The sequence below is a fragment of the Enterobacter sp. R4-368 genome, assembly GCF_000410515.1.
Taxonomy (GTDB): Bacteria; Pseudomonadota; Gammaproteobacteria; order Enterobacterales; family Enterobacteriaceae; genus Kosakonia.
The window spans coordinates 4,654,425-4,885,110 of sequence record NC_021500.1 but is presented as its reverse complement, the minus strand read 5'-3'; the positions used below and the strand labels follow the sequence as shown (position 1 = coordinate 4,885,110).

The 230,686-nt window shown below is 51.9% G+C and carries 211 protein-coding genes, 2 tRNA genes and 2 pseudogenes (2 of these 215 only partly in view); 96 read left to right on the top strand and 119 right to left on the bottom strand.

Annotated elements, in window-relative coordinates; translation table 11 throughout:
* The 3 genes in view from H650_RS22755 to H650_RS22745 are tightly spaced (at most 11 nt apart) and all read left to right on the top strand, a layout consistent with a single transcriptional unit that may run on beyond the window.
* Positions 1-90 carry the end of an amino acid ABC transporter permease gene (locus H650_RS22755; protein ID WP_020457350.1) on the top strand. Its footprint begins 555 nt before the window's first position, so 90 of the gene's 645 nt are visible here — the last part of the coding sequence; the start codon falls outside the window, past its left edge; it ends in the stop codon at positions 88-90.
* Entirely contained in the window at positions 87-824 is a 738-nt protein-coding gene (locus H650_RS22750) for an amino acid ABC transporter ATP-binding protein (protein ID WP_020457349.1), read from the top strand. Before H650_RS22755 ends, H650_RS22750 begins: the two co-directional genes overlap by 4 nt.
* Positions 825-835: 11 nt before the next feature.
* Positions 836-2,107, top strand: coding sequence for an alanine racemase (locus H650_RS22745; RefSeq protein WP_020457348.1), 1,272 nt, complete (start codon positions 836-838; stop codon positions 2,105-2,107).
* Between the two features lie 108 nt (positions 2,108-2,215).
* On the opposite strand, the gene H650_RS22740 is transcribed toward H650_RS22745, so the two are convergent.
* The gene (locus H650_RS22740; protein WP_238328364.1) at positions 2,216-3,142 is read right to left on the bottom strand and encodes an AraC family transcriptional regulator; all 927 of its coding nucleotides are present in this window, start codon (positions 3,140-3,142) and stop codon (positions 2,216-2,218) included.
* 373 nt (positions 3,143-3,515) lie between these two features.
* On the opposite strand from H650_RS22740, the gene H650_RS22735 reads away from it, so the two are divergent.
* Positions 3,516-4,262, top strand: coding sequence for an SDR family NAD(P)-dependent oxidoreductase (locus H650_RS22735; protein ID WP_020457346.1), 747 nt, complete (start codon positions 3,516-3,518; stop codon positions 4,260-4,262).
* Positions 4,263-4,275: 13 nt separating this feature from the next.
* Positions 4,276-4,989, top strand: coding sequence for an SDR family oxidoreductase (locus H650_RS22730; protein ID WP_020457345.1), 714 nt, complete (start codon positions 4,276-4,278; stop codon positions 4,987-4,989).
* 102 nt (positions 4,990-5,091) lie between these two features.
* Here the strand turns inward: H650_RS22730 and H650_RS22725 are convergent, their stop codons facing one another.
* Positions 5,092-5,493, bottom strand: a complete 402-nt coding sequence (locus tag H650_RS22725) for a winged helix-turn-helix transcriptional regulator (protein ID WP_020457344.1) — start codon at positions 5,491-5,493, stop codon at positions 5,092-5,094.
* A gap of 101 nt (positions 5,494-5,594) precedes the next feature.
* Here H650_RS22725 and H650_RS22720 point away from each other — a divergent pair, with 101 nt between their 5' ends.
* Positions 5,595-6,326 carry an SDR family NAD(P)-dependent oxidoreductase gene (locus H650_RS22720; protein ID WP_020457343.1) on the top strand — a complete coding sequence of 244 codons (732 nt, stop codon included), beginning with the start codon at positions 5,595-5,597 and terminating at the stop codon, positions 6,324-6,326.
* Here H650_RS22720 and H650_RS24975 read toward each other — a convergent pair.
* Entirely contained in the window at positions 6,323-6,541 is a 219-nt protein-coding gene (locus H650_RS24975) for a hypothetical protein (protein WP_071925275.1), read from the bottom strand. The two genes, H650_RS22720 and H650_RS24975, sit on opposite strands and share 4 nt — an antisense overlap.
* Before the next feature lie 592 nt (positions 6,542-7,133).
* The gene (locus tag H650_RS22715; protein WP_020457342.1) at positions 7,134-8,090 is read right to left on the bottom strand and encodes a D-2-hydroxyacid dehydrogenase family protein; all 957 of its coding nucleotides are present in this window, start codon (positions 8,088-8,090) and stop codon (positions 7,134-7,136) included.
* A gap of 1,076 nt (positions 8,091-9,166) precedes the next feature.
* Here H650_RS22715 and H650_RS22710 point away from each other — a divergent pair.
* From H650_RS22710 to H650_RS22680, 8 genes are all read left to right on the top strand, one after another.
* On the top strand, positions 9,167-9,598 hold the full coding sequence (locus H650_RS22710; RefSeq protein WP_020457341.1) for an SRPBCC family protein: 432 nt from the start codon (positions 9,167-9,169) through the stop codon (positions 9,596-9,598).
* Positions 9,599-9,714: 116 nt separating this feature from the next.
* Positions 9,715-10,098 (top strand): Rid family hydrolase, encoded by a 384-nt coding sequence (locus tag H650_RS22705; RefSeq protein ID WP_020457340.1) that lies wholly within the window; start codon positions 9,715-9,717, stop codon positions 10,096-10,098.
* Positions 10,099-10,131: 33 nt separating this feature from the next.
* Complete coding sequence (locus H650_RS22700; protein ID WP_044489612.1) at positions 10,132-10,695, top strand: GNAT family N-acetyltransferase; 564 nt, start codon at positions 10,132-10,134, stop codon at positions 10,693-10,695.
* 329 nt (positions 10,696-11,024) lie between these two features.
* Positions 11,025-11,252, top strand: a complete 228-nt coding sequence (locus H650_RS22695; protein ID WP_020457338.1) for a hypothetical protein — start codon at positions 11,025-11,027, stop codon at positions 11,250-11,252.
* Positions 11,253-11,526: 274 nt separating this feature from the next.
* Positions 11,527-12,060 (top strand): glyoxalase superfamily protein, encoded by a 534-nt coding sequence (locus H650_RS22690; protein ID WP_020457337.1) that lies wholly within the window; start codon positions 11,527-11,529, stop codon positions 12,058-12,060.
* A gap of 474 nt (positions 12,061-12,534) precedes the next feature.
* Positions 12,535-13,314, top strand: a complete 780-nt coding sequence (locus H650_RS22685; protein ID WP_052332816.1) for a BPL-N domain-containing protein — start codon at positions 12,535-12,537, stop codon at positions 13,312-13,314.
* 67 nt (positions 13,315-13,381) lie between these two features.
* Positions 13,382-13,528 (top strand): omptin family outer membrane protease, encoded by a 147-nt coding sequence (locus tag H650_RS26255; protein WP_502690914.1) that lies wholly within the window; start codon positions 13,382-13,384, stop codon positions 13,526-13,528.
* Between the two features lie 505 nt (positions 13,529-14,033).
* Positions 14,034-14,121 (top strand) — tRNA-Ser (locus H650_RS22680).
* A 316-nt stretch (positions 14,122-14,437) separates the two neighbouring features.
* On the opposite strand, the gene H650_RS22675 is transcribed toward H650_RS22680, so the two are convergent.
* Positions 14,438-15,337 carry a LysR family transcriptional regulator gene (locus tag H650_RS22675; RefSeq protein WP_020457335.1) on the bottom strand — a complete coding sequence of 300 codons (900 nt, stop codon included), beginning with the start codon at positions 15,335-15,337 and terminating at the stop codon, positions 14,438-14,440.
* A gap of 98 nt (positions 15,338-15,435) precedes the next feature.
* Between H650_RS22675 and H650_RS22670 the strand changes: the two genes are divergently transcribed.
* Both H650_RS22670 and oqxR read left to right on the top strand, forming a co-directional pair.
* Positions 15,436-16,158, top strand: a complete 723-nt coding sequence (locus H650_RS22670) for an SDR family oxidoreductase (RefSeq protein ID WP_020457334.1) — start codon at positions 15,436-15,438, stop codon at positions 16,156-16,158.
* Between the two features lie 696 nt (positions 16,159-16,854).
* Positions 16,855-17,334, top strand: a complete 480-nt coding sequence (oqxR, locus tag H650_RS22665; RefSeq protein ID WP_020457333.1) for an efflux pump transcriptional repressor OqxR — start codon at positions 16,855-16,857, stop codon at positions 17,332-17,334.
* A gap of 66 nt (positions 17,335-17,400) precedes the next feature.
* Here the strand turns inward: oqxR and oqxB are convergent, their stop codons facing one another.
* Together oqxB and oqxA are read right to left on the bottom strand one after the other, a co-directional pair.
* Positions 17,401-20,553 (bottom strand): multidrug efflux RND transporter permease subunit OqxB, encoded by a 3,153-nt coding sequence (gene oqxB, locus H650_RS22660; RefSeq protein ID WP_020457332.1) that lies wholly within the window; start codon positions 20,551-20,553, stop codon positions 17,401-17,403.
* 23 nt (positions 20,554-20,576) lie between these two features.
* Positions 20,577-21,752: a multidrug efflux RND transporter periplasmic adaptor subunit OqxA gene (oqxA, locus tag H650_RS22655; protein WP_020457331.1), complete on the bottom strand. Its 1,176-nt coding sequence runs from the start codon at positions 21,750-21,752 to the stop codon at positions 20,577-20,579.
* A gap of 334 nt (positions 21,753-22,086) precedes the next feature.
* On the opposite strand from oqxA, the gene H650_RS22650 reads away from it, so the two are divergent.
* Entirely contained in the window at positions 22,087-22,449 is a 363-nt protein-coding gene (locus H650_RS22650) for a helix-turn-helix domain-containing protein (RefSeq protein WP_044489829.1), read from the top strand.
* A 437-nt stretch (positions 22,450-22,886) separates the two neighbouring features.
* A pseudogene (locus tag H650_RS25510) lies at positions 22,887-23,006 on the top strand (lactate utilization protein C); the annotation flags it as partial.
* Between the two features lie 128 nt (positions 23,007-23,134).
* Here H650_RS25510 and H650_RS22645 read toward each other — a convergent pair.
* The 7 genes from H650_RS22645 to efeU all read right to left on the bottom strand — a co-directional run bounded on the left by H650_RS22645 (position 23,135) and on the right by efeU (position 31,258).
* Positions 23,135-24,460: a glycoside hydrolase family 28 protein gene (locus H650_RS22645; RefSeq protein WP_020457328.1), complete on the bottom strand. Its 1,326-nt coding sequence runs from the start codon at positions 24,458-24,460 to the stop codon at positions 23,135-23,137.
* A gap of 253 nt (positions 24,461-24,713) precedes the next feature.
* Positions 24,714-25,121 carry a hypothetical protein gene (locus H650_RS22640; RefSeq protein WP_238328363.1) on the bottom strand — a complete coding sequence of 136 codons (408 nt, stop codon included), beginning with the start codon at positions 25,119-25,121 and terminating at the stop codon, positions 24,714-24,716.
* Between the two features lie 276 nt (positions 25,122-25,397).
* Complete coding sequence (locus tag H650_RS22635) at positions 25,398-25,961, bottom strand: chorismate mutase (RefSeq protein ID WP_020457326.1); 564 nt, start codon at positions 25,959-25,961, stop codon at positions 25,398-25,400.
* A gap of 681 nt (positions 25,962-26,642) precedes the next feature.
* Positions 26,643-27,431 (bottom strand): phosphate starvation-inducible protein PhoH, encoded by a 789-nt coding sequence (phoH, locus tag H650_RS22630; RefSeq protein WP_017456289.1) that lies wholly within the window; start codon positions 27,429-27,431, stop codon positions 26,643-26,645.
* Between the two features lie 538 nt (positions 27,432-27,969).
* Positions 27,970-29,253, bottom strand: a complete 1,284-nt coding sequence (gene efeB, locus H650_RS22625) for an iron uptake transporter deferrochelatase/peroxidase subunit (protein WP_020457324.1) — start codon at positions 29,251-29,253, stop codon at positions 27,970-27,972.
* A gap of 4 nt (positions 29,254-29,257) precedes the next feature.
* A complete protein-coding gene (gene efeO, locus H650_RS22620) occupies positions 29,258-30,385 on the bottom strand; it encodes an iron uptake system protein EfeO (protein ID WP_020457323.1) in 1,128 nt (375 codons plus the stop codon).
* A gap of 39 nt (positions 30,386-30,424) precedes the next feature.
* Complete coding sequence (efeU, locus tag H650_RS22615; protein WP_020457322.1) at positions 30,425-31,258, bottom strand: iron uptake transporter permease EfeU; 834 nt, start codon at positions 31,256-31,258, stop codon at positions 30,425-30,427.
* Positions 31,259-31,539: 281 nt separating this feature from the next.
* Between efeU and H650_RS22610 the strand changes: the two genes are divergently transcribed.
* The gene (locus H650_RS22610; RefSeq protein ID WP_020457321.1) at positions 31,540-32,724 is read left to right on the top strand and encodes a NupC/NupG family nucleoside CNT transporter; all 1,185 of its coding nucleotides are present in this window, start codon (positions 31,540-31,542) and stop codon (positions 32,722-32,724) included.
* Positions 32,725-32,759: 35 nt separating this feature from the next.
* Here the strand turns inward: H650_RS22610 and H650_RS22605 are convergent, their stop codons facing one another.
* A complete protein-coding gene (locus tag H650_RS22605; protein WP_020457320.1) occupies positions 32,760-33,191 on the bottom strand; it encodes a DUF3574 domain-containing protein in 432 nt (143 codons plus the stop codon).
* A 99-nt stretch (positions 33,192-33,290) separates the two neighbouring features.
* Positions 33,291-34,799 (bottom strand): sodium/proline symporter PutP, encoded by a 1,509-nt coding sequence (gene putP / locus H650_RS22600; RefSeq protein ID WP_044489611.1) that lies wholly within the window; start codon positions 34,797-34,799, stop codon positions 33,291-33,293.
* Between the two features lie 417 nt (positions 34,800-35,216).
* On the opposite strand from putP, the gene putA reads away from it, so the two are divergent.
* A complete protein-coding gene (gene putA / locus H650_RS22595) occupies positions 35,217-39,173 on the top strand; it encodes a trifunctional transcriptional regulator/proline dehydrogenase/L-glutamate gamma-semialdehyde dehydrogenase (RefSeq protein WP_020457318.1) in 3,957 nt (1,318 codons plus the stop codon).
* A gap of 50 nt (positions 39,174-39,223) precedes the next feature.
* Here putA and H650_RS22590 read toward each other — a convergent pair whose 3' ends face one another.
* The 6 genes from H650_RS22590 to H650_RS22565 all read right to left on the bottom strand — a co-directional run bounded on the left by H650_RS22590 (position 39,224) and on the right by H650_RS22565 (position 46,004).
* Positions 39,224-39,826, bottom strand: a complete 603-nt coding sequence (locus tag H650_RS22590; RefSeq protein ID WP_020457317.1) for a KpsF/GutQ family sugar-phosphate isomerase — start codon at positions 39,824-39,826, stop codon at positions 39,224-39,226.
* Positions 39,823-41,460: an FGGY-family carbohydrate kinase gene (locus H650_RS22585; RefSeq protein ID WP_020457316.1), complete on the bottom strand. Its 1,638-nt coding sequence runs from the start codon at positions 41,458-41,460 to the stop codon at positions 39,823-39,825. The genes H650_RS22590 and H650_RS22585 overlap by 4 nt, the downstream gene beginning before the upstream one ends.
* 16 nt (positions 41,461-41,476) lie before the next feature.
* Positions 41,477-42,430: an ABC transporter permease gene (locus tag H650_RS22580; RefSeq protein ID WP_020457315.1), complete on the bottom strand. Its 954-nt coding sequence runs from the start codon at positions 42,428-42,430 to the stop codon at positions 41,477-41,479.
* A gap of 1 nt (position 42,431) precedes the next feature.
* Positions 42,432-43,421 carry an ABC transporter permease gene (locus H650_RS22575; protein WP_020457314.1) on the bottom strand — a complete coding sequence of 330 codons (990 nt, stop codon included), beginning with the start codon at positions 43,419-43,421 and terminating at the stop codon, positions 42,432-42,434.
* On the bottom strand, positions 43,414-44,913 hold the full coding sequence (locus tag H650_RS22570) for a sugar ABC transporter ATP-binding protein (RefSeq protein ID WP_020457313.1): 1,500 nt from the start codon (positions 44,911-44,913) through the stop codon (positions 43,414-43,416). The genes H650_RS22575 and H650_RS22570 overlap by 8 nt, the downstream gene beginning before the upstream one ends.
* A 107-nt stretch (positions 44,914-45,020) precedes the next feature.
* Complete coding sequence (locus H650_RS22565) at positions 45,021-46,004, bottom strand: autoinducer 2 ABC transporter substrate-binding protein (protein WP_017456273.1); 984 nt, start codon at positions 46,002-46,004, stop codon at positions 45,021-45,023.
* 422 nt (positions 46,005-46,426) lie between these two features.
* Between H650_RS22565 and H650_RS22560 the strand changes: the two genes are divergently transcribed.
* A complete protein-coding gene (locus H650_RS22560; protein ID WP_020457312.1) occupies positions 46,427-46,978 on the top strand; it encodes a nucleotidyltransferase family protein in 552 nt (183 codons plus the stop codon).
* 63 nt (positions 46,979-47,041) lie between these two features.
* Positions 47,042-47,437: a lysozyme inhibitor LprI family protein gene (locus H650_RS22555; protein WP_020457311.1), complete on the top strand. Its 396-nt coding sequence runs from the start codon at positions 47,042-47,044 to the stop codon at positions 47,435-47,437.
* Here the strand turns inward: H650_RS22555 and rutR are convergent.
* The 3 genes from rutR to H650_RS22540 all read right to left on the bottom strand — a co-directional run bounded on the left by rutR (position 47,434) and on the right by H650_RS22540 (position 49,324).
* Positions 47,434-48,072, bottom strand: a complete 639-nt coding sequence (rutR, locus tag H650_RS22550) for an HTH-type transcriptional regulator RutR (RefSeq protein WP_020457310.1) — start codon at positions 48,070-48,072, stop codon at positions 47,434-47,436. The genes H650_RS22555 and rutR overlap by 4 nt on opposite strands.
* Positions 48,073-48,095: 23 nt before the next feature.
* Positions 48,096-49,016: a DMT family transporter gene (locus H650_RS22545; RefSeq protein WP_020457309.1), complete on the bottom strand. Its 921-nt coding sequence runs from the start codon at positions 49,014-49,016 to the stop codon at positions 48,096-48,098.
* A 131-nt stretch (positions 49,017-49,147) separates the two neighbouring features.
* Positions 49,148-49,324 (bottom strand): con-10 family general stress protein, encoded by a 177-nt coding sequence (locus H650_RS22540; RefSeq protein ID WP_020457308.1) that lies wholly within the window; start codon positions 49,322-49,324, stop codon positions 49,148-49,150.
* A 393-nt stretch (positions 49,325-49,717) separates the two neighbouring features.
* On the opposite strand from H650_RS22540, the gene wrbA reads away from it, so the two are divergent.
* On the top strand, positions 49,718-50,314 hold the full coding sequence (gene wrbA, locus H650_RS22535; protein WP_020457307.1) for an NAD(P)H:quinone oxidoreductase: 597 nt from the start codon (positions 49,718-49,720) through the stop codon (positions 50,312-50,314).
* A gap of 20 nt (positions 50,315-50,334) precedes the next feature.
* Positions 50,335-50,562, top strand: a complete 228-nt coding sequence (locus H650_RS22530) for a YccJ family protein (RefSeq protein WP_017456265.1) — start codon at positions 50,335-50,337, stop codon at positions 50,560-50,562.
* Positions 50,563-50,604: 42 nt separating this feature from the next.
* On the opposite strand, the gene agp is transcribed toward H650_RS22530, so the two are convergent.
* Positions 50,605-51,843, bottom strand: coding sequence for a bifunctional glucose-1-phosphatase/inositol phosphatase (gene agp / locus H650_RS22525; protein ID WP_020457306.1), 1,239 nt, complete (start codon positions 51,841-51,843; stop codon positions 50,605-50,607).
* A 152-nt stretch (positions 51,844-51,995) separates the two neighbouring features.
* Between agp and H650_RS22520 the strand changes: the two genes are divergently transcribed.
* Both H650_RS22520 and H650_RS22515 read left to right on the top strand, forming a co-directional pair.
* Positions 51,996-52,442, top strand: coding sequence for a winged helix-turn-helix transcriptional regulator (locus H650_RS22520; protein WP_020457305.1), 447 nt, complete (start codon positions 51,996-51,998; stop codon positions 52,440-52,442).
* A gap of 133 nt (positions 52,443-52,575) precedes the next feature.
* On the top strand, positions 52,576-53,358 hold the full coding sequence (locus H650_RS22515; RefSeq protein ID WP_020457304.1) for an SDR family NAD(P)-dependent oxidoreductase: 783 nt from the start codon (positions 52,576-52,578) through the stop codon (positions 53,356-53,358).
* 56 nt (positions 53,359-53,414) lie between these two features.
* Here the strand turns inward: H650_RS22515 and H650_RS22510 are convergent, their stop codons facing one another.
* Positions 53,415-54,149 (bottom strand): YnfC family lipoprotein, encoded by a 735-nt coding sequence (locus tag H650_RS22510; RefSeq protein ID WP_238328362.1) that lies wholly within the window; start codon positions 54,147-54,149, stop codon positions 53,415-53,417.
* 251 nt (positions 54,150-54,400) lie between these two features.
* Positions 54,401-55,783, bottom strand: a complete 1,383-nt coding sequence (locus tag H650_RS22505; RefSeq protein ID WP_020457302.1) for a diguanylate cyclase — start codon at positions 55,781-55,783, stop codon at positions 54,401-54,403.
* A 390-nt stretch (positions 55,784-56,173) separates the two neighbouring features.
* On the opposite strand from H650_RS22505, the gene H650_RS22500 reads away from it, so the two are divergent.
* Positions 56,174-56,767 carry a helix-turn-helix transcriptional regulator gene (locus tag H650_RS22500; protein ID WP_238328361.1) on the top strand — a complete coding sequence of 198 codons (594 nt, stop codon included), beginning with the start codon at positions 56,174-56,176 and terminating at the stop codon, positions 56,765-56,767.
* A 64-nt stretch (positions 56,768-56,831) separates the two neighbouring features.
* On the opposite strand, the gene H650_RS22495 is transcribed toward H650_RS22500, so the two are convergent.
* The 16 genes from H650_RS22495 to H650_RS22420 form a co-directional block, all read right to left on the bottom strand.
* Positions 56,832-57,833 carry a YcdU family protein gene (locus tag H650_RS22495; RefSeq protein ID WP_020457300.1) on the bottom strand — a complete coding sequence of 334 codons (1,002 nt, stop codon included), beginning with the start codon at positions 57,831-57,833 and terminating at the stop codon, positions 56,832-56,834.
* A gap of 16 nt (positions 57,834-57,849) precedes the next feature.
* Positions 57,850-58,776: an ACP S-malonyltransferase gene (locus tag H650_RS22490; protein ID WP_020457299.1), complete on the bottom strand. Its 927-nt coding sequence runs from the start codon at positions 58,774-58,776 to the stop codon at positions 57,850-57,852.
* A gap of 11 nt (positions 58,777-58,787) precedes the next feature.
* Entirely contained in the window at positions 58,788-60,092 is a 1,305-nt protein-coding gene (locus H650_RS22485) for a hypothetical protein (protein ID WP_353609655.1), read from the bottom strand.
* An 80-nt stretch (positions 60,093-60,172) separates the two neighbouring features.
* A complete protein-coding gene (locus H650_RS22480) occupies positions 60,173-60,910 on the bottom strand; it encodes an outer membrane lipoprotein-sorting protein (protein ID WP_044489826.1) in 738 nt (245 codons plus the stop codon).
* 56 nt (positions 60,911-60,966) lie between these two features.
* Positions 60,967-62,271: an ABC transporter permease gene (locus tag H650_RS22475; RefSeq protein ID WP_020457296.1), complete on the bottom strand. Its 1,305-nt coding sequence runs from the start codon at positions 62,269-62,271 to the stop codon at positions 60,967-60,969.
* A gap of 6 nt (positions 62,272-62,277) precedes the next feature.
* Positions 62,278-62,934, bottom strand: a complete 657-nt coding sequence (locus H650_RS22470) for a hypothetical protein (protein WP_020457295.1) — start codon at positions 62,932-62,934, stop codon at positions 62,278-62,280.
* Complete coding sequence (locus H650_RS22465; RefSeq protein ID WP_044489609.1) at positions 62,918-63,625, bottom strand: ABC transporter ATP-binding protein; 708 nt, start codon at positions 63,623-63,625, stop codon at positions 62,918-62,920. The genes H650_RS22470 and H650_RS22465 overlap by 17 nt, the downstream gene beginning before the upstream one ends.
* 3 nt (positions 63,626-63,628) lie before the next feature.
* On the bottom strand, positions 63,629-64,618 hold the full coding sequence (locus H650_RS22460; protein WP_020457293.1) for a hypothetical protein: 990 nt from the start codon (positions 64,616-64,618) through the stop codon (positions 63,629-63,631).
* Positions 64,619-64,629: 11 nt separating this feature from the next.
* The gene (locus tag H650_RS22455) at positions 64,630-65,841 is read right to left on the bottom strand and encodes a beta-ketoacyl synthase N-terminal-like domain-containing protein (protein ID WP_020457292.1); all 1,212 of its coding nucleotides are present in this window, start codon (positions 65,839-65,841) and stop codon (positions 64,630-64,632) included.
* 4 nt (positions 65,842-65,845) lie between these two features.
* On the bottom strand, positions 65,846-68,404 hold the full coding sequence (locus H650_RS22450) for a beta-ketoacyl-[acyl-carrier-protein] synthase family protein (RefSeq protein ID WP_071925273.1): 2,559 nt from the start codon (positions 68,402-68,404) through the stop codon (positions 65,846-65,848).
* Between the two features lie 101 nt (positions 68,405-68,505).
* Positions 68,506-69,666 carry an aminomethyl transferase family protein gene (locus tag H650_RS22445; RefSeq protein WP_044489608.1) on the bottom strand — a complete coding sequence of 387 codons (1,161 nt, stop codon included), beginning with the start codon at positions 69,664-69,666 and terminating at the stop codon, positions 68,506-68,508.
* A 30-nt stretch (positions 69,667-69,696) separates the two neighbouring features.
* Positions 69,697-69,978: an acyl carrier protein gene (locus tag H650_RS22440; protein ID WP_020457289.1), complete on the bottom strand. Its 282-nt coding sequence runs from the start codon at positions 69,976-69,978 to the stop codon at positions 69,697-69,699.
* A gap of 3 nt (positions 69,979-69,981) precedes the next feature.
* Complete coding sequence (locus H650_RS22435) at positions 69,982-70,548, bottom strand: hotdog family protein (protein WP_020457288.1); 567 nt, start codon at positions 70,546-70,548, stop codon at positions 69,982-69,984.
* Positions 70,549-70,551: 3 nt separating this feature from the next.
* Positions 70,552-71,307: an SDR family oxidoreductase gene (locus H650_RS22430; protein ID WP_044489825.1), complete on the bottom strand. Its 756-nt coding sequence runs from the start codon at positions 71,305-71,307 to the stop codon at positions 70,552-70,554.
* Complete coding sequence (gene acpS, locus H650_RS22425; protein WP_044489824.1) at positions 71,300-71,692, bottom strand: holo-ACP synthase; 393 nt, start codon at positions 71,690-71,692, stop codon at positions 71,300-71,302. Before acpS ends, H650_RS22430 begins: the two co-directional genes overlap by 8 nt.
* Before the next feature lie 19 nt (positions 71,693-71,711).
* Complete coding sequence (locus H650_RS22420) at positions 71,712-73,355, bottom strand: ShlB/FhaC/HecB family hemolysin secretion/activation protein (RefSeq protein ID WP_020457285.1); 1,644 nt, start codon at positions 73,353-73,355, stop codon at positions 71,712-71,714.
* 662 nt (positions 73,356-74,017) lie between these two features.
* Here H650_RS22420 and H650_RS22415 point away from each other — a divergent pair.
* Together H650_RS22415 and H650_RS24965 are read left to right on the top strand one after the other, a co-directional pair.
* On the top strand, positions 74,018-74,875 hold the full coding sequence (locus tag H650_RS22415) for a winged helix-turn-helix domain-containing protein (RefSeq protein WP_020457284.1): 858 nt from the start codon (positions 74,018-74,020) through the stop codon (positions 74,873-74,875).
* A complete protein-coding gene (locus H650_RS24965) occupies positions 74,868-75,350 on the top strand; it encodes a YqeJ family protein (protein WP_020457283.1) in 483 nt (160 codons plus the stop codon). Before H650_RS22415 ends, H650_RS24965 begins: the two co-directional genes overlap by 8 nt.
* 218 nt (positions 75,351-75,568) lie before the next feature.
* Here the strand turns inward: H650_RS24965 and H650_RS22410 are convergent.
* Both H650_RS22410 and H650_RS22405 read right to left on the bottom strand, forming a co-directional pair.
* A tRNA-Ser gene (locus H650_RS22410) sits at positions 75,569-75,656 on the bottom strand.
* A gap of 134 nt (positions 75,657-75,790) precedes the next feature.
* Positions 75,791-77,419, bottom strand: coding sequence for an ABC transporter substrate-binding protein (locus H650_RS22405; protein WP_020457282.1), 1,629 nt, complete (start codon positions 77,417-77,419; stop codon positions 75,791-75,793).
* 272 nt (positions 77,420-77,691) lie between these two features.
* On the opposite strand from H650_RS22405, the gene yccA reads away from it, so the two are divergent.
* Entirely contained in the window at positions 77,692-78,351 is a 660-nt protein-coding gene (yccA, locus tag H650_RS22400; protein ID WP_020457281.1) for an FtsH protease modulator YccA, read from the top strand.
* A gap of 88 nt (positions 78,352-78,439) precedes the next feature.
* Positions 78,440-78,769 carry a sulfurtransferase TusE gene (gene tusE, locus H650_RS22395; RefSeq protein WP_020457280.1) on the top strand — a complete coding sequence of 110 codons (330 nt, stop codon included), beginning with the start codon at positions 78,440-78,442 and terminating at the stop codon, positions 78,767-78,769.
* Here tusE and yccX read toward each other — a convergent pair.
* Positions 78,766-79,047 carry an acylphosphatase gene (gene yccX, locus H650_RS22390; RefSeq protein WP_020457279.1) on the bottom strand — a complete coding sequence of 94 codons (282 nt, stop codon included), beginning with the start codon at positions 79,045-79,047 and terminating at the stop codon, positions 78,766-78,768. The genes tusE and yccX overlap by 4 nt on opposite strands.
* Positions 79,048-79,138: 91 nt before the next feature.
* Here yccX and rlmI point away from each other — a divergent pair, with 91 nt between their 5' ends.
* Both rlmI and hspQ read left to right on the top strand, forming a co-directional pair.
* Entirely contained in the window at positions 79,139-80,329 is a 1,191-nt protein-coding gene (gene rlmI / locus H650_RS22385) for a 23S rRNA (cytosine(1962)-C(5))-methyltransferase RlmI (protein ID WP_020457278.1), read from the top strand.
* A gap of 60 nt (positions 80,330-80,389) precedes the next feature.
* Positions 80,390-80,707 carry a heat shock protein HspQ gene (hspQ, locus tag H650_RS22380; RefSeq protein WP_017456235.1) on the top strand — a complete coding sequence of 106 codons (318 nt, stop codon included), beginning with the start codon at positions 80,390-80,392 and terminating at the stop codon, positions 80,705-80,707.
* Positions 80,708-80,735: 28 nt separating this feature from the next.
* On the opposite strand, the gene H650_RS22375 is transcribed toward hspQ, so the two are convergent.
* Complete coding sequence (locus H650_RS22375; RefSeq protein WP_020457277.1) at positions 80,736-81,149, bottom strand: CoA-binding protein; 414 nt, start codon at positions 81,147-81,149, stop codon at positions 80,736-80,738.
* A 137-nt stretch (positions 81,150-81,286) separates the two neighbouring features.
* Between H650_RS22375 and mgsA the strand changes: the two genes are divergently transcribed.
* A complete protein-coding gene (gene mgsA, locus H650_RS22370; protein ID WP_020457276.1) occupies positions 81,287-81,745 on the top strand; it encodes a methylglyoxal synthase in 459 nt (152 codons plus the stop codon).
* Between the two features lie 30 nt (positions 81,746-81,775).
* On the opposite strand, the gene helD is transcribed toward mgsA, so the two are convergent.
* Entirely contained in the window at positions 81,776-83,830 is a 2,055-nt protein-coding gene (helD, locus tag H650_RS22365) for a DNA helicase IV (protein WP_020457275.1), read from the bottom strand.
* Positions 83,831-83,952: 122 nt separating this feature from the next.
* On the opposite strand from helD, the gene H650_RS22360 reads away from it, so the two are divergent.
* Together H650_RS22360 and yccS are read left to right on the top strand one after the other, a co-directional pair.
* Complete coding sequence (locus H650_RS22360) at positions 83,953-84,399, top strand: YccF domain-containing protein (RefSeq protein ID WP_020457274.1); 447 nt, start codon at positions 83,953-83,955, stop codon at positions 84,397-84,399.
* Positions 84,400-84,416: 17 nt separating this feature from the next.
* Positions 84,417-86,546 carry a YccS family putative transporter gene (yccS, locus tag H650_RS22355; RefSeq protein ID WP_044489607.1) on the top strand — a complete coding sequence of 710 codons (2,130 nt, stop codon included), beginning with the start codon at positions 84,417-84,419 and terminating at the stop codon, positions 86,544-86,546.
* Here yccS and H650_RS22350 read toward each other — a convergent pair.
* Positions 86,540-87,160: a TfoX/Sxy family DNA transformation protein gene (locus H650_RS22350; protein WP_020457272.1), complete on the bottom strand. Its 621-nt coding sequence runs from the start codon at positions 87,158-87,160 to the stop codon at positions 86,540-86,542. The genes yccS and H650_RS22350 overlap by 7 nt on opposite strands.
* A 218-nt stretch (positions 87,161-87,378) precedes the next feature.
* Between H650_RS22350 and sulA the strand changes: the two genes are divergently transcribed.
* Both sulA and ompA read left to right on the top strand, forming a co-directional pair.
* Entirely contained in the window at positions 87,379-87,888 is a 510-nt protein-coding gene (gene sulA / locus H650_RS22345) for an SOS-induced cell division inhibitor SulA (RefSeq protein ID WP_020457271.1), read from the top strand.
* Positions 87,889-88,255: 367 nt separating this feature from the next.
* Entirely contained in the window at positions 88,256-89,305 is a 1,050-nt protein-coding gene (ompA, locus tag H650_RS22340) for a porin OmpA (protein WP_020457270.1), read from the top strand.
* A 76-nt stretch (positions 89,306-89,381) separates the two neighbouring features.
* Here the strand turns inward: ompA and matP are convergent, their stop codons facing one another.
* A complete protein-coding gene (matP, locus tag H650_RS22335) occupies positions 89,382-89,834 on the bottom strand; it encodes a macrodomain Ter protein MatP (RefSeq protein ID WP_020457269.1) in 453 nt (150 codons plus the stop codon).
* Between the two features lie 182 nt (positions 89,835-90,016).
* Here matP and H650_RS22330 point away from each other — a divergent pair, with 182 nt between their 5' ends.
* Both H650_RS22330 and fabA read left to right on the top strand, forming a co-directional pair.
* Positions 90,017-91,777, top strand: a complete 1,761-nt coding sequence (locus H650_RS22330) for an AAA family ATPase (RefSeq protein ID WP_020457268.1) — start codon at positions 90,017-90,019, stop codon at positions 91,775-91,777.
* A 69-nt stretch (positions 91,778-91,846) separates the two neighbouring features.
* Positions 91,847-92,365 carry a bifunctional 3-hydroxydecanoyl-ACP dehydratase/trans-2-decenoyl-ACP isomerase gene (gene fabA / locus H650_RS22325; RefSeq protein WP_017456223.1) on the top strand — a complete coding sequence of 173 codons (519 nt, stop codon included), beginning with the start codon at positions 91,847-91,849 and terminating at the stop codon, positions 92,363-92,365.
* A 70-nt stretch (positions 92,366-92,435) separates the two neighbouring features.
* Here fabA and rmf read toward each other — a convergent pair whose 3' ends face one another.
* The 6 genes from rmf to rlmKL form a co-directional block, all read right to left on the bottom strand.
* The gene (rmf, locus tag H650_RS22320; protein WP_017456222.1) at positions 92,436-92,603 is read right to left on the bottom strand and encodes a ribosome modulation factor; all 168 of its coding nucleotides are present in this window, start codon (positions 92,601-92,603) and stop codon (positions 92,436-92,438) included.
* Positions 92,604-92,856: 253 nt separating this feature from the next.
* Complete coding sequence (gene pqiC / locus H650_RS22315) at positions 92,857-93,429, bottom strand: membrane integrity-associated transporter subunit PqiC (protein ID WP_020457267.1); 573 nt, start codon at positions 93,427-93,429, stop codon at positions 92,857-92,859.
* Positions 93,426-95,066 (bottom strand): intermembrane transport protein PqiB, encoded by a 1,641-nt coding sequence (pqiB, locus tag H650_RS22310; RefSeq protein ID WP_020457266.1) that lies wholly within the window; start codon positions 95,064-95,066, stop codon positions 93,426-93,428. The genes pqiC and pqiB overlap by 4 nt, the downstream gene beginning before the upstream one ends.
* Positions 95,056-96,324 carry a membrane integrity-associated transporter subunit PqiA gene (gene pqiA / locus H650_RS22305; protein WP_044489606.1) on the bottom strand — a complete coding sequence of 423 codons (1,269 nt, stop codon included), beginning with the start codon at positions 96,322-96,324 and terminating at the stop codon, positions 95,056-95,058. Before pqiA ends, pqiB begins: the two co-directional genes overlap by 11 nt.
* An 11-nt stretch (positions 96,325-96,335) precedes the next feature.
* A complete protein-coding gene (locus H650_RS22300; protein ID WP_020457264.1) occupies positions 96,336-98,243 on the bottom strand; it encodes an ABC transporter ATP-binding protein in 1,908 nt (635 codons plus the stop codon).
* A gap of 12 nt (positions 98,244-98,255) precedes the next feature.
* On the bottom strand, positions 98,256-100,364 hold the full coding sequence (gene rlmKL, locus H650_RS22295) for a bifunctional 23S rRNA (guanine(2069)-N(7))-methyltransferase RlmK/23S rRNA (guanine(2445)-N(2))-methyltransferase RlmL (protein WP_020457263.1): 2,109 nt from the start codon (positions 100,362-100,364) through the stop codon (positions 98,256-98,258).
* Between the two features lie 99 nt (positions 100,365-100,463).
* Here rlmKL and H650_RS22290 point away from each other — a divergent pair, with 99 nt between their 5' ends.
* Entirely contained in the window at positions 100,464-101,573 is a 1,110-nt protein-coding gene (locus H650_RS22290; RefSeq protein WP_071925272.1) for a YcbX family protein, read from the top strand.
* Here H650_RS22290 and zapC read toward each other — a convergent pair.
* Positions 101,570-102,112 carry a cell division protein ZapC gene (zapC, locus tag H650_RS22285; RefSeq protein ID WP_020457261.1) on the bottom strand — a complete coding sequence of 181 codons (543 nt, stop codon included), beginning with the start codon at positions 102,110-102,112 and terminating at the stop codon, positions 101,570-101,572. The two genes, H650_RS22290 and zapC, sit on opposite strands and share 4 nt — an antisense overlap.
* A gap of 168 nt (positions 102,113-102,280) precedes the next feature.
* Positions 102,281-103,291 (bottom strand): quinone-dependent dihydroorotate dehydrogenase, encoded by a 1,011-nt coding sequence (gene pyrD, locus H650_RS22280; RefSeq protein ID WP_020457260.1) that lies wholly within the window; start codon positions 103,289-103,291, stop codon positions 102,281-102,283.
* Between the two features lie 247 nt (positions 103,292-103,538).
* Here pyrD and ssuE point away from each other — a divergent pair, with 247 nt between their 5' ends.
* The 5 genes from ssuE to ssuB are packed head-to-tail and all read left to right on the top strand — an operon-like array spanning position 103,539 to position 107,789.
* Positions 103,539-104,114 carry an NADPH-dependent FMN reductase gene (ssuE, locus tag H650_RS22275; protein ID WP_020457259.1) on the top strand — a complete coding sequence of 192 codons (576 nt, stop codon included), beginning with the start codon at positions 103,539-103,541 and terminating at the stop codon, positions 104,112-104,114.
* The gene (locus H650_RS22270) at positions 104,107-105,078 is read left to right on the top strand and encodes a sulfonate ABC transporter substrate-binding protein (RefSeq protein WP_020457258.1); all 972 of its coding nucleotides are present in this window, start codon (positions 104,107-104,109) and stop codon (positions 105,076-105,078) included. The genes ssuE and H650_RS22270 overlap by 8 nt, the downstream gene beginning before the upstream one ends.
* Entirely contained in the window at positions 105,075-106,220 is a 1,146-nt protein-coding gene (gene ssuD, locus H650_RS22265) for an FMNH2-dependent alkanesulfonate monooxygenase (RefSeq protein WP_020457257.1), read from the top strand. The genes H650_RS22270 and ssuD overlap by 4 nt, the downstream gene beginning before the upstream one ends.
* 7 nt (positions 106,221-106,227) lie before the next feature.
* A complete protein-coding gene (ssuC, locus tag H650_RS22260; protein WP_020457256.1) occupies positions 106,228-107,016 on the top strand; it encodes an aliphatic sulfonate ABC transporter permease SsuC in 789 nt (262 codons plus the stop codon).
* Positions 107,013-107,789 carry an aliphatic sulfonates ABC transporter ATP-binding protein gene (ssuB, locus tag H650_RS22255; protein ID WP_020457255.1) on the top strand — a complete coding sequence of 259 codons (777 nt, stop codon included), beginning with the start codon at positions 107,013-107,015 and terminating at the stop codon, positions 107,787-107,789. The genes ssuC and ssuB overlap by 4 nt, the downstream gene beginning before the upstream one ends.
* A 205-nt stretch (positions 107,790-107,994) precedes the next feature.
* On the opposite strand, the gene pepN is transcribed toward ssuB, so the two are convergent.
* Entirely contained in the window at positions 107,995-110,607 is a 2,613-nt protein-coding gene (pepN, locus tag H650_RS22250; protein ID WP_020457254.1) for an aminopeptidase N, read from the bottom strand.
* A 263-nt stretch (positions 110,608-110,870) separates the two neighbouring features.
* Here pepN and pncB point away from each other — a divergent pair, with 263 nt between their 5' ends.
* The 4 genes from pncB to H650_RS22230 all read left to right on the top strand — a co-directional run bounded on the left by pncB (position 110,871) and on the right by H650_RS22230 (position 116,747).
* Positions 110,871-112,073: a nicotinate phosphoribosyltransferase gene (gene pncB, locus H650_RS22245; RefSeq protein ID WP_020457253.1), complete on the top strand. Its 1,203-nt coding sequence runs from the start codon at positions 110,871-110,873 to the stop codon at positions 112,071-112,073.
* A gap of 159 nt (positions 112,074-112,232) precedes the next feature.
* Positions 112,233-113,633, top strand: a complete 1,401-nt coding sequence (gene asnS, locus H650_RS22240) for an asparagine--tRNA ligase (RefSeq protein WP_020457252.1) — start codon at positions 112,233-112,235, stop codon at positions 113,631-113,633.
* Between the two features lie 602 nt (positions 113,634-114,235).
* Positions 114,236-115,369: a porin OmpF gene (gene ompF, locus H650_RS22235; RefSeq protein WP_020457251.1), complete on the top strand. Its 1,134-nt coding sequence runs from the start codon at positions 114,236-114,238 to the stop codon at positions 115,367-115,369.
* Positions 115,370-115,556: 187 nt separating this feature from the next.
* Positions 115,557-116,747: an amino acid aminotransferase gene (locus H650_RS22230; RefSeq protein ID WP_020457250.1), complete on the top strand. Its 1,191-nt coding sequence runs from the start codon at positions 115,557-115,559 to the stop codon at positions 116,745-116,747.
* 45 nt (positions 116,748-116,792) lie between these two features.
* Here H650_RS22230 and H650_RS22225 read toward each other — a convergent pair whose 3' ends face one another.
* The 7 genes from H650_RS22225 to cmoM form a co-directional block, all read right to left on the bottom strand.
* Positions 116,793-117,440 carry an MBL fold metallo-hydrolase gene (locus H650_RS22225; RefSeq protein ID WP_020457249.1) on the bottom strand — a complete coding sequence of 216 codons (648 nt, stop codon included), beginning with the start codon at positions 117,438-117,440 and terminating at the stop codon, positions 116,793-116,795.
* A 26-nt stretch (positions 117,441-117,466) separates the two neighbouring features.
* Entirely contained in the window at positions 117,467-118,015 is a 549-nt protein-coding gene (gene mepK / locus H650_RS22220; RefSeq protein ID WP_020457248.1) for a peptidoglycan L,D-endopeptidase MepK, read from the bottom strand.
* Between the two features lie 188 nt (positions 118,016-118,203).
* Positions 118,204-120,006 (bottom strand): L,D-transpeptidase, encoded by a 1,803-nt coding sequence (ldtD, locus tag H650_RS22215; protein ID WP_044489605.1) that lies wholly within the window; start codon positions 120,004-120,006, stop codon positions 118,204-118,206.
* Between the two features lie 184 nt (positions 120,007-120,190).
* Positions 120,191-124,639: a chromosome partition protein MukB gene (gene mukB / locus H650_RS22210; protein WP_020457246.1), complete on the bottom strand. Its 4,449-nt coding sequence runs from the start codon at positions 124,637-124,639 to the stop codon at positions 120,191-120,193.
* Positions 124,639-125,343 (bottom strand): chromosome partition protein MukE, encoded by a 705-nt coding sequence (gene mukE, locus H650_RS22205; protein WP_017456199.1) that lies wholly within the window; start codon positions 125,341-125,343, stop codon positions 124,639-124,641. Before mukE ends, mukB begins: the two co-directional genes overlap by 1 nt.
* Positions 125,324-126,646 carry a chromosome partition protein MukF gene (gene mukF / locus H650_RS22200; protein WP_020457245.1) on the bottom strand — a complete coding sequence of 441 codons (1,323 nt, stop codon included), beginning with the start codon at positions 126,644-126,646 and terminating at the stop codon, positions 125,324-125,326. Before mukF ends, mukE begins: the two co-directional genes overlap by 20 nt.
* Positions 126,639-127,433: a tRNA uridine 5-oxyacetic acid(34) methyltransferase CmoM gene (gene cmoM, locus H650_RS22195; protein ID WP_020457244.1), complete on the bottom strand. Its 795-nt coding sequence runs from the start codon at positions 127,431-127,433 to the stop codon at positions 126,639-126,641. The genes mukF and cmoM overlap by 8 nt, the downstream gene beginning before the upstream one ends.
* Before the next feature lie 118 nt (positions 127,434-127,551).
* On the opposite strand from cmoM, the gene elyC reads away from it, so the two are divergent.
* Positions 127,552-128,328, top strand: a complete 777-nt coding sequence (elyC, locus tag H650_RS22190) for an envelope biogenesis factor ElyC (RefSeq protein WP_044489823.1) — start codon at positions 127,552-127,554, stop codon at positions 128,326-128,328.
* On the opposite strand, the gene H650_RS22185 is transcribed toward elyC, so the two are convergent.
* From H650_RS22185 to H650_RS22125, 13 genes are all read right to left on the bottom strand, one after another.
* A complete protein-coding gene (locus tag H650_RS22185; protein WP_020457242.1) occupies positions 128,308-129,201 on the bottom strand; it encodes a YcbJ family phosphotransferase in 894 nt (297 codons plus the stop codon). The genes elyC and H650_RS22185 overlap by 21 nt on opposite strands.
* A gap of 136 nt (positions 129,202-129,337) precedes the next feature.
* Positions 129,338-130,084, bottom strand: a complete 747-nt coding sequence (gene kdsB, locus H650_RS22180) for a 3-deoxy-manno-octulosonate cytidylyltransferase (RefSeq protein ID WP_017456194.1) — start codon at positions 130,082-130,084, stop codon at positions 129,338-129,340.
* Positions 130,081-130,263: a protein YcaR gene (ycaR, locus tag H650_RS22175; RefSeq protein ID WP_020457241.1), complete on the bottom strand. Its 183-nt coding sequence runs from the start codon at positions 130,261-130,263 to the stop codon at positions 130,081-130,083. Before ycaR ends, kdsB begins: the two co-directional genes overlap by 4 nt.
* Before the next feature lie 53 nt (positions 130,264-130,316).
* Positions 130,317-131,546, bottom strand: a complete 1,230-nt coding sequence (locus tag H650_RS22170; RefSeq protein WP_020457240.1) for a winged helix-turn-helix domain-containing protein — start codon at positions 131,544-131,546, stop codon at positions 130,317-130,319.
* Between the two features lie 45 nt (positions 131,547-131,591).
* Positions 131,592-132,569: a tetraacyldisaccharide 4'-kinase gene (gene lpxK / locus H650_RS22165; protein WP_020457239.1), complete on the bottom strand. Its 978-nt coding sequence runs from the start codon at positions 132,567-132,569 to the stop codon at positions 131,592-131,594.
* A complete protein-coding gene (msbA, locus tag H650_RS22160; RefSeq protein WP_020457238.1) occupies positions 132,566-134,314 on the bottom strand; it encodes a lipid A ABC transporter ATP-binding protein/permease MsbA in 1,749 nt (582 codons plus the stop codon). Before msbA ends, lpxK begins: the two co-directional genes overlap by 4 nt.
* 36 nt (positions 134,315-134,350) lie before the next feature.
* The gene (locus H650_RS22155; protein ID WP_044489604.1) at positions 134,351-136,615 is read right to left on the bottom strand and encodes a ComEC family protein; all 2,265 of its coding nucleotides are present in this window, start codon (positions 136,613-136,615) and stop codon (positions 134,351-134,353) included.
* Between the two features lie 216 nt (positions 136,616-136,831).
* Positions 136,832-137,116, bottom strand: a complete 285-nt coding sequence (ihfB, locus tag H650_RS22150; RefSeq protein WP_007374142.1) for an integration host factor subunit beta — start codon at positions 137,114-137,116, stop codon at positions 136,832-136,834.
* Between the two features lie 183 nt (positions 137,117-137,299).
* Entirely contained in the window at positions 137,300-138,973 is a 1,674-nt protein-coding gene (gene rpsA, locus H650_RS22145; RefSeq protein WP_017456188.1) for a 30S ribosomal protein S1, read from the bottom strand.
* Between the two features lie 113 nt (positions 138,974-139,086).
* Positions 139,087-139,770, bottom strand: coding sequence for a (d)CMP kinase (cmk, locus tag H650_RS22140; protein WP_017456187.1), 684 nt, complete (start codon positions 139,768-139,770; stop codon positions 139,087-139,089).
* A 165-nt stretch (positions 139,771-139,935) separates the two neighbouring features.
* Positions 139,936-141,219, bottom strand: coding sequence for a 3-phosphoshikimate 1-carboxyvinyltransferase (gene aroA / locus H650_RS22135; RefSeq protein ID WP_020457236.1), 1,284 nt, complete (start codon positions 141,217-141,219; stop codon positions 139,936-139,938).
* 71 nt (positions 141,220-141,290) lie between these two features.
* Positions 141,291-142,376 carry a 3-phosphoserine/phosphohydroxythreonine transaminase gene (serC, locus tag H650_RS22130; protein WP_020457235.1) on the bottom strand — a complete coding sequence of 362 codons (1,086 nt, stop codon included), beginning with the start codon at positions 142,374-142,376 and terminating at the stop codon, positions 141,291-141,293.
* A gap of 162 nt (positions 142,377-142,538) precedes the next feature.
* Positions 142,539-143,231 carry a DUF421 domain-containing protein gene (locus H650_RS22125; RefSeq protein WP_020457234.1) on the bottom strand — a complete coding sequence of 231 codons (693 nt, stop codon included), beginning with the start codon at positions 143,229-143,231 and terminating at the stop codon, positions 142,539-142,541.
* 136 nt (positions 143,232-143,367) lie between these two features.
* Between H650_RS22125 and ycaO the strand changes: the two genes are divergently transcribed.
* The 4 genes from ycaO to pflA all read left to right on the top strand — a co-directional run bounded on the left by ycaO (position 143,368) and on the right by pflA (position 149,660).
* Entirely contained in the window at positions 143,368-145,128 is a 1,761-nt protein-coding gene (gene ycaO, locus H650_RS22120; protein ID WP_044489822.1) for a 30S ribosomal protein S12 methylthiotransferase accessory factor YcaO, read from the top strand.
* A 405-nt stretch (positions 145,129-145,533) separates the two neighbouring features.
* The gene (gene focA / locus H650_RS25805; RefSeq protein WP_020457232.1) at positions 145,534-146,391 is read left to right on the top strand and encodes a formate transporter FocA; all 858 of its coding nucleotides are present in this window, start codon (positions 145,534-145,536) and stop codon (positions 146,389-146,391) included.
* A gap of 51 nt (positions 146,392-146,442) precedes the next feature.
* Positions 146,443-148,725: a formate C-acetyltransferase gene (pflB, locus tag H650_RS22110; protein WP_020457231.1), complete on the top strand. Its 2,283-nt coding sequence runs from the start codon at positions 146,443-146,445 to the stop codon at positions 148,723-148,725.
* A gap of 194 nt (positions 148,726-148,919) precedes the next feature.
* On the top strand, positions 148,920-149,660 hold the full coding sequence (gene pflA / locus H650_RS22105; protein ID WP_020457230.1) for a pyruvate formate lyase 1-activating protein: 741 nt from the start codon (positions 148,920-148,922) through the stop codon (positions 149,658-149,660).
* A gap of 65 nt (positions 149,661-149,725) precedes the next feature.
* Here the strand turns inward: pflA and H650_RS22100 are convergent, their stop codons facing one another.
* The 4 genes from H650_RS22100 to lolA form a co-directional block, all read right to left on the bottom strand.
* A complete protein-coding gene (locus H650_RS22100; RefSeq protein WP_020457229.1) occupies positions 149,726-150,874 on the bottom strand; it encodes an MFS transporter in 1,149 nt (382 codons plus the stop codon).
* Between the two features lie 453 nt (positions 150,875-151,327).
* Positions 151,328-152,620, bottom strand: a complete 1,293-nt coding sequence (serS, locus tag H650_RS22095; protein WP_017456177.1) for a serine--tRNA ligase — start codon at positions 152,618-152,620, stop codon at positions 151,328-151,330.
* A gap of 91 nt (positions 152,621-152,711) precedes the next feature.
* Positions 152,712-154,055 carry a replication-associated recombination protein RarA gene (rarA, locus tag H650_RS22090; protein WP_044489603.1) on the bottom strand — a complete coding sequence of 448 codons (1,344 nt, stop codon included), beginning with the start codon at positions 154,053-154,055 and terminating at the stop codon, positions 152,712-152,714.
* Between the two features lie 9 nt (positions 154,056-154,064).
* On the bottom strand, positions 154,065-154,676 hold the full coding sequence (lolA, locus tag H650_RS22085) for an outer membrane lipoprotein periplasmic chaperone LolA (protein ID WP_020457227.1): 612 nt from the start codon (positions 154,674-154,676) through the stop codon (positions 154,065-154,067).
* A 325-nt stretch (positions 154,677-155,001) separates the two neighbouring features.
* Here lolA and H650_RS22080 point away from each other — a divergent pair, with 325 nt between their 5' ends.
* On the top strand, positions 155,002-155,679 hold the full coding sequence (locus H650_RS22080; protein ID WP_020457226.1) for a hypothetical protein: 678 nt from the start codon (positions 155,002-155,004) through the stop codon (positions 155,677-155,679).
* 69 nt (positions 155,680-155,748) lie between these two features.
* On the opposite strand, the gene ftsK is transcribed toward H650_RS22080, so the two are convergent.
* Complete coding sequence (gene ftsK, locus H650_RS22075; RefSeq protein WP_020457225.1) at positions 155,749-159,786, bottom strand: DNA translocase FtsK; 4,038 nt, start codon at positions 159,784-159,786, stop codon at positions 155,749-155,751.
* Positions 159,787-159,906: 120 nt separating this feature from the next.
* Positions 159,907-160,401 carry a leucine-responsive transcriptional regulator Lrp gene (lrp, locus tag H650_RS22070; RefSeq protein ID WP_000228469.1) on the bottom strand — a complete coding sequence of 165 codons (495 nt, stop codon included), beginning with the start codon at positions 160,399-160,401 and terminating at the stop codon, positions 159,907-159,909.
* Positions 160,402-160,954: 553 nt separating this feature from the next.
* Between lrp and trxB the strand changes: the two genes are divergently transcribed.
* The 8 genes from trxB (at position 160,955) to H650_RS22030 (ending at position 169,396) form a co-directional block, all read left to right on the top strand.
* Complete coding sequence (gene trxB / locus H650_RS22065) at positions 160,955-161,920, top strand: thioredoxin-disulfide reductase (protein WP_020457224.1); 966 nt, start codon at positions 160,955-160,957, stop codon at positions 161,918-161,920.
* Between the two features lie 114 nt (positions 161,921-162,034).
* Complete coding sequence (gene cydD, locus H650_RS22060) at positions 162,035-163,801, top strand: heme ABC transporter permease/ATP-binding protein CydD (protein ID WP_020457223.1); 1,767 nt, start codon at positions 162,035-162,037, stop codon at positions 163,799-163,801.
* A complete protein-coding gene (gene cydC, locus H650_RS22055; protein ID WP_020457222.1) occupies positions 163,802-165,529 on the top strand; it encodes a heme ABC transporter ATP-binding protein/permease CydC in 1,728 nt (575 codons plus the stop codon).
* A gap of 106 nt (positions 165,530-165,635) precedes the next feature.
* Complete coding sequence (gene aat / locus H650_RS22050; RefSeq protein WP_020457221.1) at positions 165,636-166,337, top strand: leucyl/phenylalanyl-tRNA--protein transferase; 702 nt, start codon at positions 165,636-165,638, stop codon at positions 166,335-166,337.
* A 289-nt stretch (positions 166,338-166,626) separates the two neighbouring features.
* Positions 166,627-166,845 (top strand): translation initiation factor IF-1, encoded by a 219-nt coding sequence (infA, locus tag H650_RS22045; RefSeq protein ID WP_001040187.1) that lies wholly within the window; start codon positions 166,627-166,629, stop codon positions 166,843-166,845.
* 155 nt (positions 166,846-167,000) lie between these two features.
* On the top strand, positions 167,001-167,444 hold the full coding sequence (locus tag H650_RS22040; protein WP_020457220.1) for an Xre family toxin-antitoxin system antitoxin: 444 nt from the start codon (positions 167,001-167,003) through the stop codon (positions 167,442-167,444).
* Positions 167,441-167,905 (top strand): RES family NAD+ phosphorylase, encoded by a 465-nt coding sequence (locus H650_RS22035; protein WP_020457219.1) that lies wholly within the window; start codon positions 167,441-167,443, stop codon positions 167,903-167,905. The genes H650_RS22040 and H650_RS22035 overlap by 4 nt, the downstream gene beginning before the upstream one ends.
* Before the next feature lie 102 nt (positions 167,906-168,007).
* Positions 168,008-169,396, top strand: a complete 1,389-nt coding sequence (locus H650_RS22030; protein ID WP_044489821.1) for a diguanylate cyclase — start codon at positions 168,008-168,010, stop codon at positions 169,394-169,396.
* 67 nt (positions 169,397-169,463) lie between these two features.
* Here the strand turns inward: H650_RS22030 and clpA are convergent, their stop codons facing one another.
* Positions 169,464-171,752 (bottom strand): ATP-dependent Clp protease ATP-binding subunit ClpA, encoded by a 2,289-nt coding sequence (clpA, locus tag H650_RS22025; RefSeq protein ID WP_020457217.1) that lies wholly within the window; start codon positions 171,750-171,752, stop codon positions 169,464-169,466.
* Positions 171,753-171,782: 30 nt separating this feature from the next.
* Complete coding sequence (gene clpS / locus H650_RS22020) at positions 171,783-172,103, bottom strand: ATP-dependent Clp protease adapter ClpS (RefSeq protein ID WP_017456164.1); 321 nt, start codon at positions 172,101-172,103, stop codon at positions 171,783-171,785.
* 328 nt (positions 172,104-172,431) lie between these two features.
* On the opposite strand from clpS, the gene cspD reads away from it, so the two are divergent.
* On the top strand, positions 172,432-172,653 hold the full coding sequence (cspD, locus tag H650_RS22015; protein ID WP_007374119.1) for a cold shock-like protein CspD: 222 nt from the start codon (positions 172,432-172,434) through the stop codon (positions 172,651-172,653).
* A 64-nt stretch (positions 172,654-172,717) separates the two neighbouring features.
* Here the strand turns inward: cspD and macB are convergent, their stop codons facing one another.
* A complete protein-coding gene (gene macB / locus H650_RS22010) occupies positions 172,718-174,664 on the bottom strand; it encodes a macrolide ABC transporter ATP-binding protein/permease MacB (protein WP_020457216.1) in 1,947 nt (648 codons plus the stop codon).
* Positions 174,661-175,773, bottom strand: coding sequence for a macrolide transporter subunit MacA (macA, locus tag H650_RS22005; RefSeq protein ID WP_044489602.1), 1,113 nt, complete (start codon positions 175,771-175,773; stop codon positions 174,661-174,663). The genes macB and macA overlap by 4 nt, the downstream gene beginning before the upstream one ends.
* Before the next feature lie 90 nt (positions 175,774-175,863).
* On the opposite strand from macA, the pseudogene H650_RS22000 reads away from it, so the two are divergent.
* Positions 175,864-176,301: pseudogene (locus H650_RS22000) on the top strand (VirK/YbjX family protein); the annotation flags it as partial.
* Here H650_RS22000 and H650_RS21995 read toward each other — a convergent pair.
* Positions 176,298-177,956, bottom strand: a complete 1,659-nt coding sequence (locus tag H650_RS21995) for an ATP-dependent endonuclease (RefSeq protein ID WP_020457213.1) — start codon at positions 177,954-177,956, stop codon at positions 176,298-176,300. The pseudogene H650_RS22000 and the gene H650_RS21995 overlap by 4 nt on opposite strands.
* Positions 177,957-178,329: 373 nt before the next feature.
* Between H650_RS21995 and aqpZ the strand changes: the two genes are divergently transcribed.
* The 4 genes from aqpZ to hcr all read left to right on the top strand — a co-directional run bounded on the left by aqpZ (position 178,330) and on the right by hcr (position 182,830).
* Positions 178,330-179,025, top strand: a complete 696-nt coding sequence (gene aqpZ / locus H650_RS21990; protein ID WP_020457212.1) for an aquaporin Z — start codon at positions 178,330-178,332, stop codon at positions 179,023-179,025.
* A gap of 126 nt (positions 179,026-179,151) precedes the next feature.
* Complete coding sequence (locus tag H650_RS21985) at positions 179,152-180,051, top strand: LysO family transporter (protein WP_017456157.1); 900 nt, start codon at positions 179,152-179,154, stop codon at positions 180,049-180,051.
* A gap of 147 nt (positions 180,052-180,198) precedes the next feature.
* On the top strand, positions 180,199-181,851 hold the full coding sequence (hcp, locus tag H650_RS21980) for a hydroxylamine reductase (protein WP_020457211.1): 1,653 nt from the start codon (positions 180,199-180,201) through the stop codon (positions 181,849-181,851).
* Positions 181,852-181,861: 10 nt separating this feature from the next.
* The gene (gene hcr, locus H650_RS21975; protein ID WP_020457210.1) at positions 181,862-182,830 is read left to right on the top strand and encodes an NADH oxidoreductase; all 969 of its coding nucleotides are present in this window, start codon (positions 181,862-181,864) and stop codon (positions 182,828-182,830) included.
* A 52-nt stretch (positions 182,831-182,882) separates the two neighbouring features.
* Here hcr and H650_RS21970 read toward each other — a convergent pair whose 3' ends face one another.
* The gene (locus tag H650_RS21970; protein ID WP_020457209.1) at positions 182,883-183,311 is read right to left on the bottom strand and encodes a DoxX family protein; all 429 of its coding nucleotides are present in this window, start codon (positions 183,309-183,311) and stop codon (positions 182,883-182,885) included.
* Between the two features lie 153 nt (positions 183,312-183,464).
* On the opposite strand from H650_RS21970, the gene poxB reads away from it, so the two are divergent.
* The 4 genes from poxB to H650_RS21950 all read left to right on the top strand — a co-directional run bounded on the left by poxB (position 183,465) and on the right by H650_RS21950 (position 188,775).
* Positions 183,465-185,183 carry a ubiquinone-dependent pyruvate dehydrogenase gene (gene poxB, locus H650_RS21965; protein WP_020457208.1) on the top strand — a complete coding sequence of 573 codons (1,719 nt, stop codon included), beginning with the start codon at positions 183,465-183,467 and terminating at the stop codon, positions 185,181-185,183.
* A gap of 38 nt (positions 185,184-185,221) precedes the next feature.
* Entirely contained in the window at positions 185,222-186,220 is a 999-nt protein-coding gene (gene ltaE / locus H650_RS21960; RefSeq protein ID WP_020457207.1) for a low-specificity L-threonine aldolase, read from the top strand.
* Between the two features lie 10 nt (positions 186,221-186,230).
* On the top strand, positions 186,231-187,667 hold the full coding sequence (locus H650_RS21955) for an SDR family oxidoreductase (protein WP_020457206.1): 1,437 nt from the start codon (positions 186,231-186,233) through the stop codon (positions 187,665-187,667).
* A 94-nt stretch (positions 187,668-187,761) separates the two neighbouring features.
* Positions 187,762-188,775, top strand: coding sequence for a 3-beta-hydroxysteroid dehydrogenase (locus tag H650_RS21950; RefSeq protein ID WP_020457205.1), 1,014 nt, complete (start codon positions 187,762-187,764; stop codon positions 188,773-188,775).
* Positions 188,776-188,780: 5 nt separating this feature from the next.
* Here the strand turns inward: H650_RS21950 and H650_RS21945 are convergent, their stop codons facing one another.
* From H650_RS21945 to H650_RS21935, 3 genes are all read right to left on the bottom strand, one after another.
* Positions 188,781-189,314 (bottom strand): WG repeat-containing protein, encoded by a 534-nt coding sequence (locus H650_RS21945; RefSeq protein WP_233500360.1) that lies wholly within the window; start codon positions 189,312-189,314, stop codon positions 188,781-188,783.
* A 67-nt stretch (positions 189,315-189,381) separates the two neighbouring features.
* Positions 189,382-190,212 carry an N-acetylmuramoyl-L-alanine amidase gene (locus tag H650_RS21940; RefSeq protein ID WP_020457203.1) on the bottom strand — a complete coding sequence of 277 codons (831 nt, stop codon included), beginning with the start codon at positions 190,210-190,212 and terminating at the stop codon, positions 189,382-189,384.
* Entirely contained in the window at positions 190,209-190,532 is a 324-nt protein-coding gene (locus H650_RS21935; RefSeq protein WP_020457202.1) for a heavy metal-binding domain-containing protein, read from the bottom strand. Before H650_RS21935 ends, H650_RS21940 begins: the two co-directional genes overlap by 4 nt.
* 102 nt (positions 190,533-190,634) lie before the next feature.
* On the opposite strand from H650_RS21935, the gene H650_RS21930 reads away from it, so the two are divergent.
* From H650_RS21930 to artJ, 6 genes are all read left to right on the top strand, one after another.
* Positions 190,635-191,150 carry a lipoprotein gene (locus H650_RS21930; RefSeq protein ID WP_020457201.1) on the top strand — a complete coding sequence of 172 codons (516 nt, stop codon included), beginning with the start codon at positions 190,635-190,637 and terminating at the stop codon, positions 191,148-191,150.
* Positions 191,151-191,359: 209 nt separating this feature from the next.
* Positions 191,360-192,088 carry an arginine ABC transporter ATP-binding protein ArtP gene (artP, locus tag H650_RS21925; RefSeq protein ID WP_020457200.1) on the top strand — a complete coding sequence of 243 codons (729 nt, stop codon included), beginning with the start codon at positions 191,360-191,362 and terminating at the stop codon, positions 192,086-192,088.
* A 19-nt stretch (positions 192,089-192,107) separates the two neighbouring features.
* Positions 192,108-192,839: an arginine ABC transporter substrate-binding protein ArtI gene (artI, locus tag H650_RS21920; RefSeq protein ID WP_020457199.1), complete on the top strand. Its 732-nt coding sequence runs from the start codon at positions 192,108-192,110 to the stop codon at positions 192,837-192,839.
* A 6-nt stretch (positions 192,840-192,845) separates the two neighbouring features.
* A complete protein-coding gene (artQ, locus tag H650_RS21915) occupies positions 192,846-193,562 on the top strand; it encodes an arginine ABC transporter permease ArtQ (protein ID WP_020457198.1) in 717 nt (238 codons plus the stop codon).
* Positions 193,562-194,230 (top strand): arginine ABC transporter permease ArtM, encoded by a 669-nt coding sequence (artM, locus tag H650_RS21910; RefSeq protein ID WP_017456142.1) that lies wholly within the window; start codon positions 193,562-193,564, stop codon positions 194,228-194,230. Before artQ ends, artM begins: the two co-directional genes overlap by 1 nt.
* A gap of 170 nt (positions 194,231-194,400) precedes the next feature.
* Complete coding sequence (gene artJ / locus H650_RS21905; protein WP_020457197.1) at positions 194,401-195,132, top strand: arginine ABC transporter substrate-binding protein ArtJ; 732 nt, start codon at positions 194,401-194,403, stop codon at positions 195,130-195,132.
* 31 nt (positions 195,133-195,163) lie between these two features.
* On the opposite strand, the gene H650_RS21900 is transcribed toward artJ, so the two are convergent.
* The 10 genes from H650_RS21900 to nfsA form a co-directional block, all read right to left on the bottom strand.
* Complete coding sequence (locus H650_RS21900) at positions 195,164-197,488, bottom strand: FdhF/YdeP family oxidoreductase (protein WP_020457196.1); 2,325 nt, start codon at positions 197,486-197,488, stop codon at positions 195,164-195,166.
* Positions 197,489-197,611: 123 nt separating this feature from the next.
* Positions 197,612-198,739, bottom strand: a complete 1,128-nt coding sequence (gene rlmC / locus H650_RS21895; RefSeq protein ID WP_044489601.1) for a 23S rRNA (uracil(747)-C(5))-methyltransferase RlmC — start codon at positions 198,737-198,739, stop codon at positions 197,612-197,614.
* 41 nt (positions 198,740-198,780) lie between these two features.
* Positions 198,781-199,251: a YbjO family protein gene (locus tag H650_RS21890; RefSeq protein ID WP_020457194.1), complete on the bottom strand. Its 471-nt coding sequence runs from the start codon at positions 199,249-199,251 to the stop codon at positions 198,781-198,783.
* Positions 199,252-199,324: 73 nt separating this feature from the next.
* Positions 199,325-200,170 carry a putrescine ABC transporter permease PotI gene (gene potI, locus H650_RS21885; protein WP_020457193.1) on the bottom strand — a complete coding sequence of 282 codons (846 nt, stop codon included), beginning with the start codon at positions 200,168-200,170 and terminating at the stop codon, positions 199,325-199,327.
* A complete protein-coding gene (gene potH / locus H650_RS21880) occupies positions 200,167-201,120 on the bottom strand; it encodes a putrescine ABC transporter permease PotH (protein ID WP_020457192.1) in 954 nt (317 codons plus the stop codon). Before potH ends, potI begins: the two co-directional genes overlap by 4 nt.
* 9 nt (positions 201,121-201,129) lie before the next feature.
* The gene (potG, locus tag H650_RS21875; protein WP_020457191.1) at positions 201,130-202,263 is read right to left on the bottom strand and encodes a putrescine ABC transporter ATP-binding subunit PotG; all 1,134 of its coding nucleotides are present in this window, start codon (positions 202,261-202,263) and stop codon (positions 201,130-201,132) included.
* A 140-nt stretch (positions 202,264-202,403) separates the two neighbouring features.
* The gene (gene potF, locus H650_RS21870) at positions 202,404-203,516 is read right to left on the bottom strand and encodes a spermidine/putrescine ABC transporter substrate-binding protein PotF (RefSeq protein ID WP_020457190.1); all 1,113 of its coding nucleotides are present in this window, start codon (positions 203,514-203,516) and stop codon (positions 202,404-202,406) included.
* Between the two features lie 349 nt (positions 203,517-203,865).
* On the bottom strand, positions 203,866-204,345 hold the full coding sequence (locus H650_RS21865; protein WP_020457189.1) for a type III secretion system chaperone family protein: 480 nt from the start codon (positions 204,343-204,345) through the stop codon (positions 203,866-203,868).
* Between the two features lie 85 nt (positions 204,346-204,430).
* Positions 204,431-205,333 (bottom strand): 30S ribosomal protein S6--L-glutamate ligase, encoded by a 903-nt coding sequence (gene rimK / locus H650_RS21860; protein WP_020457188.1) that lies wholly within the window; start codon positions 205,331-205,333, stop codon positions 204,431-204,433.
* A 72-nt stretch (positions 205,334-205,405) separates the two neighbouring features.
* Entirely contained in the window at positions 205,406-206,128 is a 723-nt protein-coding gene (gene nfsA / locus H650_RS21855; protein WP_020457187.1) for an oxygen-insensitive NADPH nitroreductase, read from the bottom strand.
* Between the two features lie 174 nt (positions 206,129-206,302).
* On the opposite strand from nfsA, the gene H650_RS21850 reads away from it, so the two are divergent.
* Entirely contained in the window at positions 206,303-206,566 is a 264-nt protein-coding gene (locus H650_RS21850; RefSeq protein WP_017456131.1) for a GrxA family glutaredoxin, read from the top strand.
* 30 nt (positions 206,567-206,596) lie between these two features.
* Here the strand turns inward: H650_RS21850 and ybjM are convergent, their stop codons facing one another.
* Positions 206,597-206,962, bottom strand: a complete 366-nt coding sequence (gene ybjM / locus H650_RS21845) for an inner membrane protein YbjM (protein WP_044489600.1) — start codon at positions 206,960-206,962, stop codon at positions 206,597-206,599.
* 281 nt (positions 206,963-207,243) lie between these two features.
* On the opposite strand from ybjM, the gene H650_RS21840 reads away from it, so the two are divergent.
* Together H650_RS21840 and H650_RS21835 are read left to right on the top strand one after the other, a co-directional pair.
* Positions 207,244-208,929, top strand: a complete 1,686-nt coding sequence (locus H650_RS21840) for an aspartate:alanine antiporter (RefSeq protein WP_020457185.1) — start codon at positions 207,244-207,246, stop codon at positions 208,927-208,929.
* A 285-nt stretch (positions 208,930-209,214) separates the two neighbouring features.
* The gene (locus H650_RS21835) at positions 209,215-209,877 is read left to right on the top strand and encodes a hypothetical protein (RefSeq protein ID WP_020457184.1); all 663 of its coding nucleotides are present in this window, start codon (positions 209,215-209,217) and stop codon (positions 209,875-209,877) included.
* On the opposite strand, the gene H650_RS21830 is transcribed toward H650_RS21835, so the two are convergent.
* Entirely contained in the window at positions 209,874-210,437 is a 564-nt protein-coding gene (locus H650_RS21830) for a hypothetical protein (RefSeq protein WP_020457183.1), read from the bottom strand. The genes H650_RS21835 and H650_RS21830 overlap by 4 nt on opposite strands.
* A gap of 27 nt (positions 210,438-210,464) precedes the next feature.
* On the opposite strand from H650_RS21830, the gene H650_RS21825 reads away from it, so the two are divergent.
* Both H650_RS21825 and H650_RS21820 read left to right on the top strand, forming a co-directional pair.
* A complete protein-coding gene (locus tag H650_RS21825) occupies positions 210,465-210,683 on the top strand; it encodes a DUF7661 family protein (protein WP_020457182.1) in 219 nt (72 codons plus the stop codon).
* Between the two features lie 11 nt (positions 210,684-210,694).
* Entirely contained in the window at positions 210,695-211,441 is a 747-nt protein-coding gene (locus tag H650_RS21820; protein ID WP_020457181.1) for a 2-phosphosulfolactate phosphatase, read from the top strand.
* On the opposite strand, the gene H650_RS21815 is transcribed toward H650_RS21820, so the two are convergent.
* A complete protein-coding gene (locus H650_RS21815) occupies positions 211,412-211,954 on the bottom strand; it encodes a TetR/AcrR family transcriptional regulator (protein ID WP_020457180.1) in 543 nt (180 codons plus the stop codon). The two genes, H650_RS21820 and H650_RS21815, sit on opposite strands and share 30 nt — an antisense overlap.
* An 80-nt stretch (positions 211,955-212,034) precedes the next feature.
* Between H650_RS21815 and H650_RS21810 the strand changes: the two genes are divergently transcribed.
* A complete protein-coding gene (locus tag H650_RS21810) occupies positions 212,035-213,237 on the top strand; it encodes an MFS transporter (RefSeq protein ID WP_044489599.1) in 1,203 nt (400 codons plus the stop codon).
* A 31-nt stretch (positions 213,238-213,268) separates the two neighbouring features.
* On the opposite strand, the gene H650_RS21805 is transcribed toward H650_RS21810, so the two are convergent.
* Entirely contained in the window at positions 213,269-214,501 is a 1,233-nt protein-coding gene (locus H650_RS21805; RefSeq protein ID WP_020457178.1) for an MFS transporter, read from the bottom strand.
* A 274-nt stretch (positions 214,502-214,775) separates the two neighbouring features.
* On the opposite strand from H650_RS21805, the gene ybjG reads away from it, so the two are divergent.
* Positions 214,776-215,384, top strand: a complete 609-nt coding sequence (gene ybjG / locus H650_RS21800) for an undecaprenyl-diphosphate phosphatase (RefSeq protein ID WP_017456076.1) — start codon at positions 214,776-214,778, stop codon at positions 215,382-215,384.
* A gap of 65 nt (positions 215,385-215,449) precedes the next feature.
* The gene (deoR, locus tag H650_RS21795; RefSeq protein WP_020457177.1) at positions 215,450-216,208 is read left to right on the top strand and encodes a DNA-binding transcriptional repressor DeoR; all 759 of its coding nucleotides are present in this window, start codon (positions 215,450-215,452) and stop codon (positions 216,206-216,208) included.
* A 31-nt stretch (positions 216,209-216,239) separates the two neighbouring features.
* Here deoR and dacC read toward each other — a convergent pair whose 3' ends face one another.
* Positions 216,240-217,442: a serine-type D-Ala-D-Ala carboxypeptidase gene (gene dacC / locus H650_RS21790; RefSeq protein WP_020457176.1), complete on the bottom strand. Its 1,203-nt coding sequence runs from the start codon at positions 217,440-217,442 to the stop codon at positions 216,240-216,242.
* Positions 217,443-217,778: 336 nt separating this feature from the next.
* Here dacC and H650_RS21785 point away from each other — a divergent pair, with 336 nt between their 5' ends.
* Positions 217,779-218,408, top strand: coding sequence for a glutathione S-transferase family protein (locus H650_RS21785; RefSeq protein ID WP_020457175.1), 630 nt, complete (start codon positions 217,779-217,781; stop codon positions 218,406-218,408).
* 117 nt (positions 218,409-218,525) lie between these two features.
* On the opposite strand, the gene H650_RS21780 is transcribed toward H650_RS21785, so the two are convergent.
* From H650_RS21780 to H650_RS21770, 3 genes are all read right to left on the bottom strand, one after another.
* Positions 218,526-218,987, bottom strand: coding sequence for a hypothetical protein (locus H650_RS21780; RefSeq protein ID WP_233500361.1), 462 nt, complete (start codon positions 218,985-218,987; stop codon positions 218,526-218,528).
* A gap of 52 nt (positions 218,988-219,039) precedes the next feature.
* Entirely contained in the window at positions 219,040-219,393 is a 354-nt protein-coding gene (locus H650_RS21775; protein ID WP_020457173.1) for a hypothetical protein, read from the bottom strand.
* A gap of 215 nt (positions 219,394-219,608) precedes the next feature.
* Positions 219,609-220,499: a LysR substrate-binding domain-containing protein gene (locus tag H650_RS21770; protein WP_020457172.1), complete on the bottom strand. Its 891-nt coding sequence runs from the start codon at positions 220,497-220,499 to the stop codon at positions 219,609-219,611.
* A gap of 753 nt (positions 220,500-221,252) precedes the next feature.
* On the opposite strand from H650_RS21770, the gene H650_RS21765 reads away from it, so the two are divergent.
* The gene (locus tag H650_RS21765) at positions 221,253-222,158 is read left to right on the top strand and encodes a flagellin N-terminal helical domain-containing protein (RefSeq protein ID WP_020457171.1); all 906 of its coding nucleotides are present in this window, start codon (positions 221,253-221,255) and stop codon (positions 222,156-222,158) included.
* Positions 222,159-222,447: 289 nt separating this feature from the next.
* Here the strand turns inward: H650_RS21765 and H650_RS21760 are convergent, their stop codons facing one another.
* The 3 genes from H650_RS21760 to H650_RS21750 all read right to left on the bottom strand — a co-directional run bounded on the left by H650_RS21760 (position 222,448) and on the right by H650_RS21750 (position 224,974).
* Complete coding sequence (locus H650_RS21760; RefSeq protein ID WP_020457170.1) at positions 222,448-223,059, bottom strand: protein phosphatase CheZ; 612 nt, start codon at positions 223,057-223,059, stop codon at positions 222,448-222,450.
* 247 nt (positions 223,060-223,306) lie between these two features.
* Entirely contained in the window at positions 223,307-224,413 is a 1,107-nt protein-coding gene (locus tag H650_RS21755) for a PQQ-dependent sugar dehydrogenase (protein ID WP_020457169.1), read from the bottom strand.
* 177 nt (positions 224,414-224,590) lie between these two features.
* On the bottom strand, positions 224,591-224,974 hold the full coding sequence (locus H650_RS21750) for a biofilm formation regulator BssR (RefSeq protein ID WP_017456065.1): 384 nt from the start codon (positions 224,972-224,974) through the stop codon (positions 224,591-224,593).
* Positions 224,975-225,404: 430 nt separating this feature from the next.
* On the opposite strand from H650_RS21750, the gene H650_RS21745 reads away from it, so the two are divergent.
* From H650_RS21745 to H650_RS21735, 3 genes are read left to right on the top strand one after another with little or no spacing between them, the layout of a single operon-like run.
* Entirely contained in the window at positions 225,405-226,028 is a 624-nt protein-coding gene (locus H650_RS21745) for a glutathione S-transferase family protein (protein ID WP_044489818.1), read from the top strand.
* Positions 226,015-226,413 carry an SH3 domain-containing protein gene (locus tag H650_RS21740; protein ID WP_110093657.1) on the top strand — a complete coding sequence of 133 codons (399 nt, stop codon included), beginning with the start codon at positions 226,015-226,017 and terminating at the stop codon, positions 226,411-226,413. Before H650_RS21745 ends, H650_RS21740 begins: the two co-directional genes overlap by 14 nt.
* Positions 226,394-226,831: an NUDIX hydrolase gene (locus tag H650_RS21735; RefSeq protein ID WP_020457166.1), complete on the top strand. Its 438-nt coding sequence runs from the start codon at positions 226,394-226,396 to the stop codon at positions 226,829-226,831. Before H650_RS21740 ends, H650_RS21735 begins: the two co-directional genes overlap by 20 nt.
* Before the next feature lie 10 nt (positions 226,832-226,841).
* Here the strand turns inward: H650_RS21735 and H650_RS21730 are convergent, their stop codons facing one another.
* Positions 226,842-227,111: a hypothetical protein gene (locus H650_RS21730; protein ID WP_020457165.1), complete on the bottom strand. Its 270-nt coding sequence runs from the start codon at positions 227,109-227,111 to the stop codon at positions 226,842-226,844.
* A gap of 117 nt (positions 227,112-227,228) precedes the next feature.
* A complete protein-coding gene (locus H650_RS21725) occupies positions 227,229-227,702 on the bottom strand; it encodes a GNAT family N-acetyltransferase (RefSeq protein ID WP_020457164.1) in 474 nt (157 codons plus the stop codon).
* Positions 227,703-227,908: 206 nt separating this feature from the next.
* Between H650_RS21725 and H650_RS21720 the strand changes: the two genes are divergently transcribed.
* Complete coding sequence (locus tag H650_RS21720; RefSeq protein ID WP_020457163.1) at positions 227,909-228,166, top strand: hypothetical protein; 258 nt, start codon at positions 227,909-227,911, stop codon at positions 228,164-228,166.
* Between the two features lie 29 nt (positions 228,167-228,195).
* On the opposite strand, the gene H650_RS21715 is transcribed toward H650_RS21720, so the two are convergent.
* Positions 228,196-229,164 carry an alpha/beta hydrolase gene (locus H650_RS21715; protein ID WP_020457162.1) on the bottom strand — a complete coding sequence of 323 codons (969 nt, stop codon included), beginning with the start codon at positions 229,162-229,164 and terminating at the stop codon, positions 228,196-228,198.
* 202 nt (positions 229,165-229,366) lie between these two features.
* On the opposite strand from H650_RS21715, the gene H650_RS21710 reads away from it, so the two are divergent.
* Positions 229,367-230,401: a trypsin-like serine peptidase gene (locus tag H650_RS21710; RefSeq protein ID WP_110093656.1), complete on the top strand. Its 1,035-nt coding sequence runs from the start codon at positions 229,367-229,369 to the stop codon at positions 230,399-230,401.
* A 12-nt stretch (positions 230,402-230,413) separates the two neighbouring features.
* Positions 230,414-230,686, top strand: the 5' portion of a protein-coding gene (locus H650_RS21705) for a hypothetical protein (protein WP_020457160.1). It continues 588 nt past the right edge of the window; 273 of the gene's 861 nt are visible here — the first part of the coding sequence; its start codon is at positions 230,414-230,416; the stop codon falls past the right edge of the window.

The following is a 230,686-nucleotide window of genomic DNA, read 5'->3' as shown; positions in this document are numbered from 1 at the left end:
TACGGCCTGGTGGCCCTGCTCTACTTCGTTGTCTGCTTTCCGCTTTCCCGTTGGGTTCAACATCATCAAACCAGGAGCCAGTTATCATGAGCAAATCCGCCATTACGCTGAGCCGGATCACCAAATCCTTTGGCTCAACCCAGGTACTGAAAGAGATAAGCCTTGATGTGTCGCCCGGCGAAGTGCTGGTGCTGATTGGCGCATCCGGTTCCGGCAAAAGCACTGTATTACGCATCATGAGTGGGCTGGAAACCGCCGATGGCGGGGAAATCTGGGTGAATGAAGTACCGCTTCACGACCGCAAACGCAGCAGCGAAATCTGTGGCCACGTCGGCATGGTGTTTCAGCAGTTCAATCTGTTCCCCCATAAAACCGCGCTCGGTAACGTGACGCTGGCGTTGATTAAAGCGCAGAAACTGTCCGAGGCCGAAGCCAATAAACGCGGTATGGCGGCCCTGAGCCGTGTCGGGCTGGCCGAGCGCGCGCACCATTATCCGGCCCAGCTCTCCGGCGGTCAGCAGCAGCGCGTGGCGATTGCCCGCGCGCTGGCGGTGGAGCCGAAAATTATGTTTTTCGATGAAGCGACGTCCGCGCTCGATCCTGAACTGGTTGGCGAGGTGATGGAGGTGATGCGCAGCCTGGCGCGTGAAGGTATGACCATGGTGGTGGTCACCCACGAAATGGGTTTTGCGCGTAAAACCGCTGACCGCGTGGTGTTTATGGATCAGGGCGTGATCGCCGAGCAGGGGTCGCCGGAGCAGATCTTCGTCAATCCGCAGAATCCGCGCACCCAGCAGTTCTTATCGCGTGTGCTTGAGCACTAACAGGAGGCATGATGTCGATTCACTTTCCCTTGCAGGCGGACGGCGCGCTGGATGCGCTGCAACCTGCGCCGCGTTTTAAATCGGTCGCCGGATCCGGTAATCAGCCGCTGGCTAACGGTGTCCAGGTCTTTAACAGCCCGGATGTGTTTTCCCCACTGATGTTGATGAAGCAATCCGCGCTGGAGAATAACCTGCGTCAGCTGGCAGCGTTTTGTCGTGAGCAAGGCGTAATGCTGGCGGCACACGGCAAGACCTCAATGTCTGCGGCAGTCCTGCGCCGCGCCGTCACTGAAGGCGGTGCCTGGGGATTGAGCGCCGCCACCCCTGCGCAGGTTCGCGCGTTGCGCCAGTTCGGCATTCGTAACGTCTTCCTCGCCAATGAACTGGTCGACCCTGCCGGCATTCGCTGGATAGGCGAATGGCAAAAGCAGCATCCCGACCATAATTTCCTGTGCTACGTCGATTCGCTACAGGGTGTTCGTCTGCTGGAGCAACATCTCGGCGACAGCCGTATTGCGGTACTGCTGGAAATGTCGGTCAGCGGCGGGCGCACCGGCTGCCGTTCACCCGCTGAAGCACTGGAGATTGCCGCCGCGATTGCCGCCAGCCCTGCCCTGCAACTGGTGGGTGTTGCGGGTTATGAAGGCGCACTCGGTGCCGGACGTGATGCCGCAGGCGTGCAGCGCGTCAAAGATTACTGCCAGATGCTGATCGACACGGCGGCGCTGCTGGCTGAAAAACAGTTGTTTGCCAGCGAGCAGATTATCCTCAGTGCTGGTGGCGGCGCATGGTTCGACGTGGTGTCGGCGTGTTTTACGGCCGCGAATCTGCCACTGCCCATGACGCCGCTGATTCGCTCCGGCGCTTACATGGCGCACGACAGCGGGCTGTACGCGCGCATTGCGCCTTTTGCGCAGCCCGGAGCTACGCATCATTTCACCGCTGCGCTGGAGATCTGGGGACGGGTGTTGTCGCGCCCCGAGCCAGGCCTCGCGTTTGTTGATTTCGGACGCCGTGATGTGCCGTTCGATCAGGATCTGCCCAATCCGCTGTGGGTGCGCAATATCGATGGCAGCGCCCCGCGTGCTGCGTCTGGCATGCGTATTAGCGAGGTGAACGATCAACATGCCTATTTGTTGCTGCCGCAAGAGGATGCGTTAAAGCCCGGCGACTGGGTGGGTTGTGGTATTTCGCATCCCTGTACCGCCTTCGATAAATGGCGGTACTTGCCGCTGGTTGACGATGATTACTGCGTCACGGATTCACTGGAAACCGCATTCTGAGCCAAACATCGGGCGGTAACGGCGCGATAGGTCGTGCTGTTTTTACCTGTGCGATTGCACCGCGCTTATCCGTTCTTTAACTATCACGACATGCAGGCCGGGAAGCGATTATTCCGGCCAGTACGATTCGGCTTTCACTTTTAATAAATGGCGTAAACGCTGCGCTTCCTTTTGCGGTGGGCACCCAAAGAACCGGCTGAATTCTCTGCTAAATTGTGTCGGACTGAGGTAGCCAACCCTTAAAGAGGCTTCGCTGGCCGTGACATTGCGCTTCACCATTAAAAAACGCGCCTGGTGCAGCCTGATGGAAATCAGATACTGTTTGGGTGTTGTGCCGGTGAATGCCCTGAAATGGCGATGAAAAGAGGGAGAGCTCATGCCTGCTTCTTTAGCCAGCGTCTCCACGGCAACAGGCTCCATAAACCGGGTATGCATCGTACGGATGGCGGCAGCAATTTGTCTGAAATGCCCTTTACCGGAGAGGGCCGCTCTGATGGAGGCTCCCTGCGTATCGATCAGGACGCGATAATAAAGTTCTTTCAGAATACCCGGCCCCAGAATTCTGGCCTGCTCCTCATCAGAAAGCGCCAGCAGAAGGCGATACACCGTATCGGCCAGTTCTTCTCCCAGCGGGCTGGAAAACATGATTCCCGCCTGCTCATTTTCGCTTACCTCGCTTTCGCCCATTTCAATCAGTAATTCGGCAATCGTGGCGACATCAAGCGATACGGACATAGCCAGCAGCGGTTCTTGCTGGCTGGCAGTCGTCTGGCTGTTGAAAGGAAGAGGCGCTGAGACCACCAGATAATGTCCGGGATCGTAGGTAAATTCCCGCCCGCCCATCAAAGCGGTTTTCTTTCCCTGCAGCACAATGACAATGCACGGTTCGTAAAGGACGGGCGTGTGGGGCATCGACTCATTGACCCGCAACAGTTTTATCGCCGTCATACGGGTGCGCGAGTAGCCCTCATCAGGCGCAAGCGCCAGCAAAGCAGGGATCATTTTTCGCGTAAGGCTTGAGGTAAGTCCGGACACTGCCCCCTCCGAATATATAAAAAGATAATTTTTTGCGTCTGCATAAGGTTATCGAGCACAATTCTGACAGAAAAAGATAATCTTTGTACAGGAACCTTCATTGTTGCATCGCTCTGCTTTCCCCTATCCTTTTCGCAGCAAAAGAAAAGCACAGACGTTATGCATTTCCCTTATGAATCAACATGCTGCCTTATGACAGGCACTGGCGGGAAAACGTCTCACTGACACGCCCCGCTGCCGCCTGTCGCGCCTGGCGTAGTTTGAACAGATCCCCCGCTTTTCACACCGTCAGATCGGCAGCGCAATCAGGTCAATACCGGCGGCTGAAGACGATGACGTTCAGGCGAGGCAATGCAAAATTTGAGGAATAAAAATGGCAGATTTTTTGGGATTAACGAACAAAGTGGCAATTGTCACCGGTGCCGCAGGTGATATTGGCAGGTCCACCGTAAAACGTCTTGTTAGTCATGACGCGAAGGTGCTGGCTCTCGATATCGACCCGGCAGTTCAGGCCCTGGCACAGCGCAATCAGGTGGTGACGCAGATATGCGATGTCAGCCAGGAACAGGAAGTCATCAGCGCCCTCACTCTCGCGCAGTCGGAATTCGGCGGCGTGGACATTCTCATCAACAATGCGGGCAAGACACTGAATAAACTCGCTACCGAAACATCCGTTGAAGAGTGGGACAGCATTATGGCCATTAATGCCAGAGGGTATTTTCTCCTCAGCCGGGAAAGCCTGAAGGTAATGCAGCCCCGTCGGCAGGGAGCGATTGTCAATGTGGCCTCCGTAGTGAGCATGGTGGGCATGAAAGCCACGTCCGCTTATTCGGCCTCTAAAGGCGCCATCGTGCAACTGACGAAAGTGCTGGCGCTGGAAGCCGCTGAGTATGACATCCGGGTTAATGCCGTCGCCCCCGGCGTCGTCGAAACAAATATTCTGTCCGGCATAGTGGAAGACAGTCGGGCGACGCTTGCCAGCTACGGCCACGCGCATCCCCTTGGACGAGTGGCTCAGCCGGAAGAAATTGCGGAAGCCATTATCTGGCTTGCCTCACCGAAAGCGAGTTTCGTGACGGGAACGGTATTAATGGCAGACGGCGGTTATACGGCACAGTAACAAGGAGCCAGTGATGAAAAAGCAGAGCATTTTAATTATCGGAGCCGAGAAAGGACTGGGTCACGGGCTGACAGCAGCCTATCTGGAACGGAGCTGGGACGTTTTCGCCACACACTTACCGGATACGGATACCTCCGCCCTGCGCGCGCTGGCAGAGATCTACCCTGGCAATCTGATGACCGGCGAGGTGGATGTCACCAACAGCGCCCATATCGGGCCACTTCTCGACAGGCTACGCGAACGGCAGTTTGACGTTATTTTTATGGTGGCCGGAATTTTCGGCCCCTTGCATCAGTCCGTGTTGCAGGCATCTGACGCGGAATTCCAGCAAATTATGCTGACCAATGCGTTTGGCCCTGCCCGCCTGGCCCGGCACCTCCTGCCGGTGCTTAAGCCTGCGGGAAGCCTGGTTTTTATGTCGTCGCATCGGGGGAGTATCGCCAGCAATACCGAACCGGGGATCGGTCTTGAGCTTTACCGGGCCAGTAAAGCGGGGCTGAATATGCTGGCGCGTTGTATATATATGGATATCAGCCAGGGAGAACAGACGGTACTGTCGATTCATCCTGGCTGGGTGGCGACGGCGATGGGCACGCTGGATGGTACGGTGGATGCGGAGATCGATGTAAAAACCAGCGTCAATGGCATGATCAGTGTGATTGAGCAACACCGCAACGCCAGAAGCCACCTGTTCCTCGATTACGAGAACAACAGCTGGCCCTGGTAATAACCGACAAACCAGCCTGTATCTTTTCCAGGTTTACCCCGGCCCCGGGAATACACATCCGGAGTTAGCCTGTTGGCGTTATTCAGAGAGCCGGGGGCATTTTCAGGCCTCAACCCGCCTGTCGTATTTATTTTCCTCCGCATGCGTTCGATCGTATTCAGCCTGCGCCAGTGCAATGGCCGGACCAAACTCCTGCGCCCAGTTCGCCAGCGCAATAAAAGGCTGCTGCAGTGACTGCGCCAGCGGCGTAATGGTGTATTCCACACTCACCGGATGCGTGGAGAGAACGTGACGATCAATTAAACCGTTTCGCTCCAGCCGTTTCAGCGCATCGGCCAGCGCTTTGTGGGTAATTCCGTCCAGCCGTCGGCGAAGTTCATTGAACCGGCAAGGTTCCGTACACAGCACCGTCAGAATTAATATCGACCATTTATTGGTGATATGTTCTAACACCAGGCGGGTATTTCGTTGTTCTATCAGGCAATTATCGTGGTTTTCTGGCATGGCGGTATAGTCACTTATAGTTGGTATAGCGAAAGTGCGTAATTGATATTAAGTATAGAATTTATATCATCTGTTTTCGAGACCTCAACCGGAGAAATCAGATGGGTAAGATAGAGAAAAAAGTCGCTGTGGTGCTTGGTGGTGCAAAAGGGATTGGGCTGGCGATCAGCCAGCGTTTAGCCACCGAGGGGGCTGTTACCTGGTTCACTTCACGCCGGGCAGAAGAGCTTGAGACAGCCAAAAGCAAAATATCAGGGACCGCGATGCCGCTGCAGGCCGATGTCAGTCAGAAGAACGAACTGAGCCGTATCATGCAGACCATTGCAGAAAAATCAGGTCAGATAGATATCCTGATCATCAATGCCGGAATGTCGGAATACGCCCCGCTTGAAGAGGTAAGTGAAGAGCATTTTGACCAGACGTTTGGCCTGAATGTTCGCTCCCCCGTTTTTGCCCTGCAGGCAGCATTGCCTTTGTTGAAACCCGGCAGCAGTGTCGTTCTCATCGGTTCAATTGCTGATGTTCTCGGCACACATGGATACGGCGTTTACTCGGCCAGCAAAGCCGCACTGCGCTCTTTTGCCCGCACCTGGACACGCGAACTTGCCGCGCGCGGTATCCGCGTTAACGTTGTTGCACCCGGACCGATAGACACTGACATGATGGCCGCAACCTCTGATGAGGTGCGTAAAGGCTTAACCAGCGCAATACCACTTGGCAGAATGGGCCAGCCTGAAGAGGTAGCCAACGCTGCATTTTTCCTCGCCAGTGACGAGAGTTGCTATATAGCAGGTGCTGAGATTTGCGTTGATGGCGGCATGACGCAGGTTTAAGCCTTCATACGACGGCCATCCCAGGATGGCCGTTCAAAGTAACGGCAATACCAGATGATGTCGGTTATCCAGTCTGCAAATGCGCGCACCGCGCGGGAAAGAAAGCGTTGATGCGGGTACAGCACGTTGACCGGTACGGACAGCGCTCGTAATAGAGAACCACCCGACTCGCCAGGTTTATGGCATGTGCTGACCAGGCTGCTCCCGGCCAGCATCCCTGTAACTCTACTGGTCGCTTTTTGCGCAGTGAGGGTCAGTCTTTTCCTTGTGCAGAACGCAGGGCGAAGGGTTGATGCAGCGCCGGTAATGCAACGGACCTGACAGGCAGCCCTGAGCGAGGAGCGGAAGCTCGCACAATATAAAAGTGGCAAGATTGCTTAAGTCGTCAGAGCTGACAGCGAAGTGTTGACCATTTTGCAGGATGTCCGATGAATTCACCCAATGCGTCGAGAAATACCGTGCCGCTGTAAGCGGATGACGTAACGTACGTAGCGCATATATTTCTGCAAATACATATAGTTGCGTGAATATTCCCGGCAAGAGGAGTGCCAACGAGCCACTGTTAATGTCATCCCCAGCTATCCGCCAACAGAAACGCGATCCCCAGCCCTTCAATCGCCGCCTGACGAATTATTTCGAAATCATCACAACCGAACATGAGTAAGCTACTGTTTTCTCAGACCTAATGGCCAGTCATGCTCGACCAGCAACACAGATCCGCACCGTGCTGGACTGCCCCTACCCCGCCAGACGATCCTGCTCTGTAGTTGGGCTGACATGCGCTTATTATTTCCTTTATTTTTTAAGTCAGAGATTTATAACGTGTGTAGTATCACCTTCAAAGAAACGAACCACATTCTCAAAGGCTGCTTTGAAATATAATTCATACCCAGCTTTTTCTACATAACCCAGATGGGGTGTACACAGAACGTTCGGCATGTGTAAGAAAGGGTTATCGGTATCATAGACAGGTTCTTGCTCGTAGACATCCAGAGCCGCATATCCGGGACGACCTTGCCGCAAAGCCTCATAAAGCGCACCGTCTGAAACAAGCTCAGCACGACTTGTGTTCACAAATAAAGCATCCTCTTTCATTTTAGAAAGATCACTGAGGGTAATATTTCCTTGCGTTTGCGCCACCAGGCGTTGATGTACTGTGATGATGTCAGAAGTGGAAAAAAACTGCTCTCGGTTTTCCGGCACATGCAATCCAACGGCACGAGCTTCTTCTTGCGCGCGCTCACTCCCCCATATTTGAACCCGCATCCCGAATGCCTGAGCATAATTTGCAATCTTCTTGCCTATTTTCCCGTATCCCAGTATTCCAATAAGTTGATTATTTACCGCAGAACCCATTTCTGTCTGCCACAACCCTTTTTTCATGGCGTCCACTGACGAAATTAATTTTCTTCTGGAAGCCATAATTAACAACCATGTTAATTCAGCAGGTGCAACAGGCGAACCAATACCTTCAACTATGGCAACACCAGCCCGGGTACATGCATCAATATTGACATTTCTGGCTAACTTGCCAGTTTGACTGATCAGTTTCAGATTAGGCGTACGTCTTAAAAAAGCGTCGTCAATAACCGTTCGCTCTCTGATTAATATTAATGCCTGTGCAGTAGCAAGCTGGTTTTCAATATGGGGAGTTTTACTCAAATCCCCAACGGAAACACAGGAGTATTTATCATTGCTTTGCAGAAAGTTAAGCGAAGTCGTAGCTAATTGGTAATCATCTGGAATAAGAACTTGAATAGACATTCTTCACCCTGATTCTGGATTAGTATCACATTAATATTATTTCAAACAAGGATGATGCTATATCTTACTTATTTAGCTTTCCCTGCCACTAATAATGATCCATTTGCTGAACAATTTAAGTTTATCAGGAAGATGCCTCTTGTAAAGACCACGTTAAAGGAATGTTATTTTTTTATTTGTTTTACACCAGCATTTAAAATTACGAAACAATACATATCCAAAATAAAACTTTATATTTAGAGTGATTATTCCACTGTAAAGCCAGATGAGATGCGGTTCCTCTTAGACCTGAACCTCAAAACCATCAATGGGCGATCATTTTATTTCATTTAAAAGATATCAATATTTCGAACGCTACATCTTTCTGTTTGGATGGTTGAATCTAAAAATCAAAACAGCGAAAGCATCAGAGAGTAATAAACTCTCCAAGTGCACTGCAATCACACCACAACCGTAACGCAGCAGGTGTCGCTGCGTTTGTAAGAGGATATTGAACCTGTGAACCGCCGATAGTGCACGAGGCACTCCACCGGCGTCGTCACTTTTCGGACCAGGACATCTGAAACCATGGCAACGCAATTTTTTTAATCAAGGCTTGAACGACGGTATTTCATTGATGGGCAGAAGCCTTAAAACAAGCAATTGAGAAACAAAAGGTCATACAGGTCATGCTGTTACCCTGTATGTGGATTCATAGCCTTACACCGGGTTTTAAGGTCTGCAAAACTCACAGGTCGAATCTGAAACGACATCCCAGCCCAACCAATTCCATGTGTTGTCAGAAATTCCGTGAGGTTTAACTCCCGACGAAGGGGGGCGGTGAGCTGAAAGGCTACTCTGCGAGAAGCGGACCCTTTTATATTCTTTTAGCCATTCAAATTACCGTTTAAAGCGCCACCCGCGTCACATCCCAGCAGCCCTTTCACTGGTGTGCTGGCGAGTGATTATGTGTTGAGATGCCTGCCTGAACGAGACTGGCTCTCCCGGAACGAAAAATGAGGTTTGGCATTTTTGCCGTTACACCATTATAAGTACACATTCACTATGCCCATTTACTGTATCTGACGAGCAATTTTATGAATGAAAACAACGCCTGGAGCAAGCGCTATACACTCACTGTAAAAAGCCAGCCGAAAGCAATATGGCAGGCCTTTGTCGACACCGATAACTGGAAACGATGGAACCCTGGCGTAAAGTCAATCACTATCGAGGGGCCATTTCATACGGGAACATGGTTCACGATGGAGCTACCTGAAGGAGAGGTTGTCCGTAGTCAGCTTACTGATGTTTCTGAAGAAAAATATTTCATTGACGAGACCTGGGTGGATGAAACACGGGTCAACGTTGAACATCGTATTGAGGCATCCGGCCCCGATGAGAGTATCGTGACGTATGCAATCAGTACCCAGGGTCCCCAGGCTAAGACTTTCGGAGAGGGGATCAGCTCGGACTTCCCGGAAGTCATGGCGGGATTGGCTACATACCTGGCCGAAACAGGCTCAATGTAATGGCATCTGAATTCCTGTTTTGTCGGCGGGTGGATGATGATCCTGGCGGAATGGCCACAGGGCATAACGGTTTGGTACATGCTGGCATTTATTAAGTCATCAATTTGAGAAAAATTATGAAAAAATCGATAGTTCCTGAACAATTTCAGCATTATTTCGATGACTGGCACTTCTCCCCCGTCATCGACGCTGATGGCACAGTGTACCTTTCAGGTGTTACCGCCGCACGCAAGGACAAACCGATAAGTAAGCATCCTGAAGAACAATTCCATGATGCGTTTTATAAGCTTGGCGTTTATTTAAACGCCGCCGGTTTGGGCTATGAACATATACTTGAGATGACCACTTTTCATATTGATCTTAAAAAACATATTGACGTTTTTTCGAAAGTAAAAGATGAGTATATAAAGGCGCCATACCCGGCATGGTCCGCCATTGGCGTATCAGAATTCATTCCAGAAAATGCGCTTGTGGAAATGCGGATTGTGGCTAAAAGGTAACTTCCGCATATCAAATTTTATGAGGATTGCACCGTGAGTGCTAAATTAATTGAGTCTTTGATGTCGGATTTATATATCCTGGAACCCTTAGATAAATCTCATGCTAACGAAATGTATGCAGGATTATGTTCTGTTGACGATTATAAATTTATACCGGCCAACCCACCGGCAAGCATGGATGAGTTGACAACACGTTATGAGAGAATATCTCAGCGTTACTCGCCGGATAAGAGCCAAATATGGCTAAACTGGGTCATTATACATCGTCAGTCTGGTGCGTACCTTGGATATGTCCAGTCGACCATTATGATTGAAAAAAGCTGGGCATATATTGCTTATCATGTGTTTGGCAGGTATCAGAAACGCGGGGTGGCAAAACAGTGTGTGCGGATGGTAATAGATTTTTTATTTAAACATTATCATTTATCTCATGTCGACGCATTGATTGACTCTCGTAACCTGGCCTCAATTGGTTTAGTGGAATCTTTGAAACTAAAGAAAATTAATGAGCTGAAAGATGCGGACTTTTTCAAAGGTTCGACCAGCGATGAATTTCATTATAGAATTTTTAATAATGAATGGACGACAAAAGCGTGAGGTTATAACGATAAACGATGGGAAACACCAAAGATAATAGACCATCAGAAAGAAAAAATTTATAATTTATTGAAATATAGTTATTCGCAATGCCATTTCCCCTATCACACCATCGCCTGTAAACCCCGTTCAAATGAAAAACGTTTTTACCCCTGCTCATCAATCTATCGATATACTTGCGATATCCGTTGAACTCACGGCACGAAGCGGACGTTAGCACCTCTCACTCATGCTGCGATAACATTCATACAGTTGTTATAAAGAAAGTGCTCTGAGAGACAATACATGTAAGGATAATTAATTCAGCAAATCACGGAGTATGACCACCCATGACAATTGTATTCATCCCTTCTCTTGTGGCATTGCTTGAAGCACAGGAAAAAGAAACCGGACGCGAATTGAGCCGGTATGAGGTTGAGTCGATACGGGATAATGCTACCGCTATTAACTTACCAACGGACATTGCCCATGACATGCTTGCAAGCCGGGGCTATTCCGATCTCGATGCAGAAAATATCTGGGTAGAATGGTTAGCCTATAAAAATAGAGCATTGTGAATTGTATTGAAGGATTATGAGCAGAACGTCTCGAATACAGTCATCCATTCACCCTAACTACCTGAATTGGTAGTCCCCCTCTTCATGCGAACCTGAAAACTTGTGGCGTTTCGCGAGCCTGGGTATTCTCATTCAGGGCTCGTGCTGCCCGCCGCTCGCTTCCTGAAAGGAAAAGGTGAAAGCATGTAAGTTCTCAACCTCATTAATTTTAAAACTCTTGATGGTCGGGACGTGGTAATGCGAGCACCACCATTTCCTGACAGCAGGAGAAAATATGTTTTCCATCGAGCAAGCCAAACAAATGGCGGCAAAGTTAAAAGCCTCTCTTGAGTTGCGTGAACATAAGCTTTCTTATTCCACCGCGCTCGAAACGGTTGCACACCAGTTAGGCTTCAGAGACTGGAACACAGCGGCAGCAACGTTGCCCCCGCAGATCCCACAGTCTCAAATCCAATTCAGCAAACCCATCCCTATCCTGCGAATTTTTGATGTCCGCAAAGCACAGGAGTTCTATCTTGAATTTCTGTCATTCAGCGTTGAGTTTGAACACCGGTTCGAGCCTGGCTTACCGCTGTATATGGGCATTGCCCGAGAAGGGTTGCAATTACATCTTTCTGAACATCACGGTGACGCCAGCCCGGGCGCAACGATATTTATCCCTTTGAATAATATTGCGTTGCTCAGAAATGAACTCCACAGCAAACAATATGGATACGGCCGCCCGGAAATCGTGAAGCAAGACTGGGGAGACGTTATGGAAGTCCACGACCCGTTTGGCAACCGGCTGCGCTTCTGTCAACAAAGCTAGTTTGCCCTTCTTGAACAGGGGGATCGTCACCGGCGCTTTCCTCCTTATTAAGGCAGTCATGAATGGCACAAACCAGCCTGTCAATAACGCAACCTTGTCTGCCATGCGCGATAAACAACCACGCGGTTTTCAGGCATATCCCCGGCGCCTTCTCTACTACCCGCATTGCAATGTGTCGCCCGCTCTGCGAGCGGTTATAGAAACGTTGAGAATTAAACGGATAAAGTGGATGTATCCCATGGTGGCTAAACGATGTCCGTTTTTACTCCAGCCCTGCCGCAGGAAAGTGGTGAGCGAAAGGCTGACGTCTGGGGTAATGGCGAAAATGACACGACAGGATTAATCATGTTTCAGGCCTGGCAACGCGCTTTTAACGCCTTCTGGTTGCGTGTCAATCAGAGAGCACGCGCTAATTTGCCGTTTTTCCCTTCCCGTAAACAGCCCTATTGGCATTTAAAAACTCAGGAATGTTTAATGAAATCTGAAGCGCTCCTTTCCAGACGTCACCTGAACATTTTTATATTTACCGCTGCGCTGACTCTCTTCATGACAGGATATACACCTTCAGCTCACTCTGCAGACAGCAAACCTGTAAAGATCGCGGTTTACCGGGGGGAAGCGGGTTGCGAGGGCTGCTCGGAAATGGTTGTAAAATCGCTCCTTAATACCGACCTGAAACTCTCCATCAGCTATATGGGTGAGAACGAAAAGCTCACGTTGAACCGCCAGAACCTGAAGGGTTTTGATTTGTATATTCAGCCCGGTGGCGGACAGGACATCCCTGCGGCTTACGATGCGATAGGTGATGAGGGCGCTGACGCGATCCGGGATTTTGTCCGTTCCGGTAAGGGGTATCTTGGGATATGTATGGGCGCTTATCTTGCTGACAAAGACTGGATAGGGCTTATCAATGCCCCCCTTGATTCAGAAGCTGGCAGGCCGGGTGCAGAGGCTAATGACGAAAGAGACTACACGCTTTCCGTTAAATGGGGAGGCAAAGAGGAATCGTTTTACTATCAGGATGGCCCCTATCTGAGTAACAGCGCTGAAAGCCCCGGCTATACCCCCATCGCTTATTACCTGAATGGCGACGTTGCAATGGCGGCCTACACCTTTGGAAAAGGTAAGGTTGTGCTTACCGGCCCTCATCCAGAAGCTGATGAAAGCTGGATTGACGCAAGCAAACCCGGTTACATCCCTGCAGCAAGCAAAATGACACGCCTGCTGAAATATCTGGACCCGCAGAAAGATTGAACACCAACGGCGGCAATACGCGTATCCCTGCCCCCACCGCCCGGATATCGGGTATTCGTAATCTGGCCTGCCGTACCCTGGCATCGCAGTTCAGTATTATATTAATGACGTTGAAATTAACGCCCTGCTCAAATTCAGTGATTGGTTTCCAACAAAAACTATACCATTAACGCTGGTCTGCAATATCGTTTCTAAATCAGCGCTGCGTATATAGTCTTTACAGACACGAAGCCCCTGACGGGGCTTTTTTTATAGCCATATTCTCTGAAAAATATCCTGCAAAAGGATTTCAAGTAAGCAGCAGTCCCATTGATTCGCCTCTTAGATCAGATATAAACGCGACATCATGCCCTTGTCATACTCTGCATCCAGTCCCGCATGGATGCCGCAATAAAGGCGGCTTCCCCGGCCTCGAACATCCCTATTTCGCCGGATGCGTGATGAAATCGATCCTGTTCATCAAAAAACAGTGCGTCTTATGATCGTGAGAATTGAGTACGCATCCACAGGGCTTACTCACGAGTAATGCCTGGCGACATCAGTGCCTGCTCGCTTTGCTTTATGGGCCGGTAAGCTTGCGTATTTTGCGGTAAATCTTCGCATTGCTCACACCTTAAGCGAACAGTCATGAAAGCTTAAAATCTTGCTTGACCGTTTCAGTACAACTCCCTATAGTAGCGCCCCGTTGCCCCCAGTACTGGCTGGCAGCGATACAATGTGGTGAGGTGTCCGAGTGGCTGAAGGAGCACGCCTGGAAAGTGTGTATACGGCAACGTATCGGGGGTTCGAATCCCCCCCTCACCGCCATCATTCAAAGAAGAGCTCGCATGCAAATGCGGGCTTTTTTTTCGCATATCGCACTCCACCAGGGGGGTGAGAAGCCCCGACCGGGGGTCGACAACTGGCGCAGCCAGTTGGACAGACCATGAACGCAGTGAATGGGCTGCCCGCACAAAAACGCCGGGAGCGTTTTTGAACAACGCTTGCGTTGGCTCCAAAGGGCCGAGTAATAGTGAGCGCAGCGAATCAATCTCCCCCATAGCCATATTCTACGTGTCATAAGCAGACATAACCCATGACAAAAGGGGTCACTATCAGCGTGCGAGGCGTGACAACGCTGACGTTAAATATGCTGCTGCCGCCATTGCCTGACATGGTCTACCAGGGCGCGTAGTTTAGGTGCCATATTTCGGCGTTGCGGAAAGTAGAGATAGAAGCCAGGGAAATAAGGAAGATAATCGTCCAGCAATGAGACAAGCTGCCCGCTTTCAACAAACGGTCTGAACGTATCCTCTGTGGCAAACGTAATTCCGCCACCAGCAAGCGCGAGCCGCAGCATCAGGCGCAGATCATTAGTGGTGATCTGCGGTTCAATCGCCAGGCTGAAAGGTTCTCCCGCCTCCTCAAATGCCCAGCGGTAAGGGGCGACATCTTTGGCAGGACGCCAGCCGATACACCGGTGATGGATCAATTCACGCGGATGTGCAGGCGCGTTGTTCGTCGCGAGATACGCGGGCGAGGCAACCGCCATTTCACGTTGTTTTTCGGTAAGCGGGACGGCGATCATATCCTTTTCAATCACCTCTCCAAGCCTTACGCCAGCATCATAACCCGCAGCCACAATATCAAACTCCTCATCCGTCACGACAATATCGACCGTCACGGCAGGGTTGGCCGCCGCAAACGAGGCAATCAGCGGGCCGGAAAGAAATACTTCGGCTATCGAGGTCACGGCGATGCGAAGGCATCCGCGCGGCATATTCTCCGACGCGACCTCTTCGAACGCCGTTTCAATACTGGATAACGGCAATGACAGGGACTGACGCAGCCGTTCTCCCGCCTCCGTCAGTGTTACTGAGCGCGTCGTACGCATTACCAGCATTGTGCCGAACGCATCTTCAAGTCGTCTTATTCCCTGACTGATTGCCGATCGGGTGACGCCCAGGCGAGCCGCCGCCGCGCTGAAATTACGCTCTTCTGCCACCGCGATAAAAACCGGTACAAGGTTGAGATCAATTTTCATTGTTTAACGCTGCTAACCAGTGAGTCCAGAAACAGCAGGATACTGGAACCAATCGTTAAGTTCTATGATCGTGTCGAACTCAACTGAAGGAGCATGCTATGGATAAAGTGATAGTTATTACCGGCGCATCCAGCGGGATTGGCGAAGGGATGGCCAGAGAGCTGGGCAACGCAGGCGCGAAAGTGTTATTAGGGGCCCGCAGACGGGAGCGTATCGAAGCCATTGCCGCAGAAATACGCAGCGCGGGCGGTATCGCCGAAGCGCGTGAGCTTGATGTCACCAGCCGCCAGTCGATGGCCAGCTTCGTGCAGGCGGCGCTGGATAAATGGGGCCGCGTCGATGTTCTGATCAACAATGCGGGCGTCATGCCGCTCTCTCCGCTTGCCGCTGGCAAACAGGATGAATGGGAGCGAATTATTGACGTGAATATCAAAGGCGTGCTCTGGGGCATTGGCGCTGTGCTTCCCGTGATGCAAGCGCAGGGCTCCGGTCAGATAATCAATATTGGCTCTATTGGTGCCCTGTCGGTCGTGCCAACCGCCGCCGTCTATTGCGCCTCAAAATTCGCAGTACGCGCGATTTCGGATGGTTTACGCCAGGAAAGCCCAAATATTCGCGTGACCTGTGTCAATCCCGGCGTGGTGGAAAGTGAACTTGCCTCAACCATTACGCATCCGGAAACCAGAGCGGCGATGGATGTGTACCGTTCTGTGGCACTTAAACCAGCGGATATTGCCCGTGCCGTGCGGCAGGTCATTGAAGCCCCTGAGAGCGTGGATACAACAGAAATAACCATCAGACCGACCGCGTCAGCCAACTGATATTCCTGACTGATGACAGGCGTTAATGTCCGTTATCATTTCTGCGCATCGTCGGGGCCAGGGTCATGCAGCCATTGACGGCAGAGAACCACTTATCTCCCCTGTCGGGTTGCTGGCCCTGATAATAAAGCCGGTGTATTGCCCGGAGTCAGCAGAACATCCCGCAACATCTTCTGGAAAATATGCTCTACAGGTGACCTGCATACCTGTACTGGCAGCCCCTACCCGCCAGGCTACTGGTATCGCAATGGCTTTCTTTTGACGAACAGACGGCCCACTTCCCGCACATAACTGAACATCGTTTCCTCCAGAACGGCCCCCTTTGTGGCAGAAAAGACGTTATAAACATTAAGGTATAATCGTCTACCGGGAGGATGAGCACAGTAACGCCTGTGAAGTGTCTGGATAATGGGTCAGCATAGATCCGTCGTATGGTTGTGAGGCGCCATGGTGAGCCAGGCCATAATTAAATAGCCGCCAGTGCGCCACGGATCTGAACGATGAATCTGAGTTCAATAAACCGTGCGCGGATACATACGTTGCATCCATCCGGCGTACCGGAAACTCTTTTTTACAGGGTTCGTTAAGCGTTGATTGCTTCAAAAAAATTACCGCATTTGTTATATTGTTGCTCATTGCTTATTCACCTCTGCGGTGCCAAAAAGAACAAGATTCACCGCAACCCAGGATTATAAAATGTTAGATTACCGCTTCCCGACAGCTTTGCAGATGGTTCTCAGCGTAGCGATGGCGGAGCAAGTGGGTGAACGTTCGACGAGTGCGATTCTGGCCTACGGCCTGGAAGCGAATCCGAGCTTTATCCGCAAATTAATGGTGCCGCTCACGCGTGACGGCATTATCGTCTCAACGCTTGGCCGCAACGGGTCTATTCACCTTGGTCGCCCGGCGGAAGAGATCACCCTGCGCGATATCTACCTTTCCGTCATCGAAGATAAAAAATTGTGGGCGTCGCGTCCTGACGTACCGGCACGTTGCGTGGTCAGTGCTAACGCCTGCTGGTACTTCAAGTCTATCGCCGAAGAGGCGGAGCAGGCGTCATTACAGGTATTAGCGCGCCACACCGTGGCAAGCGCGCTGGAAGAGGTGAAAAAAGCCGATACCAGCGGATGGGATCCCGTGCCGGAACTTATTGCCCAGTATAAAAAAACCTCTTAATTATTTACTTATTGCGAAAAAAAACCGCCTTCACAATGAAGGCGGTTTTTTAGTATCAGCAACTACTTACGCAGGCAAAACGTCATTTACCGGTTTACCGCGCGTCACAAATTTACGCAGCGTAACGTAAAACACCGGTGTTAAAAACAGACCAAACAGCGTCACGCCCAGCATACCGGAGAACACCGTGATCCCGGTGACGCCGCGCACTTCTGCACCCGCGCCGTGACCGAGGATCAGCGGGATCGTGCCGGCAATAAAGGCGATGGAGGTCATAACAATCGGGCGTAAACGCAGGCGGCAAGCCTCCAGCGCCGCTTCCATGATCCCTTTCCCCTGAATTTCCAGCTCGCGGGCAAACTCCACGATAAGAATCGCGTTTTTACATGCCAGCCCCATCAGTACGACCAGACCAACCTGCACGAAGACGTTGTTATCGCCACCGGTCAGCCAGACGCCAAACAGTGCGGACAGCATGGTCATCGGGACGATAAGGATCACCGCCAGCGGCAGCGTCCAGCTTTCATACAGTGCGGCCAGCACAAGGAAAGCCAGCAGAACCGCGACCGGGAAGACGATCAGCGCCGTATTGCCCTGAGTGGCCTGCTGGTAGCTCAGATCCGTCCATTCAATATTCATCCCGTTCGGCAGGATCTGCTTAGACATCCCGTCCAGTTGCGTCATCGCCTGCGAGGAAGAGAGAACGCGAGGATCGGCATCACCAATGAGATCCGCCGCCGGATAACCATTGTAGCGAATCACCGGATCCGGCCCGTAGGTGGTACTGATATTCACCATACTGCCGATCGGCACCATTTCGCCCTGATTATTACGGGTGCGCAAATTCGCAATATCTTCCACACTATCGCGGAACGGCCCGTCGGCTTGCGCCATCACGCGCCAGGTACGGCCAAACTGGTTGAAATCGTTAACATAGGACGAGCCCAGATAGGTTTGCAGCGTACCGAACAGATCGGTTAACGACACGCCCTGCGCTTTCGCTTTATCACGATCAACCTGTACATCCAGCTGCGGAACGTTTGCCTGGTAGGTTGAGATGGGGAAATGCATCCCCGGCGTCTGCATAATCGCACCGGACATGGTGTTCACCGCACTTTGCAGCGCGCCATAGCCAAGACCGGCGCGATCCTGGATGTAGAGCGAATAACCAGAGCCCTGACCCAGCCCTAAAATCGGCGGCGGCAAAATGGAGAAACCAAAGCCCTGCTGGATCTGCGCGATTTTTGCGTTGATCTCAGCGTTAATTTCCGCCGCGGTATGTTTACGCTGGTCGAACGGCTTCAGGCCAAAAAAGACCGTCCCGGTATTCGGCGTATTGGTGAACTGCAACGCGTTAAGCCCAGGAAAAGCGACCGCATAATCCACGCCTTCGGTATTCATACCGATTTCGCTCATTTTGCGGATCACCGCATCGGTACGGGCCAGCGAAGAGCCTTCCGGCATCTTCACGCCGCCAATCAAATAGAGCTTATCCTGTGTCGGAATAAACCCGCCGGGTACGGCTTTAAACATGACGCCAGCGGCACAGAGCAGCAGCACATAAACGACAAACACCGCACCACGTCGACCAAGCGTTTTACCAACCAGCCCCTGATAACCGTTCGAGCTACGATGGAAAAAGCGGTTAAACGGACGGAAAAGCCAACCGAACAGACGATCAATGAGCCTCGTCGGGAAGTCTTTCGGTGCGCCATGCGGCTTCAACAGCAAGGCAGCCAGAGCCGGAGAGAGTGTCAGCGAGTTGATGGCGGAGATCACTGTAGAAATCGCGATCGTCACCGCAAACTGTTTATAGAACTGACCGGTTACGCCGGAGAGAAACGCCATCGGCACGAACACCGCGCACAGTACAAGCGCAATCGCGATAATCGGCCCGGACACTTCTCGCATCGCCTGATGCGCCGCCTGCAGGGGCGCAAGCCCCTCTTCGATATTTCGCTCGACGTTTTCCACCACTACGATGGCGTCATCCACAACGATACCGATAGCCAGTACCAGCCCGAACAAGCTCAGGGTGTTAAGCGAAAAGCCGAGCAGGTAAAGAATGCTGAACGTCCCCACGACCGAGACCGGCACCGCGATCAGCGGAATAATCGACGCGCGCCAGGTTTGCAGGAACAGGATCACCACCAGCACAACCAGCACCACCGCTTCCAGCAACGTTTGCACGACCGCGCGAATGGAATCGCGAACAAACACCGTCGGATCGTAAGGTGCCGCCCATTTCATATCTTCCGGGAAACGCGTGGCCAGTTCGTTCATTTTGGCGCGTACCGCGTTAGACAAATCGATAGCGTTCGCCCCCGGAGACTGGAAGATACCAATCCCGACCGCGTCTTTATTATTAAGCTGAGAACGCAGCGCATAGCTGCCGGAACCCATTTCAATACGCGCCACGTCGCGCAGGCGTACTACCGAACCGTCTTGCGCCGTTTTCAGAACAATATTGCCAAACTCGTCTTCCGTGTGCAGACGCCCCTGGGCGTTAATGGAGATCAGGAAATCGCTCTCTTTCGGCAACGGCTCCGCGCCAAGTTGCCCGGCGGAAACCTGTACGTTTTGCTCCTGCATCGCCGTCACCACATCAGAGGCCGTTAACCCGCGAGCCGCCACTTTATTGGGATCCAGCCAGATGCGCATCGCGTATTCGCCCGAACCGAAAATCTGAATCTGGCCGACGCCGGGCAGACGCGCCAGTTCATCCTTCACTTTTAGCGTGGCGTAGTTACGCATATACAGTGAATCGTATTTACCGTTGGGCGAAAACAGATGCACCACCAGTGTCAGCGTCGGCGATTGTTTCTGGGTGGTGATGCCCAAACGCCGCACATCTTCCGGCAGACGCGCCTCCGCCTGTGATACGCGGTTTTGCACCTGAACCTGCGCCTGATCGGGATCCGTACCCGGACGGAAAGTGACGGTGGTCACCAGTACGCCGTCGGAGCCTGCGACAGATTTCATGTACATCATGTTTTCAACGCCATTGATCGCTTCTTCCAGCGGCGTCGCCACCGTCTCGGCAATCACTTTCGGGTTGGCCCCTGGATACTCCGCGCGCACCTGCACACTTGGCGGAACAACGTCAGGGTATTCGCTAACCGGCAACAGCGGGATGGCGATCAATCCGGTGACAAAAATCAGGATCGACAGCACCGCGGCGAAAATCGGCCTGTCGATAAAAAAGCGGGAAAAGTCCATGTGTCGGATTCTCAGGTAAGGGATCAGTTGAGGGCGGCGCTGGCGTTCATGGCAACGGTTTTCGCGTTAACCGGCATCCCCGGCATAAACACTTTTTGTAAACCATCGACGATGACTTTATCGCCAGGGTTCAGCCCCTTCTGCACGATGCGTAAACCGGCGGCCAGACGCCCCGGCGTGATATCGCGACGCTGCGCTTTCCCGTCTTTATCAACGATATAAACATATTTGCGATCCTGATCGGTCAGCACCGCTTTGTCGTCGATAAGCGTGGCTTTGAATTCAGCGCTGCCCGGCAGACGTACGCGGGCAAAGAGCCCCGGTGTGAACTGACGCTGCGCGTTATCCAACAGCGCGCGCATACGGATCGTGCCGGTACTCGGCGTTAACTGATTATCCAGAAAATCCACTTTGCCCTGATGCGGGTAGCCATCCTCCCCGACAAGGCCAATTTCCACCGGTAGCGCCAGGTGATTACTGGACGCCCCCTGCCCGCTGCGGGCGAGGTTTTGATAGTGGAGGTACGTCGACTCATCCACGTCAAAGTAGACGTAAACGCTCTTCTGTGAGACCAGCGTGGTGAGTACGCTGGCGCTGTCACCCGCCGTGACCAGATTTCCGCTGGTGATCAACGCCCGGCTGGCGCGACCATCGATAGGCGCGGTCACTTTGGTGAAATCCAGGTTCAGTTGCGCGGCATCAACTGCCGCCTGCGCGGCGCGAATGTCGGCCTGCGCCTGAATGGCGGCCGAACGGCGCTGCTCCCACTCCTCACGGGAAACCAGATGGGTATTAATTAATTTATCGGTACGGTTAGCCTCACTTTGCGCCAGGCTGGCCTGCGTTTTGGCTCTCGCCAGCGTCGCCTGCGCCTGTTCCAGCGCGGCGCGATAGGTTCTGTCATCAATGGTGAACAGCACCTGACCCTTTTTCACTTCCTGGCCGTCGGTGTAATTCACTTTATCAATGTAGCCGGAGACGCGGGGGCGGAGCTGAACACTCTCCACCGCTTCAATCCGGCCGTTGAAACTATCCCACTGGCTAATCGATTTCACTACCACGTCAGCGGCGCTGACGGCGGGAGCTTGTGGCACGGCATTTTGCGCGACACCGTTATCACATCCGACAAGCAGTACAGAGAGAAACATCGCTCCCAGTGCATTCAGATGATACTTAACCCAAGGTTTCTGCAGGCTCATTATTTTTATTCCGCTAATTGTAGCCGCCGGGCAAGACGCAGCGGGAGACGCTACGCCACTTCCTTTGTCCGGGCTGGCTTCAGGCCATTTGTGCCGTTCATCGCCACAAAACTGTAACAGTTGCCAATACACTATCGCGGGGATTGTAGGGAGGCGCTAAATTTAGTGCAAGAATAATTGATACACTTTATGTGCTGTTTGAAACAGGGGTAAAAGTCGCGTTTCCGGCAAGGATTTAAATGCAACAATAAAACTTGCAATTAATCTAAAAACGGGCCACCTTTAAATGCAACAGACAAAGATGCTTTTTAATAAGCGGCGTGAGGGCAACAAGATGAACACTGGCGCATTTATTCACGATTTACTCGACTGGATCGACAACAACCTGGAAAGCCGTCTGGACATTGAGACCGTCTCCAGGCGGGCAGGCTATTCGAAATGGCACCTCCAGCGGCTCTTCAAAGAGCATACGGGTTATCGTCTCGCCGAGTATATCCGCGCGCAAAAGCTGCAAAAATCGGTCGAGCGCTTAACCCACAGCGACGAGCCGATTGTGAACGTGGCGATCGCGCTAGGCTTTGACTCCCAGCAATCCTTTAACCGCAGCTTCAAGCGTCAATATGGGCAGGCCCCCGGTGCATGGCGTCGCAGTGTCGGGTGCCCGCAGGCACAGCAATCACGCCAGCAATCCACATAGCGCGTTGTGGTTTTCGCAAAGGCTTCAGGATGTAATCGTCGGCCTGATAGCAACAGGCCATCAATATGTGGGGGCTGGTTGCCGCGGGCGGTTTGACGTTTCCTTAAAATAGCCGTCCAGAAAAAAACCGGCACGGCATCATTCTGGTATGAAGAAGCGTGACGTGAGCTATTTACAAACCGCATCATCCTTTTTCGATCACATACCAAGCGGCCATGCTTGTTATTCCGTAAAAATCTCACCTCCACCCTCTTCTTCTGAGAATGTAATCTCCCTGACCAAAGTACATGCCGTAATTATTCGAATAATTTACGCACCCACCGATACATAAGTTTCGTTTCGTTGATATTTATCCCCGGGTCAAACGCACTAGCTGATCAGGGATGATGTCGCTAATCTGCCACCCTTCTGCCTGTTAAGCGCTGGCGAGTGAGCTGATGCCTGCCTGTATCAACCTGACAGGCGAGTCCCGTTCAACAGCGGATATTGAACTGTTAAACGTCGTTGGCGTACATGCTCAGCTAAACGCGGCGTATCTGTTCATCGAAGATGGCTGAGAGCAAACGGTTTAAAACAACCCTCCTTTGCCGGAGGGCTGTTCCCGTCATCGCTGGCTGCGTCAAACGATGTTGCGTAATAAACAATCAGCGTCATCAGCACCGGCAGAGTTCCATCGCATACCTTTTTAGTCTTCTGGCGCATTCGTCACCGGGAAAGGGATCCAGTTTTTTGCGCAATCCGTCGAGGCAGCCGATCGTGGTAACGATGCTTTTCCCGGCGGCACCGGTGAGACGCCATCGGGGCCAATGCGGATCTGCGCCGATTCAATTATCCAGCGGGCAGGGTTGCTGAAAGAGACGTCGTTCAGGGCAAATTGCAGAGGATGAGCGGCGTCATAACCGCGTAATATCAACTGGCCGCTTTCACCGGAAATATGATTCAGGGAGATATCGCGATAGACAGGAATGTTGTTACCGCTTGCGTGGGCATCATATCGGGTATCAAAGTCGAGCGGCCGGCGATTCCCGCGCATACAAACATTTTCGTAGCGCACATCGCTGACAATGCCGCCCCGGCTGATATCACTTTTGATACGAAGCCCGGAAGTTGTGCCATCAAGCGTCAAATCACGCACCCGAATGTCACTGACACCGCCGACGGTCTCGCTACCAATCGACATCCCATGTCCCCAGTAAAAATGGTTATCCACCAGAATCACATGCCGCGTGGCGCCACCCGCGCCCGCTTTAATCGCCACGTTATCGTCACCGGTTCTGATGAAGCTGTGGGCGATGAGGATATTCTGCGACGAAATGGGATCAATGCCGTCGGTGTTACGGGCATCCGCCGGGGTATCAATACGCACGCCCCAGAACGTCGCATCGCGGACGTTTTTCAGGGTGACATGGAATCCTGGCGAATTTCGCAGTGTGATGCCGTGAAAAATAATATGGGAGGCATCATCTATTTCAATCAGGCGAGGTACATTCTGTGCCCCGCCTTCCGTCTGCGCGCGGCGAGCCAGTTGCCACCATGATTCATCCTGTCCTTTTATCGGCTTACCGCCCTGCCCGTCAATAATCCCTTCGCCGACAATGCCTCCACCGTCAGTGCGGCTAAAAAGGATAAAGGGTCGGCAGCCATTCCCTTTATGATCGACAGTTCCACAATGGCCATTTTTGTCGTATACACGTGGGTCACTATTTGCTACCAACATTGCCCCTTGCGAGATCCAGAGTGTGACGCCAGATTTCATGTTCAGCGGTCCGCTGGAAAAACGCCCCGCCAGAAGCTGTAAAACCTCACCCCGGGGGCAGTTATCAATCGCCGACTGAAGTCGTCGGGTATCGTCTGCCGATGAAGACGTCAGCTTTGCGCAGACAGGCACAGGCAGCACAGGTTCTGGCGCATCAGCACTCTCCAGGGCCGATAGCGCCGCGCTGAAGCCGGATACCGGGAAAAAAATCAGACTGGCAATTATTCCTTTCACATTACGGCGCAGAAAAAACATAATTATCCCGACATTAGAATTGTTGAAGTATTGTAGTAGTGCTGTGATGAAAACACCGGGCGAATTCGTTTTCAGTTGAAGTGACGTTTAAGTTCGGCAGCCAAAAAGTGTTAGGATGTTTCTTCTTTTTATTTTTGCGATTACCATTCAGCATTAATTCATAGTCCTCAAAGCGTGAGGGATTTTGCAAACCGCATTGGCTTTTCATATTGCTTTCCTCTTAATCTCATGGAAAACAGATATCGCTTTATGCTTACTCATTACCATCCAGCTTTGTAAAAATACGCCCGGATGTTGCCTCAAGGATGTTCACCACACGCTTCAGTGCTTCGAAATCGGAATAAAACTGTTGGCCTAACGGCGTATTTCTCGCAATCTCAATGCAATAATTCAGGGCGTTTAGCGCATGGTGTGCATGGTAAAGGCAAAGCGTGGCATTGCTGTCCAGACGGGCTTTGGATAACATGCGGACATCCTGTTCAATACCGGCTCTGATACCATCCAGTTTTAAGTACAATAAGCGCAACGCGTCGGGTTCATCAGGTTCCAGTAACAACACATTTATCAGCCCAATGGATTCTTTAAAATTTTTAACGATTGCGTTAATAAAATCACACCCGTCATATGCCATGTTCACTCCGTAAAAAGCCATTAATGCCATTAGTGTCACTTGATATAATTAATGTTGTTATCCAGAGGCATAAAAAAGTAAACGGCATTGCCATTAACTAAAAATCACAGTCGGGAACACAAACGGTGACGCGCTAATTTTCATTAGCAGAGTTTATCTTTATAAAATTAAACCTGAATACAATAACATTATTTAATCAATGCTCGCAGCATAACCGCATTAATAATGTGAGTATCGTTGATATTGCTTTTTACCGGCACAGAGCAACGGGTTCGGTGCGTATTTCTACTATCGTGACGTTGCCTGTCAGACTATCCCTTTATCGGGCGTCTGCTGAGCACGCTGAATAAAGCGCATGGTGTCGAGTAAATTATCCTTCTCAGCGTCAGTAAGATTGGGAGACACCGTTTTCTCCGCCAGTAAAGCCCGGTCAGTATAAGAGAGCGTTCCTGCCCGAAGCCGCTGACTTATGGTCAGTAGCAGAAGCTTGTCCAGTTCATTAATACGCCGTCTGATCCCATCAAGATCCAGGAGGGTAACAAAGGATTCTGGTCGGGGTAACCAGTCTGCCAGATAGCGATACTGTATCGCTTTTCCCGCGTTCATCAGCGCACTGATGAACGGCTCCACGGACTGCGGCTCCAGACCAGCCTCGCGCGCGGTGCTGAGCGCCTGCGATATTACTTTTTGTTCCCGGGCTACATCCTCCACCGGCAAATGGTACTTCACCTTGTAGGCTGCAACTTCTCTCATTAACGCCATACGTTCGGTTAAGAGTGATGAAAGGGCACTGAGACAAATGGGCGCAGATGCTCCTGCAAAAAAGCTACCGGACATACAGAGTGTCGATACGAAAATTTTCATCATCATCCCTCAAAGAAAGGTGCCACCCCTAATTTACCTGTGCAAATATAACCAGTAGTTACTATTTCGTTTCTGGATGTAAGAACTTTGTTATAAGCAGCGTCAACTTTCCGAGCAACGCGTGTCGTTCCAGCGCTTACGGATACAATCTTCCCCTCGAACACCCATTTGCATGGTTCTCCGTAGTTAAAAAATGGTTGCGGGATAGACAGCAAGCCAGCACCACGGCAAAGCGCTAACAGGCACCGTTCACTTTTCATTAATTCAGTTACGTTATTATTTCATCAAAGCGGCTTTGCGTAAGAAAATGTAACGCGCTGATATCAATATGGATTCATCGACAGAACGCAAATCTTGTACGGATCTGCGATTTCAATAATGGGGAAAAGTACCACTCAGGTTCGTTTGAACTGCACGTTGCCCATGGCAAATGCGTAATCCCTTACAGGGAAGCAGGCTAACACACTCAGCGAGGTTCTCATCTGCAGGCACGGTTATTGATACGTAATTATTTACAAGTCATAGCCTTGCCCTCGCCCTTAAGCGAAGCGCTTGTCTGGAAAAGCGGGCTTTTTTGTCTGTCGTACAGGGAATGGAAATCCGGGAACGGGGGAGAGAACGGCCTGTTTGCATCCCGCAAAAAATAAAACCCGGTTTCCCGGGTTTTATCGCTAACTATCAACGCCGTCAGTCGTACGCTTTCAGCGTGCGCTGGCAGAGCGCGGAGCGTACGCAGTCGTCTTTATTAAAGCGTACAACGCCAATCATCTCGTCTTCCTCAAAACGTGCCAGCGCGTCGCTCAAGCCCGATTTCACACCGGATGGCAGGTCACACTGGGTAATATCACCGTTGACAATAACGGTCACGTTCTCCCCGAGGCGCGTTAAAAACATTTTCATTTGCGCAGCCGTGACATTCTGAGCCTCGTCGAGAATGACCACCGCATTTTCAAAGGTACGTCCGCGCATATAGGCGAACGGCGCGATTTCCACCTTACCGATCTCTGGTCGCAGGCAGTATTGCATAAAGGACGCCCCCAGGCGTTTCAACAGCACGTCGTAAACGGGCCGGAAATAGGGAGCGAACTTCTCCGAAATATCACCGGGTAAGAAGCCGAGATCTTCGTCGGCCTGCAGAACCGGTCGGGTTACAATAATCCTGTCCACGTCCTTATGGATCAGGGCTTCCGCCGCTTTCGCCGCGCTGATCCACGTTTTCCCGCAGCCGGCTTCACCGGTTGCAAAGATCAGTTGTTTACTCTCGATAGCATTCAGGTAGTGCGCCTGAGCTTCATTGCGCGCTGCAATTGGGGAAGTATCACGGCTGTCCCGCGCCATGCCAATTGCTTCTACGCCACTCATCTGCACAAGCGAGGTGACCGACTCTTCTTCACGTTGTTTATGGCTGCGTGAATCACGTCTCAGCACGCGTTTCGCTTCACGACGAGCTTTGATCACTGCTTTTTGTCTTCCCATGGATAGCACCTTGAGTTGTTGGTTTACATCACACACGTCGCTATCGACGCGATTATGCGCACAAACGTCTGAGGGTTGGCTTCCTTGTAAGCCATGACTTGCCTTTGAAAATGACGTGCCAACGTGACGAACAGCATCGCCTGTCACATCGTCAACATCAGGAATGAAAAAGAAGGAGGAAAATTCAGGGGTGAAGAAGTCGCTGCCGGAGGTCGCACCGCCGTGCCGGGTTTTGCGTGGTCTTTTTGTCTGTCCGCTACTGGACTTTACCATCCGCGATCTCCAGAAAAACTTCATCACCGCAGGGGATAACGCTCTCACTAATTACATCAAAGCTTAGCATCATTGCAACATTATTTTTACCTAACTATAACGTGCATGACCTCTGCGTCGTTGAACAGAGTCTCGGTTATGAATATTACAGAAAGATAACAGATACTTTCTCATACGAAAAAATGATATCTGGATGGCAGAAAAAGTATGTCAGGATGCAACAGATGACAGATTATCCTGCCCGGTGGCGGGCAGGATAGGATCTTCACGCTTCGAGCAGAGATTGCGCCAGATAGCGATTTGCCGCTTGTACGCCGGGCAACACAAAGAAGTAACCGCCGCCAATCGGACGAATGTACTCTTCCAGCGCCTCGCCGTTCAGACGTTTTTGCACCGTCAGAAAGCCTTTTTCCAGATCATGTTGATAACAAACGAACAACAGCCCCATATCCAGCTGGCCAGAGTTGGTCACGCCGAGCGAGTAACTATAACCACGCCGCATCATCAGGCTGGATTGGGTCTCTTTCGTTCGCGGGTTCGCCAGGCGAATATGGCTGTCGAGAGCAATGACATCACCGTCTGGATCGCTGGCATAATCCGGGACATCATGTTCATTCTTCATGCCCAGCGGCGCACCAGAATGCTTATCGCGCCCGAAAATGGTCTGCTGCTCTTTCAACGGGGTACGATCCCAGAACTCCACGTGGAACTGGATAATACGCACTGCCTGGTAACTGCCGCCCACAGCCCACGCCGGTTCGCCCTGCTCTTCCGTCACCCACACCACCTCGTTCATCAACGCATTATCGCGGCTGTCCGGATTGGCGGTGCCATCTTTAAAGCCCAGCAGGTTAACCGGCGTCTCTTTGCCTTTGCTGCGCGCCGCATGGTCAGAGATAAACCCTTCCCTTTTCCAGCGCACGCTGAGTAAATCCGGCGTGTGTTTGATGATGTCACGCAGTGCGTGAATCACCGTGTCCTGTGTGTTGGCGCAAATCTGGATCAGCAAATCGCCGTGACACAGCGCCGCGTCGAGCGAATCGTTAGGGAAACGCGTCATCTTTTGCAGCTTTTTCGGCATCTGCTCGCGCAAACCAAAACGGTTGTCGAACAGCGATTCGCCCACGGAAACCGTCATCGTCAGGTTATCCGGCGCGATATAAGCGCCGAGAATACCGGAGTCCATTGGCGGTAAGCGTGGGTTCGTTGTCTCCGGAGCCGGACCGCCGGAGGTCAGAAACGTGATGCGCTGCGTCAATAAGCGGAACAGCCGTTCGAGATCGGCTTTATCAGCAGCCAGCACATCAAACGCCACCAGCATCATTGACGCCTGTTGCGGCGTCAAAATACCGGCCTGATGCACGCCCAGGAAAGGCTGCTTCTCCATCCGCGCATCCGGCGAAAGCGTCCCCGGTGCACTCTTCGGTGTTACCGCATGCGCCACCGGGCATCCGCCAGCCAGCGCAAGCGCGCCGCCCAGCGCGCCCATACTTTTTAATAAACGACGCCGGGAAGGTTCGCTGACGTCGTTGTTATCCTCTTGCTTCATGGTATTAGTCCAGCCCCAGCACGCCGCGCAGCTGCGCCAGATCTTCCGCCAGTGTTGTGATCGGCCCTTTCAGCGCATTGCGGTCGGCGTCGGTCAGCTTATCGTAAGTCTCATACCCATCTTTAGTGCGGTATTTCGCAAGGATGGTATCCACTTTCTTGAAGTTGGCATCGACTTTCGCCAGCAGTTCGGCGTTATCTTTCTGCAATTGCGGACGCAGCAAATCAACGATTTTCTGAGCGCCATCGACGTTAGCCTGGAAGTCCCACAAGTCCGTGTGGCTGTAGCGATCTTCTTCACCACTGATTTTGCTGGCGGCCACTTCCTCAATCAGGCCAGCGGCACCGCCAACCACTTTAGAAGGAGGGAACGCCAGCTCATTAATGCGCGTTTGCAAATCAACCACATCGGAGTAGAGCTGATCGGCATATTTGTCCATCTCTTTGGTGCTGTTGTCGCCAAACAGGGCTTTTTCCAGACGGTGGAAACCGGTGAATTTCGGATCGGCGGCTTTATGCTCGTAATCATCTTCACGGGCATCAATGCTGCCATCGAGATCGGAGAAAAGCTCAGCAATCGGTTCAATACGCTCGTAGTGCTGGCGCGTCGGCGCGTACAGCGCTTTCGCTTTTTCAATATCGCCCGCTTTCACCGCCTCGGTGAACGCTTTGGTGCCGGAAACCAGCTGCGCCGTTTCAGCAACCACATACGCTTTATACGCGGTAATGGCTCCGCTCAGGCTCAGCAGCGCGTCACCTTTTGCCGCATCGGCTGTTGCCGCGCCTTTCACCACCAGCTTACCTTTCGGGTTGGTTAACAGACCGCAGGTCATCTCATACTCGCCCGGCTGCAGGTTGGCGGTTAGCTTCTGGCTAAAACCTGGCGCGATATTTTCACGCTCTTCAACCACCATTACGCCTTTGAGGATCTCCCACTCGAGCGCTTTCTGGCTGTGGTTGAGAATAATAAACTGCGTTTTACCCGCGTTCACCGTCAGGTTCATCGGCTCACACTGCTTGTCCGTAACCGTGACTTTCACCTGCGGAATATCCGCGGCATGCACCGCAAAAGCACTGGAGATGAATGCCGCCATCCCGGCCTGTAATGCACTACGACGAAAATGAATTGCCATGCCCTTTCCCTTAATTAGTATGTTGTAACTATAAAGCGATTACGGTGCCGCCCGTGAAGGCTGCGTACCCGCGCGAGGCGGTAAAACAAACATCACCAGCGCCGGGATCAGATAGATAAAGTAGACCACCACTTCGCTGACGCTTGGCGTTTCCTGGTAACCAAAAATCCCTTCCAGCAGCGTGCCGGTGAGGGAATGCGTGGTGAGCACATTACTGAAATCGAAGGCCACATCCTGGAAGTGGTTCCATAATCCCGCTTCGTGAAAAGCGCGGATCGCCCCGGCGGCAAGCCCGGCCGCGACAAAGAGAATAAACAGGCTGGTCCATTTGAAAAACGCGCCAAGATTCAGACGCACGCCGCCCCAGTAAAGCAAGAAACCGAGCACCACCGCCGTAGCCAGCCCCAGCACCGCGCCCAGCGGTGGCCAGACGCCAACATCCTGCTGGAACGCCGCCAGCAGAAAGAACACTGATTCCAGCCCTTCGCGTGCCACGGCGAAAAAAACCATCAGGATCAGCGCCCAACCGTGGTTATGACTGCGCGCCAGCGCGCTGTCGACCGCCTGCTCCAGTTGCACTTTGACGTTGCGCGACACTTTGCGCATCCAGAACACCATCCAGGTGAGGATCACCACGGCGATCGCCGCGACAATGCCTTCAAACAGCTCCTGCTCTTTTTGCGGGAACTCGCCGGTGGTTTCATTAATCGCGATACCCAATCCAAGGCAGAGTGCGGCGGCAAGAAAAACACCAATCCACATCACGCTTATCCAGCGTCCGCGCTGGGTACGTTTCAGATAACTGGCAATCAGGCTGACGATCAGCGCCGCTTCGAGGCCTTCACGTAACATAATCAAAAATGGAACAAACATGGAGGAAACCCCTAGTGTCATGCGCGGTCAACGGTTGCAAAGAAAAGTAAATTGCATTGATAGTGATTATCATTACGGCGCAAGGAAACTCAAGCGAAAAATGTTGAGAATGATAACTGGATGTAACCGCGTAGCAGGCTAACCATGCGGTTTTTGCGTTATGCGGAAGCGGTTGAAATAAAGCAAAAACATAGCTTACAAATCTTTAACTTTATATTTACCCCACTTCAGCGCTGTGGCTAAATAAACGTCCCGTTTCGTTTACCTGCAAAATTAAAGACATGACTAACTTTTTTCATTTTTTGCTGGCGCTGATAGTAATCCTCGCGCTGGCCTGGCTGGTGAGTTTCGACCGCCGGCACATTCGTTTTCGCTTCATCCTGCAATTAATTGTTATTGAACTGGCGCTGGCGTGGTTTTTCCTGCACGCGCAAAGCGGGTTAACGCTGATTAAATACGTTTCCGGCTTCTTTGAAGCGCTGCTGAAATTCGCGGGCGAAGGCACCAGCTTTGTCTTCGGCGGGATGAGCGAAAAAGGGCTGGCCTTTATCTTCCTCGGCGTGCTGTGCCCTATCGTCTTTATTTCCGCGCTGATCGGTATTTTGCAGCACTGGCGCATTCTGCCCATCTTTATTCGTTTGATAGGCACATTGCTGTCAAAACTGAACGGCATGGGCAAACTGGAGTCGTTTAACGCCGTCAGCTCGCTGATCCTCGGCCAGTCGGAAAACTTTATTGCTTATAAAGGCATCCTCGCCGATCTCTCCTCGCGCCGCATGTTCACCATGGCAGCAACGGCGATGTCGACGGTGTCGTTGTCGATTGTCGGCGCGTATATGACCATGCTGGATGCAAAATATGTGGTTGCCGCGCTGATCCTCAATATGTTCAGCACCTTTATTGTGCTGTCGGTAATTAACCCGACGCGCCCGGAAGCGGAAGCCGAGGTCAAGCTGGAAAAGCTCCACGAATCGCAAAGCTTCTTTGAGATGCTCGGTGAGTACATCCTCGCGGGTTTCAAAGTAGCAATGATTATTCTGGCGATGCTGATTGGCTTTATTGCGCTGATTAGCGCCATTAATGCCCTCTTCTCCGCCTTGTTCGGCATCAGCTTCCAGCAAATCCTCGGTTATGTGTTTTACCCGCTGGCATGGCTGATTGGCATCCCGCTGAGCGATGCGCTGCACGCGGGCAGCATTATGGCGACCAAGCTGGTGGCGAACGAATTTGTGGCGATGATTGAGCTGCAAAAAATCGCCGCGCAGATGACGCCGCGCGGGCTGGGTATTCTTTCCGTGTTCCTGGTATCGTTCGCCAACTTTGCCTCGATCGGCATTGTGGCGGGGGCAATTAAAGGGTTAAACGAGCAACAGGGGAATGCAGTTTCCCGCTTTGGTTTGCGCTTAGTGTACGGCGCAACGCTGGTGAGTTTGCTTTCGGCGGCTTTCGCAGGCGCGGTGTTGTAATTTACTGGCCCACTTCGCGCAAGTGGGCCATAACATCAGAATTGCACACAGACCGGCTGATCGACACGCATCACCGATTCCTGGGCAAAGCGTGATTTGTAGATATCTCGCAGCGCATCGATTTTCGCATCACTTTGCGCGTCCACACTGTGGATCAGCATCAGCGCCTTGCTTGGCTCCTTCGACACCTTCCCGTTGCTACCCAGCCACTGTCCCTGCGCATCAAATGTGGTCAACCCATCGCGAAAACGCGGCGTGACATCGTTATCCACATACTGCTGCCACTCCTGCGCGGTAATCGCTTTACCGCCCTGGCGGGTCAAGCCGTAATAGAGCGTGGTTTGCTGCATCTGATTTTCAGCTTTGCAGGTTTGCGCGGCCGTCCCCGGTTGTTTTGCCGCCGGCGAAACGCAACCCGCCAGTAAACCAGCCATCACCAGTGCAGTGAACCCTGTCGTTAACTTCATATCGCTATCCTCATTGTTATTTGTTGTGAGATAACAGCGTAATTACAATTATTTATCAATAAAAAAACCCGCCGTAGCGGGTTTTTCATAAGAGATAATTTATTCAGCCTGTAAACGCGATGGCGGCGCAGAGCGGTAGTGCGCATCTGCCTCGGCAAAGCGCTGCTGCATCTGCGCGGACGGCGCTTTGCCCAGCAGGCTAAACACCACAATGCCGATACTGCCGAAAACGAAGCCCGGAATGATTTCATACAGATCCAGCCAGGCGTAGTGTTTCCAGACAATCACCGTCACCGCACCGATGATCATCCCGGCCAGCGCACCGTTACGCGTCATGCGTGACCACATGACCGAGAACAGCACCACCGGACCAAACGCCGCCCCGAAGCCCGCCCAGGCGTAGCTCACCAGGCCGAGCACGCGGTTTTCCGGATTCGCCGCCAGCGCAATCGCCACCAGCGCCACCAGCAACACCATCGCGCGCCCTACCCATACCAGCTCGCGCTGGCTTGCGCCTTTACGCAAAAACGCTTTGTAGAAATCTTCGGTAATCGCGCTGGAGCACACCAGCAACTGGCAGCTCAGCGTCGACATCACCGCGGCGAGGATCGCCGACAACAGCACCCCGGCAATCCACGGGTTGAACAGAACCTGCGCCAGTTCGATAAATACGCGCTCGGCATTCTGGTTAACGGCTCCCGCCACAGACGGATGCTCATTAAAATAAGCGATGCCGAAGAAGCCCACAGCGACCGCGCCTGCCAGGCACAGGATCATCCACGTCATACTGATGCGACGCGCATGGACAATGGTGTGATGGGAATCCGCCGCCATAAAACGCGCCAGAATATGCGGCTGGCCGAAATAACCCAGTCCCCAGCCCATCAGCGAGACGATAGCGACAAAATTCAGGCCTTTCAGCATATCGACGTTTTCAATGCTTTTTTGCTTGATCACGTCCAGCGAATCACCAAAACCGCCAACGGAAATAATGACAATCACCGGTGTCAGGATCAGCGCGAAAATCATCAGGCTGGCCTGCACCGTATCGGTCCAGCTGATCGCCAGGAAGCCGCCAATAAAGGTGTAAATGATCGTCGCAGCGGCACCAGCCCACAGGGCGGTTTCGTAACTCATACCGAAGGTGCTTTCAAACAGACGCGCGCCGGCAACAATGCCGGAAGCACAATAGATGGTGAAAAACACCAGAATCACCACCGCCGAGATAATCCGCAGCAGGCGGCTGTTATCTTCAAAACGGCCGGTGAAGTAGTCCGGCAAGGTCAGCGCGTTATTATTCACCTCGGTGTGGACACGCAAACGTCCGGCCACCAGTTTCCAGTTAATCCACGCGCCCAGCGTCAGGCCAATGGCGATCCAGCTTTCAGAGATCCCCGAAATAAAAATCGCGCCCGGCAGCCCCATCAGCAGCCAGCCACTCATATCCGATGCCCCCGCCGACAGCGCAGTAACCAGCGGCCCAAGGCTGCGGCCACCCAGAATATAGTCATCGAAGTTTTTCGTCGAACGCCAGGCGACGAAACCGATAAGTATCATGCCAAAGATATAAACAAGAAAAGTCACCAGCATTGGTGTGCTCATTGCCATTAAAAAGTCTCCAGGATTCTTCGTCGGCAAAGACTGTTTGCCGCTTTTTCCAGCGCCGGAACGGGGCGGTGGGGCGTTTAGATTATTTGAAGCGCCCGTATCCTGCCGGATGCCTCACTTATTCACAATTGATTTAACACAGCATTTACATCAAATTCATCCCGACTCTGATAGCAATTTCCTATAGGTTGCACTCTGTCACACTTTCAAAGGTTGCACCTTTAAAAAGTGTTATCTGCCGCATAAAACCTGCTTTGCCAGCGAATTGTTCAGCGCCTTTAGCAATAACCAGCCGTTAACATCTCATTCATTTTCTACCTTGCCAGCCAGGTCACATTTAACAAGGTTGCACAAAGTTGCAACATGATGGATATTTCAGCCTGAACCGCAAAACCACGTAAAAAACAGGAGCAAAGCATGGGCACCACCACCATGGGGGTCAAGCTTGATGACGCAACACGCGAAAGGATCAAAGCCGCCGCGGCGACTATCGACCGCACACCGCACTGGCTGATTAAACAAGCCATCTTCAATTTTCTGGAAAAACTGGAAAACAACGAAGGCCTGCCGGAACTGGCGACCGCATCCGCCATCGCGCAGGAAGACGAAAGTGCCGTTGTGGTTGATGACAGCCACCAGCCGTTTCTCGATTTTGCCGAGCAGATCCTGCCGCAGTCAGTTTCCCGCGCCGCGATCACCGGCGCATGGCGCTGGGCGGAAACCGATGCGGTGCCGATGTTGCTGGAACAAGCCCGCCTGCCACAACCGGTGGCGGAAAATGCCCATAAGCTGGCTTATCAGCTAGCGGAAAAACTGCGTAACCAGAAAACCGCCTCCGGCCGCGCTGGCATGGTGCAAAGCCTGTTACAGGAGTTTTCCCTCTCCTCGCAGGAAGGCGTGGCGCTCATGTGTCTGGCCGAAGCGTTACTGCGTATTCCCGACAAAGCCACCCGCGATGCGCTGATCCGCGACAAAATCAGCAACGGTAACTGGCAGTCACACATTGGGCGCAGCCCGTCGCTGTTCGTCAATGCCGCCACCTGGGGACTGCTGTTTACTGGCCGTCTGGTCTCCACGCACAACGAAGCCAATCTCTCGCATTCGCTGAATCGTATTATTGGCAAAAGCGGTGAGCCGCTGATCCGCAAAGGCGTGGATATGGCGATGCGCCTGATGGGCGAACAGTTCGTCACCGGCGAAACGATCGCCGAAGCGCTGGCCAACGCGCGCAAGCTTGAAGAGAAAGGTTTCCGTTACTCCTACGACATGCTCGGCGAAGCGGCACTCACCGCAGCCGATGCGCAAGCGTATATGGTGTCATACCAGCAGGCGATCCACGCCATTGGCAAAGCCTCCAACGGGCGCGGCATTTATGAAGGGCCAGGGATTTCCATCAAGTTATCTGCCCTGCACCCGCGCTACAGCCGTGCGCAATACGACCGTGTGATGGATGAACTCTATCCGCGCCTGAAATCCCTCACCTTGCTGGCACGCCAGTATGACATCGGCATTAATATTGACGCCGAAGAGGCCGATCGTCTGGAAATTTCCCTCGATCTGCTGGAAAAACTCTGTTTCGAGCCGGAACTGGCAGGCTGGAACGGCATCGGTTTTGTTATTCAGGCCTACCAGAAGCGCTGCCCGTTTGTGATTGATTATCTTGTGGATCTGGCGACACGTAGCCGTCGTCGTCTAATGATCCGCCTGGTAAAAGGCGCTTACTGGGACAGCGAAATCAAGCGCGCGCAAATGGAAGGGCTGGAAGGCTACCCGGTTTATACCCGCAAGGTATACACCGATGTTTCATACCTCGCCTGCGCGAAAAAATTACTCGCGGTGCCGAACCTGATCTATCCGCAGTTCGCTACTCACAATGCCCATACGCTGGCAGCTATTTACCAGCTTGCCGGGCAAAACTACTATCCGGGCCAGTACGAATTCCAGTGCCTGCACGGCATGGGCGAACCGTTGTATGAGCAAGTCGTAGGGAAAGTGGCCGATGGCAAACTGAACCGCCCGTGCCGCATTTATGCGCCGGTGGGCACCCACGAAACACTGCTGGCGTATCTGGTGCGCCGCCTGCTGGAAAACGGCGCGAATACCTCGTTCGTCAACCGCATCGCCGACAACACGCTGCCGCTGGACGCGCTGGTTGCCGATCCGGTGAGCGAAGTGGAAAAGATCGCCGCCCAGGAAGGCCAGGTCGGTTTACCGCACCCGAAAATCGCCCTGCCCCGCGCACTGTATGGCGAAGGACGAATCAATGCCGCTGGCCTCGATCTGGCGAACGAACACCGTCTGGCCTCGCTCTCCTCCTCGCTGCTCGCCAGCGCGGCGCAGAAATGGTACGCCCGCCCGACGCTGGAACAGGTGGTCATGGACGGCGAACCCGTCGCGGTCATTAACCCTGCCGAACCGAAAGACACCGTTGGCTATGTGGTGGAAGCCAGCGAAGCGCAGGTTAATCAGGCGCTGGAAAACGCCGTTAATCACGCACCAATCTGGTTTGCCACACCGCCGCAGGAGCGCGCCGCCATTCTTCAGCGCGCCGCGGTGCTGATGGAAGACCAAATGCAGTCGCTGATTGGCATTCTGGTGCGTGAAGCGGGTAAAACCTTCAGCAACGCCATTGCCGAAGTGCGCGAAGCGGTCGATTTCCTGCGCTACTACGCAGGCCAGGTCAGTGCGGATTTCGATAATGAAACGCACCGTCCGCTGGGGCCGGTAGTCTGTATCAGCCCGTGGAACTTCCCGCTGGCGATTTTCACCGGCCAGATTGCCGCAGCGTTAGCGGCGGGCAACAGCGTGCTGGCAAAACCTGCCGAACAGACTCCGCTGATTGCCGCTCAGGGCGTGGCTATTCTGCTGGAAGCCGGTGTTCCGGCGGGCGTTTTACAATTATTGCCGGGGCGTGGCGAAACCGTAGGCGCGCAGCTGACCGCCGATCCGCGCGTGCGTGGCGTGATGTTTACCGGCTCCACCGACGTGGCGACGCTGCTGCAACGCAGTATCGCCACGCGTCTTGATGCCCAGGGTCGCCCGACACCGCTTATCGCTGAAACCGGCGGGATGAACGCGATGATTGTCGACTCCTCCGCGCTTACCGAACAGGTGGTTATCGATGTACTGGCCTCCGCGTTCGATAGCGCAGGCCAGCGCTGTTCAGCCCTCCGCGTGCTCTGCTTACAGGATGATATTGCCGATCACACGCTGACCATGCTGCGCGGCGCGATGGCGGAGTGTCGCATGGGTAACCCAGGCCGACTGACCACCGATATCGGCCCGGTGATCGACGCCGACGCGAAAGCGAATATCGAGAAACATATTCAGGCCATGCAGGCCAAAGGGCGCAAGGTGTACCAGGCAGTGCGTGAAAACAGTGAAGATGCGCGTGAATGGCGCACCGGTACCTTTGTCGCGCCAACGCTGATTGAACTGGAGAGCTTTGACGAGCTGAAAAAAGAGGTCTTCGGTCCGGTGCTGCACGTTGTTCGTTATCACCGTAACCAGTTGGATCAGTTAATCGCGCAGATTAACGCCTCCGGCTATGGCCTGACGCTCGGCGTTCATACCCGTATCGATGAAACCATCGCCCAGGTCACCGGCAATGCCCATGTCGGTAACCTGTATGTGAACCGCAATATGGTGGGCGCCGTGGTAGGTGTGCAGCCATTTGGCGGTGAAGGGTTGTCCGGCACCGGGCCGAAAGCTGGCGGGCCGCTCTATCTTTACCGCCTGTTAGGCAGCCGACCGGAAAATGCGGTGCAGAAAACGCTGGCCCGTCACGACGCGCAGCATCCGCTGGATGCGCAGCTGAAAGCATCACTCTTGCAGCCGCTGGAAGCATTACGCGCATGGGCAAAAGATCGTCCGGCGCTGCAACAGCTCTGCGCGCATTATGGCGAGCTGGCGCAAACCGGAACACAACGCCTGCTGCAAGGCCCGACGGGTGAACGCAACAGCTGGACGCTGGTACCGCGCGAGCGGGTGCTCTGCGTGGCGGATAACGAGCAGGACGCGCTGGTGCAACTGGCGGCGGTCATCGCCTGCGGCAGTCAACTGCTGTGGCCGGACGATACGCTGCACCGCGATATGGCGAAACAGTTGCCGGAAAGCGTCAGCAAGCGTATCCAGTTTGCCAAAGCCGATGCGTTGATGGCGCAGACGTTTGATGCGGTGATTTTCCATGGTGACTCCGACCAACTGGTGGCGCTGTGCGAAAACGTCGCCGCACGAAATGGCGCTATTGTGTCGGTTCAGGGCTTTGCACGCGGTGAAACCAACATCCTGCTCGAACGTCTGTGGGTGGAACGCTCGTTGAGCGTCAACACTGCCGCTGCCGGTGGCAACGCCAGCCTGATGACGATTGGCTGATGTTGTCCCCTCCCTGAAAAACAGTCTGGTAATAACAACAAAAAAGCGCCTTACGGCGCTTTTTTTCTGAGCGTCAATCCAACATCCCCGCCGGGATGTACCGACAGTAACGTCTCTTTTGAATAACCACTTTCGCTCATCAGGCAGGCGCAGGCGGCATCGAAAATCGCCAGCGTCAGCACGATGGAAGTGGTCGCCAGCATATTAAGCGGATCAATTTCGCGCCGCACGCCGGTGGAAATCACCAGCCGCGCGGCCTGGGCGATAGCGGAATCCGGGTTTTCCGTCACGCTAATCAGCGGCACGCCCTTTTGTGCAAGCCCTGGCAACAGCCGCGTTAATTCGTCGGAATTCCCGCCGCGCGACAGCATAATCACCAGATCATAGTGATCGAGAAACCCCAAATCACCGTGCGCGGCATCCGTGGCATTCAGATAGATAGCCGGGCGTTCGACGCACGCCAGCATATGGGCAATCTTGCGTGCCGCAATGCCGGATGTTCCTACGCCGGTGACCGCGATTTTGCCACGACAGCCACGCAGCTCTGCCATTAACCTATCCCACAGCGCATCGTTAAGATGGTGACTTAACGCCGCCATCTCTTCGCTATAGATTTGCCAGGCGCCGCAGGCCTGACGCCAGCTATCGCTCATGCCTCCTCCTGCATCAGTTGGCGGTATTTCATGTGATCCTGGTACATCGCATGGAAGACGGTGTATTTGCGATCGTAATACTGCTTAATGCGGTTAGTCTGCGGCGTCACCGTCTTGCCAATGCGGCTCATCGCCGACATCGCTTCCGGGAAAGTGTCAAACACGCCCGCCGCCACGGTGCCCATCATTGCCCCGCCGAGCAGCATCGCTTCGCTCTCTTCCGGCAGCAACATCGCGCAACCGGTGGCATTTGCATGCTCCTGAACAAAGATCGGGTTCTTGGTGCCACCGCCGCTCGCCATTACCGTGTCGATGCTGTAACCACTTTGATTCATGGTTTCAATAATATGCCGCGTCCCGAGGGCAATCGCCTGGATGGTCGCCAGATAATGCAGCGCCATATCCTCCGGTGTACGCGACAGTTTCAACCCGCTGATCACCCCGGTTAATGTCGGGTTCGCACGCGGCGAACGGTTACCGTGGAAGTACGGCAGAATGTGAATATCACGCGTTAAAAACGCGATGTTTTCCGGCTCGCCCGCCATCTTGCGCAGCAGCGCATTCAGCACTTCATAGATGGTTTGCCCTTGCGCTTTTGCCTGGACGAGCAGCGTTTCGTAGCACGGATGGGACTGGATCATATGGTCGATTAATGCCCCGGTCGCCGACTGCCCGCCCTCATTCAGCCAGTAACCCGGCAGCACCGCCGAGAAGTAAGGCCCCCACACGCCGCCGATAAAGCGTGCCTGCGGTGAAATCGCCATATGGCCGGTAGAGGTGCCGCCAATCAGCGCGATACGCCGATCGAAATCCGCCATTTCCCCCGAAGGCCCACTGGCGCCGAGCGTTCCCAGCGTGCCTGCGTGGGCATCGATAATCGACACGCTGACCGCCGTGCCGGGCATCAACCCCATTTCGGTTGCTGCGCGCTGCGTCAGTCCGCGCCCCAGCGGCTCACCCATGGTTTTCACGTAGCGGCCAATTTTCTCTGCATCATGCTCCAGCAAATCCTCAAGACCAATCTGGCGGAAATAACTGGTGTCCCACTTATCCTCATGGCCCATATATGTCCACTTGCACACCGTGGAGCAAAGTGAACGGGTGTCATCGCCGGTCGCCCGCCAGGTGAGAAAATCCGGCAGGTCGAAGTAATACCCGGCATTGGCCCAGGTGTTCGGCATGTGCTGTTTTAGCCACAGCAGTTTCGGCGTTTGCATCTCCGGCGAGATGATCCCGCCCACGTAATCCAGCACCCGGTGGTGCGTGGCGTTGATACGGTTCGCCTGCGAGATGGCACGGTGATCCATCCACACGATAATGTTCTGCTCACTGCGCCCGGAAGGACTAATGGTCAGCGGGTTGCCCTCTTTGTCGAGCACCACCAGCGAACAGGTCGCGTCAAAACCGAGGCCTTTAACCTGAATCGGATTAATGTCCGCCTGGTTCACCGCATCGCGTACCGCGTTGCACACCGCCTGCCAGATATTGTCGGAAGATTGCTCCACAAAGTCGGCCTGCGGGCGGTAAATTTCAATCGCCCTGCTCGCCTGGCTGACCATTCTGCCGGTCAAATCAAAGACGCCTGCACGTGCGCTGCCGGTGCCAACATCCACACCAATAAAGTAGCTCGCCATTCTTTTTCTCCCGCTCTCAGGCTTTTCGATTTTGTAATGCGATAAAGAGGATCAGCACCGCGCCCCAGAGCGCCATCGTCAGATAACTGCTGATACCCAACAAATTAAAGCCACTCTCCAGCATCTGCAGTACCACCAGCGCCAGCACCAGCCCCAGCACGCGGCCAAAACCGCCGTCCGGGTTAATGCCGCCCAGCACCGACGCCAGAATGGTCACCAGAAGATAAGACTCACCATAGCCCGCTTTCGCCGAATTGAACTTCGCCATCATCAAAATGGCGGCCGCCCAGCCCAACAGCGCGGAGATGATATAGACCGAAATCTGTACGCGAACGGTATTCACACCGCTGTAGCGGGTGGCCTGCTCGTTTGAACCAACCAGATAAAGGCTGCGCCCGAGCGTCGTGTGTTCGAGTAACACCCACAGCAGCAACGCAACGAAAATAAACAGCAACAACGCAACCGGGATGCCAAGCAGTGTGGCGTTGCCAAGGAACTGGATAGCCGCCGGAAAACCGGAGATGACCGTGCCATTTGAGAACAGAATATTGAGCCCGGAAATCAGCGTCATGGTGCCAAGGGTTGCCAGAATTGGCGAAACGCCAATCCACGCCACCAGCGCACCGTTCAGTGCGCCAATCGCCACCGCCACCAGCAGACCGGCGAGTAACGCCAGCGCCAGGAATAGCGGGTTATCCGGGTGGCTGACAATCACCGCCGCCATCACCAGCGAACAGGCGTTCGCACTGGCAATGATCGACAGATTAATGCCGCCGGTCAGCATGGTGATGCCCATGCCCAGCGCCAGCATGCCCAGAATCGGCAACTGCGAGCCAATCGACTGGAAGTTAGCGATGCTGAAAAAACGGCTGCCGAGCAGCGCAGAGAAAACCAGCGCCACGACGATGATAATCACGCATTGCAAGCGGATGATGGCATCACCGGGCAGAATTCGGACGATGGATTTCATCTTATAACTCCCTCGCAAGTTTGCGTTTTTCGTTCCACGCGGTGGCGCTAATACTCACCAGAATAATCGCGCCGCTAAACACCGTGTGCCAGTAAGAGGATACGCCCAGCAGCGTTAAGCCATTCTGCAGGAAGGCCAGCAGCACAACGCCCAGTAGCGTACCGGTCAGCGTACCGCGCCCACCGGACATGCTGGTGCCGCCAAGCACCACCGCCGCCAGTACCGTCAGCTCAAACCCCAGCAGCGAGTTGGGCGCAACAGACTGGGTAATTTGCGCCTGCACTACGGCCGCAACACCGGCGAGAATGCCCATAAAACCGTAGACGTAGAAGTGCAGCTTCAGCAGATTCAACCCAAGGCGTGACGCGGCATCACGGTTGCCGCCCATGGCATAAATCTGGCGGCCCAGCCGGGTGTAGTTCATTAACACGGCAGTCAGAATGATGGTCGAGCCCAGACACAGCAGCGGCAGCGTCAGTCCATAGTCGTAACCATCGGCGGCGGTGAACGAGAACCAGTTGATGCCGTTCATAAACCAGTCCGGGAAACCGTACAGCCACGTTCCTTTGGTGGCATACACCAGCAGGCCGTAGTAAACATTCAGCGTGGCAATGGTAATGATGATGGCAGGCACGCGCAGCCAGTAGACCAGGAAGCCGTTGACCAGGCCCAGCAGCAGCCCGACCGCCATCGACAGCCCTAACGCCAGCGCGAAATTACCACCGTGGGCAATCACCCAACTGGCCATGGCGTATTGGGCAATGGCGGTCATCGCCGGAAACGAAATGTCGATGCCGCCGGAAATCAGCACCACAAAAAGCCCGCAGGCCAGAATCCCGAGGATGGCGTAGCTGGTGGCGACATCTGTCAGGTTGCCGAGGGAGAGAAACTCATCGGTCCGCACGCTGAGAAATATCGCCAGCGCGATCACCAACAGCCCCAGCCAGAATTCATGTTGCCCGACAAGGCGGGAAAAGGACGTGTTACGCATTGACCACCCCGGCAATTTCCTGCTCTGTGCAATGGTGCGGATTAAATTCAGCCACCAGTTCTCCCTGACGCATCACCAGCACGCGATGGCTGTTGTAGTAAGCCTCCGGGATTTCGTCACAAATCATCAGCACCGCCATCCCCTGCTCCGCCAGCTGGCGGGCAATCTGGTAAATGCCCTCTTTGTTGGCGATGTCTACGCCAACCGTGGGCGAATCAAGGATCAGAATGCGCGGCTGCGTGGCAACCCATTTAGCGATGGCGATACGCTGCGCGTTGCCGCCGGAGAGCGTTTTCACCGGCAACTGTGCATCGGAGACTTTGATATTCAGCTCGCGAATCAGATCGGCCACCAGTTGCCCGGCTTTCGCGTGATCAAGCAACCCGCTGCGCGTGTGCAGCTTGTCGAACACCGTGACGATGGTGTTGTCATAAATCGACTGTTCCATGATCAGCCCCTGCGTCAGCCGGTCTTCCGACACATAACCAATGCCGTGACGAATCGCGTCATGGTTGTTACGCAGTTTCACCGGCGTGCCATTGATGCGGATCTCGCCATCTTCCGGTTTGGTCATACCAAACAGACTCATGCACAGTTCGGTACGCCCGGCGCCTAAAAGGCCAACAATCGACACGATTTCGCCGCTGCGCAGCGCCAGATTGATATCGCGATATTTGCCTTTGCGGCTAAGGTGACGCAGTTCCAGCATGGGCAATTGATCCACCGGTGGTTTTTCCGGCAGCGGACTATAGTTAAAACGCTGGCCGGTCATCAGATACGCCAGCTCGTGGCTATCCAGTTCGCTTGCCGGCCAGGTACCAATCAATTTGCCGTCGCGCATCACGCTGATACGATCGGCCACTTCCATCACTTCATCCAGACGGTGGCTGACAAACACCACGCAAATACCAGCGGCTTTCAGTTCATTGACCACGCGCAGCAAGCCATTCACTTCCTGGCGGGTAAGCGACGCGGTGGGTTCATCCATAATTACCAGCCGGGCATCGGCGGCAATCGCGCGGCAAATCGCCACCAACTGGCGGTCGGCAATAGAGAGTTTTTCTACTTTTTTATCCGGATCGAGGCGCACGCCAATGCGCGCCATCGCCGCCAGCGCCTGGGTTCGCATCGCGCGACGACGCACCCAGATATCGCCTCCGGGGAGGTAGCGGTGAATGGCGATATTTTCCGCCACGCTAAAATTAGGAAACAGCGACAGATCCTGGTAGATAACCTGAATCCCGTAGTGCGCTGAAAGCTGCGGCGTGAGCTGGTGAAAAAGCTTGCCGTCGAGCGCGATGTTAGCGCCCTTTTCCGGGTGATAAACACCGGAGATAACTTTGATGATAGTGCTCTTTCCGCAGCCGTTTTGCCCCGCCAGACAGTGAACTTCGCCTTTCTCCAGCCTTAAATTCACATTATCCAGCGCCAGCACGCCCGGGAATCGCTTGCTGATATTCTCAAGAGTGATAAATGCGGTGGTGTCGGTCATCGACAATACCTCTGCCAGCGCCCGGGATGGGCGCGAGGTTAAAATCTGCGGCGGAAGAGGCCGGCCTGACGGCCGGCATTCCGGTTCCCTGGTGTGGCCTGAAAGGCTCAGAAACCGAGTGATTGTGCGTTATCTTTGGTCACTTCGAGGATCTTATTAAAACGGATCACTTTCTTATTCATATCAACATCGGCTTTGCCCAACCCATCGATAGTCAGATCGGGCGTCACTTCTTTTCCTTGCAGCAACTGATCGGCGACGGTCACCAGCGCGAAACCGGCGTCACGCGGATCCCACAGCAGCGCTTTTTTGATGTCGCCACGCATCAGATACGGCGCGGCCTGGCCCGGCATCGCGATGCCCACTACTGCCAGTTTGTCTTTTGCACGTTTCTTCTGTACGGCTTGCCCGGCGCCAATCGGCCCCAGCGAACCAAAGCCAATCACCCCTTTCATTTGCGGGTAGGTTTTCATTAAATCGAGGGTGGTGGCATAGGATTTGTCGATGCTTTCGGCAACCGGCAAACGCGAGGTCACTTCGAACATATCCGGGTATTTCTCTTTTTGATATTTGATCGCGTAGTCAGCCCAGGCATTGTGCAGCGGCACCGTCAGCGAGCCGACATAAATGGCGTAACCGCCTTTACCGCCCATATCTTTTGCCAGTTCATCGACGTTGGCCTGCGCATATTTTTCGCTGTCGATGGTTTCGATATCCCACTGACCAATTTGCTGATCCGGCGATTCATGCGTCAGTACCACAATGCCTTTGTCACGGGCCTTTTTCAGCACCGGCTCCAGCACCTTCGCATCGTTCGGCACCACGATGATGGCGTTGACGTTTTTGGCGATCAGATCTTCAATCACTTTCACTTGCTGCGCCGGATCCGGCGTTGATGGCCCGGTCTGGTACGCATTGACGTCCAGTTTTTTCGCCGCTTCGTTGACCCCGGTTTCCATGCGGTTAAACCATGGAATACCGGTAACTTTGGCAACCACCGCGATCTCATATTTTTGTGCCGCAAACGCCTGGCCGGAAACCATGCTGGCAGAAATGAGGGCTGCGCTGAGTAATGCGAGTTTGAATTTCATAGTTGTACCTTTCTTGAGGACAGAGGAAAGTCGCGGAAGGGAGGTTAGCAACGAAGGGAAGAGGCAAAACACTGCTAATTTTAAAAATGTGATATACGCCCAAATAAGTTAAATTAACGATCTATTATTGTTAATTTTGAGTTAAAAATGCACGAGGATCCTCCAATAAAAGCGCAAACAGTGTTAAATTTAACCTATAAATAAACATATCATTAACAATACATTTTCATTTCCAGCTTTGTGGCAGATGTTTTTACATGGCAAAACCGCATCTCAGCCGCCAGAAATTTTTAAAATTGAGAACTGAAACGAGCAAGGCAACAACGCCAATAGCAACATTTTCAGCGTAAAACGATACTCACCCGCCAGCAGTGGCGATAACCTTGTATTCCCTGTGGCTTAATGAATAACGGAGTGTCACGATGCGCTATGCGGCTGAACTGGAAGCACTGCTTCGTGCCGATTCACAGCGAATGGCGGTACTGGCAATGGTGCAGGCAACGCACGAAGGGTGCTGGACTGGTGCCGGATTTATACGCGATGCAGTTTGGGATCAATTGCACGGTTTTACGCCGCGACCGCATACCGCAGATGTGGATGTTATCTGGCATGAGCCTGCGGACACGCGCGCTGAACGCGATGCCGGGCTGGAGGCACAGTTGCGTCTGCGCTCGGGTGATGTTGCCTGGTCGGTCAAAAATCAGGCGCGTATGCACACGCGTAATGGCGATGCGCCGTACGCCTCGCTTGACGAAGCCCTGTGGCACTGGCCGGAAACGGCGACAGCCGTCGCGGTACGTTTAGACAAAGAGGATCGCCTCGCGATTATCGCCCCTTTTGGGCTGGCGGATTTATTCTGCTTGCGTCTGCAACCGACACCCCGTTTTCAGCACGAGAAGCGGCACCTTTTCGACCAGCGTGTTGATGAAAAACGCTGGCTGACACGCTATCCAAAACTCCAGCTGTGCGGGTGACTTTCGCGAAGGGCTATGTTAATAAAAGCGCTGGTTCAACGCCTTGCGAAATAAGGGGAAGTGATGAAAACGCGTATGCTGGCGCTGGCGGCGCTGTTACTCAGCAGCCCGGTTCTGGCCGATGAGTGCGATAACGCCTCCACACAATCTCAGCTCAACAGCTGTACCGCTGGTCAATACCAGGCCGCGGATAAGAAACTTAATCAAACCTTCCAGGCCGCGCTTAAACGCGCGACGCCGCCGCAAGCGGCGATGCTGAAAAAAGCGCAGCAGGGCTGGATAACCCTGCGCGACAGCGACTGCGCGTTTGTCAGTTCTGGCGTGGAGGGCGGCAGCGCCCAGCCGATGGTGCAAAACCAGTGCCTGACAGATAAAACCAACGAACGTGAAGCCTGGCTGGCATCGCTGCTGCAATGTGGCGAAGGTGATCTGAGCTGCCCATTACCGCCGGGCCATTAACGCACGCGGATGCCTTCGATGATCATATGCTGAACGTTTTCCACCGCGCGCTGAAAGAAAGCCTCATCCTGCAGGGTCGAGCCGGTGACCGCTTCCACCTGGGTTGCGAAATCGGCGTAATGCTGCGTTGAGGCCCAAATCATAAAGATAAGATGATGCGGGTCGACAGCGGCGAGTTTGCCGCTGGCTACCCAGCCCGCAATAATCGCCGATTTATCGTCAATTAATGTTTTCAAACTGCCGGTCAGTTCCGCTTTCAGCAGCGGCGCGCCCTGGAGCATCTCCTGGCAAAACAGTTTTGATGCCTGGGGATGGTCGCGCGAAACTTCCATCTTTAAACGGATGTATTCGCGAATAGCCGCCAGCGGTGCGAAATCCTCGCGAAACGCTTTCAGCGGCGCTAACCAGATATCGAGGATCTGGCGCAACACGGCGATATAAAGCGCCTCTTTCGACGGGTAGTAATAGAGCAAATTGGTCTTCGATACGCCAGCCAGCTCCGCTACCTGTTCGAGGCGCGCGCCATGAAAACCAAGCCGGGAAAAGAGCTCCAGTGCTGCGGTTAAAATCGCCTGCCGCTTTTCACTCACCGCGCGCTTGCGTTTGCCCGCGCCACTCGCTGCATCCTGTGCCATCACTCACTCCTTCTCCTTCACTATCACGACTCCTGCTCTGCCTCAGTTGCTGCGGCGGCAGTAGGTGTTTTTTTCTTTTTCAGCTTCAGCTCACTCACCAGCACGCCAAGCACAATCAACGCGCCGCCCAAAAGTGCTAACAGCGGTAAGCGCTCGCCAGCAATGCGACCAAAAATTCCGGCCCACACTGGCTCGCCAGTATAAATAACCGTGGCGCGGGTTGGCGACACGCTGCGCTGCGCCCAGTTCATTACCACCTGGATAATGGCGCTAAAAATACCCAATCCCAGCGCGACCAGTAACAAACTTGTTGTCAGTGGCGGTATGGTTTCTCCGGCAGGCACCATGGCGGTAAAAGACACCAGCGATGCGGTGAGCAACTGCACCACAGTCACCCGGCGAACATCGACTTTTCCGGCCCAGGCACTGATCAGAATAATTTCGGCGGCAATCGCCAGCGCGCTGGCAAGAGTAATTATTTCCCCCTCACCGAGCGCCAGCATGTTCCCATCCGGCCCGGCGAGCAACAGCAAGCCGGTAAACGCCAGCGCAATGCCAACACAGGACATGAATCCCGGCAACCGCCCCAGGCACAGCCACTGTAATAGCGGCACCAGAGGCACATACATGGCGGTAATAAAGGCGGATTTGCTGCTGGAAATAGACTGAAGCCCCCAGGTTTGCAGACTGTAACCCAGCGCGATAGCAACGCCGATGACGACTCCCGCCTTCACTTCAAGCCAGGTTAAACCACGCAGAATATTGACAGAGAGCATACCCACCGCCAGCGCGGCAGTGGCAAAGCGCAGGCCAACGAAGAAAAACGGCCCGCTCATCGTTACGGCGTATTGCACGGCGAGAAACGTACCACCCCAGAACATGGTGATAAGGATCAGCAGCGCTTCCTGAGGCTTTACGGAGAAGGCGTAACGGGAGAGAGACATATCACAACCGGCAACAGGGGAAAAACGCTAGTGTGCGTTGGCTTCGCAGACGGTGCAAGAATAAAAAAACCGCCGGGTCTCCCCGGCGGCGGGCGTGGTTGACAACCGGTCAGAGCTGTCAGCCGCCATTGTTAGCTGCTGTTGCGGCTACCATGGCTATTTTTGCCCCCTTTTTTACCGGCTTCTGAGGCGCGCTGGGGATCGTTTTTGAAATTCCCCCCGCTCTGCTGGCCACCTTTACGGCCTGCTGCTGATGCTCTTTCACGGTCTTCAGCAAAGTTACCTGATCCACCACGATGGTTTGCCATGCTTACCTCCAGATGAGTGAAATATCAGACATCATACTGCGTTCAGTAAAAGAGGATTCTTTCACCGCACGGTGCAAAGGCAGAGCCTTTATCTGCGCCGTGTGGAACTAAGCTTAGTGGAAGGAAAGTATTCAGCCAGTGAATGGTAATATTCTGCAACAGCTTGCGCTGCCAATAGCCCTCCTTCCCTAAGCGAAACCGATAACTTCCTCTTAACTCGCCAAAAATCTGTCGCGTTTATATGTGACAAATTGTAAGTGCCAGATTTTTATTTTATAAATTGTTATTTATCAAAGAAATGGCGCTCTCATTTGCACTCTGGCTATCACGTCATACGCTTAAAAAGAACGCAGCGATCTGCTGCCGTAAATCATCAAATAAGGAGTGAGGCAAATGGCCAAAGTATTGGTGCTTTATTATTCAATGTATGGACATATTGAAACGATGGCGCATGCCGTTGCCGAAGGTGCGCAAAAAGTGAATGGCGCGGATGTGGTCATCAAACGCGTACCGGAAACCATGCCGGCAGAATTATTTTTGAAATCAGGCGGTAAGACGCAAAATGCGCCAGTCGCCACGCCGCAAGAGTTGGCTGACTACGACGCCATCATTTTTGGTACTCCCACACGCTTCGGCAATATGTCCGGACAGATGCGAACGTTCCTTGATCAGACTGGTGGGTTGTGGGCCTCGGGCGCGTTGTACGGCAAGCTGGCGAGCGTCTTCAGCTCCACCGGCACCGGCGGCGGCCAGGAACATACAATCTCCTCAACCTGGACTACCCTTGCACATCATGGGATGGTGATTGTGCCGATTGGCTACGCTGCCCAGGAGTTGTTCGATATTACGCAGGTTCGCGGAGGCACACCTTATGGCGCAACAACCATTGCCGGTGCCGACGGTTCCCGACAGCCCAGTGATGAAGAGCTGGCAATTGCCCGTTATCAGGGCGAATACGTTGCGGGCCTGGCAGTAAAACTCAACGGTTAACCTTCCACAGGAGGAGAGAGATGCCAACTCAAGAAGCAAAAGCCCATCGCGTTGGTGAATGGGCAAGTTTACGTAATACGTCGCCGGAAATTGCCGAGGCGATCTTCGAACTCGCCGATTATGACGAAAAGCTGGCAGAGAAAATCTGGGAGGAAGGCAGCGATGAAGTGTTGCTACGCGCCTTTGAAAAAACCGATAAAGATTCTCTTTTCTGGGGCGAACAAACCATAGAACGGCAAAATGTGTAGCATCCGGCTCCCCCGCTATCGCGGGGGAGCACTTCGTTTCGCTTATTTCGCCGCGTCGCGCATTACCGCGTTGAACTTATCAATCGGACAGAACCCTTCTTTATCTACCGGGCAGCCGTTTAAGGCCAGCGTGACACGCTGTGCCGGGGATTTCAGGGTTAATGCTTCGGCTTTGCGCAGCTGATCGCGGCTCTGATAAACATATTCAATCTTCATCAGATCGCGATTACCCGCCGTGTCATGCCAGCGCTGGAAAACGATCTTCCCACCAATCGGCGTGCGTTCGTTCTGGTCATGCAGTTGATAAGGTTTGAAATCGAGCGCCGTGAGCAACGAGGCGATGTTGGAGTCATGCCCCACCAGCAGGGTCAGTTTTGGCGCCCGGCCAGCCTCTTCCACCAGCGTTTTGTCGATGTATTTCACCAGCGGTTTTGCCACGTTACGCGCCACTTCCGGCGAGGTGAACAAGGTATCCTGGTAGCTATTTTTCAGCTTCGACAAAATATTCCATTGCTGATCGGTTTTGATTTCGCCCCACGCCACCTGGTCCATAGGGAACCCTTCGTAGTACTGCAAGGTGAACGCATCCACCAGCGAGTTCCCCACTTTCAGTGGCCCGGACACACCCGGCTCCTGCTGATATTTCGCGCTGAAGGTATCGGTGCTATCTGCCAGTGAGCATTGTTGTTTCTCTTTACAGGCCGGTGACTGCTGATAGCGGGTGATTTTTTCCAGCAGTTTATAGCTCTCTGCCAGCGCATAGTGCTGGCGCTGAGTTTCCATCGCTTTTACCGCCTGCTGGCCAAACGCGGCAGACTCGTCCGTGATCACCGGATTAAAGGTCGGATCCATGGTGCCCATCTTTTCCTGGTGATGTACCGGGACATCACAGCCAGGAAATGCGCCATTGATAAAGAACTGCGCCGTCGCGACAGTGCGTTGCAGACTGTTAGCCCAGGCGTAAATACTTTCTGGTGACGGACACTCCCCCGTCGCAATGAGATTCTGCTCCGCGAGCCATTCGCGCATATAGTGCCCCATATACACTTCCAGCACGCCGCCTTTGGTGGTCAGCTCCCCGCCGGGCACATCCCACTCAGGCCATTTGTTGGGTGTTGATTGCTCCAGCACGCTGCCATTATTCGCCAGCGGTGCACGTAAGTTATGACGACTCATGATCAACACTTGTTGTAACTGATAACCCTGTGGTGCCGTTTGCGCCATCGCGGCGGGGAGTGCCATGGTGGCGGCAAGTGCGCTAAGCCAAAAAACCGTTTTCATTATGCTTTCCTTATTTTTCTACCCGAAATTAGATTGTGACACATTCATGACAACTCACGCGCATAAGATCTGCGGAGTGTGCACTGGCGCAAAAAGCGGTGTGAAGCCGCGCGAAGTGGTTTTATAATTAAACCGCTAACCGGAGAACCGCGATGAAACGTACCCGCTTTGAAGAAACTTTCTGCCCTGTTGCTCGTTCACTGAATATTATTGGCGACTGGTGGTCGTTACTCATTGTGCGTGATGCACTAGCAGGCGTGACGCGGTTTGGCGAATTCCAGAAAAACCTGGGTATTGCCAAAAACATGCTGACTGCACGTCTTAAGCTGCTGGTGGATGAAGGGATTTTGCGCACGCAACCAGCCTCTGACGGCAGCGCCTGGCAGGAGTATGTGTTGACGGAAAAAGGCCGTTCCCTGCAAACGGTGCTTGTCGCTCTTTCCCAATGGGGACAGGAGTGGTTGTTCGGGCAGGATGAGCCCGCCAGCGTGCTGGTCGATAGCCAAACGCATCGGCCATTACAAAAACTGGCTCTGCGCGCCGAGGATGGCCGTGAGTTGCAGCCAGAGGACGTGCGGCTGCGAACTGCCAAACTCTGACAATTCAGTCTGTTACCTCAAACAATTATAAAACCGCACTTTTTGTCGCCTCATTTGGTTGCATTATAAAACCAAATATCGGAAGCTCAATTTAGTTTTATGATAAAACCATTTAACAACGAGGTAAGAGAAAATGACAACTGCCCTGATTACCGGCGCCTCTTCAGGGATTGGCGCCATCTATGCCGATCGTCTTGCGGCCCGTGGTTACGACTTGCTGCTGGTTGCGCGTCGCGGCGATCGCTTACAAGCACTTGCCGACGATTTGCAGCATCGCCATGGCGTAAAAATCAGCACACTGGTTGCCGATCTCAGCAAGGCTGAAGGAATCGAGCAGGTTGAAACGGTTTTACGTGACGATACGACGATAAGTCTGCTGGTGAACAATGCCGGTGCAGCCAATCTTGCCCCTATCCTCAGCAGCGGTGCCGATCAACATGAAGCCATCAACACGCTGAATACCACGGCGCTAATGCGTCTGACACTGGCAGCGTTACCGCGTTTTGTGGAAAACAACCAAGGAACCATTATTAATATTGCTTCAGTCGTTGCTTTCCATGCTCGTGCAGGCAGCGCGGTCTACAGCGCGACGAAAGCCTGGGTGCTTAATTTCACCCGTGGTTTGCAGGAGGAGTTTGCTGGAAGTAATGTTCGCATTCAGGCCGTACTGCCAGCCGCGACCGCGACCGAAATTTGGGGGCATTCCGGTATTACACTTGATGCGCTACCCGAAGGCTCGGTAATGACCAGCGAAGAATTGGTCGATGCGGCACTGGCAGGTCTTGACCAGGGAGAACTGGTTACGATTCCGCCAGTCGAGGATTTACAACTGTGGGATAACTGGGAAGCAGCGCGGCTGGCGCTGTTTAGCGCTTCGCGCAATGGTAAACCTGCCTCACGCTACGCGCGCGATTAACATATACCGGTAGTTGGTAAATAAAGTGGAGCCACTGGCTGGCTCCGCTTTATTACTCAGTAAAAACTCGCGCGGATGGCGATCGTCATATGCGTCTCCGCATCCCCGGAGTTTTCCGGGGTGACATTGAAGTGACAAAGAACCGGAACTAGCCTTTCGTCGTACTGGCATTCACTTACCGCAGTAAAATTAAACCGGGCATCAAGCGCAGATTCATTGACCATCGTATAATCAAGCGGTTTATTGACGCTATCAGGGTAGTGAATGCTGGTTGAGGAGGCGACGAGATCGCCAGAGTAATATTGCACCTTTTTGATATTGCCATCAGTGTCGTAGAAATGATCGGCAATTTTTAGTGTCCGCAGCATTGTCTCGCCCAGCAGGCCTTGCGCATTGGTTTTATAATCAAGATGCCCCTCACTATCATCACGACTCATTAAATTACATTTTTCATCCAGCCCAAAAGCGACAGGTTTGCCATTAAATGTCCCTTTTAACGCTTTTCCTTCATGGACCAAATTCATATGGCTGTTATCGGACTTACCATCGCGACGTAACGCATGTACGCAGCCCTCGGCAGATAACGCCACATGGAGCGTATAAACCTCGTTGCCTTTATCATCGGTTCCAGTGGAATCGATGGTTTTGACATGTCCTTTGATCGGGTTGAAATCAAGCAGTGTCGACAAATTTAACAGTACCGGAATATAGGTTTGCTGCGCGCAGGCTACCGTGGTGGTGAACCCAAGCGAGAGGGCCAACAAATAAGAGCAAATTTTCACTTCTGCCATCCTTTGACATGAAAGTGAAAAGAGTAACAAATGCGGATGATTCAGCAAGACCAGAAAGAGGAAAACCTGAAGGCAAAAAAGCCAGAGTGGCTAAAAAGCGGTTAATATGTCCGCGCATGTTGATGATCGTCAAAAACATTCCTGCTCCAGGTACGGCAGCACAGATTAATTACACCTCGTCACCTTTTCGTAAAAAACGAAAAGAAGCGCTAAACGCGTAAAATAATATACCGCCAATTCATCCGGACAATTCAACCAGGCTCTTTCCATAATTCGACGCGATTGCGACCCTTATTTTTTGCAATATAGAGCGCCTCATCAGCGACCTGAATTAAGCGTTCGTAATCAGGGTGACCACTATACATTGCCGCCCCGATAGAAAGAGACAATGCAATATTATCCCCAGAAGGCGAAACAACCGTGATCTTTTCAACACGGCTACGGATGCGCTCAGCAATACGCAAAGTATCAAACTCCGTCGCCTCGGTTAAAATAATGACAAACTCATCGCCACCGTAACGAAAAACATAATCACTGCTGCGCACATTATCATAGAAAGCGCTGGAGACTTTGCGTAAAATCTCATCGCCAGTATGATGCCCCCATGTATCGTTAATCTGTTTAAACTTATCAACGTCAATAATTAATACAGACAACGGTGTATTCATGCGCTTGGCATGTGCAATTTCGCGTTTAAATATCGTCGGCAAGAAGCGTCGATTAAGAAGTTTAGTTAGCACATCCATTCCGACTTCATGCCGGGAAACTTCCTCAAACAATTCACGTAACATGGTAATAATCTGCGAAACGGTGTTTCTTATTTGAATTAAAAATTTTATGCGCAGTGTTCGGTTACTTAATGCTCTGGGTGTATTACGCGTATTGCGGAATACTTCATCCAGGTCCTGAATGAGGCGTGAGATATGTCCCACTTCGGCAATACCGCTAAAATAGTGGCGGCCTTTATGGTTAAACCACAGGCCAAAGTCTGACTGACTGAAAGTCAGGCTATTACCCAAATCAGCATCCAAAATGATTTTGTAGATAAGATCAATTTCCCAGCTTAGCAACGCAGCAGTCTGACGTTCCTTCTCTTCTTCTGCGTTCTCAAGCAAAGTGAAAATGCGATAATTCTCATCTTCTTTCGCAGAATTGTGTTCAGTAAAGGTAAAAGCTCGTGACATCACTTCCATGGCAAGATCAATACTGTTAATGGCGTAATGGTAAACTTCAAGTTTCTCTGCTGGGCTGTGAGTTGACGAATTGATCACCGGAAAGAGTATTTTTTTAAGAACCCGGAAGCCCATTTCGACGATTTCAACCGAAATACCAATGCGCGCATGAATGGAAGCAACGTGTTGCTGAACGGCGATAACCTTATCGATATCATCAACCTGGCAAGTCAACACATCGATAATCCACGTCTCCAGCGCACTTTTAAGGCGTCTTTCTACTTGATCATTGGAAAGGAACTCCTCCGCATGAGGGTCAATCAGAACGATACGGTAGAATTCCTGGCTCAGAATATGCGCATGCGTTTTGCCAACTTCTGCGACTAAAAAACGAATACGTTCATCTGTTTTATCAATGAGATGAGTCCACTCGCTTTTAATCAATTTAAGATAATTTTCCATTACTTAAACCCTTACGATAGTTAACGCGCTCTCTGCTTGCCCTCATCAGTGTGCTGAATATCGCAAGCCGGAAACTCACAACAAACGTTGAATGTTCTCCAGTCTTTTTTAAAAAACGAAATAATATGCCAAGAAAAAAACGATCGACAAGATAAAAAAATAAACATTACCTGAAATGCATCACTAACATCTCAATCATTTAAAACAACAAAATCAAGTAATGCACCCAAGAAGTATAGACTGCAAATACGCAATTACAATCCACCCTGTAACTAACCTTATCTTATTACAAGGTCTTATTTAAGATTATTTAATTACAGGTTCCTCTCCTGACTACCTATAATCCAGGAATTATCTCCCGAATTATTCAATATGATATCGAGCAAACACATGAAGATTTATACGATCAGTGACGATGTTTATTTCCAGAATGGAATTATTTCATTAGCCAAGTCGAAGGGATGGGACATAGTTGCACATGAGTTAGATTCCTCTCTTACTAACCAACTAACACCTGATGACGTCGTAATCCTTCATCTGGATGTAAAGAACAGCACCTATGCGAAAGCAATCTCACCGCTTAATAAAGTCTGTAAATTACTGGTTATTTTAGGTGCAGCGAGAGATATTGTGATTAATGATGCTGATCTGGTCATCAAATCCAGGGACTCGCTTCTTGAAATAAGTCGCGCTATTAGAGTTGTGGCAAAGAAGAAAAAAGAACTTTCGATCAAAGAGAGTGACCTCAGCGATATCGAGAATATTATTCTCAAAGAATCACTAAAAGGCAAAAACATCCACCTGATAGCTAAAACACTCAATATACCGCCAAAAAGAGTTTACGCTTACCGCAACAAGGCGTGCAAAAAATTGGGAGGAAAAAAAATAAGTGACCTACTTCTGATAAGGGATAAACTACTTGAAGAATCATCAACTTTTTTCACCTCACCTACCAGTATAAGAGAACTGGATTACAGCTTTTAAAACATGCAAGCAAAAGATTATCACCGCCTGTAGTGATATAGATGCTACAGGCGGTTTATTTCTCTCACCAGAGATGAGTCTGTTTGTCGATCGTCCCCCAGCGGAAGTACATGTCACACGCCATCAGAAAATCCCGATGCCAAAGCGCGTAAACGTGCAAATAGTTAAAGCCAATACAAGGTAAAAAACAGATCAGAAAATAGATCTCAAACCAGAGTTGCCATCCGGACCATGCCAGCAGCATACTAACGAAAATGATCCATACAAACTCTATGAGCAGTAACAGAAGAATTCTCAACCAAAAAGGTTTGTCATAGAATGCAGGCCATGGCAATGAAACTGAAAAGTAAAAATCAATTTCTTTTAAAAACAACCTACCGAGAAAGATATAACGTTTCGACAACCGTGTAAAAAGCAGATTCATCGTCAAAACAATACAACACGCAATAAACATTGCGATCACTACCCTGGCAGAGAAAACGCCTGCCCGCTGCGAAAAATCCGCCTCATGTTTCAAAGGCGAAATCGTCAGCAAATTTAAAGCGACACCAAGTAAAAGATAGGCAAAAATATAGCGATAAAGGTGTTTATACTTCACCTTTTCAACCGCTGCTGTTGCTACCTGCTTAATATAACTGGTCCTTAAGTTCCGAAACACACCGTAAATAAAAATCGGTGAAATTGCCAGCAAAGGAATCAGTACATACATTGCTGGATGAACTAAAAAACTGCTCCATATGATTAACCAAAAAACGACAGTAAATAAAATACTGGCAATAAATGGGTGAGAAAACGATGCTTCTGTTTTGCTAAGTTTACTCCCAGAAAAAAAAGAGAAGTCAATTGCTTTTGTAACGCATTTGTATGCCCAAAAAGCTTTAAGTTCATAAATTGAGTTAAAGAATAAAATACCTATAACACCGCTGAGATAATAAGTGTCATTTTGATTAAACTTATAGCCATTATTCTTCCAATAAAAACCAATCATAATAAAAACGACAATGAAGAGAAACGGCAGTATTTTTTTGTCCTGAATGCGTATAAATTTGAGATAGTCTGGAATCACAATAGCACCATTATATTTAAAATAATCCCCTGCAATGCAATGTCATCTCAGGTTTAAAGTTTACAAAATCCATTAATACTTTCCCAAGATAAGCTTTATTGCTAATTTCGATAAATAAGGTCGGTTTTTTATTTCCTAAAAAAAGCGACATGGAATCCGCCCATTTAACAGTATGTGTCAAATGCAAGGAGAGGTTTTCTTTGATCTTTACTGGTTCAGTTTCTGCCCTCCCCGTCACATTCATGACGACATCGTGCTGGGGTGGGCAAATTTCAGCGTCAGACAGATATTTGCGCATTAAGGGTACGCCTTCGGCCATCAAACGCGTGTGCCAGGCACCGCTTACGCCAAGCTTCACAGGCTCATGGCCAGCAGCACGGAGCTGACGTGAGAACTCATTAAGAGCAGCTATCGTTCCGCCAACCACTTGCTGCCGGTGGCTATTATCACAACTGATATCGATTGGTAGCTCAGATTCATTAATCATCTGACTGAGAGCGGTATTATCTATGCCTTTTACCGCCAACATATAGCCTTTGTATTTTTTACTAACCTCATCCATCACCTGCGAACGAAGATGGATCAGGCGGAACAAATTTTCCAGTGTTACTGCTCCGGCAGCATAAAGAGCGCTATATTCTCCGACACTATGCCCGCATGAACCTGTAACGCGCATGTCCCCAAGTTTGTCTTTACAAAGGGTGTAGAGCGTTATATTCATCGCGGTTACAGCAATTTGTTGCACCGTAGTCTGTATCAAGCGATTCATTGGTCCTTTTAGACATAATCGCCTAATATCCATACCCGAAATATCACTGGCGCAATCCCAGATAGCACATGTTGTTTGATTTATATTCCATAAATCTGCCCCCATACCGATAACAGGATTACCCTGGCCAGCAAAAAGAAAAACAACAGGCTGTGAAGTCCTATTTAAATCCATAGATAATATCCTTATAAATGATATTCAAACCCCAGATAAAAACCAATCGTTCTACCAAAGTGGGAGAATTCAGCATCTCTTGAGCCAAATGCTGAAAACATACCCGCATAACCTTCCACTTTGCCGTCAAAATAATTAAGCGGTGTTGAGTAGTGCGCACCTACTAACGAACTGTAATCCATCATATTAGTAATGATATAAGGTTGCAGGCTAGAGCCACCTTTGAAAGCTAAACTTGCATACGCATTAATGTAGTGTTTTCCCTGTAGGTTTCCTTTATTTGCAACATTACTAATTTCTGCCCCCATAAGGTATTTATACGCGTCAAATACCTGATCTAATACAGCATACTGATTTTTGGTATTGAGGTAATCGACAAAATTCATTTGCTGGTGCCACTCACGTGCAGAATATCCTTCGCTTTGAAAGTAGTATTCCATGCCAAACAAACTAAAGTTATCGGTTGTGTACTGCCCCCCTATCGCCAGCTCAATACCCTGTTTATTTTCGGTGGTATAGAGCGAAGAAGGGAAAGCGTAATTTTGCACCGCAGCAGCCCTTTGCTGTGAAAAATGCCGCCATTGCTGGGATGAGTGCAAGGCAATCTCGGCATTGATAATCCATTGTGGTGTGTAATTAAAGCTGTCAGCTAAAGCAACAGAGCGAGATTCTCCTGACATCACATTAATTGACGGCGTATGATTTTTAAGACGATATTCTGTATAACTTAACAGATAGCGTTCACTGGAATTAGAGCGTTGATCAGCAGACCAATTGCCTGACGACTCATAGCGCTTATTTATTCGTGCTAATCGAGGTGCGACAGTGAAAGCCAGACCGTAATCCCTTGTATCATGAATAAGGCTCGCTCCCCAAAATGATTCAGCATAAACCGATTTCATTGCCGGAGTATAAAGGCGGTCATTTTTGAATCCCGCATAGTAATTAGTTAGCAGAGCCGATGGCGATTTAAGAAAGAAAATACCCAGTTTATCTCTGAGCTTACCGACTTCCAGACGAATGTTGTCAGAGGCTATAAACGTAAGTTTAACCTGATTCAGTAGCATTCGTGAACGATGGTTATCCTTATCAAACCTACCAGGTGCTCGCCATGGATAATAAGTTAATCCATAAAGTGACAGATCTAAATTAAGTCGTTCCTCAATAAGCGAACAATCACTGCTGAATTTCACACCTGCGCTATTATTAACATTATCTTTTACATAGGCGTTCTTACCTTCAATATTCCATATCGATGGTTTCTTTTTTGTATAAGAGCCTTGTAACGATAGCGTGATATCAGCATTTTTTTGCATATCTGAACCAGAAAGACAATTTGCAGAGAGACTAACAGGTAACAATATTAATGACAAAGTCACCAGATTTATGCGGCAACTCACTTAACACCTCGCTGGATATATTCCCGGGTAAAGTTAGATTCCGGTAAAGACTCGAACCTGACATCGCTGTACTCCATAACAGAATAACCTTTACTATGCTTTGCATCTCGCACAATGATTTTCATTGGTCGCATTTCCCCCAGTACCATTTGAAAATTTTGGTACTGGACTGTTTTAAGCAGTCTATCGTCCATCGAATAATAAGATGCCTGATATGGGTGATAATTTTCTTTTTCAACCAGATAGATAATTTTTGGGTATGTCACTGCATCCGATTTACGCAGTAAGACGAGTTCGTAGCAGATCGATTCCCCGCAGGGCCTATCTCCCGTCAGCGTTGCGCTATAGGAATATTCAAAGTTGGTAACGATTACGTCACCATTTGAAATCTGTCCGACCAATCTTTGTTCTCTCGATATAGGTATAGGTCGTCGAAGGGTTGGCGTATAAAACCAAAGATCATACCAATCAGATAGCATGATATTACCCTTATCCCTTGGCGGATAAATAAACCGAGCTAATGAGCGAGCATCAGCCGGCATTCCTTTTTCAGGCTTCATAAATCGCATCGATATATCAAGGATCTGTTTATTTTCTTCTTTTTCTACACCATTTTTGTACTCAAGCACTGTAACGGTATATCGAAAAGGTTTATTGGGTGAGCGAATTTCGTCAGCTCGCCGAATAATATCCAGCGCACCGACCGCAGCTATCGCACTGGCATTTGCCATCATAAAAAAAACAGACACAATAATGGTTCGAAGACTAACGGTGCCAATCATATTCAGCCTTAAGAAAATTTAAATGCATCTGATATATTTAACCGGGATGCTCGCAACGCAGGTAATATTGACGCTAACGAGGAGGTTAGCACAGGCAATACAAACGTTAACCATATCAACCCGGCGTTATTAATTTTAATGAAAGCAGTATAACCTTGCGTTTGCCCGGGAGAGGGAGGCATGGCAATACCATGTAGATTAATGATACCTGCTAGAATAAAGCCGATGGCAAGACTACCTATCGCACCGAGGATCCCAATATATATGCCTTCCAGCAGGAATAACCGCGAAACATGAAATGGCTGTAAACCTATAGCCCGTAGCGTGGTGATTTCTCGTGTACGCTCTATAATATTCATCGTCATCGCATTACTGATCATAAATATTACGATAAGGACCACGATAAGCTTAATGAAGAAATAAATACCAGAGAGTAACCCCTCCACTTGCTGATAAAAAATAGAAGTATCCTTCCAACTTTTAACGATCAATGGCAAATGATGTTCATCAATAAAATGCCGTAAATTTTTAATAAAAAGATCTGTATTGTCTTTTTTAAGCAAGATTAATACTTTACTTACACCATCTGTACCCATCAATTTTTGTGCTGTCGCCAAAGGCATTTTCATCGCAACATCATCATAATCTTTAATTCCTGAGGAAAAGATGCCACGTAATTTCAATGAAAGTGCGCCCTGACCACCATGGGTGTTGACTGTCATTATATCAAGCCAGTCACCGTAATTCGCATTTAGCGTTGCGGCAAGTCCTTCCCCGAGGGTAACTTCATTGGTTTTCACTCGCGATAAATCACTCCCAGAAATAATTTTATCGAATGAACCGAGCTTTAATGATGGCAACGGTTCCACACCAAACCCTGAAAAAAAACTGGAGGTTTCATTTTCGTATTGTGATACAACGCCGCTAAACTCCAGTTGTCCTGAAATAGTTGAAATATCATCAGATAACCCATGATCACTGAGGATTTCTTTTTTCAGGTTTGCATAATCTGCAATCAGGCTGCGGCTTTTATTAGATGTCTCAAAATATTTTGGATTATAGATCTGTACGTGTCCGATATTTGTTCGAATCGTCTGTTCCTTCAAAATCCAAAAAGAATAGTCAATAAACCCACCATATAAAAAAATAGACACGCCACCCAGCATTATGGCAATCATTGTTGAAAGTGTTCTTTTTTTATGCCGGAACAAATTCAAAAAAGAAAACTTTGCATCCCTGAATTTAAAAAGCAGACAATAAAGGACAAAACAGATTATCACAACAACAGCTATATTCATTAAAGGCATATGCATGGAGATCTATTCACCTTTGAGTAATGGAATAACAACCTGGGTAACTTCATTCATATCCCACTCTGGTTCAGTGTGGAATTTAGTATTCAGGTACTTCGCATCCCCAGAACTTTTCGCCTTTATTTTTTTCATTAGCAATTCAGCCTGCTTAGGCTGATTGCAACTCACCAGGGCTCTATAACGCATATACTCGATATGATTTACAATATCTTTGTCGAAAACATTTTTTCCTTTTAATAACTGCTCGGTATCATCGAGTGTTATCACGCAACGTCCTATGACAGCAGGTAAATACGCGTCGATGCGCGCGCGTAGATATTTAATACGGGGATTTTCTTCATGTGTATCTACTGCTTCATCAAGATAAAAAAAGCCCGTTTTCGCATATTCCGAAGCATGGATAAAATCATTAACAGCCGAAAAATGATTCGCCTGGCGTAACATTCCATATGAATAAAAAATCAGCGATGTAACGTTCTTCGTTTTTTCAAACTCCTGAAAAAGCGCCTGTGTCGTTTTCGCTAACGCATCGGATTGCTCAGGAAGGCCGTGCTGTATCACTTTATCGACCTCCGGAGCAGTCATCGCATCAACACTATTCGCTACCACCGTACAGGCCAACCCCACCCAGAGTGGCCAATAATACTTATGCACCTGAGCCATGTACTAACACTCCATCTTTAATTTCAATTACCCTCCCGGCCCTGTCTCTAAGCTGGGTTGAATGCGTGGAAATAACAAATGTGGTGCCGGTCTGCTGATTTATTTTCATTAACAAATCTAAAATGGCTTCCCCTGTTGTTAAGTCCAGATTGCCGGTCGGTTCATCGGCGACGACGACTTTGGGATCATGCGCAAGCGCGCGGGCGATCGCAACGCGCTGCTGCTGCCCTCCCGATAACTGACCAGGTTTTCGATCAACTAAATGGCCGAGCCCCACGCTGTCCAGGAAATGTAAAGCGCGCTCTTTTGCTTCTTTCTTATTGAAATGTGCATTCAGAATAAGTGGATAAAAAACGTTATCAAAAACACTGAGTACCGGAATGAGGTTAAAAAACTGGAAAATAAATCCTAAGTACTTGCTTCGTACATACGCCAACTGTTTTTCGGGCATTTCATTAAGAACATGATTAAGAAACATGACAGTCCCCCCGGATGGCGTATCGATGCCAGAAAGGATATTGAGCAACGTGCTTTTCCCACTACCGGAAGGCCCACACAGCGCCACAAACTCACCTTTATTAATTTCAAGGTTAATATTTTTAAGCGCATCAACCTTATTTTCACCAGAACCAAAATGCTTATAAATATCCTGCATAAATATTGCTGGAACTTCTTTTATTGTGTTGCTCATCAATCACAACTCCGCCGAAAAGCAGGTATCAAAATAGCTATACCCGCCGAAATTATCAGCTAATATTGTGCGCATCTTTTTTGAAATACCCTTGTTATTTAGTAGATATTCCCAACTCAGCGCAGGTGTAAGACAACCACTCGCCCCATAAATATCGTTCAGATCGATAAAATCAATGCCAGTTTGCTGCGTTACTCGCATGATATTATCTTTCCTGGCCGAAAAGGTAAGCAAATCACCTTCCGACAGGTCCTTCATCATCTCACGTTGAATGTCATCAAGATTATTGTTAGCAGCATAATTACCGCAACTCACTCTTAGTGCACTTTCGCGCAAACTAAAAATAAAACATCCTGTCCGTTCGACAGAGAGTTGCATGCCATTTTTTTGCTTCGATTTGGCGCCCCCTTTTATACCAAAGATATCTTCATCCGAAAAAACCAATACAGGGATCGCTCTGTATGCTCCGCATATCACGACAAAATCGAAAACTTTCCAGCGTAGATAATCTTGTGCCAGTTGCATCGCCTGTACTAATGCAAATTTCTCCCCACGAACTTTGCAAGTTACGTTTTTGATAGAGAATTTCTTTAATATATTTTTAGGCAACGTATCAATAATCGAAGTATGCAGCGCGCTGGTAATATTTTCAAAAACAGATGATTCTCCCCATGCATCAATATAAATAAAAGCAGTACGCGACTTAAGCAATAACATACGATCTCTTGGGGTCATCTGTTGTAATGCAACATCAGCAACTTGCTCCATGGATTCTATATAATCCATATAACGCGGTTTACGTATCATTTCCCGCGCATAAGTTTCTTTATCAGTGCCGAATCGCTTAAACGCCCAGCCGCTTGCGGAAGTAGATTTAAGAGCCTGATTATACAGATGCGATTCCCAGGCATTTAACCAGTGAGGTACATAAAAATAGAACTTATCGTCTGGTTCCAGAAGTGAAAATGACGACAGATATATCTCATTTTTCATATCTACTAATCTCAAACACGGGTATCTGACATGACAACACCGATAATTGACCCATCAACACCAAGGCCCGTCTTCAGCAAATGTTTTTTTTCATGTTTAATGGCACCGATATCCGTCAACAGCTGACTTGCTATCTCTTCAATAATATCATCGTTACTTACCGGAGTAAGTAATTCGCCTTGGCGAAGGGAATGTTCACCAATAATCAAATCGACGATCCCTGAGCCTGTTGTGGTGTAACCCAGTTGTCCTTTATAAGCGAGAACAGGAACAGGTTGCTTGTCTGAAAGCATTGCGATTGCTTTGGCTTCTGCTTTATCACTGTTTAACGAACCATTGCCATGAGGAATAATTGCGCATAAGTCACCGAGACCAATATTTGCTTCATCTAATATTTTACTGATTACTTTAATAATATTAGAGCTTAACCAGGCTGAATCATTACTGCGGCTCGCGCTAATTTGCGCATATGCAGATTTGAGCCGCACCCCATCGTTTAATCCTCTGGCCTGCCGATGTTTTTTGCTCTCGAGTAATATGACGCCGAATCCCTCTGAAAATAAAACTGATCTGCTATTTTGACCAAATGGCTGTACTGATTCGCTATCAAGCATTGATTGGTTTTCAAGAAACCAGATATCCTGCGTTTTAATTTTTGAACAATTAATTACGCAAACAAGATCTGCCCCGTCATTATCAATCGCCTGGCAACCAAGATGAACCGCAGTTAATGATGAATTACTTGTGCAATGTAAATTAGGCGGAAGATAGTTTAATCCATATTTATGCGCAATATTATAGGAAAGTTCGTCCTGCGACATATTTTTAGCATGAAGACGACTTATTGATGGTGAACATTTTAGATCCTCAACATCATTATGGTCATAAAAGGATTTATAGTCTATGCCATCAACACGTGGCCCTAACCCGGTTAAATATACCCTTACCCTTTCACCTGTAAGCGCGCTTTTGTCAAGATTAGCCCGTGCCAGTGCATCATCGATTAATCGATATAGTAACGCTAATGGGCTATCATCTCTTTGCTCCAGCTTTGCGACGCGCTTATTCGCTTTAAACCCACATTTCAGCGCTACTTCTTCAGAAGCAAACCAATAAGTTTCATTAACACGCTTACCAGCACGAAGATTATTTATTAATTCACTATAATTTTCAGCAAAGGGTAAATGTAGACTGTAGCCTGCAATGATAGCCGCATTATCCATTGCACTATTCCTTAATAACAAATGCATAATAGTTTCCACCTTCTGTTGCCCCGACCAGCAACACATGCTTAAGCGTTAAATTTTGAGGACTCCGTACGAAGTTTATACGTGAGTCGAAGAACGCTTGCGTATAAGGAATGGCCGGCACTGATTGCTTTTTAATACAATCAATGACAACTAAAAGATTGAGCAACCCGGCCGATGAAGCAACGAACCCGAAATAAGCGTTATAGTTAACGACCGGAACCCGTGGATTCTCTCTCTGGAAGACGCTGTAGATAGCGTCGATTTCAATTTGCGAATTTTCTTTACTGCCATTACTGGTGCCGCAAACCAAATCGATATCTGCTGCACTGACACCGGCATCATCAAGTGCGCGCTCAATTGCCAGAGACATTGCTGACGATTTTTCACTCAATAACGATGCATCAAAGTAGCTATTACTGCTGGATTTACCGTAGCCAGCAATTTCTGCCATCACCTCGGCACCACGCGCAACTGCCGCATCCGGGTCTTCCAGTAATAACATGCACGCACCTTCGCCGGGAATGAATCCCTTTGGCTCCTCGCCATAGATTTGATAATCATTGACATCAGAGGTCATATGGATTTTCTGTGTTAGCGCATCCATATAAAGAGACAGCGAGGGGAAATATTCATCAGCGCCGCCCACTATCACATGAGGTTGCAGGTTTTGCCGGATAATCTCATAACCATAAGTTAATGCGCCGAGCGCCGCATTCTCGCCGGTAGCAAGTGTGGTGGTATAGCCTTTAATGCCTTCAGAAATGCCGCAGAAAGTGGCGATCGAATTCATTAGCGAGCCAGGAAACTCTGAGGTGCTGACTTTCCGCGGATCGGGTTTCAGGCTCTGCAAATATTTATAGGTTGTCTCCTGAGGGCCACGAGACATCCCCATGATCATACCGAGCTCTTCGCCATCACGTTTTATTTTACGTTTCGCCATATTCAACGATTCAGACAGCGCAACAAGCGCAAACGTCCCGCCACGCGTTGCCTTTCGGGCATCAAAACGGCGCAAATGTTTACGCGGCTCCAGCCCCATTATCTGAAAGGTTTTAAAATCCGGCTCCTGTTCCGGAAACGTTCCGGTGCTCATGGCAGCTTCATCGCCAAAAATTTCTTCGAGTTGATTTGTGGCAACCAGCACTCTCAGTAATTCCCGCGCTTCTGCCAGGGTGTCATCAGGAAACGTGACACCACCTAACACGGGTACGTGATTTTTTTGCCAGACATTGTGCAAAATATCATTAACCGTGTGACCAATCGCCGTTACAGCTCCTACGCCAGTAATAGCCACACGCTTACTGTCATATTGACTGACCGGCACTGTCCCTGGTTTTGTACTCACCACCATGCAGCAGTTATTTCCACCAAATGCATAGTTATTTTTCATAAAAATGTTAATTTCTTTTTCTCGAAACTCATTAGCGACATAGTCCAGGTCGCAATTTGGGCGCGCAATTGAGAAGTTGAGAGTCGGTAAAACTTTATTTTCAGGCAGCGTTACCAGACAAGCGATAAGCTCAACAATGCCTGCAGCGCCAATGTTATGGCCGAAATAAGATTTTGTTGAACTGACAAGCAAATGATCGTTATCAGGAAACACTTTCTTCATCGCCAGCGTTTCAATACGGTCATTCGCTTCTGTACCCGTACCGTGTGCATTGACGTAATCAATTTGTTCCGGTTTTACACCAGCATTCTCCATGGCTTTAAGCATGACCTGTACCGCGCCACTAGCTCGCGGGTCCGGACCCGTTTCGTGGTAGGCATCGCAGGAGGTTGCGTAAGAGAGAATTTCACCGTAAATTTTGGCTCCGCGTGCGATGGCATGTTCATAATCCTCCAGTACCATCGCACCAGCACCTTCACCGATAGACATGCCGGACTGACCTGAAAAGGGAGTGCAGGTGCTGGGATGCATCACGTTCAATGCGTAAAACCCAGCAAACGTTGGCAGGTAGATAGGTTCTGTACCGACAGCCAGCATGGTCTTACTCTTACCATTTTGGATATAGTCAAAAGCCATACCGATCGCGTTAGGGCTGGCTGTACAGGCCGTTGCCACCAACTCCCCGCCACCTTTGAGACCTAAGAGTGTCGAAACACTTGAGCAGCAGGAAGAAAATCCCCCCGAATAAATAGCCTTGCGGAGCGAGAAATCATCCATTCTCTGCTCAAAAATTGGCAGAAACGCTTCAGTTCCGGCGGAAGAAACGCCGACAATTAATCCTGTATCATCAAGGCAGGCTTTATTACCAATAAGCCCGGCCTGAGTCAGCGCATCCTTGCCCACTTTGTATGCCCATAATGCAGCGTTATCCAAAGAGTGGATAATATTTTCAGGGAGCTCTGAATAATCTATTTCCTGAAGGACTTCAGCTGCACGGGCATTTTCAAACCACGTTGCAAACCGCTCACTGTTGCCGACACCATTTTTTTTATCAAAGAGCGCCTGTTTAAAATCTTCAATAGTTTCGGCCAGGGATGACAAAATCCCCATACCTGTAATTACAACGCGTTTCCTGTTCGTTTTCACCGTTATCCCCCGGAGTAGAAAATCCTTGTATTCATAATAAATAACCAAAGTAAAGCGACATATTTATACCTGTCGCCTTACTTTCGTTTTAATTATTAGAATTACACAATTCGCTTTGACTTTGACGGATCAATAAAACTATGTTCAGCCGGATTGATGAGCATACTTAAGTTATATAAAAAAGGGACGCTTTTTGTTCTCGCTGGAATATGTTTTTCTGCCGTTAAAATTTCAAACCCTGGGAGATCCGCTAAAGCATAATCATTGTCAATCAAAGCCAGCGCGATAAAAGATTGTAACGCAGGGGAAAAAGCGGATTTTACAATAACACCAACCTCTTTCCCCTCTACTAAAACTTTATCATCAGAATTAATTCCACTGCACTCTGCAGTCGGGAGCATACCAATGAGTTTACGCTCAGCCAGATTATGGGACTGTGGCTCAATCACTGACTTGCCAATAAAATTTTCTTTATCGTATTGAATTGCCCACTGCATTTGCAACTCAATCGGGTTTTGGCTATAGACGGAAAAAATATTTTCATCCCACCCGGTATTCTCAAGACGAACAATATCCTGGTATTGGATGCCACCTGTTTTTAATTCGTATTTTTCACCAATTGAAAGGATGGTTTCCCATAATTTTACCAGGGAAGACTCCTCCCCAATGGCCATATATGCAAATTCGCCATGCTTCCCACAGCGGAAAATGATCAGGTCATCGGCCTCATTAATGTACTCAAAGTAAGGTAAGCCAATAATGTCGTAGCCATATATTTCTGACATAACTTCCCAGGAGTAAGGCCCTTCCAGCATAATAGCGCCCCAACCGCTATCTGCCATAGACTTAATCTCCGGGCGTTCAACAATATCGAGTGCTTCATCGCTCTCTAAAATTGATGTAAGGCGCTCAATTAACTCCGGTGCCGGGATGTTTTCTGAAAGGATGTAATAACCGTCCGGGGTACAGAGAACATATATGTCCCCGCGGATGGTACCATCCTCATTTAATACCAACGAATAGATACCTTGCTCATCGCGAATAATTGAGATATCAGCTGAGGCCATATGATTTACCAAAGCCCATGCATCATCTCCCATTACGCTAACGATAGCCATATGAGAATAATCGACAAGCAGTGCATTTTCTCTGACTGCTTTATATTCAATGGCGAGATCATGATATGCTACAGGAACTGTGCGCTTATTATAAATGCCCATCCTGGCATTGTTTTCCAAATGCAAGTCATTAAGAGACTTCATAAAACCTCTTCAGGTAAATTGTTCAAAAAGTCAGGCACGTTTTTTTGTAATAACAAATGTTGCCAAATTATTAATGCTACGCATATAAGAAGGATCGTCTCCTTCACTTACTTGTATATCAAAGACCTTATCAAGCAAAACAATAATTTCGGTCGCGTCTACTGAATCCAACTTTAAGCCGTTACCAAATAATGGCGTATCGTCATCAATTTGCGTTTCATCTCGTTGAATATTTAATCGCTGGATGATTTCCGTTTTAATTGTGAAAAGTACATCTTTACGCTCCTGGATATTATCATGCATAGTTGTCATTGCTTATGTTCCATTAATGGTATATTTCGCTTCACGGTAGTTAATTATTGTTCCTTGGCTAATCAATTTTTTACCAACGTTAGCCGTCACGGAATAGTGCATAAACCCAGTTGGATCTGAAAACGCCAACTTGCTTGTAACCTCAATCGTATCGCCTGGATAAGCAATATCTTTAAACTTTAAATTCTGTGCTGCTAATACGCCGCGCACTTGTGAGCGCCTTGCCCTAATAATATCCAACAATTCTTGCTGATGGATCTTCGCATAAATATCTCGTAAGTTTTTCAATTCGATGCCAAACTTTTCAAAATAAATATCGCATACATCAGTAATAAATGAAAAATACTCACTTGCCTGACCAAATATCTCTGCAATGAGAACACCGGGCATGATAGGGTCATCAGGAAAGTGGCCAAGTAAATAGGGTTCGTTATATGTAATATGTTTTACGATCTGCACATACCCATTTTCCCCATATTTATAATCATCTATTCTGTCGACCATTAGTAAGGGCTGTCGCCATCCGCCCATCTCAAGAAAAATTTTAGAAGGAATAGAATATCTGGACATAAATCACCGCATTACCAGACCGCCATCGATCACGATGGTCTGGCCAACAATATAACTGGCGGCAGAAGAACTTAAAAAAACAATTGTATTCGCCACTTCCTGACACTTTCCCAGACGCTTCAAAGGGATTGAGTTCGTTACCTCGCGCACTACAGTACGAGAAACTTTCTTTACCATCCTCGATTCAATCATTCCAGGAGCAACAGCATTCACTCGCACACCCCGAGGAGCTAATTCTGCGGCTAATGTTCTGGTAAAACCGAGCAAAGCGCCTTTTGAAGCACTGTAATTAACCTGGCCTATACTTGGAATTACTGCTGCTATAGAAGAAACATTGATAATCGCTGGAGTTTCAGAACATCGCAGCAGCATTAAAGCTTCCTTCGTTAATCTGAAAGTGCTCAGCATATTTGTATCAATAACAGTACTAAAATCCTCAAAAGTCATTGAGGCAAAAAGACTGTCTTTAACAATGCCTGCGTTATTCACTAATACATCAATCTTTGTGACTTTAGCATTCAAATATTCCATCAATATAGCCACCTTTTCAGAATCAGCTATATCACATTGCAATATATTTAATCTTTGCCCTGCGGTGTTAGTTTCTTTTAAATCGTCTAAACGATCCGCATTTGTATTATACAATGCATAAACTTCACAACCTTGTTCCAGAAATTTTTCGCAGATGGCAATGCCGATGTCGCCACTGGCTCCTGATATTAAAACTGTTTTGCCTTTTAGATCATTATATTTATACATTTCCATTACACGCCATTGAGTTAACAAGAGATACTGCTACGGCATGAGTGCGACAATGCGATATGCTAAGTGACACATTAATAACACCGTTTTCCTTTATTACCTCACCCAATCTTCCAGTAAATAAAAAAGAGGGGCAGCCAAATTCATCATGATTTATCTCAATATCTTTAAAGCACACCCCATTCCGAAACCCACAACCAAGCGCTTTAACAATTGATTCTTTAGCGGCCCAAAATCCGGTTGCCCTTTCAAAATCCGGTTCATTTGCATTAATTTTCATTATCTCTTTTTTTGTAAATACGCGTTGTAAAAAAAACTTGCCGCCATTGTTAATCGCGTTGGTGATCCGTTCCACTTCAACGATATCAGTACCGATACTTATCCCTAAATTTATCATAAGATTACAGTTGATAAGTTACATTAAAATTAGATATAAATTGATCTTCAACCAGACCAGTCGGGTACATTAAAGGAACTGAAAAAGAGATATCATATCCGAGTGATTTAACAGTTCCTTTAACCCCAAGAGTTGTTCCAACTATCCTTTTCCCATCAAAAGTATTTTGTGGGTATATTTCATCAGAAATCTGACCATAATCCGCGCCTATATATAACTCAGAGCTGTAATTCCCAAAAAGGAAATGTAATGTATTCTGAATATAGTACCCTTTATTGCCATCTAATCCTGTGCTGGTTTCAAACCCTCTAACGTTCCAACGATTACCTATTGTAAATTGATCTTGTAATGTTAACGGTGCTGGCGAAAATTGAGCACCCACATTCAATTCATAATAATAGTGTAAATACTCACCGTTGAACCATTTCACATAATTTGTAGTCAGATTAAAAAGTTGGCTTTCCGTACTCACGTCCCCTGACACCATATCCGGCGTTTTTTCACCACCCAGCCAAGTCATAAAACGTTGCCAGCTAATGGAGGATTCTAGTGTCGCATCCTGGAAATTTTTTTTAAAAGTTAGTCCAAGGCGCAGATTGCTCATATCTCGTTCTTGCAGTGCTAAATCTACGCCACCTAATTGATAGGTAGATTTACGCCTTAATAATTCTATATTCCCTGTTATTTTTTTATCCATGTTGCGAAAAAGAGTTCGGGTTCCTTTCAAACTAAGGTATTGATTTTTTCCTTCATAGTCTAAATCCCAATAACTCAGCCCAACACGCTGGCGAGACATACTGCTACTGTAGAAAAGTTCATAATCCCAAAAACCTACTGGTAAGCTATAAAAAGCACTGATGCTTTTATATTGACCTGTTGTACTGCTGGTACCAGCCAAATAGAAAAGATCGCCAAGCTTTGCAGAGTTGTACAAATAGCCTGAAATACCAGTAAGCATCTTTCCTGTGCTTCTGTCGCCCCAGTCATTGTATGTCGATCTGATATTCCATAATTTTTTACGATTAGTATTGATAACAATATCGCTACGGCCGTAGCGACTTCCAGGCACGATATTAATCTTTACATCAACGCCAGGCACCTTCTGTAAGTTCTCCAGCCCTTGTTCAATATCTCGCAGATTAAGAATATCACCTGATGTAAAAGGCAGGATCCAACTTCTGATATCGTCATTTTCAATGATCACTTTATCGATCCTTCCTGCTAAAATTTTCAGCTGTAATTTTTTTGCCTTTAAATTTTGTACAGGGATATCCACTCGTGTTGTTACATATCCAGCCTTTATATAATAATCCTGCAAATAGGTCGCAATATACTCAATACCTTTCGTCCCAAGACAACTGTTAGAGACCTCATCTTTTATATTTCGAATGGTTTTATTATCCAAAAATTCGTTTTCTAAGATAAGTTCTGATATAGGGTAACAGCCTTTTTCAGAGGGTAATTCAAATTCGATAATGTTTTTGTCTTTAAGCTTAGAGAAAACATCTTTTTTATCAATCTGATTTTCCTGGGCGATGTTATTATCATTTTTTTTCTGATCTTTGGCTAGTCGTTCCAGCTGAGTATCAGCATGTGCACGAATACTACATAGCAAAATGAAAGCTAAAAAGTAAAATTTGATTTTCATTACCTCTAGAAAATTAAAACTACAAGAACGGCTAACACGTATAATTATCTTCACAACAACAGCCAAAACAACTTAATTATTCTTAAAGATCAAAAAAGAACATTCGTTAAAAATAAAATATTTTTAACGTGGCGACATTATTGACACAATGTATAATCATTAATTATGTTTTGAATTAATTAACCCTTAATATCATCAAGAACATCATTAATGCCTTCAACAACCAGTTTCGTTTCTAATATAACGCTAAAAAACCTCTTCCGTAGCGGCTTTCCCCGTCTGCCTTAAGCACCACATTATGAATCGCTACTCCATTAGCATCAAAAAATCATATATCGTATAAATATATATTCTCACCAAGAAAATGTATTACCCCCTCATTATCTTAAATGGGACCTTAAATCAACAAAGGTTAATTTAAGATATATAACAACCAACAACCAAAGATGCATCCATCTAAATATCAAGCATTTTTTAATGTAAGCATCAATAGCACCCATTATTATTCAACCTAAGCTAAAATTCGCAAGAAGGCGGCATTAATTGTTGCAAAAAACATAGCAATACATCTATTGTTGTGCTGAAATTAATAACATAACATTTTAACCTATTACATACATCGCTAATAAAGGACTCAGCCTCTGGCTGCTATTGGAATATATATGTACTGGATTATCAACGACAACATAGAATTCAGACCGGGAATGAAAAGACTGTCATCGGTAAATAATCCCGAAATGAACGTTACTCTAACCTCCCCAGCCAGCCGTTGCCTTCTCTTACTGCTTGAAGCATCTCCGGATATTGTGCTGCAACAAGATTTTTTTAAGAAAGTTTGGGAAGAGGAAGGAATGTTAGTTCCAACGAATACGCTCTATCAGAATATATCTATTGTTCGTCGTGGGCTGCGTGCCGTAGGTGAAACAGACAGAAGACTTATTGCAACCATTCCCCGGAAAGGTTTTCAGATAGATGACAGCGTAAAAATCTCCAGACGAAACGATAACGAACCTGCTACACCTTTTGCTATTTCTACTGCCAATTATCAAACAACTCACAACATTCCTGAAGAGCTTGATTATCCAAAGGATGATGTACTGAATGAGCAAGATCTTCATGCTGAGACAGACACTCATGCAATTAAGAAAAAGAAGTCGTTTGCAACCTCGAATGGACTTTTTGCTGCTTCAGCCTCATTTATCGCAGGCCTGCTCGTCGTTTACCTGACATGGAACATTAGTAACGATGCTGCTTTTTTTGAAAGTTATACGTTCATTGAAAAGGAAGATGGTTGCCATTTTTACACTAAAGATGATAGCCATGATAACAATGAATATTACATGAAATATAAATCTCTTATTAAAGACTCTGGTTTGAATTGTAAAAATTACCCCTGGGTCTATTTCCCAACTTCACCTACCTCGCCATCTCTCGCTGCTTTAGTCTGCAAGAATAAATTTTCGACAACATCATCACCAGGGTGCATTTCACTTTTAATCAGGGGAGTAAACGGTGACTAAAAAAGCAATATTCTTTCTAAGCCTGTTTTTTATAAGTGTAGGGATTGTAGCGGGATGTTTTTATTACTCATTGCTTATAAAAAACAGAAGTGCTGAAAGTTGCAGTGCTTCCATGATCGTTTTTCATAAAGAAACACAAGCCAACATTACTTTCGATTTTATGTACAATAAAGAGAAAAGAAATGGCATCGTTTCAGTAAGCGGAAGTTACCTTGAAAACTCTCACCCAGAAGGAACCATACGCAGAGATATATCCTTTACCTGGACCGAAAATCACGGTACCTATAATTTTCTGTCATCCGGGATAAACAAAATCGATAGTTTAGAAACCTTACCGGATAAAGTCATCGCTACTGTTTTGCCCGGTTTTTACGTTTATCCTGATAAAAGTATCACCTATTCAATCCATCCCCAGGGATCGCAAGGATTCCTTTTCACCATTGGAAAACGGCCGCTTTTCTTTTGCAGCCGTTAGACGCGGTTAGTGAGTGTCATCAAATTTGCATGATGGGGACGACCAAACCAGTCCTCCCCTGCTTCTACTTTGAATAAAAACGGCAGAACTGATTGAGCGTCAATGGAATTCACGCATTACTCTATCCACGAACTTAGAGTAAGTGCTGAATGCAACCAGCGTTGATTTTCTCGAAATAAAAAAGCCCCAGCTTACGAAGTAAGCTGGGGCTTTATATTTGGCGGAAGCGCAGAGATTCGAACTCTGGAACCCTTTCGGGTCGCCGGTTTTCAAGACCGGTGCCTTCAACCGCTCGGCCACACTTCCGGTGTGAGGCGCACTATAAACATCCTCGAGTCTCATGTAAAGCCCGGGAATGTTTGTTTGCCTGAAAAACCATCAAAACCACGCTGTTAGATTGAAATACCAGCACAATGATCGTTTATTCAGCGCATCTCAGATCAGTGTTGCTTAATGTATAAATCTTTTGTCAGGTATACACCCAGGCTATCGGGCGCAAACCCGCCAACCCAAGGCTTCACCAGATGTGTACGAACATAGTGGTAAACCGGGATAGCGGGAACGTCCTCGCCAAGTATGTCTTCTGCTTGCTGGTAATATTTACCACGTTCGGCAATATCCTTCGCTTTCGCTGCACTCTTCAGTGCTTCGTCATACACCGGATTGCTATATTTACTCGTGTTTTCACTGTCGCCGGTACGGAAATTATTGAGGAAAGTGGCGGCATCAGCATAGTCTGCAATCCATGCATACCGTACCACATCGAAATTACCCGTATGCATGGTATCAAGCATGGTTTTCCACTCCTGATTTTGTAGCTTTGCATTAACACCAAGATTTTTCTGCCACATTGAACTGGCTGCAATCGCGATCCGCTGATGTGTTTCCATCGTGTTATACAGAAGGCTGAAGCTCAATGGGTGCTCATCAGTGAAACCAGCTTCATTGAGGAGTTTTTTCGCTTCAGCGAGTCGTTTTTCCCTCGGCCATGACGCGTAATCTGGTGAAGCTATTTTCACACCACCAATTTCCGGCTGGCTAACTACCCATGCAGGACGCTGCCCCTGTGCCATTACCTTATCCGCGATGACATCTTTATCCAGAGCCATATTGAGTGCGCGACGTACTCGAGGATCGTTAAATGGCGGCTTAGTGGTATTAAACTCGTAATAATAGGTCGCCAGTTGCGGAGCGACATGCACCTGATCGCCTAACGTTTTCTTTAACTGCGCAAACTGGTTCACAGGAATGGTGTATGTGATATCAATCTCGCCAGCTTTATAACGGTTAATGTCCGCCGTTTCGGCATTGATAGGAAGATAAGTGACTTTATTAATCACTGTCGCTTTATTATCCCAGTAACGAGTATTGCGCTGAGCGACAATGCGTTCATTAACGACCCAATCGGTAATCTTATAGGCACCGCTCGTTACTATATGTTCCGGCTTTGTCCATTTATCACCAAATCGATTGATCAACACGCTGTCTACCGGAACCAAAGATGGGTGCGCCAGCATCGGCAGAAAGGATGCCGTGGGTTGCGTCAACGTGACTTCCAGTGTTGAATCATCTAGCGCCTTCACCCCAAGCGTGTCAGGTGTTTTTTTACCTTGAGCGATATCAGCAGCATTAACGATATGCATATTTCCAGGATAGCTGGCATAGGGGGATGCCGTTTTCGGATCGACTAAACGTTGCCAGCTCCAGACCACATCTTTTGCCGTGATCGCCGTACCATCCGACCATGTGATCCCCGGGCGTAAGTGGAAAATCCATACCGTGTTGTCTTTGTTTTCCCATTTTTCCGCCAACCGGGGTTCAATGGTTCCATCTGCCTTAACTGCGACCAACCCGTCGAAAATATCGCTAATAATGTTGAACTCGACGTCACTTTCCACTTTATGTGGATCCAGCGATGCAGGCTCGCTGCCATTGTTACGCACCAACTCCTGTTTTTCAGCAAGCGTTGTTCCTGCCGGTACCGTAGCTGCAAACGCGCCAGAACATGCGCTCAGAATGCCGATAGTTAATAATGAAAGTGCAATGTGGTTACGTGTTTGTGGTTTCATGTCCTTTCGCCTTAGTAATGTACATTGTCACGACGCGATTACACTCTTAGCGCCCCAATAGTTATATAGCAATAGATTTCAGTGACATATAAGACACCAATATGGATCTGTCTCACATTTATCCCTTTATGCTGAGTAACGCGCATTTCTGCGCACGAAACACTGTGTCAGCACCGCGGCATTATGAGTAAAGATGGGTAAAACAACTTTGTCAGCAAGCGAGACTTTTTTAGACTCTGCAATCAATTACATCTGTCATAAGAGAGTGACTCATGGATCGTATTATTACTTCATCGCGTGACCGTACTTCCCTGCTAAGTACGCACAAAGTCCTGCGTAACACCTATTTCCTTTTAAGCTTAACGCTGGCGTTTTCCGCAATTACGGCGACCGCCAGTACCGTATTAATGTTGCCTTCTCCGGGCCTGATCCTGACGCTGGTTGGGATGTACGGTTTAATGTTCCTGACCTATAAACTGGCGAACAAACCAACCGGTATCCTGGCTGCGTTCGCGTTCACTGGTTTCCTCGGTTATATCCTGGGGCCAATGCTTAATGCTTATCTCTCAGCAGGGATGGGAGATCTTATTGGCCTGGCACTCGGTGGCACCGCATTGGTCTTTTTCTGCTGTTCCGCCTACGTGTTAACGACACGCAAGGATATGTCTTTCCTCGGCGGCATGCTGATGGCGGGCGTGGTGGTGGTGCTGATCGGGATGGTCGCGAATATTTTCTTGCAGTTGCCAGCGTTGCATCTGGCTATCAGCGCCGTATTCATCCTGATTTCAAGTGGCGCTATCCTGTATGAAACCAGCAATATCATCCACGGTGGTGAAACCAACTACATCCGCGCCACAGTCAGTCTGTATGTGTCGCTGTACAACATCTTTGTCAGCCTGTTGAGTATTCTGGGTTTCGCTAACCGCGATTAAACAAGCCTGATTCCTCATTAGCCCCGCTTATGCGGGGCTTTGTTTTTTGCTACACTCCCGCCGTTGTTGACTAACGCTGCTAAAAATTATGTTGATCTTTGAAGGTAAAGAAATCGAAACCGATAGCGAAGGCTATCTAAAAGACACTACGCTGTGGAGCGAAACCTTAGCGTCTATCATCGCTGAGAAAGAGAACATAACGCTCTCTCCTGAGCACTGGGAAGTGGTGCGCTTTGTGCGTGAATTTTACCTGGAATTCAATACTTCTCCCGCTATTCGCATGCTTGTAAAAGCGATGGCGAATAAATTTGGCGAAGAGAAAGGCAATAGTCGCTATTTGTACCGCCTGTTTCCCAAAGGGCCAGCTAAACAGGCGACAAAGATCGCTGGTTTGCCAAAACCGGTAAAGTGCATCTAATAGCGTATGCTGAAGTTTGTCCATTCCCTGCCGGGCTGATGCGGTTCGGCAAGAACTCTCTCAACCCGGGCGCTACGCGGTCCCCCTGCTTTCAGCCACGCAATCAGCTGATTCACTGCGTGCTCGTCGCCGCAGGCAACCACTTCGACGCTGCCATCATCAAGGTTACGTGCATACCCCGTCACACCGAGCTTCTGTGCTTCGTGCTGCGTGCTATAGCGAAACCCGACGCCCTGCACCATTCCGTGTACCCAGGCGATTGTGCAGACATGTGCCATCTTTCCCCCCCTTCTACTCAGGCTCGTTGCATTTGTCCTGTGAACCCGTGACAATAGCGCCCATTTTCTTCAGTTTATAGAATAGCCGAATATGAGTGTACGTTTAGTGTTAGCCAAAGGGCGCGAGAAATCATTGCTGCGCCGTCATCCCTGGATTTTCTCCGGCGCTGTCGCGCGAATGGAAGGCAAAGCCAGCCTCGGTGAAACGGTTGATATTGTCGATCATCAGGGTGAGTGGCTGGCGCGTGGAGCATTATCTCCTGCATCGCAGATTCGTGCTCGCGTCTGGACTTTCGATAAAAATGAAAGCATTGATATCGCGTTTTTCACCCGCCGCCTACAACAAGCACAGCAGTGGCGAGATTGGCTGGCGCAACGCGATGGTTTGGACAGCTATCGCCTGATTGCTGGCGAATCAGACGGCTTACCCGGCGTAACCATCGATCGTTTCGGTGATTTTCTTGTTCTTCAACTTCTTAGCGCAGGTGCGGAATATCAGCGTCCAGCCATTATCTCGGCGCTCCAGTCTCTCTATCCACAATGCGCGATTTACGATCGCAGCGATGTTGCTGTGCGCAAAAAAGAGGGGCTGGAACTCGCGCAAGGACTGGTGGTTGGCGAACTGCCGCCCGCATTGTTGCCGATTAAAGAGCACGGCATGAAGCTGTTTGTTGATATTCAGGGCGGGCATAAAACCGGTTACTACCTCGATCAGCGCGACAGCCGGCTGGCAACACGTCGCTACGTGGCAGACAAGCGCGTATTAAACTGCTTCTCCTATACCGGCGGCTTTGCCGTTTCCGCGCTGATGGGCGGATGCCGCCAGGTCGTCAGTGTAGATACCTCTCAGGAAGCGCTGGATGTCGCGAAACAGAACATTACGCTGAACGAGCTGGATTTAAGCAAAGCAGAATTTGTTCGCGACGATGTATTCAAACTGCTGCGCAAATATCGCGATCAGGGCGAAACTTTCGATGTCATCGTGATGGACCCGCCAAAGTTCGTGGAAAACAAAAGCCAGTTGATGGGCGCCTGTCGCGGTTATAAAGACATAAACATGCTGGCGATCCAGCTCCTGAATCCCGGCGGTGTACTGCTCACTTTCTCCTGTTCCGGTTTGATGACCACAGATTTATTTCAGAAAATTATTGCTGACGCCGCAATAGATGCTGGTCGTGATGTACAATTTATAGAACAGTTCCGTCAGGCCGCCGATCATCCTGTGATCGCTACCTACCCGGAAGGGCTGTATCTGAAAGGGTTTGCCTGCCGCGTCATGTAACTTGAAATTTGGAACTGCGCCCGCATATCTGCGGGTATGTAAGGTTCCCGGGAGGTGACAATGATTGCCAGCAAATTCGGTATCGGTCAGCAAGTTCGCCACTCACTGCTGGGGTATCTTGGCGTAGTGGTCGATATCGATCCTGAGTATTCACTGGACGAGCCGTCAGCAGATGAACTGGCGGTGAACGACGAACTCCGCGCGCTGCCCTGGTATCATGTCGTAATGGAAGATGATGATGGCCAACCAGTGCACACATACCTGGCAGAAGCACAGCTGACAAGCGAAATTACGGATGAACATCCGGAGCAGCCATCCATGGATGAACTGGCGCGCACCATTCGCCGACAGCTCCAGGCTCCGCGCCTGCGCAACTAAAAATACCCCGCCAGATGCGGGGTATTTTTTATTTCGCCAGACCGAGCCGCGGGATCTCAATCGCCGGGCAGCGATCCATCACTACATTTAACCCCGCCTCACGCGCCAGCACGGCCGCTTGTTCATTAATCACCCCTAATTGCATCCAAAGCGTTTTCGCTCCGATGGCAATCGCCTCCTGTGCAACCCCCCACGCCGCTTCCGAATTACGAAAAACATCCACCATGTCGATTTTTTCTGGCACATCGGCAAGTGTTGCATAGCCCTGCTGCCCAAGAAGGGTAGTCCCTGCTACTTTCGGCGAGACGGGAATCACATGATAACCCTGGTCCAACAAATACTTCATCACGCGATAACTTGGTCGATCGGGTTTATCACTCGCACCAACCAGCGCAATAGTTTGGGTCGACTGTAAAATATCGGCAATATCGGTTTCTTTCATGTTTTCCTCCCGGCGATGTCACCAAAGTGTAAATCAAACAGACCCACCCGACCATTTTCGGATTTTTTTATTCACTTCTCTTGCAGCATCAGACGCTTCCAGTAATCTGTAGCGAAAACCACTGACGGAAGCGGATTATGGAATCAACCACTCGCACCTTACCCGTGCGCAAAAATATTGCACTGGTCGCACACGATCACTGCAAGCAATCATTAATGAAATGGGTAGAACGCCACCAGCCAATACTGGCCAAACATGAGCTATATGCGACTGGTACAACCGGGAATTTGATTCAGCGAGCAACCGGTCTTGAAGTCAACGCGATGCTGAGTGGCCCAATGGGCGGCGACCAGCAAGTCGGCGCGTTGATTTCAGAAGGCAAAATCGACGTACTGATTTTCTTCTGGGACCCGCTTAATGCTGTCCCGCACGATCCTGACGTAAAAGCCCTCTTACGTCTTGCAACGGTGTGGAATATTCCGGTTGCGACCAATTTATCTACCGCTGATTTTATTATCGAATCGCCGCAGTTCAATAACAGCGTCGACATCCTCATTCCGGACTACCAACGTTACCTCGCTGAGCGTCTGAAATAAGTCCTGGCGGCCGCAGCGGCCGCCTTCGTTTCACGGTTTTCGCGCGACTGGCACATCCAGCGATTTTAACGTGTCGACAAAGCGTGACGGTTCATCTTTATCAAACAATAGCCAGACACGATGGCGTGCGCGCGTCAACGCGACGTACAACAATCGCCGCTCTTCCGCATCAGGGAACTCTTCCGCCTGCGGCAGCAAGGCTTGCTCCATAATGGATTCCCGCGCCGGAGCAGGAAAACCATCCGCGCCCTCTTTCAGCCCCACCACAATCACATAGTCCGCTTGTTGCCCTTTACTGGCGTGGATAGTCGTAAAATCGAGCTGAAGTTTCGGCCAGCGGGTGGCTGCTTTATCCAGAACCGCCGGTTTTCCGTGGTGATAGCGAGCCAGAACCAGGATCCTGTCTTCCGGCGTTGCATATCCGCTGAGTTTATCTAATAGCGCATCCAGCTGATCCTGCGCCATCAGCGTCACTGCGTTTTTATCCCCAGTTTTCAAGCTATTCAATGGTTTTGCAAGCTGCCATGGGTTCTGCTGGATAAAACGATTCGCCACTTCACCAATGCGTGAATTGAAACGATAAGTCGTATCCAGTGCGCAGAGATCGCCTTCACCAAAATAGTCATGGAAAGCGGTGGTTAAAGAAAGTTGCGCGCCGCTGAAACGGTAGATTGCCTGCCAGTCATCACCGACAGCAAACAGCGTCGTTTGTGAGTTTTGCTTACGCAACGCAGCCAGCAAAGCCGCGCGCTGCGGTGAAATATCCTGAAATTCATCAACCAGAATATGCTTCCATGGGCTAACAAAACGCCCTTTTTCAAGCACATTAATTGCCTGATGAATCAGCCCGGAAAAATCGACGGCGTTTTCAGACTTTAGGTCTGCTTTCCACGCTTTTAAAATCGGTGCCATCAATTTAATGCGTTTACTGAACAGGTCACGAACTTCATCTGGTGCGCCGGCGATCATCTCTGCCTGTGCACCGCCATGCATACGCATCAGTCCGATCCAACGATCGAGACGCGGAGCGATGCGGCGCTGCAATTTTGCATCTTCCCAAAAATTGCCTTCAGGGACGTCCCATTCCATCTCTTCTTCCAGCCACTGACGCCACCCTTTCGCCTGTGCTTTCTTTTCACTGCACTGCTGGCACCAAGTATCCGTTAGTAAGGACAGCCGAGCCGATGTGTCATTTTCCAGCTCGCTTAAAGCGGGCACTTTTTTGCTTCCCTGGGAGATGATATACAACGCCAGCGCATGAAAAGTGCGCGCGGTAATCTCCTCGGTATGTAGCCTTTGCTGGATACGCTCATCCATCTCCTGAGCGGCTTTGCGACCAAACGCAAGCAGCAGGATTTGATCCGCCGAGGCTTCGCCACGAGCCAGCAACCAGCCTGCTCGGGCCACCAGCACCGACGTTTTTCCACTCCCCGCACCAGCGAGCACAAGTAAAGAGTGCTCACCGTTGACCACGGCCCGCGCCTGCGCCGGGTTTAAAGGAGATACTTCGACGTGCTCAAAAAAAGCGGCGTACTGAGTAAGCATCGTTTCAGTATAAGTTTGATTGTGCTGTGTCCGGCGCTTCTCAACGTCCGTCAGCCACGACTGGCACTGACGCCAAAGCTCACGGCAATTATCAAACCCCGCTAATCGGCTTGTCGGAATCGGCAACGCGGCAAACGCCTGCTGCAATTGCTGCTGTAACCCCTGAAGCTGCTTGCGGGTAAGCCATTTCGTTGGCTCAATACGCCCGGAAATCAGCTCCAGTTGCTCCGATAAAACCCCGGCAGCAACCTCGCTCATTTCCGCGCTCCACCGGTTCCAGCGCTCATTTAAAAGATGGTAAAAACGCTGTGTTTCGTTCCATTCCGTTCCGTGAAGACGAACTACTTTGTTGTCGGCAAGCTGAAATTCCATCTCTCCCCACACCAGCCCTCGCTTGCATTCAATCGCTAACAACTGATTGAAAGGGATAAGGTATTCGTGTCTGTCACCTGCCACTTTAATGCCGGCATTCAGAATGACTGCGCGATCATACGGGTGTTGCGCCAGACGTTTTCCCAGTGAGGTCGCTTTCAGTTCCATGACTTATCGTTCTCTACTTGTGACAATAATTGCCAGTTTACCTGCCAGAGAATTGGCGCTCCAGCCCAAATAATCGTTACAATTACCGGCATTCTCTACCGACCGGTTTGTACTGAGGTTTTATGCGTACCGTTTTGAATATTCTAAATTTTGTGCTTGGTGGTTTCGCCACAACACTCGGATGGCTACTCGCAACAATAATCAGCGCCCTGCTCATTATCACTCTGCCGTTGACGCGCTCTTGCTGGGAAATCACAAAGCTCTCATTTATCCCCTGGGGAAATGAAGCCATTCACATTGATGAACTCGAACCGCAGAGCAAAAACAGCCTGTTAAATGCAGGTGGAACATTATTGAATATTATCTGGCTTATTCTGTTTGGCTGGTGGCTATGCATTATGCATATTACCGCCGGTATCGCTCAGTGCCTTACCATCATCGGCATTCCCGTTGGCGTCGCGAACTTTAAAATCGCTGCGATTGCACTGTGGCCAGTTGGCCGTCGGGTGGTATCTGTAGAAACCGCTCGCGCTGCCCGCGAAGCCAATGCGCACCGTCGTTTTCAATAATCGGATCGCTTGTCATTATGTTAAGTCCTCTGCTTCGCCGTTATACATGGAACAGTGCCTGGCTCTATAACGTCAGAATTTTTATTGCGCTTTGCGGGACTGCTTTGCTGCCCTGGCTACTCGGCGAGGTGAAACTGACCATCCCGCTAACGCTTGGCGTCGTTGCCGCCGCACTTGCCGATCTGGATGACCGCCTGACGGGGCGGCTGAAAAACCTGATAATTACGCTAGTGTGCTTTTTTATTGCGTCTGCATCTGTGGAGTTACTCTTCCCGTGGCCATGGTTGTTTGCGCTTGGTCTTGTGACATCCACCATTGGTTTCATCCTACTTGGCGGGCTCGGACAGCGTTACGCCACCATTGCTTTTGGTGCGCTGCTTATTGCGGTCTATACCATGCTGGGAATTTCCCTTTTCGAACAATGGTATCAGCAACCACTGCTGCTGTTGGCAGGTGCAATCTGGTTTAACTTGCTGACGCTGGTTGGACATCTGGTTTTCCCCATTCGCGCCCTACAAGACAACCTGGCGCGTTGCTATGAACAACTGGCACATTACCTTGAACTAAAATCACGTCTTTTTGACCCGGATATTGAAGATGATAGCCAGGCGCCGCTCTATGATTTAGCACTGGCGAATGGCCAGTTAGTGAACACGCTCAATCAAACCAAAGCCACGTTGCTCACGCGTTTGCGCGGAGATCGTGGGCAGCGCGGCACACGTCAAACATTACATTACTATTTTGCGGCGCAAGATATTCACGAACGAGCCAGTTCTTCACATATCCAATATCAAACACTGCGCGAACACTTTCGTTATAGCGACGTGATGTTCCGCTTTCAGCGCTTACTTTCCATGCAGTCACATGCGTGCGCTCAGTTATCACGCGCCATTTTGCTTCGCACTCCGTATCAACACGATTCTCGCTTCGAACGTGCATTTATCCACCTTGACGCGGCGCTTGATCGTCTTCGCGCTAATGGCATCACGCCTCAGGAGCATATGAAAGCACTTGGTTTTCTGCTGGATAACCTGAGGGCTATTGACGCTCAGTTAGCAACTATTGAATCTGGTCAACCACAGCCTTCATTGTCAAATGACACTGAAAATCAGCTTTCGGATGATAGTCTGAGTGGTTTCAATGACATGCGGCAGCGGTTACGTAATAATTTGACGCCAGAATCCGCACTTTTTCGCCACGCAGTACGCATGTCGGTGGTGTTATGTATCGGTTATGCGTTTATCCAAATAACGGGGCTACAGCATGGTTATTGGATCTTACTGACCAGTCTCTTTGTCTGCCAGCCGAACTATAACGCCACTCGCCACAGGCTGACGCTACGCGTAATCGGAACGCTGATTGGCGTTGCGATCGGATTGCCGGTACTTTACTTCGTTCCCTCACACGAAGGGCAACTGATACTCATCGTCATCACCGGTGTACTGTTTTTCGCATTTCGAACAGTGCAATACGCGCATGCCACGATGTTCATCACCTTACTGGTGTTACTGTGCTTTAACTTATTGGGCGAAGGATTTGAAGTCGCGCTTCCCCGCATTATTGATACGCTTATAGGTTGTGCTATCGCCTGGGCGGCAGTGAGTTTTATCTGGCCGGACTGGCGTTTTCGACACCTGCCCCGCGTTACTGAACAAGCCTTTGATGCTAACTGCCGCTACCTTGATGCCATTCTTGAACAGTACCATCAGGGACGCGATAACCGGCTTGCTTACCGCATCGCCAGACGTAACGCTTATAACCGTGACGCGGAACTGGCATCGGTCGTTTCAAATATGTCTTCCGAACCCGGAACCTCACCTGAACTTCGCGATGCCGCGTTCCGTTTGTTATGTTTAAATCATACCTTTACCAGTTATATTTCCGCGCTTGGCGCACATCGTGAGCAGCTCACCCAGCAGGATATCCTACGTTTACTTGATGATGCAGTCTGCTATGTTGACGATGCTCTACATCACCTACCAGCAGACCAAAAACGTGTTCAGGATACCCTTGCCGATCTATCCCAACGCATTAAACACCTGGAGCCGCGCCCGGATAGCAAAGAGCCACTGGTACTGCAACAGATTGGCCTGTTGATCGCTTTATTGCCTGAAGTGTGCCGTCTGAAAAGCCAAATTACTCAGTAAGGACTCGCTCCTTTCTTGATTACGCCGTTAAACCACTCCATCAGTTCCCGGCGTCGCGGCGCCGGTAACGCCGCTTCGTGAAGCCCAACAATTGCGCCCTCGAGTGCAAGAAGCACTTTCGCGCTCAGATGCTTGTTTGATTTTCTCAATCTAAGCCAACAAACTTTTGCCCCGAGCATTCGCAGTGTATGTGCATCCAGTACTCCCGCTTCATGAAGTTGAGCTTCAAGTTGAAAAGTAAGGTTAGGCAGATCGCGTAACCGTTTTCTGGCACTGCGCCGATCTTTATCACGCCGCGCAGCATCAAGTGACAGAGCCGAAAGTTGCAGAAGTAACGAACGATCGCGCCACACACTCTCGCTAACGAAGTAGTAATTTAACGAAACCTGACGCCCACGTTTGTTGAATACCAGTAAAGGGGCATCTTGCGTAACCGTATATTGCGCACTCTCGTCGCAAGCGCGAAGGTAAAGTTCCCCTTCTGCAACCATCGCGAAAACAGTTTTATCCACTGACAAGCTGTAACCACCAAAATGAGCGCGGTGACAAATTGTGCCGAGAGGCATGAGGTATTCGCGTGACTGATATATCCGTTGATAAGATAGGTCTTCCATGATTTTTGCCTTATAAATCACATAGTAAAAGCCAGATTTAAATTACTGAAACCACTACGCAGGAACATAGGCAACTGTGAGCAAGACGGCAAGCAAATTTTTCATTACGCGGCAGGGACAAAACAAAAATGCGAGATAGTTTCCGAAAATGAGGTTGATCTCTGAGCATGCAACGGTTACTGTATAAACATACAGTAACCCACAGGGCTGGATTGATTATGTACACTTCAGGCTATGCGAATCGTTCGACAACACTCGCTTCAACACTCAACAAATTGAATCACGTTGAGCCTTCCAGCATCACTACCGGGCTGATTAGCGAAATGGTCTATCGTGAGGACCAGCCCTGGATGACGCAGCTTCTTTTACTGCCTTTACTGCAGCAACTCGGGCAACAATCCCGTTGGCAGCTGTGGTTGACACCTCAACAAAAACTCAGCCGTGAGTGGGTGCAATCCGCTGGGTTACCCCTCACCAAGGTGATGCAGGTGAACCAGCTTTCTCCAAGCGTAACACTGGACTCAATGATTCGTGCATTGCGCACCGGCAACTATAGCGTCGTTATTGGCTGGCATTCTGAAGAGCTGACTGCAGAGGAACATCGCCAATTAGCTATGGCGGCAGAAGAAGGCAATGCGATAGGCTTCGTTATGCGACCTGTACGCCACGATCCTCTGGCTGCGAGACAGCTTTCCGGGATAAAAATTCACTCAAATTTGTATCATTGAGTGAATTTAGGAGTTTTCCTAGGATGTTTTTTGCCTGAGAGCAGCGCTTCAAATTTATCGTCCAAATATAGCGCGAAAGCCGGTCTAGCGCGCTTTGTACGGAAATAGCCGTGGCGAAAGATTCATCAGAAGTGTTAAATATTGTGTATACAAAGCCTTTTTTTTCATATGCCTGACGGAGTTCACACTTGTAAGTTTCCAACTACGTTGTAGACTTTACATCGCCAGGGGTGCTCGGCATAAGCCAAAGATATCGGTAAAGATGTCTGCAGAGTTGTCAGTGAGCAATGCCCCCGGTGAAGGATTTAACCGTGGCTTCTCTAAAGAGATTCCCATGGCGATTTTTGGATGATAACGAGGCGCAAAAATGAAAAAGACAGCTATCGCGATTGCAGTGGCACTGGCTGGTTTCGCTACCGTAGCGCAGGCCGCTCCGAAAGATAACACCTGGTATACAGGTGGTAAACTGGGTTGGTCCCAGTATCATGACAAAGGTGCGGTATGGCAGAACGATGGCCCGACCCACGAAAGCCAACTGGGTGCTGGTGCGTTCGGTGGCTACCAGGTTAACCCGTACGTAGGTTTCGAACTGGGCTATGACTGGCTGGGTCGTATGCCGTACAAAGGCGACACCGTTAACGGCGCGTTCAAAGCTCAGGGCGTTCAACTGACTGCTAAACTGGGTTACCCGGTAACTGACGATCTGGACCTGTACACTCGTCTGGGTGGTATGGTTTGGCGTGCAGACGCTCAGAACAACCAGGGCTTCAAAGATCACGATACCGGTGTTTCCCCGGTCTTCGCTGGTGGTGTTGAGTGGGCAGTTACTCGTGACATCGCTACCCGCCTGGAATACCAGTGGGTTAACAACATCGGTGATGCAAGCACCGTTGGTGCTCGTCCGGACAACGGTATGTTGAGCGTAGGTGTTTCCTACCGCTTCGGCCAGCAGGAAGACGCTGCTCCGGTAGTAGCTGCTCCGGCTCCGGCTCCGGCTCCGGAAGTGCAGACCAAACACTTCACTCTGAAGTCTGACGTTCTGTTCAACTTCAACAAAGCGACGCTGAAACCGGAAGGTCAGCAGGCGCTGGATCAGCTGTATGGTCAGCTGAGCAACCTGGATCCTAAAGACGGTTCCGTAGTGGTTCTGGGCTTCACCGACCGTATCGGTTCTGACGCTTACAACCAGAGCCTGTCTGAGAAACGTGCACAGTCCGTAGTTGATTACCTGGTTTCTAAAGGTATCCCGGCTAACAAAATCTCCGCACGTGGCATGGGTAAATCCAACCCGGTTACCGGCAGCACCTGTGACAACGTGAAACCGCGTGCAGCGCTGATCGACTGCCTGGCACCGGATCGTCGCGTAGAGATCGAAGTTAAAGGTAGCAAAGACGTTGTAACTCAGCCGCAGGCTTAAGTTCCCGTCTAAAAAAACCCCCGCTCATTAGCGGGGTTTTTTATTGCCTGAAATAACAGGCAGGAATAATTCGCACCTATTCTTTCCCAAGTAATGCCTGCAGGTCATGTTTCAGCGTAGACATCTGTGATGCATACTTTTCCTTGTGCTCGGCATCTTCGATCAACTGCACAATCGTTTCAGAAAGCGTTTTCCCCCTGCGCTGCGCTAACCCAGCCAGACGCTGCCAGACTACAAATTCCAGGTCGATCGATTTTTTACGCGTATGCTGATGTTCGGCATTAAAATGCCGCTTGCGGCGGGCGCGAATAGTTTGCTTCATCCGGTTAATCAATGACGGATTGATATGCTGCACAATCCAGTCGTTGACCTGTACGGGTTCATTTTCGAGTGTCAACAATAAATCGACCGCATCCTTAGCGGCACTGGCTTCTATGTAGCGCGTGATTAATTCCCCTTCACGATGCTTTTTTACCAGATACTTCCATTTCCAGCCGCTTTCGAGATTTTCCAGTTGTTGATATTTCATTGCGCTCTCAACGTGACCGTGTAACTCAGTTCAGAATATCAGTTTTTTCCAACTCTGCTGAAAAGAAATCACGGCCTCGTTTAAGCCAATAGTGTTCGCGTCGCGAAAGCGTGTAATGAATGTGTGCTGTTGGAGCGTTTACGGTATAATCGCGCCTTTGACATCAGACTAAAAAAACGACTTTGACCATTACAAAACTTGAATGGAACGACCTGGTTCCTGATACCAGCAGCTATCAGGAAGTGTTTGAATCGTCCGAATTAGCCCGCGAAACGGACTTCTCCCTGGCCGATACGCAACCCCGATTACAGTACGCGCTGGAGCAATTGCTCTATCCGCAGGCGACGTCACGCTTTTTGCTGGCTAAAGCGCCAGAAGAAGCCGAATATCTTGCGCTTATCGCCAGCGCCACCGAAATGCTCATCCCTGAAGCCCGCCCATTTTCTGGCGGCCAATATCATGTCAATGGTTCGGCAATTCGCTTCGAACCTTCGGCTGATGCCCAGGCAAATTTTATCGGCAGCAAACCCACCGCGATCGCCGATTGGGTAGAAGCAGAACAACTTTTCGGCTGCCTTCGCCAGTTTAATCAGGAAATCACGTTGCAACCCGGCCTCGTCCACCAGGCAAACGGTGGAGTGCTGGTTATTTCCTTACGTACTCTGCTTGCACAGCCACTGCTATGGATGCGCCTGAAAACGATGGTAATGCAGCGCCGTTTTGACTGGGTTTCCTTTGATGAATCGCGCCCTCTGCCTGTCACTGTGCCGTCCATGCCAATGGATCTGAAAGTCATCCTCGTGGGTGAACGTGAATCACTCGCGGATTTCCAGGAAATGGAGCCGGAACTCGCATCGCAGGCCATTTACAGCGAATACGAAGAAACGCTGCAAATTGCGGATGCCGAAACCATGTCCATATGGCGTCAGTGGGTCGAGCAAACCGCTCGCGATGCGCACTTGCCCGCCCCTGCGGCTGATGCATGGACAACACTCATTCGCGAAGCCGTCCGCTACACCGGCGATCAAGAAACGTTACCTCTTTGCCCAATGTGGTTGTCTCGGCAACTGCGAGAAGTGGCAGCGATGTCCACCGATGAAACCTTTAGCGGGGAAGAGTTCCAGACAATGCTTGCGCAGCGAGAATGGCGTGAAGGCTTCCTGGCGGAGCGCATGCAGGATGAGATCCTGCTTGAGCAAATCCTGATCGAAACCGAAGGAGAACGCATCGGTCAGATCAATGCACTGTCCGTTATCGAGTTTCCGGGACATCCACGTGCCTTTGGTGAACCCTCGCGAATCAGTTGTGTGGTACATGTTGGCGATGGCGAGTTTAACGATATTGAACGCAAAGCTGAGCTGGGCGGTAATATCCACGCCAAAGGCATGATGATCATGCAAGCGTTCCTGATGGCGGAACTGGAGCTGGAACAACAGATCCCCTTCTCCGCCTCACTGACTTTTGAACAATCATACAGCGAAGTCGACGGTGATAGCGCATCAATGGCTGAACTGTGCGCATTAATCAGCGCGCTATCTGAAGTTCCGCTTAATCAGAGCATTGCGATCACAGGCTCGGTGGATCAATTTGGTCGCTCCCAGCCGGTCGGCGGGCTGAATGAAAAAATCGAAGGCTTCTTCACTATTTGTCAGCAGCGCCAGCTCACTGGCAAGCAAGGGGTGATTATTCCCTCGGCAAATGTACGCCATCTCTGCCTGCAACAGGAACTTCTGGATGCTATCCAGGCGCAGCAATTTTTCATCTGGGCAGTAGATGACATGATGGATGCGCTACCCTTATTAACGGGTTTGCCGTGGGATGCCGAAGGGCAAAACAACCTTAAGCAACTCATCCAGGAACGTATCGCGCAGGCAACACAACAGGATGCGCGCCACCGCTTCCCGTGGCCGCTTCGCTGGTTGAACTGGTTTATCCGAAACTGATCGGACTTGTTCAGCGTACACGTGTTAGCTATCCTGCGTCCGAAATTACAAATAAGGCTTACTGAGAACATGGTAGATAAACGCGAATCCTATACAAAAGAAGATCTTCTTGCCTCTGGTCGTGGCGAATTGTTTGGCGCAAAAGGCCCGCAATTGCCGGCACCGAACATGCTGATGATGGACCGTGTGGTCAAAATGACTGAAACCGGCGGTAACTTCGATAAAGGCTATGTTGAAGCTGAGCTGGATATCAACCCGGATCTGTGGTTTTTTGGCTGCCATTTCATTGGTGATCCGGTGATGCCAGGCTGTCTCGGCCTCGATGCAATGTGGCAACTGGTTGGTTTCTACCTGGGCTGGCTCGGCGGCGAAGGCAAAGGCCGCGCGCTGGGCGTTGGCGAAGTGAAATTCACCGGCCAGGTGCTGCCAACGGCGAAAACCGTGACTTACCGTATTCACTTTAAACGCGTTGTAAACCGTCGTTTGATCATGGGTCTGGCAGATGGCGAAGTGCTGGTTGATGGCCGCGTCATCTATACCGCCGCGGATCTGAAAGTAGGTCTGTTCCAGGATACGTCTAATTTCTGATACCGGGTTACCTACCCCGGTAAAGGCGAAACCTCCGCAATGCGGAGGTTTCTTTTTTAAAGAGACAGAATCAGGCAATGACTGCCCTGTCCTCCATGGCCTCCCGCCAGCCTCCCAGCCACTCGGACCTTTGATTCAGGGTTTGGTAGGGACACATTTCCTTCGGACGCCCGGTAATACCAGCCTGATAACCACGTTGATGTGCCCGTTCCAGGCGATCGCGTTTTTGTCTCTTCATGCCTCGTTTCCCTCATTATTTGATCTGGTGGAAAAGAAAACAGTGGTCACTTAATGCGCAACCACAGGTCACAAATACCTTGAATAGACTTCGTCGTCAATGCGCAAAATTCACGCCAGTGTCATAAATGTGAGCTACACAAAAGTTCATTTGTACAAAAAATGTGAGCCAGCACAACTAATGGTTTGTACTGAAACATAAAAAAAACGCCATAGATTTTGTCTATGGCGGTTTTTACAGACTTTAGATTTACTTATGGCAGACGATTTAGCGCATTCGCAATACTGACAGCCTCTTGCTGCCAGCCCTGAGCCAGCGTTTTCACCATTTCATCATAGCCATCCTGCTGCTGTTTCAGCTCAATATGGAAGGGGCGCTTAATCAGTTGTCCCTGGTGTTTAAGTAACCATTCGCCGCTTACAATCACTCGCCCATCATAGCGACCATGAAAACCGGTCACAGTTACGTTTAGCGTATCTTGTTCACTGCCTAGCGGCTGCGATGCAACCACCCAGCCAGGCAGTTGATTGCTCAGATTGGATACCAGCGTGTTACGCAGTTGCTGATCGAGCGGGCTGGCCCACAAATTGTTCGTAGCAATGACGTATTGCACATCGCTGGTCTGGTACACCACGCCATTCCCCGCGAGAAAATCAGGTACCGAAACCTGTTCTACCCATAACTGACGATTCCCCTGGTTTTGCCCGGCCATCGCCTGCGCCTTTACTTGCGACGGCGAAGGCAGCTGATAGTAGCTTTTGTTATCACCGCCGCTACTGCAGGCTGTCAGCAACAGAGCCAGTATCGCTAATGCGCTCTTTTTCATTCTTTTGCCCTCTTCGGCTGCGGATCGGGTTTCCCTTTCGCTTCAAATACCAGCGCGTTGCTCTTATCGTTGAGCGTTTTCAGCACCGGTTGCAGTTCACGCAATACCTGATCGAGGCGCTGCATATCCGCCACCATTTTATTGTAAGCGGCGGAACCTGGCTGGAAGCCCTGCATACTGCGGTTAAGTTCGCGTAGTGTGCTCTGCATATCTGCAGGCAGTTGCTGCATCGACTGGCTGGCGGTCAATTTGTTGAGGTTATCCAGCGTCGTTTGCAGACGTTTGAGCGTTTGCTGGCTTTCAGATAGCGTGCTCGTCGCCTGCTGGATCATCGGGTTCAACGGTAAATTGTTAATTTTATCCAGCGTATCCATTAGCCGTTGCTGGATCTGCGCCAGTCCACCACTCACAGTCGGGATGATGGGATAGCCAGCGAACTCGTGCATGCCACTGATCGCAGGGGCATTATTGTAAAAATCGAGATCAACATACAGCGCGCCGGTAACAATATTACCGGTCTTCAACGAGCCTCGCAGACCACGCTTCAGTAGCGCATTCAGATGTGCGCTCATATCCGGATCTTCACCCAGTTGGTTCGCCAGACGTTCCGGCTCAATACGGATCAGAACCGGAATACGATAATCATCATTCAGCGCCTGGCGCATACCTTCCGTAAAGAACGGCACCTTGCTCACCGTACCAAGGCGGATGCCGCGGAATTCAACCGGCGCGCCGGGTTGCAAGCCACGGATCGAATCTTTAAAGAACATCAGATAATCAACATGTTCGGTGTATAGCGAATCCTGAATGCTGCGCTGATCGTCATACAACTTAAAAGCGCTGTTTTCCGCCACCGGTTGCCCCAAATCCAGGCCTTCCGGCACATCGAAGCTGACACCGCCGCCGAACAGCGTCGTCAGCGACCCCATCTCGACGCGCATCCCGGCGGAGGTGAGATCGACGGCAATCCCGCTGTCTTTCCAGAAACGCACATTGCTGGTCACCAGCCGATCGTTCGGCGCATTAATAAAGAGCTGATAGCTCATGGTCCGTTTTTGCGTATCAAAGGTGCTGGTTTCCACTGAACCCACGCGATAGCCACGGAACAACACCGGATCGCCTGCCGTTAATTGCCCCGCTTTATTACTGTCAAGGATCACCCGGATACCTTTCGCATCCGGCGGTGCCAGCGGCGGCGAATCGAGCAAGTTGTAGCGCTCCGGTGCATTGCCTTTTACACCGGGCTGAAGTTCGATATAGGCACCAGAAAGCAGCGTACCAAGCCCGCTGATACCTTCGCGCCCCACCTGCGGTTTCACCACCCAGAATACCGAATCATTATGCAGGAGCTTTTCCATGCCGGAATTGAGCCGCGCTTTGATTTCAACATGGGTAAGATCATCGGTCAGCGTCGTACTCTCCACTACGCCAACGTCCACGCTGCGGCTTTTGATCGTCGTTTTACCGCCGACAATTCCTTCGGCGTTATTGGTGATCAGGGTGACTTCCGGGCCTTGATGGCTGTAATGATAGAAAAGGATCCAGGCCCCAATCAGTGCCGTCACAATCGGGAAAATCCACACCGGTGACCAGTTTCTCACCTTTTGCACCCTGGCTTCCCCACTCTTATTCTCCATGCTTTAACGACTCCTCATGGTGCGTTTGTGGCTCGCGATCCCAGCTCAGACGCGGGTCGAAAGTCATTGCCGCAAACATCGTGATAATAACGACCAGCGCAAACATCAGCGCACCCATCGCAGGATAAATATTCATCAGCCCCCCCATCCGCACCAGTGCAGACAGTACGGCAATAACAAACACGTCGATCATTGACCAGCGCCCAACGAATTCCACTATTTCATAAATAAAATGCATGCGTTCGCAATCGCGCTTTCCGTGCCCTTTCGCATCAATACACAGCCAGGCGATGCCAATCATTTTCAGCGTCGGCACCATAATGCTGGCGATAAAAATCACTAACGCAACCGGATACGACCCCTCGCTCCACAGCAAAATCACCCCGGCCAGAATGGTCGACGGCATGCGGTCGCCCAACAGGTCGGTCACCATGATGGGCAAAATATTGGCGGGTAAATAGAGCATGATGGCGGTCATCAGCAGCGCCAGCGTCCACTGAATACTGTTGCGCCGACGCGCATAGCCATGAGTATGGCAACGTGGGCAAACCGGCTGGTCAATCGCCACTATCGCCGTGCAACATGGGCAGGACCGCAGCCCCTGGCGGATACCTGGTACACCGACATGCAGCGGCTGCGCAACAGCTGGCGCTGGCGCAATGTCGTCCCACAGCCAGTGGCGGTCTACGCATTGAAACGCCCGCAGTTGCAACAGACAGAACAGGCACCAGGGAATGAAACTGCTGCCGATGCCAATATCACCATAAGCCATCAGTTTGACGAAACTGACCAACACCCCGGCGAGGAAAATCTCCGCCATTCCCCAACTTTTAAGCTGGAATAACACGCGGGCAAGGCCAATTTTCAGGCGAAAATCCATCCGCACGCGGTTAACCAACAGCAGGATCGTCACCAGGCAAAACGCCGGCACAAACTGCACGAACAACAGAAAGAAAGTGCCGAGGCTGGCGTAATCTTCCGAGAACATCACACCAGGAATTTCCAGCAGCGTCACCTCACTGGCAACGCCTGCTACTTTCATGTTTACGAAGGGAAAAAGGTTGGAGAGCAATAGCATAAACAGCGCGACGATAGCATACGCAGTGGGACGCTGCCGCGGCGCGTCCCACTCGGTCGCAAGCGTTGTCCCACAACGCGGGCACGCCGCTTTTTGTCCATGTTGCAGCGGCGGTAACGCCACCAGCATGTCACATTGCGAACAGAGAATGTGGCGAGTGGTGTGGTGGTGTTCACACATACAGGCTCCCTTTATGCGCCGTTTTTCAGAGCCTCCAGATACTCCCAGCGTTCAAACGCTTCCTCAAGCGCTTGCTCCGCCGAAGCCATATCGGCTAAGACTTTCTGCGTATGGTCGTGCGGCTGGCTAAAGAAACTGGCATCGGCGACCTGCGCTTGCAAATCCCCAAGTTGTGCTTCCAGTTGTTCCAGCTTTTGCGGTAATTGTTCCAGTTCACGCTGCAGGTTATAGCTTAGTTTGTTACTGTTGCGTTTGACAGTTTCTGCTTTGGCTACCGGCGCTTCCATACTTTTTTTCGCGGCGTCCTGTTTTTGCATCTGCGACGCCGCCTGCTGACCACGGGCATCGTGATAGCCGCCAACATACTGACCAATCTGGCCGTCGCCTTCGAAGATCCAGCATTCGGTCACGGTATTATCAACGAACTGACGATCGTGGCTCACCAGCAGAACCGTACCCTGATAGGCATCGATAAGCTCTTCCAGCAGTTCCAGCGTTTCAACATCCAGATCGTTGGTTGGTTCATCGAGAATTAACAGGTTGCTGGGTTTCAGGAACAAACGCGCCAGCAACAGTCGGTTACGTTCCCCGCCAGAGAGCGCACGTACCGGCGTCATCGCCCGTTTCGGATGGAACAGAAAGTCCTGCAAGTAGCCCAGAATGTGGCGCGGCTTGCCGTTCACCAGCACTTCTTGCTTACCTTCAGCAAGGTTGTCCATCACCGTTTTATCCGGATCCAGTTCGGCGCGGTGCTGATCGAAATAGGCCACTTCCAGCTTGGTACCGACATGGACACGCCCGCTATCGGCTTTGAGTTGATCCAGCATCAATTTGAGCAGCGTAGTCTTACCGCAGCCGTTCGGGCCGATCAGCGCGATTTTGTCGCCGCGCTGCACCTGCGTGGAGAAATTGCGCACCAGCACTTTGCCATCGATGCCGTAATTGACGTCTTCCATCTCGAAAACAATCTTGCCGGAGCGGGAGGCCTCTTCCACCTGCATCTTCGCGCTGCCCATCACTTCACGGCGTTCACTGCGCTCGCGGCGCATGGCTTTTAACGCGCGGACGCGGCCTTCGTTACGAGTACGACGCGCCTTGATGCCCTGGCGGATCCACACCTCTTCCTGCGCCAGCTTGCGATCAAATTCCGCATTTTGCAGCTCTTCCACGCGCAGGGCTTCTTCTTTCTCCAGCAGATATTGATCGTAATTGCCCGGATAGGAAACCAGCTTGCCGCAATCGAGGTCGACGATACGCGTCGCCATATTGCGAATAAACGAACGATCGTGAGAGATAAAGATGATGGTGCCGCCGAAAGATTTCAGGAACCCTTCCAGCCAGTCGATAGTTTCAATATCCAGGTGGTTGGTTGGTTCGTCGAGCAGCAGCACTCGCGGACCGCTCACCAGCGCGCGCCCCAGCGCTGCCTTACGCAACCAGCCGCCGGAAAGGGCGGAGAGCGACATGTCCGCCGTTAGCCCAAGCTGCGCCAGCACTTCATTGATACGGTTTTCCAGTTGCCACAAACCGTGGTGATCCAGCATCTCCTGCACACGCGCTAACTCGGCGAGGTTTTTATCGCTCGGATCGCTCATCACCAGGTGGGAAATCTCATGGTAGCGCTTGAGATACTCGGCCTGCTCTTCAATCCCTTCAGCGACAAAATCGTAGACGCTGCCGGTAACATTACGCGGCGGATCCTGTTGCAGGCGTGCCACCACCAAATCTTGCTCATACACAATGCGACCATCATCCAGGTTAACTTCCCGGTTGAGGATCTTCATCAGCGTTGATTTCCCCGCGCCGTTACGCCCAACAAGGCACACGCGTTCGTTTTCTTCGATATGCAGCTCAGCATTATCGAGAAGCGGCGCATCGCTGAATGACAGCCACGCGCCATGCATACTGATTAATGACATTTATTTATCCTTTCAGGCTGCGGTAATCAGCCAGCAGTTGTGGATCTGACGGTTGCGGGCAAAATCCTGCGACTGCGTTTTTTGGGTGATTTCTTGTGCTTTAAGATCCAGTTTCGCCAGCCCGTCGAGATCCATACGGAAACCGCGTTTGTTATTGGAAAACATGATCGTGCCGCCCTTACGCAACAGGCGTTTGAGATCCTGCATCAGCGCCATATGGTCGCGCTGTACATCAAAAGACTCTTCCATACGTTTGGAGTTGGAGAAGGTCGGCGGATCGATAAAGATCAGGTCGAACTGCTCATCAGTATCGCGCAGCCACGCAAGGCAGTCGGCCTGGATCAGGCGATGCGCACGACCGCTCAGGCCATTAAGACGCAGGTTGCGCTCGGCCCACTCCAGATAGGTACGTGACATATCCACCGTTGTCGTCGAACGCGCGCCGCCCAGCCCCGCATGCACACTGGCGCTGCCGGTATAAGAGAATAGATTCAGGAAATCTTTGCCTTTACTCATTTGGCCGAGCATACGGCGCGCGATACGGTGATCGAGGAACAAACCGGTATCAAGATAATCGGTCAGGTTGACCCACAGGCGAGCGTTATATTCGCTCACTTCCATGAAATCACCCTTTTCATTCATTTTCTGATACTGATTGTTGCCCTTCTGCCGTTCACGGGTTTTCAACACCAGCTTGTTTGGCGCAATCCCCAACACATGAATAGTGGCCGCAATGATGTCAAACAGACGCTGGCGCGCTTTTTGCGCATCAATCGTTTTCGGTGCGGCATACTCCTGCACCACCACCCAATCGGCATAGCGATCGACCGCGACGTTGTAATCCGGCAGATCGGCATCGTACAGGCGATAACATTCGATACCTTCCTGACGCGCCCATTTTTCCAGCTTTTTAACGTTCTTGCGCAGGCGATTCGCGTAATCTTCCGCCATTGCCGGCGCTTTCGCTTCGCCGGTATTTTCCGCCAGATGGTAATTTTTCTGCACGCAATCCAGTGGACCGTTTTTCGCTTTGAACTGGCGCTCAGCACGCAGTTGCAGGCAGTTCAGCAGATCAACCGAGGCGCTAAACAGTGACAGATTCCAGCCGCCAAATTGTGCTTTCAGCAGACGGCCCAACAGGCTGTGCAGCGCGATCAGCGCCGGTTCACTCTCCAGACGCTCACCATACGGCGGGTTACTGATCACCGTACCGTACGGGCCTTTTGGCAGCGGGTTGCTCAGCTCGGCAACATCTTTCACCTCAAAGGTGACCAGCTCGCCAATCCCGGCGCGTCGGGCGTTTTTACGGGCGATATCGATAACGCGCGCGTCGCTGTCTGACCCATAAAAATGGGAGGCGTAATTCGCCAGCCCCGCGCGCGCGCGCGTTTGCGCCTCGGCTTTCACCTCTTGCCACAGCGCTTCATCGTGCTGTGCCCAGCCACCAAAACCCCAGTGGCCGCGGTGCAGACCCGGCGCGCGATCGGTCGCCGCCATCGCAGCTTCAATCAGCAGCGTCCCGGAGCCGCACATTGGATCGAGCAGCGGCGTGCCTGGCTGCCAGCCAGAACGCATCACGATCGCGGCGGCCAGGTTTTCTTTGATCGGCGCCATCCCGGTGCGATCGCGGTAGCCGCGCAGGTGCAAACCTTCACCGCTCAGATCAAGGGAGATATTTGCCGTATCCTGGTTCAGCCAGACGTTAATACGCAGGTCCGGCATCTCACGTTCCACATTCGGACGCGGCAGGTTTTTGCGGGTAAAGCTGTCGACGATCGCATCTTTGACTTTCAGCGCGCCGTACTGGCTGTTACGAATTTCATCGTTCAGGCCGCTAAAATGGACGGCGAAGGTTGCGCCCGGATTAAACATCTCTGTCCAGCTGATCGCCTGCACGCCGAGGTAGAGATCAAGATCGCTGTAAACCTTGCACTCCCCGAGCGGCAGCATAATGCGCGAAGCCAGACGACTCCACATCAGGCTCTGGTACAGGAGCCGCGTGTCCCCTTCAAAATGGACACCACCCTGAACAACCCGGCACTCAACGGCACCGAGTTTTTCCAGTTCAGTTTTTAACAGCTCTTCCAGCCCGCGGGCCGTACTGGCAAACAGAGAAATCATAATGTCACTTACACTCAACGAAAATTGTTGCGCATTATAGCTAATCTGGCGTTCATGTCATAAAGTTGAGGGCTAATTTTCATCAGACAGGGGGAAGACGTGCCAACGCTTTCACGTCTTTTTATTCATCCGGTAAAATCCATGCGTGGTATTGGCCTGACGCATGCGCTTGCCGATATCAGCGGCCTCGCTTTTGACCGTGTTTTTATGGTCACGCAACCCGATGGCACTTTTATTACCGCACGACAGTATCCGCAGATGGTGCGCTTTACGCCCTCACCGTTAACCGATGGTTTGCACCTGACCGCACCGGATGGCAGCAGCGCGGTGATTCGCTTTGCCGATTTTGCGCCCGACGCCGCGCCCACGGAAGTATGGGGAAACCACTTTATTGCCCTTATCGCGCCCGACGAGATTAATCGCTGGCTGAGCGGCTTTTTTTCGCGCGAGGTGCAGTTGCGCTGGGTTGGACCTGAATTAACCCGCCGCGTTAAACACCACGACGACGTACCGTTATCTTTCGCCGATGGTTTTCCCTATCTGTTGGCTAACGAAGCCTCGCTGCGTGATGTACAAAACCGTTGCCCGGCCAGCGTGAAAATGGAGCAGTTTCGCCCCAACCTGGTAGTGACGGGCGCGCAGCCGTGGGAAGAGGACAGCTGGAAAGTGGTGCGTATTGGCGAGGTGGTTTTCGATGTCGTGAAACCGTGCAGCCGGTGTGTGTTCACCACCGTCAGCCCGGAGCGCGGGCAAAAACACCCCTCCGGTGAGCCTCTCGCGACCTTACAGCGTTTTCGCACCGCGCAGGACAACGGTACCGTCGATTTCGGCCAAAACCTGATTGCCCGTAATAGCGGTGTGATCCGCGTTGGCGATGAAGTGGCCGTGCTGGCAACGGCGCCGGCGAAAATATACGGCGCAGGCGAAGCCGAAGAGGCTGTTGAACAGGGTGCGCAACCCGCAGGCACGGTAGAAATCAACTGGCAAGGTCAAACATTTCGCGGCAATAACCAACAAGTGTTGCTTGAACAGCTTGAAAATCAGGGGATTCGCGTGCCCTACTCGTGTCGCGCCGGGATTTGCGGTTGCTGCCGGATCCGCGTAGTGGAAGGTGAAGTCAGTGCGCTGAAGAAATCAGCGGTTGCGCCGGATGGTTCAATTCTCTGCTGTAGCTGTGTGCCGAAAACATCACTGCGACTGGAGGCTTAAACCGCCTGTTCGAATTGAATTGCGTTGGTATGTAACTGTGGTTTGAGGCGATCGTTCATAATTTTAATCGCATCGCCCAGTTGCATAGTGCGCCCGGCAATTACCACGCCGGGTTGCGCCAGCAGACACAGCGCAGCATTGTCACCCGGTTCAACCACCAGCAGATTCACACACTCCTGCGTATCGCTGAGCCAGACGCAAGCACCTTCGCCCGTAACAGGCGTCCACAGGGAATCATGCGTCATGAAGTGCCAGCTTTTCGGCATTTGCGGCTTGAGGAAGCGAATCGCTACCAGCGCGTTAAGTACCAGTTCAGCGCGTTGCTCATGGGATAACGGCAAATCGCGGCATTTTTCATCAAAGGAGAAATAGAGCGCAGCATCATCCACGCAAAAACCAGACGGTGAGAAAGCGTCTGGCGTCAGCATCTTACGGGCAAAACGAGAGCGAAATAACATGCCATTGGCTAAATCGAGCATCATGCGATCATGCTCATCATCAAAATACCAGCGCCAATTATCGTCAGGTTTAATTCGCATTTTCCTCTCCCCTTCCCCTAAACATCCTGTCGCTTTTTCATCCTGTTTGCCGCCTCGTTTATTACCTAAATAATAAAAGACTAAAATGTTTAAATTAGCAACAGTGGTGGAATATAAAACAACCAGGGCGGGAAATAAAGCCCTGGTTGTGCAGGAAGGGATAAAAGATTAGATATGGGTAACGATTTCTTTAATCAGCGGTGGACCTTTAAAAATAAAGCCCGAATAAATTTGCACCAGTGACGCACCGGCGGCGATTTTCTCGCGAGCCGCTATCACCGAGTCGATGCCACCTACGCCAATAATCGGCAAGCGTCCGTTTAATTCTTGCGACAACCGCCGAATAATTTCCGTGCTTTTTAATTGCAACGGACGACCACTTAACCCACCCGTTTCGTCACAATGTTTCATTCCCTGTACCAGCGATCTTTCAAGCGTAGTATTAGTGGCAATAACACCATCAATATTGTGGCGAACTAAACTATCGGCCACCTGGATCAATTCTTCTTCAGAAAGATCTGGTGCGATCTTTACGGCTACCGGAACATATTTATGATGCACATTTTGCAGATCGTTTTGCTTATTCTTAATTGCCGTAAGCAGATCGTCCAGCGCTTCGCCATATTGTAACGTGCGCAAACCGGGCGTATTTGGCGAAGAAATATTAATGGCGATATAACCGGCGTAGGCATAGATTTTTTCCATACAAATCAGGTAGTCATCTTTACCCTGCTCAACTGGCGTGTCTTTATTCTTGCCAATATTAATGCCCAACACACCGTCGAAGTGTGATTTCTTCACGTTCTCAACCAGGTTATCCACGCCAAGATTATTAAAGCCCATACGGTTGATCAGCCCTTCGGCGTCCACCAGACGGAAGATCCTCGGCTTGTCATTACCCGGCTGCGGGCGTGGCGTCACGGTACCGATTTCGATGGCGCCAAACCCCATCGCGCCCAGCGCATCAATGCACTCACCATTTTTATCCAGCCCGGCCGCTAACCCCAACGGGTTCTTAAAGGTCAGCCCCATGCATTTGACCGGCTTCTCCGGTACACGCTGACGTACAAGGGCTTCGAAAGGTGTGCCGGTAATACGGCGTAATTGCTGGAACGTTAATTCATGAGCGCGCTCTGGATCGAGCTGGAAAAGGGCTTTACGAACGAAGGGGTAGTACATGAACTCTCCTGGATTCCCGGTTGCAAACCGGGGGCGTATTATCAGTGATTACCCGACGAAAGGGAATTGACCTGCGGCAAAAAAAGGCGAATCGACGCAATCGTTTTCTCTTACCTCTCTCCTTTATGCAAATTTCAGCATATTTTCATCGAATAAATCATTTAGTGGAATAAATCGACTCTGCCACACTGCCCTTAATTGTTATTAATGTTATCTAAAAGCAAACAATTGGTTATAAGGAGCGATTATGAGAGTTGTCACCCTGGCCGGAAGCCCGCGCTTTCCCTCCCGCTCCAGCGCGTTGCTGGAGTATGCCCGCGAGCGCCTGAATGCGCAGGATATCGAAGTGTGTCACTGGCATTTGCAAAATTTCGCGCCGGAGGATCTCCTCTATGCCCGCTTTGATAGCCCCGCGTTACAAACATTTATTGGGCAACTCAACGAGGCCGACGGGTTAATCGTCGCGACACCTATTTATAAAGCGGCTTACTCCGGCGCCCTGAAAACGCTGCTCGATCTGCTGCCCGAACGGGCGCTGGAAGGCAAAGTGGTGTTACCGCTGGCCACTGGCGGCACCGTGGCGCATATGCTGGCGGTGGATTACGCCCTGAAGCCGGTGCTCAGCGCACTGAAAGCGCAAGAGATCCTGCATGGCGTCTTCGCCGATGATAGCCAGGTGCTGGATTACCAGCATAAGCCCAGCCTGACGCCCAATCTGCAAACCCGACTGGATAAGGCGCTGGAAACTTTCTGGCAAGCGCTGCACCGCCGGGATATCCAGGCGCCGGATTTCCACCTGCCGCAAGGAGTCGCGCATGTTTAACCTGTTTAAAAATCGCGCGCAATGGCTGGCGTTAAGCGGTTTACTGACGCTTTCCGCCTGGACGCAGGCCGCCGAACCGGCACCGGAAAGTTTGCGTATTGGTTACCAGAAAGGCAGCGTCAGCATGGTGCTGGCAAAAAGCCATGAACTACTGGAAAAACGCTACCCGAACACCAAAATCACCTGGACGGAATTCCCGGCAGGCCCGCAAATGCTGGAAGCACTGAATATTGGCAGTATCGATCTCGGCAGCACGGGCGACATTCCGCCAATTTTTGCGCAAGCCGCGGGGGCGGATCTTCTGTATGTCGGCGTTGAGCCACCAAAGCCGAAAGCAGAAGTGATCCTTGTTGCACAAAACAGTCCAATTAAAACGGTTGCCGATTTGAAAGGGCATAAAGTCGCTTTCCAGAAAGGTTCCAGTTCACACAATTTACTGCTGCGCGCACTGCAACAGGCCGGGCTGAAATTCAGCGATATTCAGCCGGTGTTTCTGACACCTGCGGATGCGCGCGCCGCGTTCCAGCAAGGTAACGTTGATGCATGGGCCATCTGGGATCCTTACTACTCGGCCGCGCTACTGCAGGGTGGCGTGCGGGTACTGAAAGACGGCACCACGCTGAAACAGACTGGCTCCTTCTATTTAGCTTCGCGTCCCTATGCGGAAAAAAACGGTGCATTTATTCAGGGCGTTCTGAACACCTTTAGCGAAGCCGATGCGTTAACCATTAGCCAGCGTGACGAAAGCATCGCGCTGTTTGCCAAAACGCTGGGGCTGCCCCAGCCGGTGATTGCCAGCTATTTCGATCACCGTCCACCGACCAAAATCTCACCGGTCGATGACACCACCGCCGCACTGCAACAGCAAACGGCCGATCTCTTTTATGAGAACCGGTTGCTACCGAAAAAAGTCGATATTCGCACCCGTATCTGGCAACCGGCCAAACAAGGAGCCAAATCATGAGCTTAAATCTGTTCTGGTTTTTACCCACCCACGGCGATGGTCACTACTTAGGGACGGACCACGGCTCGCGCCCGGTAGATCATGCTTATTTACAACAAGTCGCTCAGGCGGCGGATCGTTTAGGGTTCAGCGGGGTGCTGATCCCGACCGGACGCTCCTGTGAAGATGCGTGGCTGGTCGCCGCCTCACTTGTCCCGGTAACGCAGCGGTTGAAGTTTCTTGTCGCCCTGCGTCCCAGCGTCACGTCGCCGACCGTTGCTGCACGCCAGGCGGCCACGCTGGACAGGCTATCAAATGGACGTGCGCTGTTTAACCTGGTAACCGGCAGCGATCCGCAGGAACTGGCCGGAGACGGCGTATTTCTCGATCATACGCAGCGTTATGAAGCCTCCGCGGAGTTTACTCACGTCTGGCGTCGTCTGCTGGAAGGCGACACTGTAGACTTCGAGGGCAAACATATTCATGTACGCGGCGCGAAACTCTTTTTCCCGCCGGTGCAGCAACCGCGACCGCCGCTCTATTTCGGTGGATCGTCCGATGTGGCGCAGGATCTGGCCGCTGAGCAGGTTGACCTCTATCTGACATGGGGCGAGCCGCCAGCGCAGGTAAAAGAAAAAATTGAACAGGTGCGCGCCAAAGCCGCAGCCCACGGGCGTAAAGTGCGCTTCGGTATTCGGCTGCATGTGATTGTCCGGGAAACGAATGCCGAAGCCTGGCAGGCAGCGAATAACCTGATCGCCCATCTGGATGATGCCACGATTGCTAAAGCGCAGGCCGCCTTCTCTCGCCAGGATTCCGTAGGTCAACAGCGGATGGCGGCGCTTCATGGCGGCAAGCGCGATCAACTGGAGATCAGCCCCAACCTGTGGGCTGGCGTTGGGCTGGTACGCGGCGGCGCGGGAACCGCGCTGGTGGGCGATGGCCCGACCGTCGCGGCAAGAATCGATGAATACGCTGAGCTTGGCATCGACAGCTTTATTCTTTCCGGCTATCCACACCTGGAAGAGGCATATCGCGTCGGCGAACTGCTGTTCCCGCACCTGGATGTCGCGGTGCCGCAAATTCCGCAGCCACAACCGTTGCAGTTACAGGGCGAAACGGTGGCGAACGAGTTTATTCCCCGAAAAGTGGCGCAAAGCTGAGGCAATTATGGCGGCAGAAAAGAAATGGCTCCTGCACATTGCCCCCTGGCTACTGCCGGTGGGGATTGTGGTGGTGTGGCAAATCGCCTCCTCCACCGGCTTGCTCTCCACGCGCATCCTTCCCTCACCGGAAGGCGTGCTGGAAGCATTCTGGACATTAAGCGTGAGCGGTGAATTGTGGCAACACCTGGCGATCAGCTCCTGGCGCGCGGTAATTGGTTTCTCGATTGGCGGCACTATCGGTCTCACACTGGGGTTGATTAGCGGGTTGTCGCGCTGGGGAGAACGTCTGCTGGATACCTCCATCCAGATGTTGCGCAATGTGCCGCATCTGGCGCTGATCCCACTGGTTATCTTGTGGTTTGGTATCGATGAGAGTGCGAAAATTTTTCTTGTCGCGCTCGGCACGTTGTTCCCCATTTATATCAATACCTGGCACGGCATTCGTAATATCGACCGGGGATTGCTGGAGATGGCGCGCAGCTACGGTTTGTCCGGTTTTGCGCTCTTTGTTCATGTGATCCTGCCCGGCGCGCTGCCGTCGATTATGGTCGGGGTACGCTTTGCGCTCGGCCTGATGTGGCTGACGCTGATTGTTGCCGAGACTATTTCCGCCAACGCCGGAATTGGCTACCTGGCGATGAACGCCAGAGAGTTTCTGCAAACGGATGTTGTGGTGGTAGCCATTATTCTCTATGCCCTGCTCGGCAAACTGGCCGATGTGAGTGCGCAATTGCTGGAGCGCCTGTGGCTGCGCTGGCATCCCGCTTACCACGTGAAGGAGGCAACAGCATGAATACGGCGCGACTCACTCAGGGGATCCCGTTGTTATTAAACGGCGTGAGTAAACGTTACGGCGATAACACCGTGCTCAGCGGCCTGGATCTGCATATTGCCGCCGGGCAGTTTGTCGCCGTGGTAGGCCGCAGCGGTGGAGGCAAAAGCACATTGCTGCGCCTGCTGGCCGGGCTGGAAACCGCCAATGCCGGAGAGCTGTTAGCGGGCAATACACCACTGGCGAATATTCAAAACGACACGCGGATGATGTTTCAGGATGCCCGGCTGCTGCCATGGAAGTCTGTGATAGATAATGTTGGTTTAGGGTTGAAAGGCCGCTGGCGGGAAGCCGCACAGGATGCGTTACGCGCGGTCGGGCTGGAACAGCGAGCCAGCGAGTGGCCTGCGGCGTTGTCCGGCGGGCAGAAACAGCGGGTCGCGCTGGCACGGGCGCTGGTACATCAACCGGGGTTGCTGCTGCTCGACGAACCCCTGGGTGCGCTGGATGCGTTAACCCGTCTGGAGATGCAGGCACTGATTATGGAGCTGTGGCAGACACACGGTTTCACGGTAGTACTGGTGACGCATGATGTCAGTGAAGCGGTAGCGATGGCGGATCGCGTCCTGTTAATAGAAGAGGGAAAAATCGGGCTGGACCTGGCCATCGATCTGCCGCATCCGCGCCGCCTCGGTTCGGTGAGACTGGCAGAACTGGAAGCGGAAGTGTTGAATCGGGTGATGAAACGCAGCGAGTCGGAAACCGTTCCGTTCCCAAAAACGCGTCACGCTTAATGTTCTGTAGTAACCAGCACAGGTCGCGCCCGTTAAGGTTTATTGCTTACTGAAAACCACGCTCTGTCGGCGCAGTCGTCAACCGGTTTGAATTCAGCCAGGTGGGCGGGGGTAAATCACGGACTGGTATACGCGGCTTTATAACGGTTTCGGCGCGCCCTTTGCGGGGAAAACAGTGCCGCCTTCGGTGAAGGCGGCATTTTTGTTACGCCAGCGCTTTGCTGACTTTCTCGTACAGATCGCCGGAAAGGTTCGGCAACGCTTTTAACTGCTCCAGCGCCGCACGCATCATCGCCTGACGTTTAGCGTCATAGCGTTTCAGGCGGATCAGCGGCTCAATCAGACGCGATGCCACTTGCGGGTTGCGGCTGTTCAGCTCGGTTAGCATTTCCGCCAGGAACTGATAGCCGCTACCATCCAGCGCATGGAACGCTGCCGGGTTGCTGCTGGCGAAAGCACCAATCAGCGAGCGGATGCGGTTCGGGTTGCTGAGGGTGAACGAGCGGTGTTTCAACAGGCTGCGCACCGTTTGCAGTACATCTTTCGCCGGGCTGGTGGCCTGCAGAATAAACCATTTATCCATCACCAGACCGTCGTGATGCCATTTGTCATCGTACTCCTGCATCAGCGCATCGCGGCACGGCAGTTGCGCGGCAACCGCCGCCGAAAGCGCCGCCAGCGCATCCGTCATATTATCTGCGTCGTGATACTGCTGGCTCACCAGTTTGTCTGCCAGTTGCGCATCGCCAAACGCCAGGTAACGCAAGCACGTGTTACGCAAAGAGCGTTTGCCGATATCCGCATGTTCAACGCGGTAGCTATCGAGTTTGTGCGCGTTGTACACCGCCAGACACTCATCCGCAAGTTCGGTGGCAAGCGTGCGCGTCAGCGCTTCGCGTACCGCCGCGATGGCCACAGGATCGATGATTTCAAACAGTTCGGCGATCTCATTTGCCGACGGCAGCGTCAGGATCTCTGCGGCAAGCGCAGGATCAATCGTCTCGTCCAGGAGGATCGCGCGAAACGCATCCGCGACATGCAGTGGCAGCGACAGCGCCTGGCCCTGCTGATGGCGCGCAACGTTCAGTTTAATGTGCGTAGCCAGCAGGCTTTGCGCCGCGTCCCAGCGGGAGAAATCGTTACTGGCGTGGCGCATCAGGAAGGTCAGCTGCTGATCGCTCCATTTATATTCCAGCTTCACCGGCGCAGAGAATTCACGCAGCAGCGACGGCACTGGCTGGAAATAGACGTTATCAAAGATAAAGGTCTGTTCCGCCTGAGTGACGTTCAGGACGTTATGTACCGGGTGCCCGTCTTTCTGCAACGGGATCACTTTACCTTCGTTATCGTAAAGTTCGATATCGAACGGGATATGCAGCGGCAGTTTGTCTTGCTGTTCGGCGGTCGGCGGTGTGCGCTGGCTGATGGTCAACGTGTATTGCTCGGTGTTCGGGTTGTAATCATCGTGCACCGTCACCACTGGCGTACCGGCCTGGCTGTACCAGCGGCGGAAATGCGACAGATCGATGTTTGACGCATCCTCCATAGCCTGCACGAAATCGTCGCAGGTCGCCGCGCTACCGTCATGACGCTCAAAATAGAGCTGCATCCCTTTCTGGAAATTCTCTTCGCCAAGCAGCGTATGCATCATGCGAATAACTTCCGCGCCCTTTTCATACACCGTCAGGGTGTAGAAGTTATTCATTTCAATAACTTTATCCGGGCGGATCGGGTGCGCCATCGGGCTGGCGTCTTCGGCGAACTGCAGACCACGCATAGTGCGCACATTATTAATGCGGTTTACCGCACGGGAGCCCAGGTCAGAACTGAACTCCTGATCGCGGAACACCGTCAGGCCCTCTTTCAGGCTGAGCTGGAACCAGTCGCGGCAGGTTACGCGGTTACCGGTCCAGTTATGGAAGTATTCGTGACCAATGACGCGCTCGATATCAAGGTAATCTTTATCGGTAGCGGTATCGGTGCGGGCAAGCACGTATTTCGAGTTGAAGATGTTCAACCCTTTGTTTTCCATGGCACCCATATTGAAGAAGTCGACAGCGACAATCATATAGATGTCGAGATCGTATTCGAGGCCGAAACGCTGTTCGTCCCACTTCATGGAATTTTTCAGCGAGGTCATCGCCCACGGTGCACGATCGAGGTTGCCGCGATCGACATATAGCTCCAGCGCCACTTCACGCCCGGAACGGGTGGTGAATGTGTCGCGCAGCACGTCGAAATCTCCGGCGACCAGCGCAAACAGATAGCAGGGTTTCGGGAACGGATCCTGCCACTGTACCCAGTGACGACCATTCTCCAGTTCGCCCTGATCAACACGGTTGCCGTTAGAGAGCAGGAACGGGTAGCGGGTTTTATCGGCAATCAGTTTGGTGGTAAAACGCGCCAGCACATCCGGGCGGTCCAGGTACCAGGTAATATGGCGGAAGCCTTCCGCTTCACACTGCGTACACAGCGCTTCACCGGACTGGTACAGCCCTTCGAGCGCGGTGTTCGCGGCCGGGCTTATTTCATTCACAATGCGCAAGGTAAAACGTTCTGGCAAACCATCGATCACCAGTTGGGAGCCTTCTTCTTTATAGTTGGTCCAGGGCTCATCATTTACGTGAATGGAAATCAGGGTCAGCTCGCCGCCATCCAGGCGCAGCGGCACAGCAGAGGCGCTATGGCGTGACACTTTGCTCAGCGCAGTGACGACGGTTTTGGCGGCGTCAAGGTCAAAGGTCAAGTCAATATCGCTAATCAGGTAGTCCGGCGCACGGTAGTCGTGACGGTATTTGGCTTGTGGCTGTTGTGTCATAAAAAACCTTTAGCATCTTCTGTTGGTTACGACTCCAGTCTATTCCGGTTGCCGCAAACGCGCCACGCAGAATCTTCATCTTTTCAGAGGGAAAAGCTCTGTCTGCTACATTTTTATAACAGTCGGCACGAAATGCCATCGACCCATTCAACGCCTTATGGTGTGATCAGGGTTCAATAACCAGGTAAACAAGGTATACTCCAGCGACATTCTGCTTTGTTTATTGTACTAAACGCTCCTGTAAGAGGATGCTACTGCGCACCATGACTCAACTCGCTTTTTCAGGTCTGCAAACGCTGCTGGATACCGACGCTTACAAGCTGCACATGCAGCAAGCGGTGTTTCACCACTATTATGACGTGCATGTGTCGGCTGAATTCCGCTGTCGCGGCGATGACCTGCTCGGTATCTACGCAGATGCGATTCGCGAACAGGTCGACGCGATGCAATCGTTGCGTCTGCAAGATGACGAGTATCTGTGGCTGTCCGGCCTCCCCTTCTTTCAGCCTGACTACCTTAACTGGCTCCGTCATTTTCGTTATGACCCGCGCCAGGTCACGATTACTAACGACAACGGCAAGCTGCATATCAGCCTTTCCGGCCCGTGGCGCGAAGTGATCATGTGGGAAGTGCCGCTGCTGGCAGTGATCAGTGAAGTGGTTCACCGCTGCCGTTCGCCACAGACTGGCGTGCAGCAGGCTCTGCTGCATCTGGAAGAGAAACTGGCGGATTTCGCTGCGCGCACCGCGCAGGTAGATATGTCCGGTTTCCGTCTGATGGATTTCGGTACGCGCCGCCGTTTCTCCCGCGATGTGCAACAAGCGATAGTCGAACGGTTGCAACAAGAACCCTGGTTTATTGGCACCAGTAATTATGACCTGGCCCGCCGGCTGTCGCTGACCCCCATGGGCACCCAGGCGCATGAGTGGTTCCAGGCCCACCAACAGATCAGCCCCGATTTGGCCACCAGCCAGCGCGCGGCACTCGCGGCCTGGCTTGAGGAGTATCCAAACCAACTGGGGATTGCGTTAACAGACTGCATTACGATGGATGCGTTTTTACGTGATTTCGGTCCGGAATTCGCAACCCGTTACCAGGGTCTGCGCCATGATTCTGGCGATCCGGTGGAATGGGGCGAAAAAGCGATTGCCCACTATGAAAAACTCGGCATCGATCCTCTGTCGAAGACGCTAATATTCTCGGATAATCTCGATCTGAACAAAGCGCTGGATCTCTATTGCCACTTTGCCGATCGCGTCAAGCTGGGTTTTGGTATCGGGACACGCCTGACGTGTGATATTCCCGGCGTAAAACCGCTGAATATTGTTATTAAGCTCGTTGAGTGCAACGGAAAACCGGTAGCAAAATTATCCGACAGCCCCGGGAAAACTATCTGCCATGACAAGGCGTTTGTTCGCGCCTTACGCGAAGCGTTTGACCTGCCGCAGGTCAAAAAAGCCAGTTAATAGCAGGGAGCCTGGGGGCTCCCTTCTTTTTTGCCAATAATTTATTAATGGTTCCTGCGAATTCTGCTTGTCTGATGGCGTACGCCAGGTAACATAGATATCCCCCCTAATCGGGCGGACAAGTGTTTATTTTTTCCGACTATTAACAGAGAGAATATTATGAGCGTTGTGCCTGTAGCCGACGTATTCCATAGCCGCGTGGCCGTTGACAGTGAAGTCACCGTACGCGGATGGGTACGCACCCGCCGAGATTCTAAAGCTGGTATCTCCTTCCTCGCCGTTTATGACGGCTCCTGCTTTAATCCTGTACAGGCCGTTATTAATAATTCTCTGCCCAATTACCATGACGAAGTGCTGCGTCTGACCACCGGTTGCTCCGTTATCGTCACCGGCAAAGTCGTGGCGTCACCGGGCGAAGGCCAGACTCTGGAAATTCAGGCGACCTCTGTCGACGTCACCGGCTGGGTTGAAGATCCGGATACCTACCCGATGGCGGCAAAGCGCCACAGTATTGAATATCTGCGTGAAGTTGCTCACCTGCGCCCGCGCACTAACCTGATTGGCGCGGTTGCGCGCGTTCGCCACACGCTGGCGCAGGCGCTGCATCGTTTCTTCGACGAACAAGGTTTCTTCTGGGTATCTGCGCCGCTTATTACCGCGTCGGATACCGAAGGCGCAGGCGAAATGTTCCGCGTCTCCACGCTGGATATGGAAAACCTGCCGCGTACCGCAGAAGGCAAAGTCGATTTTGATAAAGATTTCTTTGGCAAAGAAGCTTTCCTGACCGTTTCCGGCCAGTTGAATGCGGAAACCTATGCCTGTGCCCTGTCCAAGGTTTATACCTTCGGCCCGACGTTCCGCGCGGAGAACTCCAACACCAGCCGTCACCTGGCTGAATTCTGGATGCTGGAACCAGAAATCGCTTTCGCCGATCTCGACGATAACGCCCGTCTGGCTGAAGCGATGCTGAAATACGCCTTTAAAGCGGTGCTGGAAGAGCGTCTGGACGACCTGAAGTTCTTTGAAGAACGTGTGGACAAAGACGCGATTGGCCGTCTGGAGCGTTTCATCGCGGCAGATTTCGCTCAGGTTGATTACACCGATGCGGTCGCCATTCTCGAAAAATGTGGTGAGAAGTTCGAGAACCCGGTGTACTGGGGCGTTGACCTGGCTTCTGAACATGAACGTTACCTGGCCGAGAAACACTTCAAAGCACCGGTGGTGGTGAAAAACTACCCGAAAGATATTAAAGCGTTCTATATGCGTCTTAACGAAGATGGAAAAACCGTGGCGGCGATGGATGTGCTCGCGCCGGGTATCGGTGAAATCATCGGCGGTTCGCAGCGTGAAGAGCGTCTTGATGTCCTGGATGCCCGTATGGCAGAAATGGGGCTGAATAAAGAAGATTACTGGTGGTATCGCGATCTGCGCCGTTACGGCACTGTACCGCACTCCGGCTTCGGTCTGGGTTTTGAACGCCTGATTGCCTATGTGACAGGCGTACAGAACGTGCGTGATGTGATCCCTTTCCCGCGGACTCCGCGTTCCGCAACATTCTGATGTTCTTAAGGCCAGCGCTATCGCTGGCCTTTTTCATTTATGTGACGCCTGTCAACTTTCATTAACAGTTCACGAGTGTACCCACCAATCCCCGTCGCGTTTTTTACCCTTCTTTGCACCTTTTTACACCTGAAAAACTTCTGTACGTAAATCCCCCAAACCGTTTATTGCGGAATATGTCAGCCTGTTAATTAGCACTTTTGGTTAAAATACGCACAGCAATCTGGATGGCTAAATGCCGTTATAAGAAAAAACACGACACACGCATTTAGCGGATAAGAAAAGCCTTTAGCTTAATTAAATATAAGTAATTCATATAAATAGCAATGATATCGCTCATTAAATCAGCACCCGGTGCTGAACTTTGAGATGGTTCACAAAGTTCCCGAAAATACATAAAATCTTACACAATATTTCTTTTTGTTACTGCTTTAAGACATTTGTAGCACTTTCAGAGTAGCGAAACGTTGTTATGTTTGGAAAGATGCCTTTCAGACACAGAAAGACACCAAACTCTCATCAATAGTTCCGTAAATTTTTTTTGACGGAATTTATTGGCGGCAGTGGCAGGTGTTCAAAAAAACCAATGAGGGTAATAAATAATGATGAAGCGCAATATTCTGGCAGTGGTTATCCCTGCTCTGCTGGCAGCCGGTGCAGCTAACGCTGCAGAAATCTACAACAAAGACGGCAACAAAGTAGACATCTACGGTAAAGCTGTAGGTCTGCACTACTTCTCTAAAGACAACGGTGCCAACAGCTACGGCGGCAACGGCGACCAGACTTATGCACGTCTGGGCTTCAAAGGCGAAACCAAAATCAACGACCAACTGACCGGTTACGGCCAGTGGGAGTACAACTTCCAGGGTAACAACTCTGAAGGTGGTACCGATGCTCAAAGCGGTAACAAAACTCGTCTGGCATTTGCTGGTCTGAAATTCGGCGATTTCGGTTCTTTCGACTACGGTCGTAACTACGGTCTGGTATACGATGCAATCGGCGTAACCGATATGCTGCCAGAGTTTGGTGGTGATACCGCGAACAGCGATAACTTCTTCTCCAGCCGTAACGGTGGTCTGGCAACTTACCGTAACCACAACTTCTTCGGCCTGGTTGATGGTCTGAACTTCGGCGTTCAGTACCTGGGTAAAAACGAGCGTGCTACATCACTCACAGATTCTGCAGATGACATTACTCGTTCAAACGGCGATGGCTGGGCGACTTCTGTAAGCTATGACTTTGAAGGTTTTGGTATCGTTGGTGCATACGGCGCAGCGGATCGTACCAATACTCAGCAAGCTCTGACAACTTACGGTACAACAGGCGATAAAGCTGAGCAGTGGGCGACCGGGATCAAATACGATGCTAACAACATTTACCTGGCAGCATTGTACGGCGAAACTCGTAACGCGACCCGTCTGAAAACAACTCTGCCTGGAAACACCGCTAAGTCCAACGGTTACCTGAACAAAACTCAGGACTTCTCCGTTGTTGCACAGTACCAGTTCGACTTCGGCCTGCGTCCGTCCATCGCTTATTACAAATCTAAAGCGAAAGATGTTGAAGGTATCGGTAGCGAAGATTACATCAACTATGTTGAAGTTGGTGCTACCTACTACTTCAACAAAAACATGTCCACCTATGTTGACTACATCATCAACCAGATTGATAAAGACAACAAACTGGGCGTAGGTTCTGACGACACCGTAGCTGTTGGTATCGTTTACCAGTTCTAATCAGTCACCCTCGACTGTTATATGCATATCAAACAGGGCCTTTGGCCCTGTTTTTTTATGCCTGTAAGATAAATTACGATGAGTTTTGAAAAGCATCGCGCTTTTTATCGCAAACGGTTGGCAATTCCTGTGTCAGCCGTTAACCTGATAGCGGATCTCCCTTCTGTCATCAAAATGGAACCTCGTCATGTTTGAGAATATAACCGCCGCCCCTGCCGACCCCATTCTGGGTCTGGCCGATCTGTTTCGCGCCGATGAACGCCCCAATAAAATCAACTTAGGCATCGGTGTCTATAAAGATGAAACCGGCAAGACCCCGGTGCTGACCAGCGTTAAAAAAGCCGAGCTTTATCTGCTGGAAAATGAAACCACCAAGAACTACCTCGGTATCGACGGTATTCCTGAGTTTGGCCGTTGCACGCAGGAACTGCTGTTCGGCAAAGGCAGCGCGATTATCAATGACAAACGTGCGCGCACCGCGCAAACACCTGGCGGTACGGGTGGCCTGCGTGTGGCGGCAGATTTTCTCGCTAAAAACACCTCCGCAAAACGTGTCTGGGTGAGCAACCCGAGCTGGCCGAACCACAAAGGCGTATTTAACTCCGCCGGGCTGGAAGTGTGTGAATACGCTTATTACGACGCGCAAAATCATGCGCTGGACTTCGAGGGTCTACTGGCAAGCCTGAACAATGCCCAGGCAGGCGATGTGGTGCTGTTCCACGGTTGCTGCCATAACCCGACCGGTATCGATCCAACGCTGGAACAGTGGGAAACACTGGCGAAGCTGTCCGTTGAAAAAGGCTGGCTGCCACTGTTCGACTTCGCTTATCAGGGCTTTGCTCGCGGCCTCGAAGAAGATGCTGAAGGATTACGCGCATTTGCTGCGCTGCATAAAGAGCTGCTGGTTGCCAGTTCGTTCTCAAAAAATTTTGGTCTGTACAATGAACGCGTCGGTGCCTGCACATTGGTGAGCGCAGACGCGGAAAGCGCCGATCGCGCATTCAGCCAGATGAAAGCTGTTATCCGTGCTAACTACTCTAACCCGCCAGCGCACGGCGCGTCGGTGGTTGCAATCATTCTCAGTAACGAGGCTCTGCGTGCCATTTGGGAGCAAGAGTTAACAGACATGCGCCAGCGCATTCAGCGTATGCGCCTGCTGTTTGTTAATACCTTGCAGGAGAAAGGGGCTAACCGCGATTTCAGCTTTATCACCAGACAGAACGGTATGTTCTCCTTCAGCGGCCTGAGCAAAGAACAGGTGCTGCGCTTGCGTGAAGAGTTTGGTATCTACGCGGTTGCTTCAGGGCGCATTAACGTCGCGGGCATGACGCCGGATAATATGTCACCGCTGTGCGAAGCTATCGTTGCCGTACTGTAAGTTACAGCAGCAACAAAAAGGGTCGCCGAAGCGACCCTTTTTTATTTACCAGACCGGTAATTCATCTTGCAGGAACGGATTGTGCAACCGCTCATTTCCCAGCGTAGACATCGGACCATGTCCGGGAAGGAAAGTAACATCATCACCGAGCGGCAACAATTTGCGCTTGATGGAATCAATCAATTGCCCATGGTTGCCCTTCGGGAAATCGCTGCGCCCTACGCCGCCTTTAAAAATCACATCGCCGGAAATCAGCAAACGAGATTGTGCATCAAAGAACACAATGTGCCCCGGCGTATGACCAGGACAGTGCAATACCTGCAGCGTTATTTTACCCACCGTTACGCTGTCGCCTTCATTTAACCAACGATCGGGCGTCAGCGGCTGGCACTCCTCCAGGCCAAACATCCGGCTTTGTGCCGGCAGGCCTTGCAGCCAGAACTCATCTTCTTTTTCCGGGCCGATAATCGGCACACCATAATGCTGCGCCAGTGCGGCTGCGGCACCAACATGATCAAGGTGACCATGCGTAAGCAGGATCTGCGTCAGTGTCACGCCTGAAGCGTCCACTTCCTGAATAATCCGTTCGGCGTCACCGCCGGGATCGACCACGGCGGCAAGTTGGGTCTGCTCACACCAGATAAGCGAACAATTCTGGGAGAACGCGGTAACCGGAATAATACGATAGTTCATACTGCTCCTGTAGCTCAGCCTGAGTTTTACCAGTGCCTTACCGGCCCGGTATCAATATGCACAAAGTTGCTGCTGGGATAGTATCCTACACCACCCGCGCGCAGAGATAACGCGGCTTTGCGAATATTACTCAGCGAAATCCCTTCAATATGGAAATCCATGGCCTGACCTTTGGTGTGATAGCTCTGTTTCGCCACACCGCGGCTGTGTGCGCGTAGTTCATTGTTGGTATCAACAGAACGGTAACCGGAGATCAGTTGCACTGGCTTGCGTGTTCCCAGCAGCCCTTGCAAACGGAAAAGATGGTCGAACAAACGAGGGTCGATGGTTTTGATTTTATTCGCGCGGTAATCACGGAAAAAATGATTAAGTTTTGCTAATTCATCCTGAATATAGCCCCTGCCATCGAAAAACTCAGCTTTAATAGATTCACCGGTATTCAGATTATTCAGCGTCAAAATACGCGGGCGCGGCGTGGAAAGGGTGGCAAAAGCCGGTGTTGGTAAGATGGCAGCACCGAGTGCGACCCCACCCAACGCCAGCAGTTTGCGGCGATTAGCGTCAAATTTATCCATGATAATAAATTCTACAGATAAGCAATGTTGAACAAAATTTATGCACTCGTATAGCGCACGAGAGGCACCTTACCGGGCAACAAACGCCACGTCAAGGCTGCCTCATCCCAGTAAATACGGGCTCTGTAGCCTCCAGAGCCCATTTTCTACCAGTTATTACGACAACACGCTGACTGAAACTGCTTCATTTATCTGATTAATTGTTCAGCTTTCGATAAGATTTGTGCACCCGATCGCGCCGTCAGATCATAATTGTAAATATCTGTGCGATACTGCGTCCGCCCGTCAGCACCGACAAAGGCGGTCAGGTAATAGAGATTGACCGGGATATCATGACGAATATTGACATAACGCGTATCTCCCTGTTTTAGCGCATCAGAAATCCGCGTATCGTTCCATCCCGCATCCTGCAACAGCATATTAGCGAGCTCAGAGGCTTTATTGACACGCACGCAGCCAGAGCTCAATGCCCGCGCCTCTTTCTGGAACAGAGTATGGTTCGGCGTATCATGCAAATAGATAGCGTCCGAGCTCGGCATATTGAACTTATAGCGTCCCAGCGAATTTTGCGCACCAGGGGCCTGCTGGAAACGGAATGGTAAGTTCGCAGGCGTGATGGTCGCCCAGTCAACCATGGACGGGTCGATCGCTTCCTTGCTGTTCCATCCTCGCAATACGGTATAACCGTGGCGCTCAAGATAAGCCGGATCGTTCCATACCTTCGGTAGAATATCCTTACGCGCCAGCGTTGGCGGCACGTTCCACGGCGGGTTAACCACCACGTTGTTCAGCGCGCTGCTCATCATCGGCGTTTTGCGGTCCGGACGGCCCACGATCACCCGTGATGCCAGCACCTGGTTACCGTTGAGGTAATAAACCAGCGAATATTCAGGAATGTTGACCATGATGCCGGTCGAAAGCGTGCCCGGCAGCAAACGCAAGCGCTGGATATTCAGCGCCAGTAACCCGGCGCGCTGCGACGGACTTACGTTCAGCCAGTCGCGCGTCCCCTGGCCAATCACGCCATCCGCATGCAACCCTTGCCATGCCTGGAAACGTTTGACCGCTTCCACCAGTTGGCGGTCATATGCCGCGCGCGTCGGCTGCGCTTTTTTTACGTGCTGAGCCGAAGGGCTAACGGCGACGTTATCACCCGGTAAGGCAATATTTGGTCCCCCCTCCAGCATACCGGTGCGCTGCAGGATCTCACGCAGTGCCGGAATATCATTGCTCCACTGCCCCGGACGCAACGTCACCGTGCTGGTGATTTGCGGCCACGGACGAGCATCGCCCACCAGCGCCAATAGTGACTGGTGCATAGCAGCATACTGCGGGTGATGTGGTGCAAGATGATTGATAAAACCAGGCAGAGATCCATTGTCCAGCGCCAGTTGCCACTGGTTAATGACCGAAATGGCAGGCGTTGTGAGTGCATAAGGTTTGTCGCTATAGAGCCAGCGCTGGCCCTTCGACTGGATACCCGAGACAAAATGCAAATATCCCAGCATCGCATCAGACAGCACAACATCGCGCGCCATGCCGGAAACCGCGGGATCGGTGAGTAATTCAACCCAGGTAGTAAATTGTGGCTGAAACCCTGCAATCGCTACTTCTGCCAGTTGCTGCTGAAACGCCTGCACCGCCTCGCGGTTATCCCACATCGGTTTTTGCCCGCGCGCGGCGTATAACGCAGCGAGCTGATCCATATAGACCGGCGTCCAGTTGGCTGGCAATTGCGACTGAAGCTGTGCGCGCACATCAGCAACGGAAACGCCAGACGGGAAAGGTTTCACGCCGATCAACATCGCCGTCGCAGGCGACTGTTCCTGCGGCTGCGGCAGCACGGTTGGCTGCTCACCTGGCGTCGCCGAGCTATCCACCGGCACGATTTCAGGCTCATCGGCCTGCACACTAAACAGTGGAGCGAATGCGAATGCCAGGCATAAACTCAGCGCCGACATTCGACGACCATACGACTTCTTAAGCAACATCCCTTGCCCCCTGTTTCTCTTACATTGCTCGTGACAAATTCGTCACCTTTCTCTCAGTATATAAAGACAAAAAAGCATTTGCCTTCCCTAATGTAAAGAAGTTTAAAGATTAAACGCGGGCTGGCAATAGCTTTCGGCAAACAAAAAGGGCGACATTACTGTCGCCCTTTCGCATGCTACTTTCTTACGACGCATTCGCCGTGCCAGGAAGCGTTTCCGGAAGCTGGGCGGCAAAACCGCGCAGACCGACAACGTGCACATGCTCATGATTTTGCACGACTTTACGCACCAGTTTGTAGGTGGTGCCTTTTTCCGGGCTGATATTTTCCGGTGCCGCGATAATGAGCTGCATTTCCAGACGTTCGCACAGCTCAAACAGTGTTGCGATAGAGCGGGCGTCCAGACGTGCGGCTTCATCAAGGAACAGCAAGCGGCACGGAGAGATGTCTTTACCGCGCAGGCGACGCGCTTCATCTTCCCAACTCTGCACCACCATCACCAGAATCGACATCCCGGTACCAATCGCTTCACCGGTCGACAATGCACCAGATTCCGCGCGCAGCCAGCCGTCGGAACCACGGTTAACTTCTACTTCCATCTCAAGATAGTTGCGGTAGTCCAGCAACTCTTCGCCGATGGTTTGCGGCGTACGCTGACCCATATCGATTTGCGGATTCAGACGCTGATAAAGTTTCGCCAGTGCTTCCGAGAAGGTCAGGCGGCTGCTGTTAAACAGATCCTGATGCTGCTCGTGCTGCTCAGAAAGCACCGTCAACAATGTGGCATGGGTTTCCCGCACATTCACATTCAGACGCACGCTATTCACCTGGCCGAAGGAGACACTTTGCAGCCCCTGGTTCAGCATACGAATACGGTTCTGCTCGCGCTGAATGGTTTTGCGGATAATATTCGCCACGCTGCGCGAGCTGATCGCCAGCTTCTGTTCACGGGACGTCAGCTCTTCCGTCAGGCGGCTAAGCTCGATCTCCATCTGTTCGATGGCTTCAACCGGATCATCGGTACGAATAATATCCTGGCGGATACGCTCACGCAGATGCTGGTACACCGCGACAAAAAACTGGATCTTACGCTCCGGTCGTTTCGGATCCTCGGAAAGACGCAGCACATCGCGTAAATGTTCGTTATCCGCAACTGCCGGACGCAGAGCACCGAGCGCCTTATCCGACATCGAACGTAATTCATCGGCAGAAAGGTAGGCCAGCTCGCGGCGGTGCAGACGGCGTTCAACACCGCTGTCTTTCACCATGCGCATCACCGCGCACCATCCTGCTTTCGCGGTAACCACCTGTTCACGCATTTCATGGTAATCGCGTTCCAGACGCCGCAATTTACGCGTCAGGTTATCCATCTCCGCTTCGCAGAAGGTGATGGCTTTTTCCAGCTGGTTACGGCGTGCGCGGTTACCGGAGAGCTGTGCATGAAGCTCGTCCCGACGGATACGCGCCCGTTCTTCTGCTCCGCTGTCGGCGCGAACGCCAATGTCCTGCAACTCTTTTTGCAGATCGTTGAGCAGCTCTTTTTTGGTATCGAACGAACTCTTCAGCGAAGCCAGTACCTGGTTGTACTGGCTGTATTGCGCGGCATGGCTACGCATCGCTTCACGCGCTTTGGTGCGCTCCGCTTCTGCCTGTTCCAGGCGCTGGCGCAGTTTTTCGTTGAGATCGTTATTACCGTTAAACATTTCAGCGGCATCGGAGTAGCTGAAGTGCGCACGGCGCTGTACCACTTCCGCCAGGGCGAACGCTTGTTGGCGGGCATCACGCTGCACCTGCTGCGAGATGGCATAATCTGCCTTTAACTGCTCAAACTGTTCCGGATCGCTTTGCAGTACGGAAACAACCGGTTCGAGTTTCGCCAGTTGATTGCCAAACTGCTGAATAAACCGCGCCGCTTCCTGCGCTTCGTCCAGGCGTTCCTGAATTTCATCCACGCGATCGGCAAGGGTATCGTCAGCCAGCAGATTAATACGCGGCAGCAAGCGGTTAAGCTGGGCAACGCCCTCTTTCGCCTGTTCGAACTGCACGCGGTTTTGCTGGTTGTCATTTTCATGGTTACTGATTGCGCGCTCCAGCTCGCCACGGCGGCTGCTGAGAGTGCGAATTTCCGCTTCCGGATCGTCCTCAAAGGCTACCGCCAGGTGGCTACCGATAAAGCGGCTGAATGCCTGATGCAGGCGCTGCGTTTTCTGCACATCAAAAGAGAGGGTGGCAAAACGCTCTGCCAGCGCTTCACGCTCTGCATGCAGGCTTTCGATACGGCTTTCGCGCGCCGCACGGCCAAACAGCGGCAGCGTCGGGAAGCGTGAATAACGCCACTGGCGATCGGCGATTTTCACCACCACCGCTTTTTCCAGCTCATCAACGCTAAACACGCTGTCATCGAAGGATTGCGGGTCCCCTTCGATCAGATAGAGATCTTCCGGGCAGTCTTCCAGACCTTCCAGCATTTCGGCGACCTGCGACAGATCCGGCACCACAATCGCATGACGCGATGGCCCGTATAGCGCGGAGTAATACGGCGCATCGTCAATGCTGACATCGTCATAGATTTCCGACAGCAGTACACCGCCAAAACGCTCCGCCAGCGCATTGAGACGGCCATCTTCGGCACCGCCAGGCTGGCTTAAACGTTCGATTTCATCATCGACAGCGCGTTTACGCGCGCCCACTTCATCGCGTTCAACGATGGCTTCACGCTCACGCTCAAGCAGTTGTTGCAGATACTCTGTCACGTCCTGCCCGGACTCGAACTGCTCACCGCTTTGCTCGCACAGTTGCGTCAGATTGCTCTGCGCCGCCAGCCATATTGGCGCACGTTTGGTCAGCGATTGAATACGAGACTGTAATTGTTCCAGTTCCTGACGCATCGCCATGCGCTGCTCACCAGCGGCGGAAACGTTGTCAGAGAGTGCGGCGATTTGCGCTTCCAGTTCCTGGTGCAGCGCTTCAAGATCGTCTGCGTCATACTGTTTGCCCTGGCGCTTGCAGAACTCAGCCAGCAAACGCTCGGCATCCTGCTGCTCACGCAGACGCTGTTCCAGCTCATTCAGGCGCATACGCAGCGGCTGTACCTGCTCGGCCAGATGGCGCTGGTTAACGCCATCCCGCAGCAGCTCACGCGCCACATCCCAGGCTTCGTTACGCGCCAGCGGGCCGTTAATCGCTGCTACCAGTTGGTACGCCTGCTCGAACTGGCTGTGCGCGGTTTGCGCCACGCTTAATTTCTGATCCAGCGACAGCAGTTTTTCCGTCGCTTCCTGCTCTTTCGCCTGGAAGGTTTCCAGCCATTCGTCGGCGCTTTCCGGCGTCAAATCCGGCAGGTTGCATAACTCTCTTGCTCGCTGTAACGCCTGCAACGCCTGGTTGTACTGAATGGCGCGAGTTTGCTGGACATCCAGCGCTTGCTGGTAATCGGCAAGCTGGCTTTTCAGCTCATCCACTTCAAGCTCGGCGGCTTCCGCGCGGGCTTCGTTCTCTTCCTGACGCTCAGCAGCTTCGGCCACCACTTCATGCTGCTCTTCAAGGCGAACTTGCAATTCGTCGAGATCCGCTTCGTAGCGCTCGATTTTTTCCTGCTGGCGCAGCGCGGTTTGCACCAGATTCAGGTGATCGCTGGCGGCCTGATAGTCGGCCTCCAGATCCCCTTCCGCACCGCTATGCTCGGAGAGTTCGCGCGCCATATCGACATGCTTATACTGCTCTGCCGCCAGTTGCTGGCGCGAGGTAAACAGATCGCGACGAAACTCGAGCGCTTTGTCCAGATGCACCCGCCGTTCGTTGGCGTGGCGCATATAGTCCGCCGCCACATAGTTGGTGGCTTCGCTGATGAGATGCTTAAACAGATCGCGATCCGACTGAGTCACGCGAATCGCTTCCAGCGTCATGCGGTTTTCACGCAGTGCCGCTTCCATATCCTGGAACGCTTTGCGCACGCCGCTGTTTTCCGGCAGCAAATAGTCGCGCAGCGAACGGGTAATGGCGCTGGAGATCCCGCCGTACAGCGAAGCCTCAATCAGACGATAGAACTTGCTACGATCCGAGGCCGAACGTAAACGACGCGCGACAATCCCTAAGTCAAACATCAGCGCATGGTAATCGGTGATGGAGTTGAACTGCTTGAACTGCACCCCTTCCATCGTATCCAGCTTGTCTTTCACTTCCTGCAGAGAAAGCACGCGCGCCTGACGATCATTCAACGTTTCCGTCAACAGCTGCGTTGGCAGCATCGAGGTAGGCAAGCCCTGAATCGCAAACGGTTTGATATCCACTTTGCGGTCGCGACCGGCGACCTGTTGCAAACGCACCCCCACCAGCACGCGCTGATGGCGGGAGTTGATCACATCCAGCACCGAGTAACAGACACCGGCTTTCAATTTACCGTGCAGGCCTTTATCACGCGAACCCGAGGTCGCGCCCGCTTCGGTGGTGTTACGAAAGTGCAGCAGCGTCAAATCCGGAATCAATGCCGTAACAAAAGCGGCCATTGTGGTCGATTTGCCGGCACCGTTGCCCCCGGAGAGTGTTGTCACCAGCTCATCCAGGTCAAACGTACGGGCAAAAAAGCCGTTCCAGTTAATCAGCGTCAGCGAACGAAATTTACCGCGATCAATCATTACTCTTCCTCCGAGCTATCCGGCTGATTATCTTCAGGCTCATCATTGAGCTGCAGATGGTTTTCGACAGGCATCGCTTCACCGTCGCGGATCATGCGCAGCTGCGCTTCACGCGCATCATCGCCCGAGCGCACATCGGCGCCAAAGCGGAACACGGACTCCGTGATACGGAACTTGCTGCTGTCGTTACCCATAAACCAGATCATGCCGAGACGGCGCAGGCGGTTCAGCGAGGAGCGCACCTTTTCCTGCAGTTTTTGTCGGTCAAGATCGGAACCGGTAGAACGGTTATTTACCAGCTTCAGCAGCTTCGCTTCATCCGCCAGCGACATCAGCTCGTCGTACAGCTCCTGCTGGGTGAAGATCCCTTCATTTGCCAGACGCTCCGGGCTGAGATAGAGATAGCAAAGAATTTTACCCACCATCATATCCAGCTCGGAAAGCACTGAGCGCGGGATAAGCGTGGTGGAGCGCGGGCGCAGATAGAAAAAACCTTCCGGTGCGCGGATCAGCTCAACGTTGTAGCGCGCGTAAAACTCTTCCAGATACTCCTGGAAATCCATTAAAAAAGCGTGATTATCCAGCTCGTCGAGGCCGATATGTCGCCCTGAGCGCAATGCGCTGTCCAGTGCCGGAAACAGAGAGTTAGCCAACGCCTGTGCCAGTTTAACCGGCATCACTTGTTCAATATTTGTCGATGACATGCGCCTGTACCTTGGCTCCGTAATCATTAATCGGCTGCCACTTCGGCGGCAGTCCGGTGAAATCTGCTTGCGCTACGCCAAGACGTACCGCCTGATCAACCACGATGCGCGCGATGTCGAAATGACGAACACGCGGATATTGCGCCAGATACTCGCGCGCTACCAGGCCGAGATCCAGCGGCACGCCTTTGGTCTTATAAATTGCCAGTTGCTGCTCAATAAGCGCCGCCAGCTGCTCGCGAATTTCGTTAAACTCTTCGTACTCCAGATCCGGCGGCAACTCACCTGTGACTTCTTCATCACGCAGCGCCATCTCTTCATCACGCATATCCAGCAGCCTGTCGGCGCTGGCGTAGGTTAACGCCCACGGCGCATCGAAATAGGATTGTACCGACTGACGCAAACGCTGGGCAAAGACGCGGTTCTTATCCATATCGATAGCGGTACGGATAAATTTGTGTACGTGGCGATCGTAACCAATCCACAGATCGATGGCCTGCTGGCCCCAGCTCACAATCCGATCCAGCTTACTTTGCAGGTTGAAGACCAGTTGATCGAGGAACTCGAGATCATCGCGCCCAAGGGTCGCATCCTGAATGCTCAACAGGTTGGTCTGCAATTTATCCCCGGCGGCATCGAGCGTATCCTGCAGTTCGCGTAACGTACCGGAGGTTTCAGACAGCAGCAATTCACAACTGGAGATGGCCGCGCGCCAGTCTTTATTCAGCAGTTGTGCAATATCATCTTTGACCTGTTGCTGCTGTTCATCCATCAGGCGCTGAGTCAGATCGATGCTGTCAAAAATCTCCGCGACCGAGTATTTCAGCGGTGCGTAAACATTGCGATGCCAGTGAAATTCGTCTCCGCCTTCCTGTGCCGCGTCTGCGGCGCGTTTTAACTCGCTGGCCACAATGGAAAGCTGCATAGAAAGACGCAGCGTGGAGAACTCGCGCTGGCGAATGTAGTAATCAGTAATGCCAATGCCCAGCGGCGTCAGACGGTAGATGGCATTGCCCTCCACCAGCTCACTGGTAAAGCGATTTAACAAACGCTGGCGCACCAGGTCGTTTATGGCGTTATTCGCGCGCTGAGTAATGGTTTCACTGGTTTGCTCGAACGCATCGCTCACATGGCGAAAGGCATCGACCAGTTCACCTTCGTTCATTTCCCCATCCAGACGCTCACCATTGAGCGTGGCGATGGCCAGCAAAAAAGAGAGCCTGTCGACCGGCAGCGAGATGGAGAAATCATTTTTCCTGGCCCAGGCAACCAGTTCGGGGACTGTCTGGGAAAATTCACTCATCGTTTGTCCTTTCATCGATTTGCGGCTTAAGCGCGGTCACGTGAATATAGCGGCCAAGGCTAATATAGGGTTCCTGGCGGCAATAGCGTGTTTCCAGTTCAAGTAACGCGTCAAAGCAGTCATGCTGCTGGTGTTTTTCGCGCAGATAATCGTGAAACACGCGCACACCCGTTTTGCCCGTTATCTGCCAGCCAATCTGTTCGAGCCAGCCATAAACATCCGCAGGAGCACGCGGAAAATCCGGGGAAAGGGTACGTTTTTTGCGCTTCGGCATACCGACTTTCACATAGTCAAAATTTCCTGCCACCATGTTGTGCATCAGCAAGCCGTCGGCATTGTAAAACATTAATGACAACGCGCCGCCGGGGCGTAACACCGACCACAATATTTGCAATACAGGAACCGGTTCTGCGACCCATTCCAGCACAGCATGGAACAATATCAGATCAACTGGCGATTCCAAATGCTGAGCAACGTCCTGAACGGCGCATTGTATAAAATGCATGTTACCGCTCACACCTTTCTCTTCTGCCGCCGCCTGGGCACGTGTGATCATCGCTTTCGACACATCACAGAGCGTGACGTGATGACCCAACTGCGCCATGCGAATCGCCGTCTGGCCTTCACCGCCGCCAGCATCCAGCACACGCAATGGCTGGTTGCCCATCCGGGCCAACAGTGCCTCAAGATCCTGCCACAGAATCGCCTGACGTAGCTGACCTTTAGTCGTGCCGTAGATGTTGCGCGAGAACTTCTCGGCAATATCGTCGAAATTGCGATCCTTCATGGGTGCTCCACGCTCCTGGCAAAACCGCTATTTTGTCACAGCCGTGCCGATAATGAACCCATCTGGTGTAAGATCGGCGCAAAAGGCCTGCTATATGGTCAAAAAGGAGACGGATACGGTGCTTTTTACTCTCAAAAAATACATCGGCGGCCTGATGCTGCCTCTGCCTTTTTTGCTTTTGCTGATCGGGCTGGGCGTTGCGCTGATCTGGTTTAGCCGCTGGCAGAAAACCGGCAAAGTCCTTATCAGCGTCGGGTGGCTGGTTTTATTGCTGTTAAGTATGCAGCCCGTTGCCGATCGCTTTTTAAAACCGATTGAAGACACCTATCCCACCTGGCGCGGTACGCAGCCGGTAAAATACATCGTGATTCTCGGTGGTGGTTATACCTGGAACGATGCGTGGGCACCGAGTTCAAACCTGATTAATAACAGCCTGCCGCGTCTGACGGAGGGCATTCGTCTGTGGCAGGCCAACCCTGGTTCGAAAATGATCTTTACCGGTGCGGCGGCGCAAACCAACCCGGTCAGCACCGCGGAAGCTGGCGCACGCGTCGCTGAAAGCCTGGGCGTGCCGCGCAGCGCCATCATAACGCTGGATCAACCGAAAGATACCGAGCGGGAAGCGCTCGCAGTGAAACAGGCGATTGGCGATGCGCCTTTCCTGCTGGTGACTTCAGCGTCTCATCTGCCACGCGCAATGATTTTCTTCCAGCATGCTGGCCTGCATCCATTGCCCGCGCCGGCAAACCAGCTGGCAATTGCCTCACCGCTTAATCCGTGGGAACGCATTATCCCATCCCCGGTGTGGCTGATGCACAGCGACCGGGTGGGTTATGAAACGTTAGGGCGTCTCTGGCAGTGGCTGAAAGGCAGCTCAGACCAGCCAGGGGAGTAGGGATTTCGAGGCAAGATCGAAGGTAGCGCGGTTAAACCGTCCGGTATTCACCAACTGCGCCACTTCATCCCATAACAGGTAGAGCCAGCGCCGCCACAGGAAGGATTCCGCAACCGGCGCGCGCTGGATATAATGCCAGAGCAATCCTTCTGCCTGCGCACCTTCCACCAGCCGGAACAGTTCATATTCGCGCGGCGCCCAGAGCATAATGCCAGGCCCAACCATTGCCAGTAACTGGTCGCTGCGGGCATCCTTCAACATACTGCGCAAGTTAAAGCTGCCATGCACCAGCACACAGTTATCGTTAAAACCATCAAACAGCGCGGGCAGGCACTCGCGAGTACGAAACAGCACGCGCTTATCCTGCATCGTCAACCCGGTATTGTGATACTGGTTGAGCGTGGTCCACAGCACTTCCACGCGCTGGCGATACCAGGAAGGCCAGATATTTTCCTGGGTACTGTCAACGGTGCCAACGCAACCGTGGCTATCCTGGCGGTGCCAGAAAAGTAATGCCTCAACGATTTGATCTTTGAGCTGCTCCCAGCGCTCAGGCGTACGCGCTGGCGCTTCAACCGGTACGCCGCGCAGGCGTTCGATGAGCAGCACATCCGGCCCCGGATGCTCTTCATGCGTCATGACACCATAAACAACTGGCATGCGAACAGCCCCGCCGCGCGCCAGCATTGATATCTTCCAGGCTAACTGTCGCGCAATGCCAGGCGTTGAGAAGCTTCGTGCCAGCAGCGGCATCGGATTACCCTGGCTGTCATACAGCGCCCAGAGTGCGGAATCCGGCTTTTCGCTGACGCACTCCATGCGGCTCAGTTTTTCACCCAACAGATGACTCAGTTCAGCGCGCAGTTGTTCCATAGCAGATTGCCCTCACAAAGATGACTGCTTTTATAATGAGCGCCGATAGCATAGATGTCATCCTGATGAGATCAAAACAGCATAAGAATTTCGCCGGCCAGCGGCAAATCCCCTCCGGCTGGAGGGGATGGAGGGATTAACGCAGCTCCTGACGGACGCGCGCCAGATCTTCCGGGGTATCCACACCGGTGCCCGGCACCACACTGGCAACGGCAACGTGGATTTTCTCGCCGTACCAGAGCACACGCAGTTGCTCCAGCATCTCTATCTGCTCAAGCGGGCTGGTTTGCCAGCTGACATAACGGCGGATAAAACCGGCGCGATAGCCATAAATGCCGATATGGCGCAGGAAGGTATCGCCAATCGTCTCGCGAGATTGTGCGAAACGGTCGCGATCCCAGGGGATCGTGGCGCGGGAGAAGTAGAGCGCGTAACCCTCGGCGTCCATCACCACTTTCACCGCGTTCGGGTTGAACGCCTCTTCCGCGCTGTGAATCGGTACCGCCAGCGTTGCCATTCCAACATCACGCGCGGCAAGATTTTCTGCCACCTGGCGAATAATCGCCGGAGGGATCATGGGTTCATCACCCTGCACATTGACGATGACGGTATCGTCGCTGAAACCGCATTTTTCCACGACTTCGGCAAGGCGTTCAGTGCCGGACTGATGATCGGCGCGAGTCATACAGACTTCACCGCCAACCGCCTGGACCGCATGCATCACCTCTTCGTTGTCCGTCGCCACGATAATACGCTCAGCGCCGGATTCACGGGCGCGCTCCAGCACATGCACCACCATGGGCTTACCGTTAATGTCGACTAAAGGTTTGCCGGGCAAGCGAGTGGAAGCATAACGCGCGGGAATGATAACAACGAAACTCATGGCCGGCTCTCTTCGGCAGTTAATGAACGTGCTTCGGTTTCCAGTAATACCGGAATACCGTCCCGCACCGGATAGGCGAGGCTGTCGATTTTGCAGATTAGTTCTTGTTTATCCTGGGTGTAATTCAGTTTGCCGTTACACACCGGGCAGGCAATAATTTCAAGTAAACGGTGATCCATCTTTCCTCCTGATACACCGATAATTAACGGTTTAAGCTTATCATATTCATTTCTTACGCCGCGTCTATTTCCAGCCCGGCGCGGCATGCGGCAAATAACCCCGCAGGCAGTCGCGAGAACGTGACCCGCGACGCCCCCTGCCAGCGGGCAAAGTCGGTAATCGCGCCTAGCAACCCCTTTTCCAGCGAATGCCCGGGTTTAACGCCATCTTCCAGATACAGGGCAATAATCTCCAGTATGCCCGCTTTACGGTGCATTTTTGCATCCATGCGCCCCACCAGTCGCCCACGATGCAACAATGGCAACACAAAATAGCCAAATTGCCGTTTAGGGGCCGGGGTATAGCACTCCAGACGGTAGCTAAAATCGAACAGTTGTTCGGCCCGTTTACGATCCCAGACTACGGGATCAAACGGTGAAAGCACCGCGCTGTGAGTAGCGACAAGTTTGCCAGCTTGCGCCTGTTCAAACAGCGGCAATAAGGAGGCATGCAGCCAGGCCGGACCTATGTTTTCGACATTGACGGGATAAATGGTTCCCGCATCCTGCATCTTCTCCAGCACTAACGGTAATGCTACGTTCCGCAAGCGGTAGTAATCCGCCAGCCACTGGGCGCGAAACAGCCCTAAACTGCGGGCGCTGTTTTCCAGCATCTGGTACTCCGCAGCATCCTGTGAGAGCAGATCGCGAGCATCATCCCAGTGCGGCACAACACGCTGCGTTAAATCATAAACACGCTGAAAATTGCGACGTTCCACCACCATCACTTTTCCGGCCGTAAATAGCCCTTCCAGATGCCGCTTATGCGGCTTCCACTCCCACCAGCCGCTGGCACCTTTACGTGGATGTTCAAAATCTGCCGAACGCACCGGACCATTTTGCGCAATATGTGCAATGAGCTGCTCTATTTCCGCCGTATGTTCCTGCATCCACGCTTCGCGATACTTCCAGCCCATTTTATCTGGCGCCAGCATGCGATGGCGCACCAGCGCAAAATCTTCACGCGGCAGAAAACAGGCTTCATGCGCCCAGTACTCCATCAGGTCACCGTTGCGTAGCGCGTCATCAAGCCAGTGCTGCGGGTAGTGCCCAAGGCGGCTAAAAAGCACCAGATAAGGGCTGCGGGCAACAATATTGATGGTGTCAATTTGCAGCAGCGACATGCGCTGAATAGTGGAGAGAATATCGCCCGGTTTTGCCCGACGGGAAGGTTTACGTAATAGCCCCTGGGCTGCGAGATGCAGATGACGGGCAGCAGTCAACGAAAGTTGTGGCACGGACATGGAGGTTCCTGTTTATCTAACAGGGCGCAGCCGATGCAACAACCGTCAGCGCGCCAGAGTGAACAATTCCTGTAGTAATTTTTGCGCCAGCTCACCCTCGAGCTGTGCGTCTACAGGCAAATACCACCAGTTATCCTCAGCAAATGACCGACACTTTACCGCGTCTTTTTCGGTCATCACCAGTGTCTGCCCCGGTTTCACCAGTGGCTTTACCTCATGCAGCGATAACGCCTGATGATCGGCAAGCGCTACCGTCTTTTGCAGCGTTGCACCACACTCGGTGAGAGTAGCAAAGAAACGCGGCGGATGGCCGATTCCTGCCATCGCAACGATATTGGTCAGTGTGTGAACGTCACGGCGTTCGCCGGTACGCAGATTAACAGCCAGTCCAGGGCGCAAACGCATCGGGATCTCTTCCGCTCTGGCTACACCGCCGTTGGTAATGATGGCATCCACACTTTTTAAACGCGACGCCCGCTCACGCATCGGCCCTGCGGGCAACCACCAGCCATTGCCAAAACGCCTGACGCCATCAACAACGACAATTTCCTTATCACGCGCCAGCTTATAATGTTGCAAACCGTCATCCGTAATGATCAGTTGTACCGGGTATTGCGCAAGAATCGCACTGACGGCGTCGCTTCTGACGGGAGAAACCGCAACCGGCGCGCCAGTGCGTTGATAAATCAGTACCGGTTCATCCCCGGCCTGAGCCGTAGTGGTTTCGGGTGTCAGCACGAGCGGGTAACGATCCGCTTTACCACCGTAGCCACGCGACACCACGCCAACACGTATGCCACGCTGCTGTAGTTGCTCCACCAACCAGATGACAACAGGCGTTTTACCGTTGCCGCCTGCCGTCAGATTGCCAACGACCACAACAGGAACCGGTGCACGCCAGGATTTTTTTAAACCAATGCGATAGGCGAAACGAATGGCACCGCTCACCAGGCCGTAAAGCCAGGAGAGCGGTAGCAACAGCAGCCACAGCGGGGATTCACCGGACCAGATGCGTGCAATCATTCGCCAAACTGCATTTTGTGAAGCTGAGCATAGACCCCATGTTGTTCCAGCAGATCCGCATGGGTGCCACGTTCAACGATACGGCCATCTTCCACCACCACAATTTCGTCGGCCTGTTCGATGGTCGACAAACGGTGAGCAATCACCATTGAGGTACGGTTCTTTTGCAGCTCGTTCAGTGCGGCCTGAATGGCTCGTTCAGATTCGGTATCGAGCGCCGAGGTCGCTTCATCAAGAATGAGGATCGGGCTGTCGCGCAGCAGCGCGCGGGCAATCGCGATGCGCTGGCGCTGACCGCCTGAAAGCAGCACGCCGTTTTCCCCAATCACCGTATCCAGCCCTTCATCCATCTTATTGATAAAGTCGTAGGCATAGGCCATTTTCGCTGCTTGCTCAATCTCTTCGCGGCTGTACTGTTCGGTACGTGCGTAAGCGATGTTATTGGCAACCGTATCATTAAACAGATGTACGTTTTGCGACACCAGCGCAACCTGGTCACGCAACGACGTGAGCTTATATTCACGTAAGTCGTGACCATCCATCAGGATCTGGCCTTCCTCGACGTCATAAAAACGCGTGATCAAGCTTGCCAGCGTCGATTTACCAGAGCCAGAACGCCCTACCAGTGCGACGGTTTTGCCCGCCGGAATCGTCAGGTTGATATTGCGCAAAGCTGGCGTTTCACGCCCCGGATAGGTGAAGGTCACGTTGCGAAACTCAATATCACCGCGCGCACGTTCAATCACCCGCGTGCCTTCGTCTTTTTCTTGCTCGCTATCCAGAATCGCAAACAGTGTCTGGCATGCCGCCATACCACGCTGGAACTGAGCATTGACGTTAGTCAGGGATTTCAACGGGCGCATAAGCGCGATCATCGAAGAAAAGACGACGGTGATGGTACCCGCACTCAAGGTGGACATTACGCTTGGAAAACTGGCGGCATACAGCACAAACGCCAGCGCCAGTGACGCAATAAGCTGGATAACTGGATCGGAAATAGACGATGCCGAGACCATTTTCATGCCCTGCAAACGCATCTTGTTGCTGACTTTATCAAAACGGCTGGTTTCTACTTCCTGGCCACCAAACATCAGCACTTCTTTATGCCCTTTCAGCATCTGCTCCGCACTGGTGGTCACCTGCCCCATCGTGTTTTGCATATTTTTACTGATGTTACGAAAGCGTTTGGAAACCACGCGAATCGCTATCGAAACGATCGGCGCCAGCACAATGAGAATCAACGAGAGCTGCCAACTGTACCAGAACATCATGATAAACAAGCCGATGATCGATGCCCCCTCACGCACAACAGTAATCAATGCGCCGGAGGACGAGGAAGCGACCTGTTCAGAATCATAGGTAATACGCGAAAGTAAAGTGCCTGTAGATTGCTTATCAAAAAATGAGACCGGCATGCCCATCATATGGCTGAACAGGCGACGGCGCATGGTCATCACCACCTTTCCGGAAACCCAGGAAATGCAGTAACTGGAGATGTAGCTGGTGATGCCTCGCAGGATCATCAGCCCAATAACCACCAGCGGCATCCACAGCAGCACAGAGCGGTCGGTTTTACCAAAACCATCATCCAGTAACGGTTTGAGCAGCGATAACATAAAGGTATCGCTGGCTGCGTTGAGGATTAACGCTATCCCCGACACGATCAGACCCGCTTTGAAAGGCGCAATAGTTGGCCATAATCGGCGGAATGTCTGCCACGTGGAGAGATCTTTGTCGTTATGCATTCAAAAAACCAGCACTTGTTGAAATAGCCGCATATTCTACCCGTTATCACTGGGGACGCCAAACCACTGATGATACCAACGCGGTAAAAGTTGATCTCGTAAGCTATGGATTTCCCAGCCCTGTGGCGTAAACGATACCGTTAACTGCCCTTGATGTGGTGTGTCGTACCAGCGATACCCCTGTTCACGGTAGCGGTCGATCACCTTTATCGAGGGAAATCGCCAGGCGTTGTAACGCGACGCCGACGCCAGTGCTGCTTCGCCGCCAATTCGCTGCACAAACGGCAGCGATGATGAACTATTGCTTCCATGATGAGGCACTTGCACTAGTGTAGACTGCAAATGCGTCCAGTAGTGGCTCAGCATCGCCATCTCACCTGCCGCTTCAATATCGCCTGTGAGCAGGAAGCTGTGTTGACCGTCATCGACTCTGACTACGCAAGAACGGTTGTTTCCTTTCGTCCCGGTACCGCTTAGCGGCCAATGAACGGTAAATGTTAATCCCTGCCATTGCCATTGCTGACCACGAAAGCATGGTTGATGTGCAGCCCAACCCAGTGGGCTACGGATCCATAATGCCGGCCAGGTTTCCAGCAAGGAGTCCAGACCCCCGCGATGATCCAGATGTTCATGACTCAAAATAACGCCTTCGGGCTGCAAAGCATGCCAACGCAGCCATGGAATAATCAACTGTTGTCCACTATCGCCGCCCGGCCATGCGACGCCAGTGTCATAAAGTATCGCTTTGCCATTACGTTCAATCACCATTGCCAAGCCCTGCCCGACGTCCAGCATATGCACTGCCCACTCCCCCTGCCGTTCATTGCGCCAGAACGGCAGAGTAAGCAATGTCAGACATACCAGACACAGCGCCGGTACGTTCGGCCATAAATGCAAACGCCAAACGATCAGCGCCAGCCACGGCAACCAGGCCAGCCACTGCCAGCGCATATCCACATTAAGCCAACCGGCAGGTAGCCAGTGCAGAAAAGCAAACAGGAAATCCAGTGTCTTATCTGCAAGGTACCAGCAAGCCAATTCCCCCGTCACAGGACCAATCAAGTGCAGCAACATTCCCAGTAAAATGAGCGGTACGGTAATAAACGTTACCAACGGAATAGCCAATAAATTTGCAGCTAGTGAACTCAGACTTATGCCGTGGAAAATTGATAACTGCACAGGAAGCAGCAATAACGTCATCCCTACTTGTAGATGAAGCAAATTGATACTGCCCTGGACCAGCTTAGTATGTTGTTTTATAGAAGCTGGTAGCCATTGATACCAAAACAGCAGCGCGGCTACTGCGAAAGCGGACAGCCACAGACTGGTTGATAGCACGGCGAGGGGATCGGTGAATAAGATAGCGGCAATGCAACAAAGCCATACTTGCCAGGGTGACCACAATCGCCCGGATAGCCGTAACGCGGCCCAGACGCTAAGAGAAATAGCGGTACGCAATGCAGGAGGCTGTAGACCAGTCAGACAGGCGTAGCTTATTGCAAACCCTACGCCAGTAAGTAAGGGTAAACGCCAGCCAATCCAGCCGCCGGGAAAGAAAAATTGCACACCACGAACAACCAGCCAGCCCAACATTGCCGCCAGAGCAATATGTAGCCCTGATATCGCCATTAAATGCGCCGTACCGGTTTGCCGCATGATCTCTTTGACACTGGCATCCAACGTTGCGCGTTCGCCCATTCCTAACGCCACTATCACCTGCCGCCATGGGTACTTAATCAGCGTTTCGGTTAATGATTGCAGGTAGCGCGCGCGCCATGTGCACTGGGGGTCGCTCAGACGGGCATCCATAAAACGGCCACTTAGCGGCTGATGGGAAGTTATTGCATAACGCTGCGAGTCGAAGCCCCCATCATTCAGTTGCCCGTGGACGGCACGTGCTCTAATTGTCATTATCCATCGCTGGCCAGTACAAACTGGCTCCGGCAAATACTGGCCATAGAAGCTTATTCCTGCTGACGGAAACAGGCGTTTACCGTCCAGACGAGTGATTTTGCCCCAGTGCCGGGTCATATGATCCGTATCGGTAATTACCACTTCTGCCTGGTGATTCGCTCCAGGTAGATGCTCGCCAGGCCAGACTGCCTGCATTGCTGACAGCACTCCCCATGCGAATGCAAATAATGTGGCTGCGCAATAACGAAACAGGCGAGAACGAAAACACGCAAACAGACATCCGATGGCAATCAGAAACCACACATACCCTGGAGTTGGTAGTGAAGGCATCCACTGTAATGGCAAAATGCCAATTATCAGGCATATAGCTAATGCCGGTAACGTCATGCATACCTCCTTGTTGCGTGGAGAGTATGCCGGCTGTCGCCAGGACTTTCTGTTTGGAATAGCTGTTTTGCGATACAGGCTGGTGGCTTTCGACGCTCTTACAGGGCATCTGCAAAATTGTGCGAAGTAGCTTCAGAAATAAAGAGGTCAGAGAAACAAAAAAAGCACCCACAGGTGCTTTTTTCGTCGAAGTGAATTTCAGCGTGTAGCTAAAAATTACTCATAAATATTGGCGCGGTCGCGTAATTCTTTACCCGGTTTAAAGTGTGGAACGTATTTTCCTTCCAGATCCACTTTATCGCCTGTTTTCGGGTTACGCCCGGTGCGAGGTGCACGATAGTGCAGAGAAAAACTGCCGAAACCGCGGATCTCAATGCGCTCGCCCTGGGCAAGAGTAGAGGCCATATGCTCCAGCATCTCTTTTACAGCATCTTCCACAGCTTTAGCCGGAATATGCGACTGCTGGCTTGCAAGTCTTTCAATCAATTCTGACTTGGTCATGATTCCTCCGGTTTCCTTCAACGCAAAATTAGCTTTACTAGCTTTAACAAGGGCGGCCGTAGCCGCCCTTTGTCATTGATTACAGGACGAATCCTGTGATCTGTCAAGTAACTCATCATCGTTCACGCTGCAGCCGTGTGACTTACGTCCTGGTACAGCGTAAAGAATTCAGAGCGCTTGATATTACTCGCCTTTCGCTGCTTTGAAAGCTTCAGCCATAGCGTTAGAGAAGTTGCCTTCTTCCTGTTTGTTGTTAACAGAAGCGATTGCATCTTTCTCGTCAGCTTCGTCTTTCGCACGAACAGACAGGCTAACTACGCGGTTTTTACGATCAACACCGGTGAATTTAGCTTCAACATCGTCGCCAACATTCAGAACCAGAGTTGCGTCTTCAACGCGGTCACGGGAAGCTTCAGAAGCGCGCAGGTAACCTTCAACGCCGTCAGCCAGTTCTACGGTCGCGCCTTTAGCGTCAACAGCAGTAACTTTACCGTTTACGATTGCGCCTTTCTTATTCAGTGCAACGTAGTTGTTGAACGGATCTTCGGCGAGCTGTTTAACGCCCAGAGAGATACGCTCACGCTCTGCGTCAACCTGCAGAACAACGGCTGCGATTTCGTCGCCTTTTTTGTATTCACGAACGGCTTCTTCGCCTGCAACGTTCCAGGAGATGTCAGACAGGTGAACCAGGCCATCGATACCGCCGTCCAGGCCGATGAAGATACCAAAGTCAGTGATAGACTTGATTTTACCTTCAACGCGGTCGCCCTTGTTGTGGGTTTCTGCGAACTGCTGCCACGGGTTGGATTTGCACTGTTTCAGGCCCAGGGAGATACGACGACGTTCTTCGTCGATATCCAGAACCATAACTTCCACTACGTCGCCAACGTTAACAACTTTGGACGGGTGGATGTTTTTGTTGGTCCAATCCATTTCGGAAACGTGAACCAGGCCTTCAACGCCTTCTTCGATTTCAACGAAGCAGCCGTAGTCGGTCAGGTTGGTCACGCGACCAGTCAGCTTGGTGCCTTCCGGGTAACGTTTAGCGATAGCTACCCACGGATCTTCGCCCAGCTGTTTCAGGCCCAGGGAAACACGAGTACGTTCGCGGTCGAATTTCAGCACTTTAACAGTGATTTCGTCGCCAACGTTTACGATTTCGCTCGGATGCTTAACGCGTTTCCATGCCATATCAGTGATGTGCAGCAGGCCGTCAACGCCACCCAGATCAACGAATGCACCGTAGTCAGTGAGGTTCTTAACGATACCTTTAACTTCCATGCCTTCCTGCAGGTTTTCCAGCAGCTGATCGCGCTCTGCGCTGTTTTCGGATTCGATAACCGCACGACGTGAAACAACAACGTTGTTACGTTTCTGGTCCAGCTTGATTACTTTGAATTCAAGCTCTTTGCCTTCCAGGTGCAGAGTGTCACGGACCGGACGAACGTCTACCAGGGAACCCGGCAGGAACGCGCGAATACCGTTCAGCTCAACAGTGAAGCCGCCCTTGACTTTGCCGTTGATAACACCGGTAACAGTTTCAGCGTCTTCGTAAGCTTTTTCCAGCGTGATCCAAGCTTCGTGACGTTTAGCTTTTTCACGGGACAGCAGGGTTTCACCGAAGCCGTCTTCTACTGCATCCAGGGCAACGTCAACTTCGTCACCAACCTGGATTTCCAGCTCGCCCTGGGCGTTTTTGAACTGCTCTGCCGGAATGGCGGACTCAGATTTCAGACCGGCGTCAACCAGAACTACGTCTTTGTCGATAGCAACAACAACACCACGAACGATAGAACCCGGGCGGGTTTCGATTTCTTTCAGGGACTCTTCAAAGAGTTGAGCAAAAGATTCAGTCATATTGATAATCTTCAGGATTCTTCAATTTAACGTCCACCTGGCTTCATGCCGGATGGGGTTGTTTCACATGCCTGCTCACATTCCATTGCAGCAGGTACTACGAATTCGGTCGCTTATGCGAGAGCCAATTTTTGGCGAGCATATTGTAGCGCTTTCTCAATCACTTGCTCAATACTTAAACTGGTTGAATCCAGTACTAAAGCATCGGCAGCGGGAACCAGCGGTGCAACAGGACGGTTTCGATCGCGATCGTCACGTTCCTTTATCTCGGCCAAAAGGCGTTCAAAGTTAACACTAAAGCCCTTCTCCTGCAACTGTAGCATGCGCCGATGCGCACGCTCTTCAGAAGAAGCGTCAAGGAAAATTTTTACCGGCGCATCAGGAAAAACCACTGTCCCCATATCACGCCCATCGGCGATAAGTCCCGGCGCGTCACGGAATGCGCGCTGGCGACGCAATAACGCTTCACGCACTCGCGGAAACGCCGCAATCTGCGAGGCTGCATTTGCCACGTCCTGAGTACGGATTTCGCTGCTGACATCTTCGCCTTCCAGAATGACTTCCAGATGGCCATTTGTTGACACGAAACGCACATCCAGGTGCGCTGCCAGCGGAACCAAAACATCTTCGGAAGAAACATCGACATGGTGATGCAGCGCAGCGAGCGCCAGAACACGATAAATTGCGCCTGAATCCAACAGATGCCATTGCAACGCTTCCGCCATTGCCTTGCAAAGCGTGCCTTTACCCGCGCCGCTTGGCCCATCAATGGTAATTACCGGGGCAATTGCCGTCATCTTTCTCTCCTTAATCAAGGCATATCGTTACATAACCGCGCGCATTATACGCGCCAATGTCCACAACCGTTACTGTTGCGTGCGAATAACCGAAGAGGATGCAGCTGAGTGTAGAATAATTGCGCGGGAAGCGGGCTGATTTACACCAGCCCGCAAGAGGGGAAGTTATGCCAGCGTACTAATATGGGCTAATTGCTCGAAATAGTCCGGGAAGGTCTTCGCTGTACATTTCGGATCAAGAATGGTGACCGGCGTATCAGACAGCGCCACCAGCGAGAAACACATCGCCATACGGTGGTCGTTATAAGTTGCGATTTCCGCAAGCTGCAGCCTGGCAGGCGGTGTCACGCGAATATAGTCTTCGCCCTCTTCCACTTCGGCCCCGACTTTACGCAACTCTGTCGCCATCGCGAACAAGCGATCGGTCTCTTTTACGCGCCAGTTATAGATATTACGCAGAGTGGTCGTGCCTTTGGCAAACAGCGCTGCCGTCGCGATGGTCATTGCCGCATCGGGAATGTGGTTCATATCCATATCGATGGCGTTCAACTCACCACGGGTGCAGGCAATATAATCATCGCCCCAGACCACGGTCGCGCCCATTTTTTCCAGCACATCAGCAAAGCGAATATCGCCCTGCACGCTGTTACGGCCTATACCGGTCACTTTCACCGTACCGCCTTTGATTGCTCCGGCCGCGAGAAAATAAGAAGCAGAAGACGCATCACCCTCGACCAGATAATGGCCTGGAGACTGGTATAGCTGCGCACCGCGCACAACAAAGCGTTGATATTGCTGGTTTTCAACCTCAACGCCAAAGGTCTTCATCAGATGCAGTGTGATATCAATATACGGTTTGGATACCAGGTCACCTTTGATAGTGATAACCGTGTCGTTGGGTGCCAACGGGGCTGCCATTAGCAATGCGGTTAAAAACTGGCTGGAAACGCTGCCATCGACACTCACTTCACCACCTGTAAAGCCACCGCGCAAATGCAGTGGCGGATAATTTTCCTGCTCAAGATAATCAACCTTTGCCCCGCCCTGACGAAGCGCATCAACCAGATGGCCAATCGGACGCTCTTTCATGCGCGGCTCGCCAGTCAGCACAATATTGTTTTCGCCAAGACACAGCGCGGCGGCCAACGGACGCATGGCAGTTCCTGCGTTACCCAGAAACAGCTCCAGTTTTTCTGCTGAATGCAGCGGGCCACCAACCCCCGTCACTTCACAACGGGTACGATCGGCAGACAACGTGTAATGAACTCCCAGCGCGCTGAGGGCATTGAGCATGTGGCGCACATCATCACTGTCCAGCAAGTTAGTCAGAACAGTCGTGCCACGAGCGAATGCGGCCAGCAACAAGGCGCGGTTGGAGACACTCTTTGAACCAGGCAGATTGATGGTGCCATCTACTCGCGCGATGGGTTGTAACGTCAGGGATTCCATGAAACTTCACTCTCAACTAACAGAATAAAACCCCCGCAGTGAAACTACGGGGGTACGTCAAAACAGTGCGATTAACCGTGGCGGCGTTCGAAATCGACCATGAAATCAGTGAGCGCCTGTACGCCAGCTAACGGCATCGCATTATAGATAGAGGCGCGCATCCCGCCGACAACACGGTGACCTTTCAGCGCGTGTAGACCCGCAGCGAACGACTCCTCCAGGAAGACTTTATCGAGCGCGCTATCTGCCAGCTGGAACGGCACATTCATGCGCGAGCGGTTCGCTTTCGCCACATCGTTGCGGTAGAAATCGCTGCTGTCGATCACGCCGTACAACAGATCGGCTTTTTGCTGGTTGATTTTGTCCATCGCTGCCACACCGCCCTGTTTTTTCAGCCACTTAAACACCAGCCCAGAGAGATACCAGGCAAAGGTCGGAGGCGTGTTAAACATCGAGTCGTTTTCGTTCAGCACGGTGTAATCAAGGATCGACGGGCAAGCCTGATGCGCTTTACCCAGCAGATCTTCGCGCACAATCACCAGCGTCAAACCCGCCGGGCCGATATTTTTCTGCGCGCCTGCGTAGATCACGCCAAAACGGCTTACGTCAATCTGACGAGAGAGAATAGTCGAGGAAAAGTCAGCGGCGACAACCACATCACCAAAGTCCGGTGTTTCATCGATCGCGATACCGTCGATCGTTTCGTTCGGACAGTAGTGCAGATAGGCCGCATTATCGCTCAGTTGCCAGTCGCGCATCGGTTTCACCGCGCGCAGACCATCAACAGTGATTTTGGCGTCAATAACGTTCGGTGAGCAGTATTTTTTCGCTTCTTTTACCGCGCTCGCCGCCCAGTAGCCCGCATCAACGTAGTCAGCGGTGGTTTTATCGCCCAGCAAGTTCAACGGAATAGCCGCGAACTGGCCGCGACCGCCGCCGTGACAGAACAGAACCTTATAGTTAGAGGGAATATTCAGCAGGTCGCGAAAATCCTTTTCTGCTTCTTCCGCCACGTGGATAAACTCTTTACCACGATGGCTAATTTCCATCACCGACGTTCCAAGACCTTGCCAGTCGCACAGCTCTTGTTGCGCTTGTTTGAGCACATCCGCCGGTAATACTGCCGGGCCAGAACTAAAATTAAAGACCTGAGTCATTTCCCCTCACCACGCTATAAAGCAATAAGTTATTCCTGTGACATCGGTTTTATCATTCAGCGCTACGCGCCGCAACGGGTAATGGGTGCCAGCGGCAAGATGTGCGCTAACTCACATAGCAGAAAGTTTTGTTTGCTCACCCTAGACCCGATAAAAACGCTGTTATGTCACGCGAACAGCCCGGCTTGCCTTCGACCATTCCGGATTTGCACAACGCGGACAAGATTGCTTTTCCCCTTTATGCATGGCGACAATTTTACTGCAGCGGACACAAACATAATCCCCCGCTTCGGGAACCGTTGTGAAACGCTCACTGCAACCTTCAGGCAAAATACATAACCCGGGTTTCACCTCATCGTCCGGGAAGTAATAAACGCTGATTTGACCGTTGGTTTCCATTATTGCCAGACGAATCTGTCCGAGTTGTTCCACGCCATTTAAACGTAGCTCCATAAAGAACTCGAACTCGGTCATGTTCGCCGCATGCACCTTTTCCCAGGCCAGTTCGCCATTCTCAACAATGACAACCGGTTTGCCTTCCAGCAAATCTTCCAGCTTTTCGCTGTGCGACATCAGCCACATCACAAACCGGTAGAGCAACGCTAAAGTGATAAAAACCACCAGCACCGGCAGCATGGGAACATCGTCGTAAAAAGCGACATCCCCGGCCGCCGATCCCAGAGTCAGGATTATCAGCACCTCAAACAGGGACATCTGGCGTACGCCGCGTCGTCCGGTGATTTTGAGAAATAAAAAGACCAAAACAAAGGTATAGACACTACGCAGTGCGACTTCCCCGAGAAACTCAAGAGGGACCTTGTCGAGCGCCATGCGATGCAGATCAAACGCTTTCATTTTTTATGCCTGAACAGTCGTTACTTTTCTTAATCATAGCCATAAGTTTTATTTTCGTCGGTCAGACGTGGAAGATAGCGTCAGTCACGCAAAACCCGTATCATTGCGCGCTTTACGTACGAAAAAAGTGACCGCCATGACTCAAACATTTATTCCCGGCAAAGACGCCGCGCTGGAAGATTCCATCGCTCGCTTCCAGCAAAAGCTCACCGATCTCGGTTTTAACATCGAAGAGGCCTCATGGCTGAATCCGGTGCCAAACGTCTGGTCAGTGCATATTCGCGATAAAGAGTGCGCGCTGTGCTTCACCAACGGTAAAGGTGCGACCAAAAAAGCCGCGCTGGCCTCTGCGCTGGGCGAGTATTTCGAGCGTCTGTCCACCAACTACTTCTTCGCTGATTTCTGGCTGGGTGATGCTATCGCTCAGAGCCCGTTCGTTCATTATCCGAATGAGAAATGGTTCCCGCTGCCGGAAGATGATTCTCTGCCGGAAGGCATTCTGGATGCGCGTCTGCGCGCCTACTACGATCCGCAGAACGAACTGGCCGCCGGGATGCTCGTTGATCTGCAATCCGGCAATGATGAGCGCGGTATCTGTGCCCTGCCGTTTACCCGCCAGTCTGATGAGCAGACGGTTTATATCCCGATGAATATCGTCGGCAACTTATATGTTTCTAACGGCATGTCCGCCGGGAACACACGCAATGAAGCCCGCGTGCAGGGGCTGTCAGAAGTGTTCGAACGCCATATTAAAAATCGCATTATTGCCGAGAGCATCAGCCTGCCAGAAATTCCGCAGGATGTGCTGGCACGCTACCCGGGCGTTGTCGAAGCGATTGCCAAACTGGAAGCGGAAGGTTTCCCGATCTTCGCTTACGACGGTTCCCTGGGCGGTAAATACCCGGTTATCTGTGTTGTCCTGTTCAACCCGGCCAACGGCACCTGTTTTGCCTCTTTTGGCGCGCACCCTGATTTCGGTGTGGCGCTCGAGCGTACTGTTACCGAGCTGCTGCAAGGCCGCGGGTTGAAAGATCTGGATGTCTTCACACCGCCAACCTTTGATGATGAAGAAGTGGCCGAGCATGCCAACCTCGAGACGCACTTTATCGACTCCAGCGGTTTGATCTCCTGGGATCTGTTCAAGCAGGATGCGGATTATCCGTTTGTTGACTGGAGCTTCGCAGGCACGACGGAAGAAGAGTTCGCCACACTCATGGCTATCTTTAAGGCAGAAGATAAAGAAGTCTATATTGCCGATTATGAGCATCTGGGTGTTTACGCCTGCCGTATTCTGGTGCCTGGCATGTCCGATATTTATCCGGCCGAAGATCTGTGGCTGGCGAACAACACCATGGGCAGCCATTTGCGCGAAACAATTCTCTCTTTGCCTGGCAGTGAATGGGAAAAAGAGGAGTACCTCAGCCTTATCGCGCAGCTTGATGACGAAGGTCATGATGACTTCACCCGCGTTCGCGAGCTGTTGGGTCTGGCGACCGGTAAAGACAATGGCTGGTACACGCTGCGCATTGGTGAACTAAAAGCGATGCTGGCGCTGGCAGGCGGCGATTTGGATCAGGCATTAGCCTGGACTGAATGGACGATGGAATTCAATGCCTCGATCTTTAGCGCCGAACGGGCCAACTACTACCGCTGTCTGCAGACATTATTATTACTGGCGCAGGAAGAGGAGCGCGAGCCGCTGCAATACCTGAATGCATTCGTACGTATGTATGGTGCGCAAGCGGTTGAAGCCGCCAGCGCCGCATTAAGCGGTGAAGCGCCGTTCTACGACCTGCAACCGGCAGACGGTTCCCTGCAGGCATTCCCGGCGCATCAGTCGCTGTTAGCGGCTTACGAAAAATTACAACGAGCCAAACGGGCATTCTGGTCGAAATAACGACAAGTAGCACGACAATATGTAGGCTTAATGAGTGGTCTACGCTATATTACGGGGCAATTTCATTGCCCCGTTTTATTTATTTTTTGGCAATGACTGCCATATGTAATATTAAAGTTAAATATGGGTAAATATAATTATCCACTCCAACTAATATTGTTACTTCTTATGGCAATTACTCCATTTTAATTAACTGTTTTTTGGGAGGTCACATAAAAAATTTCAACTCATTTTGCAATTTTTAAACTTTATTTTTATTTTGATAATCAACAATTTACTCCGCATTCGTAGAAAAACAACGCTCTTTGCGGTCCTATAAGCCAGGCGAGATATGATCCATATCAAATTCTCTTCTATAATGCTTTGTTAGTATCTCGTCGCCGACTTAATAAAGAGAGAGTTAGTGTGAAAGCTGACAACCCTTTTGATCTTATTCTTCCAGCCGAGATGGCCAAAGTTGCCGAAGAAGCTGGTGTCTATAAAGCGACTAAACATCCGCTTAAGACTTTCTATCTTGCGATTACCGCAGGTGTGTTTATCTCCATTGCTTTCGTTTTCTACATCACCGCCACTACAGGTTCCGGTGCAATGCCGTATGGTATTGCTAAACTGATCGGTGGTGTCTGCTTCTCCCTGGGGCTGATTCTTTGCATCATTTGCGGTGCAGATCTCTTTACTTCAACCGTACTGATTGTCGTGGCTAAAGCCAGTGGACGTATTACCTGGGGGCAACTGGCCCGCAACTGGATTAACGTCTATGTCGGCAACCTGGTGGGTGCGCTGCTGTTTGTGTTGTTAATGTGGTTGTCTGGCGAGTACATGGTCGCCAACGGCGGCTGGGGCTTAAACGTGCTACAAACCGCAGACCATAAAGTACACCACACATTTATTGAAGCCGTGGCGCTGGGCATTCTGGCTAACCTGATGGTTTGTATGGCCGTGTGGATGAGTTATTCCGGTCGCAGCCTGATGGATAAAGCCATGATTATGGTTCTGCCGGTGGCGATGTTTGTTGCCAGCGGTTTTGAACACAGTATCGCGAATATGTTTATGATCCCGATGGGTATTGTAATTCGCAACTTTGCAAGCCCGGAGTTCTGGACCGCTGTAGGTTCCAGCCCGGAAAATTTCTCACACCTGACCATTATGAATTTCATCACTGATAACCTGATCCCCGTAACAATCGGGAATATCATCGGTGGAGGATTATTAGTCGGGTTGACATACTGGGTCATTTACCTGCGTGGCAACGATCATCATTAATGGTTGTTCCAGGCAGTAAATAAAAAATCCACTTAAGAAGGTAGGTGTTACATGTCCGAGCTTAATGAAAAATTAGCCACAGCCTGGGAAGGTTTTGCGAAAGGTGACTGGCAGAAAGAAGTCAACGTACGTGACTTTATCCAGAAAAACTACACCCCGTACGAAGGCGATGAGTCCTTCCTGGCTGGCGCTACTGAAGCGACCACCAAACTGTGGGACAAGGTCATGGAAGGCGTTAAACTGGAAAACCGCACCCACGCGCCAGTTGATTTTGACACCTCCATTGCATCAACCATCACTTCTCACGACGCTGGTTACATCAACAAATCGTTAGAGAAAATCGTTGGCCTGCAAACTGAAGCTCCGCTGAAACGCGCAATCATTCCGTTCGGCGGCATCAAAATGGTTGAAGGTTCCTGCAAAGCGTACAACCGCGAACTGGATCCGCAACTTAAAAAAATCTTCACCGAATACCGTAAAACCCATAACCAGGGTGTATTCGATGTTTACACCAAAGACATTCTGAACTGCCGTAAATCCGGTGTTCTGACTGGTCTGCCGGATGCTTACGGCCGCGGTCGTATCATTGGTGACTACCGTCGCGTTGCGCTGTACGGCATCGACTTCCTGATGAAAGACAAATACGCTCAGTTCCAGTCTCTGCAGTCTGATCTGGAAAATGGCGTAAACCTGGAAGCGACTATCCGTCTGCGTGAAGAAATTGCTGAACAGCATCGCGCACTGGGTCAGATCAAAGAGATGGCAGCGAAATACGGTTGCGATATCTCTGGTCCGGCTACCAACGCTCAGGAAGCAATCCAGTGGACCTACTTCGGTTACCTGGCCGCTGTTAAGTCTCAAAACGGCGCTGCAATGTCCTTCGGCCGCGTATCCACCTTCCTGGACGTGTACATCGAACGTGACCTGAAAGCAGGCAAAATCACTGAGCAAGACGCTCAGGAAATGATTGACCACCTGGTCATGAAACTGCGTATGGTTCGCTTCCTGCGTACTCCTGAATATGATGAACTGTTCTCTGGCGACCCGATTTGGGCAACTGAATCTATCGGTGGTATGGGCGTTGATGGCCGTACGCTGGTTTCTAAAAACAGCTTCCGTTTCCTGAACACCCTGTACACCATGGGCCCGTCTCCGGAACCGAACATCACTGTTCTGTGGTCTGAAAAACTGCCGCTGAACTTCAAAAAATTCGCTGCGAAAGTCTCCATCGATACCTCTTCTCTGCAGTATGAGAACGATGATCTGATGCGTCCGGACTTCAACAACGATGACTACGCAATTGCTTGCTGTGTAAGCCCGATGGTTGTGGGTAAACAAATGCAGTTCTTCGGTGCGCGTGCTAACCTGGCGAAAACCATGCTGTACGCCATCAACGGCGGCGTTGATGAAAAACTGAAAATGCAGGTTGGTCCGAAATCTGAACCGATCAAAGGCGACGTGCTGAAATTCGACGAAGTGATGGATCGTATGGATCACTTTATGGATTGGCTGGCTAAACAGTACGTCACCGCGCTGAACATCATCCACTACATGCACGACAAATACAGCTACGAAGCTTCACTGATGGCGCTGCACGATCGTGACGTTATCCGTACCATGGCTTGCGGTATCGCTGGTCTGTCCGTAGCGGCTGACTCCCTGTCTGCTATCAAATACGCGAAAGTTAAACCGATTCGTGACGAAGACGGTCTGGCTATCGACTTCGAAATCGAAGGCGAATATCCGCAGTTTGGTAACAACGACGCTCGCGTTGATGATATGGCGGTTGACCTGGTTGAACGTTTCATGAAGAAAATTCAGAAACTGACAACTTACCGCAACGCTATCCCGACTCAGTCTGTTCTGACCATCACTTCTAACGTTGTGTACGGTAAGAAAACAGGTAACACCCCGGATGGCCGTCGCGCTGGTGCGCCGTTCGGACCGGGTGCTAACCCGATGCACGGCCGTGACCAGAAAGGTGCTGTTGCCTCTCTGACTTCCGTTGCTAAACTGCCGTTTGCTTACGCTAAAGATGGTATCTCTTACACCTTCTCTATCGTGCCGAACGCGCTGGGTAAAGACGATGAAGTCCGTAAAACCAACCTGGCTGGTCTGATGGATGGTTACTTCCATCACGAAGCGTCCATTGAAGGTGGTCAGCACCTGAACGTGAACGTCATGAACCGCGAAATGCTGCTCGACGCGATGGAAAACCCGGAAAAATATCCGCAGCTGACCATTCGTGTTTCTGGTTATGCCGTACGCTTTAACTCCCTGACTAAAGAACAGCAGCAGGACGTTATTACTCGTACTTTCACTCAGACCATGTAATGGTATTGACTGAAACTACGCAGTAAAAAGCGTATAATAAAGGCTCCACGACTGTGGGGCCTTTTTAACACCTGAAGTGTGCTTCGTCAGCCATCTATACTTGCTGGATGTCTGCCAAAACAGACTTAGCGCAGAAGGAATTAAACTGCGCAGACACAGGCCCCGGATGGGCCACATCTGGAGAAAACACCGCAATGTCAGTTATTGGTCGCATCCACTCCTTTGAATCCTGCGGCACGGTCGACGGCCCGGGCATCCGTTTTATCACCTTCTTCCAGGGCTGCCTGATGCGCTGCCTGTATTGCCATAACCGCGATACCTGGGATACACACGGTGGCAAAGAGATCACCGTTGAAGAACTAATGAAAGACGTCGTTACCTATCGGCACTTTATGAACGCCTCCGGCGGTGGCGTCACGGCATCCGGTGGAGAAGCAATCTTGCAGGCAGAATTCGTTCGCGACTGGTTTCGTGCCTGTAAAAAAGAGGGCATCCACACCTGCCTCGATACTAACGGCTTTGTGCGCCGTTACGATCCGGTGATTGATGAATTGCTGGAAGTTACTGATTTGGTGATGCTCGATCTCAAGCAAATGAACGATGAGATCCACCAGAATCTGGTCGGCGTATCCAATCACCGGACCCTTGAATTCGCCCAGTATTTATCGAAGAAAAATATCAACGTCTGGATCCGTTACGTCGTGGTACCCGGCTGGTCTGACGATGACGATTCCGCCCATCGCCTTGGTGAATTTACCCGCGACATGGGCAACGTCGAGAAAATCGAACTCCTGCCCTATCACGAGCTGGGCAAGCATAAATGGGTGGCGATGGGCGAAGAGTATAAGCTGGATGGCATTCACCCGCCGAAGAAAGAGACCATGGAGCGCGTTAAAGGCATCCTGGAGCAGTACGGTCATAAAGTAATGTACTGAGCCATCCTGAGACAAAAAAGCCACAACACTCAGTTGTGGCTTTTTTATTTATCAAGCGGCGTATATCAGGCGTGCGCCACCGGCGTTGGGTGATGTCCTGCTTTGCGCATCAGCATCACCAGATAGATAAACGACACACCCGCAATCATGATAAACAGCAAGCTATCTGAGTAGCTTTGCATCAGCATTGCGGTCAGCGTCGGACCAAGCAGGCTGCCAATGGTGTAACTCAGCAGCAGCGCCTGGTTCATTGCCACCAGTTGGTGGTGTTCCACTTTCTCACAGGCCCATGCCATCGCCACCGGGTACAGGGTAAAGCCTGCGGTCCCGAGCACAAAAAGCGCGGGAGCCATAGCGGCATTGCTCAACATCGCAAAACATCCCACGATCACGACAAACACCTGCACACGCAGCACCAGCAGGCGACCAAAACGATCTGCCAGCCGACCAATCGGCCACTGCCCTACAATACCGGCGCTGACCATCAGCGCCATCCAGAAACCAATCCCCGAATCGCTGATCCCCTGATGCGAAAGATAAAGTGGCATCAAGCCGTACAGCGAACCAAGGATGATCCCGGAGATAATACAGCCATTCACGCCCAGGCGAGCATGGCGCAGGCGCAGCATCGGCCATACCGAGGTCGGAGCCTGCTCTTCACTCTGCTGGTTGACAATGCGGGTAAACAGCAGCGGCAGGATCGCCGTTAACACCAGCGCAGTAGTCCACGGCAGTACGCTCATCAGATCTGTCGGCAGCTTACTGACCATCACCTGGCCAAGCACTGTGCCAACATAGTAAACCATCATATAAGCTGCCAACAGGCGCCCACGATTTCGCGATGTACCGCTGCACATCAGGGCGCTTTCCACGACCACCCAAATCATCGCGCAGCCCACACCAGCGACAAAGCGCCAAACCATCCAGCTCCAGAAGCCAATCATTAGCCCCAGGCCAACACAGCCTGCGGCAAAAATCAGCGATGCAAGATAATAACTGCGGTTAAAACCCAGACGGCGAATTAATCGCCCGGTCAGTAACGTACCCAGCAAATTGCCAGTGAAGTAGGAAGAACCCACCATACCAACCTGCCAGGTCGGTAAGTTTTCGTGGGCGAGCCAGAGCGGCACGAGCGTATTTAACGTCGCGATCGCCAGCGTCAACAGCATTAAGCCACAGAGCAATAGCAGCACTGGCCGGGTATAGATGGACATGGATAAAAACCGTGAGGAAGTTCAGTTTGCGTGCGCATCATGCCACCGGTAAGAACATTGTCAATCCACGGATTTTTGACGCTGACACCTTTTGCACCACGACGATTCGTAAAACTTATCCAGCACTGGGCTTAACAAAAGACGATACAACTCACTCTATTGAAAACAAAAGAATACTTTTGCAAACAGACAGAATTGTCGGTCGAAAAAATTCATGATGAATGCCGGACTAAAAAGGCTGAAAAACGCACAGTAAAAAATTATTGCCCACCATAGCGGCTGCATTGTTCTCTTCAGGAAGGACATGCCAAAAAACTGAAAAAGAGCTTCGGCCAGTTCTGTGCAGGTTAAATACGAACCTGGTGATGGCGCCACACGGAGCGAAGTTTTAACTAATCAATAAAAAAGCGCCCGCAGGCGCTTTCAGAATTAACATTCACTACAGGCAGATGATTAGCCGATGAACTCAAGGCCGTTCATGTACGGACGCAGTACTTCCGGCACTTCAATTCGCCCATCAGCCTGCTGATAGTTTTCCATTACCGCCACCAGCGTACGGCCAACTGCAAGACCGGAACCATTCAGGGTATGAACCAGACGGGTTTTCTTGTCGGACTTGCTACGGCAGCGCGCCTGCATGCGACGAGCCTGGAAATCCCACACGTTAGAGCAGGAAGAGATTTCGCGGTAGGTATCCTGCGCCGGCACCCACACTTCCAGATCGTAGGTTTTGCAAGCGCCGAAGCCCATATCACCCGAGCACAGCAGCACTTTACGATAAGGAAGCCCCAGCAACTGCAACACTTTCTCAGCGTGGCCAGTCATCTCTTCCAGCGCCGCCATGGAGTCTTCCGGGCGAACAATCTGCACCATTTCAACTTTATCGAACTGGTGCATACGGATCAGACCGCGCGTATCACGCCCATAAGATCCCGCTTCTGAGCGGAAACAAGGCGTATGCGCAGTCATTTTGATCGGCAGATCGTCTTCATCAATGATCTCATCACGCACCAGGTTCGTCAGCGGAACTTCCGCTGTCGGGATCAACGCGTAATTACTGCTGTCTGCTTCTTCTTCCAGCGGACGGGTGTGGAACAAATCACCCGCGAATTTCGGTAACTGCCCGGTGCCGTACAGCGTATCCTGGTTGACCAGATACGGGACATAGTTCTCAGCATAGCCGTGCTGTTCGGTGTGCAAGTCCAGCATGAACTGTGCGAGCGCACGATGCATACGCGCAATCTGCCCTTTCATCACCACAAAGCGAGAACCAGTAAGTTTCACCGCTGCGGCGAAATCCAGCCCGCTGTGCATTTCACCGAGCGTTACGTGATCGCGAATGTCGAAATCGAATTTGCGCGGCGTACCCCAGCGGCTAACCTCAACGTTGTCGTTTTCGTCGCGGCCGACTGGAACACAATCGTCCGGCAGGTTAGGGATGGTCAGCGCGATGTCGCGGATCTCTGCCAACAGGGTTTCCAGCTCCGCTTTAGCCGCGTCCAGCTCTTCACCCAGCTTGTTCACTTCCAGGCGTAAAGGCTCGATATCTTCCCCGCGTGCTTTCGCCTGGCCAATGGATTTCGATCGCGAGTTGCGTTCCGCCTGCAAGTTTTCAGTGTTAACTTGCAAGACTTTACGACGCTCTTCGAGCGCACGTAATTTATCTACATCCAGCTTAAAGCCCCGGCGTGCCAGTTTTTCAGCGACTGCGTCTGGCTCGGTACGCAGCAGATTGGGATCGAGCATGCTTTTCCTGTGCTTATCGAATTGAAATAAAAGAATACGACCGCTGCCTGCGGTCGATGGTGTAAGTCGTAACCTTACCGCAACGCCCGCACTAGCGATAGCGTTTTATAGGGCTTTTATGATCCTGTTCGGTAAGCCAGGCGAGCTTTTCGCCAATCTTACCTTCAAGGCCTCTTGTCGAGGGGTGATAATAGCGCGTCTGTGCCATTTCTTGCGGGAAATATTCCTCACCGGCGGCATAGGCATTGGGTTCGTCATGCGCGTAACGATACTCCTGGCCGTAGCCCATCTCTTTCATCAGTTTGGTTGGCGCATTACGCAGATGAACCGGCACGTCATAATCGGGGCGATCGCGCGCATCCGCCAGTGCCGCTTTGAAGGCGGTATAAACCGCATTACTTTTCGGCGCACAGGCAAGGTAAACAATCGCCTGCGCAATAGCACGTTCGCCTTCTGCAGGACCAACGCGTGTAAAACAATCCCAGGCGGCAATCGCGACCTGCATCGCACGCGGATCGGCGTTACCGACATCTTCAGAGGCAATCGCCAGGCAGCGGCGCGCGACATATAAAGGATCGCCACCGGCGGTGATAATTCGCGCATACCAATAAAGCGCAGCATCCGGCGCACTGCCGCGGACCGATTTGTGCAACGCGGAGATCAAATCGTAAAACCGATCGCCTTTGTTGTCGAAACGGGCGCTGCGTTCACCGGCAATTTCCTTGAGCAGTTCTGGCTTTAATATACGCTTGCCGGAACTGTCGAGTTCCGCCATATCCGCCATCATCTCAAGCGTATTTAGCGCCCGGCGCGCATCACCGCCAACCAGCTCGGCAATCGCCCTCCGGGTTTCATCCGGCAGAACAATATCCTGCCCGCCGTAACCGCGCGCTTTGTCTTCCATCGCCTGCGTTAAAACCTGCTCGATATCCTCAGCGGTCAGCGATTTAAGCAAATAAACGCGCGCACGCGACAGCAATGCAGAATTGAGTTCAAAAGAGGGGTTTTCCGTCGTCGCGCCAATAAAAGTGATAGTGCCATCTTCAATATGCGGCAGAAAAGCATCCTGCTGGCTTTTATTAAAGCGATGAACCTCATCGACAAACAGAATGGTACGGCGCCCGGCATTACGGTTTTGACGCGCACGCTCAATGGCTTCACGGATCTCTTTCACGCCTGAGGTCACCGCAGAGATACGTTCTACATCCGCACTGGCATAACGCGCGATCACTTCGGCGAGCGTGGTTTTGCCCGTTCCCGGCGGTCCCCACAAAATCATGGAGTGTAAGTGTCCGGCTTCTATCGCGCGCGGGAGCGGCTTACCCGGCGCTAACAAATGTTGCTGACCAATGTACTGCGCTAAATTTTCTGGCCGCATACGCGCGGCCAGAGGTTGAAACGCATTATCGGAGAAGTCGAGCGACATGTTACTCATGCACGCCTCTTACTTGCGTTGATCGTCAACCGTTACGCCCTTCGGCGGGGTAAAGGTAAATTTAGACGCATCAACGGTGCTATTTTGCTGTGATTTCAGCTGATAGCTGCTGCGCTGATCGTCCTGCTCAATGGCGCTAAATTGATGGATAGTGCCATCACGCCCCACGTTGATGGTGAACTGTTTCAGATTGCCGTTGTTGCCTTTCGGCGTCAGCACAAAATCGTCACCTTTTTGCTCAATATTGTACTGTTGCCAGTCGCTTGCCTGATTACGGGCTATCAGCATAAACGGCGTGTTACCCGTGGCGTCTTTCAGCCAGGTCGCTGTTGCCTGCTCAACAAATGGATTATAGAACCACAGCGTTTTACCATCTGACACCAGAACACTTTCATCCGGCTGGGTCATGTGCCAGTTGAACAAGTTTGGACGTTTCACCCACAGGTCGCCCTGACCTTCCTGCACCGCAGCGCCGCTGCCGTCAGTCACTTTTTGAGTGAAGGTAGCGTGAAAGCTGCTGACTTTATCGAGACGGCTTTTCAGGTCGCTGGAAGCATCAGCCCAGACATTGCAGGCGGCAAAGCTGACAAATAAAGCGCAGGCGATGGCAATTTTTTTCATCTTGATTCCTTAAATTTTCCCATACTGCCAGTCAACTGACTAAGCAAATAACTGCCCCTACTATAACAATTCAGCAGCGTAGTTTCCTGGTAAAAAAACTGAAATCGACTAGCTAAGCCTTACACTTAGACAAAAGACAACATCTCTAAAGATGCTCATCTTTTTGAAAATAAGTTCATAATTTCAATCAACTGAAAAAACCTATAGTATATTCGTAAACATCTGAACATAATACAATCCAACAATTACGTCATAACGTTTCAGCCATTTAACTAAAGCTCATCTTTAATGATTTTATCAACAGTAGAGTTAACAGGGAATATTTATGAATTTTAGGCCATTAATATTGTCACTGCCATTATTTCTGGCAGGTTGTAAGGCGCTCACTACGGATGGATATTTAACTAACTGGGTATTTTTAGACGACAGGACAAATTCCAATAGGGCACCATTCCTGTTTTGCGCTAATGAGTATTTTAAGTCCCCTCAATTTATTAATTACTATAATCGAACTCATACAACATCTGAGCGTGATGTTGTGGCCATTACCAACATCAGAAGTATAAATGGGCCGCACTTTGACCATGTTGTTGAATATCCTATGAAATGTTGGGCCACAAGGATTTATGGAGATCACCAGCAAGAAACAGCTGTAATGGAAGTTACTGTGGAAAAACACAGTAATAGAGCATCTACAACGTTGAATGCTTTTTTCATAAACCCCGAGGATCAGTTGCTTATAGATTGGAAGAATTATGAATGGTTACCAAGAAGAATTGAGGTATTGAAAACGGCTATTGCAAATGGAAATAACCAACCAATTACATATAAGTGCTATCATGGTAACCATGATAGCACCGGGAAGTATTTCGAAACCGTAACCTATACAAGTTCCGCCTCTGACTGTGGCCTTAACACTACTGCTATCACCCAAGAAAGCGATAGCTTATCTACTTTGAAGTCTGAATTGAATGAGTTAGAAAAAATTAATAAATATCGTTAACCATCTGCATAATCTGCCTCCATTGTCGATAATTCCCGCAAATGGAGGCAGAATAGTGCTGTTAAAATATTAGTCAAACGGCGGCGGCGCCAGCACTTCACGGTTTCCGTTATGCCCTTGTTCGCTGACGATCCCCTGCGCTTCCATCTGCTCGATGATACGTGCTGCGCGGTTGTAGCCGATACGGAACTGGCGCTGTACGCCGGAGATTGAGGCTTTGCGTTTTTCAGTTACGAAGTTAACAGCCTGATCGAATAACGGATCCAGCTCTTCTCCCCCCTCAAAACCGCCACCTGCACCGCCTTCGCTTTCGCTATCCGAGGTAATGCCATCGACATATTGCGGACGCCCGCGCGCTTTCCAGTCCTGCACAACGGCGTGCACTTCCTGGTCGCGAACGAATGCACCATGAACACGTACAGGTGCAGAGGTCGAGTTTGGGCCGGAATAGAGCATATCCCCCATTCCCAGCAGCGATTCCGCACCGCCCTGATCGAGGATGGTACGCGAGTCAATTTTGCTCGAAACAGTGAACGCGATACGTGTCGGGATGTTGGCTTTAATCAGACCAGTAATGACATCCACTGACGGACGCTGGGTCGCCAGCACCAGGTGAATGCCCGCAGCACGCGCTTTTTGCGCCAGACGTGCAATTAGCTCTTCCACTTTCTTACCGACGGTCATCATCAAATCGGCAAATTCATCCACCAGCACCACGATATACGGTAGTTTTTCCAGTACCGGATGCTCGACATCCATGCTGTCCCCCGGTTTCCAGTAAGGATCCGGGATCGGGCGGCCCATTCGCGCAGCTTCTGCGATCTTCTCGTTGTAGCCCGCCAGATTACGTACTCCGAGCGCCGACATCAGCTTGTAGCGCCGCTCCATTTCGTTGACGCTCCAGCGCAAGGCGTTGGCAGCGTCTTTCATGTCGGTGACGACTTCGGTAAGCAGGTGCGGGATCCCCTCATACACTGACAGCTCAAGCATTTTCGGGTCGATCATGATAAAGCGCACCTCTTCCGGCGTCGCTTTATACAGCATGCTGAGGATCATGGCATTCACGCCCACCGATTTACCTGAACCAGTCGTACCGGCAACCAACAGGTGCGGCATCTTCGCCAGGTCGGCTATTACCGGATCGCCCGCGATATCTTTCCCCAGCACCACCGTCAGCGGCGACGGGTTTTCGCGGAATTTCACGCAGTCCAGTACTTCACGCAGGTAAACGGTTTGGCGTTTCTTGTTCGGCAATTCCAGACCCACATACGGTTTACCTGGAATAACTTCCACTACACGCACTGCAACAGTCGACAACGAACGTGCCAGATCGCGGGAGAGGTTCGAAATACGCGCAGCTTTCACGCCTGGTGCAAGATTCAACTCAAAACGTGTGATAACCGGGCCTGGAGAATAGTTGACCACATCAGCTTTAATGCGGAAATCCGCCAGTCGCGCTTCCACCAGACGCGCCATCTGTTCCAGCGCAAACGTGTCTACCGGTTCGACTTCCGCGGGCGGCTGCGTCAGTAAATCCAGCGACGGCAGCGGTGTAGTCGGTTTTTGCATCGGCCGGCTGTCGCCATTACGCATTAGCAACGGATGAATCAGGCTTTCTTGCGGCTGCGGTTGCGCCACAGGTTGCTGCGCCGGCTGCTGATACTGCTGCGGCTGTGCGACAGATTGCTGCACTGGCTGCTGATATTGCTGCGGCTGTGCAACAGGTTGGTGATCTGGCTGCTGGTATTGCTGCTGTGCAACATGTTGATGAGCTGGCTGCTGGTATTGCTGCGGCTGTGCAACAGCTTGATGAGCTGGCTGCTGGTATTGCTGCGGCTGTGCAACAGCTTGATGAGCTGGCTGCTGGTATTGCTGCGGCTGTGCAACAGCTTGATGAGCTGGCTGCTGGTATTGCTGCGGTTGTTGTTGGTGCTGCGGTTGTTGTTGGTGCTGCTCTGCAGGGGACTCCTGCTCCGGCATCACGCCTGGTGTAAACAGCGGTTCGCCTGGGCCATCATCTACCAGCGTCTTCATTGATGAGAACGCAAAGTCCTCCGGCGTAAACGCCTGAGTCCCGGCAGGTTGTTCACCCGCATACCGCTGCTGCTGCGACGCAGCGAACTGACGCGCGAGCTCCGCCTCTTCAGCGTCTTCTTCACTCGGTACAGCATGCTGCGACTGGAATTGCGGCGTCTCATGCTGGAATCCATCACCATAGCGATGGTGCTGCGTGGCGGCGAACTGGCGTGCCAGTTCATCCTGCTGCTGCATATCAGCATCGTCTTCTGTGAATTGATCGTGATGATGGCGCGTTTCATCTTCTTCGCGCGCGCGCTCTTCGGCCATCCGCTGAGACGGCAACTTGATACCATAAGAAGCCAGTTCACGGCGCGTTGGTACACGGACCCGGTTCGGGCGCGGAAGCTGCGGGCCGATGCCCTCTTTCACCTGCGGACGCGGTGTACCACCTGCCGCAAGGCTGAACACCGGACCTGCCGTAGCGGTTGCCGCGGCTACGCTACTGGCAGCCTGCTGTACTCCGGCTGCAACTGGCGCAACGGTTGCTTCACCAGGCGGTATTGATGGCATAGTCGGCACAACCGGCTTCGAAACCGGTTCAATATTCTCAGGCTCAGGAATCGGCTGATACCACGCCGCCAGTTGCTCACGCTCGCGTGCACGTTTCTCCTCTACTTCTTCGAAGTAATAGAGCGGTGGACGAGTCTGTTTCACTTCTTCAACGACAGGTTCAGGTTCGATTACGAGTTCTGGTGCCGGGGAGATTTGCGGCTGCGCCTCACCCTGCCATGGCAGCGGATCGTGTACCGGCTGCGTATAAATATCGTCCTCTTGCGGCTGCGCCGTCACTGGAGCTTCTGGCGTCCAGCTATCCTGCGCGACAGGCTGCTGCCAGTGTGGTTCTGCATATTGTGCAGACGGATGCGCCGCTTCCGGTGAAACCGACGGGTTTGATACAGGCTGATAAGATGCAGGAGCGTTATGCTCATCTGCCGTTGGCTGATACGCAGCAGCTTGCTGTACAGGCGGCTGCGCATAGGGCCATTCAATCTCCTGCGGTGCCTGCACCACCGGATCAACCGGCGCGGCATAAGCCTGCGCAGCGACAGTCGTCGCGGCAGCAGCGGTGGCTACGGGGGCCGTTATGCTGCGACCATTGAGCAGCGGATCGTATTCCTGTTCAGATTCAGTTGCGCGATGCCCGGAGAACAGCACGTCGTCAGCATCGGCAGGTATACCACGAGCGCTATAAGCAATATCGTCTTCATCGTCATCCATCCGCTTACCCGAGAACAACGCCTCATCAGTTTTGCGCCCCATCGGATTCGCAAACTTTTCGGCAACCCGTTTTCGCCGCGCCAGTGCACCACGCAAAATACGGGTACGGCGAGATTCACGCGGAGTGTCGATATCACCTTTATCTTCATCATCCTCTTCATACTCTTCGTCATCGACCCAGGTATCATCACGACGGGTACGATTACTGGCAAAAGTGAGAATGTTGAGGATCACACTGCCAATTTTCTCGGCAATGGTCACCCATGACCACCCGGTGAACAGCGTCAAACCGGCGGCCCAGATACAGAGCAGTGCCAGCGTACCGCCACTGCTACGCAGCAGGGGTTGTAGCGTGGTACTTAGCAAGCTGCCAATGACGCCGCCGGAGGCGAAATACCAAATATCATCCGCATTAATCGCCGCAAGACCACAAGAAGTAAGGATCAGCGCCAGCGCGCCAATCATGCGCAGCGATACAGCAAAATAGTCGATGTAGTCTTCACTGGCCCGATGGCGATAAGCAAACCAGCAGCCGCCGATAATAATCACCGGGATGGTATAAGCCATGATGCCAAAAATGAAAAACAGCGTATCGGCAAGCCACGCGCCGGGCACGCCGCCAAGATTATGGATAGGCTCATGCCAGGCCGTTTGCGACCAACTCGGATCGGACGGGTTAAAGCTGAGAAGCGCTGCCATTAACCAAACGGCAGAAAGTGAAACGAGGATCAGCAACGCCTCCAGGAGTCGACGTCCGCTGCTTAACTTGGTCAGTGTGACTTCTTTGTCTTCGGTGTATTCCTGGCTCAAGACAGGCTCTCCAGGTCCTTGATGCTAAAACGGACAACAGCGCCGGGTCTCCCCGGCACTGTTGCTGTATGGATTAACAGGAGTGTAATCAAAAAACAGCGATTTTGCACCTGTTCCGTATTAGCGCGTCTTAATTACCAGACGATTGCTCTGTTTGACTTCTTCCATTACCACATATGTGCGGGTGTCGTTAACGCCCGGCAGACGCAGCAGGGTTTCCCCTAACAGTTTGCGGTAAGCCGACATATCCGGTACTCGCGTCTTCAACAGATAGTCGAAATCGCCTGAAACCAGATGACACTCTTGAATCTCTTCAAGTTTTTGCACGGCAGCATTGAATTGTTCAAACACATCCGGCGCGCCACGATTCAGAGTAATCTCAACAAATACCAGAAGTGATGCATCCAGATAATGCGGGTTCAGCAGCGCCGTATAGCCCTGAATAAACCCTTGTCTTTCCAGCCTGCGCACACGCTCAAGGCATGGCGTTGGGGAAAGCCCCACTCGTTTAGAAAGCTCGACGTTGGAAATACGCCCATCTTTTTGCAATTCGTTCAGAATATTACGATCGATGCGGTCGAGATCTTTGCCAGGGCGCTTCTTGCTATCTACCATTATTATTGTCTCTCTGTATTCCTTCCCTACTCCTGTCTTGACCCTGTGCACTTCACTGTTCAGAGTCTTTGCCCGTCGCGCTACGCGGCGCGTAATGAAAGTTAGCGCGTCACGTAATCCCAGGGGCAGTATTGAGAAGACCGTTGCCTGGGGCAGCTATCGATATCACGAATGGCGTCTGTCCACGCCATACGTAGATTTCGCTAGCCCGGTAAAAATGGCATTTACATGCATGAATTTACGTCACGCGCGAAACACTGCTTTTTTTCTTCCTTTGATGTTTTCGCAAATGCGCAGGGGATTGTCAAAGCAAAACATCTTTTTTTAGTACAACATGCCAGATATTCATCAGGGTCGTTCCCTAATCATCATTTTATCACCTTATAACTGCCCCTTTTTCAGTAGGAATTATTATATTTAGGCGGTTAACAGCCCCTCAGCCATCGGTCCTTTCTATTACACATATCGTTAACAAAATCGCTGCACCCTTTTTTTACGCCGGTAAATTCCCTACAATTCAGCCCAATGTCTGCCAAACAACAATGAGGATCTCATGGGGACGGCCAAACACAGTAAGCTGCTTATCCTTGGTTCAGGCCCTGCCGGTTATACCGCTGCGGTCTATGCTGCGCGCGCAAACCTGCAACCCGTTCTGATTACCGGTATGGAAAAAGGCGGCCAGCTCACCACCACCACTGAAGTGGAAAACTGGCCGGGTGACCCGCACGATCTGACCGGGCCACTGCTGATGGAGCGCATGCATGAACATGCCACCAAATTTGATACCGAAATCATCTTCGATCACATCAACAGCGTGGATTTGCAAAATCGTCCGTTCCGCCTGACTGGCGACAGCGGCGAGTACACCTGCGACGCATTGATTATTGCCACTGGCGCGTCTGCGCGTTATTTGGGCCTGGCGTCTGAAGAAGCGTTCAAAGGCCGTGGCGTTTCCGCCTGCGCAACGTGTGACGGTTTCTTCTACCGCAACCAGAAAGTCGCGGTGATTGGCGGTGGTAACACCGCAGTGGAAGAAGCGCTGTATCTGGCAAATATTGCCTCTGAAGTGCATCTGATCCATCGCCGTGACACCTTCCGCGCGGAAAAAATCCTCATCAAACGCCTGATGGATAAAGTGGAAAGCGGCAATATTGTGCTGCACACCCACCGTACGCTGGAAGAGGTGACGGGCGATCAGATGGGCGTTAGTGGTCTTCGTCTGCGCGATACGCAGAATGCGGATAATGTCGAATCGCTGGAAGTTGCAGGTCTGTTTGTGGCTATCGGCCACAGCCCGAACACCGCTATCTTTGAAGGTCAACTGGCGCTGGAAAACGGCTACATCAAAGTGCAGTCCGGTATTCATGGTAACGCCACGCAAACCAGCGTTCCTGGCGTCTTTGCTGCTGGTGATGTCATGGATCATATTTACCGTCAGGCGATCACTTCTGCGGGTACAGGCTGTATGGCAGCGCTGGATGCAGAACGTTATCTCGACGGGCTGGCTGAACGTAAATAATCTTTACAACTCAGTAACAAAGGTAAAAAAGGCGACTATAAGTCGCCTTTATTTTTGCTCCGATGTAACATTGCGCCAGCTCAAAATCCGATAACTTCACCTGCAAAGCGCGCAATGAATAAAACCCGTCAACAAGAACTGACCCGCTGGTTAAAACAGCAAAGTATTATTTCCCGTCGCTGGCTGACGCTCTCCCGCCTGCTCGGCGTGGTCAGCGGCGTGCTGATCGTCGCGCAAGCCTGGATTATGGCGCGTATTCTGAACCATATGATTATGGAGAATATCCCGCGCGAAGCCCTGTTACTGCCGTTCACCTTGCTGGTTCTGATTTTTATCCTGCGCAGTTGGGTAGTCTGGCTACGTGAACGTGTCGGTTTCCATGCAGGTGCGCATATTCGCTTCGAAATTCGCCGTCAGGTTCTTGATCGACTGCATCAGGCCGGTCCGGCGTGGATCCAGGGAAAACCCGCAGGAAGTTGGGCCACGCTGATACTTGAGCAAATCGATGATATGCACGATTTCTACGCCCGCTACCTGCCGCAAATGGCGCTGGCGGCGAGCGTTCCGCTGCTGATTGTTATTACCCTGTTCCCGATTAACTGGGCTGCGGCGTTAATATTGCTGGGTACAGCTCCGTTAATTCCGCTCTTTATGGCGATGGTCGGAATGGGCGCGGCGGATGCAAACCGTCGTAACTTCAAAGCGCTGGCGCGCCTGAGCGGCCACTTCCTTGACCGCTTACGTGGAATGGAAACGCTACGCATTTTTGGCCGCGGTGCTGCGGAAACAGAAAATATTCGTCATGCCTCGCAGGATTTTCGCAGCCGCACCATGGAAGTGCTGCGCATGGCCTTCTTATCTTCCGGCGTGCTGGAGTTCTTCACCTCGTTATCGATTGCATTGGTGGCGGTCTACTTCGGTTTTTCCTATCTTGGCGAGCTGAATTTTGGCCACTACGGGGCTGGCGTAACCCTGTTCGCCGGTTTTCTCGCGTTAATTTTGGCACCGGAGTTCTTCCAGCCGCTGCGCGATCTCGGTACCTTTTATCACGCTAAAGCCCAGGCGATTGGCGCAGCGGATAGCCTGAAAACCTTTATGGAAGCGCCACTCGCACATCCGCAACGAGGTGATATCACGCTGAAAACCGATGAGCCGGTAACACTGACGGCGAGCGATTTGCTGCTGAAATCTCCCGAAGGCGCAGTACTCGCCGGGCCGCTCAATTTTTCCCTGTCCGCTGGTCAGCGCGTTGTCGTGGTAGGAAGAAGCGGCTCTGGCAAGAGTTCGCTTATCAATGTACTTTCCGGTTTTCTGCCTTATGAAGGTTCATTGCGCGTTAACGGCATCGAACTGAGTGAGTTAGATCCGGATAGCTGGCGCGAAGCGATAAGTTGGGTTGGGCAAAATCCGCAACTTCCCGCCACCACGTTGCGCGAAAATGTGCTGCTGTCACGCCCCACTGCCAGCGATGCAGAGCTGCAAGCCGTTCTGGATAAAGCCTGGGTCAGCGAGTTTCTGCCACTGCTGCCAGAGGGACTGGAAACACAGCCTGGCGATCAGGCGGTACGCCTCTCTGTTGGTCAGGCGCAGCGTGTGGCCGTTGCCCGTGCGCTGCTCTCTCCCTGCAAACTGTTGTTGTTGGATGAACCTTCCGCCAGCCTTGATGCCCACAGTGAGCAACGCGTAATGCATGCACTTACCGATGCCTCACGCCAGCAAACGACTCTGATGGTGACGCACCAGTTAGAAAACCTGGCTGACTGGGATGCTATCTGGGTAATGCAGGATGGCCAGATTATGGAACAAGGCAGCTACGCCGAACTCGTTGCTGCGCAGGGGATTTTTGCGGATCTCCTTGCCCATCGCCAGGAGGAGATTTAAATGCGCGCCTTACTGCCTTATCTCGCACTGTATAAACGCCACAAGTGGATGTTGATGCTCGGGGTTATCCTCGCCGTTATCACTTTGCTTGCCAGCATTAGCCTGTTGACGCTCTCCGGCTGGTTCCTCTCTGCGTGCGCTGTGGTTGGCGTCGCGGGCATCTACAGTTTTAACTATATGCTGCCCGCCGCCGGTGTGCGTGGCGCAGCGATTATTCGTACGGCCGGGCGCTATTTTGAACGGCTGGTCAGCCATGATGCGACGTTTCGCGTACTGGAACATTTGCGCGTTTCGACATTCAGTAAACTGCTCCCCCTCTCCCCTGCCGGACTGGCGCGTTTTCGCCAGGGCGACCTACTGAACCGCGTCGTCGCCGATGTCGACACGCTCGATCATCTTTACCTGCGCGTCATCTCCCCGCTGGTTGGTGCACTGGTGGTGATCATTGTTGTCATCCTGGGTTTAAGCGTACTGGACATACCGCTGGCGCTGATCTTGGGCGGTATCATGCTGGCAACCTTGATTATCCTGCCGCCGTTATTTTACCGCGCGGGCAAGCCGACCGGCGAAAGTCTGACTGCCCTGCGCGGGCAGTATCGCCAGCAATTAACCAGCTGGCTGCAAGGCCAGGCGGAATTAACCATTTTTGGTGCCAGCCAGCGATATCGTGCGCAGTTAGAAAACACCGAACTTAGCTGGCATGACGCCCAGCGCCGTCAATCCGATCTAAGTGCAGTCTCGCAGGCCGTGATGCTGCTCATCAGCGGCACTTCAGTGTTGGTTATGCTGTGGTTTGCTTCCGCCGATATTGGCGGTAACACGCAGCCCGGCGCGTTGATTGCGCTGTTTGTATTCTGTGCGCTTGCGGCTTTCGAAGCGCTGGCTCCGGTCACCGGTGCATTCCAGCACCTGGGGCAGGTTATCGCTTCCGCCATACGTATTACGCAGGTAACGGTAACGGAATGCCAGCCGGAAGTGACGTTCCCGCAAAATAGTGTCATCACGCCAACAGATGTCGCCGTGCAATTCGATGCCATGACATTTAACTACCCAGGCCAACCGCAGCGTGCGCTGGACTCAATTTCTTTATCGATTGCCGCCGGAGAACATGTCGCGATGCTTGGCCGAACCGGGTGCGGCAAATCCACGTTATTGCAATTACTGACGCGCGCATGGGATCCGCAGCAAGGAGAGATTCGTCTCAATGACCAGCCGCTGGCAAGCTTTGCGGAAGCTGATTTACGCAAACTTATCAGTATGGTGCCACAGCGTGTTCATCTGTTTAGCGCGACGCTGCGTGATAACTTATTGCTGGCCTCACCGCAGGCCAGTGACGATACCCTGAGTGCGATGCTAACCCGCGTCGGGCTGGAAAAACTGCTTGAGGATAATGGACTCAACGCCTGGCTTGGTGAAGGTGGACGCCAGCTCTCCGGTGGTGAACTACGCCGTCTGGCGATTGCGCGCGCATTATTGCATGATGCACCGCTGGTGCTTCTGGACGAACCGACCGAAGGTCTGGATGCTGCTACAGAGAGCCAAATTCTTGAATTACTGGGTGATGTGATGAAAGGCAAAACGCTGCTGATGGTCACACACCGTCTGCGTGGACTGGCGCGTTGCGATCGGATAATTGTGATGGACAACGGGCAAATAATTGAGCAAGGTAATCACGCAGCGTTAATGGCGAAACAGGGTCGGTACTACCAGTTTAAGCAGCGTCTGTAGTGGCTATTCGTCATTTTGCCGTTTCTGTAACGGCAACGTTAAAGTGGAACGGCCAAAATGACGATAGTAAGTAGGGTCCCTTGTCGCGTTGTGGAGCACAGAAGTCATGCGCCTGGTGCAGCTCTCTCGTCATTCTATCGCTTTTCCTTCGCCCGAAGCGGCGTTGCGTGAACCCAATGGACTGCTGGCGCTGGGCGGCGATCTCAGTCCGGCGCGTTTGTTAATGGCCTACCAGCGCGGTATCTTCCCCTGGTTCTCGCCTGGCGACCCAATTCTGTGGTGGTCGCCCGATCCGCGCGCCGTGCTGTGGCCGGAAACCTTTCATGTCAGCCGCAGCATGAAGCGTTTTCATAAAACCTCTCCCTATCGCGTAACGCTGAATCATGCTTTTGGTCAGGTGATCGATGGCTGCTCGCAGGATCGCGATGAGGGCACGTGGATAACGCCTGACGTGGTGATGGCTTATCATCGCCTCCATGAGCTGGGGCATGCGCACTCGATTGAAGTCTGGGAAGGTAACGAGTTGGTGGGTGGGATGTATGGCGTGTCACAAGGTGCGCTGTTCTGCGGTGAATCAATGTTTAGTCGCCGTGTAAATGCCTCCAAAACAGCATTGCTTGTTTTTAGCGGCGAATTTGTACGCATGGGCGGCGAGTTAATTGATTGCCAGGTGCTGAATAGCCATACTGCATCGCTCGGCGCCATTGAGATCCCGCGGCGGGATTATCTTTTACACCTCGAGAAAATGCGCAAACTTCCGCTCCCTTCCCACTTCTGGGTGCCCCGAACGCTGTTTTCATCGCTCTGACGAATGTTTTCGGCACATTTTTTATCAGGGTGTTATAATGGACGCTCAGAGCAGCTTTTGCCTGTTGCCCCGCCCCACCCGGGAGTTGTTCGTATCAGGGATGCCCTTCGCTTTACTCCACCGCTCCCCTTTACGGTTGCGCTTTTAGCGCGTCCTGGCTGTTGGCGTGAGGGTAACTGGCAAAAGTCGTTTTGCTGCGTTTTATCAGCGCAAATCTTTACTTAACAGACGAACTTCGGCATTATCTTGCCGGTTCAAAAATTATGGTAGTGATACCCCCGAGGATTAGATGGCCAAAGAAGACAATATTGAAATGCAGGGTACCGTTCTTGAAACGTTGCCTAATACGATGTTCCGCGTAGAACTGGAAAACGGTCACGTGGTCACTGCGCATATCTCCGGTAAAATGCGTAAAAACTACATCCGCATTCTGACGGGCGATAAAGTGACTGTGGAACTGACCCCGTACGACCTGAGCAAAGGCCGCATTGTCTTCCGTAGCCGCTAAGATCTTCCATCAGCACAGCTAAGTGCACCGATTTTAAAGGCCGGGTAATTCCCGGCCTTTTGTTTTTCTTACGCCATCCTTCCTGATTAGACTTTAACCAATAACGACAATTGTCTATACTCAAACCTGACAATTGTCATCACACGGGAGGAAAGATGAGAACCTGGAGCCCGGATCAAAAACCAGCCGAAAATGCACTCTGGCGCTTTGCCGGTTTCCCCGCCAACAGAGGACTAAAACTCGTTCAGATGTTGAACGAAGGCTTGCCAGTCAGCATTCTCGACAATATTCATGAATGGACAGAAATGTCCCGCTCCGACATCCTGCGCGTCACGGGTATCAATGAACGCAATGTTGCGCGTCGCAAAAGCGCCGGCCGTACACTCACACCGGAAGAAAGTGAGCGTATTGCGCGTTTAGTAAGGGTTGTTGATGCTGCGGTACAGTTTTTCGGTAGCAAAAAGATGGCGTGGGACTGGCTGGAAACCCCCGTTCGCGGCCTTGGCAATGTGGCGCCAATTTCGCTGATTGCCACTGAAAGTGGCGCGCTGGAGGTGACCGACCTGCTCGGCAGGCTGGAACACGGAGTGTTTGCGTGATCTTTTATCGACTGGTAACGCGCCGCTACGCCAGCGAAGCCTGGACAGGCAGCGGTGCAAATCTTTATGGCGGTCGCTGGAATCACAAAGGTCACCCGGCGGTTTACGTCGCCTCATCCGTTTCGCTTGCCGCACTCGAAATGCTGGTGCATATGCACAGTGACGCGGTTATGAACCAGTATGGACTGTTCAGTATTGAGATCCCTGACAAGGAGATTGAATATCTGGATAAGCAATGGTTACCGCCAGACTGGCAGGAAAACCCGGCGCCGCTTTCGACCATGGATTTAGGTACCGCCTGGCTGGAAGCCAACAGCGCCGTCGCGCTGGTGCTGCCGTCATGCGTTGTTCCGCTTGAGAATAATGCAATTCTGAACCCGAATCACCCCGCTTTTAATAAGCTGTTAAAAACCGTAAAAGCGCTTCCTTTCTTTTTTGATCCACGCCTGGCACACCCGTAATTTTTGCACAACTTACCGGGCGATGTTTTTTCTTGACCAGCCCCCTGCCTTCCGCCGTACTATCTTGCGCATACTTCATCAAAATTAATGGTTGGCGAAAGCATGGAACAGGTTGGACACAATCATCACTCATTACTTCTCACAGAGTGGCAGGTCTTACTGCAGCAAACGCCACCGCAAGTACACGATATTCTGTCTGCCCTGGCCGATGAGGAAATTCGCCATCTGGTTAATGTTTTTTATGACTACATGCTTTCGCACAGTGAAAGTGAGCTGTTTTTAAACACTGAACAGGTCAGTACACGCCTTAGCCATAGTATGTTTCACTGGCTGCGCAGCGTGTTGGGTAGTGCGAAAGAGGACATCGAACAACTTCTGGAAAAACAGCGGGAAATTGGCATCGTTCATGCGCGTATTGGTTTACCGATCGACCTTGTCGCTCGGGGAGCGCGTAAGCTGAAAAATGAACTTTATGATTTATTACAAGCAAAAGCGACGATTCCCCCCTTATTACTCAGCCAAACCCTTTGCTTTAGCAGCCTGGCAATGGATACCGCGATAGAAGCCATGACCGTTTCATATTCGCCAGGTTATCAGAATTCAATGCAGGCACAGGAACAGTACCGCCTGTTATCCATTTATGATGATGTGAATGTTGAGCGCGAGCGACAGATTAGCGCCCTGACCAGCTGGGAAAACCAGTTTATCTACAATATCGCCACCGGATTGCCCGCAGCGGATCTGATTTACCTGTCGGAATCGGATTTCGGCATGTGGTTTTCTCATAAAGGTAAGCATCTGCTGGGCAATCCGAAGATGCTGGCTAACATGGATACACTCATTAATCAAGCTGACGAGCGCATTACTCGGGCGCTTACGGCAGAACAATCGCCGGAGATGGAGCCACGAATGGCGGTGTTGCAGACAGTACGCCAGCTTACCGGGCAAATCCACCGTCTGCTTGTCGCGATGTTCGATGCGCTGGTAGAGCTGGAAAATGGCAAAGATCCACTGACGCAACTGCTTAACCGCCGCTTTATTCCCACCATTATGCGCCGGGAGATCTCGCTGGCACTGAATGTGCGTAAACCCTTTATTCTGGCGATGCTGGACATTGATCACTTTAAGAGAATCAACGACAGCTTCGGGCACAGCGCGGGGGATATAACGCTCAAAACGGTAGCCGCTGCCATCTATGATCACTTCCGCAGCAGTGATTACGTATTCCGCTACGGCGGTGAAGAGTTTATGGTGCTGCTGGTCGAATCTGACCTGTTACAGGCGAAGATCATTCTGGAAGCGCTGCGGCAGAAAATCGCCGCGTTGACGATTGAAGTCACACCCGCACAACACTTCTCGGTCACCGTTAGCATTGGCGTCGCCGGGTTTGATTACCACCCGGATTACAAGCGTTTAATTGATAAAGCGGATCGTGCGCTTTATGTTGCTAAAAGCCACGGGCGCAATCGTATCGAAACCAGCGTTATTTGAAGCTGCTTTTGCAGGCATAAAAAAACCGGGCTGATATCGCCCGGTTTTTAGAAGTGAAGTACAGAGATTAATGTGCTGCTTCCGGTTTGTGCTTCTGCGCACTCTGGAAGCCATACTCCAGCTCATTTTTCTCTTTATTCAGCGTTACCGTGACCTGGCCACCATCAACCAGCGAACCGAACAGCAGTTCGTTGGCCAGCGGTTTTTTCAGGTTGTCCTGGATAACACGCGCCATCGGGCGAGCGCCCATTGCGCGGTCGTATCCTTTCTCAGCCAGCCAGTCGCGAGCTTCCTGGCTGACTTCCAGCGATACGCCTTTCTGATCCAACTGCACCTGGAGTTCGACAATAAACTTGTCGACAACCTGATGGATCACCTCAGTCGACAAGTGATCGAACCAGATAATGTTGTCCAGACGGTTGCGGAACTCCGGCGTAAAGATCTTTTTGATCTCTTCCATCGCATCGGTGCTGTTATCCTGGTGGATAAGACCAATGGATTTGCGCTCGGTTTCACGCACCCCGGCGTTGGTGGTCATCACCAGCACTACGTTGCGGAAATCAGCTTTGCGCCCGTTGTTATCGGTCAGCGTTCCGTTGTCCATCACCTGCAACAGCAAGTTAAAGACATCCGGATGCGCTTTTTCGATTTCATCAAGCAGCAGCACCGCGTGCGGATGTTTGATCACCGCGTCGGTCAACAGACCACCCTGATCAAAACCTACATAGCCCGGAGGCGCACCAATCAAACGGCTGACAGTATGACGTTCCATATATTCGGACATATCAAAACGCAGCAGCTCAATGCCCAGCGCTTTTGACAACTGCACTGTCACCTCGGTTTTACCCACGCCGGTTGGGCCAGCAAACAGGAAGGAACCGACCGGTTTATGGTCTTGACCCAGCCCTGCCCGGCTCATTTTGATGGCCTCGGTTAATGCCTCAATGGCTTTATCCTGACCGAACACCAGCATTTTCAGACGATCGCCAAGATTTTTCAGCGTATCGCGGTCGCTCTGAGAAACACTCTTCTCAGGAATACGCGCGATACGGGCCACCACCGATTCGATATCCGCCACGTTAACGGTTTTCTTACGCTTGCTTACCGGCATCAGACGCGCGCGCGCGCCCGCTTCGTCGATAACATCAATCGCTTTATCCGGCAGATGGCGATCATTGATGTATTTCACAGCCAGCTCTACCGCCGCACGCACCGCTTTCGCGGTATAACGTACATCGTGGTGCGCTTCGTATTTCGGTTTCAGGCCATTGATAATCTGCACCGTTTCCTCGACGGACGGCTCAGTGATATCAATTTTCTGGAAGCGACGCGCCAGAGCACGATCTTTTTCAAAGATATTGCTGAATTCCTGATACGTGGTGGAACCCATGACGCGGATTTTACCGCTGGAAAGCAGCGGCTTGATCAGGTTTGCGGCATCCACTTGCCCACCAGACGCAGCGCCTGCACCGATGATGGTATGGATCTCATCGATAAACAGAATGCTGTTATTGTCCTGCTCAAGTTGTTTCAGCAACGCCTTGAAACGTTTTTCGAAATCGCCACGGTATTTAGTACCGGCCAGCAGTGAACCGATATCCAGCGAGTAAATTGTGCAATCTGCCATCACTTCTGGCACGTCGCCCTGCACAATACGCCACGCCAGCCCTTCGGCGATGGCGGTTTTACCTACGCCGGATTCACCCACCAGCAGCGGGTTATTTTTACGACGGCGGCACAGAACCTGAATCGCACGTTCAAGTTCTTTACCACGGCCAATCAGCGGGTCGATTCCTCCCACACGAGCAAGCTGATTAAGGTTGGTGGTGAAGTTTTCCATACGTTCCTCCCCTCCTGCCTGCTCTTCGCTGTTCACCTGCCCGCTACTGCTGCCAGTGGCGTCAGATGATGGGCCTGGCTCGTCTTTACGCGTGCCGTGAGAGATAAAGTTCACCACGTCAAGGCGGCTTACTTCATGTTTGCGCAGCAGATAAGCCGCTTGCGACTCCTGCTCGCTAAAAATGGCAACCAGCACGTTCGCGCCGGACACTTCACTGCGCCCGGATGACTGAACGTGAAACACCGCGCGCTGAAGAACACGCTGGAAGCTGAGCGTCGGCTGTGTGTCGCGCTCCTCTTCGCTCATGGGTAGAACGGGTGTGGTTTGTTCGATGAAGGCTTCGAGTTCCTGCCGCAGCGCCACCAGGTCCACTGAACACGCTTCCAGCGCTTCGCGGGCAGATGGGTTACTGAGCAGCGCCAGTAACAAGTGCTCGACGGTCATAAACTCATGTCGGTGCTCGCGCGCTCTGGCGAAAGCCATGTTTAAACTGAGTTCCAGTTCTTGATTGAGCATAGGCACCTCCCCCAAGTTTCATGCCTGCATTCAGGCTCTTTCCAGCGTACACAGCAACGGATGCTCGTTCTCCCTGGCGTACTTGTTCACCATTGCGACTTTCGTCTCGGCAACCTCAGCGGTGAAAACACCACAAATGGCCCTGCCGTGATAGTGAACCGTAAGCATCAGTTGCGTTGCACGTTCTACATCATAAGAAAAGAACTTTTGTAGCACGTCAATAACAAATTCCATCGGCGTGTAATCATCGTTCATTAACATAACTTTATACATGGATGGCGGTTTCAGCGCGTCGCGCAGTTTATCTTCCGCCAATTGGTCGAAATCCAGCCAGCTATTGCTCTTACCCATCGTTAGCGTTTCATCTTAGGTTACAGTTTCCGGCAGCGTTTAATCGGCCGATTACATGAGTCTAGATGTATTTTCAATCTACATCAGATGACAGATAACAATCATCTATCGTTGTCATTCGCGACGGCTGTCACATTCCTTTGTAATAGCGTTAACTGCTTCAAAATTTTGATGCGTCGCCTCCAAGAACCCCTGCCAAATGCTTGACGCGTTATACGAATTATCTAAATTGTACAGTCGAGAGTTGGCGAGGTTTTGAACAGCCCGCTTGCTCTACCACCGGTTCATTCCATCTTACTTAAATAAGATTTACGAAGGATGTCGAAGCATGGAAACGGGTACTGTTAAGTGGTTCAACAATGCCAAAGGGTTTGGTTTTATCTGCCCTGAAGGCGGCGGCGAAGATATCTTCGCGCATTACTCCACCATTCAAATGGATGGTTACAGAACGTTAAAGGCCGGGCAGACTGTCCGGTTTGATGTACACCAGGGCCCTAAAGGCAATCACGCCAGCGTCATCGTGCCCGTAGAAGTGGAAGCCATGGCCTGAAGCCTGTTATCACATTGTGTACATGCCGCAGTCAAAATGCCAGCCCAATCGGCTGGCATTTTTATTACTCGCGAGCCAGCGCATCTACTGGATCCAGCCGTGCGGCATTACGCGCAGGCAACCAGCCGAACAGCACACCGGTAAATGTCGAACATAAAAATGCCGTTAACAGTGCCACCGGTGAAAACCCAATCTCCCAGCCCGGTAAAAAGAGTTGCAAGGTAAAGGCAATCAACATAGATAGCGTGACGCCGAGCGCACCACCGACAAGGCAAACAAACACTGCCTCAATCAGAAACTGCGACAAGACGTCCCCCGCCCGGGCACCAACTGCCATCCTGATGCCAATCTCACGCGTCCGCTCGGTGACCGACACCAGCATAATATTCATCACACCGATACCGCCAACCAGCAACGAAATGACCGCCACCAGCGTTAAAAACAGCTGAAGAGTACGTGTGGTCTTTTCCGCTGTTTTCAAGACCCCGTCCATATTCCAGACGAAGAAATCTTTCTTACCGTGGCGCAGGCTGAGCAACCGCGTGAGCTGCTGCTCAGCCTGCTCACTGCTGTAGCCCTCATTCACCCGCACCGTAATGGAGTTTAGCCAGGACTGTCCCATAATACGCCCGGAGATGGTGCTGTACGGCAGCCAGACGCGCAGGATTTTGCTGCTGCCAAACATCGATTGCTTCTCCTCCGCCACACCAATCACCGTCGCCGGCATGTTACCCACCAGGATTACCTCGCCGACCACGCTGGCTTTATTGGGGAATAACTGACGGCGGGTGTTGCTGTCGAGCACCACCACTTGCGCCCGACCTTTCAGTTGCTCTTCGTTAAACGAGGCACCTTCGCTGAACGTCATGCCATACACATTAAAATATTGCCCGCTTACGCCATTGGCGCTCGCCGCCACATCAATATTGCCGTAGCGCAAACGCAGATTTTGTGAAACGGCAGGTGTGGCTGATTTAACCCAGGGCTGCTTCTGAATCGCCTGCAGATCGTCATACTTCAGCGCCTGCTGGTATTGCGGCTCGTCATCGCCAAAATCTTTGCCGGGATAGACATCAATCGTATTGGTGCCTATTGAGCGAATATCCGCCAGCACCAGTTGTTTCGCCGCATCACCGACCACCACAATTGAGACCACCGAAGCAATACCGATAATAATGCCGAGCATGGTCAACAAGGTGCGCATTTTATTGGCCGCCATGGCGCGCCAGGCCATGGTCAACGCTTCCTGAAAACGGCTGACAAATTGCCGCCAGCCCCCGGCGTGCGTCATGATCGCGTCATGGTTTGCGGGCGCGGCGGCTTCCGTTTTGGCTGGCGGATTACTGATTATCTCGCCATCACGAATTTCAATCACCCGCTCTGCCTGCGCGGCCACCTGCGGATCGTGCGTCACGATAATTACCGTATGCCCGCGATCGCGCAACTGATGCAGGATTGCCATCACCTCTTCGCCTGAGTGGCTGTCGAGGGCGCCGGTCGGTTCATCGGCCAGAATCACCTGGCCGCCATTCATCAACGCGCGGGCAATACTCACGCGCTGTTGCTGTCCGCCGGAGAGCTGCGATGGTTGATAATCCGCCCGCTCCCCCAGCCCTAAGCGGGTCAGTAATGCTTTTGCGCGCTCCAGTCGCGCTTTACGTTCCGTCCCCGCATACACCGCCGGAACTTCGACGTTCTGCGCAGCGGTCAAATGGGAAAGCAGATGATAACGCTGAAAGATAAAACCGAAATGTTCGCGGCGTAGCTGCGCAAGCTGGTCGCTACTGAGCAACGATACATCCGTTCCCGCCACCCGGTAAGTGCCGCTGGTGGGCTTGTCCAGGCACCCCAGAATGTTCATCAGCGTGGATTTACCGGAACCGGATGCGCCAACAATCGCCACCATTTCGCCAGCATTAATGCGCAGCGTGATGCCTTTTAGCACCTCGACCGGTCCATCACCGGACGGGTAACTGCGACGAATATTATTCAGATCCAGCAATGCGGTCATTGCGCCGCTCCGCTTTTCTCGCCAATCACCACTTCTTCGCCCGCATCCAGGCCTTTCGTCACCACCACTTCCGTATCATTACGTGCGCCCAGCGTCACCTCGCGCTCGCGGGTTTCACCATTACGCAGCACCTTCACTTTATAACGGTTGTCCCCCACCGGATCGCCAAGCGCCGCCAGAGGGATGGTGATCACATTCTTCAGGCCAGTCAGTTGGATATGCACCTGTGCGGTCATATCAAGGCGCAACACACCCTCCGGGTTTGGCACTTCAAAACGCGCATAGTAAAAAATCGCATCGTTGACCTTTTCCGGCGTCGGCAGAATATCTTTCAGCTCGCCTTCATAGCGTGTTCCCGGATCGCCCAGCACGGTGAACCATGCTTTCTGCCCCGGCTTGAGGTGGATGACATCCGCTTCGGAAACCTGCGCTTTCACCAGCATGGTACTCATATCGGCCAGCGTCAGGATGTTCGGCGCTTGTTGCACGGCAATCACCGTCTGGCCCTGCAGCGTGGTGATTTGCGTCACTTCACCGGCCATCGGCGCAAGAATACGTGTGTAATCAAGGTTGGTTTTCGCGGTATCCAGTGTGGCCTGGTTACGTTTGATCTGGGCATCAATGGTGCCAATTTGCGCTTCTTTTACCGCCACATCCGTCGCAGAGGTGTCCAGCTCCTGGCGGGAGATCAAATTGCTTTTCACCAGTTGCTGCTGACGCGCTAGTGTTACCTGGGCCAGCTTCAGTTCAGCCAGCGCCTGACGCCGCTGCGCCCGCAGTTCCATTAACGTCGCATCGACTTCCTTGATTTGGTTTTCCGCCTGCTCGGGGTCGATCACGCCTAAAAGCTGATCTTTCTTTACCTTATCGCCGATATTCACCGACAGTGTTTTTAACTGACCATTTACCTGGGCGCCAACATCAACCTTACGGAGCGCATCCAGCTTCCCGGTCGCCAGCACGCTTTGTTGCAATTCACCCGGCCGCACTATCAGCGTCTGGTACTGAATGACCGGGGCATTAAGTTTGCCCCACAACCAAAATGCCGCCAGTAAAACCACCACTGCCAGCACAATCATTACCGTCCTGCGTTTTCCCTTCAGTTTCATAAAAATCCCAGCTCATCGGACATGCAGTTTATAGAGGCCAATCTTAACTAAACAGAACACCAACGAAACAAAAAATTCGTATTTTCTCCATTGTGCCAGTTCGCTGGCAAGACAACGCTCTATATTGGTGGACTGCAGGGCGCGAAAGCGCATGTTCCGCATGAGGCGATTCAGGTAGCGACCAAGGCGTGTCATGGGTTGTTCCCGAAACGTCTGCTGGTGGAAACGGCCATGACGATGGCGCAATTTCTGCAAGTGGAAGAGATCCGCGCTGTCAGTAATGAAACGCATATCTACCGCAACGCGCGTTATCGCAAGAAAAAACAGGGGCTGCTGCATGCCGATTACAACAGTTTCTGGGAATCGCTGGGTGCCGTTGCCGATCAGCACGGCGACTTCGTGCTGCCCCTGGTGATGCCGCGCAAACCGATGGAAGAGATCGCCAGCAAAAAGCGTTCTGAATATCGCCGCCGCTACGAGCTGCTCGACAGTCTGCAGGCGCAGACTGCCGCTCACTGCCAGAACTAATCTGCCCGCCCGCGTGCCAGCCATAGCACGCGGGAAAACATTTTACGAAACAGATGCGGCACCGACTCCACGCCGCGCCTGCCCGCTTCCAGTGCCACTTCAATCGCCAGATCCGGTTTTGACGAACGGTGGATCGCTTTGATAATCACCCGCCGCATATTCATCGACACATTGTCCGGTAACTGTGCGACACGGTGATAGACATCGGCGAACCCTTCCCGATACATAAAATGCTCCATATCCAGCGCCGGCAGTTCCGTCAAATGTTCGCGCGTCTGATCCCTGTCGTTATCGAGCAGGCTACGCACAGTAGCGGCATACTTCTTCCCGGCTTCGTCGCCATCCACCAGCACATGCCACTCAATACCCATGCGGCGCGCAAACTTAATGAGCGGCTTTAAGCCTGACTGGGCAAATTCGATAATTTTCACCCCTTCGGCATCGAAATGATGACCGCACTGGCGCGCCAGTTCATTGATAACCCAGTTCTCCGTCTCCCCTTCCACCAGCAACCAGCAACGGGCAAAGAGTGAAGAAGGCCGGTTAACGCGAATATGAAACGCAATGCGCCGCCCATCTTCGGCACTTAAACCGCCAGGGCCAAGACGCCAGGCCGCCACACGCGAAGACTCGCGCACCAGGCGACAAACATGTTCAACCGGTGTTAACGACAGCAGCTCACCGGAGTTGGTGGTGGTTATCTTTTGTAGCGGCAGCAAATTCAGCAATTGCCAGGCCACAGAGAGCATAATCGGATGCAGCCGCGTTTCCGGATCTTCCACCAGCAATAGCGGCCGCGCGTCACGGTCGAGATGGACAGAACCCTTCGCCTGCAACAGCGTGGCGAAAAAACCCAGCAGAATAACCCGGTACATCCGCCCGCCGGGCTTATCGATCATGCGGTTAATAATGTCGAGATAGCGCCAGCTACGTTGCTCATCATGAGAGCGGCGGCGCATCAAGCGCTGGTGTGAAGCGCCGCTACCCTGCTCGGCAAAATAGTGCTCAAGCAATTGCACCATCGCTGACAGCCCGTGGCGTATCTGCGCGTCGGTTAAATTTTGCGGGCGGGAGATCAATTCGTGGGAGAGGAAATCAAGCTGACGCGCGGTGTTTTCCAGCAACGGCGTATCCGGCACGCTGCCGTTACGGATGCGGCGCATAAAGCGCGCATCACGTAGCCGCAGTACCGGCATCAGCCGCACCAGGTGGCGGGCACTTTCATCGATGTCCTCCAGCGGCAGCAAATTCCCCTGTGCATCCAGAAAACCGCGTAGCGTCATTACGCTGCCATCGTCGGAAAGCTCGCCTTCATGCCGGTAGAAGAGGCGGCGATAACCGTCATTCCCGGCAACCCAACAATCTGCCAGCGGGCGATAACGTCGCGTGCGGTAGCGTCCGGGTTCGGATTCGCGAAAAGTCAGAATAATATGCAGATGATGTTCCCGCCCTTGCAGATCCCCCGGCGGGAACCAAAAATCATCGCGGACAAAATGGTAGAGATCCGTTTCCGGTGACAGCAGGAGGGTTAACGCGTCCAACAGGCTCGATTTACCCCAGGCGTTTTCCCCAATTAACACGTTGTTCTGCTCAAGCATCAGCGATAAACGATTAATGCCGCGAAAGCCGACAATATCCACGCGCTCCAGAATCATTCTTCCTCCGGCATCTCTGGGCTTTTCCGTCTATTCTTGAAGGAGTATAGCGGGACGAAAAGCGGCAGAACACGCGCTAAGTGCAATATTTCATTGAAATATATGCAGTGGCTCAATCGTTGTAATATTTAAAAAAACGAACCGCGACATTAAATAGCATATATTTCTTATTTACTGACATAAGTAAAAACTTAACACCAGTTAAAAGCAACAACTTACGATAAATTATCTATTTTAAATCAATTTACTGGTTTTTATAACTGGTTATTTTATTTTGTAACTCCCTACAATACGCACGCTTTTATTCACGCATCCATTGATGTCTGACACACGGCGCGGGTCTGGGCCCGTTTCTGTTTTTATCGAGGTGGCTATGTTTAGAAAATTAGCGGCGGAATGTTTTGGCACATTCTGGCTGGTATTTGGTGGCTGCGGCAGCGCAGTGCTGGCGGCAACGTTTCCGCAAACCGGCATTGGTTTTGCCGGGGTGGCGCTGGCGTTCGGTTTAACGGTCATGACCATGGCATTTGCCGTCGGGCATATTTCCGGCGGTCATTTTAATCCGGCAGTCACACTCGGCCTGTGGGCTGGCGGTCGTTTTCCGGCAAAAGAGGTGGTGGGATATATTCTCGCGCAACTGGTTGGCGGCATTATTGCCGCGGCAGTGCTCTATTTAATTGCCAGCGGTAAAAGTGGTTTCGATGCGGCGGCCAGCGGTTTCGCCTCTAACGGCTACGGAGAACATTCCCCAGGACATTACTCAATGTATTCCGCCATTATTATTGAGATTGTCCTGAGCTGCGGTTTCCTGCTGGTTATTCACGGTGCGACAGATAAAAATGCACCTGTCGGTTTTGCACCTATCGCCATTGGGCTGGCGCTGACATTAATCCATTTGATCAGCATCCCGGTCACCAACACTTCGGTTAACCCGGCGCGCAGCACCGCCGTGGCGATTTTCCAGGGCGGCTGGGCGTTAGAACAGTTATGGATGTTCTGGGTGATGCCGATTATCGGGGGTATCCTCGGTGGCGTTATCTACCGTACGCTGCTGGAAAAACGCGCTTAAGATAAAGACCCGGTTTTGTGCCGGGTCTTTTGCATAATCTTTCTTATTTATTGCAGCTTTACTCATTTTCGACCTTTGGGTAGTGTGTTCCCCGGTGTTTTCACTTTGCAAGGATTCGGGCGCTTCATGCTTTCAGGACTGTTAATTATTCTTCTGCCGTTGGTCATCGGTTATCTGGTTCCCCTGCGTCACACTGCTGCGCTCAAACTTATCAATAAATTACTCAGCTGGATTGTCTATCTGATCCTCTTTTTTATGGGGATAAGCCTCGCTTTTCTCGATAATCTCAGCGCGAACTTACTGGCGATATTGCATTACTCGGCGGTTAGCGTGGTGGTGATCCTGCTGTGTAACGCCGCTGCACTGCTGTGGCTGGAGCGTACGCTGCCCTGGCATCACCAGCACCAGCAAGAAAAATTGCCTTCGCGGATTGCGATGGCGCTGGAATCCCTGCGTCTGTGCGGTGTGGTGGTTATCGGTTTCGCCATTGGTCTTTCCGGGGTGGCGTTTTTACGCTATGCCACGGAAGCCAGCGAATACACGCTGATCTTCCTGTTGCTGCTGGTGGGTATTCAGTTGCGTAACAGCGGCATGACGCTGAAACAGATTGTCCTTAACCGCCGGGGAATGATTATTGCCGTGGTGGTGGCTGCCAGCTCGCTGATTGGCGGCGTGATTAATGCGCTGATCCTCGGCCTGCCGCTGAAAACGGGTCTTGCCATGGCTTCGGGATTTGGCTGGTATTCGTTGTCGGGCATTCTGCTTACCGAGTCGTTCGGCCCGGTGATCGGCAGCGCCGCCTTCTTTAACGATCTGGCGCGCGAGTTGATTGCCATCATGCTGATCCCTGGTCTGGTGCGCCGCAGCCGCTCTACCGCGCTTGGGTTATCGGGCGCGACCTCGATGGATTTCACCCTGCCGGTACTCCAGCGCTCCGGTGGCCTGGAGCTGGTGCCCGCCGCCATTGTGCACGGTTTTATTCTCAGCTTGCTTGTGCCGCTTTTAATGGCCTTTTTCTCTGCCTGATACTTCATTGGCGGTAGATGCCTGCCGCCAAACTTGCGCTAAATCAATATCCCCTTAAATTGCCGTCAAAATCGCTTTTAAGCCTGCCGACAGCAGCATAATCTTAAACATGCATTTCAAATATAACTTTAACATAAAGGTGTGACCATGTTTTGTGTGCAATGTGAACAAACCATCCGAACTCCGGCGGGCAACGGCTGTGCGTACGCGCAGGGGATGTGCGGTAAAACTGCCGAAACCTCCGACCTGCAGGATCTATTAATTGCCGCGTTACAAGGGCTCTCCGCCTGGGCCAGCAAAGCACGTGAGTACGATCTGATTGACCATGAGATCGATAACTTCGCGCCGCGCGCCTTCTTCTCTACCCTCACCAACGTTAACTTCGATTCCGTGCGTATTGTCGGCTACGCGCGCGAGGCAATCGCCAAACGTGAAGCGCTGAAAGCGCTCTGTCTCGCTATCGATGCGAATGCCCACGTCGACAATCCAATGGCCGACCTGCAACTGGTCAGCGACGATCTCGGCGAATTACAGCGCCAGGCGGCAGAGTTCACGCCGAACAAAGACAAAGCGGCGATTGGCGAAAACATCCTTGGTTTACGCCTGCTCTGCCTGTACGGCCTGAAAGGCGCGGCGGCCTATATGGAACACGCCCATGTGCTGGGCCAGTACGACAACGATATCTACGCCCGTTATCACAAAATCATGGCATGGCTGGGTACCTGGCCTTCTGATATGAATGCCCTGCTCGAATGTTCAATGGAAATTGGCCAGATGAACTTCAGCGTGATGAGCATTCTGGATGCTGGTGAAACCAGCACTTACGGTCACCCGACGCCTACTCAGGTCAACGTCAAAGCCGTTGCCGGGAAATGCATCCTGATTTCCGGCCACGACCTGAAAGATCTCTACAACCTGCTGCAACAAACCGAAGGCACGGGCGTAAACGTCTATACCCACGGTGAAATGCTGCCGGCACATGGCTATCCGGAACTGCGCAAATTCAAACATCTGGTCGGTAACTACGGTAGCGGCTGGCAGAACCAGCAGGTGGAATTCGCCCGCTTCCCTGGCCCCATCGTCATGACGTCCAACTGCATTATCGACCCGACCGTTGGTGCTTATGACGACCGTATCTGGACGCGCAGCATCGTCGGCTGGCCGGGTGTCAACCATCTGGAAGGCGACGACTTCGCACCGGTGATCCGCCAGGCGCAGCAGATGTCCGGCTTCCCGTTCAGCGAAATCGAACACCTGATCACCGTCGGTTTTGGTCGCCAGACGCTGCTTGGCGCGGTGGATTCACTGATTGATTTGGTGAGCCGTGAAAAACTGCGTCACGTCTTCCTCGTTGGTGGCTGTGACGGTGCGCGCGGTGAGCGTAACTACTTTACCGACTTCGCCACCCAGGTGCCGGATGACTGCCTGATCCTGACGCTGGCCTGCGGTAAATACCGCTTTAACAAACTCGACTTTGGCAACATTGAAGGTCTGCCGCGCCTGATTGATGCGGGTCAGTGTAACGATGCTTACTCAGCCATCATCCTGGCGGTGACGCTGGCGGAAAAACTGGGCTGCGGTGTTAATGATCTGCCGCTGTCGCTGGTGCTCTCCTGGTTCGAACAAAAAGCCATTGTCATCCTGCTGACTCTGCTCTCGCTGGGTGTGACGAATATTGTCACCGGGCCGACGGCGCCGGGTTTCCTGACGCCGGACCTGCTGGCGGTGCTGAATGAGAAATTCGGTCTGCGCCAGGTCACGACCGTGGAACAGGATATGCAGCAGTTGCTGAGCGCATAAGGAGCTAACGATGACCATGCCAACCCCTCAATGCCCGTGGCGTATGCAGGTTCACCATATCCAGCAGGAAACGCCGGATGTCTGGACACTGTCGCTGTTGTGCCACGATTACTACCCCTATCGCGCCGGGCAATATGCGCTGGTGAGTATCCGCAACAGCGCGGATACGCTGCGGGCCTATACCATTTCGTCCACGCCGGGCGTTAGCGAATACATCACGCTGACCATCCGCCGTATTGATAATGGCGCAGGTTCTCAGTGGCTGACACGGGAAGTAAAACGCGGCGATTATCTGTGGCTTTCCGATGCGCAGGGGGAATTTACCTGCGATAACGAACCGAACGATAAGCTGTTGCTGCTGGCGGCAGGGTGCGGCGTGACGCCGATTATGTCAATGCGCCGCTGGCTGGCGCATTACCGTCCGCATGCTGACGTACAGGTGATCTTCAATGTGCGTTCGCCGGAAGACGTGATTTTTGCCGATGAATGGCGTGATTACCCGGTCACGCTGGTGGCAGAAAATAACGCCACGGCGGGTTTTGCCGCTGGTCGTCTGAGTCGCGAGTTACTGAGCCAGGTGCCGGAACTGGCGGCGCGCACGGTAATGACCTGCGGCCCGGCGCCATATATGGATTGGGTTGAAAGCGAAGTCAAAGCGCTTGGCGTGACGCGTTTCTTTAAAGAGAAATTCTTTACCCCAGTGGCTGAAGCCGCAACCAGCGGGCTGAAATTCAGCAAACTCTCGCCGATGAAAACCTTCTACGCGCCAGTGGGCAGCACGCTGCTGGATGCGCTGGAAAGCAATAAAATGCCGGTCAATGCCGCCTGTCGCGCCGGTGTCTGCGGTTGCTGTAAAACGCAGGTAGTTTCCGGTGAATACACCGTCAGCAGCACCATGACGCTAACGGAACAAGAGATTGCCGACGGCTTCGTGCTGGCCTGCTCCTGCCACCCGCAAGGCGATTTAGTGCTGGCGTAATCCGCAATAAAAAAGCGCCCCTCATCTGAAGGGCGCTTTTTCCTTAAACCGTTTACTTCCAGGCAGGTGCGACGGAGTAACGACCCGCACCGATAAATGCAATCACCAGCGCCGCAATAAAGTAATACACCATGCTCTCAATCGCCCATGCGCCAGTCGCATCCAGCGATCCGGTTTTACCCACGCCAACCAGCAGCCAGGCCACAACCATGGTGAACGCCAGCACCAGCGCAGCAGGACGCGTCAGTACGCCGAGAATAAGCAGGATCGGGCACAGCACTTCGCCAATCAGCACACCATAAGCGATAAAACCGGGAAGCCCCTTCGCCGCCAGCATCCCCGCAATCCCATCGATACCGCCGATTAATTTGTGCAGCCCGTGGAATAACATCAGCCCGCCGACCATCAAACGCAGCAGCAGACGACCAAAATCTTCATGCGAAAACATCTTATTAACTGAGTTTAACAATGATTTAACCATTTGAAATGATTCCTGTTTTCATCGACCTGTGTCAGACTATTCCGATCTGTAACAAAAATAAACCCCTGTTTTATAAAAGCTCATTCTAAATCCGCTTTGTGACGCATTCATTGTCTAAGCTTGTAAGCAAGATCACAAAAAGGAGCGTCGTAGATGAAACAGACAGTGGCCGCGTATATCGCCAAAACGCTGGAGCAGGCAGGCGTAAAACGCATCTGGGGGGTAACCGGCGATTCCCTTAACGGCTTAAGTGACAGCCTGAACCGTATGGGCACCATCGACTGGATGCCGACCCGTCATGAAGAAGTCGCCGCCTTTGCCGCCGGCGCAGAAGCACAACTCACCGGCGAGCTGGCCGTCTGCGCGGGTTCGTGCGGGCCAGGAAACCTGCATTTGATTAACGGCTTGTTCGACTGCCACCGCAATCATGTTCCGGTGCTGGCGATTGCCGCTCATATCCCTTCCAGTGAGATCGGCAGCGGTTATTTCCAGGAAACCCATCCGCAGGAGCTGTTTCGCGAATGCAGCCACTACTGCGAGCTGGTGTCAAACCCGGAACAGATCCCACAGGTACTGGCGATCGCCATGCGCAAAGCCATTCTCAACAAAGGCGTATCGGTGGTGGTACTGCCGGGTGATGTCGCGCTGAAACCTGCGCCGGAAAGCGCCAGCAGCCACTGGTATAGCGCCCCACAGCCGGTTGTCACCCCTGCCGAGCAGGAGTTGCACAAACTGGCGCAACTGCTGCGCTATTCCACTAACATTGCGCTAATGTGCGGCAGCGGCTGTGCCGGGGCGCATAAAGAGTTACTGGCGTTTGCCGGTAAGCTGAAGGCGCCGATTGTCCACGCCATGCGCGGCAAAGAACATGTGGAGTACGACAACCCCTTTGACGTGGGAATGACGGGCTTAATTGGCTTCTCATCGGGTTTCCATACCATGATGAATGCCGACACACTGGTGCTGCTCGGCACTCAATTCCCTTACCGCGCGTTCTACCCCACTGATGCGAAAATAATCCAGATCGACATCAATCCGGGGAGTATCGGCGCGCACAGCAAGGTAGACATGGCGCTGGTGGGCGATATCAAAGCAACCCTGGCCGCTCTGTTACCGCTGCTGGAGGAGAAAACCGACCGCAAATTCCTCGACAAAGCGCTGGAAGACTATCGCCAGGCGCGCAAGGGGCTGGATGATTTAGCAAAACCGAGCGACAAAGCGATCCATCCGCAATATCTGGCGCAGCAAATCAGCCACTTCGCTGATGATGACGCCATTTTCACCTGCGATGTCGGTACGCCAACCGTCTGGGCGGCGCGTTACCTGAAAATGAATGGCAAACGCCGTCTGATTGGCTCCTTTAACCATGGTTCGATGGCCAATGCTATGCCGCAGGCGCTGGGCGCGCAGGCCACATTCCCACAACGGCAAGTGGTCGCGCTGTGTGGTGACGGGGGTTTTAGCATGCTAATGGGCGATTTCCTGTCGGTCGTGCAGATGAAACTGCCGCTGAAAATTATTGTTTTTAATAACAGCGTGCTCGGTTTTGTAGCGATGGAGATGAAAGCGGGCGGCTATCTGACGGATGGCACAGAACTGCAGGATACCAACTTTGCGCGTATCGCCGAGGCCTGCGGCATTACCGGTATTCGCGTGGAAAAATCGGCCGATGTTGACGACGCGCTGCAACGCGCCTTCTCGATCGATGGTCCGGTGCTGGTGGATGTCACCGTGGCGAAAGAAGAGCTGGCAATCCCGCCGCAAATCAAGCTGGAACAGGCCAAAGGTTTTAGTCTCTACATGATGCGCGCCATCATTAGTGGGCGCGGCGATGAGGTAATCGAACTGGCGAAAACAAACTGGCTCAGGTAAAACAGAGGGCATTACCCATCGTGAGATAAGGAAATGCCGTGATCGATTTACGCAGTGATACCGTAACCCGCCCGAGCCGCGCCATGCTGGAACAGATGATGGCCGCCCCGGTCGGGGACGACGTTTACGGTGATGACCCGACGGTCAATGAACTGCAACGTTACGCCGCCGAACTCAGCGGTAAAGAGGCGGCGTTGTTTTTGCCGACCGGTACCCAGGCCAACCTGGTCGCCCTGCTCAGCCACTGCGAACGCGGTGAAGAGTATATTGTCGGCCAGGGGGCGCATAACTATCTCTACGAAGCGGGCGGCGCAGCGGTGCTCGGCAGCATCCAGCCGCAACCGATTGATGCCGCCGCCGATGGTACGCTGCCGCTGGACAAAGTCGCGGCGAAAATCAAAGCCGACGACATTCACTTTGCCCGCACCAGACTACTGAGCCTTGAGAACACCCACAACGGCAAAGTATTGCCGCGCGACTACCTGCGACAGGCGTGGGAGTTTACCCGCGAACGTGGGTTGTCGCTGCATGTCGACGGTGCGCGCATCTTCAACGCGCTGGTGGAATATGGCTGCGAGCTGAAAGAGATCGCCCAATTTTGCGACTCGTTCACCATTTGCCTGTCGAAAGGTCTCGGCACGCCAGTAGGCTCCCTGCTGGTGGGTGATAAAGCGTATATCACCCGCGCTAATCGCTGGCGCAAAATGACCGGCGGCGGTATGCGTCAGGCCGGTATTCTGGCGGCGGCGGGCCTTTATGCATTACAAAACAACGTCGCGCGGCTGAAAGAAGACCATGAGAATGCCGCGTGGCTGGCCGCGCAGCTGAAAGAGGCTGGCGCAGATGTGATGCGCCACGACACCAATATGCTGTTTATTCGGGTGGGCGATAACGCACAAGCGCTGGGCGCGTATCTGCGCGAGCGCGGCGTGTTGATCAACGCCTCGCCGGTGGTGCGCCTGGTCACGCATCTGGATGTTAATCGTCAGCAACTGGCAGAGGTGGTTCGCCACTGGCAGGCCTTTTTACAGCACTAAGGAGCGGGATGTGGCGCAGCGGATCCTGGTGCTTGGTGCCAGCGGCTATATTGGACAACGACTGGTCGAAGCGCTCAGCCAGCAAGGTCATCAGATCAAAGCGGTCGCGAGAAACTTAACTCGCCTGCAAAAGCAGCAACTGCCGGGCGTAAGCTGCCATCGCGTTGATCTCTGGTGGCCACAGGAGTTGCCCGCGTTACTGCGCGATGTCGATACACTCTACTATCTGGTGCACAGCATGGGCGAAAGCGGCAATTTCGTCGCCCATGAGCGGCAAATCGCGCTGAATGTGCGCGATGCGCTGCAGGGGTCGTCGGTTAAGCAGGTTATCTTTCTCAGTTCGTTACAGGCGAAGGGCGAAACGAATTCCGACCACCTGCTGGCCCGGCAATACACCGGCGATCTGCTGCGTGCGTCGGGCATTCCCGTTACCGAATTACGCGCCGGCATCATTGTTGGTGCAGGTTCCGCCGCCTTCGAAGTGATGCGCGACATGGTATTTAACCTGCCGGTGTTAACGCCGCCGCGCTGGGTGCGCTCGCGCACCACGCCGATTGCGCTGGAAAACTTGCTGCACTATCTGGTCGAACTGCTTCAGCACCCCGCGCAGGAACACCGGGTGTTTGAGGCCGCCGGGCCGGAAGTATTGAGCTACCAGCAGCAGTTCGATCACTTTATGCGCGTCAGCGGCGTTCATCGCCCGCTGATCCCGATCCCCCTCCCCACCCGACTGATTTCCGTCTGGTTTTTACACCTCATCACTTCTGTGCCGCCGACCATCGCCAAAGCGTTAATTCAGGGCTTAAAGCACGATTTGCTGGCAGATGATACCGAATTGCGCCGCCTGATCCCGCAGACACTGATCCCGTTTGACGACGCGGTGCGCCGCACCCTGCAGGAGGAGGAAAAACTGGTTAACTCCAGCGACTGGGGTTACGACCCGCAGGCGTTTTCCCGCTGGCGTCCGCAATATGGTTACTACCCAAAGCAAGCGGGTTACACAGTGAAAACCGCTGCCAGCCTGAGCGCATTATGGGAAGTGGTTAACCGCATCGGTGGTAAAGAGCGCTACTTCTTCGGCAACATTCTGTGGCAAACCCGCGCGGCGCTTGATCATTTAATTGGTCACAAATTGCCGCATGGTCGACCTGCGCGCCCGTTTTTGCAAACCGGTGACGCGGTAGACAGCTGGAAAGTGATCATCGTCGAGCCCGAGCAGCAACTGGCGCTGCTGTTTGGTATGAAAGCGCCAGGGCTGGGACGGCTCAGCTTTACGCTGACCGATAAAGGCGATCACCGGCTGCTGGATGTCCGCGCATGGTGGCATCCGCACGGTATGCCGGGGCTGTGGTACTGGTTATTGATGTTCCCGGCGCATCTGTTTATTTTTCGCGGCATGGCGCAGCGTATTGCCCATCTGGCAGAACAAAATAGAGAAAAAGTCTGAGCTTAACCGCTTTTCTTTTCGTCATCCCATTGCATCAGAGCGTAATTCACGGAAGAATGCCCGCGATAAAGCCTTTTCAACACAATGGATCGATATGAAAGTACTGGTCACGGGCGCAACCAGCGGTTTAGGCCGAAACGCGGTCGAGTATTTGCGGCAAAAAGGAATTAGCGTCAGGGCCACTGGTCGTAACGAAGCCATGGGCAAGTTACTCAGTAAAATGGGCGCTGAATTTGTGCACGCCGATCTGACCGAACTGGTCTCCTCGCAGGCAAAAGTGATGCTTGCCGGGATCGACACGCTGTGGCACTGCTCAAGTTTCACGTCGCCGTGGGGCACGCAGGAAGCGTTTGATCTGGCAAATGTGCGCGCGACTCGCCGTCTCGGTGAGTGGGCCGTCGCCTGGGGCGTGCGCAACTTTATTCATATCTCCTCCCCTTCGCTCTATTTTGACTATCACCACCATCGCGATATCAGCGAAGACTTTCGCCCGGTGCGTTTCGCCAATGAATTTGCCCGCAGCAAAGCGGCCGGTGAACAGGTGATCGACCTGCTGGCGCAGGCGAACCCGAATACCCGTTTCACCATTTTGCGCCCGCAAAGCCTGTTTGGTCCGCACGATAAAGTCTTTATCCCACGTCTGGCGCAGATGATGCACCACTACCGCAGCGTGTTGTTGCCGCGCGGCGGCGATGCGCTGGTGGATATGACCTATTACGAAAACGCGGTGCAGGCAATGTGGCTTGCCAGCCAGCCTCAGTGCGATAAGCTGCCTTCCGGGCGGGCGTACAACATTACCAACGGCGAGCCGCGCTCGCTGCGCAGCATCGTGCAAACATTAATTGATGAACTGGGTATTCACTGCCGGATTCGCTCGGTGCCTTATGCGATGCTGGATATGGTAGCGCGCAGTATGGAGCATTTCGGCGATAAACGCGCCAAAGAGCCTGCGTTCACCCATTATGGCGTGTCGAAGCTCAACTTTGATTTCACGCTGGATATCAGCCGCGCCCAGCAGGAACTGGGCTATACGCCGATTGTGACGCTGGATGAAGGCATCAAACGCACGGCGTACTGGTTAAAAGACCACGGCAAACTGCATCGCTGAATGATTTAAAACGGGCCGGATTTGACGTCAGAAATTTTCTGCCCGCTTTTATCGATGTAGAACCACTCCCCGCCGACCAGCGCGGTATGCTCGCCATCCTTTTGCGGTTTGCAGCCGTTACACACCAGCGCTCTGCCCTCTTTAAACTGCCAGCCGTAATCGAACTGTGGCGCGATGCGGTTGCGGAAATTGTCGTCCCAGTAGCCCACTTTGCCGTTCTGGCGCGAGCGCACCAGCCCTTCAACAAACCAGTCCGGCCCATTATCAAAATGTACAACGGAAAGGTAGCTGTCCGGCGAACGCACATAGTAATCGGCATCCATCAACCCGGCGGCGCGCATATAGTCATACAGACCGACCCACGACATGCCCTCGACATCACGGGTTTTTGCAAACAGCGCAGGCAGGAATCTGAGCTTGCCCTCTTTCACTTCAACGCATTTATCGAGCTTTTCCACGTTATCCGTGGATTTATCCCAGTAAGCACAGCTGAACACCGTCACCGGGTTTGGCGCGGCATGGGCAGAAAAAGCCGCCATCAGCAGCGCGCCTGATATGATGCGAAACCTCATCTCCATTGACCTCGTCATAAAAAAGCAGTGGGAATTACCCCGCCTGGCCATATTTTTCCAGTAATGCCTCGGCAATCGCCTGGCTTTCAGCGTCAGCAATGCCGTTCCACAGCCCCGGACGGAAATGCATTTGAAACGCCATGATGACCCGTTTTTGCTCTGCGGGCGACATCTGCGGTTTCACGTCGTAACCGTACCGCGCCAGTAAATCAAGCAAGGAAGCCGTATCTACCGGTTCATGCGCAGAACGACCATTCAGGTAAAACGCGACACGCTGCGCATCCGGCCAGGCGCCAATCCCCTGGGAGAACAGCGTTTGCCACGGGAACAACGGGCCAGGATCGTCTTTACGCTGCGGCGCGATATCCGCATGTGCTACCACATTCTGCGGTGCAATGTGGTAGCGCGAGATTATATCTTTTACCAGAGGAATCAATGCATTAATTTGCGCGGGCGCAAAAGGTGCGAATTGTTTTCCGCCAGAAGTACGTTGCCAGCCGCGATTTTCCAGTTCAATGCCGATGGAGGTGTCGTTGATGCGCGTTGCGCCACGCCAGAAACTCGCCCCTGCATGCCAGGCTAACTCCTGCTCTGGCACCAGTTGCCAGATCCGCGGTTTACCGTGATGCAGCGGGGGCTCCGCCGGGATCAGGTAATGCGCGCTCACCTGCTTATCCGTAAGCGTTGCCAGCGACACATCAAAATCATCAGCGGTGTAGTGAATAACCAGCACTTTAATACGCGGATACGCCGCCTGCGCCTGCCGCCGGGTATCAAGCTGATAACCGTCTTTATCAATGATGCCTTTTTCACTGGCGCAACCTGCGAGCAGCAGCGCCAGCAGCAGTAACGCGATGTTTTTCATGTCCGCGTTTTCACCGCCGTACCGCTGACGCACACCATTAGCATACTGCCGTCCTTGCCCACCGTTTCGTAATCAACATCAATGCCGACCACCGCATTTGCACCCAGTGCTTTAGCCTGCTCGCCGAGTTCGCGAAATGCGATATCGCGCGCCTTGCGTAGCTCTTTTTCATAAGCGCCGGAGCGGCCACCGACGATATCGCGAATACCGGCAAAGAAGTCACGAAAAATATTCGCCCCGAGAATCGCTTCCCCGGTCACGACCCCGCAGTACTCGACAATCGGTTGCCCTTCCAGCGTCGGTGTGGTTGAAAACTGCATCGGTTTCTCCTTTTAACGTTCAATGCGTTACACCACACATTATCAGATCAATACACTATTCTTGAAAGGTCGTGACTTCTGAAGAGAAATAAGGAAATCAATATGCGCTATTCAGTTTTGACTCTCGCCTTGCCATGCGCGCTGCTGTTAAGCGCCTGCACCACGGTAACCCCGGCATTTAAGGATACGGGCGCGCGCGTTGGCCCGTGTGTGGAAGGCGGCCCGGATTCCGTAGCACAGCAATTTTATGACTACCGCATCGCGCACCCCGGTAACGACTGGACTGCGCTGCGACCCTATCTGAGCGATGATCTGAGCAAAATGCTCACCGCCGCCAGCCGCGATTCGCGCAATGCCACGCTTTTAAAAGCGGATCCGTTCTCCAGTCGCAACGTCACACCGGAAAAGGCTGACGTCGCCAGTGCATCGACCATTCCGAATACCGATGCACGGAATATTCCGCTGCGCGTCACGCTCACCAAAGGTGACCAAAGCTGGCGGGATGAAGTACTGATGATCCGCGAAGGCCAGTGCTGGGCAGTAGACGATGTGCGCTATCTCGGCGGCACCGTTCATGCCCCCGCCGGAACGCTACGCCAGTCGGTAGAACATCGGTGATTATTTCATGCCGCAATAGATAACCCCCGTAAAATGTCTGGCATTCCGCGGTGAATGCCGACATTTATGCCTGGTTCCCGCACCGCTCGGTATTTTGTGCTAACTTTATGTAGGAAGTTGGTTTATTTTTAAGTTTTAACGCACAAATATTGCATAACTATTCTGTCAACGTTACTATTTGCGGCCTCAATTGCTATCAGACTGCTTCGATGAGTATTAAATTAAACAGCATCAATTGCTTTTATGGCGCACACCAGGCGCTGTTCGATATCACGCTGGATTGCCCGCAAGGGGAAACACTGGTGCTGCTCGGCCCAAGCGGTGCGGGTAAAAGTTCGCTGTTGCGCGTACTCAACCTGCTCGAAATGCCGCGTTCCGGCCAGTTAAGCATCGCAGGCAATCACTTCGACTTTGCCAAAACCCCGTCTGATAAAGCGATCCGCGAATTGCGCCAGAACGTGGGCATGGTATTTCAGCAATATAATCTCTGGCCGCATCTGACCGTGCTGCAAAATCTGATTGAAGCGCCGTGCCGCGTGCTCGGTTTAAGCAAAGATCAGGCGCTGGCGCGCGCGGAAAAGCTGCTGGAGCGTTTACGTCTTAAACCGTATAGCGACCGTTTTCCGCTACATTTATCCGGTGGTCAGCAGCAGCGTGTCGCTATCGCCCGCGCGCTGATGATGGAGCCGCAGGTGCTGTTGTTTGATGAACCTACCGCCGCGCTCGATCCGGAAATCACCGCGCAAATCGTCAGTATCATTCGTGAGCTGTCGGAAACCGGCATCACGCAAGTTATCGTGACCCACGAAGTGGAAGTGGCGCGTAAAACCGCCAGCCGCGTGGTGTACATGGAAAATGGTCACATTGTTGAGCAAGGGGATGCGGGCTGCTTTGCCGCGCCGCAGACCGACGCGTTTAAATATTACCTATCTCACTGAAGAATCGGGATTAATGACAATGAAAAAAGTACTGATTGCCGCGCTACTTGCAAGCGTAAGCCTTACCGCTACAGCAGCCCAGACTATCCGTTTCGCCACCGAAGCGAGCTACCCTCCGTTTGAATCAACCGACGCGAATAATAAAATCGTCGGTTTCGATGTCGATCTGGCTAACGCGTTGTGTAAAGAGATTGATGCGACCTGTACCTTTACCAACCAGGCGTTTGACAGCCTGATCCCGAGCCTGAAATTCCGCCGTTTCGACGCGGTGATGGCCGGTATGGACATCACCCCGGAACGTGAAAAACAGGTTCTGTTCACCACGCCTTATTACGACAACTCCGCGTTGTTTGTGGGTCAGCAGGGTAAATTCACCAGCATTGACCAACTGAAAGGCAAGCGTGTAGGCGTGCAGAACGGCACCACCCACCAGAAATTCATTAACGACAAGCACCCGGAAATCACCACCGTTCCTTACGACAGCTACCAGAACGCGCGTCTGGATCTGCAAAACGGCCGTATTGATGCCGTGTTCGGTGACACCGCGGTGGTCACAGAATGGCTGAAAGCGGACGCGAAACTGGCGGCAGTTGGCGATAAAGCAACCGACAAAGAGTACTTTGGTACCGGTCTGGGCATCGCGGTACGCCAGGGCAACACCGATCTGCAGCAGAAATTCAATGCCGCGCTGGAAAAAGTGAAGAAAGATGGGACTTACCAGACCATCTATAACAAATGGTTCCAGAAGTAATCCTTAATGAACGAAATGTTTCCATTAGCAAGCGCCGCCGGGATGACCGTCGGCCTTGCCGTTTGTGCGCTGATCATCGGCCTGATTCTGGCGATGATCTTTGCCGTTTGGGAGTCTGTTAAGTGGCGCCCGATTGCCTGGATTGGCACCGCGCTGGTCACCGTACTGCGTGGCTTGCCGGAGATCCTGGTGGTTCTGTTTATCTATTTCGGCTCTTCACAGCTGTTGCTGACGCTCTCTGATGGTTTCACCATTAATCTCGGCGTAGTGCAGATCCCGGTGCAGATGCAGATTGAAAACTTCGACGTTAGCCCGTTTCTGTGCGGTGTGATTGCGCTCTCCCTGCTGTATGCGGCTTACGCCTCGCAAACTTTGCGCGGTGCGTTAAAAGCCGTACCGGACGGGCAGCGGGAATCTGGCCAGGCGCTGGGTTTGTCAAAAGGGGCGATCTTTTTCCGCCTGGTGATGCCGCAAATGTGGCGTCACGCGCTGCCGGGGCTGGGTAACCAGTGGCTGGTACTGCTGAAAGATACCGCGCTGGTATCGCTGATTAGCGTGAACGATTTGATGCTGCAAACTAAAAGCATTGCTACCCGTACGCAGGAACCCTTTACCTGGTATATCGTGGCGGCGGTGATTTACCTGGTTATCACACTGTTGAGTCAGTGGATCCTTAAACGCATCGATATGCGCGCGACCCGCTTTGAACGGAGGCCGGAATAATGCTCGAGTTTTTACCAGAGCTGTTCAAAGGCCTGCACACCAGCCTGACGCTCACTGTGGCCTCGTTGATTGTGGCGCTGATCTTATCGCTGCTGTTTACCATTGTGTTAACGCTGAAAACGCCGGTGCTGACACACATTGTGCGCGGTTATATCACGCTGTTCACTGGTACGCCGCTGCTGGTGCAGATCTTCCTGATTTACTACGGCCCAGGGCAGTTCCCGTCGCTGCAAAACTATCCGGTTATCTGGCATCTGCTCTCGGAACCGTGGCTGTGCGCGCTGCTGGCGCTGTCGCTGAACAGTGCGGCGTACACCACACAGCTATTCTATGGCGCGATTCGCGCCATTCCGGACGGGCAGTGGCAATCCTGCGGCGCGCTCGGGATGAGCAAGAAAGACACGCTGGCGATTTTGCTGCCTTATGCATTTAAACGCGCGCTGTCGTCCTACTCTAACGAAGTGGTGCTGGTGTTTAAAAGTACTTCGCTGGCGTACACCATTACGCTGATGGAAGTGATGGGCCACGGTCAGCTTCTGTATGGTCGCACTTATGACGTCACAGTTTTCGGTGCCGCAGGGCTGATTTATCTGGTGGTCAACGGGTTGTTAACGCTGATGATGCGCCTGATTGAGCGTAAAGCGCTGGCATTTGAACGCCGCAACTAATTGCATAAATAGTAAACTAAGGCGAGCTAATGGTTTCATTACTCGCCTTTTTTATTTGCATGAAAATATATTTAAGCATTTTTATTGAATATAAATTCATTTAATGGCATGGTTAGCGTCACGCTTTAGACACGGCAACAACCATAAGATTGACCGACAGGAGTTCGATAATGAAAAAACTGGTACTCGCCGCCCTTCTCGCTTCGTTCGCCGCTGGTGCTTCTGCGGCAGATAAAATTAACTTCGGTGTTTCCGCCACTTACCCGCCATTTGAATCGATGGATGCCAGCAACAAAATTGTCGGCTTTGATATCGATCTGGCAAACGCGCTGTGCAAACAGATGCAGGCCGAATGTACGTTTACCAATCACGCCTTCGACAGCCTGATCCCGTCGCTGAAATTCAAAAAATATGACGCGGTGATTTCCGGTATGGACATCACCCCGGAACGTAGCAAACAGGTCGCTTTCACCGACCCGTACTACGCTAACTCCGCGTTGGTGATCGCCAAAAAAGATGCCTTTAAATCTTTTGATGATCTGAAAGGCAAACGTATCGGCATGGAAAACGGCACCACGCACCAGAAATACCTGCAGGACAAGCACCCGGAAGTAAAAACCGTGGCTTATGACAGCTATCAGAACGCGATTATTGACCTGAAAAACGGGCGTATCGATGGCGTGTTCGGTGACACCGCCGTGGTCAACGAGTGGCTGAAAACCAACCCGCAGCTGGGCGTAGCGACACCGAAAGTGACCGACCCGCAATACTTCGGCACGGGCCTTGGCATTGCGGTGCGCCCGGATAACAAAGCGCTGCTGGAAAAACTGAACGCCGCGCTGAAAGCGATTAAAGCTGATGGCACTTATCAAAAAATCAGCGATCAGTGGTTCCCGCAGTAATTACCTTTCAGGCCGGGTAGCTCCCGGCCTGTTAACGCAGCGCCCCCGACGTTTCCGTTCCCCGCCCGACAAGCTCCATCGCCACCGGAATGCTTTTATAAGCCGGAATACCGCTTTTGGTATCGTGGCTGTCCAGCGGCACCAGGATATTCGCTTCCGGGTAATACGCGCCGACTGAACCCGGTGCCATATCCAGCACCACAATCGTCAGGTTATCCATGCGCCGCGAGGTGGGGTTACCGTCAGGATCGAGCGCGATAATATTCACCTGGTCACCGACGCGTAACTGCCGCGTTTCTGCCTCATCGGCATTAATAAACAGTACATCGCGCCGCCCGGTCACTCCGCGATAGCGATCGTTAAGTCCGTACAGCGTAGTGTTGTATTGATCGTGGCTGCGCAAAGTGGTTAATACCAGATCGTGACATTTCAGCGATCGCGGATCTTCGTTAATTCCCTGCATCACTTTGAACTGCGCCAGACCCGAGGGCGTGTTCCATACGCGTTCCGAAGCCGTATTACGTAAACGAAATCCCCCCGGTTTTTTAACCCGCTCGTTGAAATTGCTAAACGCCGGGAAAACCGCTTCGATCGCATCGCGAATAGTGCTGTAGTCGCTGACCATTTTATCCCAGTCCACCACGCTATCCGGCAGAGTTGCTTTCGCCAGCGCGGCCACCAGCGCAGGCTCGGATTTCAGGTGCGGCGAAGCTGGCGTTAAACTCCCGCGCGACGCATGTACCATCGACATCGAATCTTCGACCGTCACGCTCTGCGCGCCCGATGCCTGCATATCCGTTTCCGTGCGCCCTAGCACCGGTAGCAGATAATTATGTTTGCCTAACAGCAGATGCGAGCGGTTCAGTTTCGTCGCCATATGCACCACCAAATCGAGCTTGCGCATCGCCGGGAAAGTGGTTTGCGGATCAGAAATCGCTTCCGCCAGGTTGCCGCCAAGGCACAAAAGCGCATTCACTTTGCCATCGCGCATCGCCTGGATAGCGGCCACCGCGCCGTGCCCATGTTGCCGTGGCGGCTTGAAACCAAATACCTTTTCAATATTGTCCAGCAACTCGGGATACGGGATCTCAGTAATGCCCACCGTGCGGTCACCCTGCACATTCGAGTGGCCGCGCAGCGGGCAGATGCCCGCCCCTTGCTTACCTATGTTGCCGCGCATCAGTAGCAAGTTGGCAATTTGCTGCACATTCTGCGTACCGTACTGGTGCTGGGTGATCCCCATGCCGTAACAGATAATGGTGCGTTCGGCACTGGCGTACAGCCGGGCGATATTCTGGATCTCTTTGCGCTCCATGCCAGAGACTTTAAGAATGTGTTGCCAGTCGGTCGCGTCGAGATCGGCTTTCAGCGCCTCAAACCCTTGCGTATGCTGGTGAATAAACGCCTCATCAATCACGCCAGGCTCACCTTTCGCCAGCGCCTCTTCGTGCATCGACAGCAGGATTTTCATCACCCCTTTCAGCATTGCCGCGTCACCGCCCACCCGCACTTTGTAGTAGGTCGAAGCCAGCTTCGTGGAGCTTAGCGCCAGCATTTCAATCGGGCTTTGTGGCGACGTGAACCGCTCAAGCCCCCTTTCGCGCAGCGGATTGATGGCCACGATCGTCGCGCCGCGTTTTGATACTTCGCGAAGCGTGCCAAGCATTCTGGGGTGGTTGGTTCCGGGGTTGTGGCCGATGCACAACACCAGATCACAGTGGTCGAAATCTTCCAGTTCCACCGTGCCTTTACCAACTCCAATGGATTCCGGTAAACCCACGCTGGTCGGCTCATGGCACATATTGGAGCAGTCCGGGAAGTTATTGGTGCCATATTCGCGGGCAAACAGTTGCCACAGAAAAGCGGCTTCGTTGGAGGCGCGTCCGGAGGTATAAAACTCGACGCTGTTGGGATCGTCGTAGCCGCGCAGAAGTTCACCAATCTCGCGAAAGGCGGTATCCCAGTCGATGGGCTGATAGGTATCGCTGGCGGCGTCATACTTCATCGGGTGGGTTAAACGCCCTTCGCCTTCCAGCTCAAACGCGTTCCTGTTCCACAACTCACTGACCGTATGCGCCGCGAAGAATTCCGGCGTCGTGCGTTTACTGGTGGCTTCCCACGACACCGCTTTCGCGCCATTTTCACAAAATTCAAACGACGAGGTATGTTGCGGATCGGGCCACGCGCAGCCGGGGCAGTCGAACCCCTGCGGTTGATTAACTTTGAACAGCGCGATGACGTCCTGTTTCACCGACATTTGCCCGCGCAGTGCATCCGCGACTGCTTTCAGCGCGCCCCAGCCACCTGCCGAACCGCCATACGGCGCGATACCTGTTGTCCGATTTTGATCTTTCATGTTGCCCCATTTTTCTGTGACCAGCGTTGGCTTAAGCCTGGTACAGAAAACGCGGGCTGGAGCGGCATAACAGGAACTTAGTCGCACTAAGTTCTTAAAAAATGTTTCCGCGTTGCGCTGGGATCAGCGTTTAACCAACAGCGTCAACACCTCGTAATGCGCGGTATGCGGGAACATATCGAACAGTTGAACGCGCTCAATGCGATAACCCGGCAGCAGGCGAATATCTTTCGCCATCGAACTGGCGTTGCAGCTGGAGTAGATGATGTACGGCGGTGCCATGTGGCTTAAATAGTCGCACAGCGCCGCGCCAATCCCACGCCGGGGCGGGTTAACCAGCACCAGCTCAGGAATATCAAGCGAAGCGGTAGCAAACTGGGTGGAATCCAGCGCCTGGAATTGCAGATTTTGTAAGCCAAGCGCTTGTGCCGATTGCGTGGCGCAGGCAATCGCTTCCGGGGCGATTTCAATACCGGTCAGGCGCATCTCCGGCGTTGCGCAGTGCAGACCAAAACCGCCGACGCCGCAAAATAGATCCCACATATGGTTAACCGGCAGCGCCCGAACCCAGTTGCGGGCGGTCGCGTACAACGCGCTGGCAACGGTCGGGTTGGTCTGGAAAAAACTCTGCGGGCGGATCCATAGCGGCACGCCGTTAAAGTTTTCCGCCAGCGCCTGCTGCCCGGTGAGAAAAATCTCCGTCTCACCTTCCATGATCGCCATATGTACTGGCTGGATATTGGCGGAAATCACTTTCAGTTGCGGTAATTGTGCTTGTAACTCAGGCAACGCCGCGCGCAATTGGGCGAGTTTCGCCTCCGAGCGCAGCACAAAGCGCAGCATCATGCCGCCATCCTGCTGGCTTTCAGTCAGCAGCAGGTATTTCAGCTCACCGCGTTTACGCGCCACGTTGTAAGGCGTTAACCCGGCGCGGGCAATAAACGGTTTGAGCGCGGCAAAAACCGGAGCGAAAGTCTGCGGATAGAGCGGGCAGTCGGTGAGATCTTCCGGCGTCCCGTCACGATGCAGCATCCCAAACAGCGGTTTTTCTACGCTGCCGCTGACCACCATTTTGGCTTTATTACGAAAACCCTGCTCCGGGCCACTTACTGGCGAACACCACTCGGCAACAGGCAAGCCGTCCAGCAGCGTGTGGAGATCGTCCATTTTCGCGGTAAGTTGCTGTGAGACCGGTTGTTCTATCCATTGACAGGAACGACAACGACCAGCATCGAAGAGAGCGCACTGCATAGTAAAGCCTTTCATTTTGCGGGGCCGGGATTGTACCACCGTTATTGCAGGCGGAAAAAGCGCCGGCTGGGCGCGGGAACAAACAGCAGGAATAACACCAGCAGATCCGGGAGTTTTTGCATCACTAACGCCTGGAAAATCTCCCGCCGGGAACCACCCGCAATACTGAACAGTTCCGGATAGCCATACCCGAGCGAAGCGGCCCATAAATAACCGGTCGCCACCATCTGCGTGGCGAGGTAAAGCCAGCGCGCCCAACGACGCCCTTTAACCACCGAGAAAGCACAGAGAATTTCGACAAACACTAAAAACAGGCTGCCAAGGAAAACCAGCGTCAGGCTCCAGGTCTGCGCGCTGCGCTGCACAAAATCGAGCAGGCCGCGCCAACCCAGCAAATTCAGTATCATCAATACATCCACACAGCGAATCATAATAATGGCGATGGCCGCCACCTGCACCAGCGCTGGCACATTCAATTTCGCGTGATGAGCGGTTTTCTTGAAGAACCCCAATCCGATGATTTCCCTGTGAAAAATGCCGCGACAAGCGCGGCATCAGCAACACAATTTCACGATTCTAATAAGTTCAGCCTTGTCTTGCACGCTGGATATCACGGATCCGCTGTTTTTCCGCCCGCGCCATTAAATACCAGGCGATAAAACCAACAATCCCGACCACGCCAAGGATAAGTGTCGCCAGCGCGTTGATTTCCGGGTTCACCCCCATGCGCACGCTGGAGAAGACCAGCATCGGCAATGTCGTCGCTCCCGGCCCCGAAACAAAACTGGCGATCACCAGGTCATCCAGCGACAGGGTAAAGGCCAAAAGCCAGCCGGAAACAATCGCCGGCATGATCATTGGCAGCGTGATAACGAAGAACACTTTAAGCGGTGTCGCACCAAGATCCATTGCCGCCTCTTCAACGGAGCGGTCCAGTTCGCGCAGACGCGAGGAGATAACCACGGCAACATAAGCGGTACAGAAGGTCACATGGGCCAGCCAGATAGTGAGCATCCCGCGATCGGCGGGCCAGCCAATCGCATGGCCGAGCGCCACAAACAGCAGCAGCAGCGACAAGCCGGTGATCACATCCGGCATCACCAGCGGTGCCGTTATCATAAAGGCGAAACCGTTTGAGCCACGAAAGCGGCCAAAACGCACCATTACCACCGCCGCGATAGTCCCCAGCACCGCCGCCATTGTCGCCGCACAAGCGGCGATGGTCAGGCTTAACCCCACCGCGCTCATCATGGCGTCGTCGTGAAACAGCTCTCCATACCAGCGCGTCGACCAGCCCGCCCACACGGTCACCAGTCTTGAGCTGTTAAAGGAGTAGATCACCAGCATCAGCATTGGCGCGTACAGGAACGTAAAACCGAGCACGAGGATCAAAATGCGCCACGGAGAGCGCACTACCGGTAAGTTGTTCATGCGTGGTCCTCCCCTTGTTTCTGCTGATGTTTGTGGAACCACATGATCGGCACAATCAGCAACAGCAGCATAATCACCGCCACCGCCGAAGCCACCGGCCAGTCGCGGTTATTAAAGAACTCCTGCCACAACACACGACCGATCATAATGCTGTCCGGGCCACCGAGCAGTTCCGGGATGACAAACTCGCCAACTGCCGGAATGAACACCAGCATCGATCCGGCAATAATCCCGCCTTTGGTCAACGGCACAATCACGCTGAAAAAGGTTTTCAGCGGGCGCGCCCCAAGATCCAGTGAGGCTTCCACCAGTGAATAATCGATACGCGTCAGCGCGGTATAAATCGGCAACACCATAAACGGCAAATAGGCATAAACAATCCCGATATATACCGCGAGATTGGTATGCAGGATCGTCAACGGCTGATCGATAACCCCCAGCCACATCAGGAAGTTATTCAACACGCCGTTATTTTTCAGGATCCCCATCCACGCATACACGCGGATGAGAAACGACGTCCACGACGGCAAAATCACCAGCAGCAGCAGAATATTGCGCGTCGACGGTTTGCTGTGCGCCACAGCCCAGGCCAGCGGATACCCCAGCAGCAGACAACAAAGCGTTGAGATCGCCGCCACCTGTAACGACTGCAGATAGGCTTCAAAATAGAGCGGGTCGTCGGTAAGTTGCAGGAAGTTGCCGATATTCAGCGTGACCGTCAGTTGGCTGTCCGCCCACTCGATAAGATCGGTATACGGCGGGATCTGCCGCGCCATCTCTGCAAGGCTGATTTTGAACACAATCAAAAACGGCAGCAGAAACAGCAAAGTCAGCCAAATATAGGGCAGCGCAATAACCAGTTTGCGCCCGTGACGCATCTGCATGCGCCCCAGCCATAAAGTGAAACCGCCCGGTTTTTCGACGCGGGACGGTGGCTCCAGTGTACTCATCGCCGCTCCTTAAACCGTCAGAACCACACAACTATCGGCATCCCAGCAGAGGCGAACTTCATCGCCCCAGGTTGGCGCGCCTTTACGGTAGCGATGCGCGTTCTGCAACTGGGCGCTGATCATCTGCCCGCTTTGCAAACGCACGTGATAAATAGAGAGGTCGCCAAGGTAGGCGATATGCACCACTTCCCCGACGGCAAAGTTATAGCCGTCGGCTGGTGGATCTTCGCAGAGCATGATCTTTTCCGGGCGCAGCGCCACGAACACCGGCACGTTATCCACCACCGACGCATCGGCGTCCACTTTCAGCGGATGCACCAGCCCCGGGGAGTCGATCACCAGACCATCTTCCTGACGCTCTTTCAGCAGCCCTTCGAACACATTCACCGAACCGATAAACTCGGCGCTGTAACGCGTGGTCGGGTGCTCGTAGATCTCTTCCGGTTCGCCGATTTGCACAAACTTCCCGCGGTTCATGATGGCGATACGCCCGGCCATGGTCATCGCCTCTTCCTGGTCGTGGGTCACCATGACGCAGGTCACGCCAACACGCTCAAGAATATCCACCACTTCGAGCTGCATCCGGTCGCGCAGCTTTTTATCGAGCGCGCCCATCGGTTCATCCAGCAGCAGCAGTTTCGGCCGTTTCGCCAGGCTGCGCGCCAGCGCCACGCGTTGGCGCTGACCGCCGGAAAGCTGATGCGGCTTACGTTTGGCGTACTCGCTCATGTGCACCAGGTGCAACATTTCGGCCACGCGGCTGGCGATTTCCCCTTTCGGCAACTTGTCCTGTTTAAGGCCGAAAGCAATGTTCTGTTCCACGGTCATATGCGGAAAGAGCGCGTAGGACTGGAACATCATATTGATCGGGCGCAAATAGGGCGGCACATGCGCCAGGTCTACGCCATCAAGCATGATTTGCCCGTGGGTAGGCAGCTCAAAACCGGCGAGCATGCGCAGCAATGTTGATTTGCCGCAGCCGGACGCACCAAGCAGGGCAAAAATTTCACCTTTATAAATCGTCAGACTGACATCATCAACGGCGTGCTGACCATCAAAGGATTTGGTCAGATTGCGAATTTCCAGCAGCGGCGTCAGATCCTTGCGGCTCTTCGCCTGTGGGCGGGGGATAGCGTCATTCACTCAAGTGCTCTCCGGCAAAAACATCAACCCGTTTCAACGAGTTGTCGTACAAATGACTGGACAGAGGCGCATCACCTCTGTCCATTTTTGGGGCAGGCGCACCGCCACGGTGCAGCCTTATCACCTGTCAGGTGATTGAATTATTTGCCGCTTTTAACTTTAGTCCACGCGCGGGTTCTTACGCGGTCGATTTTCGGATCCTGGACTTTCAGCGTAAAGAGTTTGGCGAAAACATCCGGCGGCGGGAAGATAGCCGGGTTATCACGCACTTCCGCGCTGATCAGCGGAACCGAGGCTTTGTTACCGTTCGCGTAGAACACATGATCGCTGATATGGGCAATCACATCCGGGCGCATCAGGTAGTTGAGGAACTGATAGGCTTCGTCTTTATTTTTGGCATCAGCCGGCATCGCGAAGACATCGAAGAACGCCAGCGCGCCCTCTTTGGGAATGGTGTAAGTGATATTTACGCCATTCTTCGCTTCTTTCGCGCGGTTTGCCGCCTGCCACACATCACCCGCCCAGCCAATAGCCACGCAGATGTCGCCATTTGCCAGGTCATTAATGTACTGAGAAGAGTGGAAATAACGAATGTTCGGGCGCAGTTTTAACAGCAGGTCGGTTGCGGCAACGCTGTAATCATCCGCTTTGCTGCTGTTCGGATCTTTGCCGAGGTAATTAAGCACGGTGGCAAAAATCTCTTCCGGCGCATCAAGGAATGAGACGCCGCAGCTTTTCAGTTTTTCCAGGTTTTCCGGCTTCAGCACCAGATCCCAGCTGTTTACCGGCGCGTCTTTGCCGAGCGCGGCTTTCACTTTGTCAATGTTATAGCCAATACCGGTGGTGGCCCACAGGTACGGAATAGCGTATTTGTTGTCAGGGTCGTGTTTGGCGACCATTTTCAGCACGTCTGGATCGAGGTTTTTCCAGTTCGGCAGTTTGCTCTTATCCAGCGGCTGGAATACCCCGGCGGCCAACTGGCGCTCAAGGAAACTCGCGGACGGCACCACCAGGTCGAAGCCGGTGCTGCCCGCCATCAGTTTGCCTTCCAGCACTTCGTTGGAGTCAAACACGTCATAAATGACTTTGATGCCCGTCTCTTTTTCAAAATTCGCGACGGTGTCCGGCGCAATATAATCAGACCAGTTATAAACATGCAGTGTCTTTTGCTCGGCTGCGAGCGTGCTGGCAGAGACAGCCATCAACGCACCCGCGACAAGACCTGATACCCATTTTTTGCTCAAGGCGGTCATATCTCATTCCTTCTGGAAAGTCCGTTAACATACGAACTAAATGTACGCATCATAAGATATGCAAGAATCATGCATATTTTGTCACTCTGCACAGCCCCGGAGAAGAAAACGCTTCCGGCTGACACCGCATGCTGTTTTAAGCATCGCAAGAATAACTGTAGCCAGGGTTTGAGGCTATAGGTCAGATTAAAAAACGCCTTTTATCAATTTTTTATGCAGGATACGTCTATGTGATAAGCCGTTACACGAGGAATAGCGGTGAAAAATTCTTTAAGGAAAGGTTAATAGCAGAATAAAAATATTTATTATGCAGCCGCCGTGGTAGCGACTGCGTTAATGCTGCACAGAGTCAGTGGAGAAAATTGTGCGACTCTTCACCTGCCACCATCTCTTCTTCGCCTGGCGTGAACAGCAGTTGATGTGCGTTGGCTTCCATAATGACCATTGAAATCTGCTCTTCGCTCTGGCGCATAAACCAGGCGAACTGTTCAAACGTAATGGCAGGCCCGACGCATAAAGACTGGCAAACCACCAGCTTCGGCAGATTATCATCCTGAAGGTCGAGGAATGCTTTCACGGTCAAAGAACTGGCATTAATGGCGGAGAGATCGGCAGCCAGCGCCAGCAGTGCCGACGGTTTGACTTCCGCCATGGCGGTAAACAGCACAACGTCATTAACAAGGTCGACTTTTGCATCAAACACGCCATCAAAATTTTGCATGTGCGGCAGGTGCAGCGCCTGGCAGTTATCGCACTCAAAAAAATTAATGCCCAGTTCATCCAGCCAGTGACGCAGCGTGTCCAGACCCGGAACGACGAGTGAATCCATAAAGCAGTGCTCTCTTAGCGAAAAAATTGGCCATAGCTTACGCAAAAAGGCCAGAACGTACCATTCATTGCGCGGGAAAATCGCCTCAGCCGCCGGTTTTTAGGCAAAAACCCGGCGTTGCCTGGCGTTCGATCCACTGGATCATGCGGCCCGCAATATCGATGCCGGTGGTTTTTTCAATGCCTTCCAGCCCGGGCGATGCGTTAACTTCCATCACCAGCGGGCCACGTTCGGCGCGCAGGATGTCGACGCCAGCCACATCCAGCCCCAGCGTTTGCGCAGCAGCCAGCGCGATTTCACGCTCACGCTCGGTGATATGTGCCACCAGCGCCTTGCCGCCGCGATGCAAGTTAGAGCGAAAATCCCCCTCTTTCGCCCGGCGTTCAATGGCGGCGACCACATCATTGCCGACGACCAGACAGCGAATATCGGTTCCCTTCGCTTCGGCAATAAACTCCTGCACCAGGATATGCGCATTCAGACCGCGAAAAGCGTCAATTACGCTCTCCGCTGCCTGGCGGGTTTCCGCCAGCACCACGCCGATGCCCTGCGTCCCTTCCACCAGCTTCACCACCAGCGGCGCGCCGCCGACCATATCAATTAAATCGCTGGTATCGTCTGGTGAATGGGCAATGCCGGTTACCGGCAGATCAATCCCCTGGCGCGCCAGTAACTGCAACGAACGCAGCTTGTCTCTGGCGCGGGTGATCGCCACCGACTCATTGAGCGGATAACTGCCAAGAATTTCAAACTGACGCAGCGCGGCGGTGCCGTAAAAGGTGATGGCCGAGCCGATACGCGGGATCACCGCATCGAAATGCGGCAGCTGGCGGCCTTTGTAATGAATGGACGAGGCCGCCGGGCTGATATTCATATAACAGGAAAGCGGATCGAGGATCTCGACCAGATGACCGCGCTGCATCGCCGCTTCGCGCAGGCGTTTACACGAATAGAGCGTTCCATCCCGGGACAATATGGCAATTTTCACCCTGCACCTCTCTAAAAAGACCTGTCAAAGCAGGCGTATGATACACGCAGCGACGTGCAGGATGAACGGGAATTAGCGTGTCGCCCATCCCTGTTTATGCAAATAGTCGAGAATAAACGGGCGGCTCTCTTTAATGATGGTGCGGCGGATATGATCGCTCCAGGTGTCACGCCGCGTATTGCTGTCGCGCGTCATATAGTAGTGGGCGATCTCCTCGTCATATTGCGCCAGCACATCTTTATCCAGCGGCTGATAGCGGTTTTCATGCACCACCAGTTGCGCAGGCAGACGCGGTTTCTTATCCGGCGTGTCGGCAGGCCAGCCAAGGCACAGGCCAAACAGCGGTAACACATGTTTTGGCACCTGCAATAACTCACCTACGGCTTCAATGCTGTTACGAATTCCACCGATATAAACGCCACCCAGCCCGAGCGATTCTGCCGCAGTGAAAGCGTTTTGCGCCATCAGCGCGGTATCGACTACGCCGAGCAGCAACTGCTCCGCCAGCCCAGGATTCGCCTCTGGGCAAATCTGGAAATTACGATGGAAATCAGCGCAGAACACCCAAAATTCCGCCGCCTGCGCCACATGTTGTTGCCCGCCGGTGAGCGTCACCAGTTGCTGTCGTAGCGCAGGATCGGTGATGCGAATTATCGAACTGCATTGTAAAAAGCTGGAGCTGGATGTTGCCTGCGCGCTGGCGATAATCGCCTCGCGCTGCGCCTGGGTAATCGGTTGATCGGTAAAATGGCGAATGGAGCGATGGGCGCACAGCAATTCAATAGTTGGTGTCATGAATAATCCCCCAAATAAACAAGACCCTCAGTATAGGCGAAGCCTGCATCCTCGTTGTATCCGCAATTTGCGCTGAAAGGTTGCAAAGATTAAAGCAACAGGCATAACCTGCTTTTCATTACGCACAGTTATGGTCATGATAACCGGCAGTTACCTTCAGATTTGGGAGAGAGTATGTTTGCTGTAATTTTTGGCCGCCCTGGCTGCCCATACTGTGTACGCGCAAAAGAACTGGCAGAAAAGCTGACCGCCGAGCGTGATGATTTCAACTATCGCTACGTGGATATTCACGCGGAAGGCATCACCAAAGCCGACCTGGAAAAAACCGTCGGGAAACCGGTTGAAACTGTGCCGCAGATTTTCCTCGACCAGAAACACATTGGCGGCTGCACCGATTTCGAGGCCTATGCCAAAGAACATTTCGGCCTGTTTGCCTGAGCCGAGCAACGCCCTCTTTCTGAGGGCGTTTTATTTCTTGCAGCGCAGAATTTTGCGCACAAAAAGATAGAATAACCCGCCCATTCCGCACCAGAAAATCGCGCTGAACAACCAGGCAATAACCTGCCAGTTCGACTGCGAAGAGGCTAAATGCAGGTAAATCAGCATGTAGCAGAATGGAGCCGCCAGCACGGCGCCGAAAAGCGGCACGATCGCTTTGCGTCGGCGAGCAATCAGCCCACCGACAATACCGGGAAACGTGAAAAGCAGTAAGCCTAATTCAGGATTACCGGACACGGGTAGCGCGCCGTTCATATTTATGACCAGCAACAAACACACCGCAATAAAAAGTAATGCGCAGCAAATAACGCCGACCCGACTTCGCCTGTTCTTCAAACACGCCTCCTGACTTTTTCTCTATCGCACTAACAACTCGTTCAAAAGAATGTCCGGACAGATAAAGCGTTGCGGCAATCCGTGCCAGAAAAGCACCCACGTAAATACGCGATTCTCACTAGCCGTTGTAATCTAATACGATTAAACTAGCGGCCTGTTTTTGTTTTGTGAGGAGTGTCTGGTGTTGCACCGCTTTTTTCGTACGCCAGCGCATGAGCAAAACACTAGCTCAAATAACCATTTCTTTCAACAGCTTACAAGTAAACAAGAAGTTAGCCTCCGTGAATATAAACGTCGCAGATTTGTTAAACGGGAATTACATACTGTTATTGTTTGTCGTTCTGGCACTCGGACTTTGTCTCGGTAAATTACGACTGGGTTCTGTTCAACTCGGTAATTCCATTGGCGTTTTAGTGGTTTCATTATTATTAGGCCAGCAGCATTTCAGCATTAACACGGATGCACTTAATCTTGGCTTTATGCTGTTTATTTTTTGCGTTGGTGTTGAAGCCGGACCAAACTTTTTCTCTATTTTTTTTCGCGACGGTAAGAATTACCTCATGCTGGCGCTGGTATTAGTGGGCAGCGCGCTGTTGATCGCTTTAGGCCTTGGCAAACTGTTCGGCTGGGATATTGGCCTGACGGCAGGCATGCTGGCCGGTTCGATGACCTCGACACCAGTTCTGGTGGGCGCAGGCGACACACTGCGTCATTCCGGTATGGAAAACGGACAACTCTCCAGTGCGCTGGATAACCTCAGCCTCGGTTATGCCCTGACCTATCTGATTGGTCTGGTGAGTCTGATTTTCGGCGCACGTTATTTGCCGAAATTGCAGCACCAGGATTTACAGACCAGCGCCCAGCAGATCGCCCGCGAACGCGGTCTGGACACAGATGCGCACCGTAAAGTGTATCTGCCGGTGATCCGCGCCTACCGCGTGGGGCCGGAGCTGGTGGCATGGGCCGATGGTAAAAACCTGCGCGAGCTGGGGATCTACCGCCAGACAGGATGTTATATCGAGCGCATTCGCCGCAATGGCATTCTCGCCAGCCCCGACGGTGATGCCGTACTGCAAATGGGCGACGAAATTTCGCTGGTCGGTTACCCGGATGCGCACGCGCGCCTTGACCCGAGCTTTCGCAACGGCAAGGAGGTGTTCGACCGCGATCTGCTCGACATGCGTATCGTCACCGAAGAAGTGGTGGTCAAAAACCATAACGTGGTCGGTCGTCGCCTCGCGCAGTTAAAGCTGACCGATCACGGCTGCTTCCTCAACCGCGTGATCCGCAGCCAGATTGAGATGCCGATTGACGACAATATCGTGCTCAACAAGGGTGATGTTTTGCAGGTCAGCGGTGACGCGCGCCGCGTGAAAACCATTGCCGACCGCATCGGCTTTATCTCTATTCACAGCCAGGTCACCGACCTGCTCGCCTTCTGCGCGTTTTTTATTGTCGGCCTGATGATCGGTATGATCACCTTCCAGTTCAGCTCTTTCAGCTTCGGCGTGGGTAACGCCGCCGGCCTTCTGTTCGCCGGGATCATGCTCGGCTTCCTGCGTGCCAACCACCCGACGTTCGGCTATATCCCGCAGGGCGCGCTAATGATGGTGAAAGAGTTTGGCCTGATGGTATTTATGGCGGGCGTGGGCTTAAGCGCCGGTAGCGGCATCGGCAACGGTCTTGGCGCAGTAGGCGGCCAGATGCTGATCGCCGGGCTTATTGTCAGCCTGGTACCGGTGCTAATTTGTTTTCTGTTTGGCGCGTATGTGTTGAAAATGAACCGTGCTCTGCTGTTCGGCGCGATGATGGGGGCGCGCACCTGCGCTCCGGCAATGGAGATCATCAGCGATACAGCGCGCAGCAATATCCCGGCGCTGGGCTATGCGGGCACCTACGCCATCGCCAACGTTCTGCTGACGCTTGCGGGGACATTAATCATCATTATCTGGCCTGGTCTCGGATAAGTCTGAAGCTGAGAAATATTTCAGTTATGCGCAGAACTTTTTTGTGGGGCGTCAGTCATAACTAGTGCCACTGCTTTTCTTTGATGTCCCCATTTTGTGGAGCCCATCAACCCCGCCGCTTAGGTTCAAGGTTGATGGGTTTTTTGTTGCCTTTTTCCCATTATCCTTCCTCGATTTGAACCGATAAGAAGCCTGTGTTTCGCCTTCCCTCTGCCGCTGGCGAAGCAACAAAGATTTGGTAATATCGATGCCGAAAACAGCATAACTTGATATAACGGGACGACGATGAAAGCGGAAGAAAACATACTTGAAAGTTGGTTAAAAAAATCATTATACCGCGATGTTTTTTATAAAATCGGTATGTGGTGCATTATCTCCATTATCTCGTTTTATATTGCAGGAAAAACAGCGAATTTTGATATCGCAAATTATCTGCTTAGTTTTCTGGATAAAAGTATGCCGCAAATTAATTACGGCTGGATGGTGTTATGTATTATTATCCCGATCTCATTTTTCATGAAAGATATGGAAGCAATGAAACCCGACACATGGGGAATGGACACCCTGCGAGGCAGGTTTGGCGCAGCCCTGCGCAAAGTGACCAGCGACCTGCTGCTGTGGTCCGCCGGGATTTCTACCGCATTACTGACAACATCATTAATTGCGCTGGCGATTCTCTTTTACAGAGAACCTCAAGTGACCTATAAAAGCCTTGCGCAAATCGTATTTGTATTAATGGTATTATTCATTTTCTTATTTGCCAATATATGGTGTTATTTCATATTAAAACGCAACAACGCTGTACTCTTTTCTATTATGAATAGTCAGCGCGGAATAAAGTTAGGTCATCTTGTTATTATTCTGTTGTGTTTGTACGCTGCGCATAAAATATCTGTCGATATCGACAAAAAAGCAACAACGGAACAATCGCAGCCCAAAACCTCTTAAAACGCCAGACGAAACCATATCGCCCACAGCACATAAACGCCTCCTGCTAAAAAGCAGAGCCCGTAGGCCCATACAATCCCCGCTTCGCGACGCAGGTAGAACTTAAGCGGGTTGCGGTGCAGATTCGCGGCGTTATAGGTTTTATGAAAATGCGTCATCTGTTGTGCACCTTTGCTGATAAGCGCAAAGAAAAAACTCACCGTTATGATCATCGCAAACGCCATATAACATTTTAAAAACAGCCTGAGACCGGTAAGCACCCACGGACCGGAGTCTCTGCTAACACCCGCAACGCCGTGCTTTTTCAGCATAATGGCAGCACCGCTCAACATCAGATGCACAAGCAAAAAAAGGGCAAAATGTTTCGCATTGGTGGCAAAGGTATTTTTTAAAGTGATACCAAAGATCCAGGCGAGAAACGCTGCCACGGATATTAGCCACATTACAGTGTCTAAAAACATTTTATTCCTTTTCAATGGGTTGTTTGAATTACCTATTTTTGCATTAATACTAAAGCAATCGCCAGCGCCGTGTTTTTCATTGTGCTCTTTTTTAACCATTACCCGACACCGTAAGGAGCCCCCCTGATGCTGATTTACAACGTTTTTGGCCGTTATATTGGGGTGAAACGCGTGGGGGATGGCTGGCACGTGTTCCGCGTGGACAGAAACGAAGGCAAGCATTCGCGCCTTTATAACATCATCGTTCCGAGTGAATTAAGCGAAGCGGAGATCCCCGGCTGGTTGGGGGATATTTTCCATGAGGCCGCAACGGAACAACATCCTGATGTTTTTCGCGTGGAATAAAGGAGCAGAAAATGTGTGCACAGTGGTACAGCCAAAGCTCGTTCGATGTGCGTCTGGAGTGGGGTTTAACTGCAGCGGAGCAGCTGGCGCAGGAAGCCGATTGTGTGGTGATTGTCGACGTGATGTCGTTCTCCACGTGCGTTAGCATCGCCACTGATAACCAGGCGCTGATTTACCCATGGCCATGGAAAGATGCGAGCGCGCAGCGCTACGCACAGGAAAACCATGCCGACGTCGCCAGTTTTGACCGCACCTTTGCCGGTGGGAATTACACACTCTCGCCCGCCTCGTTACTGCATATTCCCGCCGGACACCGGCTGGTGCTCCCCTCACCTAACGGTTCCACGCTTTCGTTTAAAGCACGCGATTGCGGCGCAGCGGTGTTTAGCGGCTGTTTTCGCAACCGACTGGCGACCGCGAAAGCTTGTGCAGGCTTTGAGCGCATTTTGCTGATCCCGGCCGGGGAACGCTGGCCGGATGGTAGCCTGCGCCCGGCGCTGGAGGATTATCTGGCGGCGGGTGCCATTATTGCCGCACTTGGCAAGCGTAAACTCTCGCCTGAAGCGCAAGTGGCAAAGGCCGCATTTCAGGGCGGTGACTTCAGTGCTCTTCATTACTGCGCATCCGCCAGTGAACTCCACGCCCGGGGTTTTTCAGCGGACGTAGAACTGTGTCTCGCGCTTGACGCAAGCCATCGCGCCTGTGCATTAATCGACAACGCGTACCGCTCATTGCCCGGCGAGACGCCCGATCATTAAGCGAATAGCTTCGCGGCTCAGCGGCTCGCGATCGACCACAAAATGCAGCGTCATCCCTTCGATAAACGCATCCAGCGCACGTGCCGTCATCGGTTCGAACCAGTGCTCCAGCATGGTCTGGCTGGTGCGCATCCAGTCTTGCATCACACTTTTCAGCGTGGGCTGGCGGCTCATAAACGCATACAGCTGGTACATCAGTTCCATATTGCGCGCGGTGGTCACCTGGGCGCTGTAAATCAGCTCGGTTAGCGCCTCACAGGCTTTTGCCTGACTGTCAACGCCGTCGAAAAAAGCGGCATATTGCGCCGACATCTGCCGGGTAAACAGACTGAAAGCCTCAGCTAATAACGCATCGATACCGGAAAAGTAATAGGTCATTGAGCCCAGCGGCACATCCGCACAGCTGGCTATTTTACGGTGCGTCACCGCCTGAATCCCGTGTGCGGCGATGGTATCCAGCGTCGCTTGCAGAATGCGGTCACGCCGCTGCGGGTCGTTGGGTCTTCGGGCCATAGATCCTCTCACTCATTTATGTACAAATGTACACTTGCTTGCTAGTGTTGTCTTATCTTTTCCCTCTTTGCCGTGACGTTATGACTGGAAATGCTTCGCGAAAAGCCCTGCAACATCGCTTGTGGGCGCTGTTTACCTTCTTTTTTATACCGGGGCTATTAATGGCCTCGTGGGCTACACGAACGCCCGCAATCCGCGATATTTTATCGGTTTCCACCGCTGAAATGGGCGTGGTGCTGTTTGGCCTGTCGGTCGGTTCGATGAGCGGCATTCTCTCCTCCGGTTGGCTGGTAAAGCGCTTTGGCGCGCGGAAAGTGATCCGCGCCAGCATGTCGTTCAGCGTCATCGGCATGGTGGTGCTGAGTATCGCATTGTGGCTGGCATCTCCACTGTTATTTGCCGTTGGTCTGGCTCTTTTCGGCGGCAGCCTGGGTGCGGGCGAAGTGGCAATGAATATCGAAGGCGCGGAAGTCGAGCGCGAAATGGGCAAAACCGTGCTGCCCATGATGCACGGTTTTTACAGCTTCGGCACGCTGGTCGGCGCAGGCATTGGTATGAGCGTTACCGCTGTTGGCCTGGCGGCCAACTGGCACATTCTGGCGGCGGCACTGGTGGCGATTGTTCCCATCATGCTGGCGATTTCCGCCATTCCGCCTGGCACCGGCAAAGACTCCGCCGAGGAGAAAGCGCGCGCGAAAAAAGGGCAACCGTTCTGGCGTGATACCCAACTGTTGCTGATTGGCGTGGTCGTGCTCGCAATGGCATTTGCCGAAGGTTCCGCCAACGACTGGTTGCCGCTATTGATGGTGGACGGGCACGGCTTTAGCCCGACGTCCGGCTCGCTGATCTACACCGGTTTTACTCTTGGAATGACCGTCGGGCGATTTATCGGCGGCTGGTTTATTGACCGTTACAGCCGCGTCACAGTGGTGCGCGCCAGCGCGTTGATGGGTGCGCTGGGCATCGGGCTGATTATCTTCGTTGATAGTGCCTGGGTGGCGGGCTTCTCGGTGATTTTGTGGGGGCTTGGTGCCTCGCTCGGTTTCCCACTGACCATTTCCGCCGCCAGCGATACCGGCCCGGACGCGGCTACCCGCGTCAGCGTGGTCGCCACCACCGGCTACCTGGCGTTTCTCGTTGGCCCGCCGCTGCTCGGTTTTCTCGGCGAGCACTACGGCCTGCGTAGCGCCATGCTGGTGGTGATGGGGCTGGTGCTGATTGCCGCCGTGGTTGCCCGCGCGGTCGCCAAACCGGCTCCGGAAACACAGGCTGAAACCTGCTGATTACGCGGCGGCGCTGTTAATGCGCGCCGCCCTATCCTTCCAGCGAATTCCCCACTCGTTTATCACGCAGAAATACCACCATCAAGCCCAGCCACAGTACGCCATTAGCCAGGTTGAAGAGGCTGAACAAGCCATTGCCGCCGCTCAGCCAGGCGTGTTTACTGATTTCGATACCGACGGTAAAAATAAACATCTGCAACATGCCCATTGCCGCCGAAACGGTGCCTTTACTCATATCGCTGGCAAACAGGGTCAGACGCACCAGCCCGGCATTCGCCAGCCCGATACCAAAGGCGTAAAGGCTCAGCCCGGCGGTCATCCACAAATAGGCATGCGAAGAGGCAACTGTCGCAACAGCCGCCAGCAGCAACCCGGCCGCGATAGGCCAGCCGCCCATAATGATCAACGCGCGCACAGTGCGCCGTGAAGTCAGTCGCGCCAGTACCAGGTTACCGATAATCAGAGCGCCAAAAATCGGCACCTGCAACAAGCCGTATTCATAGCTACTCAGTTGCTCGCCGCTGATGATGATAATCGGCGACTGGGCAATCCACGCCAGCAAAGGCAGGCTGACAAAACCTGTCGCCAGCGCCCCGGCGACAAAACGCAGGTTCTTCATCACTTCGACATAGTCGCGCCACAAGGCTTTAAAGGAGAGCTTTTCACCCAGCCGCGTGGCGGTCTCCGGCATTGCCCGTTGCAGGCCAACAAAGGAGAAAGCCGCCAGCAACGCGAAGAGGACAAACATTCCCTGCCACGGCGCGGCATGCACCCACGCAGCGCCCACCAGCGGACCGAGCAGCGGCGCTATCAGCGCCACGTTTGCCATCAGCGCGGTGATTTTTATGCACACCGCTTCTTCGAAGGATTCCTGGATCGCCGCGTAACCTACCGCGCCAATAAAGCACAGGCTAATGCCCTGCAAAAAGCGCAGTAACGTGAATTGCTCAATGTCCTGCGCCAGCAGTGTTGCCAGGCAAGTAACGATAAACCACACCACGCCGGTCAGCATCACCGGGCGGCGGCCAATGCGATCCGACAGCGGCCCCAGCAGCCACTGCAAAAACATGCCGCCCGCGAGGTAAGCGGTCATTGACGTTGGAACCCACTCAATGCCGGCGTTGTACTGCTCCACCACGGCCAGCATGCCGGGCTGGATCATATCGTTGGCGATATAGGTGGAGAATTCGTAAAGCACCAGGCAGAGGGGAAACAGTAGCGCCCGTCGTCCCAGACGTTGGCCCGTTAAGGAATGGTTTTGCATGCAATCTCTTCATCTATGAAAAATCGCGCAGAGTGTAATCAAAGCCGCTTTGCAGCGATAGGAAATTTTCAGTCACACAATAAATAAAGCACATTTCAGTTCGTTTAAGGTTCACTTAAGTGCACCGCCGTACTATACGCCTTCCGTGCTTTACTCCAGGAATCGTCTAACTCTCAGATGAGTAAGACAAAACCACTTTACCGTTAATCATGCCGCTTTTAAGGTGGGCACTTTCGCGTCAATTTTGCTTATTTCATCAAAGAGTAACAAACGTATGTTAGAGAGCCTGAATTACACCCTGTTTTACTGGATTAACGCCACGCCAGACTCTCCGCGCTGGCTGATTGCGTTTGCCGATTTTGCCGCCAGCGATTTGATTAGCATCGTACCGCTGCTAGCCGTTGGCCTCTGGTTATGGGGTCCACGCGAACAGGTGAACGCGCAGCGCCAGCTGGTAATTAAAGTCACACTGGCGATGCTGGTCAGTCTTTGTTGTTCGGCGTTGCTGGGGCATTTTTTCCCCCACGATCGCCCCTTTGCCGATCGCGTGGGCTACAACTTCCTGCACCATGCACCGGACAGTTCTTTCCCGAGCGATCACGGCACGGTGATCTTCACCTTTGCGGTCGCTTTCCTTGCCTGGCACCGTTTGTGGTCGGGCGCGCTGTTGATGGTCATCGGTCTGACCATCGCCTGGTCACGCGTTTATCTTGGCGTGCACTGGCCGCTGGATATGCTCGGCGCGCTGCTGGTTGGCATCGGCGGCTGTTTGTCGGCGCAAATCCTCTGGCAAGGCTTTGGCCCGGCGCTCTACCACAGTGTGCAACAACTCTATCGCGCCTGTTTCGCCATGCTGATTCGCCGCGGCTGGGTACGTGACTAAGCCCTGAGGCAAAGGTAATATGAACGCCCTGCTCAATGCAGGGCTTTCTTTTATTCAGGGGAATTATGGAAACAAGACGCGACGAACGGATAGGCCAGCTGCTGGCGGCGCTCAAGCGCAGCGATAAACTGCACCTGAAAGAGGCGGCGACGCTGCTTGGCGTATCTGAAATGACCATTCGCCGCGATCTCAGCGCCAACAGCGCGCCGGTCGTGCTGCTGGGCGGTTACATCGTCCTGGAGCCGCGCTCCGCCAGCCATTATCTGTTAAGCGACCAAAAAAATCGTCTGGTAGAAGAGAAGCGCCACGCGGCAAAACTTGCCGCCGGGCTACTTAAAGCGCATCAGATGGCCTTTTTCGATTGCGGCACCACCACGCCGTGGATCATTGAAGCCATTGCGGACGATCTGCCCTTCACCGGCGTCTGTTACTCACTGAACACCTTTCTGGCATTACAGGAAAAACCACAGTGTCGCGCCATTCTCAGCGGCGGTGAGTTCCACGCCAGCAACGCCATTTTCAAACCGTTGAACTTCAACGAAACGCTGAACAATCTGCGCCCGGATATCGCCTTTTATTCGGCGGCGGGCGTGCATGCGCAGCAGGGCGCGACCTGTTTTAATCTGGAAGAGTTGCCGGTAAAACACTGGGCGATGGCCTGCGCGCAATACCACGTTCTGGTGGTGGATCACAGCAAGTTCGGCAAAGTGCGTTCGGCCTGCATGGGGCCATTAAGCCGCTTTGATGTACTGGTCAGCGACTGTCGCCCCGACGAAGCGCTGGAGAGCGAAGCAAAAAAACACCAGCTAACGTTGCTCTATTGACCGCGCCCGGCTGGGCACGGTCGAGGTTGTATCAGGAGAACCAGCCGCCAAACCACTGATGCAATTTCAGCAACACAAAATCCCACATCCGGCCAATGAAACCGGCCTCTTCCACCGCTTCCATCACCACCAGCGGACGTTGCTCAATGGTTTTACCGTTCAACTGAAAATCGATGGTGCCCACCACCTGGCCTTTAGCCAGCGGTGCCTGCAGTTCCGGCTGCGTTAAGGTGTAGCTGGCTTTCAGGTTATTTAATTGCCCCTTAGGAATGGTGATAGAGCCTGTATCGCCCGCGCCAAGTTTCGCTTCGCTCTCATCGCCAAACCACACGCGCTGGCTGACAAACGTCGCGTCAGGCTTGATAGGCGTAACCGTGTCGAAGAAACGGAAACCCCAAGTGAGCAATTTTTCTGACTCATTAAAACGGATGCGATCGGTTTTCGCGCCCAGCACCACAGAAATCAGGCGCATATCACCTTGCGTCGCCGAGGCCACCAGGTTGTAACCCGCGCCATCGGTGGTGCCAGTTTTCATGCCATCCACGTTCATGCTGGTGCTCCACAGCAACCGGTTACGGTTCGGCTGGCGGATCTTATTGAAGGTGAACTCTTTTTCTTTGTGAATGGCGTACTCGTCCGGCACATCACGAATCAGTGCTTTGCCGAGCAGCGCCATATCACGCGCGGTGCTGAACTGCCCCGGCGCATCCAGGCCATGTACCGTTTTAAAGGTGGTATTGGTCAGGCCGAGTTTTTGCGCGTAGCTGTTCATCAGGCTGACGAATGAGTCCTGACTGCCCGCCACAAAATCTGCGATGGCGATACTGGCATCGTTGCCGGACTGGATAATCACGCCTTTGTTGAGATCGGCCACGGAAACCTGATCGCCGGGTTTCAGGAACATCAGCGAAGAGCCACGCAGCGCCGGGTTGCCGGTCGCCCAGGCGTCTTTGCCGACGGTCACTGTATCAGTGAGATGAATTTTTCCGGCTTTCAGCGCCTGGCCAACTACATAGCTGGTCATCAGCTTCGTGAGGCTGGCAGGATCAAGCTTCTCGTCAGCGTTGCCTTCTGCCAGCACCTTACCGCTGGCGTAATCCATCAGGATCCACGCCCTCGCATCGACGGTAGGCGCACCCGGCGTTTGTTCCACCGCGTACAACGAAGGGGAGAAAAGCATCAACAGCGCAGAGCCCGCAACCAGGCTGCGAAGGGATAAAGAGAAATGCGTCATAGGGGCCACCCGAGTATCCATTCAAAAACGTCACAACACCGTGCCGCAACAAACGGTGAGTAATAGCGCACAAACGAAACGAAAAAAACCGTCACTGGGTAAAGTTTTTAAAGTTTACGCAATAACAGCGTGTTGCGCTCCGTTTGTGCTGAATATTTATCCCCTGAATCATTCGCGTTGCACCTCGCGCGTTGAGCCGTGCTTGCGCTGGCGCCGAAGGAACGACGCTTACGAAGAAACCGGTAACAAAACCCGCACATCTGCAACTTGAAGAATGTCGGAGATTGGCACACGATGAATGTCACACCGACACTCATTCACACCACTGAGGTAAAAATGATAACGCTATGGGGCAGAAATAACTCTACTAACGTCAAAAAAGTTCGCTGGCTGCTGGAAGAGCTGGAATTACCGTACCAGCATATTCTGGCAGGCAGAGAGTTCGGCGTGAACCATGAGCCTGAGTATCTGGCGATGAACCCGAATGGTCTGGTGCCGCTGCTACGGGACGATGAAACCAACGTGGTGCTGTGGGAATCCAACACCATCGTGCGTTACCTGGCGGCGCAGTACGGTCAGGGCCGTTTGTGGGTCGACTCCCCTGCTGAGCGAGCGCAAGGGGAAAAGTGGATGGACTGGGCGCTGAGCACCCTTTCGCCAAAACATGGCCCACTGCTGCAGGGGCTGGTGCGCACCGCGCCGGAACAGCGCGACAACGCCGCGATTGAAGCCAACAAAAAAGCGCTGGATGGGCTGTTCGCGATGCTCGACGATGTACTGGCAAAGCAGCCCTGGCTCTCAGGGGAAGCGTTTGGCTGCGGCGACATCGCCGTCGGCCCGTTTATCTATAACCTTTACAATATCCCCGGGTTAAGTTGGGCACCGCACGCCAACCTGCAACGCTGGTATGCGCAATTGTGCGAACGTCCCGGCTTCAAAAACGCGGTAATGATCCCGGTGACCTGAACCTGTTTTTAACCGGTGGCGCTGACGTTATCGCCTGCTGTTGACAGCAAACGCGCCGGCGCCATCCGGTACACCCACGCGGCAATCTATAAAGTCTGGCAGCCAGCAGCAAAGACGTTACTCCTCTTCGCCCTCGCCATCCGCAAACAGTGGATCGTCTTCTAAGGGAACCAGGCTACTTTCATCCCATTCGATCTCATCCGTCGCGTAGTCAATACGATCCACTTCGCAGCACTCTTCCAGCAGCGCTTCGGCCTCATCAAGAAGCTCGATTGCATCCTGATAAAAGGCCATCACGTCAGGTTCGGCCACTTCATCATTATTTATCGCGTCGAGTTTATGGATAGCAAAATCGATATTCTGCAGAGTCTCCTGCAAAAGCGTCACCTCTTCGCCAAACTCCATACCCGAAATCACCGCAGCATGATCATCACTCAGCGCATCATCCCGCTGAGTAAAAGCGTAACCGGCTAAGCCAGATTGTCTGGCGACCGACAGAAATGATTGCGATCTTTTCTTTAAAAAACTTGCCCGTTCTAACGACAGCCCCAACTGCTCAGTGGCGACATTATCCATCATACCCATCTCGTAAAGTGATATAAGATTTCCGCTACAGCTAAATCATTAATTTTCACATGGCTTGCATGCGGTACTGAACCGAAACACGCCGCAGCAATACCGGGACGGTTTCTATATATTGAAAGCAGGTGCTAATGGCGTGACTCATTTCTCTGGGGGAGCTGGAGTGTAAATAATCATCCAGTGTTATCAACGCACATTCATAGGTAAATAAAAAATCGGTCAACTCTGGCGGATATGGCTGCAGCGTCAGTTCAACGCGAAGTTCATTATACAGCGCCATCAATTTTTTCAGCGCAAAACAGGCGTCCGTTCTTTTATTTTCAAAAGCATGTTCATTCAATGCAGGTTTGATAATGGCAAGTAGCGAACGATGAACGTTGGTATATTTTGGATTAAGAAACATGAATCACCTCTGACATCATTAAATTTGCCAGCGTCTACACCCGGCGTTTTCATTGACAATTAAGTGCAATAAAACGGACTAATCCCAAATTACAGACACAGTAATAGGGCTGAGAGACAAACACTTTTCAAAAAAAAAATGTTTGTATCTCAATATATATTCATAGCCAGCGATCATGAGGCTGTGGTTACTGCGTAATTAAGACAATAAAGCCATTACAGCGTATTCAGCCTTGCGTTAATTCTACCGCCAACGTCGCTGCCAAAACTATAATATTTTTCCTTCATAATATCGCCTTCACGCACCATCATGAAAACCCGACGGGATAAATTATTATTTTTGATATTAATATATTTTATACTATTATGATCGTTACCGAGCGTTGAAAGTTTTGGAAAAAACGAGACATTATCCGAATTTTTTACCATATATCGGATAGTTTCCAGATCGTTTGAAATACTCCGTGCATGGTTGAGGATCTCTTCGCTGCCAGGTTCAAGATTGAGATGTTCTGGCATCGATTTGGTCATAATAAGTTTATGTTTTTTCAACTCGCTGAGATCAATCACTTCTTGTTTCGACAGCGGATGGCTGTTGTTTACGCCCAGCACAAATTGCTCTTCATAGAGCTGAGCCTCGAGGAAGTTATCGTTAGCAATCGGCCCTATCAGCAGCCCCAACTGTAATTGCCCTTTCCCTAACATACTCAGCAAATTATCTTCACTGACTTCATGGAGCTTGATCTCATTATCCGGAAATTTTTCTTTGAACGCGCTGAACAGGTCTTCATATATATACGACCCAAGCGTCGGGGTTACACCAATATTGATAACGCCAACCGGTTGAAAACGTAGCCGCTGCGCTAACTCATGCAGGTTATGCACCTCTCGAAGAATATTTTCGATCAGTGGCAACAAATGCAAGCCGATCGGCGACAGGCTAAACCCTTTGCCTTTGCGGTGCAGCAATGGAATGCCTAATTCCTCTTCCAGTTTTTTGATTTGAATGCTCAGGGTGGGTTGAGAAACATCGCACTCCTCAGCCGCCTTTTGAAAATTCATATGTTTTATCAACGCGACGAAGTATTCCAAATCTTGCGTTCTCATAACGTCAACTCTCCCGTGTGCAGACAAAAAACACAGAAACACCACACAATATAAGCCTTTTATGTTTCAGCCAGGGCAGCAAACACGACCGGGACTGATGCGTGATTTTTCGTGCTAAATTTAATTTAAGTGCCATCTCCGGCACAACTATTCAGTTATTTGTTATATAAACAACGCAATATTCTTTCTAATCAGTAATCGAAATTCTGGCGCAAAACTTTAATTGTTAATTCATATCATCAACCGCTTAATAGGATGCAACGATGCAATAATGTTAGAATTTGCTTTTAGTACCCACATTATGGGCAACATTTAACCTTTCAGGACAAATAACGTTGAAGACAACTACCTGATTAAATATGAGCCTAGCAGCATCCTGGCGTCAGGAAAAGCGAATTTACCTGCATTAAAGTTACAAAAAATATTCTTTCCAACAAACAATTCAACAATACTTAATTGTAGTTTAGCAATGCTAAACTAGTCTAATGCGGTTATTCTTATTTCTCACTAACCTATGCGAAATTATGATCGAATCAGCCTATAAGCATTATTAAAATAGAATGCATCAGCGGCAATTTAAATATATTTAAAACCACTATTAGTTATAAAATCATCATATTAAATAGATTCTTTTATAAAAATAAACTATTAGGCATTTAAATTTAAAGTTTTATTCCCCGTGGACGATATCCATTTCGCCCAGCGATTTTGGGCAATACTCATAGATTACTTCTATATTTCTGGAGAAATGAAATGGCCGTTATTAATACCAACACGTTGTCTTTAATGACCCAAAATAACCTGAGCAAATCTCAGTCTTCTTTAGGCACGTCTATTGAGCGTCTGTCATCCGGTCTGCGTATTAATAGCGCAAAAGATGATGCTGCTGGTCAGGCAATTGCTAACCGTTTCACGTCAAATATTAATGGTCTTTCCGTTGCGGTGCGTAACGCGAATGACGGCATTTCACTGGCGCAGACTACCGAAGGCGCACTGAGCGAAGTGAATAATAACCTGCAGCGTATTCGCGACCTGACTGTACAAGCGCAGAATGGCTCCAACTCCGCGTCCGATGTTGACTCCATCCAGGCGGAAGTGAACCAGCGTATGGAAGAAATCAACCGCATTACCACCCAGACCGATTTTAACGGCCTGAAAGTGCTGAATACCGGCTCGGGCGACAGCCAGTATAATTTCCAGGTTGGCGCGAAAGATGGCGAAACCATCAGCATTACCGTGAGCAGCAGCGACGCGTTCAACCTCTACAACACCACCGGTGCGACGGCCGCAACAACAGGCCAGATCGTCAACGGCAGCGCACGTTCTACTGACGCGCATGGCTTTGATGTGCTGCAGGGCGTTGTCAGCTCCGGCGGCACCACCGACGGTAATCCGCTGGCCGATCTGGATAAAGCCATCAAAGCCGTGGATACCGAACGCAGCCTGCTCGGTGCTTCCCAGAACCGTTTTGAATCAACCATTTCCAACCTGAACAACACCGTGAACAACCTGTCGGCAGCGCGCAGCCGGATTCAGGATTCTGACTACGCGACAGAAGTGTCTAACATGTCCCGTTCGCAGATCCTGCAGCAAGCTGGCAGTTCCGTACTGGCGCAGGCTAACCAGGTTCCGCAGACCATGCTGTCCCTGCTGCGTTAAGTTGTGTGAAATCCGCTTACCTCCTTCAGAGCGGATTTCAAAGATGTCATTCCTTGACTAACACCCGCTTTGTCATGAGGGCGGGCTTCATTGAGTATAACGAATTTATTTTTCTTTTTTATCCCGCATATGTTGATGGCATTGCGGGATTTTTTTATTTAAAGGCGTGCGTTTGTTATGCGAGATAAACAACCAAAAAAAGTGAATGCAATAGAATTGCATTCACCAAAATAACAATTAGAGGATATCAATAAACACAACAACGAGGGTGAAGCACTAACAAAATAAATTACAGACCAAGGCTATTCAGCAATTCGTCAATATCTTGCTCGGCTGCCTGCGGGGCTGTCGGATCAGCGCTGGCTTGCTTGATTGCCGCGCGTCCTTCTCGCGGTACGTTTTCAAACAGCACGTTCAGGAATTCTTTCTCAATATTTTCCAGCAACGCCATCATGCGCACAATAATCCGCGCCGTGGTATCCGGGAAATCTTGCGCCATCATAATTTCCCGCAGCCTGGATTTGCTGGCTTCGGTGCACGTCGGCACAGAGCCCAGCCAATCATGCGTGGCGCGGGCAAGCGCCATCGTCTCATCGATACTTGCGGCTTCATTATGTTGCTGCCATTGCGAAAGCAACTGGCTGGCTTGCTGGCTCAGTTGCTCCTGCAGGGGTTGTGTCAGTTCGATATAGGTGAGCGTCTTACCCGACGCCTGCGCCGTAAGATCGACGACATATTGCAAACGACTGCGCGCGTCAGGGATGGAGTTAGCCAGTTCAGCAATGGTGATATCGTGGCCTAACTCACGCAGGCTGCTTCTTAACATGCGGGTGACGTTACCAATGCGGGAAATCAATTCATAAATATCCGTCGACGTACCCGAAATACCTTGATGATGCATTATTACCTCTCCTTTAACGCATACTCTAAGATATTCAGTTATCGGCAATCGCTGCTGGCACTTAAATAAAAATAGTCACATAACCAAACGCTATAAAAATAAAAAACCCGGCATTTGTTTATTTAAAAATAATTAGATGAAAACGTTTATAGGAAAATAAAATATAGCTTTTACCTGTTAATTTCAGAACGGAAAATACCTACGACTAATACGCGGAATGAAGAAAGGGGAATATCCCCTTTCTGCTTCAGGAGGCCGGGCTGACTTTCCACAACGCGCCGTCGGATTCATCGGTCAGAACATAGAGATAACCGTCCGGCCCAACGCGGACATCGCGAATACGCTGCCCGCGATCGCCGAGAATACGGCCATCTTCCGTCACCTTGTCACCCTGCACGCTCATGACGATGACATTTTTCTCTTTCAGCGCGCCGATAAACAGTTTGTTTTTCCACTGCGGGAAAACGTCAGCGTTGTAAAACGCCATACCGCTGACCGCCGGGGATCGTTTCCAGTAAAAGATCGGCTGCTCGGTTCCGGCGACAATCTCCCCTTTCGCTTCCGGGATCTTCAGCCCGCTGTAGTTGATACCCCAGGTGGCAATTGGCCAGCCGTAATTTTTACCCTTTTGCGGAATGTTGATCTCATCGCCGCCGCGCGGGCCATGCTCGTTGAGCCACAACGCGTTACTCCACGGGTTGATTGCCATTCCCTGCGGATTGCGAATACCATAAGACCAGATTTCCGCTCGTGCCCCCGCGTTACCGGCAAACGGGTTATCCTGCGGCACCTTGCCCTCGGCCGTCAGCCGCACCAGTTTGCCCTGTAATTTATCCAGATCCTGCGCCGTCGAGCGCTGGTTATTCTCGCCGAGCGCAATCCATAAATAGCCTTTACCATCAAACACCAGCCGACCGCCAAAATGGTTACCGGTAGAGAGTTTCGGCTGCTGGCGAAACACCGTCCGGAAATCGTCGAGGCGTTTAAAATCCTCGCTAAGACGGCCATACCCGACCGCCGTTCCGGCTTTATCATCCTCACCGGCCTCGGCGTAGCTCAGCCACACCCGGCGCGACTGGGCAAAATCCGGTGCCAGCGCCACATCCAGCAAGCCCCCCTGCCCGTGCGCCCAGACTTCGGGAACGCCAGTAATTGGATCGGAAATGCCCTTATCTTGTTGCCATAAACGCAGTTGCCCGCCGCGCAGGGTAATCAACATGCCGTGATTATCGGGCAGAAACGCCAGCGCCCAGGGGTGATCGAGTTTGGTTTGCAATACATCGACTTTCACCGCAGCAGGTGCGGCGCACACCGAGAGGGAGAGAAACAGAAAAAGCAGCGGGATCTGGCGCATACGGCGCTCCTTTATGCAGTTTTTTATTCTGATAAAGGGTAGACCGCGCAGCGCGGGCAGAAGCGACTTTTACACTGCCTATACACAACCGCATGCGCAGCGCGGGTGTTACAGTAAAACCGGCGGAGCAACGTCGAGGAGGCAGGGGCAGAAAGGGGGAGTTTCCTCCCCCTGGTATCAGGCTTCTTCGAGCGGTGAATGCTCGTTCAGATACTGAATGCAGTAATTAAGCACATTCAGCGAACGTTCCAGCTTGTCGACATTCACCGAAATATAGGTGGGACAATCCTGTCGCCCGCTCATCAGACAAACAGCTGCTGAGGAGAGCGCTTCCTCGGCGCGGTATATCGCACTACGTGAGTCGCGATCCGGCATTTCGTTTAACCGTTCGCCTTTATCGCGGATCTCCAGCGCCAGGGCAAAGAAGCGTTCACGCAGACGATCATTTTCGCTGACCGACATATACCCTTTCGCTTTTCGCATCTGGATATAGGCCGCAAGGTCACTTCGGGCAGCAATCAACTTCGTCAGCAGACGACGCGCAAGTTCATCAACGGTCATACATCTTCCCCCCTTGTCAGCCAGTGTAGGATCATAGTATGGTCGCTTTTTGAACAAAAGCATGCGTCCGGTCAATATTTAATTTTATCTGCCGGACCTTTACATTTCACTTAAAGTGAGCCACGCCAGCCAACCACCGTGCTCGGTGATATCCCGCGCCTCCAGCAATCCATAATTTTCACAAATGAATCAGTTAACTCGCTCTATCTCACCCGCCGCTCACTGAGCCAGACTGCCCCATCACGCCTCCGCACGACTGTTCTCACCCTTACGCGTCTGCCGCCATGCATTACGCTTTATCCCGTGTGTTTGCCGTCCGCTAATATCATGAGTGACCGTGACGTGCTGGCACGCATCTGCAGGTGGTCAGAAAGCATTTGTCTGGTGTATTGTTTTTAAACGATTAATTACACGAATGGACACCTGCAACATGCTTAAAATTCTTGGCAAAACGACATCGATCAATGTGCGAAAAGTACTCTGGACCTGTGAAGAAGCCGGGCTGGATTATGTGCAGGAAGATTACGGCAGCGGTTTTGCCTCCACCGAAACGGATGAATTCCGCGCTATGAACCCTAACGCGATGGTGCCGGTACTGATAGACGACGGTTTTGTATTGTGGGAATCCAACTCGATTTGCCGTTATCTGGTGCGTAAAGCCGGGCGTGAGGATTTGCTTCCCAGTGAGCCGCAAGCCTGCGCCAACGTTGAACACTGGATGGACTGGCAGGCCACCGAGTTCAACAACGCCTGGCGTTATGTCTTCCCGGCACTGGCACGCAAGAACCCGGACTTTAACGACCCGAAAGCCATCGCAGCAGGCATCAAAGAGTGGAATCACTGCATCGGCATTCTGGAGCAGCAATTGCAGCGCACCGGAGCATTCGCCGCAGGTGACACCTTTACGCTGGCGGATGTGGTGCTGGGGCTGTCGGTCAACCGCTGGAAGATGACGCCATTCGACCACCCGCCGGTTCCTGCCATTGACGCCTGGTTCGCGCGGTTAAACCAGCGCCCGGCATTTCTGCGCCACGGCAATAATGGCATGGTGTAAAGCGATGCCATTCCAGGCGAAAGTTATCCGCGATTACACGTCGGCGTATCCCGATCCGATTGCGGTCGGCAAAGGCGAACGCGTGCTGATAAGTCATTGCGATTTGCAGTGGCGCGGCTGGGTGTGGGTGACGTTAGCCTCAGGAAAAAGTGGTTGGGCGCCGCAGCAGCTTTTCGCACCGCTGAGCGCGTGTGAAGGAACAGCGCTTGATGACTATTGCGCCCATGAACTCACCGTGCGTGTCGGGGAAACACTCACGCTTATCAAGGCGCTTTATGGTTGGTACTACGCGCAAAAAGCGGATGGAGAACAGGGTTGGGTGCCGCAGGAGCATATCAGGCTGAAGGATAAACAGAGGGAAGAAAATGACAAGAGAGCGCTATAACCTGTCGGTTGCGGTATTCGTATTGCTGCGAAAAGAGAAGCAGATTTGCATGCTTAAACGCACCGGAACAGGCTGGATGGACGGTTGCTATAGCCTACCCGCCGGTGGTCTGGAGCAGTACGAAACGCTGGGGGCAGCAGCGGCACGGGAAGCCAACGAGGAGACGGGCGTGGTCATCGCACCGGATGATCTTCAGCTGGCGCATACGCTGCACGTCTGGACAGAGAATCGCTCGTGGATGGGCCACTTTTTCAGTTGCACGCGCTGGCAGGGCGAGCCGTTTATCGCCGAACCGGAGAAACATGGCGATTTATGCTGGCACGCCATTGACGATTTACCTGAAAACACGATTGGCTATGTCAAACATGCGATTGCGCAGATCGCCGCCGGGCAACCTTATTCAGAATACGGATGGTAAAACGCGGCACTCAGCGCCCGATTTTAGCCCGTAGCACTTTAACGCTGCGGGCTAAAAGCCAGGCGATCACCAGCACAATTGTCACCAGCATTATGGTGCCTGGTGGATCCATCCCCCATTCGTAGGTATCGGTAATCATGTGGTGTCGCCAGAGCAGATCAAACAGCCAGTCCGATGACCATTGCCAGAACTGGTTAACCGGCTTGATGACAGCGCTAATAAAAAAGGCGAGCACCACATACAGCAGCCCCGCCAGAATCTTAATGATTGTCCTGCGCATCGTTTTTCCCTTTCCGGTGTTAGTAAACCGGCCGTTTTTACCAGCGCGGGAACGGCATAGCAATGGCAACGCGGCATTAACCGCATTGTCCACTTTTACCGCGATGGTGCAGGCGCGCTACTCTTTAGTCGGGTTATTCCTGCTCTTGTAGATATCCGGACGGGCAATCGTCCACGTGTAATCGGGCCGGTTAACAGGTTCATAACCCGCCTGCGCGTACAGCCAGGGCGCGGTGGAAGTAAAGAGAACAATCCGGCGCAGTTTTTCAAAAACCGGATGCGCATGGCAGCAGGCGATTAACCATTTTCCCAGTTTTTGCCCCTGATACGCTTCCAGCACATACACATCACACAGGTAGGCGAAGGTGGCGTAATCGGTCACTAACCGGGCAAAACCTATCTGCGCCTCACCATGAAACAGACCGAAATTAAGGCTATTTTGCACGGAGATCGCCACCGTCTCCCGGTCAATCCCCACCGCCCATGTTGATCGCGTCAGATAACGGTGGATCGCTGCAATATCCTGCTTTTCGGCGTCGGTTGTTACCAGGTAATTCTCTTTGCGCCATTCCTGAACGTCGAAACTTGCCATAACCCTGCCTTTATCACGTGAGGAAAACGTTCAAATTAGCATGAATTTTGCGCGCCGGTGAGCGCGAGAAAAGACGAAAACCAGGGGCTTTTTTACCGGGCAAGCGAAGCGCATAGTAATAATTTATATCGTGCAGGGGTAAACGAACATTGCCCGATGCCGATAACATAGCTGCCACCAACCGCTTCATTTACAAGGAAGATGTCATGAAAACCTATGTGTTCTACTCCAGTGACATTGCCGTGAATGTCTATGAGAAAAAAACCTTGTCCGCCGAAGAAGTGCGGCAGCTTAAAGCTGATGGCTTTCACAAAATGCCGTTTGAAACCCAGGCGGAAGACGAAGCGCAGGCAATTGATATCATGCTGGCGCATTTCAAAGAGAACCTGGAAGCGCTCGAAGAGTTCACCAAAGACTGGTGTATTCCCGCCACCATTTTCGACGCGATTTATGCATTGAGCTAAACCGCTGAAGGCCGCATTCGCGGCCTTTTTTACTCTGCTTCAGGAAGCGTCTCACCGGACACATGCAACAGCGCCGCGTGCATCGAGGCGGCAAACATCGCGCCGTGCGTCAGGCCGGGATAAAGCCGGTAAGTCGCCGGTATGCCTCTGCTACGCAGGCATGAAACCGTCTGGCTTAGGGCAGCTAACACGTCCGAGGTGGCGTTTTCGTCCTGCGTTTTTCTGTCGCCGTCGCCTTCCATAAACCACACTGATTTCTGGCGGCTCTGCGCTGTGTTGACACGCTCAAGTGCGCTCAGTAGTGCAGCGTTATTACGATCCAGCGAAGGGACGGCTGAGTAGAACGTGTGAAAGAAATCGGACGACAGAAAGCTCTCCAGCACGAACAGTCCCCCGTAAGAGTGCCCCCACAGCGCCCGCTTTTGCGGGTCGATAGCGAGATCTTTTTCAGCCAGCGGGGCAATGGTCTGCTCCAGTAACCTGCGGAAAATCGCGCTACCGCCACCGGTTCTGCCGCGCAGATTCTGCGGGCTACTTTGCGTTGCGGGCGTGTAGTCATACGCTCTGGCGGTTAACTCAAACGGCAGATCGGTCTGATAGCCAATCGCCACCAGCACGGGCGGATCGCGCTGCGACAGTTTTTGCAACAGCTCATCGGATAACCGGTCCATCACCGCGTTGCCGTCCAGCAGATAGAGCACCGGATAACCACTGGCGGGCGGCTTTTTATTCGGGATGGCGGTCCACACTTTGTAATGGCGCTTGCCGTCGGTGGAATCAAAAGTATTAACAGTGAAATGATAAAACGCAGAACCTTTATCGGCGATATTCGGCCCCAACGGCGTCATGTCCGGGCGGGCATAACTGTTCGCCGCGCAGAGCATCAGCAGGAGTGCCGCCAACTGGCGAATTACTGCGCCTGGGCTCGAAAAACCGCCTGCGTTAAACGAGCTTAATCGCAGGAATATGAAGCCATTTTTAAATGAACGCGTGAACATTATCCTTCCCTGGTACAAGAAATTCACAACGAAGTTAATGCGAATCATTATTAATTGCAACCAAAAGGGCCGTTGTTGCAGTCTCGCCTGATAACGGCAACAGGCTTCTTATCTGGAAACAAAAATCATACTTTCGTATGAGAAAACTTTGCACCGCAGCGTCTGATAATTCAGTAATACTCCTGCATTCTGGATCGTTACCATGCGAGCGATACTCCCACTTCTGTTGCTCATGTTATGTAGCATTATCAATCAGGTGGGCGCGCGTGAGACTGCCATCGTCAGCAATGACGGGTTAAATATCGAGCAACTCCAGACCGATGATCTACTGAAAAAGCACCCGTTTGATAAGGGAATAAAATCAGCGGAACATGAATCAACGCTGTTCAAACTGACCATCCGCAACATGCAGCAGGAGGGTATCAACCAATACCCCACGCGTAACGAAGACAACAAAATCGTCATGGAGAAACTGCATTTACCGCCAGGCAGCATTGCGGAAAATACGCCTGACTGTAATTCGGCGACGGTGAATTATTATAGTACCTATGGTGATAAAGAATCGGCGCAGTTGGTTATCAGCCGCTGTCAAAAAAAGCTGGAAAAGAATAACGTTGAGACATTTCCCTATGCCGCTAAATTTATTCCTTCGGTTGTTTATCTGCGTTCGTCATTAGAAGCGTGCAGCGGCTTTTTAATCAATAACACCACCGTTGTCACCGCGGCGCATTGTAATGTTGATACGGCTTATTTTAGTAACGGCGAATCGAGAAAAGTCAGTAAACAGAATGGCAAAGTGTGTTTTCAAACCGAGGGCAGCTATTGTGATTATGCTGTTTTAACGGTTGATAAAGTAAATATTGCCTCGCCCCCTGTTCAGTGGCAACAAGCCGACGTTAATGATGAATTATGGATACCGGGCGTTGCTATTTCTTCCCCTGAAAAGATCCCCGACAATTATCAGGCCTCTAATATGGCAGCAACCGATAACCAACAAAATAAAAGCTGCAAGGTGGTTTATATCAATGATAACTGTCTTATTCATTTGTGTACGGTGCTCCAGGGCTTTTCCGGTGCGCCCATCGTCAATGTGACGAAAAGCAAAACGGAAAATAGCGTGGTTATAAGTGGCATCCATATTTCATCGGAACAAACTCTCAGTAAAAACATGTGCAAATTGAACATCGAAAAATTACTGGCTAATTACGCTGTACCGAAATCAAAACTGCCCTTTTAAGAGGTGACCCGTATGCCTGGCAAAAAAACATTCTTATTGATCAGCACCCTTCTGGCAGGGTGTACAAGTGAGCATACAAACACCGTCAGCTATAACCCGCAAACAATAAAGGAGGGCGGAATTGAAGAGATGCGCGCGTTTATATCGGGAGATCCCTGCCCTGCGGCGTTAGATGAGGACAGAGGTTCTCCTGAAGCCGCCGCGCTATTATTAGCGGTGGCTACGCCGATCCTGAGTGAAACCCTTAAATATGGTTTTTCGCTTATATCAAAAGTTGGTAGCAAT

What these genes read in the sequence shown, in the direction of transcription:
- H650_RS22750 (WP_020457349.1), top strand. Translation starts at nt 87, where the DNA reads ATGAGCAAATCCGCCATTACGCTGAGCCGGATCACCAAATCCTTTGGC.
- H650_RS22745 (WP_020457348.1), top strand. Translation starts at nt 836, where the DNA reads ATGTCGATTCACTTTCCCTTGCAGGCGGACGGCGCGCTGGATGCGCTG.
- H650_RS22735 (WP_020457346.1), top strand. Translation starts at nt 3,516, where the DNA reads ATGGCAGATTTTTTGGGATTAACGAACAAAGTGGCAATTGTCACCGGT.
- H650_RS22730 (WP_020457345.1), top strand. Translation starts at nt 4,276, where the DNA reads ATGAAAAAGCAGAGCATTTTAATTATCGGAGCCGAGAAAGGACTGGGT.
- H650_RS22725 (WP_020457344.1), bottom strand. Translation starts at nt 5,493, where the DNA reads ATGCCAGAAAACCACGATAATTGCCTGATAGAACAACGAAATACCCGC.
- H650_RS22720 (WP_020457343.1), top strand. Translation starts at nt 5,595, where the DNA reads ATGGGTAAGATAGAGAAAAAAGTCGCTGTGGTGCTTGGTGGTGCAAAA.
- H650_RS24975 (WP_071925275.1), bottom strand. Translation starts at nt 6,541, where the DNA reads ATGCTGGCCGGGAGCAGCCTGGTCAGCACATGCCATAAACCTGGCGAG.
- H650_RS22715 (WP_020457342.1), bottom strand. Translation starts at nt 8,090, where the DNA reads ATGTCTATTCAAGTTCTTATTCCAGATGATTACCAATTAGCTACGACT.
- H650_RS22710 (WP_020457341.1), top strand. Translation starts at nt 9,167, where the DNA reads ATGAATGAAAACAACGCCTGGAGCAAGCGCTATACACTCACTGTAAAA.
- H650_RS22705 (WP_020457340.1), top strand. Translation starts at nt 9,715, where the DNA reads ATGAAAAAATCGATAGTTCCTGAACAATTTCAGCATTATTTCGATGAC.
- H650_RS22695 (WP_020457338.1), top strand. Translation starts at nt 11,025, where the DNA reads ATGACAATTGTATTCATCCCTTCTCTTGTGGCATTGCTTGAAGCACAG.
- H650_RS22690 (WP_020457337.1), top strand. Translation starts at nt 11,527, where the DNA reads ATGTTTTCCATCGAGCAAGCCAAACAAATGGCGGCAAAGTTAAAAGCC.
- H650_RS22685 (WP_052332816.1), top strand. Translation starts at nt 12,535, where the DNA reads ATGAAATCTGAAGCGCTCCTTTCCAGACGTCACCTGAACATTTTTATA.
- H650_RS22675 (WP_020457335.1), bottom strand. Translation starts at nt 15,337, where the DNA reads ATGAAAATTGATCTCAACCTTGTACCGGTTTTTATCGCGGTGGCAGAA.
- H650_RS22670 (WP_020457334.1), top strand. Translation starts at nt 15,436, where the DNA reads ATGGATAAAGTGATAGTTATTACCGGCGCATCCAGCGGGATTGGCGAA.
- oqxR (WP_020457333.1), top strand. Translation starts at nt 16,855, where the DNA reads ATGTTAGATTACCGCTTCCCGACAGCTTTGCAGATGGTTCTCAGCGTA.
- oqxB (WP_020457332.1), bottom strand. Translation starts at nt 20,553, where the DNA reads ATGGACTTTTCCCGCTTTTTTATCGACAGGCCGATTTTCGCCGCGGTG.
- oqxA (WP_020457331.1), bottom strand. Translation starts at nt 21,752, where the DNA reads ATGAGCCTGCAGAAACCTTGGGTTAAGTATCATCTGAATGCACTGGGA.
- H650_RS22650 (WP_044489829.1), top strand. Translation starts at nt 22,087, where the DNA reads ATGAACACTGGCGCATTTATTCACGATTTACTCGACTGGATCGACAAC.
- H650_RS22645 (WP_020457328.1), bottom strand. Translation starts at nt 24,460, where the DNA reads ATGTTTTTTCTGCGCCGTAATGTGAAAGGAATAATTGCCAGTCTGATT.
- H650_RS22640 (WP_238328363.1), bottom strand. Translation starts at nt 25,121, where the DNA reads ATGGCATTAATGGCTTTTTACGGAGTGAACATGGCATATGACGGGTGT.
- H650_RS22635 (WP_020457326.1), bottom strand. Translation starts at nt 25,961, where the DNA reads ATGATGATGAAAATTTTCGTATCGACACTCTGTATGTCCGGTAGCTTT.
- phoH (WP_017456289.1), bottom strand. Translation starts at nt 27,431, where the DNA reads ATGGGAAGACAAAAAGCAGTGATCAAAGCTCGTCGTGAAGCGAAACGC.
- efeB (WP_020457324.1), bottom strand. Translation starts at nt 29,253, where the DNA reads ATGAAGCAAGAGGATAACAACGACGTCAGCGAACCTTCCCGGCGTCGT.
- efeO (WP_020457323.1), bottom strand. Translation starts at nt 30,385, where the DNA reads ATGGCAATTCATTTTCGTCGTAGTGCATTACAGGCCGGGATGGCGGCA.
- efeU (WP_020457322.1), bottom strand. Translation starts at nt 31,258, where the DNA reads ATGTTTGTTCCATTTTTGATTATGTTACGTGAAGGCCTCGAAGCGGCG.
- H650_RS22610 (WP_020457321.1), top strand. Translation starts at nt 31,540, where the DNA reads ATGACTAACTTTTTTCATTTTTTGCTGGCGCTGATAGTAATCCTCGCG.
- H650_RS22605 (WP_020457320.1), bottom strand. Translation starts at nt 33,191, where the DNA reads ATGAAGTTAACGACAGGGTTCACTGCACTGGTGATGGCTGGTTTACTG.
- putP (WP_044489611.1), bottom strand. Translation starts at nt 34,799, where the DNA reads ATGGCAATGAGCACACCAATGCTGGTGACTTTTCTTGTTTATATCTTT.
- putA (WP_020457318.1), top strand. Translation starts at nt 35,217, where the DNA reads ATGGGCACCACCACCATGGGGGTCAAGCTTGATGACGCAACACGCGAA.
- H650_RS22590 (WP_020457317.1), bottom strand. Translation starts at nt 39,826, where the DNA reads ATGAGCGATAGCTGGCGTCAGGCCTGCGGCGCCTGGCAAATCTATAGC.
- H650_RS22585 (WP_020457316.1), bottom strand. Translation starts at nt 41,460, where the DNA reads ATGGCGAGCTACTTTATTGGTGTGGATGTTGGCACCGGCAGCGCACGT.
- H650_RS22580 (WP_020457315.1), bottom strand. Translation starts at nt 42,430, where the DNA reads ATGAAATCCATCGTCCGAATTCTGCCCGGTGATGCCATCATCCGCTTG.
- H650_RS22575 (WP_020457314.1), bottom strand. Translation starts at nt 43,421, where the DNA reads ATGCGTAACACGTCCTTTTCCCGCCTTGTCGGGCAACATGAATTCTGG.
- H650_RS22570 (WP_020457313.1), bottom strand. Translation starts at nt 44,913, where the DNA reads ATGACCGACACCACCGCATTTATCACTCTTGAGAATATCAGCAAGCGA.
- H650_RS22565 (WP_017456273.1), bottom strand. Translation starts at nt 46,004, where the DNA reads ATGAAATTCAAACTCGCATTACTCAGCGCAGCCCTCATTTCTGCCAGC.
- H650_RS22560 (WP_020457312.1), top strand. Translation starts at nt 46,427, where the DNA reads ATGCGCTATGCGGCTGAACTGGAAGCACTGCTTCGTGCCGATTCACAG.
- H650_RS22555 (WP_020457311.1), top strand. Translation starts at nt 47,042, where the DNA reads ATGAAAACGCGTATGCTGGCGCTGGCGGCGCTGTTACTCAGCAGCCCG.
- rutR (WP_020457310.1), bottom strand. Translation starts at nt 48,072, where the DNA reads ATGGCACAGGATGCAGCGAGTGGCGCGGGCAAACGCAAGCGCGCGGTG.
- H650_RS22545 (WP_020457309.1), bottom strand. Translation starts at nt 49,016, where the DNA reads ATGTCTCTCTCCCGTTACGCCTTCTCCGTAAAGCCTCAGGAAGCGCTG.
- H650_RS22540 (WP_020457308.1), bottom strand. Translation starts at nt 49,324, where the DNA reads ATGGCAAACCATCGTGGTGGATCAGGTAACTTTGCTGAAGACCGTGAA.
- wrbA (WP_020457307.1), top strand. Translation starts at nt 49,718, where the DNA reads ATGGCCAAAGTATTGGTGCTTTATTATTCAATGTATGGACATATTGAA.
- H650_RS22530 (WP_017456265.1), top strand. Translation starts at nt 50,335, where the DNA reads ATGCCAACTCAAGAAGCAAAAGCCCATCGCGTTGGTGAATGGGCAAGT.
- agp (WP_020457306.1), bottom strand. Translation starts at nt 51,843, where the DNA reads ATGAAAACGGTTTTTTGGCTTAGCGCACTTGCCGCCACCATGGCACTC.
- H650_RS22520 (WP_020457305.1), top strand. Translation starts at nt 51,996, where the DNA reads ATGAAACGTACCCGCTTTGAAGAAACTTTCTGCCCTGTTGCTCGTTCA.
- H650_RS22515 (WP_020457304.1), top strand. Translation starts at nt 52,576, where the DNA reads ATGACAACTGCCCTGATTACCGGCGCCTCTTCAGGGATTGGCGCCATC.
- H650_RS22510 (WP_238328362.1), bottom strand. Translation starts at nt 54,149, where the DNA reads ATGGCAGAAGTGAAAATTTGCTCTTATTTGTTGGCCCTCTCGCTTGGG.
- H650_RS22505 (WP_020457302.1), bottom strand. Translation starts at nt 55,783, where the DNA reads ATGGAAAATTATCTTAAATTGATTAAAAGCGAGTGGACTCATCTCATT.
- H650_RS22500 (WP_238328361.1), top strand. Translation starts at nt 56,174, where the DNA reads ATGAAGATTTATACGATCAGTGACGATGTTTATTTCCAGAATGGAATT.
- H650_RS22490 (WP_020457299.1), bottom strand. Translation starts at nt 58,776, where the DNA reads ATGGATTTAAATAGGACTTCACAGCCTGTTGTTTTTCTTTTTGCTGGC.
- H650_RS22485 (WP_353609655.1), bottom strand. Translation starts at nt 60,092, where the DNA reads ATGCAAAAAAATGCTGATATCACGCTATCGTTACAAGGCTCTTATACA.
- H650_RS22480 (WP_044489826.1), bottom strand. Translation starts at nt 60,910, where the DNA reads ATGATGGCAAATGCCAGTGCGATAGCTGCGGTCGGTGCGCTGGATATT.
- H650_RS22475 (WP_020457296.1), bottom strand. Translation starts at nt 62,271, where the DNA reads ATGCATATGCCTTTAATGAATATAGCTGTTGTTGTGATAATCTGTTTT.
- H650_RS22470 (WP_020457295.1), bottom strand. Translation starts at nt 62,934, where the DNA reads ATGGCTCAGGTGCATAAGTATTATTGGCCACTCTGGGTGGGGTTGGCC.
- H650_RS22465 (WP_044489609.1), bottom strand. Translation starts at nt 63,625, where the DNA reads ATGAGCAACACAATAAAAGAAGTTCCAGCAATATTTATGCAGGATATT.
- H650_RS22460 (WP_020457293.1), bottom strand. Translation starts at nt 64,618, where the DNA reads ATGAAAAATGAGATATATCTGTCGTCATTTTCACTTCTGGAACCAGAC.
- H650_RS22455 (WP_020457292.1), bottom strand. Translation starts at nt 65,841, where the DNA reads ATGGATAATGCGGCTATCATTGCAGGCTACAGTCTACATTTACCCTTT.
- H650_RS22445 (WP_044489608.1), bottom strand. Translation starts at nt 69,666, where the DNA reads ATGAAGTCTCTTAATGACTTGCATTTGGAAAACAATGCCAGGATGGGC.
- H650_RS22440 (WP_020457289.1), bottom strand. Translation starts at nt 69,978, where the DNA reads ATGACAACTATGCATGATAATATCCAGGAGCGTAAAGATGTACTTTTC.
- H650_RS22435 (WP_020457288.1), bottom strand. Translation starts at nt 70,548, where the DNA reads ATGTCCAGATATTCTATTCCTTCTAAAATTTTTCTTGAGATGGGCGGA.
- H650_RS22430 (WP_044489825.1), bottom strand. Translation starts at nt 71,307, where the DNA reads ATGTATAAATATAATGATCTAAAAGGCAAAACAGTTTTAATATCAGGA.
- H650_RS22420 (WP_020457285.1), bottom strand. Translation starts at nt 73,355, where the DNA reads ATGAAAATCAAATTTTACTTTTTAGCTTTCATTTTGCTATGTAGTATT.
- H650_RS22415 (WP_020457284.1), top strand. Translation starts at nt 74,018, where the DNA reads ATGTACTGGATTATCAACGACAACATAGAATTCAGACCGGGAATGAAA.
- H650_RS22405 (WP_020457282.1), bottom strand. Translation starts at nt 77,419, where the DNA reads ATGAAACCACAAACACGTAACCACATTGCACTTTCATTATTAACTATC.
- yccA (WP_020457281.1), top strand. Translation starts at nt 77,692, where the DNA reads ATGGATCGTATTATTACTTCATCGCGTGACCGTACTTCCCTGCTAAGT.
- tusE (WP_020457280.1), top strand. Translation starts at nt 78,440, where the DNA reads ATGTTGATCTTTGAAGGTAAAGAAATCGAAACCGATAGCGAAGGCTAT.
- yccX (WP_020457279.1), bottom strand. Translation starts at nt 79,047, where the DNA reads ATGGCACATGTCTGCACAATCGCCTGGGTACACGGAATGGTGCAGGGC.
- rlmI (WP_020457278.1), top strand. Translation starts at nt 79,139, where the DNA reads ATGAGTGTACGTTTAGTGTTAGCCAAAGGGCGCGAGAAATCATTGCTG.
- hspQ (WP_017456235.1), top strand. Translation starts at nt 80,390, where the DNA reads ATGATTGCCAGCAAATTCGGTATCGGTCAGCAAGTTCGCCACTCACTG.
- H650_RS22375 (WP_020457277.1), bottom strand. Translation starts at nt 81,149, where the DNA reads ATGAAAGAAACCGATATTGCCGATATTTTACAGTCGACCCAAACTATT.
- mgsA (WP_020457276.1), top strand. Translation starts at nt 81,287, where the DNA reads ATGGAATCAACCACTCGCACCTTACCCGTGCGCAAAAATATTGCACTG.
- helD (WP_020457275.1), bottom strand. Translation starts at nt 83,830, where the DNA reads ATGGAACTGAAAGCGACCTCACTGGGAAAACGTCTGGCGCAACACCCG.
- H650_RS22360 (WP_020457274.1), top strand. Translation starts at nt 83,953, where the DNA reads ATGCGTACCGTTTTGAATATTCTAAATTTTGTGCTTGGTGGTTTCGCC.
- yccS (WP_044489607.1), top strand. Translation starts at nt 84,417, where the DNA reads ATGTTAAGTCCTCTGCTTCGCCGTTATACATGGAACAGTGCCTGGCTC.
- H650_RS22350 (WP_020457272.1), bottom strand. Translation starts at nt 87,160, where the DNA reads ATGGAAGACCTATCTTATCAACGGATATATCAGTCACGCGAATACCTC.
- sulA (WP_020457271.1), top strand. Translation starts at nt 87,379, where the DNA reads ATGTACACTTCAGGCTATGCGAATCGTTCGACAACACTCGCTTCAACA.
- ompA (WP_020457270.1), top strand. Translation starts at nt 88,256, where the DNA reads ATGAAAAAGACAGCTATCGCGATTGCAGTGGCACTGGCTGGTTTCGCT.
- matP (WP_020457269.1), bottom strand. Translation starts at nt 89,834, where the DNA reads ATGAAATATCAACAACTGGAAAATCTCGAAAGCGGCTGGAAATGGAAG.
- fabA (WP_017456223.1), top strand. Translation starts at nt 91,847, where the DNA reads ATGGTAGATAAACGCGAATCCTATACAAAAGAAGATCTTCTTGCCTCT.
- rmf (WP_017456222.1), bottom strand. Translation starts at nt 92,603, where the DNA reads ATGAAGAGACAAAAACGCGATCGCCTGGAACGGGCACATCAACGTGGT.
- pqiC (WP_020457267.1), bottom strand. Translation starts at nt 93,429, where the DNA reads ATGAAAAAGAGCGCATTAGCGATACTGGCTCTGTTGCTGACAGCCTGC.
- pqiB (WP_020457266.1), bottom strand. Translation starts at nt 95,066, where the DNA reads ATGGAGAATAAGAGTGGGGAAGCCAGGGTGCAAAAGGTGAGAAACTGG.
- pqiA (WP_044489606.1), bottom strand. Translation starts at nt 96,324, where the DNA reads ATGTGTGAACACCACCACACCACTCGCCACATTCTCTGTTCGCAATGT.
- H650_RS22300 (WP_020457264.1), bottom strand. Translation starts at nt 98,243, where the DNA reads ATGTCATTAATCAGTATGCATGGCGCGTGGCTGTCATTCAGCGATGCG.
- rlmKL (WP_020457263.1), bottom strand. Translation starts at nt 100,364, where the DNA reads ATGATTTCTCTGTTTGCCAGTACGGCCCGCGGGCTGGAAGAGCTGTTA.
- zapC (WP_020457261.1), bottom strand. Translation starts at nt 102,112, where the DNA reads ATGCGAATTAAACCTGACGATAATTGGCGCTGGTATTTTGATGATGAG.
- pyrD (WP_020457260.1), bottom strand. Translation starts at nt 103,291, where the DNA reads ATGTACTACCCCTTCGTTCGTAAAGCCCTTTTCCAGCTCGATCCAGAG.
- ssuE (WP_020457259.1), top strand. Translation starts at nt 103,539, where the DNA reads ATGAGAGTTGTCACCCTGGCCGGAAGCCCGCGCTTTCCCTCCCGCTCC.
- H650_RS22270 (WP_020457258.1), top strand. Translation starts at nt 104,107, where the DNA reads ATGTTTAACCTGTTTAAAAATCGCGCGCAATGGCTGGCGTTAAGCGGT.
- ssuD (WP_020457257.1), top strand. Translation starts at nt 105,075, where the DNA reads ATGAGCTTAAATCTGTTCTGGTTTTTACCCACCCACGGCGATGGTCAC.
- ssuC (WP_020457256.1), top strand. Translation starts at nt 106,228, where the DNA reads ATGGCGGCAGAAAAGAAATGGCTCCTGCACATTGCCCCCTGGCTACTG.
- ssuB (WP_020457255.1), top strand. Translation starts at nt 107,013, where the DNA reads ATGAATACGGCGCGACTCACTCAGGGGATCCCGTTGTTATTAAACGGC.
- pepN (WP_020457254.1), bottom strand. Translation starts at nt 110,607, where the DNA reads ATGACACAACAGCCACAAGCCAAATACCGTCACGACTACCGTGCGCCG.
- pncB (WP_020457253.1), top strand. Translation starts at nt 110,871, where the DNA reads ATGACTCAACTCGCTTTTTCAGGTCTGCAAACGCTGCTGGATACCGAC.
- asnS (WP_020457252.1), top strand. Translation starts at nt 112,233, where the DNA reads ATGAGCGTTGTGCCTGTAGCCGACGTATTCCATAGCCGCGTGGCCGTT.
- ompF (WP_020457251.1), top strand. Translation starts at nt 114,236, where the DNA reads ATGATGAAGCGCAATATTCTGGCAGTGGTTATCCCTGCTCTGCTGGCA.
- H650_RS22230 (WP_020457250.1), top strand. Translation starts at nt 115,557, where the DNA reads ATGTTTGAGAATATAACCGCCGCCCCTGCCGACCCCATTCTGGGTCTG.
- H650_RS22225 (WP_020457249.1), bottom strand. Translation starts at nt 117,440, where the DNA reads ATGAACTATCGTATTATTCCGGTTACCGCGTTCTCCCAGAATTGTTCG.
- mepK (WP_020457248.1), bottom strand. Translation starts at nt 118,015, where the DNA reads ATGGATAAATTTGACGCTAATCGCCGCAAACTGCTGGCGTTGGGTGGG.
- ldtD (WP_044489605.1), bottom strand. Translation starts at nt 120,006, where the DNA reads ATGTTGCTTAAGAAGTCGTATGGTCGTCGAATGTCGGCGCTGAGTTTA.
- mukB (WP_020457246.1), bottom strand. Translation starts at nt 124,639, where the DNA reads ATGATTGATCGCGGTAAATTTCGTTCGCTGACGCTGATTAACTGGAAC.
- mukE (WP_017456199.1), bottom strand. Translation starts at nt 125,343, where the DNA reads ATGTCATCGACAAATATTGAACAAGTGATGCCGGTTAAACTGGCACAG.
- mukF (WP_020457245.1), bottom strand. Translation starts at nt 126,646, where the DNA reads ATGAGTGAATTTTCCCAGACAGTCCCCGAACTGGTTGCCTGGGCCAGG.
- cmoM (WP_020457244.1), bottom strand. Translation starts at nt 127,433, where the DNA reads ATGAAGGATCGCAATTTCGACGATATTGCCGAGAAGTTCTCGCGCAAC.
- H650_RS22185 (WP_020457242.1), bottom strand. Translation starts at nt 129,201, where the DNA reads ATGGAACAACTGCGCGCTGAACTGAGTCATCTGTTGGGTGAAAAACTG.
- kdsB (WP_017456194.1), bottom strand. Translation starts at nt 130,084, where the DNA reads ATGAGTTTCGTTGTTATCATTCCCGCGCGTTATGCTTCCACTCGCTTG.
- ycaR (WP_020457241.1), bottom strand. Translation starts at nt 130,263, where the DNA reads ATGGATCACCGTTTACTTGAAATTATTGCCTGCCCGGTGTGTAACGGC.
- H650_RS22170 (WP_020457240.1), bottom strand. Translation starts at nt 131,546, where the DNA reads ATGTCCGTGCCACAACTTTCGTTGACTGCTGCCCGTCATCTGCATCTC.
- lpxK (WP_020457239.1), bottom strand. Translation starts at nt 132,569, where the DNA reads ATGATTGCACGCATCTGGTCCGGTGAATCCCCGCTGTGGCTGCTGTTG.
- msbA (WP_020457238.1), bottom strand. Translation starts at nt 134,314, where the DNA reads ATGCATAACGACAAAGATCTCTCCACGTGGCAGACATTCCGCCGATTA.
- H650_RS22155 (WP_044489604.1), bottom strand. Translation starts at nt 136,615, where the DNA reads ATGACGTTACCGGCATTAGCTATATGCCTGATAATTGGCATTTTGCCA.
- ihfB (WP_007374142.1), bottom strand. Translation starts at nt 137,116, where the DNA reads ATGACCAAGTCAGAATTGATTGAAAGACTTGCAAGCCAGCAGTCGCAT.
- rpsA (WP_017456188.1), bottom strand. Translation starts at nt 138,973, where the DNA reads ATGACTGAATCTTTTGCTCAACTCTTTGAAGAGTCCCTGAAAGAAATC.
- cmk (WP_017456187.1), bottom strand. Translation starts at nt 139,770, where the DNA reads ATGACGGCAATTGCCCCGGTAATTACCATTGATGGGCCAAGCGGCGCG.
- aroA (WP_020457236.1), bottom strand. Translation starts at nt 141,219, where the DNA reads ATGGAATCCCTGACGTTACAACCCATCGCGCGAGTAGATGGCACCATC.
- serC (WP_020457235.1), bottom strand. Translation starts at nt 142,376, where the DNA reads ATGACTCAGGTCTTTAATTTTAGTTCTGGCCCGGCAGTATTACCGGCG.
- H650_RS22125 (WP_020457234.1), bottom strand. Translation starts at nt 143,231, where the DNA reads ATGAAAGCGTTTGATCTGCATCGCATGGCGCTCGACAAGGTCCCTCTT.
- ycaO (WP_044489822.1), top strand. Translation starts at nt 143,368, where the DNA reads ATGACTCAAACATTTATTCCCGGCAAAGACGCCGCGCTGGAAGATTCC.
- pflB (WP_020457231.1), top strand. Translation starts at nt 146,443, where the DNA reads ATGTCCGAGCTTAATGAAAAATTAGCCACAGCCTGGGAAGGTTTTGCG.
- pflA (WP_020457230.1), top strand. Translation starts at nt 148,920, where the DNA reads ATGTCAGTTATTGGTCGCATCCACTCCTTTGAATCCTGCGGCACGGTC.
- H650_RS22100 (WP_020457229.1), bottom strand. Translation starts at nt 150,874, where the DNA reads ATGTCCATCTATACCCGGCCAGTGCTGCTATTGCTCTGTGGCTTAATG.
- serS (WP_017456177.1), bottom strand. Translation starts at nt 152,620, where the DNA reads ATGCTCGATCCCAATCTGCTGCGTACCGAGCCAGACGCAGTCGCTGAA.
- rarA (WP_044489603.1), bottom strand. Translation starts at nt 154,055, where the DNA reads ATGAGTAACATGTCGCTCGACTTCTCCGATAATGCGTTTCAACCTCTG.
- lolA (WP_020457227.1), bottom strand. Translation starts at nt 154,676, where the DNA reads ATGAAAAAAATTGCCATCGCCTGCGCTTTATTTGTCAGCTTTGCCGCC.
- H650_RS22080 (WP_020457226.1), top strand. Translation starts at nt 155,002, where the DNA reads ATGAATTTTAGGCCATTAATATTGTCACTGCCATTATTTCTGGCAGGT.
- lrp (WP_000228469.1), bottom strand. Translation starts at nt 160,401, where the DNA reads ATGGTAGATAGCAAGAAGCGCCCTGGCAAAGATCTCGACCGCATCGAT.
- trxB (WP_020457224.1), top strand. Translation starts at nt 160,955, where the DNA reads ATGGGGACGGCCAAACACAGTAAGCTGCTTATCCTTGGTTCAGGCCCT.
- cydD (WP_020457223.1), top strand. Translation starts at nt 162,035, where the DNA reads ATGAATAAAACCCGTCAACAAGAACTGACCCGCTGGTTAAAACAGCAA.
- cydC (WP_020457222.1), top strand. Translation starts at nt 163,802, where the DNA reads ATGCGCGCCTTACTGCCTTATCTCGCACTGTATAAACGCCACAAGTGG.
- aat (WP_020457221.1), top strand. Translation starts at nt 165,636, where the DNA reads ATGCGCCTGGTGCAGCTCTCTCGTCATTCTATCGCTTTTCCTTCGCCC.
- infA (WP_001040187.1), top strand. Translation starts at nt 166,627, where the DNA reads ATGGCCAAAGAAGACAATATTGAAATGCAGGGTACCGTTCTTGAAACG.
- H650_RS22040 (WP_020457220.1), top strand. Translation starts at nt 167,001, where the DNA reads ATGAGAACCTGGAGCCCGGATCAAAAACCAGCCGAAAATGCACTCTGG.
- H650_RS22030 (WP_044489821.1), top strand. Translation starts at nt 168,008, where the DNA reads ATGGAACAGGTTGGACACAATCATCACTCATTACTTCTCACAGAGTGG.
- clpA (WP_020457217.1), bottom strand. Translation starts at nt 171,752, where the DNA reads ATGCTCAATCAAGAACTGGAACTCAGTTTAAACATGGCTTTCGCCAGA.
- clpS (WP_017456164.1), bottom strand. Translation starts at nt 172,103, where the DNA reads ATGGGTAAGAGCAATAGCTGGCTGGATTTCGACCAATTGGCGGAAGAT.
- cspD (WP_007374119.1), top strand. Translation starts at nt 172,432, where the DNA reads ATGGAAACGGGTACTGTTAAGTGGTTCAACAATGCCAAAGGGTTTGGT.
- macB (WP_020457216.1), bottom strand. Translation starts at nt 174,664, where the DNA reads ATGACCGCATTGCTGGATCTGAATAATATTCGTCGCAGTTACCCGTCC.
- macA (WP_044489602.1), bottom strand. Translation starts at nt 175,773, where the DNA reads ATGAAACTGAAGGGAAAACGCAGGACGGTAATGATTGTGCTGGCAGTG.
- H650_RS21995 (WP_020457213.1), bottom strand. Translation starts at nt 177,956, where the DNA reads ATGATTCTGGAGCGCGTGGATATTGTCGGCTTTCGCGGCATTAATCGT.
- aqpZ (WP_020457212.1), top strand. Translation starts at nt 178,330, where the DNA reads ATGTTTAGAAAATTAGCGGCGGAATGTTTTGGCACATTCTGGCTGGTA.
- H650_RS21985 (WP_017456157.1), top strand. Translation starts at nt 179,152, where the DNA reads ATGCTTTCAGGACTGTTAATTATTCTTCTGCCGTTGGTCATCGGTTAT.
- hcp (WP_020457211.1), top strand. Translation starts at nt 180,199, where the DNA reads ATGTTTTGTGTGCAATGTGAACAAACCATCCGAACTCCGGCGGGCAAC.
- hcr (WP_020457210.1), top strand. Translation starts at nt 181,862, where the DNA reads ATGACCATGCCAACCCCTCAATGCCCGTGGCGTATGCAGGTTCACCAT.
- H650_RS21970 (WP_020457209.1), bottom strand. Translation starts at nt 183,311, where the DNA reads ATGGTTAAATCATTGTTAAACTCAGTTAATAAGATGTTTTCGCATGAA.
- poxB (WP_020457208.1), top strand. Translation starts at nt 183,465, where the DNA reads ATGAAACAGACAGTGGCCGCGTATATCGCCAAAACGCTGGAGCAGGCA.
- H650_RS21950 (WP_020457205.1), top strand. Translation starts at nt 187,762, where the DNA reads ATGAAAGTACTGGTCACGGGCGCAACCAGCGGTTTAGGCCGAAACGCG.
- H650_RS21945 (WP_233500360.1), bottom strand. Translation starts at nt 189,314, where the DNA reads ATGGCGGCTTTTTCTGCCCATGCCGCGCCAAACCCGGTGACGGTGTTC.
- H650_RS21940 (WP_020457203.1), bottom strand. Translation starts at nt 190,212, where the DNA reads ATGAAAAACATCGCGTTACTGCTGCTGGCGCTGCTGCTCGCAGGTTGC.
- H650_RS21935 (WP_020457202.1), bottom strand. Translation starts at nt 190,532, where the DNA reads ATGCAGTTTTCAACCACACCGACGCTGGAAGGGCAACCGATTGTCGAG.
- H650_RS21930 (WP_020457201.1), top strand. Translation starts at nt 190,635, where the DNA reads ATGCGCTATTCAGTTTTGACTCTCGCCTTGCCATGCGCGCTGCTGTTA.
- artP (WP_020457200.1), top strand. Translation starts at nt 191,360, where the DNA reads ATGAGTATTAAATTAAACAGCATCAATTGCTTTTATGGCGCACACCAG.
- artI (WP_020457199.1), top strand. Translation starts at nt 192,108, where the DNA reads ATGAAAAAAGTACTGATTGCCGCGCTACTTGCAAGCGTAAGCCTTACC.
- artQ (WP_020457198.1), top strand. Translation starts at nt 192,846, where the DNA reads ATGAACGAAATGTTTCCATTAGCAAGCGCCGCCGGGATGACCGTCGGC.
- artM (WP_017456142.1), top strand. Translation starts at nt 193,562, where the DNA reads ATGCTCGAGTTTTTACCAGAGCTGTTCAAAGGCCTGCACACCAGCCTG.
- artJ (WP_020457197.1), top strand. Translation starts at nt 194,401, where the DNA reads ATGAAAAAACTGGTACTCGCCGCCCTTCTCGCTTCGTTCGCCGCTGGT.
- H650_RS21900 (WP_020457196.1), bottom strand. Translation starts at nt 197,488, where the DNA reads ATGAAAGATCAAAATCGGACAACAGGTATCGCGCCGTATGGCGGTTCG.
- rlmC (WP_044489601.1), bottom strand. Translation starts at nt 198,739, where the DNA reads ATGCAGTGCGCTCTCTTCGATGCTGGTCGTTGTCGTTCCTGTCAATGG.
- potI (WP_020457193.1), bottom strand. Translation starts at nt 200,170, where the DNA reads ATGAACAACTTACCGGTAGTGCGCTCTCCGTGGCGCATTTTGATCCTC.
- potH (WP_020457192.1), bottom strand. Translation starts at nt 201,120, where the DNA reads ATGAGTACACTGGAGCCACCGTCCCGCGTCGAAAAACCGGGCGGTTTC.
- potF (WP_020457190.1), bottom strand. Translation starts at nt 203,516, where the DNA reads ATGACCGCCTTGAGCAAAAAATGGGTATCAGGTCTTGTCGCGGGTGCG.
- H650_RS21865 (WP_020457189.1), bottom strand. Translation starts at nt 204,345, where the DNA reads ATGGATTCACTCGTCGTTCCGGGTCTGGACACGCTGCGTCACTGGCTG.
- nfsA (WP_020457187.1), bottom strand. Translation starts at nt 206,128, where the DNA reads ATGACACCAACTATTGAATTGCTGTGCGCCCATCGCTCCATTCGCCAT.
- H650_RS21850 (WP_017456131.1), top strand. Translation starts at nt 206,303, where the DNA reads ATGTTTGCTGTAATTTTTGGCCGCCCTGGCTGCCCATACTGTGTACGC.
- H650_RS21835 (WP_020457184.1), top strand. Translation starts at nt 209,215, where the DNA reads ATGAAAGCGGAAGAAAACATACTTGAAAGTTGGTTAAAAAAATCATTA.
- H650_RS21830 (WP_020457183.1), bottom strand. Translation starts at nt 210,437, where the DNA reads ATGGTTAAAAAAGAGCACAATGAAAAACACGGCGCTGGCGATTGCTTT.
- H650_RS21825 (WP_020457182.1), top strand. Translation starts at nt 210,465, where the DNA reads ATGCTGATTTACAACGTTTTTGGCCGTTATATTGGGGTGAAACGCGTG.
- H650_RS21820 (WP_020457181.1), top strand. Translation starts at nt 210,695, where the DNA reads ATGTGTGCACAGTGGTACAGCCAAAGCTCGTTCGATGTGCGTCTGGAG.
- H650_RS21815 (WP_020457180.1), bottom strand. Translation starts at nt 211,954, where the DNA reads ATGGCCCGAAGACCCAACGACCCGCAGCGGCGTGACCGCATTCTGCAA.
- H650_RS21810 (WP_044489599.1), top strand. Translation starts at nt 212,035, where the DNA reads ATGACTGGAAATGCTTCGCGAAAAGCCCTGCAACATCGCTTGTGGGCG.
- H650_RS21805 (WP_020457178.1), bottom strand. Translation starts at nt 214,501, where the DNA reads ATGCAAAACCATTCCTTAACGGGCCAACGTCTGGGACGACGGGCGCTA.
- ybjG (WP_017456076.1), top strand. Translation starts at nt 214,776, where the DNA reads ATGTTAGAGAGCCTGAATTACACCCTGTTTTACTGGATTAACGCCACG.
- deoR (WP_020457177.1), top strand. Translation starts at nt 215,450, where the DNA reads ATGGAAACAAGACGCGACGAACGGATAGGCCAGCTGCTGGCGGCGCTC.
- dacC (WP_020457176.1), bottom strand. Translation starts at nt 217,442, where the DNA reads ATGACGCATTTCTCTTTATCCCTTCGCAGCCTGGTTGCGGGCTCTGCG.
- H650_RS21785 (WP_020457175.1), top strand. Translation starts at nt 217,779, where the DNA reads ATGATAACGCTATGGGGCAGAAATAACTCTACTAACGTCAAAAAAGTT.
- H650_RS21780 (WP_233500361.1), bottom strand. Translation starts at nt 218,987, where the DNA reads ATGATGGATAATGTCGCCACTGAGCAGTTGGGGCTGTCGTTAGAACGG.
- H650_RS21775 (WP_020457173.1), bottom strand. Translation starts at nt 219,393, where the DNA reads ATGTTTCTTAATCCAAAATATACCAACGTTCATCGTTCGCTACTTGCC.
- H650_RS21770 (WP_020457172.1), bottom strand. Translation starts at nt 220,499, where the DNA reads ATGAGAACGCAAGATTTGGAATACTTCGTCGCGTTGATAAAACATATG.
- H650_RS21765 (WP_020457171.1), top strand. Translation starts at nt 221,253, where the DNA reads ATGGCCGTTATTAATACCAACACGTTGTCTTTAATGACCCAAAATAAC.
- H650_RS21760 (WP_020457170.1), bottom strand. Translation starts at nt 223,059, where the DNA reads ATGCATCATCAAGGTATTTCGGGTACGTCGACGGATATTTATGAATTG.
- H650_RS21755 (WP_020457169.1), bottom strand. Translation starts at nt 224,413, where the DNA reads ATGCGCCAGATCCCGCTGCTTTTTCTGTTTCTCTCCCTCTCGGTGTGC.
- H650_RS21750 (WP_017456065.1), bottom strand. Translation starts at nt 224,974, where the DNA reads ATGACCGTTGATGAACTTGCGCGTCGTCTGCTGACGAAGTTGATTGCT.
- H650_RS21745 (WP_044489818.1), top strand. Translation starts at nt 225,405, where the DNA reads ATGCTTAAAATTCTTGGCAAAACGACATCGATCAATGTGCGAAAAGTA.
- H650_RS21740 (WP_110093657.1), top strand. Translation starts at nt 226,015, where the DNA reads ATGGCATGGTGTAAAGCGATGCCATTCCAGGCGAAAGTTATCCGCGAT.
- H650_RS21735 (WP_020457166.1), top strand. Translation starts at nt 226,394, where the DNA reads ATGACAAGAGAGCGCTATAACCTGTCGGTTGCGGTATTCGTATTGCTG.
- H650_RS21730 (WP_020457165.1), bottom strand. Translation starts at nt 227,111, where the DNA reads ATGCGCAGGACAATCATTAAGATTCTGGCGGGGCTGCTGTATGTGGTG.
- H650_RS21725 (WP_020457164.1), bottom strand. Translation starts at nt 227,702, where the DNA reads ATGGCAAGTTTCGACGTTCAGGAATGGCGCAAAGAGAATTACCTGGTA.
- H650_RS21720 (WP_020457163.1), top strand. Translation starts at nt 227,909, where the DNA reads ATGAAAACCTATGTGTTCTACTCCAGTGACATTGCCGTGAATGTCTAT.
- H650_RS21715 (WP_020457162.1), bottom strand. Translation starts at nt 229,164, where the DNA reads ATGTTCACGCGTTCATTTAAAAATGGCTTCATATTCCTGCGATTAAGC.
- H650_RS21710 (WP_110093656.1), top strand. Translation starts at nt 229,367, where the DNA reads ATGCGAGCGATACTCCCACTTCTGTTGCTCATGTTATGTAGCATTATC.